The following is a 230,686-nucleotide window of genomic DNA, read 5'->3' as shown; positions in this document are numbered from 1 at the left end:
AGATGAACAATTCGTTAGCTGCAGGCTGAGCAGGACTCTCCTTGACTTCGACGGTGTCCGGACTGGACGTGCAGCCGATCAGTCCTGTGCCGACTATAGCCGCAAGCAGCGTTGTAAGAATGATGCGCTTTGTCATGATCTCCCTCCGCAATTTGTAATTTGATTCAATAATGTGAAGCAAGATTATCATAATCCAAACTCTGCAAGTTGATAATTCTAATATCCTAAGAAAGGTGGACGGTTTTAAAGTAAATTGCGGTTAACGATAAAGCTTCTGAAATTCACCAGGAGTTAATCCGGTCGCCTCTTTGAACACACGGGTAAAATATTTAGCATCCGAATAGCCCACCTGCTGCGCAACTTCGAACGATTTCAGAGGACGCAGCAGCAATTCTTTGGCCTTCTTCATTCGCATATCTTTGAGATAGGCGGTGAAGGAGATTCCCAGCTCTTTTTGAAACAAGGAACTTAAGTATTCCGGGGTAATGCACATGGCATTCGCCAGTTCTTCCAACGTAATTCCACTGCTGAACTTTTCCTGGATGATTTTCATGGATTTATGGATCACCAGACTGTGGCTTTTGGGCATTTTGGCCAAATGCTCAGCAATTTTGTCAGCGGTTTCAAGCAAAGCTTTGCGCAAATCATGAGGGTCTAGCCGTTCAAACTCCGTGCCCGGATGATTTTGGGACAATTCCGTAAGCAGATGAGACGTCATCTGTTTCTCAGCGGTTAGCAGGACCTGCTGCAAATCATCGGCTGTAATCGGCTTTAACAAGTATTCAATGACATTGCCGATTTGCAGCGCTTTACGGGCAAGTTCGAATTCGGAGTACCCGCTTAATATAATCGTTCGGGGAGCGATGCCTTCCATTTTCAATGATTCCAGCATATCGATCCCGCTCATGACGGGCATACGAATATCGGTCACGACTAAATCCGGTCTACATCCTTTAATCGTCGTCAAGCCTTCCGCACCGTTCTCACATTGTCCGACTACCTGATAAGCGTCACTCAATCTGTGAATCAAACGAATAATTCCATTGCGTACCTTCTCTTCATCCTCGACAACGACGATTCTCATCTGTCATTCACCATCCTTCGACTCGGCGGCATTCACAGGCACCATCAGACGGATTCTGGTCCCCTCGCCTACCTTGCTCTCGATCTCGCATCGCGCTGGATCCCCGTAGTACAGCTGCAGCCTGTCAATTACATTGCGTATGCCGATCCCGGATCCGGCCGCCGCATGCTCCCGGTCACCGCTGTCCATCAGCGTTCTTATCGTAGATTCATCCATGCCGCAGCCGTTATCTTCCATGACTATGGATAAAAAGTTCTCCTCCTCAAGGCGGATTCGGATATGAATTTCTGCGCCTGATTTCTTGCCGGCAAAGCCATGGATAATCGTGTTCTCAATGAAAGGCTGAAGTAAAAGCTTATATATCTTCACTTCTTTTACACTTGGATGCAGATGTACAGCATACTGAAACGAATCGTTAAAGCGATTTCGTTGTAACGTTAAATAATGCTCGAGCCATTCGAGCTCGTGTGCGAGAGGAACCATCTGGTTGCTATGGCTTATGCTGTAGCGCAGAATGTGCGCAAGCCCTTTGATCATCCGGCTGATCTCATGCTCCTCCTTCTCAATGGCCATCCAGTTAATTGAATCTAACGTGTTGTACAGGAAATGAGGGTTGATTTGTGCCTCTAAGGAACGGATCTCCGATTCCTTCTGCTTCTGTACGGCTAATTTCGTCTTACGCATCAACTCGTTAATCGTAGTCATCATTTTGTTGTAACTGGAAGCAATAATCGAAATTTCATCTCCCGTATCGTCTTTGATTTTCACGTCGAGATTGCCGAGCTCCGTCAGCTTCATCGCATTCACGATTACATGTATCGACTTCGTCAATAAGCCCGAGAAATAGACGATGAGCAGCGTAGTGACCAGGAACATAACGAAACCTGTCCATATATTAATGTTTTGCATGGCGTACATTTCGCCGAACATGTTCTGTTCATTGGTGATGCTGACAATCGTCCAGCCCGTCTTCTCATTCGGGTAATAATTCATGATCGAGGGCTGCCCGAGAATCGTCCCCTTCTCCGGAAGATGCTCTTTGTCTAAATCCTTCACGCCGAGCATATGGGCATAATTGGATCCGATCCGGTCTTCGTTCGGGAATGACACGATGTTCTGCACATGATCGATGAGAATATTGGCGTTGCTCATACTTTGAACTTGCGTATCTGTGAGCGAGTTGCTGCATGCTTTTGCAAGAACCGATTCCTCTAACGTCATGACGATATAACCCATCTTCTCCAGACCATCGGATGAAATGCCGTAAATCCTCCGAGCGATATGGAATACGAATTCGTCACCGGCAGCCGACGCCAATTTCTCCGTCGAAGTAATAAGGGGACCCTGCTGAATGTTATTCAACTTCATGATCAATAAATAGGGAATATTATTCTGCTCTTGTGCCCATAAGGAAGAGCCTGTCACTTTATCGTAGGAAGCTAAAATATTTCCGTTATTATCAAAATAGGTGAATCCACGGATGCCTGATTTGGAGTTGGAATAGCCGGAAAAGATCCGGATAAGTATGTCGGAATAGTTCAACTGATCGAAATCGGAGCCATGAAGTATTTTTCTGGTAGATGTAATAACATCTTCGCTAATAATCAGTTGATACAGGACATCCTCGTATTGGGATAACATCGAATCCAAATTTTTGTTCGTTTGAATCAAGTTAAACGTAACCAGTTCGTTAATTTTGGACTTCATGGCATGCGTCGAATTCGTATAGGTCATGTAATGCATGAATATGGATGGCAAGAAGGCGACCAGAACAAAAGTAATAATCAATTTGTTTTTGTAGTTGAACTCAAGCTTGTTGAATATACGCATATGCCTCCTGTTGTTCGCTTCCCGGAAATTTCAAAAAAACAAGGGCGGAATCAGCGGTTCCACCCTTGTCTCTCTTTAGTTAATTCTTCGCACCGGCTGCAGCTGTATCGGCTTTGGCCGCTTGATTGGTTGCGATCGCTTTGGTCGATTGCTCTTCGATCATGCGGAGCGCCGTTACGGTATCTTTAGATTCTTTGAAGATCAGTGGTGCAAAAACGTTCTGCATCGGGACATCGTACCAGATTAAACCTGCAGAACGTGCTGCCGGCGGCATCGCGGTTTTGCCGTAGAAGATCGCGCTTGTGTTCTTGCCTCTCATCTGCGTCAAGTTTTGCCCGAATGCCTCTTGCACCGCTTTGGTTTCTGTCGGCACGATAACCCCTTCTTTCGCGAGGTCGATTTGATGCTCCTCGGAGAGCAGCGCCGCCATCACTTGGAAGGCAAGATCCTTCTTCTTGGATTGTTTCGTAATATACATGGAGTATACATTCGGTTGATACCTTGTATCCATAGCTTCCTTGAAGGAAGGCACCGATACGATATCGAAGTTCAAATTCTTATTTTGCTCGTGATACGTGACCAAATGATCGACGGTCGCTACAGCCATCGCAATGTTGCCTTTGGTAGCAAAGGTTTCGACCGTATCGAATTGATTCGCAGGAATATCATAGAACCGGCGCAAATTGTCTACAACATTTTTCCACTCCGGCGAGCTCAAGCTTGCTTTGTCCTCCGTGGCGCTTAGCGGAGACAGCGATAGCTGGTTATAGTTCATATAATGACCCGGATTCTGGGAAAATCCTTTATACGTAATCTCACCGTCTACACGGGTTAGCTTCTTGGCCATTTCATAGATTTCGTCATAGGTCATCCCGTTCTTCGGATAGTCAACACCGAACTTGTCGAAAATATCTTTGTTATAGAAGAGAACGAAATCATTATTGTTGTATGGCAAGCCATAAATGCTGCCATCCTTAGTCAGGTTACTCATTTGGGCCATCAAGGCCGGATTGAGCTTGGTCGTGTCAAAATTATATTTCTTAATCAGATCCCGGATATCATATTGCAGGTCATTGTCAATGATCCAACGTTGCACGTTCATGCGGGTGTTATCGAGGATGAGATCAGGTACGGTCCCGGCGGCTATCAGATCTTTATATTGTCTGCCGGGATTATCCCAGTGGACGTGCTTGACCTTAATATCCGGAAACTTCTTCTTGATGAAATCGCCGATTTGTTTATCGAAATTTTCTTCTTTGGCGAAATAAGGAGGATTGACCGTATAGATGAATAACTCATTATCAGGCGTGGCGACGGCAGGTTTGCTATTGCCTCCAGTTTCGCCAGCAACTGGATTGGAACTGGTGCTGCCTCCCTGCTCGCACCCTGCCAAAATCGTCAGTGCAGCAGCAACTGCTAGAAACTTTTTCATTGTTTTGTATCCCTCCGATTTGTTTGTTAATGCCAAAAAACCGTTGAAAGCGCTTAAATTTCCGATGATAGAAACGGTTTTCGACACCATTTCAATTCAAAATTCTTGATTTAACTTTATTATGAATCCACTTTGTATAAATTAGGGCTGTATTTCATTTTTATAGGTTATTTGTTCCATCTTTCCATACAACCCTCTCCGGCCTCATTGGTGACTCGCATGGGCATCTGTGGCAATTGGGTAGAAACATTCGTTTTGGGGAAAAATATCCTAGAGTACGTCTACTAGACTTAGTTGGAGTGTCCGCTTATGAGAGTCATTGTTGCATATGCCACGATTTTTATTACCAGCCTATCGTACTTGGTCATAACGGATGTTGTGACAGGAATGAAGCTCGGTGAAGCTATCGATGTCCTGCGGGAATCTTTCTACGTAGGAACTACCCTCGAATATTGGGCGTTCGTTATCTTAATACTCGTGCCGGTTTTGGCTGCGATCTTTAAACCGCTCCAATCGTTGCTGAGAAGCAAATTCCCTCCAAGCCATAAATCCAAATAGCTCAACGTTTAAAGAAGTAAGGCTTATTTCTCATTCCCGACCTTCTGATATACGCATTGACATGAACGTCGATCTGGCTGTTTGCAAAGATTTCCGGCCATTTCCCTTCCATTTGCGCCCATTGCTCAGGGAAGTTCCGGTATACTTGATCGCCAAAACCGAATACATCCGCCTGCAGCTCTTGAGCGATCTTAACGGTCTCCTTAACAACCTTCTCTGTCTCAGCAGCCCATTGCTGTTGAATTTGCAGAACTTCCTTTCGTTTGCTTAAATCAATCGGACAGTGAACCTCGCCGATGGTGCCTTCCTCGTCAATGTCGATCTGGAAGGATACCGTGCCCTTCTCAACACGCGCTTGAACTTTGGTCTTGGATCGAACCAATTCGACGGAAGTGCCGTCCTGCATTCCCTTGCAAGAAAGATTGATCACCGTGCCATTCATATGATTCTGAATCCACAAGATCCCGCGGGCCTCATCGCCTTCTACCCATTTCTTCAGCTTTTTATCTTTGAATATAGCGATGCCTTTCATTTCGATGTAAGCAGGAAGCTTGGTTTTCTCCATATTCCCTTTGGTTTCGCCAGTTCGTTTATCACCGATGAAATGTACCCCGCTTATAGCGACTTCTCCCTTGCCAATCAACGCGTGTAGAACATCCGTTACTTTCGAATTAATATTTTCCGCCCATATGTTCGAGGTCAATTCAAGCCGTTTGGCGTTGCCCTCGGCAGGATTTTTTTCCATGGGAGTCATAATTCTCATTACGGCTTCGGCATCGCTGCCTCGGGCAATCAGCACGTGAGAGGTTAGACGCAGCTCATGGGATCTTTCGAGGAAATCGAATAAATCCTCAATCCCTTCCCTGGCCAGCGTTTCCCCGATTACAATTTGTTGGATATGGGCAAAAAATAGTTTGCGCGGCACTTTCTGTGAAGTTTTCCGCAGGGCTCCGAACAGCGTAGCATCGGAAGCCGAATGGATCACGATGGGCAGATTCATCCCTCCCCCCTTAACTCCGGCTGCTACCGCATTGGGAATAATCGTCTGAAAGGACAGATGGTACTCCTTCGTCGCCGGATCTCGATCGATGCCCATGCCAACCACAACCGCCATATCATTCAGTTCCCTGCTGTTCCAGCAACCTGCCAATACTAGCATGATCGAAACGCCTAGCAGAATTGCACATGGCTTTGCCAGCTTCACCTTAGTCACTCCCCGAGTGTTCCTCATGTTCCGATGATGTTGCAGGAGAAATCTCCATGCGGATGTTATTATCCTGGCTTAATAAATGCGGCCTGGTGAAAAACGTTTTCAGCGGAAATTTAAAGATTGAATCCTTCTGATCTTCCAGCGTGAATGGGCCTAAGGGGGACATATATGGAAAACCGAAAGATCGCAGTCCGCTCATATGCGCCAGAATCACAATGCTGAGTATGGCCATCCCATAAAATCCGAGCATGCCTGCTGCAAATATCATACTAAACCGCAGCAGCCGTATGGCCAGCGCCATGCTGTATGCGGGAGTCGCAAAGCTTGAAATACCTGTCAATGCGACGACAATCACCATAGCCGGTGATATCAGACCTGCTTCGACGGCAGCTTGTCCCAGTACGAGTGCTCCTACGATTGATACTGCTTGCCCGATAGCGCGCGGCATTCGAATGCCTGCTTCACGCAAGATTTCAAAAGTCACTTCCATAATGAGAGCTTCAACGAATGCCGGGAAGGGTACGCTCTCTCGCTGCGCCATCAAGCTGATTAGTAACGGAGTCGGGATCATCTCCTGGTGGTATGTAATGGAAGCCACATAAATCGATGGAACGAACAAGGAGATGAGGAGTGCCCCGAACCTTAAGAGCCTTATTGCACAAGCGACTTCGAAGCGTTGGTAATAATCCTCGGCCGATTGAAAATATACGAAAAAGGTCACAGGAGCAATTAAAACGAAGGGCGTGCCATCCACGAAAATCGCAACTCTCCCTTCCAGCAAATTTCCTGCGACCGTATCCGGCCGTTCGGTATTATGGATGGTCGGGAAAATCGTCATTGTTTTGTCTTCAATTAACTGCTCGATATAGCCCGAATCCAGAATGCCGTCAATATGAATTCTATTCAATCTTTCCTTAACTTCCTTGACGAGCTTGTCATTCGCCAGACCTTTCACATACATAATGGCAACATCCGTCTGGGTGACGCTCCCGACTCTTATTGTATCCAGCCACAAGTTGGAGCTCTTGATTCTTCGGCGCACAAGCGCGACGTTAGTTCCGATCGATTCCGTGAACCCCTCCTTCGGCCCGCGAATGACGACTTGCGTCGAGGGTTCCGTGATCGTTCTGGACTCGCCGCCTCTCGTTCCGCACACGATCACCTCTTTATAACCGTCAATAAAGATCGCCGTGTCGCCGGATAATATAGCCAGAATGACGCTGTCCCAATCCATCATCGGCTTGACTTCGCCGATCGTCAGAGCGTTATCGCGAATGAAGTCATACAGATTTTTATCCTTCTTCATGCTATCGAAAGCTTCTTTCTCTATCCCGGTCATCAGCGCATGCAGTACAAATCCGTTCACCATTTTCCGGTCTGTTACGCCATTCGTGTAGACGGCGGCCACCTGCGCACCCACGCTCCCCAGTTCGAACTGACGAATCGTGATGTCAGGACTATGGCCAAGAAGAACCCGGATGTAATGGAGGTTCTCGGACAGCTCCGGAAATAAAAGCGACTTCGTCTTGCTTCCTTCGCTCCCGGATGTTCCCGGCGTCTTGTATTCCATTGTTCTGCTGCGTAATCGGTTCCACGGAAACACGATGCCACCCCTGATTTCATAATCACTTGCTGCGGTATAGCCCAAACTGTTTCCGCAATATGTGCACCGCGAACAACAGAATAGGAATCATAGTATTAAACAATGGCTGAACGAAGTTTTCCGATAGAGCCCCTTCTTCTCCATGCTCCTGGAAACTCCATGCGGACATCATCGATACGAATAGGATGACCATGACAACGGGATACACCATTTTGCGCGGTTCCTCTATTTTGAATATGTCTGATGCGACACTAATGGCAGCGTAGGCGTACACCGTCATTTTGAAGAATACCCCGATAATTAATGACAACATCACGACGGCATCCAACCGTTGGATGAAATCTGCAATATTAATGATGCCAATCATCGTCAGCAGCGGGAATACGGCACGTCCATAAATATCGGGACCTAGCACGGCAATTTCCACAGCATGGGTGAAGCTTAGCAGCAGTCCGCTGGTAGTCAGTGCGAGAAGACCGGCTTTGCGGGCGGTTCTCTCTTGATTCAGATGAGGCAGGACGGTTGTGAAGCTAATGACTTCTGCGAATGGAAATGAAAATGTATATGGGTATGCGGAGTGAAAAAGAGCTCCCCATCCTTCGCTGCCAGCTAATGGGAGTAAATTCTTCAAATCGATAACGCCGGAAATGAGAATCAGCACATGGCTTATGAGACCAAGACAAAGTGTAATAATCAAATAGATTTCGCCAAGCCGGAATAACACCTCGACCCCTTTTCTTAGAACATAGATAACACCGAGAACCATCACAAGATGGATGACGAAGAGAGGCGTTTTGTCGTAGGACGCTGTAATCAGCAGATCGCCCGCTTCACGCAAATTACGCCCCGAGCAATATATAAAAAATGAGATGTACAATAAACAGAGAGGCCAGCCGATATAAGATCCGACTATTCGACGAATGTATTGGCTTAGGATTAACTGAGGAAATTGACGGTATAAGTAAACAAAAACGAGGTATAAGAGCAACCCCCCTGGCAGGGCCATCAGCACGGAGATCCATGCCCCTTGTTCCGCCTTCATGCCGATAGGAAGAACCAGGGCCGTGCCTAACTCAAACAATATGATCATGGCGAACAGCTGGCTTGCGTTGATGACCGTTTCGTTCTTCACGTAAATGAGCACATCCCCTGGTTACGTTGAGTATTGAAATACGTTTATGTAGTATGCCTTTATCCACTGGAAAATATTATAAAAATACCGGAGTTGTATTGCCTAGTTATCTGACAAGGTTGCGCTCACATAGTGTAATACAGGAACGTAATGCCAGCGGATAAGGGAGTTGTGGGACATGACAGATAAGAGCTTTGAGGACGGTGCGCTCTTTGAGCTCCGGTTTTGGCTGCAGATTCTGGGCGATCACGGGAGGTTTATTCGGGATAGTTTGGCTCCGGGCGAAGTCGAGGAAATCTCGCAAGCACAGCAGTACATTCAAGCTTATGATCTCATGCTGGGAACAGCACGGCAGCCATTGAATCGCGATCGTATCGCGGCGTTACTTCAAGATGTTAACCCTTGGACGTCACATTTGCGTGCTTATAAACTGCATTTGTTGCAGCGCTCGCTGACCGGACAGATCGGCATCCACCTGCCACCGACCTTTTTGAATCATATGGTTAACGAGCTGGAAGAAGCGATGCGCGTCTTTGCAGCCTTGACAAGCGGGAAGCTGCCTCCGGTCGGGCCGGCGGTTCACGAGCATCTGGTATGGCTGCAAGATGCGGTCGGCCACGCGGGCAGCCTGGCAGGCCAATTCGATCTGGTAGAGAAAGGATGGAAGAATAAGAGCGAGGAATTTGAGCGCTATTTCCAAGACTTCTATCTCAAGGCAGTTGAGCTTGCGGGGTATATGCGTACTTCGTTGACGGATTTCCCTGCATTGCGGCGGTTTAATCAAGAAACGAATACGGTTATGCTTCTCTTCATGAAATTTCTGGCCGAAGTGGAGGAGCTCACGGCCGGTAAGGAAGTTATGAGCACCTTAACCCAACTGATGCCGGATCATATGTACCGTGAAGAGTGCTATTATTTGACTAAACTTTCTCATGCCTCCGGCCATGTGCCCACCCCCGATTGCGATCCCGCAAAGCCTAGAGCCGGAAGCTAAATCACATATACGGGAGCTCGGCCTGCAGGGGTCGCATCGGCCACGATGTTTGTTTTCGTTCTAAAATGGTTAAAATTTAATAAAAACTCATTGAAGAATTCCTAATGGAGACTATGCCGAACTCCCTGCCCTACCTCATCTTAGTCGCGGTATGCACGATCGCTCTATCGGTCATGCTGCTTCACAAACGCGCATTGTCGCCGTTGATCTTGCTTCTTTCCTATTCCGGCATGATCTACGTCTTTGAATTTTTCATATTCGTCTTGTTCCATAGCTACAGTTATTCTCCGAAGATTGTTGGCACGTCGTACTACGACAATGTATTGGGCGCCGTCTTCTCCAATCTGATCTCGGTACCTGCAGCCGCCGCATATGTGGCCGTCTACCAATTGAGCTGGCGGTGGATCGCCTTCTTTGCATTCGCCTTCGGCGCCATCGAGCTGTCATTCCTAAGACTTGGCATCTATGAACATCATTGGTGGCGCACGGCTTATACGATCGTCTCGCTGATCATTTTCTTCCGATTGGCTCGACAATGGCCGATATGGCTGTCAGGACGCCACCAAGCGATCAAGTTCGTTACGCTTGTTATGTATGCTTGGAGCGTAGTAGCGACAATGATTTTCGTGTTTGCCCTGACGAACATTCGAATCTACCATGTCGGTATTTTCGAAGATCCATACCATGACGATATTTTCTTCTCGGCCATGTATGGTTTCGTCAAAGCCCTCCTGCTCGCCGTCGCCGTGACAGTATCGCACCGCCTTTGGCGTCGAGCACTATGGCTCCTTCTTCTAATAGCGGCGCAATTTATCTTGATGCACCTTGGTTTATTAAAGGTCATGCTGCCGTTATGGCAATATTGGCTCATCTACATCCCCTGCTGTATAACCGTGATGTCGATTGTTGCCCTATGCAAACACAAGCTGGATCGATTCCAAGCGGAAGCTTGAGCCTAACATCTTTGAAGGCCGCAAAAAGTTGAGCTCCTTATCTCGCGAGCTCAACTTTTTTGCGTCATACGAACGCGAACGGCACCTATGATCCACAGCAATACCGGAATGCATACGATATTGATTGGGAATATCACATCAATCCAAAACTTCGCATAGCTCATCGAATCATTCGTATTCCGCGGGAGAAGTGAAATGACGAAGATGATCGGGGCTAACAACCAGGCGGTGTGCTTCCACTTTTTGAGGTGAAAGACTTGAGCGGTACCGTAGCTGGTAATGAAGAAGTACAGCGACAGTTTAATGAAAATGCCAATAATCCATAGCAAGACAGCCAACACATCGACATTCTGGATAAACTCCATAACGGAGAAATAGGTGATAGCCGAATACAGGGGATATATAAATTTGGCCGGCAAATTCGGACCAAACACCATAATCACGATCAGTGTCATGAGCAGTACGGCGAATGCAGCCGCAGCTACGCCGAATAAAGAAGAGAACATGGCTTGTTGAGGTTTAACCATAAAAGCGATTAGCATCACGACCATGAAGGATTCCCCTAAGAAGGATGCTGGGGCGGATTTGTCCGAAAATTCGCAGATGCCGCATGGCGATATCATAACAATTCACGAAACTATTTTGGAGCATGAGTTCGTTTTCTTCCAAGGATTGGCTAATTAGGCCTTGGTGTTCTCCACCAGGCCCAGGCTTAGGATGATTAGAACTTGGATTATGTGTATCAGCCATGGCCTGCCTCCCCCTTAAGAAATTTCACGAACCCGACGAACTGGCGATTATTAACAATATGATTTTATAGTTCCTCATTCAATTTGAATTATCCTCAAAATAAAAAGATCCGGCTCTTCTTATGAAAAGAGCGGATCTGATTCTTTCATCGATTAATGCGTAAAGACATGATGGCCTATAGTCACTTTAGCTGGTCTTTTTAAGCTCCAGGACGCTTTGGCGATAGCCGGATTGTAATAATATAGAGCTCCGGCTGTCGGATCCGAACCATTTAATGCGGCTTTGGCCGCGTTGTAGGCTGATGAATTCGGCTTGAGGTTAAACTGTCCGTCATCGATGGCGGAGAATTGACCTGGCTGGTGAATAACCTCAAGAATGGAGTCGGGGAATTGTTCGGATTGCACACGGTTCAGAACGACCGCTCCAACGGCAACTTGTCCCAGAAAGGACTCGCCTCTGGCTTCGGCATGTATGATGCGCGCCATTTCGTCCAGCACCGATTGTTTAGGTGCAACCGATTTCTTAAGTGCTGCCAGTGTTGCGGAATCCGCTTCACCATCAACGGTCAAGCCATAACCGGCTTGAAATTTACGGACGGCAAGCTTGGTCTGATTGCCATAAAATCCGGTAATTCCTGTTCGGAAGTATCCAAGTGCACTTAATCGTTCTTGCAAATCCAGAACTTGGTCACTCTGTGTGCCCTGCTCTAAGGATTGAGCACTGACCGGAACGGCCATTCCCATGACACCGAGGGAACAGACACAGATAAGAGCTTGTAGTTTTTTCTTCATGCTTCAAGATAACCTCCTCTTCCTTCTACGCGCCGCATTGCGCATGCGGCATGACAAATTTAGGGGTGTTGATCCGACTCAAGAGGTCGACTTCCACGCTCCACAACGCAAGTAACAGCCCCAAGCTGTCCATATAAACTTCGGGGGAAATCCCTTTTAAGGGTCGCAAACGGTGAAAAAACTAAGCGGATGGCTGAAATATAGCTGTATATAGTGATCCCTTTATTGAGGCATTCCCCTCTCAAAAGATGAATTTAACGGGATAATTTCCAGTTAAGTTCGTCGGGAATCGGCGGGTGTATAAACATAAAAAAAGCCGCTATATACGCGGCAATCCCATCAATTTGAAGTTGTCATACTGTTAACGTTCTGCTGCGCTCTAACCTATTCTAGCCACATCATACAATAGGCGGAGCGGTTGTTTTACTCTCGTGTTTCTATTGAAAATATTTATCGAACATTTTGTCAGCCGTTCTAGTCGCAAGAGCTTGTGTCGTAAGCGTGGGATTCGCGCCTCCCAACGAATTGAAGTGTACGCTATTATCAGCAATGTATAACCGTTTGATTTGATAGGACTCGCAGCTGGTATCCACGACGAAGCCCATTCGCATCGTACTTTCCATATGGATCATCAGAGAGGCCGGCCAATCCGTCCGGAGCAGCTTCTTAGCTCCTGCTCGCCTCAAGATATCTACCGCGATTTTGACAAGTTCATCCCGATTCTTCGCTCCCCGACGACCTGGAATGTAGTTCACTTGCGGGATGGGTCCATGTTCGTCTTGAAGTACAGGATCCACGGAAACCCCATTGCGCATATTGACCTCGTCATCGGCGAAGATGACGATGCTTAACGTTCTCCTGTAATTCTCCATCCACTGCTGCAGCTCGGGACCTGCAACACGGCCTTGAGCATACCCCGGATAACCGGCATGAGGCTGCTGCATTGAACTGTATCCGGATTGGCTTATGCCAAAACTCATAGAGGCTGTTAACCCTGGGCTTAAGCCCGTGACCAGAATCGATCCGAGCCCGGGATAATCCAGTCTTCCGCCTGAAGTATGGCCGACAAAGGGATTGATCTCCGGACTTCCGAGGATCGACATCAAATCTTTCTCTTCGAACATGCCCGTAACCCAGTCGAAATAATGATTCACCAGCCCTTTACCTACCCATGGGTTATGGGGCAGTCCCGAATTCAGCCAGAGCCGGGGGCTTTCAATCGCTCCGGCAGCCATAACGACGACGCCGGCCCTGATCTCCTCGATCTCCCCCGTCCATGTATCCCGTAAGCGTACGCCGGTTGCGCGCAGCCCGTCTCCAGGATGAGACTCCGTCAAAATTTTGATAACGTATGAATTGGGTCGAACCGTCACGCCGCCTGTTCGCAGTGCAAGCGGAATATAGCTCACGTTGGTCGATCGTTTGGCAATTGCATCAACGGATGGCCCGTGCGGACATCCGTTGATGCAATGTCCGGCAAGCGTGCAGCCCTGCATCCAGGACAACTGCTCTTCCGAATAATCGGGATTCGTTAGGTTCTTATTGGGAGGGAGAATTGCGTTAGGCTGCGGACGGTAGCCAGGAACTGTCACATCGAGTGTCGGGATCAGCGGCCAGCCTGCTTTCTTGGCACCGTAGAAAAAAAGTTCCTCTTTGGAAGTAACAGGTGCAAAATCTACTGGCAGCGTCGCTTCCACTTGTTCGTAATAGGGAACCAGCTCTCGGTACGCAATCGGCCAGACCTGATCGACCACCAGCGGAAAGGCACGGGGACAATTGGCCAGATAAGATTGCGTCGTCCCGCCTACACCGGCGTTTTGCCAAACAAATCCGCGCTGAGTGACATTCCGAAACCACGGAGCACGCGTACGTTCCGCGGGTCCCCAGCGTAATTTACCGGAAATCAAATTGTTCATTTCGAGTTCATCTTTGGTGTATTGCTCTTTGAATAGATGGATATTTAAATCTTCCGCCTTGGAACTGCTTTGTCCGCCTCGCTTCTGGTTGGGGCTAGGCCACTGTGAATTGCCATACCAAGGACCTGCTTCCAGCACGAGAATCTTCAAGCCCTTCTCCCCAAGTTCCTTGGCCATAACGGCTCCGCCGCCGCCGGAACCGATTACAATCACATCCGGGTCAATCATGCGGAGTTTCTCCTTTACCATGAGGATACGCCATTATAAAGCCGCGAAAGTCGCGGTAACCGAAGGCGGGACCGGGATAACCGATCAGACGCCACACCGACGGACAACTGGCATCAAGCCCGCTGCTGGGTGAGGATAACCGTAATGTTTCGTGTCGGAGCCATTCTGTATAGTAACCGAACATTGTAAGCTGATTGAGTGTATCTACCATAGTTTGTATCATCGCGGGGTTATTTTGATAGGGGGGAGGTGCCCTATGCAGTGAAATTTCAACCCGATCCAGCAGTTCCAGTGCCTGCAGCCTGTTCTCACGCGACAACACAGCGAATAGGCAAGTCTCTGGAGATAACCTGAGAGGCAGCGGAAGCCGCGCGAGCCCTCTCCGAATGAGCGCCTCGGCCCCTATATTCAGCAATTGAGCGGTCGATCTGGACAGAGGGACCGGCGTTTCCTTCTCCCCTGCAGGAACGAATTGCGAATGATCGATCTCTCGCCTAACGAATTGATCCACATGAAGCTGAACGGCCCCGGCTGCATATTCAACTTCTCCTGCTGCATGCTGTCGGCATGTTGGCGGAATAATCGCATCGACCAAAGCACGAAATGCCGCGTAAGTATACGCATCCCACATGACTTGTTCATCCATGGAAATCGTCATCCGACTCCCTCCCTGCTCTGCCGTGCCATTTCACTTCTACCTTCTACATATATTTGATTCTCAGCTTAGTATGTCAGTTGATGAAAAATAACTAGCAACCGCTCCTTCAGCGACAAGTTCTCCATAATTCTACAAAAAATTGCGAGAGCTGCACGTTTTCTGTAAACTAAGAGATAGAACAAAGTTAACGTTTGAATGGAGACGCGAAATGATGGAGCAGATCAGGAAATTGTTTATGAATCTAACGGTACGAAGGTTTTCAATCCTAATTCTAGTTGTTCTATTATTAATTGGGATAAGAGACATGCTGAACCTGGTGCTCCTCACCTTTTTGATGGCATTCCTAATGAGCAGTATTCAAAATTTGGTGACTCGTAAGCTTAGCAGATACATTCCTGTTAATAGCAAAGTCATTCTGATTATGCTGTATCTCGTGATGATTGCAGGCATTGTCCTATCCATTATTAATTACTTGCCCAAAGTTTTCGTTCAAATCATGCAATTAAAAGAAATTCTAGTCGGTTTAACGAATTTACCGGTCCCCCAGGACGAGTTTTCTCGTTATATGTACAAAACGTTGAAGGATTTAAATTTACAAGCGTATGTGAAACAAGGATTTGAGTACATGCTGAGAATCAGCAATTGGGGTACGACGTTTATCATGGCCACCATCTTGAGCTTTTTCTTCGTCTTGGAGAAGAAAAGAATCGTTGCTTTTACTTCCAAGTTGGAAGGGAGCAAAATTTCCTGGTTGTATGAAGAGCTGAAATATTTCGGTAAAAAGTTCAACCTGTCCTTCGGAAAAGTGATCGAAGCGCAGCTGCTTATCGCCCTCTTTAATACTATATTTACCGTGATCGGCTTATGGATATTAGGCTTTCCCTATCTGTTCGCACTCGCCATTATGATTTTCCTGCTCAGTTTAATCCCCGTAGCCGGCTTTCTTATTTCTTTGCTGCCATTAGGCATCATCGGCTACAATATAGGCGGCCTTTGGATGGTCATCTATGTGATCTCCATGATCATGGTGCTTCATTTCCTGGAAGGCTATTTTCTAAATCCAAAGCTGATGTCCTCCAAAATGAATCTTCCGATGTTCTACACGTTCATTGTGCTGATTTTCTCCGAGCATTATCTCGGTACGTGGGGATTGATTGTGGGAATACCGGTCTTTATTTTCCTCTTGGATATCATCGATGTCGATACAGGCAAAAAAGAGGTTGAATCCTGAAACAAACCAAATCATTCACATAAATAAGGAGCAATTTGCCGTTGGCAAGTTGCTCCTTATTCTTATTCTCGCATTCTATCACACTATGATTCTTTCCGACATAGACTATATATTATTGCTAGAGGAGGTGAAACGCGATGTTTAAGTTGCTTAACTACCTCGGCGGCCTCATTGGCGGCTTCAGTCTCATTTATGTCCCGGTAACCCAGCTGCTGGCCAGTCTGGATCCTCTACTAGACGCGGCAGGCATCATTACGGTCATCGTCTTCGCAATCGCTTTAATCGTCCATGGCGTTCGTTCCCTGTTAAAAAAAGCGTAACCGATCTGCATACCTGCATGAATCCCGGCCGGAGAGCTCCCGCCGGGATTCAGCTTGTATACCTAGCTCCACCGGTTAACCGACCAAGTTCGTTTCGATTTCGATATTGCCCCGGGTTGCCTTGTAATACGGGCAAATATCATGGGCTTCTTCAATGATTTGTTTGGCGATTCCTGGCTCGATGCCGTTCATCGTAATATCCAGTTTGACCGCCAGTACATAGCCGTCGCTTGCATCTTTCCCGATCGTCACATGACCGGTCACTTGAATACGCTCGGCTCTTAGCTTTTTGCTTCGCAGAGCAACGCCGATCGCACCTTCGAAGCACGCGGCAAACCCCGCCGCGAATAACTGCTCGGGATTGGTTCCTTGTCCGCCCGGCCCCCCTAATTCCTTGGGAATTTTCAGGTCCAAGTCAAGAATACCATCGCTGGAAACCGCTTTGCCTTCTCTTCCTCCTTGCACATTAACGGTTGCGGTGTACAATTTTTTTTGCATTTGAATCATCGCTTGAACACTCCTTTATACCGGAATATTGCGGCTCCTACATAGGGATGATCTACATCTTCTTCAGCCGGTAATAGATTTCCCGCGCTTTGCCTTTCTATCCGCCTCCCCTTGATGAACTTTCTTGATTTGGTTTACAATGGGGAATCATAGGAATTCTAATTAATGAGGTGGTGGCAGCATGATTGAACGAAATTCTGAAGGCCAGGCTCTGGATTTAAACCTCATTCGCGTGATCCGTAACATGGTGGATGCCCTGTACGGGAGCTTGGAACGCGATATTGAGAGCTATGGACTCCATATGGAAACCTTTCAAATCCTCGAATTTCTGTACAATCGAGGTCCGCATCCCATCCAGATCATTAGCGATACCTTCTCGATTCCAACGGGGAGTATCACCTATGTGGTAGATAAACTGGAGAAGAAGAGTTTCGTAGAGAGGCAGCCGATCCCGGGTGACAGGCGCAAAACAAACGTAGCGTTAACGGAGGAAGGGCGAAGCTATTTCGATCACATTTTTCCTAAACATGTCCAGAAGATCTCCGAAAATTTGTCCTATGTAACGGATGACGAGAAGCTGGAGCTGATTGGTCTGCTCAAGAAAATCGGATATGGCATCTCCAATCGGCAAGCCGACGCAGCCGGCAAGGGTTCGAATCCTCTTTGAACCCCAAAAAGACCCCCCGATTCCATCCCATGAATCAGTTGGGTCTCACAGAGCTGGGTCTGTTTGTGTGACAACGCAGTCTCACTCGTAACGCTCCAGTAATTCGGCAAGCCGCTGCCGGATCGAATTCTTTAATTCCGCCGGCTCCTGCAGGACGGTCTCCTTCCCGAGCGCAATGAAGAACTCCGTAAAAAAAGGCAAATCGCTGCGTGCCACCTCCGTATCGATCCACCCGCTCCCGTCTTCGCGAACGACCAGCATAGGTGCTAACCAGAGCTCCGATTCGCAGCGCTGTATGCCGGCACGGGTAAACTCCGCGCGCAATCGGACGGGCTCCCGCGGCGTTGCAGCTCCCTGTCGGCTGGCGCGGATGTCGCTCAGCTCGATCGGCTCCACCTCCGTCGCCTCATAAGACGCCTCTCGAATGCGGTCGCACCGGAATACGCGGAAACCGCGGCGCAGGAAGCAATAGGCCGTGCAGTACCAGAGCCCGTTGTTTGCATAAATGCAGACCGGTTGAATCATGCGGTTGTGCGATCCTTCCTCCTTCGATTCATATTGAACGACAAGGACCTTCCCCTGAATCGCGGCATCGAGCAACACAGACAAACACGGGGCATCCCCGCGCCTCGCAGGTGTAATGAAATCGACGCGATCTTTCATGCTGTCGATTCGATCCCGAATATCTCCCGGCATATGCAGATAAAATTTGTTGAGCGCCGAGGCGGATTCCGTTTCGAACGGCAAGGACGAATAGTGGCGCAGGGCATGCACCGCGAAAAACATCGACACCGCCTCTCCCTCCGTGAACGCGATCGGAGGCAGCACTCTCTCCCTTAACACCTGATATCCGCCGTGCGGCCCCACTTCGGAATAGAGGGGAACCCCTAATTCGCTTAACTCTTGCAGATCCCTAAGAATCGTGCGCTTGGAGACACCGAACTCATCGGCAAGCTCCTGAACTTTGAACCGCCGCTTTCGGTTCACCGTCATCATCAGTTCCATGAGTCTTTTTGATTTCGGCAACTCCGCCAACTCCTTATCCTTGATGTTGAGTTTATGACAAGACTTGTCACCATTATGTCTTATGATAGTCTTCGTAAGCAACCATTCAACTAAGGAGTGATCCATGATGCGGAAATATGCCGCGCTCTTCTTCACCATTATGTTTATGATCGGAACGGATACGTTCCTCATCTCCCCTCTCCTCCCGACGCTGCAAGCTCAATTCGACGTGTCGACGGGGATTGCCGGGTGGATGATCGGCGCCTATACCCTCGGTTCTGCCATCTTTGCTTTAATTGCCGGCCCGCTGTCCGATGGGTGGAACCGCAGAACCGTTCTCCTCTGCGGTCTTCTCGGTTTTTCCGTCTCGACGATATTTTGCGGGTTCGCCGACAGCTTCTGGACGATGTGTTTGTTCCGCTTCCTTGCCGGCGTCAGCGCGGCTTTCACTGCTCCTCAGGTATGGGCATCTATTCCTGCCGTGATGCCGCCTTCGCGCATATCCAAGACGATGGGGATCGCCTTCTCGGGGTTGGCCGCTTCCCAGGCGCTGGGCGTTCCCATCGGCAGCTGGCTTGCCGTCAGCAATTGGTCCGTGCCTTTCTGGTCGATTGGCGGCATTTCGCTGCTGCTTGCTGCTGCCGCCTTCTACACGCTGCCGAACATGAAGCCCGATATGCGCCAGCACGGGCGAGCTTCTATACTATCGCGATATGTTCCACTCATGAAGAGCGGCAAGGCAAGAAGCGGCTTCCTGGCATATCTGCTCCTGCACCTCGGGAGCGGAACCGCATTTGCCTTCGTCGGCAAATGGATGGCGGACCGCTTCGCTCTGCCCATCGGGCAGATAGGTACGGTCATGATGTTCCTCGGCTTGGGAACACTGCTAGGCAGCCTGCTAAGCTCATTCGCCACACGTAGGCTTGGTCATGTGAACGCAGCGGCGGTTGGCATGCTGCTGTTGGCGGTCTTGTATACAGGAGCGCCTCATCTAGCCCCTCTCCCTCTGGTGACGGTCGTATATCTGATTATTTTCACCCTACTCGGCATGATATTCCCCATTGCTATGGAAGCTCTCACCTCATTGAACGCTTCAATACGGGGAACCATCTCCAGTCTGGCCAACTCGACGATGAACGGTGCGAATACGCTTGGCGCATGGATAGCCGGCATCCTTTATGTTCAGATGGGCGGGTATTCGTCGATCGGGATCTTCGCTTCGATCTGTCTGGCGCTATCGCTAGCGACGTTTCTATTGGGCGGTGTACTGGGAAGGAGAGCAGTGCAAACAACAACCGCTAATTAAGAGAGATGAACTCCCCCTCCAATTTAGATATAAACCAACGTTTACCTGAGTTGAGGGGGTTTACTCGGTTATATGCCAAAGCACGCCCGCTGGATCAATGAGGTGAATGGCCCGTTTGCCATACGGTTGGATTTGGGGAGCCTTGGCTCTTAGGTGATATTTCTCAACGATCCCAGCCTTTTGAATATGCTGCCACCAAGCATCCAAATCCTCCACGCATAGTTCCAACATATAGTTGTTTTGTAATTCTTCGTTATGAAAATTTTGCAAATGAAATTCGGTTTCATCGACTTTGAAAATGGTCAGTTCCTCGCTGGTGAAGAGCTTCTCGAAACCAAGATCCGTATAGAACTGAACGGCCCGCGGGTAATCCCCGCCTGATGGAACGAATGGACGTAATTTGAGTGCCTTCATGTAATCGTTCATCTCCCGTCAAATGTTTTTTCACAGATATTTGCTTAAGATTCTGTAAAGAACATGTTCGGCAATTTACAATCATTTCCTTCCGAGGAAAATATCCGATACAACAAAAAAAGCAGACGCCTCTGGCGATCTGCTTTCTGTACGTTTATTAATTCGTAACAGCTTTCCCTGCTTTAGCCGCTTTGATGGTACGTCTCCTTACCAGAACGAAGTAAGCCAACATCGCTGCGGCACTCGTCAACAAAATAATCACACCTAACGGAACGGCCGTGTCTTCCCCCGCGATACCGACTAGCGGTGAGACCACCGCGCCGAGCAGGAAGGGAACGACGCCGAGCAGCGCAGCCGCACTGCCTGCCATATGCCCCTGACTCTCCATAGCTAGCGGGAATGCAGCCGTTGACGTAATGCCGATTGCCGCTACGAAGAAGAATAACGGAATAACGATTGCCACTAGCGGTCCATGGACGAACGCCACGATCAAGACCGTGATGCTCGCCAAAGCGGCAAGACATAGGCCGAACAATAGGAAAGCTTGCTCGGATACGCGATGCGTCATCCGTCCGACGATTTGGGAGCCGATGATCAGACTGACGCCGTTCGAACCGAATAAGAGGGCAAATACGGTCGGCGAAACGCCATAAATATTTTGATAAATAAAGGGGGTTCCCGATACATAGGCAAACACCCCTGCAATCATGATGCCCTGTGCCAGCATATACCCCATGAACTGGCGGTCCCGGAAGAGCGATCCGTAATTCCGCAGCTGTTCGGTGAAATTGCTGGGTCTCCGGCGCTCAAGCGGCAGTGACTCCTGCAGCTGCCATTTGGTTACCGCCAGCAGGAAAATTCCCAGCAATGTCAGTGCAATAAAAACGCCGACCCAGGAAGTGAATTTGAGAACGCCGCTGCCGGTTACCGGTGCCACTAGCGGACCCAAATTACCGACCAGCAAAAGCAGCGAGAAAAATTTGGTGAGTTCGTGTCCGCTATATAAGTCTCGTGCGATTGCGCGGGAGATGACTATGCCTGCCGAAGCGGCAAAGCCTTGCACGAACCTGGATGCAATTAGCAGCCAAATATTCGGCGAGATTGCGCATGCTAGACCGGCCACGACATAGAAGGCCATGGAGATCAGCAGCGGATTGCGTCTGCCATACACGTCGCTGAGCGAGCCCATGACGAGCTGGCCGATGCCTAATCCAAGTAAACAAGAGGTCAAGCTAAGCTGCACGAGTGAAGCCGTCGTACCGAATTGGTTCACTATCTCCGGGAACGCCGGTAAATACATATCGATCGTAAATGGCCCCAGCATGGAAAAAATACCGAGCAGCAAAGCCAGCCTGAACGCGGGCGGATTGTTCTTGTTCGTCATAATCGTATGAATCTCCTCTTCTTCTTTCCGTATCAACGACTCGTCTTCTCTATATGCCGCTTACTCCATGATTTGGAGTACCTGATCAGCAGGCCCTTGAATTTTGAAGCGGTGAGTCTGCCTTCCATCCTACCATAACTGTAATCATTATGACAACACTTTAATGCGGCTCGCAAAAAAACAGCCCGAGGAGGGCTGCTTTAATAAATGCATTAGGGGTTCTTATATTTTCTTATTGAGGTCCTATTTCAGCAACATAACGGTCAACAGGAAAAGGATCAGCGTAACCGCCATCCCCCCGGCAAATTTATAATTCGGCTTCGCCATTTCAAACACAGGCTTATGAAACAGTCCTGCCAGCAAATTGTTCACGGCCGAAGCCGGCGAGATGGGATTGGACAAGCTCCAGCTTCCCAGCAGCAGTACGGCGAAATAGACAGGGCTGATGTGAACGCTAACCGGATCAATGCCGCTGACAAGGATAGTGACCGGCACAATCGGATGAAGTCCGATGAACGATGTACCTGCAATGAGAAGCACCGTAAATAGCGAAAATGATAAAAATACCGGCAGCGGTATTTGTGCTAGCAGTGCCGGGACCGCGGCGCCGAACTTCGTTATCCCGATCGCTCCGCTGAAGAAGCCTGCGGCCATGAACAAGGTGATTTCTTTCTGCAAGGCGGGAAATGTGACGTTAAGATGATTCTTCAATCCTTCCAAGTAGACATCCTTCGCCCTTGCAGCCAAGCACCAGATGAGCGGGAATAGAACTGCCGCTATACATATTAACATCACCATTGGTAGTTCAACCCACCGCTCCAACAAAAGAATGGCAAGTATCGCCGTCATTAAATATAGACCGAGCCCCACAGGAAAAGCTGCTTTCTTATGCGCCGTATCCGCCTCTGGCTGAACATCCTTCTCCACCTGACGCAGCTCGCGGAAATCCAACGCCCAGCTTACGACAAGACTCAAGATCGCTAATCCCAGCAAATAGGGCAGTACGGCTGACCAAGACAGCGCAAGCGCTGAGGTCACTAATGTCATCGCCGCGAAATACGGCGACCATAGAATAGCCCCCGCGAATCCACGGTTAAGCGCATTGGCGAGGAGCCGAGACATCTTGGGCTGCGGGTTGACGAAGACCATTTGGTACACGACAGGGATCGAGCCCACGTTGATGAACACGCCCATAATCTGCGTAAGCATTTGTGTGCCCATGAATAGCGCTGTTCGGCTTCGAAAGTTGGCTTCGTAGAATCGCTTCAGGGATTCGACGTAGGCAGGCAGCCGTACGGGAATCCCAAACAGCGGCGCAAACATAAATAGGGTAACGATCGTCACATTGATTCCCGCTGCTTCGAACCATACCTTAGGCTCGGCTTTCTGAATCAGCATGAGAACCGTTCCGACAACGAGAAAAGAGATCGTTAACCAACGGGTTAACCCCTTAAGCTTCGGCAGCATCACGGCGATGGCCACAAAGACCAGCCCCCCCAGCACCGAAGTTAGAACCTTCAGATGAGTCAACTGCTGCACGATATAAACAGCAGCCATGGAGAAGAGCGCGATCCTCTCCATGGCTGTTCTAACCGCGGATATCATCCGTCCGCCCTCTCTCATTCATATTTAATTAAATTTCCAGCAGCTTAAACTGAGGTTGCCGTATTGATAGCTTCGATGAATCAGTTCCGCATGCCGATTGGAGTCTCCGCTTCCCATAGCGAGCAGAAGCGGAATGAAATGTTCATTGGTCGGCACCGCTTCGAGGGCGTGCGGGGCCAGCTCACGATATTGAAACAGCGCCTCTGTATCCCAGGACTCCAGCTTGCTTTGGAGCCAGTTATCGAACGCTTCCGCCCACGTATCGACACCTTCGGCCTGCCATTTCAATTTCCTTAAATTATGAACCGTACCTCCGCTGCCGATGATTAGGACATCCTGCTCCCTTAGCTCCGCCAATGCCCTGCCTGTTTGATATTGCTGCTCATTCGAGAGATAGCGGTTAACGGACAGTGCGGTAACCGGAATATCTGCATCCGGATACAACAACTTCAGCACAGCCCAAGCCCCGTGATCGAGCCCCCGCTTCTCATCCGCGACGCTCGGAACGCCGTGTTGGAGTAACAGCGATTGCACCTGCTCGCTCAGCGAACGGTCGCTTCGTGCCGGGTATGTCATCTCGTAAAGCTCATCCTGAAAACCGCCGAAATCATAAATGGTTTCATACGTATCAGCGGCACTGACTCTTTGGACTTGCTCCTCCCAGTGTGCGGAGAACAGTACGATCCCTTTCGGTCTAGGCGTGTGTTGGTGAAAATTTTTGAGCAATTGCGTGTAGGCGTTGTTCTCAAGCACGATAGACGGTGCGCCGTGTGCGAAAAAATAGGAAGGCATCATAGGGTTCTCACTCCTCATTTGTCATTATATCGGCAGTATGCTTCAGCCATTCCAGCACATCCAGCTGGTTCTGCTCCGTTACGCCGTGGTCCGAAGGATAGATGTTGAATGTAAGAAGCGGTGTCTGTTCCTTGAAGAAGGCTGCTGTTTCGTGACCGATCCGTACGGGGAAGACGGAATCATATTCGCCATGGGAGACAAATACGGAGACATCCTTCACACTTCGCAGCGAATATTCCCTCTTCACAAATTCAGGTACATACCCATTCAACGCAACGATTCCTTTCAACTGATCCCCCATCGTAAGCGCAAGTGTCATGGATAGAATGGCGCCTTGGCTGAACCCTAATAAGAATCGTCTGTTCTCATCAATGGGATACTTCTGAGTCGCGTAGTGAATGAACGCCTCGAGCCGGTTAACCGCTTCGTCGAACAGTTCCCGAATCGGATTGCCCAGACTTTTCAACTCATAGTACTGGAAGCCCGCACCGAGCGGCAGGTTGCCGCGAATACCGATAAGGATGAAGTCATCTGCCAACGGAGCGACCAGACCGAACATATTGCTTTCATTGGAGCCTTTGCCGTGCAAGGTGAAAACAACCGGGTATTTCTTGTCCTTGTCATAGTTGGACGGCAGATGAATGTCATAATGATACATCGGATTCAAATGAATCACCTCTTTATTTATAATAAATATTAGTCATAGAGAAATTAGTTTCATAAAAGTAATGTAATACAAAGACGTTTGACGTGTCAATAGAAAAATTGTTAATATAGAACTATAATTAGTATTACAAATATTCAAGAGGTGCATATGATGGATATCGGGTCCACAATACGAGCGATTCGGAAGCGGAAAAATATCACAATCGCGCAAATTTGCGAAGAAACCGGCCTGTCCCAGGGATTCATGAGTCAGGTTGAAACGAATAAAACCTCGCCCTCCATCTCGACTCTGGAAAACATCGCGCAGGCTTTGAACGTTCCTTTGGCTTATTTGCTTCTGAAAAAAGAAGACCGCATGCGTATCGTTCGCAAGGATGAACGCAGCATGACGACAAGCGGTTCCGATCATCTGAAAGTGGAACACTTGAGTTCTACCAAAAATGTAAGAATGATGCTCGTGGAATTCCCTCCCGGAACTTCCACAGGAGACGCTCCTCATGCCCATGAAGGCGAAGAGGTTCATTTGGTCATTCAAGGCAGGATCTATGCGGAGCAAGGTGAGGACTCGGCTGAATTCACGGAAGGCGATTCGTTTAGTTGGAATGCCTGTACCCCGCATATCGTACGGAACATTGGAACGGATACGGCCATCGTACTCATTTCGATCTATACGGAAACTGACGGTGGACGGGACTACATCTAAGCTGCAAATCATAAATAAGAGCCAACCCTTATGGGGTTGGCTCTTGAACTACTTCAGATGCTCCTCAGCGAAATGGATAAAAGCACGCGCCGCGTGATTCAGATACTTATCCGATCGGTACACGATGCTCATCTCCCTCACAGGCGGATAATCCCGGATCGGGAGGAAACGGAGGTCCAGGCTATCAATGGACTCCAGCAGCGAGTTGGCCACGATGCCTACGCCGATATTCGCCTTGACGAAATGAAAGATGGACGGATTGGAGCTCGTCTCGACCACCACATTCAGTTGGATGCCGTACTGCCGGCACCAATTCTCCAAGAAGTCTCTCCCCCATAACCCTTTAGGATACAAGATAATCGGCAGTGACTGCAGATCAGCCAAAGCAACCGAATCGGCCTGAGCCATCTCATGATTTTTGGAAACGGCAATACCATACTCTTCCCGGGGTAATGGACGAATGACAAGCCGCGGATCATGCAGAGGCTTTACCGCAATTCCGATATCCGTATCCGTGTTTAGCACGAGTCCGGTCACATTGACTTCCGATACGATCTTCAACCGGATGTTCGGATAACGCTGGAAGAAGCGGATGAACATCGGAGTAAGGCGGTAATCTAATTCCGACGGCAGAGCCCCGATACTCAAGCTCCCTCCTTTCTGATGATACAGATCGTCCATCTCTTGGCGTGCATTGCTGAGGTTTTGCAGCATCATTTTGGCGTGCTTTTTCAGAACGGCGCCGGCGTCGGTCAGCTCGATCCGTTTGCCGATCCGGTCAAAAAGCGGCATGCCGATCTCTTCTTCCAGCGCTTTAATCGACAAGCTCAAATTCGGTTGAGAGATTCCGATTCTCTCCGCTGCTTTCGTGAAGTGCAGCTCCTCGCACACTGCCATGAAATATTCCAACTGCCTTAGCTCCATATGTCCTTACCTCTCTATAAACAGAAATCGTCCCGAATCATTTGTATTTTAAATGATAATTATAAATTCAATATAATTGATAAATATTTGTTCATCAAGTAAGATTTGTTCACCGGTAACCGATACGTGAATCAGGTTAAGGCAATGATACTAGAACGGGAGTAATGGCAATGAAAAAACAATATCTTATCGCAGTAGCTTTATTCGTCGCTTCGCTCAACTTGCGTCCGGCGATCAACTCCATTGCGCCCCTGCTGGACAACATCCGGGCGGACCTCGGCATGAGCGGTTCTGTCGCCAGCCTGCTCACCTCCATTCCCGTGCTGTGCATGGGACTCTTCTCTCCGTTAGCCGTGAAGGCTGGCGGCAGGTGGGGAATCGAGAAAGTGATGGGCATATCGCTGATTATTATTGCAATCGGCACGGCGCTTCGCATTTTCACGAATTCCGTCTTCTTCTTCATCGTTACGGCGCTGGTCGCCGGGATCGGAATCGCCATCATCGGGCCGCTGCTCGCCGGATTTATCAGAAAGTATTTTCCCAAGCAGATCCCTTCGATGATCGCCGTATATACGGTAGCCCTAACTTTAGGGGCTGCGTCCAGTTCGGCGTTATCCGGTCCGCTGCAGACCCATTTAAACTCCTGGCAGTACTCGCTGGCTTCGTGGGCTATCATCGCTATCGCGGCTGCCGTACTCTGGTGGTCCATCGTTCGCCCCAATGCCGCGAACGCGAGTGGTTCGAAGGGAACGTCCAGCTCTAAGCTGCCATGGGGGAACGGCAAAGCCTGGATGCTGACCTTATCCTTCGGGTTCATGGCGATGTTGTTCTACTCGTTTACGGCATGGCTGCCGCAAATCATTCAAGGCATGGGATATAGCAAGAGCTATTCGGCGACGGCACTAACTTTATTCGTCCTTATTCAAATCCCGGTCAGCCTGGTCATACCGCTGCTGCTCAAGAGGTTCCCGTCACGCCGCTTGTGGTTAGTCGTCTCTGCCTTGTTGGAGCTCGTCGGCCTCATCCTGCTGATGCTGAAGGTTGAGCCTACGGTTGCTGCACTATTCATCGGAGTCGGCGCAGGAGGATTATTCCCTTTGAACCTTCTTCTTCCGATCGACGCCACGACGAATGCGCAAGAAGCTGCTTCCTGGTCAGCTATGGCACAGTCGACCGGCTATGTCATCGGCGCCGCTGGCCCTCTCATGCTCGGCAGAATCCACGATGCCACCGACAGCTTCGCCTCCGCCGTCGTGGTCATGATGGTCATCGTGGTGGTGATGATTTTCGTTCAATTCGCAGCAACCGCAGCGAAACGCCAAGCTGTGAAGGCTTCATTCCAGCCGCAATAACCTGCCATGTGCCTGCATAGCCTCCCTAATGAATTGCACACACTATCAGAGATAGTGCAATTCATACTTACAAAGAGAGGGGACGATCATCATGTCAACGCACGATCAGCAACAAGAGAAACACGCCAAGCAGCAAGATGATAACAAACCGAATCATGGAAGCAGAAAGAAGAAGAAACAGAAATAGCCTCTAAAAGGATCACGGATGAACAAGCTGCCGCAGCGTGCAAATACGGCAGCTTGTTTTGTTGTACATAGCAGGACTCACTGGCTATTTCTATGATAAAATGATGGGATGAGGAGTTGATCAAGCAATGGAATTTGTGCGCTCAATCGCTGAGGAGAGAATTGCCGAGGCCATTCGCCGCGGCGAACTGGACAATTTGCCTGGGGCCGGCCAACCGCTCCCTCCTGACGAATTAAGGAATGTTCCCGAGGATCTTCGGGTGGGGTTCAAGCTGCTCAGGAATGCCGGAATGATTCCCGAGGAGATGCAGCTTCGCAAAGATATGATCACGCTGGGGGATCTGCTCACCGTATGCCGGGATGAGAAGGAGCGTACGAAGCTTCAGCGCGAGCTGTCAGCCAAGCGGTTTCACTATCAATCGCTGATGTCCGACCGCGGATGGCATGCATCGGAAGCCTTCACTGATTACGAGAGTCAGATCCGGCGCAAGCTGACCGAGCGGGACGATTCATAGACTTCGATAGTTAGTCTGCCGGTCAAGCGATATGCGTTCGCGTTCACACGAATAGACAACCGATCCTAAGTAGTTCTCCTTGCATGAGCCAGTCAAATAAGGGAATACTTGGGGGTAGTCTATTTTCGAAGGAGAAACGCGAATGCAGCCTGCTGATAAATTATCGGGAACGCAATTAAGCTTATTAATTTTTTCCTTTATAGCTCCTACCGTTATACTTGTCATTCCGAGTTTGATGGCCAGATTTTCGAAGCAAGATGCTTGGATCGCTATTTTCCCGGCAATTCTGATTGGAGCTATCAATATTTGGGTCATGATCGTTCTGGCGAACCGGTATCCTGGCCTGACGATCATTCAGTACAGCCAACGGATCATCGGCAAATGGGCCGGCATTCTTTTAGGGTTTTATTTTATTTATTACTGGATTAATTTTGATTTCGTCATTCTCAATCAACATATACAGTTCATCAATACGGTCCTGCTGCATCGAAGTCCTGCGATCGTGATCAGTCTGACATTGGCCCTCTTATGCGGAGCGGCTTCTTATATGGGAATTGAATCCATAGCAAGATGTAATGGGTTCCTGGCCTTATTCATCATCGCTTTATTGATCCCGCTCTTATTGCTGATGCTCACAGAATCGGATCCGCAGCGGCTTCGTCCCGTGATGAGCAATGGGGTCATCCCCCTCCTGCAGGGATCCGTGTTTCCCGCTGCGTATCTATGCCAATTTTGTATTCTAGGCTGGCTTTTCCCTTATTTAAATCAACCGGACAAAAAAGTCAAAGCCGCCTACTCCGCCTTGTTAACGATTTCCGCTCTTCTCGCTATTACGGTGATCCCCTTAATTATGGTTTTCGGCCCTTTGACGGAGAAACTGACGTTCCCGGTGCTAAGCGTCATCCAGTATATCGGTTTTACAGGAAGCTTTGAACGGCTGGAAGCCTTAGCTGTTATTATTTGGGTGATGGGCTGCTTCATCAAAATATCCGTCACCTTTTTTATTATTAGTCTAAGTTTAAGCCAAGTATTTCATCTCGTCAGCTACCGGGACATTGTTCTTCCTATTACGATCTTGTCCGTATTAGGGTCTGTTTTGGTTTTTAAAAATTACTCCACCGACTTGGCCAATTATCTTAGTTTATCTTATCCGGGTTACGCAATTTCGACCCAACTGCTCTTGCCTGTCTTCCTGCTCATGATTGATACAATCAAAAGAGGCTGGAAGGGGTCTCGATTGTGAGCATTACTGCTGCAAAATGAGTTTGCCGACAGGTTCGAAAACCATTCGGACAGGAATTGTCAAGTTTGGAAATTGAACATGGGCGATGACGAGTATGCCTAGGATCATGCACACTCCCATCAAACAAGAATAAACGACAGCCGTTTTAGGCTGTTTTTTATTTAACCAAGTGCCCGCTCTATAGATCGACCAACCAAGTATGAAGATGACAAAAACGGCAATTTGTCCAATCATTATTCATCCTCCTTCTTATGCAGTTCAAAGGTCGAATGCACCATGCCTGATCCTTGTATCGTCAAATTTACATTCACCGATATCTCCGTCCCGGGAAATAAGGTATCCCACTGATCTTTCATCGCCGTCCACCGATCAGGATCGTTCTTGTAAATTTCTTGACCAAAGCCAACACAGTCGACTTTATATTTTTTTTGGATTTTGTATAGGAAATCTTGAACGATTTTCTTAGCCTCCGCTTCCAACGCTTGCTGAATGACTTCAAAATCCTTGGGATCGTTAATGCTCAGAGAGGAATTGTTCTCGGCCAAGCTTCCCATTCCATCCAGCTGGATTTGGAATTGCACAGCGTCATTGACGGTCTGCATACTGATCTTGCTGCGAGCATGATTCAATATCATCCCGACTTCCCCGGAGCCTTTCGGCAAATTGGCAGTAATTCGGCTGAATCTCAGCTTGTCCGTCACCCACATGAGTCCTATCGTTTCTTTATCATCGAATATCCCGGAGAGTTTCAGATGCTTGAATGCGGCGGCGCCGGCGAACCGAAAGATTTGTTTATCGGGGTCTTGAGCGTCATTCTCCAACTCTATCGCGCCTACTACAGGGTGAATTCCCTCGCTTAGAAAGGAGATATAAAAATCTCGCAATGTTGCGGTAATATCATCCCCTGAAATTTCAATCTCCTTCACAGCTTCAATCGGCACTTGCTTTAACGGATAATTCATTTGCAGAATGTTCCGGGCCTCTCCGCCTTTGACCACCACGAGATACGTTTTCAAGCGATTCCGGGGATCGTGAGTGAAAATATCCAACGCGTCCTGAATCCCGTAACCGGCCAAACGTTCGCTAATAAAAACGAAGCTGCGATGTGAGAGGAACAATCTGCGTGTGCTTTTCTTTTGCAGCATCCGATGAATTTCATTACCGCTTTTTCCTGCAGCGTCAATAATGAAATAATTTTTTTTCTTTCCTTCTCCTCCCCCGCTTTTTCCGGCTTCCGAAGTCGAAGGGATGGCGATCTGGAGTGAACATAGAATCTTGCCATCGTCCGTCAAGTCCAGGGCTGTGCCCATCACGAAAGCCAGATCATTAATTTCCGTGCGGTCCCAGCAGCCGGAAACCAAGAACAGACTAATCAAGAGTACATATTTTAGCGGCTTCATCTTCTCCCCCCTGATCTTAAAGCGGCTTTAGCCCAAATCGGAACTCGCAGGAAAACATCCTTAAAGGCGGCCAGCTTAAGCGGGGTGACAGGCGAGAAATAGAGAACTCCGAAGGAACGAAGGGAAGTAACATGCAGCATGATGCCAAGAAAGCCTAATACGATTCCATAGAGCCCAAGGGTGCCCGCCAAGAATAACATGGGAAAGCGAAGCAAGCGGATCCCATTGGCGAAGCTGTATCGGGGAATCGTAAAAGCGGAAATTCCCGTGATGGATACGATAATGACTACCGGAGCGGATATTAGTCCCGCCTGAACGGCTGCCTGCCCGATGACTAAACCTCCGACGATACTGATCGCTTGCCCGATCTGTTTGGGCAGCCGAATCCCGGCTTCGCGCAGCGCTTCGAAGATAATTTCAATGAGTAACGCTTCGATCATCGCTGGGAATGGGACGTCTTCTCTCGAGCCGGCAATACTCAGAACAAGATTGGTGGGAATCATCTCCTGGTGGTAGGTCGTAATAGCTACATATAAGGGAGGTGCAAGGATTGCAAAGTTAATGAAGAGGAATCGTATCCATCGGACGAACGTTGCAACCGGCCAACGAATATAGTAATCTTCACTTGCCTGAAGTCCTGCCCAGAAAGTCACCGGAACGATTAGAGCAAATGGACTCGTATCAACGAGCAGGCTCACTTTGCCTTCGAGCAATTCTCCCGTTACGACGTCTGGCCGCTCGGTGCTTTGGACTTGAGGGAATGGTGAAAAAGGCTGATCTTCAATGAACTCTTCGATATTTCCGGAGTCGAGTACACCGTCTAACTGGATTGGCTTCAGCCTTGATTTCACTTCATCGACTAAAGATGGCTTCGCAACACCTTCTATGTATGTAATCGCAATTTTGGTTTGGGAGAGCTTACCTATCGTGAAGTACTCGACCTTTAATTTTGAAGTTTTGAGTCGGGCACGGATCAGGCTTATGTTGGTTGAAATATTTTCGATGAAGCCGTCCCGCGGTCCGCGAATGACCGGCTCGGACGACGGCTCTTCGAGACTTCTTTTCGCTAGGCCGGAAATTGAAACCGTTACGACCTGATTGCTCCCGGCCCCTGCAATTGCCGCATGACCTTCCAGCAAACTGCGAACGGTATCCGATAGTTTGGCGGAACAGCTTGCGATACCTGTGGAAATGAATGTATCTACGCTTCCGCTTGCCAGCAGCGGCTGGATGACCTGATCTTCCAGCATTTTTTTATCAATTAAGCTGTCTATATAAACAATGAGGCATTCATGGCTTGGGGTGACTTCCATTCTGCGGCATACCAAATCGGAACAATGCTGAAATGTCGCCTGAATCATCTTCTCGTTGCGCTCAAGATCCGATGTAAATTCCAGCTCATTGTCTTCTTCCAGGATCGGGTTATTCTTATCTGTGCTGGTGGATGAGTTGAAGCTGCTCCTTCTGAACCATTTCATGAAAGATCCTCCTGATTGACACAATCACTGCTATTATGCCAATTGGTGTAAAACCTATGCGAATGCATAAAAGCAGTCCGAGTGATTCATCGGACTGCTTTTATGTACGATTCATAAGTTTAACGAAGGATCCCTTGCGCCTGTTGAATGATCTCACGGACAATGGATTCCGCGGTTTGACCGGAGGTAAGCATCCGCAAGCCTTGTCCTGCCCATAAGGACATGTATTCAGGGTTATTTTGCTTGGCCGCGGCATTCCTAATATCGCGCGTCGCCGTATTTTGCGTTGGGAACGGTAGAGGTTCGGTTGCGCTCTCGTCCCAGCGTCGAATGAATGCATTGGCAACCCCTCTGGCCGGGCGGCCTGAGAATACATTCGTGATAACCGTACTTTCCTCCGTGCTGGAGAGTAATGTATGCTGGTACGCGGGATGCGCTCCGGATTCAACCGCGGTCAGGAAACGCGTCCCGAGCTGAACCCCCTGTGCCCCTAACGCAAGTGCGGCGACGAGCCCGCGGCCGTCCATAATGCCTCCGGCGGCAATAACGGGAATTCGGACCTGATCCGCAATTTGTGGAACTAACGCCATCGTGCCGATCGTAGCGCCCATCGGGCGGTCCGAAATATCGAAAGTCCCGCGGTGTCCGCCGGCTTCGCTGCCCTGAGCTACAATGGCGTCGCTGCCTGCCTGCTCGGCAAGAAGCGCTTCATTCACCGTCGTCACCATAGTGACGATCCGCATGCCGGCAGCTTTGGCTTGCTCCGTCATCTCCTTCGGGAGGACGCCGAACGCGGTGGAGATCACCGGTACCTTCTCTTCCCGCACAACGGCGAATTGCTGTTCAAAGTGGTCCGGCGTTCGAATCGCTTCTCCTTCACGGGGATGGGGCAAACCCAGAACATCTCTCATCCCGTTGAGTACATGCTGACCTTCTGCAAGTCTCGAATTGTCGTCGGGAGTCCGGGCAGCAAATAAATTGACGCCGAAAGGCGCGTTCGTCCGTTCACGAATTTCCCGAATCGCGTGGCGAAGCGTATCCGGATCCATGTATGCGGCACCTAACGTCCCGAGCCCGCCGGCATTGGATACGGCGGCCGCTAATCGTGCTGTCCCAGGTCCTCCAGCCATCCCCGCCAGAAAGACAGGATAACGAATCTGAAACAGTTTGCAGAGATCCGTTGCCAATGTTATCGTCATCTGACACCTCACCTCCATTCAATTCGCTTAATCGGATTACATAAAGGGAGCGTTGTTCATATAGATAACTTCGATTTTCTCATAGAAAGGACCGTTACGCTCCGTTCTTTCTTCGAGGTCAAGCCACTCCCGATCCTCCAGGAAAGCCTGGAAATTACGCTCGCGAGAAGCTCGATTCTCATGTTCAAATACATAATACAGTTTGTTTCTCGATTCGTCTGCATCCACCCAGAAATTCGTAACCTTCATATGGTGCTTCTTGAAAAGGTCCAACGTATGATGGCTAAACCTGTCCAACAAATCTTGCATGCGTCCCGGTACTACATCATAGATTCGCAGTTCGTATAACATAACGACTTCCTCCTATTCGGAACGATGTTTCTGCCGGCGTCCGGTGATACGCATAGGATTCACCGATATGAATCGATTTACGCATCTCCCGGATGCCGTGCAGTTTACCACTGGCCGGCGTTTTGGCCGCCATCGACATGAACGATTTCTCCGGTCACGAAATTGGCTGTTTCCAGATAAAGAATGGCGTCGACAACATCCTGCTCTTCGCCCATCCGGCCGACAGGGTGCAATTTCGCCAGATAGTCATGGGTGACAGGCGGATGCATCGGCGTTTTGATAATTCCCGGAGCGACAGCATTCACACGAATCCCCTTGTCCGCATATTCGATTGCGAGAGACTTCGTAGCCGTTGCCAGTCCTCCTTTGGTCAGTGCGGCTAGCAGTGCAGGCACCGCTTTGATCGGCTGCGCGGCAACTCCGCTGGCTGTAATGTTGACGATATGCCCGGAGCCTGTCTTCAACATTTCTTTCACAGCCCGCTGCGTAATATGGAAGAATCCAACGACATTGATGGACAATACCGATTCGAAGTCTTCTTCCGTATATTCCGTGAATGGTTTCGAAATAAAAATACCGGCATTGTTGATCAGTGTATCTATTCGGCCAAAGCGAGACAGCGCTTCGTCAATTAAGCGGTCCGCCACGCGCGGGTCTGAGATGTCACCGGCTACATAGGCAACCTGCTTGCCTGTCGCATCAATTTCCTTTGCGGCTTCGATCAGTGCTTGTTCGCGGCGGCCGTTAATGACGACGTTCGCTCCCTGTTTCACCAATTCTATCGCTGCTGCTTTGCCAATACCGCTGCTTCCGCCTGTAATAACGGCTACTTTACCTTGTATACGCATGGTGTTAATCTCCTTTGACTACCTATTAATAGGTAGATATAATTTGTGGTTCGCTTTGCATTCGATCAACGAATAATGCTTTCTGAAGCGTGTGGACATACTAGAGCTAGTGCGCATCGGCCAACTCCAAGTCATCCAGCGATGCAAGCTCTTATGAATTAACTTTTACGGGCTTCACAGTTTTGATATGCCGGATATAATCGGCTGTGCTTTGTGCTAACCGCTCGTCAGTAAGGTTCGAGACATCGCTTAAAGCGTAATGCGGTAAGTAGCTGGCGTTGATGAATTGAGCAGTCGCTTCAATCGGCCGCAAAATTTCTTGAAGTGTAAACCGGTTGGACCCTGTTGGTTGATAGGACTCCACAGAGCCATAAGTCGAGATTGCAGCGCCGATTTCTTTGCCTGACGTTTTATTGCCATCCGGACCGAAAGCCCAGCCGTATTGCAAGACGGAGTCAAACCACTTTTTAAGTAAAAACGGCGTGCTGTACCAATAAAGCGGGAATTGGAAAATTACCCGGTCATGAGCTTCAACGAGCTGCTGTTCTTTGGCGATATCGATTTGTTCATCGGGGTAAGCCTTATATAATTCGTGAACCGTGATATCATCATGCTTTCGCAATTCTTCTATCCATGTGCGATTCACACGGGAATTTTCAATGCTTGGATGTGTTGCGATGACTAATGTTTTCATATTGATCTGCTCCATTCATAATTTAGATTAGTTTTCGATAAGTGCTGTTGTTTTCATATAAATACTCTCTTGCTTCTTAACCAGAGGCCCATCGAGTTCGGATAGCCTTCTTACTTCCAACCATTCCGGATCGTTGCGGAAACGGTCATAATGAAGATTGCGTGTTTCCATATCGGTATGTTCCACGAGATAATACAGTCGGTTGTTCGTTTCGTCCAAGTCTTCCCAGAATTGAACGATCTTCATGTTATGCTTGGTGAACAACCCAATCACATGATCTTTAAATCTGTCTAGAATAGCCTGCATCTTGCCTGGGTGAATATCATAGATTCGCAGTTCATAGATCATCGGTACTATCACCTCCTTTCATTTTCTATCTACTAAAAGGTAGATTATAATCCAAAAAATATCCGCCTTCCATTAGGTCAAAGCGGATAATAATCCTTTCGCGATCATGTCAAACCGGTTCGGGTCCCGAAAACTTCTTGCAAGCAATTGAGCGCCTTGAAGCGCCGCAAGAAATTGATGGGCTTGTACCTCCGCATGGCCTTCATAATGCAGATGCCCTTCCCGTCGCCCATTCTCGAAGACTTGTTCTAGCCAAGCTAAGCTCGTGGCGAAGAATTGGGCTAATGCCTCTCTGACTTTCTCCGATAAAGTAGCCAAATCGGTTGAAAGCATGACGCTGAGACAAGTGCAATTGACCTCCACAGGATCTTTGTAGAGTAGAGTGAACTTCTGTAATCTCTCCAGATGGTTCTGCGTCTCGGCATCGATTTGCGCACTTGCAGCGATGAAGCTCTTGAGATAACGAGCAATCAGAGCTTCCCCCAAATCATCCTTATTCGGGAAATAATAATGGATACTTGCTGTGCGTATCCCGACTTTGGCTGCAATATGAGCATAGCTGAAACCGTTAAATCCGAATTCCTGAACGAACGCTTGAGCCGTATCTAAAATAAGCTCGGAAGTATGTTTAGTTTTTGTCATGGCGTCATTCTACCTTTTAGTAGATAGCAAGTCAACCCTGCCTGATTCGCTTCCATCTGGCGCTTCGTGCCAGGCAAGCCCTCGCGGTTCGGCTTTGCAAAATCATCATACTACGAATACTGTAATCATGTATAATACAGATTAGAGATATGGCATATCTCAATCATCGATATCTAATCCTAACAAGAATATGATTTCTTAGTATCTATGGAGGTCAAGATGGATTTTCAGTTGCTCAAGGTATTCTACACAACCGCTCAGGAAGGGAGCATCTCCAAAGCTGCATCCAAACTAAATTTTGCCCAATCCAACATCACTCATAAAATACAGCAGCTGGAAGCGGATTTAGAGACGACACTCTTCTATCGGCATCGTCGAGGCATCACACTCACGCCAACAGGCCAAATACTCGTCGATTACGCCGAAAAAATATTGCATATCGTCCAGGAAGCCAGAATGGCTGTCGGCGATTCCGCTGCTCCAACCGGCCCGCTTCGTATTGGATCGATGGAGACGACAGCGGCCGTTCGTTTACCTATACTTTTGACCAAATATCATAGAGATTATCCGGATGTCGATTTCACATTAACGACCGGGCCGACAGAGAAACATATCCATGCCGTGCTGCACTATGAATTGAACGGTGCGTTCGTAGCCGGTCCCGTCGAGCATCCGGAACTAGTTCAAGAATCCGTGATCGACGAGGAACTCGTGCTCCTCACAGCAACCTCTCACCCGCCTGTCTCTTCCATTAAGGATGTAGAATTACGCACGCTGCTTGCTTTCCCGAACGGTTGTTCCTACCGTGCAAAACTGATTCGTTTGCTCGATGAAGAAGGGATCATCCCCGATAAGGTCATGGATTTCGGATCCATCGAAACGATCATCGGCTGTGTCGGAGCCGGGCTAGGCATCGCGCTGATGCCGCGTTCCTTTGTTGCAGAAGCGGCGCAGCAAGGCCGAATTCGTCTGCACGATGTTCAAGACAAGTACGCCATTGTCCCAACGGTATTCATCCGGCGCCAGGATGCTTTGATGACACCTGCGTTTTCAGCCTTTTTGGCGGAAATGCGCACTCATTTTCGATAAGGCGGTTACCGATCGTGCAATACCCATAATTCTCTTGCAGGTTTTATCAATCAGCCCTATGCAAGGAATATCTTTCTTTTGCTCCGTATTTCTTTATTTTTGTGGTTTGTCATTCCATCTAGCGTCTGATACGCTTTGGATGTCAGCTTGTGACCCAATCCATGGAAAAGGGGTAATCCCCATGCAAACCCGCCGATTCAAACTAACGGAAACACAGCTTTTTTTGCTTCGCAATGTATCCATCATCGGTCTCGGACTCTTTATCAACCAAATGCTGCAAACCATAGGCAGCATCGTGCTCGCCAGGCAGCTTGGCAATCCCGATAAGTTCGGCGAAGTCAATCTGCTGCTGCAAATATTCGGCATGATCTCGCTTTTTCTCAATTTCGGATTCAACTCTTCCTTAGTGTATACGTTCTCGCGCAAACCTTTGGAAGCGGTTCAAACGAATTTCCGCGTTGCCTTAATTGGCAGCACCGTGTTCAGCTTATTCATCGGCGTGTTGCTTTGCGCCCTTGCTCCGCTATTAGCGAATTACTATCAATTGCCGGAGCTGCGCGGGGCCTTGATGCTATGCTCGATCATGTTTATTTTTAACTCCATTCTTAACATTGGCGTCGCTTCCTTCTCCGGCAACCGCGATTTCGGCAAGCAGGCGTTCTTCATGGTCATTACGACCGCTCTGTCTACACTCGGGACAGTACTGGGTGTGCTTTTACCGCGTGGAAATATGAATTTACTCGAAAACATCTCGCTATGGATGGGCGTAGGAGCATTCCTGACAGCCTTTATTATTTGTATCAAAGTTGAACGTGTGCATAAACCGCAATGGTTCGGTCCGCTCCCCATCCAAGAGATCAAAAACATGCTTGCTTATGGGCTTCCATCCTGGGCCGGCAACATAGCGAAAGCGTTCCAGCAGCCTTTTCTCGTCATGATGGTAGGCTCCAGCTCCGTCCTGGCCGTTGGTTACTTGGCGAACGGGTTTCGCATCACCGGCTTCATCGGCATTATCACCTGGGCCTTCATGATCGTCACTTTGCCTTTTGTCGCAGAGAGCGCTCAGGATGTGGATGAAAGCAAGCAGCGCGGTACGAGCTGCATCCGCTATAACAACCTTTTGCTGTACCCGCTTACAGGAATCATTTGTTTATACCCTGATCAAATTAATGGATTTCTGTTCGGCAAGGAATATTCGACGGGCGATTCCGCTGCGTATATCCGCTTAATGGCCTTAGGGGTTCTCTTCTCTTCCGTCGGACGATTAGGCGGTAGTATCATGGCAGGTATCGGCAAGACGAAATCGACATTTTGGGTGATGATTGCCGCAGGAATTTTCGTCGTTATTTTTGTCCCTATGGTCGCAGCTAAGAGCCCTTTGCTTGCCGTTTGGATTTATACCGGAGGCTGGGCGGTATCGGCTCTGACGATGATCGGATTTTATTATCATGAGAAATTTGCGTTAAACTGGTGGAAGGCCTATGGTGAGCCGCTTCTGCCTACCATAGCGATGATGGCGATGATGGAAATCGGCCGTTTCGCAAAAGGATGGTTTCTTCTCTTCGTGATCGCAGGTCTGCTTGCTTTGATCCTCATTACAATAAAGATAGAGAGAAACCCGATCGCCAAGACTAAGGCCAATCGATACGGAGGTGTTCCTTATGAACAACGAGAAGTCCATTAAACAGCATGTTCAGGAGCAATTCGGCAAACATGCAGACAAGTATGTGACGAGTGATATCCACGCCAAAGGTGACGATCTCGAGCTGCTCGTGAATTGGCTTGCCCCTGAGAACACGTGGCATGTCCTGGACATCGCTACAGGCGGCGGTCACGTGGCCAAACAGCTGTCTGGCCATGTCCATCACGTCATTGCCACGGATCTGACGCGTCCCATGCTGGTTGCAGCCGCCAACCATCTGAAGCAGTCGCAGTGCGACAATGTAACCTACGTTGTGGCTGATGCGGAACAGCTTCCTTTTCTCGATCATTCGTTCGATGCCGTCACTTGCCGTATCGCCGCTCATCACTTCCCCCATCCGCACTTATTTCTCCAAGAAGCGGCTCGTGCACTTAAACCGGGCGGCAAATTCGTGCTAATCGATAACGTCGCTCCTGCCGATGCTGCGCTCGGTCATTTTATGAATACATTCGAAGCTATGCGTGACACGAGTCATGTTCGGTGCCTATCCGTTGCGGAGTGGCAGTCCCTCGCGGAGCAAGCCGGCCTGCTTGTGGAGAAGTACGTGATGAATCGCAAGGAGTACATATTCCCGACATGGGTCATGCGGACCGCCTCGAGCGAAGCGCAAGCGAGAAATGTCGAGCATTTCATACTGGATGCGGACCCGACCTGTCAGGAGTATTTCGACGTACAAGTTGAAGAGAATCGACTGAAGTCGCTTCGTATCGATGAATGGCGCGCTTTGCTCAGGAAGCCATGAACGGCACCCGATCGGCGCATCGTGATCGATCTTCCGCCGCGGACAGCTTATAACAGTGTTGCTGCACCTCCCACCGTTTTAGTCCCGCCGCGCTATATCCTGCTCGTCTCACCTAGCACTTTAAAACCGCGTTCGTCGAACTCCACTTCGCTCGCTCCCCCGCCTCTCTCACAGAAAGAAGTTCTTGCTTTACTTACAAGCATTCATGCTGCGCTCTAATACCGCAGGACCCAGCTTCCCAGACTTCGAATCCGAAAGTCGGACCTCCACTTGACTATTCGCAAGATCGGCTGTGATTTCCTCGAACCTGCCAGCCCAAGTTATTCCGCCCGATTCAGGCACCGGATACAAGGGAAATCGCCAGCTAATCTCATTGGGAATGAAAGCGAATCCTTCATACCGGTCATATTCTCCGAAGGAAGAGGGGACGGGGAGATCATTGGCGAGAATGCTGATACTGGTGCGGGGAAAACTCGGCGTCCGTTTAACTTTATTAACCAGAAAAACCCCTTTCTCGTTAACATTAGCACCATTGACAGGCTCCATAACGGAGCTGCACGGCAAGGGTACGTCTGCTTGTACACTATATGGGATCACAAGAGCACATAACGAGATGGCTGCAGCGGTAACGAGTACGAGTTTGTTCATACGGACTCCTCCACATTTTTTAAGTGGTTATTATACCCGGGTTGTTTGTTCAGTATGACTTGACTTCTCCAGCATGTGACAAAGGGAGCCTCCGCTTTACGCATCAGCCCCCTTGATTGATCTTTATTTGCGGGTAGTCAAAGTATGATTGACTATATGATCAATGATGCTCTCCCAATCATCTGCATGCATCTCATGACCCACGCCTTCTAATGTGTGTAGTACCGCTCCAGGAATCTCGTTAACCAGATTCAACCCATGCTCATATGGGATAATAGGATCTTCGGTCCCGTGAATAACCAGAGCAGGTGCTTCGATCTCTCCCGTCCTAGCCAAATAAGCTTCACCGCCTGCAAGCAGACCGTGATTATTGATGCTAGCCATACGGCTGCTTCTCCTAAAGTCTTCTTGGGCCAGTCTATAAACTTTCTTCTCATCAAAAGGGTGCTTGGAACCAACTAAAATACGGGATCTGGCAATCGCAAAATCAATGACCGATTCTTCGTCCGTCCAATCTATGGCTTGCACATTCGAGAAAAAATCAATAATCTTATCCTCCATCGGCGGAAGCCCTGCAGCAAAATTCGATGTTGCGATTAACGTAAGTGTACGAACTCTCGCCGGATGCCGAAGGGCTACCATTTGCGACAGCATTCCGCCCAATGACATACCAACGAGATGTGCTTGCTCGATTTCATAAGCATCCAGCACACGAATCGCATCATCCGCCATATCTTCGAAAGTATAGTCCGGCTGCCCGGGCTCGTAAGTCGTGGATCGCCCAACATCACGGTTATCGTAGCGAATGACGAAACGCCCCGCGTCCGCCAGACGCTGGCAGAATTCCTCTTCCCACCAAATCAGCGAAGACTGAGCTCCCATGATTAATAAAATGGCAGGATCCTTGCGATCTCCGAAATGCTCGCTACATATTTCAATGCCGTCTTTGTATATCAGCCTTTCGTTCATTCCCATTACCTCCATTAGAAAAATAAAAAACACAGGTCATTGGCCTGTGTTTACAGTATCGATATCAGCGATAAATTGAACCAGCGGATCGATCCCCTGATAGAGAGCGTTACCGGCTCTCTCCGTCTGGATCTTCCAGCTCGCTTCAATTCACTCTGCGTTCAGTCCATTCGAAAATGGGGATCAGCAACATGTCCTGTCCTCCAGTCGCCGTTCACTGAACATGGTCACCGTGCAGGCAAACCATTCTTCGATTCCTATACACACAAATAGCCTTAACCCGCTATTACCTATACTGTGCAAAGAAAATCAAAGAATTAATTTACCACACGTAACCCCTCCGTCCTCATCAATTACAACCATGCTAACACACACTAAATTCGCCTGTCAATGATTGGAAGGAATAAGGCGTATGTTCTTATCCAACGTGGATAGCATCAAGAAATTGCGGTTAAAAGTAAAAATGCGTTTGACTTGATAGTAGGACATGGTCACAGCTGTGAATGCTTCACTAAGCGAGAACCGGAGCTCGGGTCTATCGATCAGCAGCCGGCGCGATTCCCCCTCGAATTCCGGACCGCTGGAGATGAGTGTCAATCGGCCCTTACTCACGGCTTTGTCGATGGCATTCAAGAAATATTCCGCCTGCTGATAGCTGTATTCATTGCGAAGCCACTCATGCAGCTCGAAAATAATAGAATTAGTCGTAACATAATTACGTTCCAGATCATGCAAATCAAGGAATAGAGAACGAGCTTTCGCATAGCGGGGATCATCAGGATTCATTAATGCGGCTAGAGCCGTTTGGTCCAGAAAAATTGCATCCTGAATATTCATGTGGTTATCCAAAATCAGCACTCCTTATCCTATAGTTTGCAAAGGCCATCCAAATATAGAAGCGGGTTATCTTCCTTTTGATCTACCGAAATCGGAGTTGGTTCGTAAGGATCACTTGTCAGATATTGAGCTATGATTCCATTCACAATTGCGTCCACGCTTGTGTGCTGCCTATCGGCGATCGTCTTTAGTTCCATGTAATTTTCCAATTCGAGTTCTATGAAGGCTTCCTCTTGTTCCTCACTTCTGGAAGAAATGAATTCGGAAGCGGTCGACTTTGCTCTTTCGATTTGATTCTGTATGAAGCGCTTGTAATTTAATTCCATTGTGATTCACTCCTTTGCATAACTCCTATATCGTTTCGTCGAAACGTGTCGATTTCAGGGGGTCGTATGCCAAAATTTTCATTTTAGGAGGGCGGCCTTGGGGACTCTCCTATGCTGCCGGGCATAGCAGCCTCTATACAGCCGTGGTGTCCGTTAGAACGCCTCGTGATGGGCGGAACGGCTGTGCTCCGTTAGAACGCCTCGCGCGATGGGCGGAACTGCCGTGCCGCCTATGGGCACAGCTCACCGGGGTGCGCTCCAGCCGTTCAGCGATTCTAACGGACACAGGCGACGCTATTCAGCGGTCCCATGCCGCTCGCCGACTCTAACGGACACAGGCGCACCTATTTGCCCAAAATCGGGGCATTTCCGCCAAAAAACGGCAAATAGCAGCCGTGGTATCCGTTAGAATCCGGACAGGCTGCTTGTCGCCGCATTAACGGCTGTGATGTCCGTTAAACGTCTAACGCGCTGACTGTTATTCAAATAACCGGTCAGCGCCCTTCAATTAAAAAAGAGCTGCCCCTAGGCAGCCCCTCTCCTACTTCACTTCACAATCAACCATGACGTGAATCGTATCCCCTTTATGCTCGTTCCTGAGTTGGAACGCCCTCGCGATCTCGGCAAGCGGGACGACGTGCGTGATCATCTCCTCGGTGTTGACCAAGCCGTCCAGCACAAGCCGCAGGCCCTCATCGAAATATCGCCGGTTGTCGATATCCCGCTTAGGCTCCGTTGAGAAAATGTCCAAACGCTTCTTGTGGACTTTGAAGAAATCGACCGGCTCATGGCAGGTGCCGATGCAGCCATACATGACAATGCGCCCATTCTGCGCTGCAGCGTTAATCGCATCGACCATTCCGGCGCCTTCCAGTAAGCAAGGAATCACAACGTCGAATCCATCCGGGAAATCGGCACCGACGATATCCATCGTATTTGCGTGCTCATGCGGCATTTTGTACGTGTGCGTGGCCCCGTATTTCCGCGCGAGCGCCAGCTTCTCATCGAATAAATCGGTAACCACCAGATTTCTCGGAGAGAACATGCTCACCACTTGCGTCATCACCAGACCGCTTACACCTTGCCCGGTAATCAATACATTTTTATTCGGAGAAATGTCTCCCAATTCCGCAGCATGAATGATGCCGGGAAGCACTTCGATTAAGGAGCCCTCGATCAATGGCAGACTCTTCGGCAGCACCTTCAGGGAGAACGGCGTACAGCAAACATATTCGGCGAAAGCTCCCCAAACATAACGCAAGGCAACATGATCGCCTTCTTTGACGCCGATGACATTCGGACCGACTTTATCGATCACCCCCGCCACTTCATGTCCCAGCCTCGTCGGGTACGAAATAAACTCCGGCTCACGGGCACCACGGAACACTTCGACGTCGCTTCCGCAAATGCCGACCCATTTCACTTTGACCCGGATTTCGCCTTCCTTCGGTTCCGGGATTAAAGCACGTTTCACACTAATCTCACCGATAGCATCCATAACAGCACACAGCTGGGTGCCTGGCCCTTCGGCGTCCACCAATGCCATTGGCGGAACGGACATTTTTCTAACCATGTCGCAATCTCCTTCCGCAAATCTTCATTTTTACGCCATGACTTCCCACATGCGCTCGCTTACTTCGTAGCTGGTCGTTTCATTATTGAAAGCACGGATCACATCCTGCACGACCTCTTCCATCAAGCTTAGATGACCTTGCACGGATGCCCCGGCGATATGCGGGGTCAACAATACGTTGGGCAAGGAACGCAAAAGGCTGTCGGTCTGCAGCGGTTCCTTCTCGAACACGTCAAGGATGGCATAGAACCGGCCGCTAGCCAGCTCTTGCAGGAAAGGTTCCTCTTCGACGACGGCCGCACGCGACGAGTTCATGAAGATGGCACCGTCGGGTATGCGCGCCAACAGCTCGCGCGTCAGCATCCGGTCTGTGGCAGGAACCTTGGGCGCATGCACTGAAATGATGGAACAGCTCATAACCTCCTCCAGCGTCGCGCGTTTCACCTGAAGTCGGGCTGCCGCCTCTTCCGACAAATACGGGTCATAGACGAGCACATTCACATGGAACGGAGCTAACAATTTCATAAAAGCACGAGCCGTGGAGCTGGCTGAAATGATACCGATCGTGCTGCCGGTCAACTCCCTGCCTTTCAGCCCCAGCTCTCTCCACCCGCCGTTCCGGAGCGATGCGTCCAGCACCGGCAGATACCGCAGAGTAGCGAGCAGTGCGGCAAGACAATATTCGCCGACGCTCAAGGCAATGCGTGGCGCTGCAGAGAATACCCGCACTCCACGGCCGAAAATCCGCTTCGGCACGAGCGATTTCACGGTGCCGGCTGCATGTCCGACGGCGCACAGCTTGGCCGCACGGTCCAAAGCTTCTTCGCTCAAGCTTGGCGATCCCCAGCTTGTGAAGATGACCTCTGCGTCGCTAACGAGGGCAGCCAGTTCTTCCTTGCTGTAATCTTTGCCGGTCTCATTCCAGGTTACATCGAAATGCTCATTCAGCAGCGCCCGGCATTTGGCGGAACATACTTCTTTCAAGCGCGACTCCGGCGAGAGCACTAACGCTTTCTTTTTCATGTGAATCACCTCACCCTTCCCAAGCTCTTATTGAAGCGCAATGACCTGATGTGTACGCATCGATTCGAAGCAGGCGTCGATCACCTTCATCACGCGGATGATTTCTCTACCGGAAGCAAGCGGTTCCCGCCCTTCCCGAATCGCATCGGCGAACTCCTCCAGCTGCCAGTTGAAATTCGCATTCGAGCGCTCGCACTCCGCCTGCTTTTCCCCATTTACCGTTAGCTCGTACTCATCTTTAAGATGCATCATGCCGTTGGAACCGATCAAGTACCGGTCATAGATACTGTTCTGCGTCGACCAGATCCGTTTGCCTGTCAAGCCTTCCTCATCGGTGGCACGCGCGCCGGCATTGAAGGACATGAGCAGATTGGCCATTTGACCCTCTCCGAAATTCAGCGATATCGCCACCTCATCCTCACCGCTCCAATTCGGATTATTCGAAAGCCCTTGCGCATAAACCGCAACCGGCATTTTATCGTACGCCCATAGGATATAGTCCAGAATATGACTGCCCCAGAGCGGGATAATAAAACCGCCGATCTTGGATTCATCCTTCCACCAATCTGTAGCAGGCTTATCCATATGAGCCAGCAGCAGCGCATTGATATTAATGAGACTGCCGATCTCATTGGCTCTGACCCGCCGTATGGACTCAACTACTGGCTGATGAAATCGGCGGCTCTGCCCGATCATCAGCACAGCGCTGCTTGCTTCGGCGGCAGCAACCATCGCTTCAGCCTCTTGCACATTCATCGCCATCGGCTTCTCGACAAGCACATGCTTGCCGGCTCGAAGCGCTTGTATCGCATATTCGGCGTGAAGATCATGGGGCAGCAGCAGCAGGCAAGCATCGATATTCGGATCTTGCAGCGCATCCTCATACGACGTGTAGACCTTGACACCCTCCCATTGCGATGCTTCCTGCTCCGCTTTGGCAGCGTCGCGCGATACCAGCGCAGCCAGCTCAACTTTGCCGGACAGTTCTCGTACCGCCGGAAGGTGTGACTTGGAGACGCGTCCTAATCCGACAACAGCCAATCTTAATTTTGCTGGCATGGAACTCCCCCACTCCTTTTATGTTATCTGCTGTTTTTTCTAGTCTGGTACGCTTGATTGAACTCCTCAACCATTTTGGTATAGTTCGCGTCCGCTTTCATCGATTTGACCAGGGCATCCCATGACTCGATCGGCTCTTTCCCCATAATCACTTTAATTTTCATATCGTCCATTTTCTTTTTGAAATCAGGACCCATTTTCAGATCGGTATCGGACATCAAGCCGATGGAAACATCCGATATGCCATAATTGGCGCGATCGTCAACGATCTTCTTATTGCGTTCGAACATCGCTTTCGGCATGCCTACGCGGTAAGCCCACAGGTACGGATCGTATTTTTCGAAAATTTTACCGAACGAGCTCTGCGAAACGCTGTCCTTGACAGCTTGTTCCGTCGTCGTTTTGAACCCGTCAACAACGGTGAAATGAATATCCTTGAGTCCATAACACGCGAGCTCAAAGCCTTCCTCAGACGCGCCGTAATCCATGAGCGCCAGAATTTTCTTCATTTTGGCTTCCGGCACTTTTTTCGGGATCAAGTAGAGTCCGGCAAATCCGCTGGACGTGTGAACCATTTTACCGTTCGGCCCTTCCAAATAAGTCATCGCGACGAAATCGGCCTTCGGATCGAGCTTCTGCGCGCCCTCCGTAGCGCGGAAGACGCCTTCCGTCGTGTCCGGTTGAACGCCGACTTTGCCGGCTTTGGCCATGTTCTCATAATCCGTCGTTTTCATGACAGCGAAATCTTCCGGAATGATTTTCTCCTTGAACATTTTGTTCAAATAGAGAAGCCCGTCTCTTGTTCCTGGCTCCATATCGGTATCCACCAGCTTGCCGTTCACATCTTTCCATTTCCCGTTGCTTTTGTTGAAAATATCGAGAACCTTGCCCCAATCTTTACCGTTATACCCATAGGTGTCGTTTTTACCGTTTTTATCCGGATCTTTCTCCGTGAAAGCTTTCAGCGCGTTATAGAAATCATCCATCGTTTGCGGCATCGGCAAACCGACGTTATCCAACCAGTCTTTACGGATATTAAAGAAACTTCCGCCTTGCAGCGGGCGAACGGAAGGCAGAATATACTGTTTACCGTTCACTTTCACCAAATCCATAATTTCTTGCGGATATGCGGACAAGTTCTTGTAATCTTTCAAATAAGGCCCCAAATCCCAGAAGGCTCCCTGCTTGATCAAATTGATCGCTTGAACCTGCTTCATATCTTTGATCTTCATCAGATCCGGCATATCTCCGGAGGCAAGCAGCACGTTTTGCTTCTCCTCCCATGCATTCGGTGAAGTCCACATGATGTTCAGCTTCGTATTCGTGCGTTTCTCGAATTCCTTCGTCACCGGGTTGTCTGCTCCCGGAGGCTCCGGCGTACTGAACTCCGTGAAAATGCTGATTTCCGTCGGCTTCTCATCCTTCGCAGTACCGCTTGCACCTTGGGACCCGGACGTCCCGGAGCAGGCGGAAAGTATTGACGTCAGCATCATGACGGCAACGGACGATGGCACCAAACTGCGTAATGTCACCCTAGTCTTGCCCCTCATAGTAACCCTCCTCATTATTAGGCATTAATGATTATCCTTTCACCGAACCGAGCATCACACCTTTGGCAAAATGCTTCTGCAGGAACGGATAAACGCATAGGATCGGTATCGTAGCGATAACGACGGCAGCCATTTTCAAAGTTTCGGTAGGGATGTTTTGTTCCGCCATCATCTCGGCCGCCGCCGTTCCCCCCGCTTGGGTGGACGAGTCGATCAGCATGTTGCGAAGCACGAGCTGCAGCGGCCATTTGACATGATCGTTGATGTACAATACCGCATGAAAGAAGGTGTTCCAGTACGCGACAGCATAGAACAATCCGAAGGCGGCAAGCGCAGGCAGCGACAGCGGCAGGACGATGCGGAAAAACACCCCGATATCCGTCGTGCCGTCGATCACCGCAGATTCCTCCAGCTCTACGGGAATGCTGTCGAAGAAGCTTTTCATCAGAAGCACGTACCATCCGCTGGTCAGCACCGGGATAATCAGCGACCAAATGCTATTGATCAAGCCCAGATCGCGAACGAGTAGGTACGGAGGTATGAGGCCCGGGCTGAACAAGAGGGTAACGAGAATCATCAGCATGAGCACTCTGCGGCCCATCAATCTTTTTCGTGACAAGCCATAAGCAAGTGCAGAAGTAATGACCAGACTTAACGCGGTACCGACCGTAGCCAGGAACCCGCTGACCAACGTCGCGTTCTTGAAGGCTGACGTCGATAACAAATATTTGTAGGAATCGAAGCTCCAATGTGCCGGAAATAAAATGAAACCCTGCTTCTGGATATACTCAACCGGATCCGTAAAAGAGACGACAAATACATAGTACAGCGGGAATAGTGTAATGATCGCAATCATAGCCAGAAGAATCACATTCGCCGTATCGAACAGGCGAGTGCCTAGACTTCGCTTCATTCCTCTCACCCCTTCACCGGAGATTAGTAAACCCCTTCTTCGCCGAACCGTTTGGCCAGCTTGTTGGCGGCAATCACTAGAAGGAATCCGATAACGGATTTGAATAAACCGACAGCGGTACTAAAGCTGAATTGTCCCTGTTGGATACCGATGCGGTATACGTAAGTTTCGAAGACATCTGCCACATTGGATACGGCGCCGTTCATCATCAGGAACACTTGCTCGAATCCCACATCCATGATGTGGCCAAGCCTTAAGATGAATAGAACGACGATGACGCTGCGAATCGCAGGAAGCGTGACGTGCCAAGCCTGGCGCAAGCGGTTCGCCCCATCCATTTTGGCCGCCTCATAGAGCTGGGGATCTACGCCGGCAATTGCCGCCAGGAAAATGATCGTCCCCCACCCTGTTTCTTTCCAAATATTTTGGATCGTCAGAAGCGCCCAGAAATTATTCTCGTTCGTGAGAAAGTCGTATTTGGGGAATCCCAGCTCGACCAGCATTTTGTTCAAAATACCCGACGATTGCGATAGCAGCAAGAACGTAATGCCGGCGATTATTACCCAGGATAAGAAATGCGGCATATAGACGATGGATTGAATCCATTTCTTATAAACGGCATTGCGCAGCTCGTTCAGCAGCAGTGACAGCAGAATCGGCAGCGGGAAAAAGAAGACAAGATTCAGCACGCTGATCGCCAGCGTATTGCGGAACAGCAAGTAGAAATCCGGGTTGGAGAAGAAGCGGATGAAATGCTCGAGACCGACCCACTCGCTGCCCATGACGCCCATATAAGGCGAGTAGTCTTGGAAGGCGATGATGATGCCCCACATCGGTACATACTTGAAAATCAGGAAGAACAATACGCCCGGGGCAATTAAGGCATACAGAAACTTATCTCTTCTGAGACTGTACATAACACGCTTGAATCTGCTCTTCGGTGCGGACTGCGTTAACCCGGTTAATTGCCATTCATTTTGAGCTGCCATCGGATACACCTCCTTCATGAATCGGATCAACTTACTTAAACGGTTATTCGTTCCAGAGCGACTTGGCGTACGCGAGATCTTCGGCGATGTAACGGTCCTTGTGAGCCAAATCCGTGTATTCCGCCGTTAAACAGATCACCCCGCTATACATCCGTTCCTTCAAAACGCGGACGATGCGCGGCCATTGCGCCATACCATGTCTGCCTGTTGTGAAATGGCGCTTCCATTCCGCCGATTCGGCTTCGGGTCCATTGCTGCGGACGAAAAAGCCATTCTTCAGATTAACCATCGCGAGATGGGTCCATACGATATCGAGTCCATATTCCGGCTGCTGCCCGGCGAAGGCATCATGCGCCGCATCCCACACGACGCCTGCAGATTCCGGGCGGATGTTCTCGAGTAAACGCATAACACCGTTGGAATCGTTGATATAGTTGCCGTAGTGCGGCTGTACGCCGATCTTGACGCCATATTTCTCACAAAGCGGAGCGAGCTCTTCCAGCTTGCGCTTCGTCCTCTCCTCCGTCGCCTTATAGCCGTCCGATTCAATACTTACCATGATGCGGATAAGAGGAACGCCAGCTTCTTCACATGCGGCGAATACCGGTTCCTCCGGCGATGCCGCAACGCTGAAGATGCGGATGTCCTGCTGTGCGAGCTGTGCCGCAAGTGCGGGAAGCGTTCGGTGCGCGGTGCCAGGCTCGACATGAAACCCGGCGCGGATCGGCAGTTCTATGCCATCGAAGCCGACGGCTTTGACGAAGGCACCCAGCTCCGGCACTGATTTGTCATTCCAATGCTTCACGAACAGCGAGAAGGATATAGGGTTTGGGTTCTGCAGCACTTCACCGTAGCACTCCTTTATCTGCCGTAATTTGCAGCAAATGCTGCAAGTCGTTGTAGCATTGGCGGGCAAGCTCCGTGTGGGCAGGCAGATCCGAGCCCGGCTTACTGACGCTCTCGATCGTGAGATAACCGCTGTAGGCGATCCGCTCTAAGCCTCGGAATACTTCATACCAGTCAATGCCGCCCTGGTTGATCAGACGATGACAGAAGTAACGTTCTTCCTCGCTGCATGACTTGGGGATCACCCGATGGTACCTGCCGATATGCGGCACATAATCGCTGTATCCGAATGCCCAAGGGTATTCGGAGCCCTTCAGCTCAACGATGTCCTTGATATGGACGTTGAACAGATAAGGCTTTAACCGTTCAATGGTTGATATCCCGTATTCAGTCGGCACTTGATACAGATTCACCGGATCCAGGATCAGACCGACATTGCTCCGCCCTACGCTCTCGAGGAAAGCGATCGATGCATCCGCCGTATCGCACAATGTGCCGTGATGCATTTCGATAACGGCGCGAATATGCCGTTCACCGGCCATATCGGCACACTGTTGGAACCGGCGAACCGCTTTGGCATAATCAGCCTTAGACGCTTCAGCCGAATGAACGAATCCCGGATTCAGGCGCATCATCCCGCAGCCAATCGTTGCGGCGAAGTCTAGATAGCGGGCCCACTTGCGGACTTCCTCCTCGTTCTCCTCTTCCGTATTGCAGGCAAATCCGCCGGCAAACAAGGATAGGTTCGTCGGCGTGAGTTTGTAGCTGTCGAGCATCGCCTTGATTTGCTCCGCCCGCTCTTGAGGGATATGCCCATCCTTCAACTCGCCTACCCCGCGGATCTCAACACCCTCATAGCCGATCGCCGCAGCGTCCTGCAGAAAGTGCTCGATTGTGGAATCGTCATACATGTTGCCGCCAAGTACTATCGTCGCTTTCATAACATCCCCTCCATAACAGCGCTTTCATTTCATGGGGATATCATAATGGAATTTTCGCACTTTTGTCAATATATAAATTAAGTAGGTGATAACAAAGCGAATTATCACTCAATTTTAAATATCAATCCGATAATTCACTTGATCTTTGTTTAAATTTTTACTAAATTAGAGTTATAACGGATTCAATTCGACATACTGAACGATAGGGCGACGGTGAAGCTAACGATGATATCTAACAAAAGCGACCAAAAAGGCAGTAAAACGAGCATCATTCAAGCGCTTCGCAAGCACGGTTCCATGCCGCGAATTCAATTAACGAAGATAACGGAATTAAGCCGGGCGACCATTTCATCCACTATTTCCGAGCTGATCGAGTGCAATCTCGTCCAGGAAACCGAGAAAGCGCCGTCCACAGGCGGCCGCCCCGCCATTGCCCTAGAGCTCGTTCCGGGCTCACATGCCATCCTCGGAGCGGATCTGGACAATCAGATCTGGACGCTAGGCATGTTTGATTTGCTGGGGAACGTACTGGAGATGAGCAAAATTCCGGTAAGCTCCCCGCGGCCGGAAACCGCGGTTCAAGAACTGATCGAACATATTGGCGGTGCCGCCAAAACATCCGGCCATGAGCTGATTCAAATGATCGGCCTCAGCGTGCCCGGTCTGGTTGATACGAAGAAAGGGATTATTAAGAGTGCGGCGGATTTAGGCTGGGCGAATGTTGAGATTGAAGAGATGGTCACCAAAGCGTTCGGCTGGCCTGCGGTCGCCATGAACCGGCACCGCGCCCGCGGACTTGCGGAATGCCGGTTTGGCTCCGGACGGGACTATGCGCATATGATCTATGTCGGGGTCGGTTCGGGCATCGCGGCCGGGATCTTCAACGAGCGCCAGCTCGTATCCGGCTCCTTCGGAGGCGCCGGTGAGCTCGGGCATATTACCGTGGAACCGGATGGTCCGGTCTGCCCTTGCGGCAATAACGGCTGTCTCCACCTGTACGCGACAGCCCCCGCCATCGTCCAGGAAGCCCGCAGATTGCTGCGTGCCGGAGCGGAAGGCAGTTCGTTGAACCGGGTCATCCCCGGCAACGATCTGCAGCTCCTGCAAGCCGGCGATGTGTGCAGAGCGGCGGATGAGGGCGATGAGCTCGCCATCCGCATCGTCACCCATGCCGCCACCTACCTCGGCATCGCGCTGGCGAACCTCGTCAATTTATTGAATCCGGAAGCGATCATACTCGGCGGATCCATTCCAACCTCGTGCGACACTTATGTCAATATTGCTGCAAAAGTAATGCGGCAGCGTTCCATGTCCGCCCTCTCTTCCGGCATTTCGCTGCACACTGCGGTATTAGGGGAAATCGGTGGAGCGCTGGGAGCGATCAACTTTGCGCTGGACAAACATTTTTCGTATACGATGATTCAATGAACCCTATCATACTCATGCGCAGCTGAATATCACAAAGCACAAAAAAAGTAACGACTGCCTGTCGTTACTTTTTTTGAATGTTGCCTTATTATTCATTTCCCAGCTCATGCGATTTCAAAATTTTATCCCGCGCATAACTCAAATGCCGGTACATCTGCGTAAATGCCTCGTGCGGATCGCGGTTAACCAGCGCATGATAAATAGCCGTATGAAACCGGACCGTCACATCGCGTTCCCGGTATTTGATCTGCGTATTCATCCTGTCGTACATCATTAAGAGGGAATCAATCATGCCTTCAATAATCGGATTGTTAGCGCTCATAGCAATGATGAGATGAAATTCCTTGTCGATTTCGCCGTAGTCGTCATCCACGCTGTTCGCGATGGCGTCAATCGTAAGCTTCAAACGCTGCAGCTGTTCATCCGTTATTTTCTCGGCGGCCATGGTGACGAGCCCCAATTCCAGCGCCATGCGCGCCTCGATCACTGCAGGAAGATTGCCTGCCGCTAACGACAGCATGACGGAATAAGGCTTGCTCCCGATCTTATCGTTAAAATAAGTGCCGCCGCGAGTCTTCCGGGTAATGACTTCCATCGTTTCCAGCGAGCTCAGCGCTTCACGCAGGACCGGCCGGCTGACGCCCAGCATATGGATAAGCTCCATCTCGGTGGGCAGCTTATCTCCAGGCTTGAGCTGGCCGCTGTTAAGCAGTTGTACGATACGCTCCACCACTTGCTTGGATAATGTATTTCGCTTCACCGACTCTACTTCTACGTTTCCTTTATACGCTTCCACCTATGGTCTTCTCCCTTATGTGCCACAACAAGTTTTCCATATTGTAAGACAAATGATGGCAAATAACAACCTGCGCTTACCTCACCAGACAAGGACGCTTGTGATCGAATGTCCAATTCGGTATGTAAAATTGCATCGCAATCGCGTCATCGCGCGCACCCAGACCATACTCCTTGTAAAGCTGATGCGCGTTCTCAATAGCCGCCATATCCAGTTCAATGCCAAGCCCCGGCTTGCTCGGCACGTCCACCCTGCCTCCAGCAATTCGCAGAGGTTCTTTGGTCAAATGCTGCCCGTCCTGCCAGATCCAGTGCGTATCGATAGCTGTAATCCGGCCTGGGGCTGCAGCGGCAACGTGCGTGAACATCGCAAGTGAAATATCGAAATGATTGTTCGAATGAGAACCCCACGTCAATCCCCATTCGTGACACATCTGCGCAACCCGGATGGACCCTTGCATGGTCCAGAAATGCGGATCGGCCAGCGGGATATCGACAGCTTGCAGTTGAATGGTGTGGCCCATCTGGCGCCAATCGGTTGCGATCATGTTCGTTGCGGTAGGCAGACCTGTCTCGCGCCGGAACTCGGCCATGATTTCGCGGCCCGAATAACCGTTCTCTGCGCCGCATGGATCTTCGGCATAGGCTAATACATGGCGCTGATCACGGCATAAGCGAATCGCATCCGCCAATGGCCAAGCGCCGTTAGGGTCCAGTGTAATTCTGGCTTGCGGGAAACGTTCCGCCAATGCGGTAACGGCTTCGATCTCCTCCTCGCCACGGAGTACGCCGCCTTTGAGCTTAAAGTCTTGAAAGCCGTAGCGTTGATAAGCCGCTTCGGCCAGCTTCACAACCGCTTCGCTTGTAAGCGCTTCCTCATGACGCAGTCGCAGCCACTCATCCTCCGCATCCGGCGCGCTCAGGTAAGGCAAATTCGTGCGTTTCCGGTCACCGATATAGAACAGGTAACCCAGCATCTCTACTTGTTCACGCTGCTGGCCTTCCCCCAGCAATGCGGCAACCGGGACGCCAAGAAATTGGCCTAAGAGATCGAGCAGCGCAGCTTCCAGAGCCGTAACCGCATGGATCGTCGTCCGCAGATCGAATGTTTGCAGACCGCGGCCTCCTGTATCCCGATCGGCGAATTGTTCGCGAACCCTCTTCAGCATGTTATTGTACGATCCGATTGATTGACCGATAACCAGCCCTCTCGCATCTTCCAGCGTTTGACGGATGTTCTCTCCGCCAGGCACTTCGCCGGCACCGGTATGGCCGGCACTATCCTTCAAGATCACAAGGTTGCGGGTGAAGAATGGAGCATGGGCGCCGCTGAGATTGAACAGCATACTATCGTGGCCTGCAACAGGAATGACCTGCATATCTGTAATGATCGGTGTGGAATGCCGGTTCACGCTTGGCATATTGGGGGCTTGTTCCATAAGGACCTTCTCCTATCATTATGATTTTTGCTTATATGTAATATTGTATGACAAATTACATGCAGTTTCAATCATAGATAATCGAAGACATATAAGAAAAACAGCGTGCAGCCCGTGGCCAAAGGTAGCGCCCAAAGGTAATTCGTATAATGGATCCGCGTCACAATCAGCATGTTGAGATTAAATAGCGTCGACCAGCCGAGATTCCATCCATGGAAATAGACAATTCGGCCATTTTTCCATCCAATCCATTCGACGAGGATAAGGATAAATATCCATTTCACAACGTGGATCGCACGTTTGGTCCATGTGCTGGGATAGGTGGAAAGGTAAATAAAAATAGACATCGGAAGGATAAGGAAGACATGCAGCAAATAGGCACCAGTGTGATTAATGAAATATTCGCCTTGCATTTTCCATATGTGATGATTGTTGAAGGCGAATACTTTGTAAAGCAAGTGGCAAGCGATGACGAAAAGTAATGTAGGATAATATGTTGCGAAGTTTGTCCAATCCCCCCAACGCTTTGCAGCCAGCAGCGCCCAAATAGCGATAGCAATATGGATTTTAATGACCTCCTAATATTTTACATTCACCTCTATTTATTTACAAATTTTCCCACTATAGACCTACCTGATCCAAATTTATCATTTCAACTTGCCCTTTCGCGCTCCTCAATAAAAAAAATCCGCTGTTTAGCGGATTTACGGTTTCATTTCCATTTTCACTTTTCCGGTTGGCGTCATTATTCCCAACTCATTACGGCTTCCAGCTGCTTTTTCAGCGCTTCCGCCCGGTGCAGATCCTTCGCCGCTTGGACGGCTTCAAAGTCAAGGCGAATTTGCCGGATGAAATCCGTTCGCAAGCGGTTCAGCTGATCTTCGTTCAAGGCGTACAAATAATTACGGACATCTTCATAGACCGGGTACGTGTCCCTGCTTTCCAAAAATGTGAACGCAGACTGCTGATACCATGCTTTCGCGAACTCTCTTAACCGCAACGAAATCGTCTCATTATTTCCCGACATGGCATTCAGCCGATCCGAGGCAATCAATTTCTTATAGTTGACAGCATCGCCTGCCGGATACGTATGCGGAAGTTCATAAAAGCGAATAAGCTTATCAAGCAGTTCGACATACGTTTCCGCGCCTTCTGACTTCCGGTGAAACTGTATCTTGACCGCCGCATGCGCGATATCCTTCAACAAACGGAGGGCATCCGCACGTTCCTGCTTATCGGGTGATGCTGCGAAAAACATGCCCTGCTTACCTGCACGGATCTCCGCCCGGTCGATCGCATCATGCAGCGCTTCCTCGAATTGCTCTTTGCTATGCCGCGCCAATCGGTCAAAATGCTGCATGATATCTTTACTAATGCCAAACTCTCTTCGGATTATCGATATCAGATCGATTCCGCCGCTGCCTTGAACCAGATTGATCATATCGTGTAAAAACGTATCCAAGTTCTTCGCTTTTTTAATGGCGTTCATCGCATCATCCCGAATCGTATAAACAGCTGCCGCTTCTTTCTGCTGCAAGTCCGCAATGAACTGCTCCATCGCATGCAATAGTGATTGCTCCACCCGTGTCCCACCCTTTTCCATTGGAGTCCTATACTCCTAAGGTGTCCACTTCAAGCAAATTACAATCAGATTTCTTGCTTGTAGGCTACGTTGCCGAATTCACCGCACAGATCGAGAAATACGCCGTGCATATCGAAAATTTCTTTGTCTTCTTCCAAGTATTGAAGCACTTTTCTGCGGAGCGATGTGTCCGGCTTCGCATCCTTGACCTCGGTCAACTCATTGAAGACGAAATTCCATAAGAAACGCACCGAACCTGCGGTCGGATACAGGTAGAACTGCTCCTGGAACTTGACGATATTGCTCGAAGAGGGCAGCATCTCACGAAGCTGCGGCGTAAATAGCCAAGTATGGCATACCATCCCTTTGGATTGAACCTCCGGAAAGTAGGCTGCAAAAAAAGCCTTCGCTTCTTTATAAGTTTCTTTGATATGGTCCATATCAAATGCTGTGTCTCTTGGGATGTGGATTTCGAACATTGTATCGCCCTTATCCAACACTTTGGTCCATTCGTCCCTTTTCAGCTTTACTTGTTTGTTCATGCCTTTTCCTATGGGGGTAACCGGATTCCCTATGAAATAGTCCTCGGTTTCTTCATATTTCGTTACAAAACCATCGTCCGTCTTCTCTTTTTTGCACACGCCCTGCATATCGCCGTTAGCTCTTAACTCCATCCCCTCGCCGCACAAGAGCAGGAAGGCCTCTTCCTGCGCATTGTAGAAGCCTTTGACGACACCGGAGAACGGCATCGGCATGAACTGCATGCCTCCGATTCGGAACATTCTCGCTTCCAGATGTCTCCAGATCCAGCTGAAATTTCTGATGGCGTAGTAGCCTACCAAATTGTAAGCGTTCTGCACCCATACACCGATGTCTCTTAACGTTTCGACGAATAATTGTTCGCTGAGTCCTCTCTCGGCATACCTTTGTTCCGTGAGGGGCAGTCTTTGAAGAGCTGCATGCAAATAAAGGAGTGAAGCTTCATTACCGAAAACTTCTTCAACGTAAGGATGAATCGTTAATGGCTCCCAAACCGTCGTCCAATGCCCGCTTTCGATGTAGTTCATATAAAATTCTTTATAAATATCCATCAATTGCGGATCATGGTTCAATCGGTTGGCGATACCGACCAAGAGCTCGGTCGCCCCTTCCGGCATCTTGATTTTCCGGCAATAGTGCTGTGTCAATTCAGGCGATAGCAATACATATTCCATTGGCGCACCTCTCTCTATATATCTATCTATCATTATATCCGATTTCGGAAGATTGCACCAAGCTAACGAGCGATTAATGAAAATAAACTCCAACGCCACCTTGCGGGCGGTGTTGGAGTTTCCTTCCCTTATGCTATGTAAGGAACCATTCACTCAGCGAGTTCGTGTTTCCCTATCATCCTATGAAAGTGATTATAGCTTATGATCGCCTGTACTTTGGAAAAACTCGATAATCTCGCCATTCAGTCCTTTGACGAAGGAGATGCGCACAGGTGTCGGCGGCGTGTTGCCGAGCACGGCATTTTTCGGCGCTACCGTCACGACAGCCCCTGCCTCTACAGCCACTTGCGTTGCGGCATCCACATCATCGGTGCGGAACGCTACGTGAAAGTAATACCCTTCCGGCTTCGGTTCATCGGAACCGCCGGCGAAAACCTCCAAATAGTTGCCGTCCCCTGTATCCAGCAATACAATACGCTTATCGCCTTCGCCCCATGCTTGGCGAAGCTCGAAACCTAATCCTTCGGTATAAAACTTAACCGTCGCTTCAAAGTCATTCGCTCTCAGCGCGACATGATGAAAGCCGCCGCCGCCGATTTTGTTATTCGTGCCCACGATAGAATGCCTCCTTAGGATATGTAATCTTCCTGACTACCCCAGTATATCCCATTGTCCAACGATAGAAAATGAGTTACCTGGAGGTAAGTAGGCGTTTCAAATGCCAGATGCCTAAATCGACGGATGTCTCCAAATAACCGACAATCTGTTCGAAGGTGAAGACATTGAGTTTCTCATCCTCCACTTTCTCATCGTAATCCATATCACTTAAGACATGCGGAATGAGATTTTGTACATCTACGGATTTTACCTCATGAAGATCCATCATGCTCGGCAATTCCCGGAATAGGGAACGCAATTCGTCTTGATATCCGTAATAGGTTAATAACTTCCCATTCAGTAACCGGAAATCATTGTGGTAGACATGCAGCACGTCTTGGTTAGCTTCAATTCTGTTCCGCAGCCATGGCAAATAAAAGCCTTTCAACCATACGTGGTCAGCGAGTAAATGGGTGAAATATCCCCAGATGTAAGGACTTTCTGCATATGAATCGTATTTATATATAAATCCGTTGTAATCAACGCTTCTTGAGTAATCGCGTACATCCCCCGTGAAGAAGTGCGAGGCGTCCTTAGGTGAAACGGCATCCGGAGCAATGTTTCCAAGTACGAATAACGTTCTATCCTCTATCGCCAGACGCTCTGCAATACGAAGCGCAATCATCACGTGCATCATTCTCGAACCCACATCATCGCCTCCTTAAAGTGCCGATCTCCACTCTAAGGAACATCTTACCATTTATCGCTGAAGTACAGTACCATAATAAAAATGCACTCCCGCGCCGGAACCATGAAGCTGACAGCTTCATGGTCTTTCGCGGAAGTGCATGGATCTAACGGTTGTACGCGATACAACCCTGTTATTCGTTATTTTCCATCCATTGATAATGGAAGCTTCCCTTTTGGTCAACCCGTTCGAACGTATGCGCCCCGAAATAATCCCTTTGCGCTTGCAGCAAATTAGCCGGCAACCGCTCCGTCCGGTAGCTGTCGTAGTAAGCCAATGCCGAAGCAAAGGCAGGAACCGGGATCCCTCTGGTTACGGCGATGGCGACGACTTTACGCCAAGCGTCTTGATAGTTTTGAACAATTTCGCCGAAATATTCGTCCAGCAGCAGGTTTCTTAGCGCTGGGTCACGGTCATAAGCGTCTTTAATATTTTGTAAAAATCCTGCGCGAATAATACATCCCCCGCGGAAAATCATCGCAATGCTGCCGAAATTCAAATCCCATTGGTATTCGTCCGATGCAGCTCTCATTTGCGCGAAGCCCTGCGCATACGATGCGATTTTGCTGGCGTACAACGCCTTGCGTACCGCTTCGATGAACTCCTGGCGATCCCCGTCGAAGCTGGATAGCGCAGGCCCGTTCAGCCGCTTGCTCGCGGCTGCGCGCTCTTCCTTCATCGCCGAGATGAACCGCGCAAAGACGGATTCGGTAATGATGGATAGTGGAACTCCCAAATCCAAAGCGCTTTGGCTTGTCCATTTTCCCGTTCCTTTTTGTCCCGCTGAATCGAGAATGACATCGACCATTGGTTTGCCGGTCTCAGGATCGCGCTTCGCGAAAATATCCCCTGTGATTTCGATCAGATAGCTATCAAGCTCGCCTTTGTTCCATTCTGTGAAAATATCATGCAATTCGTCTGCATTCAGGTGCAGTACATCCTTCAGCAAGTGATATGCTTCGCCAATAAGCTGCATATCGCCGTATTCGATTCCATTGTGGACCATTTTGACATAATGGCCGGCTCCGCCTTCTCCGATGTAAGTCGAGCAAGGGTCACCGTTCACTTTGGCCGAAATGGCAGTCAAGATAGGCTCAACCAGCTCATACGCATCTTTCTGGCCGCCGGGCATAATCGCAGGGCCATGCAGAGCTCCCTCTTCGCCGCCTGACACGCCGGCTCCGATAAAACGCAGCCCTTTCGCCTGCAGTTCTTTATTTCTTCTTTGCGTATCCGGGAAATAGGCGTTCCCGCCGTCGATCAGAATATCGCCTTCACTTAGGTAAGGCACGAGCTGATCGATCGTATCGTCTGTCGCTTGTCCCGCTTTGACCATAATCAATATTTTACGGGGGGTTTCCAGCGATTGGACAAATTCTTCGATGCTGTAGGTACCTACCAAATTCTTACCCTGCGCTTCCGCTATGAGCTCATTCGTTTTCTCTGGCGAACGGTTGTACAAAGCTACCGAGAAGCCTTTGCTTTCGATATTCAAGGCTAAGTTTTTCCCCATGACGGCCAGACCGACAACGCCAATTTGCTGTTTGTTCATTGTAAGGACCTCCTTGTCAGTTAAGCGAAGCTTTTTACTATATGAGTTTCGTTGTTCGCCGTACCTGAAGCTTCGTCGTCGAACCACCAATGATCGCCGCGGCGCGCTAGCAGGTGATCGGACTCGACAGGTCCGTATGCTCCGGCAGGATAAATAGACAGCGGCAGCAGATTTTGCTCATAAGCGTCTAATAGAGGCTGCACCCATTCCCACGACAACTCGACTTCATCCCAATGTGCGAAATACGTTTTATCCCCTTTCAACGCATCGTGAATGAGAACTTCGTAAGCTTCCGGCGCACCGGCTGGCAAAGCACTTAGTTGACGCCGAGCAGGCTGCTCAAGATTCGTATTTTCATTGCGGGCGTTGCTGCTTTGAACGTAAATGCCTTCATTGGAACCAATCTCTATGATCAATAGATCTTTGATCGTGCCCTCGGTTTTGAATTCGATCACGATCCTCGTCGTCTTCTCCTTCAGCCGCTTACCCGTTCTGATGTAGACCGGTGTTTCCTTCCAGAACGGATCGTCGATATGGAGTCTGGCTGCCAAGTACGTATCATTCCGAGAATCTGTCGCAATGCCCGGTTCATCGGTATAGGCGGCAACCGCGTTGCCATGAATTTCCCCGGAGCCGTACTGCCCGCGGATCACATATTCACTCACTTCATTGATCGAAAGCGGCCGCAACTGTTTCACGACTTGCTTCTTCAGATTCCCAACGTCCTGAACCGCGCTTCGGTTCGGCAGCTCGATCGCAAGCATCATGAGCAATTGAAGCATGTGGTTCTGGAACATGTCGCGGATTGCGCCTGAACGATCGTAATAGGCCGCTCTTTCTTCCACGCCCAAGGTTTCGCTCGCTGTAATTTGCACATTGGCGATCTCGCGTGTCCCCCATTGCAGCTCATCGATGGCAGCGTGAAGCAGTTGGCCCATCTGCTGAACCATCGGTTTGCCCAAGTAATGATCGATCCGGTAAATTTCGGTCTCATCGAAAGCTTGGTTCAACTGTTCATTCAGCTGTCTGGCCGACGGCAAGTCGTGACCGAACGGCTTCTCGATGACCAACCGCTTCCAGCCGCTTGCAGAACCAAGACCGCTGGCATGAATATTTACCGCGATCGTCTCGAAAAACTCAGGTGCTACGGACAAATAAAACAACCGGTTCGGCACTATGTTCAGCTCTTGTTCCCGCTGCTCGACGAACCTCAGCAGCTTCGTATAGTCTTCTTTACGGCCAACATCCAGAACATGATAACGGAATGCACGTAGGAATCGGTTGATGGATTCAGGATCCTGTTTTTCACTTTGAATAAAAGTTTGAAGAGACTTCCGGACGCTGGCCTGAAACGTTTCATCCGTTAGCTCTCTTCTCCCCAGACCAATCAAGGTGAATGATTGCGGCAGCTTCCGTTCGACGAATAAATGATACAAGGCAGGGTAAATTTTCCTTTTGGCTAAATCCCCTGTCGCTCCGAATAAGACAAGTGTGGTTGGCTCCATCCTGCATTCTCCTTCCAGACGATAAGCTCTGGTGTCTTGATGTTCATTCAACTATAATACGAATATCATCTATCTGATGAATACATATTACAGGAGCTATAGATCAAATCTATGAATAACAATTACGAATTGTACAAAGTATTTTATTGGGCCGCGAAGACCGGCAGCTTAACTCAAGCAGCAAGCGCCCTATATCTGACCCAACCGAGCGTCAGCCATGCCATCAAACAGCTGGAAAACAGCTTCGGTCTCACCCTATTTTATCGGAATTCCAAAGGTGTAGCGCTCACCCAGGAAGGTGAGGTTCTGTATTCCTATATCGAAAAGTCTCAGATCTTGATCTCGCTGGCCGAGAAGCAGATGGCTGCGCTCAAAAATCTGGACAGCGGCGAACTGCGGATCGGCGGAAGCGATTCATTGTTCAAGCATTACATGCTTCCGTATTTGGAAACCTATCATCAACAATATCCGGCCGTCGGCCTTCACCTGAATCACGGGACCACTCCGGAAATCATCGCTCTCTTGAAGGAAGGGAACATCGACTTAGGCGTTGTTCGGATGCCGATCTCCGATCCCCAGCTCGAAGTTAGGGAAAGCATCCAACTGCAGGACTGCTTTGTTGCAGGATCTCGTTACTCTGAGCTTAAGGGTATGGTCCTTACGCTGGATATGCTGCTTCAATACCCGGTTATCTTATTCTCCCGCAACAGCCGGGCCCGAATGGCCATTACGGAATTATTTCAAAGCTACGGTCTTAACCTCAAACCGGAAATCGAGGTCGGCAGCGTGGATCTTCTCATTGAGCTGGCGCGCAAAGGACTTGGGATCTCGTATGTGACGAGAGAGTTCGTAGCCAAAGAATTGGAAGAAGGAACTCTCTTCGAGATTCAATTGGATGTGCCGATACCGCCTGCACACGTAGGCATCATGATTATGCGCAACATGCCGCTATCCGCTACGGCAAGCAAATTCCTTGAACTTATTCGATGAAACGATCCGCGGCGGATCAGGCGGAGATTCCGGATAACCAACCGACCGCATTGTGAATATCCTCGATTTCGTGATGGAACCAGGCAGGCAGCTCTTCTCCTTCGGCATTGCGCATATCGATGGCAGTTATCGTCTGGTCATGATGAACGGTAGCCGAATATTGAATGCCTGCCTCATGAAGTCTTGGAAGCCAATCTTCGGACAGCCACTTCGCGTCTTCCGCCGAAACCAGAATATGGCTGTTATCGGACAAAGCTTTTTTCGCTTTTTTGTTAACGGCCAATTCAATCATTTTGTTTAAGGGCACTCGGAAATCTTCCCCTTGCGCATAAGAATGCCAACGAATCACAACGGCTTCAATGACATCGTCCCAGAAAATATGAGCTTTATTGGAAGCATAAAAGTGTGTCATGTGTAATCACTCCCAGTCACTAAGATTTCTTCTTCGTAACTCCACTATAATACTTTTTGCTTCTATACAAGTAGTTAATATATTTAACAGGATATATAGACCTCATCTATGGCCAATGGCTAATAGCGCAAAAAAAGCCGCCGGAATACCGGCAGCTTCGATGAAATACTAGTCATTTGAATAAATGTATAAGGGCTCTCGGTTATATATTACATCTTGTCATCAGACAATCGGAATGGTGTACTTAGCCGATTCGATCCAAGTGCGGTCGGAAAACTCGCGTCCGCGGACGATGACTTCTTTCTCATAAATTTGAACATACATCCCTTGGGCGACATTCGGATTATCCGAGCTTCGCGTTTTGCCGACGGAGGCGTTGTTTAACCAGTGGAACGTGTTCTGAGTGTTGTAATGATTTTCTGTTGCAAAGTTGCGGTGCGTATGTCCGGACAATACAAAAACATTTCGATAGGGCTTCAAAATTTCCCTAAACGCTTTGGCCCGGATCATTTGGTGCGTTCTCCCGTCCATATCAGGTGCCGGTAATGGCTGATGGATGAATATGACAGCGGGCTTCCCGTCCTCGTGCACTTTCATGACATTCTCCAGCCATGCCAGCTGCTCATCCGAATACCAAGCGCCCTCTCCGACCTCCGGCTTTTCCTGTGCATAGGCCTCTTGAGACATCAGAATCAAATGAATATCATTCACCCAAATATCCTTATAAGGCTTATCCTTGTATCCGAAAAACTTCATGAAGCGTTCGCGGGCCATCGCGTCGGTCTTCCCGTTCGGCAGCGTATCGACCGACCACTCGCCTTTGCCGTTAATCCAAATATCATAATAATCGTGATTGCCCATATTCCCGTGGATAGGCGGCAGTTTGTATTTGTCCAGAATGTTGCGCAGCAGCTTGTAATCCTGCTCACGGCCCATGTCGGTCACGTCGCCTCCGAATACGATCGTATCGACCGGCGATTCGAAGTCGCTGATATCCTTCAAAGCCGAGTGAAACTTATCGGTCATGGCGGAGACGCCATTCGAGAGGTGTACATCGCTGAGGAGGAAAAAGGATAAGAGCAGTTGATTCGTTCCTGGAGCCGTCGGCGTAGGTTCCGGCGTGTGACTTGGCTGCGCAGGCGGTGCGGCAACCGATGCTTTCTCCCGGCTCTTCAGAGCTTGTGTGAGCAGGAAGCCTCCTCCTGTTAGTGCGGCTGCAGCTGAAAGCAATCTTTTGAGAAACTGTCTTCTGGATATCATGGGACTGACTTCCCCTACTTTCTTCTGTATGACCCTCTCGCTTTCGTACCGGGGTAATGAGGCTGAGGATAATTAAGCTTATTATAACATAACGATGAGACCATTTTTACCATCCACGTGTTTCATAAAAAGAAATAGATAATTATTTTATAGCATGTTAGCATTCGAATTGTACCAAATAAATCTATAAAAGGAGAATTTAAACATGGACTTTCAGGTGGAATTCATTCCGGATTCGGAACACATCCAACAAGCATGGTCTGAACTATTTCCAGCTTTACGCAGCAGTTCTTATCAATTGGATAACAAACCTATTCTTGAGCGGTATACGTACGGGATGCTTGACAACGATTACTGCGAAATTTGTGTGCCAGCGCGCCCTCTCTGATGAAAGGCAAGGTTCAAGCCCGTTAATTCTCCGGTTTTAGATGACATTTTGCCAAAATGGGAGTATCGTTCAAGGGAGAGGTTGAACACGGAATGAGGAGTGTGCACGATGGGTTTTATGAAAAAGTATGTCACGAAGCACTGGAAGCTTTTTCTGGTTGCCGTCTTTTTCGTCACGATGGAAGCGTTTGCCGATTTGCTTCAACCGATGATCATGTCCCGCATTCTGGACGTTGGCGTCGCGGAGAATCGAATGGATTACGTGCTTCGCATGGGGGGAGTGATGCTGCTGATTACAGCCTTCGGGGCGGTCGCCGCATCGCTTCGCAATATTGTCGCAAGCCGTGTATCACAGAAGTTCGGTACGGAGCTGAGAGGGGATTTGTTCGACAAGATCCAATCCCTCTCGTTCACGAATATCGAGCGATTCGAGCGCGCATCGCTAATCACGCGTCTGACGAACGATGTGACTCAGGTACAGAACTTTGTCAACGGTCTTATGCGCATCTTTGTCAAAGCTCCCCTCCTCTGTATCGGGAGCCTGATCATGGCGGTGCAGCTTAATCAGCATCTTGCCGTCGTGCTGCTCATCGTCGTCCCGATTGTCGGCGTGCTCGTCGCGCTGAACTTGAAAGTTGGGTTTGCCCGATTCGTCGGCGTACAGAAAGCGCTGGACGGCGTTAACCGCATTATGCGGGAATATTTGTCCGGCGTTCGGGTTGTCAAAGCGTTCAATCGGTTTGATCATGAAGCAGGCAAATTTGAACAAGCGAATACGGACTATCAGAACAAATCGATTCAAGTTACAAGGCTGATGGCCATCTTCAACCCCTCCATCCTGTTCACCGTCAATTTCGGCATTGCAGCCGTCCTCTGGCTTGGCGCATGGCGGGTTAACCACAATCAAATGCAGGTCGGACATATCGTCGCTTTCGTCAATTATATGACGCAAATTTTATTTTCCTTAATGACCATCTCGATGGTGTTCAATATGTTCGTCCGGGCCAAAGCATCCGCCAACCGGATCGGAGAGGTGTTCGATCAGGTGAATGCGATGAGCTGGAAGGCTGAGGCTTCTTTGCCGGAGCGCCCGGTGGGCCGAGTTGAATTTGAGAACGTTACGTTTGCTTATGAAGGCGCTGCAGGAGAGCCTGTACTTAAGCAAATCAATCTGACATGCCTTCCTGGCGTAACGATAGGCATCATCGGATCTACGGGGTCCGGCAAGAGTTCTCTTGTGAATCTCATCCCCCGCTTCTACGATCCGTCGGCGGGCCAGATCCGTGTGGACGTCATCGACATCCGCGAACTGGATCCGACGCAGCTGCGCTCCCGCATCGCTATCGTGCCGCAGAAAACGATTTTGTTCAGCGGGACGATTGAAGAGAATTTGCTCTGGGGCAATGAGCAAGCGACACATGAGGATATTGAGCAAGCCGCTCGTATGGCTGATGCGCATAGCTTCATCTCGACGTTCCCCGAGGGCTATGAAACGAAGCTTGGCCAGCGTGGAGTGAATCTATCCGGTGGTCAGAAGCAGCGTCTTTCGATCGCTCGCGCACTGGTTCGCAAACCGGATATTTTGATTCTCGACGATTGTACAAGCGCGCTGGACACCGCAACGGAAACGAGAATCAAACATGCCTTGAAGCAGTTCGCTGCCGGTGTCACTTGCTTCATGATCGCCCAGCGCATCACGTCGGTCATGGATGCGGACAAAATCGTCGTCATGGACGACGGCGAAATCGTCGGCATCGGCACCCATGAGACGTTAATGAGCAGCTGTCGCGTGTATGTCGAAATCTTCCAATCGCAATTCGGAAAGGAGCCTCATCATGTCAAAGCCGAGTGATCATTCGCGCCAACAAGCCCCTGACGTCCCGCTCATTACGGCTCCGATCGCACGCGGGGGCCGCACGCCGGCCGTAAAACCGAAAAATTTCAAAGGCACCTTGCAGCGCCTCTGGTCCTATATTGGAACGGAGCGCAAATGGTTGACCATCGTATTTCTATTCATTGTGGCGGACTCTGCGCTGACGCTGGCAGGTCCCTATCTGATTGGCGTAGCTGTCGATGCTATGGCCGGCGGCAAGGTCGATTACACGGTTCTTGATGTGACGATGATCGTCCTCGTCTCCACCTATATCGCTGACGGAGGACTTACCTTCCTGCAGAGCTGGGTCATGGCCGGGCTGGCCCAGCGCGTCGTGAAGCGGCTGCGGCAAACGATGTTCGCGAAGCTGCAGAAGCTGCCGCTTGCTTATTTCGACGGACGTTCCCATGGCGATATCATGAGCCGGCTCTCGAACGATATCGACAATGTCAGCAACTCGATCTCCCAGTCGACAACCCAGTTAATGACGGGATCCATCGCGATTGTCGGATCGTTAGTAATGATGCTGGTGTTAAGTCCGCTGCTTACGCTGGCTGCACTGATTACCGTTCCGCTCGTATACTTGCTGGCAAGAACCATCACGAAGCGGACTAGCCAGTTGTTCAAAGATCAGCAAGCTCAGCTGGGCAAACTGAATGGTCATATTGAGGAGACGATTACCGGCCTTCTCGTTGTGAAAGCATTCAACCGTGAGCGGAAAGCGATCGACGAGTTCAACGCGGTGAACGGCCGGTTGTACGAGGTTGGCTTGAAGGCGCAGATCTGGTCCGGCTTTCTGATGCCGCTCCTCAGCGTTATCAATAACATCGGCTTCTCCGCCGTTGCGATCGTAGGCGGCGTGCTGGCCGTGAAAGGCCACATTACGGTCGGTGTCATCGCGAGCTTCCTGAGCTATTCGCGCCAGTTCGTAAGGCCGCTTAACGATATTGCGAACACGTATAACGTACTGCAATCCGGCGTTGCGGGAGCCGAGCGCGCATTCGAAGTACTGGACGAGGCTGAGGAATCCGATGATGAACCCGGCGCAGTCGAGCTTCAGAAGCCGATCGGACATGTGACGTTCGAGAACGTTACTTTCGGGTACCGCACGGATACGCCGATTCTGAAGCAAGTGAGCTTCGATGTGCCTGCCGGCAGCAGCTTAGCGCTGGTTGGCCCTACAGGCGCCGGCAAAACGACGATCGTCAACCTGGTGACCCGGTTCTATGATGCGACGAGCGGTACGATCTTGATTGACGGCCGGGATATCAAATCGTACACCCGCGACAGCCTGCGGCGCACCTTCGGCATCGTGCTGCAGGATACGTATCTGTTCTCCGGGACGATTAAGGAGAACATCCTCTACGGCAAGCCGGATGCTACGGATGCGGAAGTCGTCGCAGCGGCGAAATTGGCCAACGCGGATGCGTTCATCAGCCGTCTGCCCCAACGTTACGATACGCCGCTCTCCGAGAATGGCGGCAATCTTAGCCAAGGTCAGCGGCAATTGCTTGCCATTGCCCGCGTTATCCTTGCCGATCCCTCCATTCTTATCCTGGATGAAGCGACGAGCAGTATCGATACGCGGACGGAGCTGCATATTCAGGAGGCTCTCCTGTCCATCATGAAGGGCCGTACCAGCTTCATCATCGCTCACCGGCTGAATACGATACGGGATGCGGATACGATCATGGTTATTGACCGCGGCGAAATAGCCGAACAAGGCAATCATCACGCATTGATGGGCCGGGATGGCACCTACTCCCGCATGTTTGCCAATCAATTCAAAAATTTCCACAACGCATTGGAATAATATGCGTATACCAAAGCCCCGGCATGCCGGGGCTTTTCTCTGCTTGATCAATGATACTTCCGACCGGCATCGATCATCCTCATGTTGTTCTTTTTCACCGACAACAAACCATCCGCCTCACGCGCGATTCTTTGGGGTACCGGAGTATCGATGTTCTGGGGCGTCTTAACGACGATTGTTCTTCTCTGTATGACCGGACCGAGTATGGCCGCACAGTTGGTCGTTCCCGTATATTCGCTCACGAAATACATATCCATTCTCAATTTCGTTCAAAATATCGATGCGTTTCACATTCCAATGTGGCTGATCGGAGCCTCAAACTATCGGTTTGCCTGTTCATCTTGAGCTATGGATTATCGGAGTGGATGGGATACACAAATTGGAAACTCATAGCGGTTGTAGTCACGGTCCTCTTGTTGCTTTAGCTGAGGCGAATTTAGCTAAAGTCATCATGATTCCTGCATTGGCGTGATGTGCTGTAATTTATCCGGGTTCACAATCACGTAAACTCGCTCAATCGTCTGCTTGGCGTTATCCCAATCCAAACAAATAACTCCTGTAGGCCATCCATTCTTCGTAAGTAAAATGCCCGGTGTCTCGTTTACCTGAACCAATTGCGCCTCAGATTCGGGAAATCGGCTTGTCGAAAGAGCTTTCAAAATGATAAGCACACGTTCTTTGGTGTAGATCGGACGTACAGCGGCAGAGACCTTACCGCCACCGTCGGCGATCAGAATGACATCCTCGGCCAATAGATTCACGAGAGATTGAACATTCCCATTCGCAAGCGCAGCGATGAAGCGATTCACCAATTCCTTCTCCATTCGCAGCTGCGAGGAAGGGATTTCCGCTTTCTCTGAGGAGAGATCTACTTTCTTCTTGACTCGACTATAGATTTTGCGGCAATTCACTTCCGATTTGTTAACCATCTCGGCAATTTCACCATGCTCATAACCAAACACTTCTCTTAAAATAAAAACACCCCGTTCCAAGGGCGTCAGTTTATCCATCAGAACAAGCAAAGCATAAGAGATCGTATCATGACGCTCGATGCTGTCTAGCGGGCTGGCCTCTTCCACGTGAACGGTCGGTTCCGGAAGCCAGTTCCCCACATAACTGACTCTCTTTTTGCGAGCGGATTTTAATTCGTTCAAGCAGCGGTTAATCATCATTTTGCTTAAATACGATTTAACGTTCTGAATATTGTCCATCAGAGATCCATGGATGCCGATGAACAAATCTTGCACCATATCCTCTGCGTCTGATCTCGAACCCAGCATATTATAGGCAATCGCAAATAAGTGGGATTTGTAAGTTGTATATAATTCTTCAATCGTCGTGGATGCTGTTTCCAATGTTTGGCTTTGCATAGTACCCGCCTTCCGCTCCCTAGAAATCTCTTCAATGTCATTTATTATGAAACAAAACGGATGAACCCATTCTGTTTATCATGAAGACAATCGGTGACTTCCTAGTGTGACAATCTTACGCGCTTTTCTTTTAAATTCATTTAAATGGCTACGAGCTGCCGCTCTCATCAACTCTCCATCGCATAGATCCCCTGCTAATGGGAAAATATAACACAAAGCATGCTGCATAAGGGAGCAATCAGGAATGGATCCACGGATACAAGAAATAAAAAATCAATTCTCGAATGACGCCGATTTCTTTCTTCAAACGGATTTTCTTATGGATACGCCTGTTATCCTCATGGGTTTTATGACTTTGGTTGATTTGACCGAATCCCGGGAAGCACTCCATGATTATCTGGAGAACAGCATCTTATCGCACCAAACAACCGATGAATTCATGCGCTTGTTCGGAGAAGTGGAGGAGTACGATAGTAAGAAAGCCGTGTCTTCGATTGTAGAAGGCAAATTAATTATTTATTTCGAGAGGACGAAGCAGCTCGTCGTCATGGAACCGGTTCCGAAATTACTGAACCGTTTCTTTGAGCCGCCGATGAATGAAAGTGTCATTCAAGGACCGTTAAGCTCCTTCGTTGAAGACTTGGATCAAAATGTCGGGATTATCCGAAAACAGTTGATATCGGAGTCTCTGCGAGTAAAATCGTTCTCTGTAGGCAAGGGCGACAAGAAAAGAATTTCAATGGTTTATTCCGATGAACATGTCAACAAGGAACTTGTGACGAACATATCTCGTCAATTCGAGCTGAATCAAGACAGACAAGTTCACAATCTGCAAAATTTGGCCCAAACGCTGGGTCTTTCGAACTGGGGACCCATTGCCAAATTCAAAACGACGGAACTCCCCCAAGAAGTCGCCCAATCGATCAGAACGGGCAAGGTCGTCCTGTTCGTCGATCGGCTGCCTCTTGCACTTGTTCTCCCTAACCTGATATGGGATATGTTCGTTCTGGAGAACGATCGCAATTATCCGATACCGATCATGCTGACTTTACGATTATTACGCATTATCGGGATTTTAATGACTTTGATTTTCCCAGCTTTATACGTTGCACTGGTCGCAGTCAATCCTGAAGTATTGCGAATAGAGCTCGCCCTGGCTGTTTCTCAAAGCCGTGAAGGCGTACCGTACCCTGCACTCGTAGAAATCCTAACCGTACTGCTAATCTTGGAATTAATCCAGGAGGCTAGCGTTCGATTGCCGAAGAGCATCGGTCCCACCCTAACGATGGTAGGCGGAATTATATTGGGACAAGCCATTGTAGCAGCGAAATTAGTGAGCAACCTCATCCTAATCATTCTTTCGGCCACGACGATTGCGAATTCAACGGTGATCGGCTTTCAGAACTCGATCTCGATTCGATTATTTAAGTATGTCATCGTTATGCTAGCTGCAATCTACGGTGTATTAGGTATTTTGGCGGGGCTCGTGTTCGTGTGTGCGTACATGGCCAGTCTGAACACCTTTGGCGTCTCCTACTTACATATCAATGTAGCAAAGGATCGAACCAAACATGGATAAAAGCATATCTGTCGTGCTCATGTATGTTCTCACGCATCTGGGGCTTATTTTCTTCTTGTATCCGGAAGATATTATTTCCAGCACAAACAAAGGACATTGGGTTGTTATTCTGATTGGGATTGCGATTCATTTTGCCGTCATTGCCACCTATATGAAAGGCCTGAGTTATTTTCCAAGATGGGATATTATACGGATTTATCGGAGTGCCGGGAAAGGAATTGCGCTCCTCTTCCTTGTGCCCATTCTGCTTTATTTATTCGTGGTAACCGTCCTTTCCGTGCGCGCTTATTCGGAAGTCATTACGATCATCTTCTTATCCAGTACGCCGCTCTGGGCGATCATGCTCTTATTGCTGGTGTTATCCACTTACATCGCCTCCAAAGGAGTTGAAACGTTATTTCGCACGGGGGTTCTTCTCAGCATCCTGTTTCTGCCCCTGACACTATTCATCGTCATCACTTCATTCCAGAACATGGATTGGAACTATGCCCTTCCTATATTTGATCTTGACTTATCGTTCGTCGCCAAACCTTCGTTCTATCAGAGCTTTTTTGCCTTCTCAGGCGGATTCCTGTTTCTTGGTTACTTACAGCCGTATTTCACGTATCAAAGGAACAAAGTGCTGTTAGCCGCGGCCGCCCTCATCCCCTTCTTCATCTTCTCCGTCTATATTCCACTTCTTACATTCGGAGAATCAACGGCCTTCACTCTGCATTTTCCTTTCGTTGTTGTTGTCGATACGTTAAGTATCAACTGGCTGATGTTTGACAGAGTCACTATGTTCTTCCTGCTCTCGCTGATTACTTTCATCATGCTGTTTATCTCGTTGACGCTGTGGCAAATCAACCGGATGCTAAGCCAGTCCCTCCCTTTTATTAAACCGGTCTATCTGCTGCTATCGCTCTCCGTTGTTGTCTTTAGCTTCTGTTTAATGATTCCCGATTGGAAAATGGTTGAGAAGCTGCTATGGTGGAACACACCATTAAGATTGTTTGTCTTCGTAACGGTTCCACTCTCCGTATTATTACTAGGTCTGCGTGCGAAGAGGAAGGTGAGTCATGAACATTCTTAAATCGGCAAGCCAAATATTCATGATTCTAGGTTTGCTCGTCATTCTAAGCGGTTGTTGGGATAACAAAGATATCAATCATCGATCTTTACCTTTGGTGATGGGAATTACGATGCAGGATGGTGAGTATAAAATCATTTTGCAAACGCCCGAGCTGGATCAGAGCAAAATCAAATTAAATGAAATTACCGAAACCGGAAAAACAATCAGCCAAGCGGTCGATAAGATCAGTGTCAATAAAGAGAAAGAAATCGACTTGCTCCATATCAAAGTGATCGTCATAGAAAAAAAGCTGGCCCAGCAAGGCATGAAAGACATCCTCTCCAGCTTCATGAGAAGCGGAGAAATTTCCCTCAAGGCTTACATTGCGATATGCGATGAAGACATTACCCACTTTCTATCGAAGGAAGCGGAAATTTCGGTGCCGAAGGGATCCTTCGTCTACGACTTTTTTGAAAAAAATGCCGGATGGAATCCGCAAATCGCCAGAGCGCAAATATGGCAGACGTATCGCAGTATTTATTCCTATACGAATGACATCGCGATTCCCGTTCTAAAAACCGGCAAAGATTTGACTTGCGAATATGAAGGTTCTGCGATTATAAAAAATGGAAAAATGGTCGGGCAAATCAGCTCCGACGAGACGCTGCTTTATAACGCCTTCAATAAAGAGAGCACGCAGGGGAAAATTGAAGTGATGGACCATGCCAGTGTCTTAATTGTCAGTAATTCGATGTATCACAAGAGCGAGCTCATGGATAACAAACCGCTCATGAATAGCACGATTAAAATGAAGGTCGTCGTTCTGGAAACGAGGGGAAATCCTTCACAAGCGCTCATTAAGCAGGAATTGGAAACTCTGCTCACGGAACGTTTCCAACAGCTTTTTGCCAAAGTTCAAGAGAGTGAAGCGGATATTCTAGCCGTCGGACAGCATTTTAGAACCAAGCTATCCCGGAAAGAACTGGAACGATGGAGAACCGCGTACTATCCTCAATTGAAAATGAATGTTCACATTCATACTGATATTCAGAACGAAGGATACATTAAGATACGTGCGAATTAACAAGCCCGGAATAAGCACAAACCCGCGGAGTCCGCGGGTTTGTGCGATACGTCAGTTCGAATCAAGCAAGCGTTCGAACCGGCGAACCGGTCAGATAAGCTTCAATATCTTGAACAACGTCTCTATAGAACGCTTCATAATTCGCTTGCGATACATAACCGATATGAGGCGTAGTAAGCAGATTCGGAAGCGATCGGTATATATCGTCCTTCGGCAGCGGTTCCACCTCGAACACATCGACTGCGGCGCCGGCAATCCAGCCATTCTGCAAAGCTTCAGCCAGCGCGGCTTGATTCACGATCGGCGCGCGTGACGTATTGATCAGATAGGCTGTCGGACGCATGCGCTTCAGATCTTCGGCTTGCAGCAGTCCTCGGGTACGATCGCTCAATACAAGATGGATGGATACGAAATCGCTGTTCTCCAGCAGTTCTTCCTTGGATGCAGCCAGCTGGACTCCCGCTTCTTCAGCCCGTTCTTGCGTCAAATTTTGGCTCCACGCCATGACCTTCATGCCGAAGGCTTGGCCGAATTGGGCGATCTTGCTGCCCAGCTTGCCCAGCCCAAGTACGCCCAGCGTCTTGCCGTACAGATCCGTTCCGATCGTGCTTTGCCACCCGCCGCCTCGAATTGCATTGTGTTCCTGAACAATGTTGCGGGCGAGCCCCAAAAGCAAAGCCCATGTCAGTTCGGCGGTGGCGTTGCCGGCACCGCCTGTGCCGCACACGGTCACGCCTTGCGAAGCGGCTGCTTCCAGGTCGATGGAGGCATTGCGCATGCCTGTCGTGATAAGCAGCTTCAATCGGGGGAGCCGGGCAAGCAGCGATGCGCGGAATGGCGTCCGTTCGCGCATAATCACAACGATTTCGCAATCGGCGATCTGTTCAATGAGTTCCTCCTGCTGATCGATATGGCGAGAGATACTCTTGACCTCCACCTTGTCCATCACTTGAGACCAATCAGCGGCGCTCAGAGCCACTTGCTGATAATCGTCTAATATCGCACAGCGAAGCTTCATTCTGGACTTGCCTCCTTCTCCTATTATGTAAGATGATAGCAATACGAAACGGATGCAGGCTATCAGCAAGCTGCAGCTGATTATGCCAATACATCCGCCATATTCGTGTATGATCAGTATATTCCTGACTGCATAAACTTGCAAACGATCATCCGTTGGAAGCCGATCCTCGCGGGACGGCGCATAGCACGGATACGAGGTTCGTTTCTCCGCAGCCTAGGCCAATTCGCCATTCCCCTAAGTCGCACGGGATGCCTTGCGGGATGTGCATATATAGAGCATATAAGTCCGGGTTCGGCGAGAAACCGGCACGTTCCAACCGGCCGATCCAATTCGTAGTAGACTCGTGGCGTTCACAGCGCGAATGTTCGGGGCTGCCGATAATATCCTCAATCTCGCGACCGAAGAAAATTTTCAGCGCTCTCTTCTGTTCGTAAGGAATCTCCAGCGAATCGATCACTCCGAACACCAGAGAGAAGTGTTCCCAGCAATGAACGAACCGGCTGCTCAGATCGGCCGTCTGATGATCTGAGTCCGGCTCGCACATCACAACGACTGCCGGGTTCAACGAGCGAAGCTTACTTAATACGCCATTCTTGCCGCCCGAACCCGCGTGCGAATCTCGAATATGATGCAGCGCGAAGGAGGCGTTGACCAGATGGCCTTGGCGCTCAGCCAGAAGGCTCCAAATAGCGTCAGGCACATTCTCGACTTCGTAGGCGATCGGATGGAACGTGACGCTGATCCCGCAGCTTTCGGCGGCTCGCTTCACGTTATCGTGCGCTAACTGCAAACAAAGCTCATTCGGTTCTATCGCATACAGGTCAATCCGTGAGGGACGTCTGTCTTGCAATGCCAGTTCCTCCAGCAGCGAGACGATTTGGCGCCCGGTGCCAATCCCGATCTCCAGGAACGTGACGGGTTCCCCGGGATGTATATAGCCGGTCAGCAGACTGTTCGCAATGCGTGAGGCGCCGGTGACCATCGGGTATTGCTCCGCCAGCAAATTAAACAACGTGATCTGCGGGACGTCGTACTGCTTCAAGTAGAGGTTCATTTGTTCGTTCTGAACGGGATCCAATCGTTTCATCAACGCCATGGCGAACAGAAAAGGCAGCATGTCACCCGGTTTTTTGGCGATCTCCAAAGTCGCGGCGAAATGGGCCAGCTTCGTCTGGACTGCCGTTCCTCCGCCATCAGCCATCGTTTCGAGCAGCAATGACCGCACCTTATCGTAGGGGGTCACTTCCATTATCGTCATCATCATCATCCTTTTCAGCTATTCGATGTCGTTAAGCTTACCATCCTGAACATCCCGCCGTCTTGAGCAGGACATTCCTCATTTTCGGGAAAATAGCGGGAATCACTTCCCGCGAGTTATCTGGCACATTCTTGAATTCTAGCGGCAAGTTCACTCTCTTCATTCTCACAGAACCTAGCGACTCTCGAAATGATCCAAATGTATAATTCAACGTATACTTCCGGTCGGATTTTCGTGTGTGCGTTTTTACGCTTGTACGGAATAAGAATTGGCATCATAGCCAATATTAGTATCGTTAAAATGAGATGGAGGTATGGACAATGAATCCACAACGTGCGATGGAAATTGCCGATTCACCGGTTATGGCGAATGTAACGTGCAATGGCGTTCCCATTTACATCCAACATGTAGACGAAGGTAATGAAACCGCCAGAATTTATCCGCTGGATCAACCGGAGAACGAACAACAAGTCCCGCTGAGCAGTCTAATAGAGCAATAAAAAAAGGGTGCCTAATCGGCACCCTTCTCATTTGTGAAGCCAGAATGTGTTTAAAAATAATTTGTTCAACGTAATCAATAGGTTTCTTGTGATTGAGATTCACAGAGTCGAACTCTCCTTTACCTATAAGACTTGATTACACCGGCCAACGTGCGGCATGTTTCGCGAAGACGTCCTTTGGCATTAGCCGAAACGGATGGCTCCACCCAGGCGAAGCCATCCGAGTCATACCGCGGAAAGATATGCATGTGATAATGCGATAAATCATTAAATGTGCCGTTATTTTGAATAATGGTGACGCCATCCGGTTGGAAATGAGCCTTTAGAAGCCGTGCGAGCAGTCTGGAGACCTTCATAATTTCATTAGCCGTTACCTCATCCAATTCATCCATATCGTGATAATGAACCTTCGGTAGAATGAGCATATGGCCTTCATTGATTGGTGCAATATCCAAAATGCATGTGACCAACTCATTCTCGTAGACGACATTCACTTCAATCTCTTTATTCGCCAAGCAACAGCCCAAACATGGATTTCCCGGCATACATGTCCCCCCCCCGTCCCATGATCCTCATAGAACTAGTTTACCACGATCCCCCAGGTTCACGACAGGTTATTCCAACGGTTTGTCCCAGGTCATGAGGTAACGGTAGTAAAAACGACGGCGAATTTTCGCTCCCGGCACAATGTCCTGCGCGATTTGACGTATTTCGCTCAACGATTGTTGGGGCTCCGCCAGCCGGACATCAATTTCCTGCACCCCGCCGCGGACACGGTCCATAAGACGGATCGGCAGCATGCATAAACCGGAGAAGGCATAATCCGCAAGCGTTTTGTTTGCAGCAAGCCCAACGATAAGCATTCGTCCGCCTGGCGATAGAAACCGGCGAATATGGGACAGCGCCACTCGCAAATCCATATGGTGCAGCGCTGCAACGCAGGAGATCGTAGCATAGCATTCATCTTTAGCTGGTACAGGCCACGTGAGAAAGTCATCGTTGATTAATGATACATTCGATGCGGCGGCGAGCCGAGCTTGAGCACGCACGATGGCTTGAGGGTCGGGATCGATGCCGACAACTTGGCGCGCGACGGGCGCAAGCCGCTGGAGGAGCAGACCGTCACCGCAGCCGATGTCCAGCACTCGGCCTCCGCGAGTTTTCGCATCATTCACCAGTTCATTATGAAAAGCGGTATTATGGTTCCAGTATGGCTCCATTCCTTTCTTCTCCCTTCGTGATCATGAGCATATCTCAACCCATCAAATTGTTTGCATACAAGTAAAGACGAAAGGTTCCACACATTCGGTTCAAATACATGTAAAACAAACTTGACATTGTGTATAGTTTTTATTACATTATGAATAGAATACCATACATGATGATCATCACATTTGACAGGAGGTGCAGCCAATGACTTATCAAGAAAAGAAAAGCATCGTCTCATTAATTAGCGCCATCGTTATTTTCGTGTCCTACGCTTTGTACATGTATCCGAAATATCCTGGTGGCGAACCTGGCTCCTTAGAAACGTTTCGTTATTGGGGCTCTTTCGTCCTCATACTGACGTTGGTTTCCATCATCGCGCACATTGTCATCTCCATCATCTTTAACATTGTCTTTCGCATCACCACCCATGAGAAGGAACCTAACTTTGCCGATGAACTCGATAAGCTGATTGATCTAAAAGCGACCCGAAATTCTTTCTTTGTATTTGTCGCCGGCTTTCTAATTGCCATGGGAGCGCTGACTATCGATCAACCGTCACAGGTCATGTTCATGATTCTGATCGCTGCCGGATTCTTTTCTGATGTAACAGGCTCCGTTACCAAACTTTATCACTACCGGAGAGGCGTTTAAAATGAGTAGAATTGTTGTCGGCAATCACATTCGAAGACTGCGCTTCGAGCATCAAGAAATGACTCAGCAGCAATTGGCTGACATGGTAGGCGTTACAAGACAAACGATCGTATCACTCGAAAAAGGGAACTACTCCCCTTCACTAGAATTAGCCTTTCGCATTGCTCATGCTTTCAACCTGCCTTTGGAGGAAGTGTTCTTTTATGATCAGCCCGGCAAGCCTTGAGCGCTTAAAGCGTTGCCCGCTTAACGGCAAATGAATTTATTTATCGAATGGAGTGAAACTATGCATTCAAACCAAAAAGCTGCAAAACTTGTTGGGATCTTTTTCATCCTTGCCGCCGTAGCGGCGATAGCCGGTCTGCTTATGTACGATCCGATATTGAATGGATCCGATTATATGGTGCAAGGTTCCGAACACGCTAATCAGGTCATATTCGGTGCCCTCATGGAGTTAATACTTGTTGCCTCTGCGATCGGAACTTCTACAGGTATGTTTCCGATCTTGCGAAAATATAATGAAACCATTGCCCTCTGGCATCTCTGCTTCAGATTCCTTGAAGCGGTTATCATTGCGATCGGCATTATCAGCGTCCTGTCTCTATTAACGTTAAGCCGTGAATTCGCAGCGGCGGGTTCCCCTGTTTCCTCCCCTTTCCAAGCTTCAGCGATATTGGCCAAAGCGATACATGACTGGACGTTTATACTTGGTCCCAACTTCATGCTGGGTCTTAATACAATGATGTACAGCTATATATTTTATCAAACGAAACTCGTTCCCCGGTTCATTCCCATCTTGGGCATGACAGGGTCTGTCCTCGTCCTTCTGGCAGCTCTATTAGAAATGTTCGGTATCATCCCGCAAATCTCAGCCACCGGAGCGTTGCTATGCCTGCCCGTTGCAGCAAATGAAATGATTTTGGCCGTATGGCTCATCGTGAAAGGTTTCAATGAAAATGCCCTGCATAACTTATCTTTATCCGCTAATAGAAAATAAAAACAAGGAGCAGCACTGCCGAGGCAGTGCTGCTCCTTGTTTGATTCGTCTCTAGATATCTTCGGACGGATTGATAATGGCTAGAACCTGGTGGTCCTCCCAGACGCCATTGATTTTGACATTGCTGCGGGATATGCCTTCTCTATGGAAACCCGCATTCTCGAGCACACGGATAGAACCAGGGTTACGCGGCGAAGCCTCCCCGAAGATCCGGTGAAATTTCAGCTCTTCGAAGGCATAGCGCACCACCTGCTTCACAGCCTCCGTCATATAACCTCTGCCGTTATAGGCCTGGTCGAGTCCATAACCGATCATACAGCTCTGCAGCGGTCCTCGCAAAACAAAGTTCAGCCCGATGTTGCCAATGATCCGGTCATCCTCCCGGTGGCAAATGACGAAGTTATATTTCTTGTCTTCCGCTCTGTCGGCTTTGCTCTTGATGATCGATTGGAGCTGGTACTCTACGGAATAGTTCTCATCCGGGCTGCTTGGCGAAAATTGTTCAAAGAATGCCCGGTTGCGAATATACATCTCGGCCAATTCTTGAGCATCCGATTCTTCGGGAAACCGAACGTACACGCGATATTCCGGCATCTGTTCCATACGGCTAAGATACCGTGCGGCGAACTTTCTGTACCGGCATCCCTTCGCTTAGCTCAAGCGCTTGTGCAGTTGAAGCATGCACTTCCTGAATAAGCTCAGGATTGTTCAGCAGCGACACGCCGTATGTCGGAATCATTTCCTTAATTTTCGGTTCCCATGCTTTCAGGTGCTGCGGGAAGCACTTCTTGATAACTTCAAGCATGACGTGAACAGCTGTAGATGCGCCTGGCGAAGCGCCTAACAAAGCTGCAATCGAGCCATCAGCCGCGCTGATCACTTCCGTTCCGAATTGCAGCGTACCTTTGCCGCCTGCTTCCGTATCCTTAATGACTTGTACACGCTGCCCGGCTACGACCAAATCCCAATCCTCAGTTTTGGCTGTTGGAATAAACTCACGCAGCTCGTCCATACGCTTCTCTTTTGATAACATCACTTGCTCGATCAAATATTTGGTCAAGGCCATGTTCTTGGCTCCTGCCGACAGCATCGTGACAAGGTTGTCCGGTTTAACGGAAGTGACCAAATCGAACATGGAGCCGGTCTTCAGAAACTTCGGCGAGAATCCGGCGAACGGTCCGAACAGCAGCGATTTTTGGTTATTGATATATCGGGTGTCCAGATGAGGAACAGACATTGGCGGAGCTCCGACCTTCGCTTTGCCGTACACTTTGGCGTGGTGCTGCTCAATGACATCCGGATTGTTACATACCATGAAAATGCCGCTTACCGGGAATCCGCCGATGTGTCTGCCTTCAGGAATACCGGACTTCTGCAGCAGGTGCAGACTTCCTCCGCCGCCTCCGATGAAGACGAATTTAGCCGTATGGCGCTCAACGCTGCCACTGTCGTTACGTACTTTCAGTTCCCATGAACCGTCGCTCGCCCGTTTGATATTGTCGACGCTATGATTGTACTTGATTTGGACCTTCTTGTTCGCTAGATGATCGAATAAAATGCGCGTCAAAGCACCGAAGTTGACATCTGTACCGGAATCAATCTTCGTTGCTGCAATCGGTTCATTCGCAGGCCGATCTTGAATGATAAGCGGAATCCACTCCTTCAGCTTCTCAGGGTCATCGGAAAATTCCATACCTTGAAACAAAGGATTGTTAACTAACGCTTCGAAACGTTTCTTAAGGAACTTCACGTTCTGCTCGCCGAGAACCATACTCATATGAGGGAGCGGCATGATGAAGTCCTGCGGATTGCGGATCAGCTTGCTTTCTACAAGATAAGACCAGAATTGCATAGAAAGCTGGAACTGTTCATTAATTTTGATAGCTTTGCTAATATCTATGGAACCGTCAGCTTTTTCTTCCGTATAATTAAGCTCGCACAGAGCGGCATGTCCCGTGCCGGCATTATTCCATTCGTTAGAGCTTTCTTCTCCCGCTTTATCCAGCTTCTCAAATACAGTAATTTCCCACTCCGGTACTAATTCTTTCAGTAGAGTCCCTAAAGTCGCACTCATAATTCCCGCACCAATTAAGATAACATCTGTTTTCGTTTCTCTGTTGCCCATTTTAACCGTCCTTATCCCCTAAGATTTGCAGAAAGGATGCGGGCGCTTCTGATTAGCCGCTAGAAACCAGTCAGAGCGCGGTCCAGTCACACACCTTTTCTGGATCAATAATAATCCTGTTAATCCTATAGATTAAAATATTTATATACTATTATATGATGTTATAAGTGGTTCGACAAGAACTGCCACAAAGTAGCCACGAAAAAAAAGAGCGTGCCGTAAGGCTGCTCCGTCCCTGCCTATTATTAACAAATGGAATTCTACTGGTAAATATCTCGCATGCTAGCAAAAATGGATAGCCATGGATTGATCCCTGGCTTCTCCTTACATATTCTTATAGATTCAAAGCCATTCTATACATAGCGGTCTGCCGAAGGTTCCTTAACGGCCGCTATACGCAATCGGCTGGTGTCTATGAACCATTGGTCTTCCTTGGCCAAATACGGCTTCAACTCCGCCTCGATCTCGCCGTATATCAACTCTCGTTCGGCGCCCGGAACATCAGGAAAGAACCAACCGGCAAAGCTGTTCATCCAATCGCGTATGCTTATTCCTTCTTTCAGCGGTGTCCGTCTCTCGAAATGTTGAGCGAACGTAACGCGAAAGCCGGTCTGCTCCAGCAGGCTGGTATACTCGCCTATGGTTGGCAAATACCACGGGCACCGCCCTTCCCAGGTGTATCCGCGCGATTCTAACGCCGACTGCATCGCGGCGGTCAGCAAGGCAACATTGCCGCTGCCGGCGAATTCGGCGACGAAGCGGCCGCCATCCCGCAGCGATAGCCAGACGGATTGCGCAACAGAGTGGGCGTCTTGGATCCAATGCAAAGTCGCATTGGAGAATACCGCGTCATAGCTTGATTCCGTCCTGTAAGTGCTGGCGTCGGCGGTCTGGAAGGTCAGTTCGGGGTATTTCGATCGGGCCCGATTCACCATCTCCGCCGAGAAATCGATGCCGGTTGGTATCGCACCTGCAGCAGCAATCTCGGCCGTTAAATCTCCTCTCCCGCTGCCAAGGTCGAGAATTCGTTCGCCAGGCTGGGGATTCAGCAGACTTACAATCCTGATACCTAATTTGTCGCTATACGCTTCGGAGGTCCATGGGTACATCATCGGTTCGTCATTCATCCGAATAACCTCTCCCTTTGTTACGAAGTATGTGAAAACAGACGTCATTATAGACTTTATGCATCCATAATAGCGATAATAACAGGTTGCTGTCAAGAAACAATCCAAGCAATCGGCATAGGACCTTCGAAAATGAAGGAAGCTTGCGGCTCCGGGTCATCCGTTGGTCCATAGTATCGCATAGGCAGCACGAAGAAATCCTGACGAATGATCGCCAGGATTCTTTCGTGCGTAATCTATGACCAAACTTTTAGAAACCAATCATAGGCCACCCTGCCCGATATTTCGTGCGGACCATCGAACAAGTCCAGCTCCACCTTCTCTTTGACTCCAAGGAGTTCATAGACGGACTGTACCTTCTCATAGGCTTCCAGCGCCGCATGAACCGGAAAAATCGGATCCTTGTCCCCAGCTTCAAGCAAGAGCGGCTTCGGAGCGATCAATCCAAGCAGATCCGGCATTTCCGCAAGTGCTGAAAGGCCTGGAATATAATTGTCAACACAATGATGGATGGATAAAATACTCGCTTGAAACGTATTGGCATATCCGCTAACGACGGCAGCCGAAATTCGATCGTCGATGGCGCTGGCGAATGCTGAGACGAGTCCGCCGCCGGAAATGCCCATACACCCGACCCGGTTGGAATCAACATCGTTGCGGGTTAGTAAATAGTCGACGCACCGAAGTGTCTCATACACGCGATAACCGGCCATCGTCTGACCAACGGCTAGCAATAAGGTCGACAGACGATGACAGGAGTTCGACTGCTGAGCTTCCTCCTGCAATTTGCGATCGCCAAACCCAAGCAATTCCGGTGCTGCAACAATGAATCCCCTGTTCACCAATTCAAGGGCAAAATTCCTCTGGTAACCGGGCTCCCCTTCTTTCTCCTTTCCCTCCGCGGTAAGCCCTACAATATCCTTGCTCCCATAGCCGTGACCATGGCAAGCAACGATGGCTCCTGCTCGTTCCTTACAATTCTTAGGGATTAAGACATAGACAGGCATGATAAGGCCAGGATACGTTTGAATTTGAATTCTTTGCCGAATATATGTGCCGCAGTCCGCCGTTTCCAGCTGCACCGGTTGCAGCTCCGCCGTTTCCTCAGGAAATCCGCCGAGCAATTCGACGAACCGGGATCTAAGTCTTTCACGCCACTGCTTCCATTCTTCCTGTGATTGAGCTTGAAAGGCTTCTGATGGCAAGGTGCTCTGCAACAAACGCTGAAAATATGTATCTGGATTCCACATACCGGGTCTCACCTCAATTCGGATAATGATATGCCAAAATGAGTCCTCAATGCTTCTTTGTACGCTTCCTCCGTTTGCGGCGTGAAAGCGTTCACACCACTGGAAGTGAAAATGCGGAACTCCTGGTTCGAAACGGTATTCCGGCCTTCTGAAGTGCGAATCGCGATAATCGGATATTTGTTGAAAATGGAATCGGGCGCATGTTCGCACCAGTAACTCGCGAACAGGTAATCATGGGGCAGCTGAGGTTCCTCCGTGAACGTATAGAGACGGTTCCATTCCCCGTTCTTCAGCTCGCCAAGCTCCCAACCATAAGCGGCATCCCTGGTGAGACGATAACATTCCTCGCCTTGCTGCTGCGCAACATCTTCAATGAGCGCCAGAGGTCTGCGCGGGACGATTCCGCCTACGCCGACATCACACAAGTAGTTAATGCCTTCGGCTTCGACCTTCAGGACGTGATGACGCCTTTTGGGCGGCAACAGCGACTCGTCTCGCCAGAATCGGGCTACCCAATCCGTTACAGGGTACCCTGCCTCTCGAAGCAGCCAGCCGAATAAGGCATTGAGCTCGAAGCAGTAGCCGCCGCGCCGGCGGGTTACGATCTTGTGATACAGATCCTGCGGATCCAAGGATAGAGCTTTGCGTTCCACAATGTCCAAATTCTCATAAGGAACCGAATGCAAATGTCGTTCTTGCAGCTCGGCCAGCGTCTTGGCGCTGCCATCGAGGGAGCCTGTAAACCCGATGCGATCCAGATAGTTTTGAATTTGGCTGTTGGTAGTTGTCAAATATAGACACCGCCCTTCACACAGTTACTATGTACCTTCTCATTATAGCAGATGCCCCTCCTTGCCGGTTATCACTGAACATCTAACAATAAAAAAAGCCAAGCCGGCAGCTTGACTTCAATCATTGTTGCAGCATCCATCACTCTCACGGAAATGGCCTGAGCGTTCAACTTTCGTCTTCAGGTACTTCTCGTTAAACTCCGAGACATCCCCCCATAACTGTACCCTCTTCTCAACGTCCAAGCCGGCCTTCTTCAAAGCGTCTAATTTTCTCGGGTTATTGGTAATGAGTGTCACCGGTTTGGTCCGCAATGTACGGAGAACTTGGATCGCATCGCCATAATTGCGGGAATCGTCGACAAATCCCAGTTTCAGATTGGCATCCACGGTGTCATAGCCGTTTTCTTGCAATATGTAAGCAAGTGCTTTGCTGAACAACCCGATTCCTCTACCTTCATGGTTGGCCAAATAAAACAAGGCGCCGGTTCCATGCTCCGCGATGTGTTTCAACGATTGCTTAAGTTGATAGCCACAGTCGCATCGCTTGCTGCCGAAGATATCCCCTGTATGACATATCGAATGAAACCGAATGAGTGCGTGCTCGGCAGATTCGAAATCTCCATGAACCAAAACGCTGGATTGCTGCATTTCTGCAAGATTAACAGAAGACAGCTTCGCGAGGATGCTTCCGAAATCCTCCGTCACTTCACGGCAATTCAGCCAGCAATACCACTTAAACTCGTAGGTTTCGTCATACAGGTTGATCGGAAGCTTGATGGGACCTACAAGATAGATGGCTCCTCGGTCCGTTGGGACGAGTTGAATTTTAGGTTCCAGCAGCGAGAGGACTTTGGCATCAAAATCTTTCGTAACCGACATGGGAGGCACTCCTTTCAATCCATTTAAAACTTAGGTTGTGCAATACGAGCACGCCTATGCAGCCTAAAACACTTTTCAGCAAACATTCATTCAACGCTCAAGAGGGTTTCAGCTTTCGCTTCATAACTATGGGCTGCTGTACCTACTTCATACAACTGCTCAGATTCCTTTGATTCCAGCCAGGTTGGCGACCGAATGTCTATAGTTCGTAGTTAGTTACCTGTGCCAACGAAAGTTTGTTTATTAACGGTCAAAAGCCTGGCTCTCCTTAAGATTCCTTAAGAAAGCCAGGCTTTTGTATCATTTTGAGTTGAGCTGTATATGTTCAGCCAATTCCCCTCTACGGAATCTTAACGACAAGCTCGCTAAGATAATCGGTGGTGGACACGCCTTTCGGAGGGCCAAATTCGAATTCAACCGAATCCCCATAATCATCACCGTTATTGTCGTTGATCTGCAGCGGGATCGGTGCGTGGCCTTCAGGCAGCCATCTCGCTGCAGCTTTATAGCGCCCAATCGGAATTTGATCTACACCCGCTCCACCCGCGACAGGACCTCCGCGTTTCGTAATCGTTTTGCCCGCACTGCCGTCAAGCAGCGGACCAATCGGAATCAGCGTAATCTCCAGATCGTTCATATCGAACTCAGGCAAAGCGTCATCAGTCGACGTAAAGAACGGATAAATGTAGATCTGACCGTCAAATTTGCTCCAAGTGAAGTTACGGACGGCTCCGGATTTGCCGATTAACGGAAGATCGACGTCAGCGGATAAATCGAACGTATAGCTTTTTCCGTTGAATGATTTGGTGACGTCAGCGCCCATATGCCAAGAGGTCGCTATCTCGGGCAACTCGATCCGGTAGTGTCCTGTTACATCCGTAACCCCGAGCACGTTGCTGTCATAGAGCAGTGTGTTGTCGGCGAAGACGGTTATCCCCGGTATCGGCTGACCATTGGCATCCCGTACATATCCTTTCACGACATAAGCTTCAACCTCCTCTTGGACAGGTTCGGGTGCAGGAGCTGGCGTACGTTCAGGCTCTTCTTGCGGAGCCGCTTCTTCGATTCGTACCGTCGCGTTCTCCCCGTCTCTGGCGTAGGATACCTGATATCCGCTGTTTTCTGCGACAAAACGAAGAGGAACTAACGTACTGCCATTAACGACTTGAGCAGGAACGTCCAAGCTCACGTTCTTATCGTTCACTACGGCGGTCTTACTGTTAATCGTTAGTTCGATCGTAAGACCGTCCTTCGTTCCGATCGCCTGTTGGGAATCGCCATGATCTACCCATTTCACTTCGAAACCTAGCGTTTCGAATAATTTGCGGAACGGAACCAAGGTTGAGCCATCCTTTAAGATAGGTCTGGCATCGCCAAATTGAAGCTCTTGCCCCTTATATACAACATGGATCACAGGACTTTCTGCAGGCATTGGGGGCGGCACAGGGCTCGGCGTCTGTGATGGTGTTGGCGCATGAACCGGTCCTGGGGTTGTTGCAGGTGTCGGTACAGGTGTTGTTGCAGGTGTTGGCGATGTTGCAGGTGCGGGCTCTTGTGTGGAAGGAGTCCCGCCTGTCGTCATCCCTTGTTTATATTTAATCGGTTTGGATACTACCGTACCTCCTGGCGTGCCGATTTCCAAAACATAATATTGCGTTTCCTTGATCGTTCCGTTATCGCTGGCGTACAAATCGAAGGTCAGATTGCCCTCGAACTCGCCCACAGGCTCTTTGACATCCTTGCGAAAACCGGGGTTGACGATGCTCTTCTCATGCGTTGTCCCGCTTGCCGGCGTAACCGCTTTGTCCTGTACTATGCCGAGCAGCCACCCGGTTGTCACGCGGTTCGTTCGCCACACGCCTTGGTAGTTATCCTTCCCATAGGCATCCGTTGAACGCAGTACGACGGAATCGATCACTGTTTTCTGCGCAAGGTTCATTACCAATCTGAAATGGCCGTCCTTATTGCCTTCAGGTGTAAAATCCGCCGCACCAACGACATCGGAAGCCGTATCGAGCAGGCTGAATTCTTTAATCTGTATGCCCGCGGGTTGAGTTTCACCAAATGCACTTACGACTCCGCTGAAAGTCAAACAGCCTGCCAGCATAAGAGCTGCTATTGTGCTTTGTTTTCGCCTATACCTTTCTGCCATCACGCGTACACTCCTCTGAAACTCATCTCGATTACCCTGCTTCCGGTTTAGCCTCGGGCTTCGCTGCCAACAGCACACCGGCTTTCACACCGGAAGCCATTTCCGGTTTTGCTTCCGGCTTCGCACATACCGTCGTTGGAACGGCAATGGCTGCAATCAGTGCAGCCCCCATCAACCATTTCATTGCTTTGTTCATTGTTCTCATCGTGATAACCTCCATAACATGAATTTGATTTCTATATTCATCTTACAGCGGGCACAATCCTGAACGCATGAGACATGGACGGGAATTATTCAGGGAAGATTTCAGGATACAGACGGGAACTGAACCGGGAACATGATACGGGGACACAGATGGATACGGGAAGCATTTCGGGAATCGGCGAGATCAGTGGTTGTGGTTCACCTCCCAATCGCTTCAAACGATTGAGAGGTAAGCGATGTTGAGGAGTTCATCGAGGGAACTAAGGAGAACTTCAATCAGGCAAAAGCTTCGGGCTTTGCCTCCGCCTTCGCATAGCGCGCTTCAGGCTTCGCCTCTGCCTTGGCCAGAGCAACTCCCGGCTCCGCCTGCCCCAGAGTGACGAATAAGCTTGCGGCCATAGCCGTTCCTAACATCCATTTTAATCTCAATCGATTGATTGTCTTCATGGCTTTTTCCTCCAATTATCATTGATTATGGTATGATTCCTTGCTCTATAAGAATTATAAATTATCTTGCCTGTTCCTCACATGACCCTAATGGATATTTCAAGGGTATCCTTTTGTTTCTTTTTACGGCCATGACCGGCATAAAAAAGAAGCTGCCCTTCGGCAGCCCTCAGATTTAACGTTCTAGATCTAGAACAATTCGCATAATCTCATCCAAATCATCGATAACGGCATCGGCATCAACCTCCTGCTCAGCCACACCATTCCTTTTCCAAACGGCTCTCATCCCTGCGTTTCGACTGGCCTTTATATCGTTGATAGGGTGATCTCCCACGAATAAGGCATTTTCTGCTTGTACGCCGAGTTTGCCAAGCGCTCTGATGAAGATGGCCGGATCGGGTTTTCGAAGTCCCTCCCACTCCGATATCAAGACCTCATCAAACAAATGTCCTATCCCTAACGCCTTGAAATTATCATATTGAAACTGGCCATAACCGTTGGAAACGAGCGCTAACTTGATTCCCCTGTTTGTTAAATCCATAAGCATTTTCAGCAAATGAGGATAAGGTCTGCAGTGCCTTTGAAAAGCGTTCAAATAATCTTCCAGTAGATCGGTCCAATCCAGCCCCTGAACCCTAAACTCATCGAGCAGCTGCCGGTAAACCTTATCTTTCCATACGTATCCATGTTGATCTAGCTCGGTAAACTTCTGGACATAGATGTCTTTGTCAACCAACTGAAGCTGCGGAAACCGGTCATGCTGATCGCAGGCAAAGTGGACAAGCGAAGCATCGCGGTCCAATAACGTGCCATCCAAATCAAAGAGCACCGCTTTTATCGACATCGACTCATCCCTCCGTTTCATGATGGAATAAGATACTTCTTAAGCAGCTGTTCAAGAACAATGCGATTATCGCTCAGCCACGCATCCCTTACTTGAAATTGATCAAAAATGTAACGGAAGCTCACCTCGACCGGAACACCTGAATAATGCTGTCCGATGTACACATGAAGTATGGCAATATGATAGATTTGAGTCAATCGCTGCAGTTTGTCAATTTCTTGGTATGTACATGTTTGGGCTTGAGAATAGCCATAGACAAAGGCTTCCACGAAGTCCAAGTCCCCGTTTGTTAATTGAATCATGTGATTAAGTGAGATGGCGAACTCCATAAAGCTAATATCCCATGATGAAAAATCGAAATCCAATGCGCCGTGAATTTGATTGTCCATAGCGAGCAGGTTAAAGACCAACAGATCATGATGGACCAGCCCTCTGGGCAATTCTAGCAGCTCGCACTTGCTTTTCTCCGCTAATGCAACCATTTCTCGGTAGAAATGAAGCGTAGTTGCAGATATTTCAAAGGGAGGGTCTTCAAAAAAGGAAGTAATGGCTTCATGATCGGCAAGCGGGTGCAAACGATAAATGTCTGTAAATGGCGTGCCTTTATACAAGAGATCTGATTGAAAATAACGCAGGACGGAAGAAACCTCCCCAACAACCCGACCGAAATTCGCTGCTTGCTCTGTGGTTGACATGGCCGGGACGACGCCTTCAATGTATGTTACTAAAGCGCCTAAAGTGCCATCCGATAATAGAACATAGGGTTCGTTGGCCTTCGTTTCTAAGAACAACGGAACGACGATGGTAACGTTTTGTTTGCTCAGAAACGAAGTTACTTCTCTCTCAAACTCGATGCTCTCGATTGTCTTCAGATGACGATTGTAGATGCGAAGGACATACTTGCTGTCTTTCACAGTGACTATTTTCGTAAAGTTCATCAAACCGAACGGTACAGGCTCGATCTCGTATGCCCGTTCTTCGAAGTAATGATGAAGCAGCTCATCAATTAGATCCATATCCAGCCTCCCGAACGCAGTCCTCTTCTCCACATTATCATAATGAAGCGAATCCCGGAATATGGGAGCCCGGAACAATGAATAACCCATGCATGATCTGCATGGGTTTTAAGTCTATTCCCAAGGATATCTGGTAATCAAGTAATCGGCGAATTTCTTGCTTTCATCCCTTCGGATCTTGCGCATTTCCGCGCGATGGCCGGCCGTCTCATTGAGCTTTCGTTCTTCTTCCGTTTCCGGAACAATGCGGGGTACGGGCACCGGGACGTTATTTTCATCCATCCCTACGAAGGTTAAGAAGGAGGTTGCCGCTATGTCTCTTTTTCCGCTTCGCAAATCTTCCGTAATGACTTTGACGAACACTTCCATCGATGTTCGCCCAGTCCAAGTCACGAACGATTCCAGGGACACGTAATCCGTAGGCCGGATTGGCTTCAAGAAATCCACGGAATCTGTAGAAGCTGTTACCGCGGTCACCCGGCACAGCTTGGAAGCTGTAATGGAGGCGATATCGTCAATCAGGGACATCAGCTTACCGCCGAACATCGTATTGTGATTATTGACATCTAAAGGAAATACTCTTGAGGTTTTGAAGCATCTCGTTTCCTTTACATATTTTTGTTCCACATCAAATCCCCCTAAGACTCACATCTAAACATAGAATACCCAATCGCTCGAAAAATCCGCCGCACTTTCATATCGTAATTCGTATAAGAACATTTGCAATGTACAAAACTATAGCGAACCTTAATCGTGTTTCTTAACACATTGTCTGGAGGGAATACGGCATGGATCAAAATGAATTGCACCAAAAGCTGGGCCGGCCTATGAGTTGGGCGCTGTCTAACCGTGCTGAAGATCCGGCGGACACTGCACAGGCAGACCGGACCGATGAAGAAGTCCCCTCGAACTACCAAGCCATGGGGGAAAGCTACAGCGATGCAACGAATTTTGAAGTGAACAAAGAGCCAGGACGATTAAATTAAACCATTTGTGCAATTTATCAAAGTAACAAGCAAAGGAGCTTATACGAACAATGACATCAAGCAGAGGGCATCAAGGAGCTCATGGCACCGGGCAAATCGAAGAGCAGCTGAACAATCAAGCGGAAGCTGCGGAGAAAATACAAGGATTAAACAAGGCCGATGTGGAAATCAATGCGGCAGCTAACAGCAAAAGCTCCGAGTTAGATGAAATCATCGATGATTGAACTGGATTTCTAGATGGCATTACAAAATAAACGCTAGGCACGTTTGGATGTGCTTAGCGTTTTTCAAAGGTGGCGTACGATAATGACAAATGCAGAGCTAACTACCAACGAAGCGAACGATTATTCTTACATCATCCAGCATGCCCTGACCATGGAGCTGCGGGTAGAAAATACGGATGTCGACAAGGCATTAAAACTCATGGAAGACTTGGGCTTCAAGGGAAAAAATTCATGGGCTTCGATGCAAATGTCTGGCCACACGGTCATTGAGTTTTGGAAGAAAGAGCTTACTAAATCGTAAGCTGACCACGATTGAACAGTTAATGCTCCTTTCTCACCTCAAGATTTAACAGCTCTTTCAGATAATCGGCCAAAGACTCAAGATGGTTCCCGACAGCGAGGTTCGTTCGATTTTGTGCGATCTGAGAAGCCGGAACCATAGAGAGTTGCGCCGCGGCGAGATATTTCCCTGGATTCTCCGCCGTAATCTGAATCAACCCCTCCGCTACTAGACGGATATACTCGCTTTTCCTTCCCTGCATAATAAGTTCAAAAGTATTCTCCAATAGCACAGGCTTCGCGTCTACCTCTTTCCCCCTCTTGCTCGCATAGGCAAATAATTGATTCATTGTTCCGGTAACCGTATTAGGATTTGTAAAAGCAACAACGACGGGCTGATTCGCTTGACAAATGGCTTCGAACAAGGGCTCGTCAATTTTAATAACGGGAATCGGAAACCGGTGATGCTCGGCATCGAAAACGGCTGTAAAAAATGTACACGTAATGAGTATAGCGTCCACATGACAGCTGGCTATCCACGCCAAGGTCTCCATCACTTTCTTCTCTACGGTTTCCTGTGTAAAATCGGCATCCATTTTTATCCGGTCAAGGCCTGGATCTACGAAATGGACGAGCTCCGCATCAAATGCCTGCAGCGCTTTGTCGATGTGTTCGATGTTCGAATAATGAGCATGAAAGCATCCGATTCTTTTCATCCTGTATAACCTCTCTCTCTATCTTTTAGTTCGTATCATACTTCTTCTCACGTCTCCTGTATAACACTTTTTGGACATTCACATGCATGTCATTAAACTTCATTCTGGATGACGGCTTGATTAACCTCGCAGAGTAAGCTTACATGACATGTAAATTTTCATTGAACAATTGTTAAGGATAAGGTAAAACTATTATATTAAACTTTTTTATATAATTGATTTCAAAGGTGGATGAGAATGTGATTGTGCAAGTAGATAATGAGACAGTGGCAAGGGAATATGTACAGGCCGTGTATGAAACTGTAGTCAAACGTAATCCTTATGAACAAGAATTCCATCAAGCCGTAAAAGAGATTTTGGAATCGCTAATCCCGGTTCTTGCGAAGCATCCGAAATATATGAAGCACGGGATTCTCGAGCGTATCGTCGAGCCGGAGCGATTGATCACATTCCGCGTGCCGTGGGTAGACGACCGAGGCGTTACGCATGTAAACCGCGGTTTCCGCGTACAATTCAACAGCGCGATCGGACCTTATAAGGGCGGTTTGCGTTTTCATCCGTCCGTTAATGCGAGTATTATTAAATTTCTCGGATTTGAGCAAACGTTCAAGAACTCCTTGACCGGACAGCCGATCGGCGGCGGTAAAGGCGGTTCCGACTTCGATCCGAAAGGGAAGTCCGATCAGGAGATCATGCGGTTTACACAAAGTTTCATGACTGAGCTTTATAAATACATAGGCCAGGATACTGACGTTCCCGCTGGAGATATTGGCGTAGGGGCGCGCGAAATCGGGTACATGTTCGGCCAGTACAAAAGAATTCGCGGCGCACATGAAGCCGGCGTACTGACGGGGAAAGGCATCATTTATGGCGGCAGCTTAGGCCGTACGGAAGCGACTGGTTATGGCTGCGTATACTTTGTGAATGAAATGCTGCAATCCCAAGGACTCAGCTTCGAAGGCAGCACTGTCGTCGTATCCGGTTCCGGCAATGTAGCCATTTATTCCATGCAGAAAGCGATGCAGCTGGGCGCCACGGTCGTTGCTTGCAGCGATTCTAACGGATATATTCACGATCCCAAAGGGATCTGTCTGGATACGGTTCGCCGTTTGAAAGAAGTCGAGAGAAAGAGAATCAGCGAGTACGTAACCGAGCATCCGCACGCTACCTATCACGAGAACTGCCAAGGGATCTGGTCCGTACCTTGCGACATCGCGCTGCCTAGTGCAACGCAGAACGAAATTGATGCCGAATCCGCCAAGCTGCTTGTAAGCAACGGTGTCAAAGCCGTCGGCGAAGGCGCGAATATGCCTTCGACTTTGGAAGCGATCGATGTGTTCCTGCAGGCTGGTGTGCTTTTCGGGCCGGCCAAAGCTGCCAATGCGGGCGGAGTTGCCGTATCCGCGCTGGAAATGTCCCAGAACAGCATGAGATACTCCTGGCACTTCCATGAAGTAGACGACAAGCTCCATGCAATTATGAAAAACATCTACAAGAATGCCGTGCAAGCCGCCGAGGAATACGGACATCCGGGCAACCTCGTCGTCGGCGCCAATATCGCAGGGTTTACCAAAGTGGCGGAAGCCATGATCGCTCAAGGCGTCGTTTAATCAAAAAAGCGTCTTTGTCCCCTTCGGGACAAAGACGCTTTTTATTATTTGCACGTATCTTTCGAAAATACGGAGAACCCCGATCTCTTCTGCCAGCCCGATCTGCTCCAAAACCGGCCTCCGATTTCGTTGTCATCCAGGACGAAAATATGGCATTTATCAATGCCTTCTTCTTGCAGTCTCTCCATGCTCCTGTCAACCAGCTGTTGACCGATCCGGCGGTTCCGGTACCCGGGACTCACCGCAACATGATAGATAAAACCTCTTCTCCCATCGTGTCCGCAGAGAACGGTTCCGACGATGTCCCCCTCCACTTCGTACACATAGCTTAGCCCTTGATTTCTATGTAAATACTTCTCCATATTTGCCTTAGAATCGGCTTCGCTGAGGACCAGCCCGTCAATTTGGTTCCACAGCGATATCATTTGCTCATAATCCTGAATGGTCATTTCCCTCATCATACTGGACCGAACGCCTTTCGTCATGAAATATCATCGCTTCATCCGGCAAAGTGTAAGTTCAACTTGCCGAATTCGCCATATTTGTAGTTTTCACGAATTTAACGAATACATACCGCACAACAGGTCCCACGATCAAGAGCTGAAGCGGAAGAGCGAAAATAAAGTTCCGGCAAACAGTCGACACATACTTCTCTATGAATGTTTCTCCCATCAGTCCGTTGGAGATCATCGCCATCACCACACCAAATAGGGACATGCAGAGTACCATGCCGGTTACCATGAACAAGGCAATCGATACAATGACCAATGCTTTCTTGGATTTGTCATAAGGTAACGATAAAGCCATTTTCTTGGCAACCGGACCCACAATGAACGATTCCAACAGAAATGCGACAATAAAACCCAAGAGCAATTGCAGCAGCACGCTCCCCATCGAGATGCGGCCGATTAGGCCATTCGTGAACAGGTTATAGGTTGTCATGAAGATAACCATCCCGCTGCACATCATTAATCCGAAATACACATTTTCTTTCTTCGTTGCCGGCATTCCCCATCATCCTTTCTTTTGTCTTTGCTATTATAGCGATTGGAGAATGCTCCGCATAAGTGACGATTCTGTGAATTATTCAATGGTGATTAGCGTATTCCTGCAGTTCGTTAACCGTTACGAATCTGTAACCTTGTCGGCTCAGCATCTCCAGAATGCCTTCCAGTGCTAATAATTCCTGTCCCGACGTATCGTACATAGGATGAAGCAAAATAATGGCTCCTGGCCTTATGCCCTCTTCCACCGCCTTGATCTTGTCTGCGGCACCGGTATAAGACGTGTCAGGTTCAAGACTCCACATAATCGTTTGGATGTCATGTTCATGCAAATATAGAGGCAAACTGAACAGCTTCTTCCCGTATGGCGGACGGAAATCGATTTCATCTGCGTAACCCGCTTCCCGGATCAGCTTATTCGTTTCCTCAATTTCACGCTGCACATAGGAACGGCTTTGGAAGATGAATCGTTCGTGCGAATACGAGTGATTGCCCATTTGATGGCCGGCATTCACGATCTTACGCGCTTCTTCCATGTTATCTTTCAACTCATGGCCGATGATGAAGAATGTCGCTCTCGCATCAAACTTGCTTAAGATGTCCAGAATGGGGTCTACCTGCTTCGTCGGTCCATCATCGAAGGTGATGGCGACAACCTTCTCGCTCGTCTCCACATGATCGGTAATCCCTCCGAACAATTGGAAGCTTCTTAAATTGATAAAACGCATAAACCCGTATAATAGCAGAATGACGAGAAGAAGGACTGCTCCTGCAATAATTAGTTTCCTACGAATATGACATTCACCGCTTTTCTTCTTTAAGCTTATGAGATTAATTTCAATCCGACCGCGGCGCTTAATACCATCGCGATGAACACGATCCGCTTCCAATCGCTGGATTCACCATAGAAGAGCATCCCGACGACTGCGCCGCCGACCGTGCCGATTCCTGTCCATACGGCGTAAGAAGTGCCCATCGGCAAGCTTTTCATCGCAAAGCTCAGCAGCGTGAAGCTCATGACGATCCCGACGATGAAAATACTGAATGAGCGGATGGTTCTAGCTTTATTGATCTGATTCATGCCGACGACGCCGACGACTTCGAACAGCCCGGCAAACAAGAGATATATCCAACCCATTAGACGGCAGCTCCTTTCTTGCTCTTCTCTGTTGTGACGAACTTGAGCCCAAACACGCCGGATAATAGCAGCAAGATGAGGAATACTTTAAGAATCCGGAACGGCTCTCCGAACACGAGCATCTCTACTACCACTGTGCCCGCCGTGCCGAGCCCGGTGAATACGGCGTAGACGGTGCCGACCGGCAGTTTCGTAGATGCGCTGATCACCAGATGGAACGAGATGTACATGGCGATAATCGTACCTATCCACATCATCGTCGTCTCGGAATGCTTCAATCCTGATACCCACATCACTTCAAAAATGGCGCCGATAAAAATATAACTCCAATAACGGTTCATCTGTTAAATCCCTCCTGCTGAATTACGATTTAATACCGCGCCAATAGACGAGCCATGATGATTTGATTCTTCGAATCGCGCGGTCCTCTCCCCCGAATAGTAACTCGACGAACAAGCCGTCAAGCACAGCCAGAAAGGCGACTGCCGCCATCTCGCTGCTGACCTCGGCATGTATGCTGCCTGCCGCATGAGCTTTGGCGAATAGGGGGATAAGCATGGCTTCTATCTGATCTAAATACTTGTAGCCTTGTTCGACAATTTCACTATAGAGATGCGACGGCGGGAAAAAGGCAACCCGCAAGAAAAATTTGGTGTTATCGTCCTGCTCGTAGCCATCCTTATATTGGATAAGCAGCCCGAACAGCAGCTTGTCGATGGGCAAATGCTGATATCGTTCAAGATACTCGACGACGAATTTCAGTTCTTTCGTCAGCACATCATTGAACAGATCGAGGTAAAGCTCATCTTTCCCTTTGAAATGGGTGTAGATGGATTGTTTCTTGATTCCCACATCCGCGGCAATGTCCGCTAGGGAAGCACCTTCATATCCGTTCTTGGCAAAATGTTTGAGCGATACTTCTTTGATGCGAGCGGCTGTCATAAGTCGATCCCTTCCCTTCCGAACGTTCGTCAGGATGATTGTATCATGTTCCCTTGTTAGTGGCAACCTAAGCTGAACAAAAAAAGATTGCCAGCCTAACAAGCCTGAGGCAAGTTAGCGGGCAATCTTCTAGCAATCAGATTTTAACCTTGGTAGCTGGGCTCAGCGTTTCTATTACCAACCGTAACGGTGACATCTTTGGTCTGCCCGTCACGGGAGATCGTTACTTTCAGCTTATCGCCAACAGCTGCGCCTTGTACGGCTTTGGTGAGCTCTTCCGTATTGGCAATGGCCTTGCCGTTCACGCTCGTAATAACGTCAAACTGGCGGATGCCTGCTCGGAAAGCCGGCGTACCCTGCTGCACATCGGCAACAACGGCGCCTTGGGTGCTGTTGATTTTCAAATCTTCCAGCATGTCATTCGTAATATTTTGCAGGGCTACGCCAATATAGGGTTCAGCTTCTTTCGGAATCGACTCATTATTTTTTAATTTGTCCACGACAGAGCTAATCGTACTTGCCGGTATGGCAAAGCCCATCCCTTGAGCTTCCGAGTTGACAGCCGTATTGATTCCGATGACTTCGCCATTCAAATTCAATAGAGGACCGCCGGAGTTCCCCGGATTAATTGCAGTGTCGGTCTGCAGCAAATGCTTGTAATTGCGGGTTCCCTGCTCGTCGTCGATGCTGATCTCACGTTCTTTGGCGCTTAAGACGCCGGTCGTTACGGAATAATCGAAATCGTATGGATTCCCGATCGCAACGAGCCAGTCTCCCACCTCTGTCTGATCCGAGCTGCCCAGCTTCAACGAAGGGAATGATGCCGTTCCCTGAATTTTCAGCACAGCCAAGTCCAGATCGTAGCTGCTTCCGAGAAGCTGTGCCGTGAACGGGGTGTCATAACCTTGTACGTAAACGTCGATTTCATCTGCACCTTCAATCACATGCTGATTCGTCAAAATGTAGCCGCTGGCATCATAAATAAATCCGGAGCCGATGCCGTTCTCAATCGTATCTCCGCTCTCGGCGCCTTGCGGGTACGCGTTTCTTCTATTCGGCCCCATGCTCGTTTGTTTTACTTTCGTCTCGATTTTGACAATCGCCGGGCTTGCCGCTTTGACAATGGACGAAATGCTGTTATTCCCCGTCGTACTTAACGATGCGGTCTGTACGGCAGCCGCCGAATTGGCCGAAGCGGTCACCGCCGCTGCAGCGCTTGACTGAGCAGGCGCGGCGCCATAGCCGAACAAATTCATCTTGTCGGACGTGAACATCAGCCCGCCTACGACGACCGCGCCGGCCATGAATGCTGCGAACATAGGCTTTATTTTACTTCCCGATTTTACGTTCTTCACTTGTATATCCGTTACGTTCATGTGGTTATCATGATTCTCATTCATAGGATTACCGCCTTTCAGGAGCCATTGGGTTAGTGTTGATAGTTAGTAGTATAAGAGGCTAACCTGAAGCCATTCTTAAGTTAGGCTGATAGTCGTATGAAAGTTAACTGAAAATATGCTGAAAATAAGATACCCCTTACGCCTCGGTTATTTTGATTTCAATAGGCATTCACCCTTATCAGTACGGATGAGTATGTTATTGAAAGCCTATTTTGAATGGAGGAATAATCGTGGGGTACTTTATCTGTGTGGAGCCTGGCGTAAACCTATATGTGGAAGATATCAACCCTGGCGGACACAAGACCATCGTTTTTTTGCACGGTTGGCCGTTAAGCCATAAGCAGTTCGAATATCAATTCAATGTTCTACCCGCAATGGGTTACCGCTGCATCGGCATCGACTGGAGGGGCTTCGGCAACTCCGATAAACCTTATGCCGGATATACATTCGAACGGCTAGCTGACGATATCCGTATCGTTGTCGAGACGCTTCAGCTCAAGCAATTCACGCTCGCAGGGCACTCCACCGGAGGCGCGATCGCCATTAAGTATATGTCGCGTTACCATGGCCACGAGGTCGCGAATCTCGTGCTGATTGACGCGGCGGCGCCAAGAGGCTTTACGCAAGAGACCGCCGCCCAGATGCAGAAACTAGCGTTAAACGACCGTCCCAAGATGATGCAGGACGTGACGGACATGTTTTTCTTCCAATATATCACGAAGCCCTTCTCGGATTGGTTTATGGAGATGGGACTGCAAGCGGCAGGCTGGTCGAATTCGGCGGTCATTTCGATGCTGAGGGATGCGAACCTGGACGCAGATCTGTATCGGATCGCTGTTCCTACCTTGATCGTACACGGCATTCATGACAAAGTCATTCCGTTCGCTCAAGCGCAGGAAATGCATCAGAAAATAAGCAACTCACAGCTTGTCCCGTTCTCATACAGCGGACATGGCGCATTCTATGAAGAACGAGACAAATTCAATCAAGTCGTTAGCCAGTTCCTTTCTTCGAATGAATCATAGTGAAACAAACCATAAAAAAACCTCCATGAACTAACATTCATGAAGGTAAATGAGTGCTATTGCAGCTTGCCGAACTTGGTCAAAAACTTGATGTCCCAATTCATTCTTTCCATGTCATACGTCGGTTCGTAGCGCTTCAATACTTGTCCGTTGCGGTCAATGAGAAATTTCGTGAAATTCCATTTGACCGAATCTCCGAACAGCCATTCCGGATGCTTCTCTGTGATCACTAATTTCAACAGCTTGGCTTGTATATTCTCGGGATCGAATCCCTGGAAAGGAGCCGTCTGTTTCAAATATTGAAAGAGCGGGGCCGCATCCTCCCCATTCACATTTACTTTGGCGAACATTTGAAACTTCACGCCATAATTGATGCGGCAAAACGATTCCGCTTCCTCACTCGTACCCGGCTCTTGTTCAGCGAACTGGTTGCAGGGAAAGCCAATAATTTCGAAGCCGTCTGTCTGATACCGGTCATACATCTTTTGCAATTCATCGAACTGGGACGTGAATTGGCATTTGCTCGCCGTGTTGACAATTAATAAATATTTGCCGGCATAATTCTCTAATGAAAGCTGCTCTCCATTCGGTTTCTGTGCGGTAAATTGATAAATACTCATGCTGGTTGTCCCTTCATCAAACACATTCTTTAGCTATCATCCCTTGAGTGTAGCTGAAGATCTTTCATTTATCAATTCCTATCTTTAAATCATATTCATCCATATTTTCTATCGATATCGATAATAAGCCTAAATCAAAAAAAGTTACCTGAACCCTGAAGGTCCAAGTAACTCGTCTCTATTAATAATTACCTGCGAACCGTTCCGGCAGCTGTACAGGGTCCGCATCTTCTTGCGCCTTCATAAATTCCGCACGCTTCGCCATCGTTTCTTCCGCTGCTTCCAATGCTTTCACGTTGTCTCCATGAAACAGCTCTTCAATGATCCATCTCTGCCCGAATCCCGCATGAACAACCTCATCGGCCCAATCGAAATCCTGGAAGGTCGTCATTAGCGGATCTTGAGCAATATCCCGGCAAAATTCCCATTCCTCCCTCTTCCCCGGCGGATATTTCATGGCAGCCTTCTCAATAGCAATCGTCAGATGCGTATAGGCTTCGTCCCGGTTAAACAATTGGCTTGCCATATCATACCACCCCGTCCAGTTCGGAATGGCATGAACATCGTAGCCTTTGCTCAGCAGCGCCGCTTCGCCGAACCAGCAGTGCCGGACTTCATCCCATAGATGCCGGGCAGTGTCGTAATAGAACGACCAAGGCTTCCCTTCTGTTGAGAAATGCACGAGCGCAACGCCTTCGGCAGCTGACATTTCGAAATACCGCGACAGCATCATTTGGAGGAAACGTCCATTGTCATTATCCTCGAAGGTCACGCCTTTCATCTTGATGACCGACGTTTGGAAACGAGCGTCCCGGGTGCTTGTGTAAGGGAGTTGGAACGGTTCCGTAGCCACAATCGCACGTTCCTCCACCGGCACCCTGTCGGGTACCCCGTCAATGCCGCCGGCAGCTTGGAGCAGCGCTTCGATATAGTGCTTCCAGCGGGCTGCGCTCGCTTGGTCCCCGGCCGCCGCCGATTCCATGAAATGCGCGATCGCTTGCCGGCCCCAAGTCATCTGGCCCCGGCGGTCGATAAGCTGATGCTGCAGCAGATGAATCGTCGGTTCATCGACGAGCGGCTGCGCTTCGGCCAGATAAGCCTCTATCGCTTCGATCTGCGCAGGCTTCACCACTTCGAATAGGGCGACCAGCAGATTCAATGTGTTGTGCGACTCCAGCACTTTGGCCATCAACTGCTCCAAGGCATCATCCGGGCATTTCTCGAATGCCCTCACCCCCATGCGGAGCTGTTTGCACCGGTTGCGCAGCTGGTTATAGCATTCGGCGTCCTGCCAGGTGAAACGGGCCAGCGCCCCTTTCACTTCATACTCCGGCCGGGCAGCCAGATGTCCCGCTTCAAGCCTCATGCAGCTGCGGTCTACATAGGCCAAGCGTTGAAGCCGTCTAGCCGATTCCTCCACGGACAAGCCAACCCGATCCCAATTTTCAATTCCCATGAATGGATGCAGCATATCGAAACCTCTCCTTCGAAAGTTTGTATTATTAACATTTGATATGGCTTCATAATACTAACGAATCATAGTAAAATGAATACACTACACTACGAAATCTTTGTACTTTTCTACATATAAAGGAGAAGCATATACATGGAGCTGTCCACTCATCTCGGTTTGAACGGCAATTTCGGCAAAGTCACGTGCGAACGGACATGGAAATGGGATACGAGGCACCAACCCTTGGACGATTACGATCTCTGGTATGCATGGAGCGGCACGGGTACGATGCTTCGCAATGACAAGCCGTACGCAATTGAAGGCGGCACCTGCTTCGTATTCCGGCCTGGAGACCGGACGGCGGCAGCGCATGAGCCGCAACAGCCGCTGACGGTTACGTATATCCACTTCACTTTGCCTGCCTTCGAACCCCTCATGCCGCATATTCCGTCCGGCTTCCATCAGGTGAAGGACCGGTTCCTGTTCGAAACGTATCTCAATCGGTATGTGGAAACGATGTTGGAGCCTACGCAGGTCTCTGAGGCGGAGGGCAAACTGCTGTTAGCTTTGATGCTGATGCAGCTTAAGCGCGAAGAAGAACAACCCTCCGCACGTCCTGCCGATCATCTTTCTTCCATGATCCGCATGCTGGCTTACCGCATCCGGCAGACGCCGGGAATTGCCCATACGCCGGAATCGCTCGCCGAGAACGCCAATTTGTCTCCACGCTATTTCTCACTCAAATTCAAGGAAGTCATGGGAATTTCGCTGGAGCAGTACATCATTCAAACCCGCATTGAACGGGCCGAGCATCTGCTGCGCCATAACGGGATGAACGCCTCCGAGGTGGCGGAAGCTCTCGGTTACAAAGACCTGTCTTTCTTCTCCAGGCAGTTCAAGAAAATCAGAGGAAAGAACCCTTCCGAGATCAGAAAGGAAGGGTTCCAGGCGTAAGCCTTATTGCTTATACCTGTCGAATAAGGCGATCTTGGCATACATGTCCTCCAGAGTAAACCGCGCATCCACTTCGTTGTACCACCGAATGAGGCGCTCCTTCTGGTGATGGACATAGCGCATGTCCCGGGTTATGCGTGGCGCCGGCCTCATCTCGTAAGCGTACTCATGGCTGTCCAGAAGCAGACTCACAGCCGGCGAGTCGCCCAACGACCACATCTCGCCCTTCGGAAAGCGAGGATTCCCGGCAGCCGCATGGTTGAAGTCAACCATTTGCTGAAACAAATAGTCGCCTATGGCTCCATAAGGCCGGACCTTGAGCGCTAACTCCGCCAGACTGACGCGAATCGTGGCATACACATTCCGAGGCACGACCCAGAGCGGAATGGTCGAGGCCATGACGACATTCGCGGCGTCGATGTCGTTGCTGAGATTGAACTCACGCTCGCCGTCCGGCCACTGGCCGCCTCCGATCCAAATTGCCGTCAATCGCCCGGCTATGCGCGGTTCCAACAAATAGGCGCTAGCCAAGTCCGTAATCGCACCTAGTGAAATGACATACAGCGGCAGCGGATCGTCCTTCATCGCTTCCCGGATGATGAACTCGGCCCCTTCGGAGACAGCCGGCGTCCGGTCATCGGTCATCGCGCGCTGCGACCCCCGGTACAGCGGAATATCCGCCTTCATGTCCAGCAAGCCCAACAGCTTCTCGCACTCCTCGTAGCTCTCCTCCATCGAAGTGAGCGTCCGTTCCGTTCCGAAGTGAGCGGCGATGATGCCCTTGTTGACGAACCTGGGCGTCAACAGCGCATGCACGATAGCGAATTGGTCGTCCGCTTCGTTCTTGGCATCCGTATCGATAATCAAGCGTATTCGTTTACTCTCCGGTACTTGAAACGGCAGAAATTCGGCCATGATCATCTCTCCTTCGCGGCTTCTAGGGCCGGCTTACGATTTCGAAATCCAAAGTGAATCCCCCGGCATCTTGCTTATACATTCTGACTTCGTTCGAACCGAACCTCTGCACCCAGACGTCCTGACTCCCCAAGAAGGGAGATACGGCTTCCCGCGCGTCATCGTCCAGAAATCCCCGTACGGGAAGCCAAAGTCCTTCCCCGAATACACGAGCCTCCTGCCACGCCTCGGGAAGCAGCCATGTGCCGATTACGACGGTTGCGCCACCCTCGGCTCTTCGCCGAATGAGCTGAAGCGTTTCCGGGGAAATGCGCGAGCCCCCTGCGAGAATCAGCTTCGGATCTCCAAGCTCCTCAGCTTGGACCGTTTCATCATATACAAGCGCGTTATGAACTGGGTAAAACAACGGATGCACAGGCTGCGGCGCCGGGAAATCGGCGCCATGCTTCAGCGGAAATTGCTCGAAAGGGACTCTGCTCTTCAGCTCATGGCGGGGAAACGCAAAGCCTGGAATATGCATGCAGCTGCCATGTGACGGAATTGTGCCATGACTGAGCAGATGCCAAATGGCGAAAATGCTGCTATCCGCTTCCGTACTCGCAGAGTTCCGGTTGCCGAATAACCGGGCGTTCTGTCCGTAGTTGCTGTCCTCTGCATGAATGACGGCGATATCCGCTGCGGCATCCGAATGCCGCCATGTGAGCGGATGGTTCGGTACGAATTCTTTCACGAATTGCTCCCAGACGTCGCCGAACTCGGTTTGGCTGAACCGGCTGCCGTCGTAGGACAGCAAGACGTCGACATTTTCCGTGAACAGGTGGCTTGGCGACATGTAGTATCCCATCCGCAGCGCTGATGCGTATTCTGCAGGAGAATGTCCGGGAAATCCGGACGTGCGCGTGAACCAGGGGCCGATATCCGGCCCCCACAAGTCGGCGCAAATCCACATGGAGCGCCCGTACTGCTTGGCGGCGCCAAGTGCGGTTGACAGCTGCAAGGATTGGAACGATTCTTTCATGATTTTCGGACAAAGCGTCATCCCGGCTCTGGCCTTCGTGTGAAACAGGACAGGGAAGACATGCTCCGAAACCAAGGGAACGGCATGCGGGTCGTAACCGTTCTTCAGCAATACATCGCGCACATGGTTCACACGGCGGGTTACGGCAGCGGCCACCCGCGCCTCCGATTGAGCGGCGCCCAGCCCATCCGTGTCCCCCCAATGCGGGAACCATCCGTCCTTCCGGTACTGTCCCGCATTCATTTGCAGATGCTCGGGCTCGTCGTATAACAGTCCCATCAATTGGCCGGAGCGGTACGCTTCCAATATCGTCTCATCCGGGATATCGTAGCGGTTCGTTCCTTGAACGAACGGACCGTTAATGTTCCCGTATTCGTTGCCGAGGCATACCTCAATGCCTGTTTGCAACAAATCCTGAAGCATATCGGCTTGCCCCGACCCGTCAGGAAACGTATGATGCACATAGAACTGGGTGCCAAGCTCCTTCAGCGCAGCCAAATACGACGGCGGATCGGGCAGCGGGTCTTGGGATGGCGTAACCATCCCCGTTCCCGTCCGCATTAACCGGTCGGATGCCTCCTTCGCCCACGGATCCTGCCAGGCGAGGACAGGGCCTTGCAAACCTAACTTAGGATGAATTCCCGCATTCGCCCTCACTTCTGCACACCTCCCGCAGGCTGTGCACGCCGCTTAGATTCGTGATCGTCCCCGCTGTACAGCCAATCCATCGTATCCGCATTCTCACCGTCATGCGTCACATCCCGAGGGACAGGTTTCTGTTCTGCGGAGATGACGCCGACGAGCAAATAAGCCCCCTTTCCGAAAACCAGCGTATGCCTGCCCGCTTCATACGTATAGGCATGAATGTTCAAGCTCGGATAGAAGTAAACCTTCATGCCGTTGCTGAGTATCGGCACCAGTCCGCCTTGATCGTCGGCGTGCGTATTCTCTTCCAGATTCGGCGCCTTCAGCCATTGAGAATCAGGGGAGTTGAAGTACCCGACCAGAATCTGCGATTTCTCCGGCAGTTCAATCTCCAGCTGAACGCCCTGCTTGGAAGCCTCGCGCTGGCTAAAGCGTACGCCGGTCAAGCCTTGGAGCTCCTCCGCATAACTCTGAATGAACACATCGCCGTCATTAAAAATATATTGCTGCTTGTCGATCTTATATGTTTCGGCATTCGCGGAATGCAGCACGAACGGAGCTGGCTTGTAAGGCTCGATGGTCCTGGCGGCTTTGTTGAGCGCAGCCGGCAAACGGCCTTCCTTCAGTTGCTGCACCTGACGGCTTAAGTTGTCATACTCCTGCTCGTACAGCGGCAAGCAGTCCCGCCAATGTCCGTACGTCTCTCCGTTCGGGAACGGCACCTTGCGCTGCGGCGTCTGCATGCTGTTCGCATACAGATACGTCGAATCCGTCAAAGCGGTAAGCTCCCGGTAGTTGTTAAGACTAACCTCTGCATGCACACGAGCGCTCTCCAAAAGATCCGTTCGATCCAAATAACGGCTTCCGACCGTATGCTTATAAGTCAAAATATCAATCGCGGCTCTAACTTTATACGTATACGAATATGTCATCAGCCGAATGGCTGCCACATCCGTCTCAAGCCGCTGAAACTCCTTCTTGTTGCGGCTGACATGGCTGCCGGCATGCCGAACCGCCCGGAGCGCCTGCTCCGCATTCCGTTCGACATCCGCTATGATATCCAGCGGCGTCTCCCCGATGTGCGGTTCGCCTCGGAGCTCTCTGACTACGAACGTCTCCAACCGCTCGCCTTGCGGCGCTTGACATTCCCACAGTTCCTTCCAAGGCATATAGCGCTCTGGATTCGTGAGCTGGCTGAGCGTCATGCCGAGGACCATCGTCTGCCGGTTCCCTTCGGTGATGCCGAAGCGGCGCAGCAGTTTCGGCGCGCATTCGCCGGATTCCTCATAGGCGGCAAGGATGGCTTCTCCCGCTTCCCTGCTGCCGTACCGCCGAGCAAGAAGATCGATCCAGTAGCGGCGCTCCTGCTTCGGATCTCTGTCGGGATTCCAGGCATAGCGGAACCAGGAAGCGAACCAGATCCAATCCCGTTCAAATTGCCGCAAACGGGGCGAAGCTTGATCGGGCGAATACGGCCAATCCCAGTAAAACAGCGGGTACAGATGCAAGCCGTTGGCGCCGAGACGGTATTTGGCCGCCTGCATGCTTTTCTGGATGAAGGACGGGCTGCCCCACCGGAACGGCTCCAGATTGGCCAGAATATGAACATTGATCATATGAATCGTGTCCAGCGAGCTTAAGTGGTTATGGATGTTCTGCCAGCGTCCCCGGGGGGTGAAGGTGGTAAGCGATTCTCCATTGAACTTGGCTTCCGTATACAAGTTCGGATAGAGCGGAAGTGCGGCGGCCATCACGCTCTCCGCGTTAATGGCGTGGGCGCGGACGATGATCGGCGGCTTTTCTTTGAGCTGCATATCTTTCAGACCTTCATTCACGGCTTCGAGAATCGTTTCGGTCAGCCACTCGGCCCCATAGAGCTGCCCCTGAAGCGCCTCGCCGAGGCAAACCATCAATCCGACGTTCGGGAACTTTCGAACAAATGCCGAAATTGATTTTTTGTAGTAATCGCTTGTCAGCGGAAGCGGCTTCGGCTGATGCAGCTCCAAGCCGTGCTTCTCGGCGAACGGCAGCGGAATATGGATGTTATAAAACTTCAGCACGATCCAGATGCCGCGTTTATTCCCTTCCTCCGCCAGCCAATGGAACGTTTCGACATTCAGCTTGAACTCATCCTCCGTCACCTCCAGCGCCTCCGGGTAATCGTCCAGCTTGACGAAGGAGGAGAAGGGATGCCCCGTCCATATGTACACGACATTGCAGCGCTGCTCCAGCAGCATGTCTAGGAAATCGAGCCATAACGCTTTATCATAGAACCACGGAAACCGCGCAGGAGTAACGGGATATTCGTAGGTCCGGCGCGGCGGCTCGACCTTCGTCTTCTGCAAGCCCAGCGCAGGTCCGCGCAGCACGAAGGAAGGCGCATCGCCGAAAGCCAGCCGGTCCGGCAACGCCCGTTCTTCGCGGATGATGGCCGCCAGCTCCTGGCAGCCGTACAGCGTGCCGGTATCGCTGCCGCCGGCAACGACGGTCAGGCCGCCGGGCAGCGTGGCCAAGTAAAAGCCTTCCTCGCGAGGCGCTTCCGTATGGTAGCAGAGTACCTCCTGTTCCTCCAGTCCGCGAAGTATTTCCGCTTCATACCGGTTACCGACGAAAATTTTGCTCCCAGCTAGTTCCCGGTAGTTCGTCAATTCCCAAGGCCCCGCTTCTTCAACCCGATACCCCGCTTCTTCAAGCGCTTGCTTGAGCAGCGACGCACCGAACAATATACGGGCTGCCGCATGATCTTGTACGGCCAAATAGATCGTCGTCATGCTAAGTCCTCCTCCTTCAGGCCATTGATGCCTGTTCATTCATAGATGCTGCCGCCGTGAAAACAACCGTTTCCCCTGCGCTCAGCTTAAGCGCAATGCAGGCTTCATCCGTCTCGAACTTGACGCCCCCGCGAGTCATAACCGCTTTGCCGGAAAAAGGATTAACGAGCCGCAGTGTTTCGCTGCGTTCCGCATAAACCGTAATCTCTTGAATCCGCCCGCCTGTCTTGCTGCCTGACAAGAGGAACGCGCCTTCCGCTCGTATGCCGGCGAAGGCAGCTTCCTTGAACCGTGCGGAGAGCCCGCTAAATACGCGGAGGGTCCCTCTTACGCACTGCACATACATTTCGAGCACCGCCGCAGCGGCGGCGATCGCCGCTTCGACCTGCATCACATCGGCGCCGACGAATTGCGTGAAGCCCGCATATTTCCCGTTATGTGCGGTGGCGTATCCCGGCATCATATAGATTTCTTTGAGAATATGAAGGGAGAATAACGCCATATCCGCTTTACCCAGCCGGTTATGCAGGATGGAAGCCCAGGGCAAGGACCAGCCCGCCCAGCGTCCCATTCCTTTATCCACCCATGAACGATAAGCGTTATCAACCGTTGCCCGGGTGTAAGGATCCGACATATCGAACGTGTCGAACGGGTAAATCCCGGCCAAATGCGAATGATGGCGATGACATTCCGATAACGGCTGCCCCTCCCATAAATAAATTTCATCGCCGGGTTGAAGGCCGAATTCCTGATACTGCCGCGGACCTGCCGTGAAAGCCGGCAATTTGCTGCGAATATCCCGGATCATGTCCAACTCCTCATCCTTGATCCCGTGGGTTTCCGCCGTTTCGATGAGCTTATCGCACAGAAAACGGACATTAACCAGGAAAAAGGTTGAGTTTCTGCCCAGCGCACCCGCCGAGGACCCGCCATACTCGGGAGAGACGGATACCGGCAATGCATAGGTATCGTGATCCCGCTCCATCATTGCCGCAAAGACGCGAAGCGCCCCTTTCATGAACGGATAGACCTCCTCCACCAAGTACGTAGGATCGCCCGCATACCTTGCATACTGCCACATCATCTGGGCGACCCATGATGTGTTCGCCTGATCGATCGTCCCCGTCCACATGCCGCCCACCGGATAACCCCGGTCATCTACGGAGTGGCCCAGCATATAGCCGTTGTCAATCCCGACGAACCTCGCGGCGTTGCGGGCCAGAATCGGCTTCCAAGAATCGATCATCGCGAACAGCGGCTGCAGACACGGCAGCAGATTCGCGCCATAGGCCGGCCACAGGCATTCCTGCACATTGATGTTGAAATGGTAATCGCAGCTCCATGGCGGCATGCGGTATTCCTCAGCCCACGGCCCTTGAAGCGTCGGCGCCAAGCGCCCCGGCATCGCATTGCCGAGCATTCGGTAAATGCCCAGGTAATAGATCCGCTCTATCTCCTCATCGGGCAGCTGAATATCTGCCGCCTGTGCCCAAAGTTCCTTCCAGCTCCGCCGTGTTTCTTCGCCGATGTGGTCGTACGTGCAGCCGCTGCCTGCAGTCAAATGCCGGGCAGCCGCCTCCTCCGCCTGGGCAGCCGAAGCTCCGTACTCGGCGGTGATTTGCAGAAGCGATTCGGCCCATACGGCCTGAACCGCGCAGGCCGGATCTGCCGGTAATTCCTGCACCCAGCCGACCGCATTCGGCGCTTGCAGCGGCTTATGCGGCATAATGCCGAAGTCGTCGTAATAAGCCTTCACTTTCGCAAAATCGTACGCAGGCTTAGCCGTCAAGCTTTCTATAACATCTTTGACTCCGGCTGCCAAAAGGACCGGCCGGTCCATCAGAATCGTCATCGTGATCACCTGCAGCTGGCCGTTCACCCGGCAGACGATCAGCGCTTCCGCTCGCTGAAGATCCAAGGCCGCCGATTCGATGACGGCTTCCTCCCGAAGCTTCAGCTCGAATCGGCCCATCGGCAGGCGCGTCGGCCGTTTCTCTTTGCCGTTCACCTGCTCGACCGGGTACAACTGCCGCGCTGCGGCAACATCACCTCGCTGCAGCAGCTCCTTGAGATTCGCATACGTGCATGCCTCCGTCCAGACGATGCCGCCGCGATGATCCCAATAATCCGCCCGGTTGACGGTAATCATGATGGTATCCTGCTGAAACCAGACTAATGCGCCATACACGCCGTTGGATAACGGAATGCCGTGATGGCAAAATGCCGTCTCTAACGCCCACGGTACGACGTATTGGGGCTTGATCGGTATAGCTTTCATAGACTCTCTCCTTATCTGCCGAAGTTATTGCAGGATCGCATGCAACCAGTGATCGATGGTTGGGTTGAAACCGATGCGTCCTTGAAGCAGCAGCCGGACAATCACAACTTCACCGCTGCCCGCTCGTTTCTTGCCGGCAACAGCCCGCTTCTTCTTACCGTCATGCTTCGGCTCCGCTCGGGACGGCTTCTCGTAGGTATAGATCAGCGGTTCAAGTCCTTCCAGCTGCACATAGCTCCATGCAATCGGATCGATACGATTCGTATCGCGATTATAGCAGTAGGCGAAATCAAGCGGTTGCGTCTCCATGCCCGGTGTAACGTTCCCCTGGTGGGCAAGTACGAACAGCTCGGTCATCTCCGTTTCCGACACTTCGCAGTCGCAGACGGTCCATTCCGTTCGAAACCCCTCGTCCTGCAGAAAAACAGCTCGCGCCCCGCTCCGTATGCATCGCTCGATATCCCCCCGGCTGCTCTCATAAGCGGCTATGGAGGAGATGACGATCGTCCGGAAGGGAAGCCCCGGCTTGTAGTGACTGCTCTCAACGCCCAGCGCCGAAAGCACGGATTCCGCACCATCTCCGAGAACGACGAGACCGGGAGGTGAACTCTGCCGCTCCAGCCCGGGAAAAACCTCGATTTCGAATCTCTCCGCATTGCGTACAACGCCGCATTCATCCGCAAGTTCGGCATCTATATAGATCATGCACCGCTTCTTGACAGCCGGCATCATCAAGCGAATCGTACCCGCATAGGCGGAACTAATAGCCTCCGCCTGCGCTGCAATTTCGTAGGAGGCGGCATCCTCCCGATCATCCCGCAGCGTAACCCGGATTTGGCAATTGCGGTAGGTCTGCGCCGAATCGTTCAATACCCAAGCCTCTACCTCGATCGGTTCACCGGCATAAGCTCTCCACCGGTCGCATCGGAGATTGACGCGCAGAGGCTGCAGACTGCTGCGATAAGCGAAATAGGCCGGCTTCGGTATCCGATCGACGCCGACCAATGCTTTCATCCAGCCGGAAGGCCACGCATCGATAAGCAGATGGATGGCGGAAGAGACGATCAGGTCGGCTCGTCTGCGAATGGCGTCCGTCATGAGCCGTGTAACCTGCGCTTGGTGATGCTGGCTTGCACGAATCCAATCTTTCAGCGTGGATGGCTCAGGGAACCAATCGCCGTGAAAGCTGTAGGTTTGCGCATCGATAATCCGGCTTGGCATCCAGTCATCATCCGGCTGGTCCGGCAGCCAGGCCTGCGGGTAACGCTCCAGCATGACTGCGAGATGATCCAGCCCTTCCGAGCCATATTCCCCGCAGCCGGTTAGCCAGCCGGTTTTCAGCGGAGGCAGATGCCCTTGGTACAGCTCGCCGAAGGGCAGCGCATGATTGGTGTACCACATGGTGTAACAATGGAAGTCCGATAACCCGGTCTCGGTTGGCGGATCGTAATCGCCGTCCGCGTTTTTGATCACCCGGTCCGGATTTTCGATATAAATCGCTTGGCGGGCTGCGGTAAAGAACGCTTCCAACTCATCCCGGAACAGATGACGGTGCCCTTTGCCCCGTTTGGCCGGACGTGAAGGCTCATTGATGAGGGACACGAGCACAACACATGGATGGCTGCGGACGAGCCTTTCCATCTCCGCCGACTGACGGACCGCCTCGCTGAATTGATTGCGCCGGATGAAGCCGAACGCCGGAAGATCGCACTGATTCAGCATGCCCAGCATATCCATATAGTCGTATATCTCTTCTTGGACCGGACGCTGCGTGATCCGGTAGAAATTAAGATTCGCCAGCTTCGCGATGAGGATGTCGTCAATCAACTGCTCCCGGTTGCCGGTCATGACGCACTGCTGCAAATGTCCCATTTCATTGGCTCCGCGCAGGATGATCGGCTTGCCGTTGAAATAAAGCTTCCCTTTGGGATTCGACTGCTCATCCATCCGAAAGCTTCTCATGCCGAAATTTCGGTCTTTCTGGTCAATACGCTCGCCTTTATATAGGATTGTGGCTCTCAACGTATAAAGATAAGGCGTTTCCAGTTCCCAAGTTCGGAAATCGGACCAGGCGAGCTTATACCGGTAATTGTTCACCCCCGGTCCTGCGTAAGGGATGTCGAACGAAATGTCACGAAGTCCTTCCCCTTCGAAGTTTCGCGCATACACCTCAAGCCTTAACTCGGCATGCTCCATCAGACCGTCTGTCGTGTTGCCGATGTCGATCCAAGCTTCAAAGATTTGCTCTTCGGGAACCGGACGAATGAATAGGTCCTGCAGATACAGCTCGGAGCGTTCCTCGACGAACACGCGCTGATAGATGCCCCCTCCGGACGGACAATGATGCCAGCCATCCTGCGGATCATCCCAGCCCGGTCCGGTCGCCGCATACATTTTATCGCCGTCAAGCCGGGTACCGTCGACGCCCATCATCGGGTACTCGTTCATCACCTCGACAACCAGCTCGTTATGCTCCCGCCATTCCTCCGTCCAATCAAATTCAAACGATGCGAACAATCCTTCATGCATGCCCAAGCATTTGTGATTCATATAGACCGCAGCCTTATAATCAACGCCCTGCAGGACGAGGAACAGCCTCTTGCCTTTGGCAGGCTTAGGAAACTGAAACTCCGTCCGATAATAGCCGGTCCAACGGCCCTGCTCCTTCGTCGGTCCCCGGAAATCGGGAATGCGTACCTGCTCCCAGGAGCCCTCTCCCGCGAGCACCCTGGCGAATGAGCGGTCCTGCTCCTCCCGGTAACGGAATTGGAACGACGCCAGTTCAAGCTGGGGTCTCACTAGCTCCTGTGGCGGCACCTTATTTTGCAAATAGGGCCGGTACCGCTCTCTGAGCGCAGCCAATTGCCCGCGAAATGCCGACAGCTCCGCTTCAAAGCTTGGTGTGTTCTGCCTCGGAACGGCTACCTGCGAAGCGGCGAACCATCGCTTCTCATAAGCAGCCGGCTGCGATACGGACATCCCTTCTTTGGCAAAGGGATGTTCCCGCAGAGCTATTTCAGCGAATGGATCGAGCGTTTCATGACGTTCCGTCATCGTTTCGGCTCCCCCTTACATCAGGCTGGAGCATGCATCGCTCCAGGATGCATGCTCCGACCGGAATCTCCTTATTTGATCGCTTTTTGATAAATGGCCAGCGCCTTGTCTAATCCGACTTTGTTCAAATTAGACAAGTGATCGTTCCACACTTTGTCATCTTCGATATTGACCAGACCCATAACCGCTTTGGTCGCGAATTGGTAGACCTCGTTCCATACACCCGTCATGACCGAATTCACCGTGTTGGTTTCATCCTCGGTAAGCGTTGCATAAGGTGCCAGAACGGTTGTCATCTGTTTGAAGACCGGCGCCGCTTCCGCAGTAATCGCATAGGTCGGATCGGCTTTTTGCGCAGCGTCGCTTTTCGTAATGAAGTAGTCGAAGCCGTACTGTTCAAGCACCTTTTTGCGGTCCAAATCATCTTTGTAGACTGGCACGCCATCCTTCATGACATAGGTCAAATTCTCCACGCCCAATTGGTTAAATAGCTGCCCTTCCGGCGTTGACGACCAATCCAGATACTTCAGCAGACGGTTTAATTTGTCCGGCTCCTCCGCCAATTTATTGCTCAGAATAGAACCGAAGAGCGCGAAGTCCGGACCCTTGAACATGAGAGGACCTTTACCGCCGGCGGTATCCTCCAGGTAAGTGCGCGCATACTCCCAGTCCGCATTCTTATTCTGTTTCTCCAGGGAGACGATTTGGCTGACCCATTGGAAGTCGATGACGTCTTTGCCGTTCAAGCGGTTTTGATTGAATTGGTCTTCCGTGCCCGTCGCGAAATCTTTCTGAATCAGGCCCGCCTTATACAACTTCGCCAAATATTTGAGCATGTCGCGCTGCTTCGTCGTTGCCGGAGAGAATACGACCTGATTATTCATATCCGGGTCTTTCCAGAAGCTGGTCCAACCTGTCGATCCGGCGAAGTCCGCCGGTACCCGGAAGGTGTTGGCGAAGCTGTTGAGCAGCGCTTTCACACCGGTATTGCCGGAACCGCCGCGAACGCCAACGCCGATGAAGTTAGGGTTCGTCTCTTTGATCTTCTGGAGAGCAGCCATGAACTCATCCGTCGTCTTGGGGAACGAAGTGATGCCGGCTTTATCGAAGACATCTTTCCTGTAAATCCAAGCCATCGGATCGTACGTTGTCGTTATCGAAGGAAGCATATAGATTTTGCCGTTGACGGACGTGAAATCCTGCAGCATTTTCCATTGCTCATCCGTGTAAAGCTTGCGGTAGTTCGGCAGCTTATCGAAATAATCGCCGATCGGCAGCAAATAACCGGCGGATGCCCATTTCTTCACGGCGTTCCAGTTGTTCATGTTCGGAATGAAATCCGGATAATCGCCGGAAGCAAACATGACATTATATTTATCCATGCCTGCCGACAGCGGGATCGCCTGATAATCCCATTTCATATTGAATTTCTGTTCGGTCTGTTTCGTATATTCGTTAGGAACCGAGTTGGGTGCATATTTGGTCTGACTGACCACTTTCAAATTGACGGTTTTGTCCATACTGTTCGGATCTGAGGCGGCTTTGGCGGCATCGGTCGAGGCAGCTGTGCTGACCTCCGTTTTATCGGCATTCGTTGAACAACCTGACAAGACAGCAGTGGAAGACATTCCAACGACTACGGCGGAAACGATCCATTTCTTCTTCAACATGCGCGTATCCCCTTTTCATCCATAAAGTTGTTAACCTTGGCAATCCTCTTTGGGCAACCAGAAGCCTTACACCATCCTATTCCCCCTCTCGATGCGTTCCGTTCGCTGCTATCCCTTCAGGGACCCGATCATGATGCCCTTCACAAAATAGTTCTGGATGAACGGATAAACGATCAACATCGGAATGATGGAAATCACGAGTGTCGCGTACTGTACGCTTTGCGGCGTAAGACTGGACTGCACATCGTTCGCCAGCGCGACGTTCCCTGAGGCGGCGAGCTGCTCGGCGAGCGAATTTTGCAGCACGATATCCCGTAAGATGAGCTGCAGCGGATACATATTGTAGTCGTTCAAGTACATCATGGCAGAGAAGAATGAGTTCCAATGCGCAACGGCATAGAACAAGGAAATCGTCGCTACGGCTGCCGTCGATAAGGGCAGTACGATGCGGATCAGCGCGCCTAAGTCGCTGCAGCCGTCGATCTTCGCCGCTTCTTCGATCTCTACGGGAAATGTCCGGAAGAAGGAGATCATAATGATAAGCCACCAAGGACTCATCAATGACGGAATAATGAGCGACGAATAGGAATTGACCATACCGAGCGATTTCACAACGAGAAACAGCGGAATGATGCCGCCTCCGAAGAACATGGGTATCACCACGAAAGTAATGAAATAGCCCCGCAGCACCAAATATTTCTTCGAAAGCGAATACGCAGTGATCGTCGTGATGATGACATTCGCAATCGTACCTGCCAGCGTGATAAAAACGGAATTAAGAAATGACTTGGGAATGTGCACATCTTCGAACAAAATCGTTCGGTAAGCGCTCAAATTAAAGCCCTTCGGGAAGAGAACGACAGATCCGTTCGAGATATGCTCCGGAGAGCTGAATGAGACTGCGATAATATTGAGTACCGGAAATAACGTTACGATCACGACGATGACCATCACCAGGTGAACGACGCCGTCCAGCATTTTGGAACTTAGGGTCCTGTCTTTGACCACGTTGTGCCCTCCTTTCCTTCTACCCGGCTACCATAAGCTCTCGCCTGATACTTTCTTCGCCAAATAATTGGCGCTGACCAAGAAAATGACGTTGATGATCGAATTGAACAGATCGACCGCAGCGCCGAAGCTGAAGTTCATGTCGATCAGCCCCTGCCTGTATACGTAAGTGGAGAACACGTCTGCGGTGTCGTAGGTCAGCGGAGAATACATCAGGATGACTTTCTCTGCGCCAACGCTCAGAACGCCCGACAAGCTTAAGATGAGCGTAATGACAATAACGGGTTTGATAGCCGGAAGCGTAATATGCCAAATTTGCCGTATCCGTGTTGCCCCGTCCAGTACAGCCGATTCATACTGCTCCGCGTCCACTTTGGACAAGGCGGCTAAGTAAATGACCGCGCCCATGCCAAGATCCTTCCAAATATTCGAGGAAATGAATAACGTTCGGAACCAACTCGGCATCCCGAAGAAATAGATGGGCTCCATCCCCATTTTGACAAGCAGCAGGTTGACGACTCCTGTCTCCGGAGCGAGCATTAGCTTCATCATTCCTACAATAGCGACGATGGATAGGAAATAAGGCAGATAGCTGACCGTCTGCACGAAGCTCTTGTAATACCGGTTCCGCAGCTCATTGAGGAGAAGTGCAAATAGAATCGGCATCGGAAAACCGAAAACGATGGCATAAAGCCCCAACAAAAAGGTGTTGCGGAGCAGCATGCCGAAATACGGGCCGTTAATGAACGTTTTGAAGTGGTTTAATCCGAGCGAGCCCGCCCATGGCGCATGCAGGACACTGCTGAAGAAAGATTCCCCGGCCTGCATTTTGAAATTCTTGAATGCAATCAGGACGCCGTACATGGGGACGTAAGAAAAGATGAAAAAGTATAACAGTCCCGGTATTAACAGGAGCAGCAATATTTTCTGCTGCTTGACTCGGTGCCAGAAGCCTCGGTTAGCAGGCGCCAGCTTGGTTCGTACGTTCATTGAAACGGTGGCATTGTCACTAGCATTCATAAGTTTCGCCTCACCAACTTTCGTGAATATCGGATGGTTGTAGTTATGGCAGCGCTTTATAGGCTCAACAATAGCTGCGGCAAGAGCGATCGTAAAGGAACAGTTCATGAGGAACCATACATTTGACGATGCGCCATCGCGCCAATCCTTGAACGGCAAGGATTTCTGGCAGCTCAAGATGTTAAGCGCTTACATACTTCGTGCTCCGGCTTCATGGGCATGGAACAAAAATTTTGGACCATACGTTTGATGCGAAAGTGCTCGCAATCCCAATTAGAGGTGGCTGGCCCGGTTATAGGGATGATTATCCAAATAAAAAAAGCGCATTTCTGCGCTCTACCTGTCGTTCTGTTATGTCGGTGAATCACGATACGATGTCGGTTGTATGCCGAGCGTTCGTTTGAAAGCACGCCTGAAGCTTTTGTCGCTATTGTACCCTACCTCCAGCGCAATATCGTTGATGCTCTTCTCCGTATCGCGCAAGAGATGGCAAGCTTTGTCCAGACGCAGCTTCTCTACATAATCGGAGAAACTTGCTCCCGCGTACTCCTTAAACTGCACGGAGATGAAGCTTTCCGAGCATTTGAAATGGTCAGCAAGGCCGGCCAAGCCGAAGTTGGCGTCCAGATATTGCGCATGAACGAGCTGCATCATGTCATCTGCCATCTTGTTATGCTTTTGTTTTTTGTTATCGTTGATGTGGTGGCACACGATATACAGCGCATTCTTGATCGCCCCCCACGGCATGTCGGCCTTGGTATGGTTCATGAATTCCAGCTTCTCATTCAGCTCATCATACGTGGCATAACCGAATTGCAGCTGTTCCAGAAGCTTGTATAACGTGCCTTGCAGCTCACTGACCAGCTGCTTCCGGGTTGAAGCGCTGAGCTGCCGTTCCGTGTGATTGTGTTCCTCCAGCTGATGCATGATGTGATCGAATGCTTCAACATCGCCGTTCTTGACCGTGTGCACCAGCTTGAGCTCCAAGTCCATCGGATAATAGTAGAAGTTCGACCCTTGTACGATATCTTCGTACCAAATGATCGCATCATAGCCGCCAAATACGTCATAGTCCGCCGCTTGCCTTGCCTCATCATGGGATCTCCATACATCGTGCAAGTGACTATAGATGCGGCCAATGCCAATGGAGAGACGAATTTCATTATTGGCGAGCGTGCCGTTCTTCCCGGCCTGCCATTCGCGCTTTAACCGGTCTGTGAAGGCCCCCGCTTCCTCGTGAGAGGCAGACAGGGAAACGATCATATCGGCCCTATCCCCGTTCAAACTGATCAAATAATCGCAATCCTCGATCACATCTCGCAGCTGCATGACGATATAGTCTTGAATCCATTTGGCCCCGTTCGGTGCGATCGCATAGCCTTCTCCGAGCGAGATCGCAATGGAGACCGCAAAGAACCTGTCGCCTTGCAGCGAAACCTTAGCCTGTGCTAGCGCCTCTTGGATGTCAGCGTCGTTCTTATAATAGCCCTTCATTAACCTCTCGATCATCGAAAATTGAATCAACGGCAGCTGCTGCTCCATGCGGCTGCTCAGCATGCGGTTGCTGTTCATAATTTCCGAGACGGTGCTCTGCATCATCTCATAGAAGCCGGATCGCTTGCCGGGCTCTCTGGCGGCAAATTCCTTCATGGAGTCCATCAGTTCGGAGAGCGGCTTACTATTGCGGTACGCCATCAATATCGCAGCGACAATGCCCAAAATTAACGTGATCCCCGTGATGACGGCAATCATTCGCTTGATGTAATCGGCTTTGGCCAAAACGACGCTTGTCGGCAGTGCGGCAATGTAGGTCCATCCGTTCTGATCGGAGCGTGAGTGCGACACGAGCAGCTTGCTTCCGTTAATGGTTTCGAAGGAGGAACCGGAGCTGGATGCGGTCGTTTCCTCTCTGGGCTTGCCGATTTGGACACCGTCCACCGAGGTCGGTGCGATCATTTGCCCTTTGGTATCCAGAATGTACGCAAATCCTTTGTTCTTGATCACCAAACGTTCAAACAAACCGTTAATGTCGTTCTGATTGATGAAGACGACAATCGAGCCCTGAACCTTGCCTTGAAATCCGTTCGGCAGCGGACTGACATAGGCGATGAGTTTATGCTCGGCCCCGCCGATTCGGACGGAATCCAAATTGTAGTATTGCTTCTGGTCGCCTCGTGTGGAAACGGCTTCCATCCATGCCTCAAGCGGTTGCCCGCCGATTCGAATGTCGTTGTCCCGGAGATCGAACGATGTTTTGGACGTGATGACGGAATGACTGTTCTTGAACGTTAAATAAATATCGAAGAAAAATTTATTCGTAATCGTGATTTGATTCAAGCTGTTGCGAAGCAAGGAGAAATTGTAGAGCTGCTCAGGTGTCGGGGAAGTGCTTACATTTTGCATCAAGCTCAGCACATCGTTATTGACCGATAGCGTGGAGACGACATCGTCCACCTCCAGGAATAGCCGGTCCACGATCCCTTGACTCATCCTCAAAATCTGAAGATTCATTTCTGCCGCATCCTCAACGAGCACCTGCTGGGTCTTATAGTACTGCTGAACGCCGATCACGATCGGAATGATCAGGATCAACAGATAAGAGAGCACAAATTTCACGAAAACGGACTGCCTGTGCAGTACTGCGGTCTTCCACTTCCACATGCGAAGCATTCCCCTTTCAGAGACGATCCGAGAGCCGGCTTACTTCCAATATTTCTGAAATATGGTTAGTATCTGCTGCAAGCCTGCTTTATCTAATTCATTCAAATATTCTTGCCAAACGCTGTCCTTCGTTACATCTTCGAGCCCCATGACGGCTTTGGTCGCGAACCGGTTGACGACCTCCTGTACGGTGCTCATGTAGATGGCCATCGTTTCCCAATCTTGATCCGACAGCGGCGCATTCCTCGGTTCGACATACGGAAGCTTCTGATACACCTGCCAGGCTTCGTTCGCTTTCCTCGCCGGTTCGTCCGTCGCAAGCGCCGCCGGGCTTTTGCTTAGAAACCAGTCAAAGCCGTACTCCGAAGCGACTTTCCTCCGATCCTCGCCAGCCTTGTACCGGACTTCGCCGTCCGTGATCCGGTAAGTCACATTCTCCTTGCCCATCATATGAAAGAGCCTGCCCTCGTCCGTTGCCGCCCAGTCGATATAAGCGAGGATCCGGTTCAGTTTCGCCTCGTCCTTCGCGAGCTTGCTGCTGAACAACGGTCCGTACAGACTTACGGATACGGAGCGAAACTCAAGTCCCGGCTTCTCGTAGGCTTGCAGGTGATAATGCGAATAGTCCCAGTTCGCTCCAGGGTCCGCTTTCTGCAGGTCGACCACTTGGCTCGCCCATTGGAAATCGATCAAATTGCGGCCGTTCCTTCGCTTCTGCGCCCACTGCTCCTCCGATAAGGTGGCAAATTCCTTCTCGATCAAGCCCTCTCTGTACATCTTGGCCAGATATACCAGCATATCCCGCTGCTTGGTCGTAGCCGGTGCGAAGACGAGCCGGTTCTGTTCGTCCGGATCGTTCCAGAAGCCGGTCCACCCGTCCACACCGCCGAAATCGGGAGGCAGCCGGAAAGCATGCTGGAATCCGGCGAGCAGCGATTTGATGCCCGTTGCATTCGGGCCGCCCCGAACACCGATGCCTTCGAACGAAGGATTCGCCGCTTTGATCTTTAACAGGCTTGCGTAGAAAGCTTCCGTCGTTCTCGGGAATTCCGTAATTCCCGCGCGTTCGAAGGCGTCCTTCCGGTAAATCCAGGCCATCGGATCTTTGACGTCTATTTTCGAAGGGAGCATATACAGCTTGCCACGTATGGCGGCGAAGTCTTGAATATCCTTCCACTCTTCTTCATTGAATAATTGGCGGTAATGGGGCAGACGGTCGATATAGTCACCGATCGGGAGCAAGTAGCCGGCATCGGCCCAGTTTTTGACCGCGGAGAAATTGTTCATCGTGAGCACGAGATCCGGTATTTGGCCGGAAGCGAACATGACATTGAATTTATCCATGCCGGATGTAATCGGAATCGAACGGTAATCCCACTTCATTTGAAAGCGCTTTTCTATTTCTGCAACGAACAAGTTCTCATTCTGTATCGGCGCATATTTGCTTTGATTCACGACGGTAATGCGCATGGCGGACGGATCCGTCACAGGCTTCTCGGTCTCTTGCTGCGTCCAAACGCCTCGGCTGCATCCGGCAAGCATCGTGATCGCGAACAGGATGAGCGTTAACGGGATGGCTTTCCTGCGGTCAAGGCTTATTGACATAGCTCCCCCTTACTTTCACATCCATCCGGTGAACGAACCGTCACCAAATGCTTTTCATGCCATTATTTTCTTTATTATACTGCATTTCGCACATACTGAGGAGTTAAAAGTTCCTACCTGTTTTCCGGCGCTGTAGATCGGATCGAACAAGAAAACCGATCAACATAAGTTGATCGGCTGCGTTCGCTTCATTTTAATTAGGTAAAATCTTCTCGACAGGCGCGTTTAACGTAAGCTTAACAATCGTATCGATCCGTTCGCAAACATCCCCGGGTACCCGGATTACAATTCCGTCATCGTCTTGTTCAAACGGGATTGCGCTGCCCGAAAGCGTTTGGCAGGCAATCACCTGCCGGTCAAGAGCCGGGAGCTTCACTCGTTCGAACGCTTCGGGATCGAGAATGTGCACATAAACGATATTGTCTTTGTATGTAGCGCCATAGACGTCGTCAAGCGGTTGGAACGGGCCTCCCCGTGTACCATAAATGCTTTCCCCATGCGCGCTCATCCACTCGCCGATGCGCTTGAACAGCTGCACTTGATCCTCCGGGACGATGCCGTCTTGATCCGGCGTTACATTCAGCAGCGCATTGCCCCCGCGGACGAATACGTTCAGGATTAAGTCCATCACCTTCTCGAACGGCATCGCTTTATTGCCCGGCTGCCATGCCCACGATCCGCCGACACTGAAATTTTTCTCCCACGGGAACGGGATGATGCCGCCACGAATGTCGTGCGGACCTTCATCACAGCTGAAATCACCTTCCCAACCGGAACGTTCGTTAATGACGACTTTCGGGTTATGCGATCTGACCATGCGATTCAACTTCACCGGCTCCCATAGCCAAGCGCCGCCGGCATCCGACCCTTTGTGCGACAACCAAGATCCGTCATACCATAAAATATCGATCTGACCGTAGTTTGTCATGAGCTCCGCGACTTGATCATACAGCTGCTGTTTCATTCGCAGCGCGCTATCATACTGCTCCACCGGATCGAAATAGCCCGGAAACCTCCAATCCATCGGAGAGTAATAGACGCCGGCCCGAATCCCGTGCCGGTGTGCAGCTTCCGTGTATTCCCTGATAAAATCCCGCCCTGCCGACGCCTGCATCGTAGTGAAGCTTCGATAGCTGCCGGGACTATCCCAGAGGGCGAAGCCGTCATGATGGCGGGAAACCATCACCATATAATGCATTCCGGCACTCTTCGCCAAAGCGACCCAGTTGTTCGCATCGAACGACTGCGGATGCAGCGACATCGCGATTTCCCGGTACGTCTCCTCCGGAATTTGTTCGTGGTGCATGACCCATTCGCCGCGTCCGAGAATCGAATACGCCCCCCAATGAACGAACATCCCCAGCTTGGCATCATGCCACCAAGCCCGGTCTTCCTCCCGCAGCTTCAAAGCTTCGTCTTTGATCCCGTCCGTGCTCTTGAAGCGGACATTGCTCTTCAACATGGACGCGAGCTCCGCTCCGCTCATCGCCGCAGGCTCGCCATTGGAGTAAGTTAAGCCCAATTTGGCGATTTTCCTCCGGTTGGCCTCATTCTGCATAAGCTTTTTGACCTCCTGCAGAGAGAACCAATACGTATCTTCCGGATTCGGCAGCTGCTGCTGGTACCGGTTAATGTGCGAAGCGGATGTCTCCAATTGTTCGACCGTAAGCGTATCCATCATACGTCGTGCCGTTTCCAGCTTTTGATCCGCCGTCTGCCCTTTGGCGGTCAGCTGTCCGATAAGCTCCATTTCTAAGTTAGATAGCACTGTCGGATCCTCCTGGTAACGAATACGCCTCCAAAATTTGCTGCACCTTCACCGGAAGGCCAGTCTCCATACTTCTCTCCATCGCCGTCAGCAGGGCAATCGTATGGATCCCTTCCATCAAATCCGGCTTCGGCGTATCTCCGCGATCCAGGCACTCCGCGAAATATTCGATATAATTCTGATACTCGCCGGCATGATGGCTTGCCCCTTCGAAACGGAAATAATACGGGAATTTCTCCTCGTACGAATGCGTAACCGGCTGCTCCGGCGGGAAGTGCGTATGGTACAGCAGCTTGGAGTATACGGCCCGGCTCGTTCCCTTCGTTCCCCTAAGCGTACAGCTGATCCCGGGATCCACATGCTTGATGGAAGGCTTCGTGTAAGAGCCCGACACTTGGGCGATCCGGCCTTCGGCGTCTTTCATGACGAATCTCATCGTATCCGGAACAGTCAGACCGTAAGCCTTGTTGCTGCTGCTGGAATGTCCGTACCCGAACACTTCCTCGATGTCCGGCAAATACCATTTGGCGAGATCGACGGCATGAATCATGAAATTGTACAGCCAGCTGAACCCTTTTTGACGGCTCCAATCCTTTTGCAGAAACCAGCGGGAATCCGATATGTAGTAGGTTTCCACCGTATCGACTTCGCCGTGGCGGCCCGCCAGAAAGTCGCTGCGCTGATGGATCATCGGCTCGAAAAAGCGCGAGCTCTGCCCGACAAACACCTGTTTGCCGGATGCTTTCCACACGTTGAGCAGCTCCTGGGCTTCATCAAGCGAGTGAAGCAGCGGCTTCGTTACAATCACGTGCTTGCCTGCTTCCAGCGCCATGCGAATATGCCGGCCGTGAAGCTGATCCGGGGTATAGATCGCGATAACTTCGATAGATGGATCATTCAGCATGTCCTCATAATGGAGCGTATACCTCGTAAATCCGAATTCTTCGCTGCGTGTCTTGCACATCTCTTCGTTAATGTCGCATACCTGGACTAATTCCCAACGATCACTTTGCAATGCGGCGGAAAGAATGCTGCGGCCCTCGCCGAGACCGATTACGCCAAGTCTGTATTTGCGGTTTGTTATCGCTTTCACATTGTGCTCTGCCAATCGCTCTGCTTCCTTCATGAAAGTAACACCGTTCCTTTCCTTCAGCTTCATCCAACTGGTGCGGCTCTGTACAGGATCAACTTTAGTGCAGAGAGGCCGTCTGCGTAAAGGAACAGTTCTTTGAGCGCACACCTTTCGGGGCTGCATCTGCTTGGCCGTCGTGGAATTCGTAGAGGAACAATAATTTTCGGGCACACGTTTTTTGGGAGACACGTATAAAAAAGGAGCTAAGCATACGAACGGCTTAACTCCTTTTTGCGAGCGAGAATAGGTTTTCAGCCAGCTATTTGCTGACGAGAAGGACTGATCTCAATTTCTCGGGTCTTTCGGGTCCTTTGGATCTTTCGGGTTCTTGGGGTCCTTTGGATCCTTAGGTTCTTTCACTTTCACATGTTGCGATTTTTTCGAATAAATCACTTGAGGCGCGCGCAGCTCTCCAGCCAGAACGGTTTCTCTAATGTCCTCGCCCAGATAGAAGCCCAGGTGCGGCGGCTGATTGTAAGCCGTATTTTGCCAAGCGATCCCGTTCCGGTAGACAGGGTCGTGCATCAATGTATAAAGTCTGTACTCCGTCGGAATCGTCGTACTGTAAATCCGCAGCTCCGAGCTGTCGGTCGTCGGCAGCAGTACCTCTTCCCGCCAGTCGCCAATGATATCCCCCTGCAGCGTCGGTGTGGCCTTCGTTCCGTTATTGCTGACTACACCGTCAAAGCTGCGTAACGTCTCCGCCTTTTTCGTACTCTGGTTATATTTCGTGATGGAAGTATTATCGAGCAGCTCCGTCAGTAAATCTCCATCCCACAATAGTGCGAAATTCACGGAAAGGCCTGCCGTTCGGAAGCTGTCGGCAACAACCTGACCTTGCACGTTGTATATGCCTCCGCCTGCGGCTGCATTGGAGCCTGCCGTTCCCCAAAATTCGTAACCGGCTCCGGATGTAATATTGGCCGCCAAACCGCGCCCCGTATCCACATAGCCGTTATAGGCCATCAAGGTTTCCCCGGTTGCCGCATCGTGGAGCTCCACGGATGCTACGGCCGGAACTTCATGAACGGCCATCACTTGAAGCCCTTCGCGCGCCGGATCGAATGCGCCGACATGAAGCGCGTCGCCATGCGATCCCTGCTCGCGCTGCATCTCGCCATCCATCGCGTACAGAATGGTGCCGTCTTGATCCAGCGTTAACGAACCTGCAATAATTTCATCATAACCGTCATTATCGACATCCGCCGTGGCCAAGTTATGGAACCCTAAGCCTCCGCCTCTTCCCGCCTGGGCGGAATCGAAGGTCCACTGCTCATGGAGCTTGCCGTGATCGAGATGATAAGCCACATAGGTCGTACGCTCATAATACCCCCGGCCGTATACGGCACTCGGGGTCACGCCATCCAAGTAAGCGAGCCCTGCAAGGAAGCGGTCGGAACGGTTATGCCACGTATCTCCCCAAGAGGCAACATCCCCTAACGGAAACGCATAATCGATCGTATCGATGACGTGGCCGTTTTTCCCATTGAAGATGGATATATACTCGGGACCGCCGAATATATGGCCGCTTTCATTCACCCATTTGCCATTGTCAGCAGCATTGCCGATAATACTTATCACTTTGCTGCTATCGAACTTGCCGTCAGTCGTCCCATAAACGGTCGTAGCGTCCGCCGTTTTGATCAAGAATTCGCTTCTGCCGTCCCCATCGAAATCAGCGATTAGAAATTGATGATAATGCGCGCCTGACGTCAGATTGAGTCCCATGTTCATGCGCCATAACAGGGTGCCATCCAATTTATACGCGTCGAAAATCGTTGGCCCCGTCATGCCGGTTTGCGAGCTGTCGATCGCATTGGAAGGATACCATTTGACGACAACCTCGAGTTCTCCGTCACCGTCCAAATCCCCAACGCCGGAGTCATTTACGCTATATGTGTAGCTGCCTGTAGCTGTAGTTCCTCCCTCCGGCTTTTGCATCGGAATGGACAAATAATCATGAGCCGAAGCTGTCGTGCTTTCTTTCGAATCCGATTTCCCTTGAACGAGCGTTTCCACTTTGTAGCTATCGCCCGGAACACCGGCTGTGTCCGTGAAGTTCGTGATCGACAGCGGTGCCGCATTCAATTTCTGTCCGTTGCGGTACAGATTGAAAGTTACGTCCTCCTGATATTCATCCGCCAGCAAACGCCAGCTTACGAAGATGCCATCCTCCGCTTTTAACGCAATAACCCCTCTATCCAACCAATCCGTTTGTCTAGCCGTGGTCGGCGGCGTGAGACGGTTATATACATAGTTCGTTGCAAACCGGTCAAAACCGTTCTCCAGACTCGCCGGCACTGCCAGCACGCCTTTGAACTCATAAACACCGGTTTGTTGGGCATTCCAAGGTTTCCCGACATTGATCCAATCGCTTACGGGTACATCTACTTTGCTATTGTTGGCAAGCGTTACTTTAACGGTAGACGGTAAACCGATGGAAGCGATGTCCGCCGATGTTTGACCGACATAAACCGTATGATACGGTAATTTATCCACCTTGGTAATTCGATTCTCCGGAATTGGCTGATGAGAGACGCCGAAATTGTCCAGATACGTAGTCCAAGTAATATTGTTGCCGGATGTCCGCATGCCCACTAATTTGACCGAGGCGACAGAACCGTCAAACGCAACTCCATTCAACGACGAAGTATACGTTTGCGAGGTTCCGGTTGCTTGGTCAGTTAGCTTCAAAATGACAGCATTATTCTCAACGTCAAACAGAATGCCTGCCGAATACCACGTTTGGGGATTGGCAAAACTAGTGCTCGCCGCAGGCTGCTTGCCTGCAAAATATTGCAAAGGCGCATTATTCGTATTGTTCAAAGTAAACACCGTATTACCGGTGCTGTCGAGAACCCGGAGCTCACCGCCGTTTTCACTCGGGTTGCTGGCGTTTTTATCGTTCACCTTGCCCGGATACCAATCGAATTGGACAAGAATCTGGCTTCCTTTCACGGAAGTGTCGAAGTTTTTGGTCGCCACCCGACCTCCGCTTTGATTCGTTTGGGTAAACTGCAACTTCGGCGTTGTGTTTCCAGCCAAATCATAGGTATTAATGGAAACGGTCGCATTAGCCGTTGCAAATCCCCAATTGACAGGTTCAAGCACTGCCGTATCGCCAAAATCGGTAGCATACACATTGTCGAGCATAATCCCATTGTTCCCGGCGACCGGATCAACAGCGGCCTCAGCTGCTGAAGCATACGCCCCATTCGGGAGGCATAAGAGACAGGCAAGCAGTACGGCAACGAATTTTCGCAAAGGTCTGCGCAATGGTCTGGTTGGTAACACGTTTTCATTTCACTCCTTCAGTTTGCGTAAAGTATGTACTTGGTACAGGCAGCCCTTACACTTTTCCTTATTGTCAACAATCTTGTAACCGTTTGCAATTCGAGAGAAGATCAAGCTGACTTACAGCAATTCCAGCAGATTACCATCCCCTTTGCTCATCATGTGAACTTCAACCTTGTTCTCCTGCGATCGTTACTTGGAAAACCGGCCGCTGCGTTAACTCTAGTACGGAAGGAGTGACTACGTCTATAGAACATTTTTTTGTGCTTGAGACTATATTGAATCGAGGTTTCTCGATCCATTTGCACAATTTTGAGCGCCTTTCTCTTTTTTTGATCTTCATTCGCCTCCACCTGTTTCGGGCACGGGAAAATAAAATTTTCACTTAGCGAACAAGCTAAGACCGTCTCTACATAAACAAGAAGGAGTGAAACACCGTGGACAAATCAAGAGCATTACAAATCGCCGCATCACCAGATATGGTGTATGTCACCTACAATGAAGTTCCCGTTTACATCCAAGCCATCGATGAGAAAAATGATACCGCGATGGTCTACTCCCTAGATGAGCAGGAACTGGAACAAGAAGTGCCCCTCATTAATCTAATAGAGCACTAGAAACGGCTTGAATTGACCCTGTCACAGAGGAACGAATACAATAGTTGTGATGTATTCAATTTTCTGTGAGAGGAACGAGCCTAATGCGCAACAAGGTTAGATGGACATTCGGAGCCCTGCTCGGCTTGGCTGGCTGCATGGCCGTCACCGTCTTCATCCAGAGTTCGGGAATGGATAAGAACAGCCGGCCGGTGACAGCGTCAGAGCAGGCTCTCTCCACATCCTTAGCCGCTTCTGCGCGGCCGCAAGTGCCGGACATCCTGGCGTATTGGAACAGCCAGGAGAAGAAAGCTCTGCAAGCCGGACACACGGAAGCGGCCTCTGCGTTCCGGAATCGGATTGCGGCCTATACCGCGGGGGTGCCTGCGGCCCCTCCATCTTCCGCGGCTTGGCCGGAGAGCCCGTCGCCTTCCAAGCAGATGGCGTTGTATCTCCGCACTCCCTCGCCCGCCAATTCCCCGGATGCCGCTTTGGCGAAATTCGAGCCGGAATCCGGCGTATATATCGGCATGCTGGGAGCAGATCGCAGAGTCGGCTATGACGTGACGAAGATTGAAGACGTCTACGGGCGCAGACATGCGCTGTACTTGGCCTACGTCGGCTGGCGCAAATTACAGACTGATACGAACACTTATTTCCCCGCCAGGACCGCCGATCGCGTCAAAGCATTAGGCGGTGCGCTTCAGATCGGCTGGGAACCGCGTTACGGCTTGGACGATGTGAAGGATGACGAGTATGTCCGCCGCTTCGCCCGCGAGGCCAAAGCTTCCGGCATTCCAATCTTTCTGCGTTATGCATCGGAAATGAACGGCGCTTGGGTGCCCTGGCATGGCGATCCTGAGACATATATAGAGAAATTCCGGCTTATTCACGATATTATGGCGGAGGAAGCGCCCAACGTGGCGATGGTCTGGTCTCCCAACTTCTCGCCGGCGAACACGATTGACGACTATTATCCGGGAGACGCCTATGTCGACTGGGTGGGTTTCTCCTTATACAATACACCGTTCTCATCCGGCCAAGAGAAGTTGGACAGCACCGTCATCGATACATTCGCACCGCTTTATGACCGTTACAGTCATAAACCGATTATGATTTCGGAAGGCGCTATCGCTCACACCTATTTGCCGACGAACCAAACGTACTGGAGCTGGGCCGAGGGCCAGTTGGGCTATATGTATGGTCTGCTGCCGAGATTGTTTCCCCAGGTTAAAGCGATCACCTATTTCAACTTCAGCCGCGCGCAGGCGGTGCGAACGAACGGCGACTATGTATACGACATCGGCGAGAATCCCTATATCGACGGGCTCTATCAAAGACTGATTGCATCGGACTGGTTTCTGAGCCAGGTCGATCCGGGCTCGGACCCGATCCAATACCGTTATACGCCCTATTCGGAACGTTCTTTGCCGGCCGGCAAACAAACCGTGCTGATGTATCCCAAGCTTGCGAATGAGCAAGGCGAACCTCCATTTGCCATCGCCCTATATCAAGGCAATCAACGGCTTGGCGTCAGTTATGAGGCCCCTTGGGAACTGGAGATCGACGTACCGCCTGATCTGGCGGCCGACCCATGGTATGCGGTTGCTTACAATGCCAAAATGGAAGTGACGTCAGTGTACTCAGTTCCTTAACAATCGTTGCCAGCATCATAGTTAGAATGAGACATGCAAATGGCAGCGGTTTTATACGTTTATGATGCTCGGGTGCCATGATTTCATGCGGGACGCCAATCGATTCATGGAATAAAAAAATATTTTCAAATGAATGTATAAACGTTCCTTTCCCTCCACATGATATGATTACACCAAGAAAAGGAGTGATTTTTTCCATGGCAAACAATAACACATTGGTTGTTCCACAAGCAAAAGCAGCTTTGAATCAATTGAAATTTGAAGTAGCACAACAACTGGGAGTTCCGCTTCAACCAAACGGGTACAATGGAAATCTCGCAACACGCGATGCTGGCTCTATTGGTGGTAACATTACGAAAAGATTGGTGCAAATCGCCGAGCAACAAATGCAAGGATTTCAACGTTAATTGATGAAATAAAGTCAAACAAAAAGACTCCAGTCACCTTCCCTCTCTGCGGTGATTGAAGTCTTTTTTATTGATAAAGACCGTTACTGCCAATAAATTGGCTATAACGGTCTTTATATGTTTAGAAGCTCTTTGCAGCTTCTTTCGCTTTTACGATTGCGTTTGCTTTAATTTCGCCGGCTTTGTCCGGAGCAGCTGCCATACCTTCAACGAAGAGGCCTTCGAAGCTAGGTACGCCGTGGAATTGCATGATTTTGGCCAAGTAGCTGTGACCGCTCTCGAAGCCTGCAGCAGGACCTTCGGAGTAAACGCCGCCGGATGCTTGGATGTGGAAAGCTTTCTTGTCTGTCAGCAAACCAACAGGACCTTCAGCTGTATATTTGAATGTTTTGCCGGCTGCGCAGATCGCATCTACGTATGCTTTCAATACTGGAGGGAACGAGAAGTTCCACATTGGAGAAACGTAAACGTACTTGTCAGCAGCTACATATTGATCTACGATTTGACCAAGACGGGCAACTTTCGCTTGCTCATCTGCTGTAAGCGTATCGAATGCAGCGCCGGATTGCAGTTTTCCCCAACCGCTGAATACGTCGGCATCGATTTGTGGGATGTTGGATTTGAAGAGGTCAACATGAATCACTTCGTCGCCTGGGTTGGCTTCCCGGTATGCTTCGATAAATTCCTTACCCACTGCCAAGCTAAAAGAAGTTTGTGGATCATTCGGATGTGCTGTAATGTAAAGTACTGTTGCCATGGTTTCACTCTCACATTCTGTAATTTTTTTTATTACAATTGCTATTACATCTTTTATTATAACTAATTTTTAATAAGTTGCAAGCTAAAAGTAATTAAAATACTTTTCAGACGATAATAAACTTCGGAACGAGCGATAAAAAAAGAGAACCTTCCCGCGGGTTTCCCGTGGATCGGTTCTCTTCCTTCTATGTATGCAGCCTATTTCAGACCTAGCTTGGCTAGGTTGGCAAAGCTGAGCTCCAAGCTCTCGAACGGATTGCGCTCATAACAGTCGTCTTGTTCGACGGCAGCCCATTCGACGCCGATCTCCTGGCATGCTTGAATGATGCCTTGGAAATTCATATTGCCTTCCCCGATCTCGGCGAAGCGTTGAACCCGGTCCGGGGTTACAATCATGTCTTTGAAATGAACGACTTTCATGCGCCCGTCCATCTTGCGAATCCATTCGATCGGATCGGCGCCGCCGGCTTGTACCCAGTAGACATCCAACTCGAAATCGACCGATTCGGGGTCCGACATTTCGAATAAAATGTCCATGCCCGTTTTTCCGTCATATTTGGCGAACTCGAAATCATGGTTATGATAAATGAATTGCAAGCCGGCGCTTTTGAGCTGCCTTCCGAATTCGGAAGCTTGCTTGGCGAATGCCGCATACCCTTGGGAGCTCACGCGAAACTCCTGCGGCAGCCCGCCTAACCCGACATATTTGCAATTCCAGGCTCTATGCTTTTCGATCACTTGATCCATTTCGTTCAACAACTCATTGTAACCGACGTGCGTCGCGCAGATCGTCAAGCCTTCCTGATCAGTAAGCGCTTTAAATTCGTGAATGTCGATGGGTCCCACACCGGAAGCTTGTACCGCGCTGTAGCCCATCTGCTTTACTTTTTTTAAGCTTTCACCGATGTCCTGCGGCGTTTTCAAATAACTGCGAAGCGTATACAATTGCGTGGCGATTCTCAATCCAATCACTCCATTCGTCAAATTATGAGTCACTACCTATATATAACACGGAATGGGAATATGAGCCATATCGCCAAACAAAATAGCGAAGATATGCAAGCTTCTGTTGAAAATTGAAAAAGCCGCTCCCCCATCTTCATGATGAGGAAAGCAGCCCGCCGTTACACTTTATTCTTGGAAATTCCGTTTAAACTTGGCACATAGTCAGCAGCCGTGTTATTCGTTAACTCTTGCTTCTCTTCGAGGATGCTAGCGTCGTTCTGCTGATGGTTTTTAGAATCTGCACGGTTGTCTTCACGATCATACTCCAGATTTAATTGATCTTCATTTTTCGGCATAACTCTCACCTCCATCGTCCTCATATAGTATGAGATGGCGGCAAGCCTTTTATCCCGAATGAGAGCAATCTAGTCCCCAATATACGTATCCAGAAATGCATTGCGGAACTTCCCGTGCGGATCGCACTGCCGCAGCAGCTGCTGAAAGTCCGGCAGCTTCTCATAGCCAGCCTTCAATCGGGACGGCTCCATCGTAAACAGTTTGCCCCAATGCGGACGCGCTCCATAAGGCTCAAGCTGCTTCTCGATGAGTGGAAGCACGCTGCGCACGGCTTCCCACTGCGGCCGCCACGTGAAGTGAACCGCCACGGAATCCTGCAGATAGTTCGGACTCATCCACAGCTCGTCTTTGGCAATGGTACGTATTTCGGAGACGTAGAGAAGCGGTGCAATATGTTCGCGAATGGCATGAAGGGCTTGCAGCGCTTGATAAGCGGCTTGCCGCGGAACGAAGTATTCGCTTTGCAGCTCTTCACCGGCACTCGGTGTGAAAGCCATGCGAAAATGCGGCAAACGTTCGTGCCAAGGCCCTGGAACCCCCATCTGCTCGCTGCAATTTTCCCCTGAATAGCCAGGTACCGGATGCCGCGGGGAGGCTGCCAAGCGTGCGCCGTAAAATTCGGGTGCCGGAGCGGTTCCAGCGGAAACTCCATCCGGCAGCTTGCTTTTCACCCATACCTGATTCACATTCTCACTCTTCCAATCGGTAAACAAGCTGACGCTATAAGCGCTTGAGAAAATGTCGTCCAAATGCCGTTCAAGCTGAGCGAACGGCAAGTCGTCGTACACATATTGACTCACTTCGAACGACGGTATGATGTTCAACGTCATCTGGGTGACGACGCCTAACCCGCCAAGTCCGACGACCGCACCTGCGAGATTTTGTTTATCGGCTGAGAATACAGCCTTTTCCCCGTTCCACAGAACGATCTCCATACCATCGACGATCGTGGCCAAATTCCCGTTGCGATCGCCTGAGCCGTGCGTAGCCGTAGCGCAGGCGCCACTCACGGAAATATGCGGCAGCGACGCCAGGTTGTGCAGCGCATATCCATGCTGGTACAGGTACTCGCACAATTCACCATAGCGGATTCCGGCTTGAACCGTTACCTGATGACGAACCGGATCCAGAGCAATCACTTGATTCAAATGTTGAAGCGAAATATGGTCTTCCGTCGTGTCGGCAATATGATTGAAAGAATGCCGCGTACCGAGCACTTTCACCTTTTTGCTGCTTGCCACGATTTCTTGGACTTGCTCCACGTTGACGGGCGTATGAAGCGCTGAAGCGCTATACTTGTAATTACCGGCCCAGTTCAAGCTCTGTTTCATAGATACACTCTCCTATTCGTGTGCATTTATTGGCTGCTTGTTTCTATTAAGCGATGCTTGTACCACTTCTCGCCGCGGTAACGCCACAGGAAGACCGCTCCGCGCACGCCCCACTCCAACTGCATGGCGGCCCATACGCCGATCACGCCGAAGCCCAGCATAATGCCGAAAACATAACCGAGCACGACCCGGAACAACCACATCGTCAGCATCGAGGCGATCGAAGTGAAGCGCGAATCTCCTGCAGCCCGCAGTGCGCCGGGAAGCAGGAAGCTGATGGACCATAGCGGAATCTGCGCCAGCATATTGACTATCATGATGAGATACAGGTCGTCCATAATTTCGGCCGGCGGCTGGAACAGGGAGACCAGCGGGTTGAAGAACGGAAGCAAAATAAGTCCCGTCACGAGAAGGGAGCCGGATGACAACCATAGGAAAGTTCTCGTGAACTTGCGGGCATCTTCGATATTCCGCCTTCCAATGCATTGTCCGACAACCGTAACTAAGGCTGTGGAAAAAGCGATGGCGGGAATTTGCAGGAACATGGCGAGAACGGAACTGATCGCATTGGTCGCAATGGCGTACGTTCCCAGGCTGACGATGTAGATTTGGGTCAACATCTTCCCGCCGTTAAAGAAGAGTTGTTCCGCGGCAAAAGGCAGCCCGATGAACATGATCTTCTTGATCATCGCGAAGTTCCACTCCAGCAAATCCTGCAGTCGAAGCCGCAGACTGGCATCCATGCGAAGCAGGTAGAACAACGCGCACACCGCCGCTGTATAGCGGGAAATGTTCACGGCCACGCTTAAGCCCATAACGCCCATCTCCATGAAATGCACGAATACGACATTCAGCAATACATAGGACATGTTCATGATCAAAGACAACCCGAGAGTGACCCTCGTTCGTCCGATCCCTCTCAGCGCGCCGCTAACCGCTTCCTTGAAGGCGATGCCAAGATAAGACACGGCGCTTCCCACCAAGTAAGTGCCGGCATAGTCGAACACTTCGGGTTCCGCCGTACCGAAGAGAAACTTCAGGATCGGATGGTAGAACACCAGCACGAGCAGACTGATCGCAAGAGCAACGATCGTCGCCGTACTGAGCGATGCTGCAGCTGCCTTGGAAACCATTTTATCGTTCCCGCTGCCTTTGTACTGCGCGACCACGACCGTACCTCCGGTCGCTAAGGCGACGAAGACGTTCACCAGGAACATATTCAGGGAATCGACCATACTGACCGCTGAGATCGCCGCAACCCCCGATGAGCTGATCATCGCGGTATTCACCAGGCTTAAGCCTACCAAGAATGCTTGGTCGATGAGAATCGGGAGCAGCAGCGAGACGACCTGCCGGTAATCGATTGATTCTCCTGACAGATACTTGTCCATCATGGCATGGCATCGAGCTCTAAATCGTTTCGGAATCATGTTGTGTCATATCCTCTCCGCGAAAAACGTTCGAAGTCGCCGCCGCTGCGGGAACACGTTCATCCTGTTATCGATCTCGTCCGTATGTAGGATTCATCCCCTACTTTACCATAGATTAGAGACATGTAGTTTACTAAAATTTCATACGACCAAAAAACCCGGGAATCTTGGTCCCGGGTTCCATGATCGCGGATTCTTGATCCGTTGATGCCGTGCAAGCAGCCGCGGCCCCCTCTCTCCACCGTCAGCCGTTCTCGAATTTAGCGGGATAGCTCGCACCGAAAGGCGCATCCGGCCGCGTGAATGGGCCCATCAGGTATTGCCGTGTCGGCGTCGTGGCGTCCAGGAACGCTTGATCGTTCTCGAAGCGGTCGGAGCAGCGAACCCATGGCGGACTATAAATATAGTGCATCGTATAACGGTCGTAATCGCCGTCATGCGCGAATGTCCGGTGCCATACCGCATTATGGAAGAATAGAACGGATCCCGCCGGCGCACAGATCACATGCCCGATCGGAACATCTTCCCTGGCGGAGCGAATGGCGGCAGGCAGCTGCACTTGGCTTCGGTGGCTCCCGGGGATCATTTCCATATTGCCTGTTCGGGGGAGCGTCTGGTCCGTAAGCAAATAGGACGCGCGTAGTTGAATAAGCGGAATCGGATAGCCCAGCTTATTGAAGTCGTACGCACCGGAACCGTCCTGATGCCAGCCGCCTACGCCGCCGTAAGCAGGCTGTTTCGTACACCAGGCGGATTGCAGGATGAACCGGTCGCCGTACAGCGCCCTGACTTTGGGGAGTATCGCCGGATGGTCGATCAATTGCTCCAGTGCCGGCTCCGTTTCGTAGCCTCTGCCAATTTGGGCCCAGCCAGTCGTACCGGCCTTTTCATGCAAGCGGATGGAAGCTTCCAGACATTCGTGCACCTCATCTTTCGAGAGTACGTCCGGAATCATCAAGTAACCCCAAGATTCAAACATAAAGCGGTCGAGTTCCGACCATTCGCCTGGATTGGATATCGGATTCAATCTAGTTCCCCTCCCTGTTCTCGCATCGCACGCTTAGCCAAGAACTGCGCAGGCGCCGGTAGATTTCCCCGCGACCAGCGTGGACTTGACAATCCGCCGGACTGGATCCGGCAGCTTCTCTTTGCTGGTGAGCAGCTGCAGCAGGAGCTCAGCCGCTTGGGCGCCGATGTGCTCCTCATGCTGATCGATATGGGTGAATGCCGGCGTGTCGTCCAGTGCCGACGACGGATTGTCGTACGTTATAATCGAAATGTCGCGCGGGACGTCCACGCCTGATTTGCGGCATAGATCGGCTGCATACAAGCCCAACCGCAAATTCAAAGTAATGAATGCCGTCGCTTGGCTTGTTCGGATGAATTCGTACAGCGGATGCTTGTGGTAAGGTATATGAGGATCCGCCGCTTGAACATCGGCCATGATCAATGCCGGATTAATCATCGAGCCTTTCTGTTTCAGCGCCTCCATATACCCGCGAATCCGCTCGTCGACCGTAATCGTGCTTGCCGGAATATCCGAGCAGATGGCAATATCCCGGTGCCCAAGCTCCCATAGATGGTTGACGGCCATTTGTGCGCTCATCCGATTATCGGAGCAGACACAATGGGTTTCAAATCCCGGCAAATAGCGGTCGATGAGCACGAAGGGGAAATCGCGCAATTTCAGCAGCAAAATTTCCTCATTGTACGTTTCCGCATCAATCGGGAAGATGAATAGGCCGACAGCCCCTTGTTGAGTCAACTCTTGAATGGCTTCCTTCTCGCGTTCCTTGCAATTGTGGGTCAGCACGATCGATACATAGTAATCTGTTCCTTCCAAGGCTGTATAGATGCCTTTCAACAACCGAATTGCGAAGAAATCCTCGAGCAACGGAAGCACGAGACCGATCATCTTGCGGGAAGAGGAGCGGTCGCTGCGCTCTTTCCCTCGCGGCTGCTCAGCCGGCACGCCTACCGGATCTTCCGCAAGCTTCTCCACAATGTCAGGACTAACGAAGCTGCCACGCCCTGGAATGCGGTAGATCCAGCCGTCTTGGGCCAGCTTCGTGAGCGCGTTGGATACCGTCATCCGGCTGACGCCGAACTGCTCCATCAACTGCTTCTCCGTCGGAAATTTATCGTTCTTCGCAATGGCGCCGGAATAAATCAGCTGCTTGAAATGTTCCTGTATTTGCAAATATAACGGCTGCCGTTCATCCGTTCTGGGTGAAACCCGCAGTCTGCTCATTGAACTCCCCCTCAGAAGGGCTCGATGCCACACTTTCCCATGCCGCATCCATATCCCTGATTAAGTCATCCGGATCCTCCGCGCCGATATACAGCCGAACCAGCGTACAAGGGGATGAATCAAGGTGATGGTGGGCGTTGACGGTTACCAAACTTTCGAAGCCGCCCCAGCTGGGACCGATTCGAAAATAGCGCAGCCGGTCGGCCCAAGCCCGCAGCCTATGCAGCGGCTCCTGGGATTCGAAGGAGAACAACCCGCCGACCCCGGACATCTGCGCGCGGGCCAGCTCATACTGAGGATAGCTGGCTAATCCCGGATAGTTCAGCTTGCTGACATACGGCTGCCTGCTCAGATGCTCGGCGACCTTGAGACCGCTTGCTTCATGCCGCTGCATGCGAAGCGGCAGCGTCCGCAGTCCGCGAGTCACCAATGCCGCTGTCTGGGGCGTCATAATGCCGCCGAACAGCATATATTCTTGCGTCATGAGCGGCTCCATCAATCGTCTCGATCCGATGACAACGCCGCCGACGCAATCGCTGTGCCCGGAAATATATTTCGTAATGGAATGTACGACAAGTCCGACCCCCATCGTTAGCGGATTCTGGAAGCACGGCGTCGCCCATGAGTTGTCGAGAATCGTTTCTGCGCCAATGCTTTGCGCCAGCTCCGTGCAGCTTGCAATATCCTGCAGCTCGAACATCATGCTGGTCGGACTTTCCAAATAGAGCAGCTTGGTGTTCGGACGTACGGCTTGCTCCCAATGACTGCGCAATCGCCCGTCCACGAACGTGGTTTCGATGCCAAACTTCCGCAAATAGCCCCCTAGCAATTCTCTTGTCGGCCCATAGGCTTGATGCGTGCAAATGACATGATCCCCCTGCCGGACAATGGACATAATTGCCGCCGATATCGCCGCCATCCCGGAGGCAAAGCATTTGGCCCTCTCCCCCTGCTCCATCTCCGCAAGCTTATCCTCCAGGTAGCGGACGGTTGGATTGTTGCCTCTGGAATACACATAGTTCTCCTGTTCGTCCTGTCTGGCTTGATTGAACTGGTCGTATGTATCGAACGAAAACAGACTCGTCTGGTACACCGGCATACTGATCGCCCCGTGATGGCGGTCATCGTGCGCATCATGCGCCACCAGCGTATGCAGCTTATTGGGAGTACTCATCAGCCTTTCACCGCCCCTTGAGTTAATCCTTCTACAATGAATCGCTGTGCAAGTGCAAACAGCAGAATCGTCGGAAGAACCGACAGCACCGTTCCGGCTGACATCGAGCCCCAATCGACGTTAAACTTAAGAATGAATGAGTTCATGGCGACCGGCAGCGTCTTTAACGATTCGTTATCGATAAACATGACGGCCAAGAACAGCTCGTTCCAATTCTGGACGAAGGCGAAAATGAACATGGAGGAGATGCCCGGCAGCATAATCGGTATAATGACCCGCATGAGCGCAGACAGCTGCGAACAACCGTCAATTAACGCGGCTTCTTCCAAATTGGAAGGAATTCGCTGGAAAAATCCTCTCAGCATGATCGTAGAGAACGGGATCAAGCTCACTGTATACATAAGGATCAGAGAAATCCGGTGATTAAGCAGATGCATATTCGACATCAACATATACAGCGGCGCCAGGGCGATGAAGCCGGGAAGCATTTGGGTCACGAAGAAGCCCAGCATGATTTGCTTATGCCCCCGGAATCGAAACCGCGCGAGCACATAGGCGCTGCATATGGCAATAACGATGACAATGAGCGCGGATGTAATGGAAACGAGCAGACTGTTGGCGATATACACATTGAATTTGGATACTTTAAAAATATTGATATAATTTTGCAAAGTGAATTGCTCAGGCCAGTAATGCAGGGGGAAGCTGAAAATTTCCTTTTGCGGCTTGAACGAGGTGATGACGATCCAATAGAGCGGGAAGACCATGATGAGGAAGTAGAAAGCGAGAAAAACGGCCTTCACGATCCGGTATCCGTAATTTCGTTTCATCAAAAGTCACCTACCTTCTCCGCTTTGGTCACCATCAAATAGAACAAGGTATACAAGAACAACAGGATGATCATGATGACACCGACCGCCGATGCCGACCCGTAATCTCCATCGTAAATCACTTTGTTCAGCATCAATGAGGATAAAATATGCGTTGCTCCGCCAGGCCCCCCGTTCGTCATCCCGTAAATGAGCGTCGGATCGTTGAAGATCCAAATGACTCGCAGCAGCGTTGTTGCAATGATCGTAGGCATAATATACGGTATCGTCACATAGAGGAGCTTGCGGAAGCCGTTCGCTCCGTCGATACTGGCCGCTTCGTAGAGCTCGGAAGGAATGGATTGCAAGGAAGCCAGCAGCATGATCGTGAAGAAAGCAATGCCATACCAGACATTGGCGACTATGACCGAACCCATCGCCCACTGCGGGTCCGACAGAAACCCGATCCGTTCTTCGATCACGCCAAGGCGCAGCAATAGATCATTAATGACGCCGATTTGCGAGTTAAACATCCATTTCCAGATCAGACCGATGAGAAATCCCGACAATGCCCATGGGTAGAAAATAAACCCCTGATAGACGCCGCGACCCCAGAACCGCTTGTTCAAGAACAGAGCCAGAATGAACCCTAGCAGAAACTGAAAAATGAGCGAAAAAAATACCCAATAAGCGGTATTCTTCAAAGCTCCGATGAATTGATGGTCGCGGAACGCATCAACGAAATTTTGCAGCCCAACGAAATGAATTTGCTTCAGATTGAACAGCTTGTAATTCTGGAAAGCCATAACCACACCCTTAATGAAGGGATAGTAGGTGAAGACGAGAACAAGCAGCAGTGCGGGCAGCAAGCTGGAGAGAATGAATTTTTGCCGGGCATTCACACGAAGGCACCTCCCGATTATGAAAATAGCAGCAGGCGATGAACGCCCGCCGCTCCGCACAACATTATTTCATTCCAGCTTTTTGATCCAGCCAGAATTTATCCCATTCCTTCAGGAGATCATCCGCATTCTTCTTATCCAATAAGTAGGATTGCTGCCCTTTCATGCTCAATTCTCCCCAGCTTCCATTGCCGGGATATTTGAATGGCGGCGTGAAATTAACGAACGTATCCGCCTTCGCGGTCATGTCCAGCAGCGTCTTGTACGGGCCCGTTTGGAAGAACGTATCGGCCGTTGCGGACGTATGAATCGGGATCGTGCCGATTTGTTTGGAGAACTCGGTATTTTCCTTCGGACTGGAGAGGAACGAGATCAGCTTCCAAGCTTCATTTTTGTTCTTGGAATTCGCCGTGATTCCCCAACCGGCAGCGCCGGTGCTGACCAGCGACTTGCCGTTAGGCCCGAGCGGCATCGGTGCCGTCTCTAATGTTTTCGGATCCATTTTGTCCTGCAGCACCTTGATGACGTCGGGATCCTGCAGCAAAATGCCGGTTACACCGGACGTGAAAGCTTGAACTTGATCCTGGAAGCCCCAGTTGATGGAGTCCGGAGGCGAAGCTTCCTTATACAGCTTCTTATACAGCTCTAATGCTTGTTTGGCTTCCGCCGTGCTGTATACTGACTTCCCGTCCTTCGTAAACGGCGCGTCATCGAGATTCATCACTTTATCGTTATAATCGTAGATCATGTGATCGAAATTGCCGTTCGCTCCGGAGCCGCCCCGGAACGAGAAGCCGTACCGGTTCATCTTCGGATCGGTCAGTTTCACCGCAGAATCCACGAGTTCTTGCCACGTCTTCGGAGCGGTCAGACCTTTGGCGTCAAACCAGTCCTTCCGGTAGAACATCTGGCGTTGATACAGCGCATTGGCGATAAAATATAGCTTCCCATTGTTGGAGCCGACGATTTTGGATGTACCGGAGAGCGTTTTGCTGTCCGCCCAACTGGTAGCGAATGTATCCAGCGGCTCCAAGTATCCATTATTGACATACTCCGCGATGTTCAGGTCCCTTACTTCCAGAATATCAAGCTCCTGCTTGGCGGCGAGCATCGTTCTGATCTTATTGTCCGCCTGATCGAAGGGAGGCGAGATGAGCTCCACCTTAATATTCGGATTTTCCTTCTGGAACCTGCCGATGGCATCTTGAAGCAGCTTCGTGCGCTCCGGACTTGTCAAGCTTTCTATCATCTGCAGCGTCACCTGCTTGGCCGGCTCCGCGCTCTTGCTCGGTTCACCGGATGCCGCCGGACTTCCCCCGGCAGGCGTTGAACTCGCGGAGCTGGTGTTGTCGCTTCCGCTGCACCCCGCTAACGTCCCCAATAACATGACTCCGGCTAGCACCGTTGTCCACCCTTTGACCTCGATTGCCCCCATATGTACGCCCTCCTCCATATTGTCATATTCAACTATATTGTCTTAATTCATCAGATATGTCTTATAACTTAAAGCCAATCTGCGGCCCTGCAGCTGCTTAACCGCACCAAAAAACCGTCAGGCTAATCTGACGGCTGAAGTTCTGAGTATCCAGTTTTAGCGGCTTACGGCTTTTCGTTCTCGTTGTATTCGAAATTTCATATAAATCTAGCGATTAATGATGAAAATGGATGATTGTATTTGAAATTTCGAATATACATCAGCTTTTATCCTGCATTACCAGTTATTCTATTCGAAAAATCATACACATGTAGTCTCAACACCCGCACGCAAAAACCCCTCCCAAAGATTGAAGGGGTCATCTATATCTAGAAGGATTGCACCACTTTACTCCGGATATGTCTCTCTTAGAAACCGAATGGATTGTCGGATTAACTCACGCAATACTTGCACATCAATATCAGCTATCAACACGGATCACAATTTTACCCAGCGGCAAGCCTTCGCCAAAAAATTGGAGTGCCTCCCTCACTTCGCCGAGCGGGTAATGCCGATCGATCACCGGTACGACTTGACCGGATTCAAATAGCTTTTTCATATATTCCTGGTCTCTACGATCGGGTTTGTGGGCTAGTATTCCCATTTTCTTGCTTCCGCACATGGAGATCAAGGGTCCAAGGAGCATCACTTGGACTATGCGGCTCATCGAACCACCGATCATGACATACGTTCCCGATGGGCTTAACGCCCGCTTGTAGTCCCAAATTGACCGGTAACCCGCAACATCCAAAATAAGATCGTAACACAGGCCATTGCGTGTAAAATCCTCCGTCATATAGTCGATGACATGATCGGCGCCGAGCGAGCGCAGAATATCCAGCTTCCTCGCCTTATCCACACCGGTCACTTCAGCCCCGAATGACTTGGCAATCTGCACCGCGAACGTGCCTACACCGCCGCCTGCGCCGTTAATCAATACTTTCATCCCGGATTGAAGCAACCCTTTCTTGCGCAACCCCTGCAGCGCCAGTACCGCCGCTTGCGGTACGGCCGCAATCTCCTCGTACGACATATGGGCCGGCTTCAACGTCAAACTGTTTTCACGTGCGCAGACGTACTCCGCGAATCCGCCCCAACCGCAGCCGGAAATATCGCCGAATACGTCGTCACCCGGCTTTAACTGCGTGACGTCCTTACCCACCGCTACCACGCGGCCCGCAACGTCGGCGCCTAGAATTGGGTATCTCGGCTTCCGAAGCCCTCCTAGCCGTACGAGGAACGGTTTCCCTCTCAAGAGATCCCAATCCCACGAATTGATAGAGGAGGCATGCACTCTTATCAGTACTTCATCGTTCTTGGGTGTTGGCCGCTCAACGTCTTGAAGCTTCAGCTCCGCAGTCGTTCCGTATCTGCTGTAGACGATCGCTTTCAATCCACGTTACCTCCTTCGCCAGTTCGGATTGAACCGGAACAGTTTGGCTGGCCGATGTCCTGCATCCTTCGTCAATTGATTCGTCTCCACGACCATGTCGGCGATCTTTCGCCGGAAAGCCGCCGACAGCAGTTCTTTGCCAAGCATAACCTCATACACCTGCTGCAGCTCGGATAGCGTGAATAATTCCGGCATCAAGTGAAACGCGATATCCGTATACTCGATCTTGTTCCTGAGCCGCTCAATGGCATATTGGATCATCTCGGCATGATCGAAGGCGATTCCGTCCGAAGCGGTCACGATCCTCTCTTCCTTCACCGATCTGCCGGTATATTGCTCGATGAGCCGGATTGAGGCTCCGAGCGATGCTTCCTCGTTCGCCAGCGTAAGCTGAACCACTTTCTCGAAAACCACGCTGTTCTCCGCCATCGTCTTCTTCTCTTCGAGTACGCGGTACGTTACGTTGAACCATTTGGCATCCGCCGCGTCGTCTCCAGCTCTCACCTCGAGAGAAGTTGAATCGGCCAAAGCCATATAAGAACAGCTGATCACCCGCGTGCGGGGATCCCGGTTCACATCTCCCCAAGTGTAGAGCTGTTCCAGATACACCTCGTCGATATTCGTTTCGGATTTCAGCTCCCGCATGGCGGCCTCTTCAAGACTCTCCTGACCGGTTACGAAGCCTCCCGGCAGTGCCCATTGACCCATATACGGATGGACCCCTCTTTTGACTAATAGCAGTTTCAACGATTTTTCAGGCAGCCTGCGATAATTTTCCTTCTCTTCATCGACAACGGTGAAAATTAACATATCCACGGTTACCGACGGCCGTTCGTATATGCTCGCATCGTACTTTTGCAGAAACTCCGCTTCCGTAAAACCTTCTTTGTCTCGAATCTGCTCTTCATTCATTGAAAATCACCTGTTTTGATTATATTTGATTGTTACGAACAATATGTTATTAAGATCTTGTTATTATCATTAAACCGTTCAAACACGGGTTTGTCAAGATGCGCATGATGAGCTTACTTACCGGCTCGACTCCGCTCACCGTCTTCGGATGAGCCTCTTCCCCGTCTAAAGTCCGGCTTCCATAACCGTCACAGGTCCGTTCTCGCGAACGTCCGGTAGAGCTACAATAAAGACATGAAATCCGATATTCATTCCAATCCAATACTTCGTCAACATAGAGAGGAGCAACATCACATGAACAAATTATTTCGTTCAAGAACAGACAGCAAATTAACAGGACTTTGCGGAGGCGTCGCGGAGTGGCTCGGATTAAACGCAACCCTGATCCGCTTGCTGGTAATTATCGCCGCGTTTTGCAGCTTCGGTACGGTAGTACTCGTTTATATCATCGGCTGTCTGCTGGTCCCTAAAGCGCCGCATGACCATTTTGATGTCATACCGCCGTATCACAACTAATTGGGTTTCAACAGTAAGCCGCCAGTGAGATACTGGCGGCTTTTGTTATGTACGAAAGTAACCTGAAAAGACCGCTAAGGTCATATCATGTAAAGATTCATTTATTTTGCACGGAAGCGGCAGGAGGTGTACGTATGCCTGTTTGGCATGAACTCGACCAAGAAATCCGGCGCTTAACCGGTATGCTGGAGAGGTTACAGGAGCAAGACGGTACATGGCGGTTTTGCTTCGAAAACAGCTTGTTAACCGATGCCTATCTGATCATCGTCCTTCGGACGCTGGAGCTGCCGCAAGAGGCGCTGATTCAGCAGCTGCATGACCGGATTGCTGCCGAGCAGAGGGAGAACGGCGCTTGGAGCGTCTACCGGGATGAAGCCGAAGGCAATCTCGATGCTACCGTCAATGCTTACTTCGCCATGCTGTATTCGGGCTACAGTCATAGATCCGACGAAGCCATGATCAAGGCGGAGCGTTTTATTAAGAGCAACGGCGGGCTCAACAATGTGCGAACGGTATTGACGAAGGTGTTCCTGGCTGCCGCGGGGCAGTATGCATGGCCCTCTACGCTCATGATACCGCTGGAATTTTTACTGCTCCCTCCTTCCTCGCCGATCAGCTTCTACGATTTCTCCGGTTTTGCCCGCGTTCACTTTGCGCCCATTCTGATCATGGCCGACCGTCAATTCGTCCGAACTACTGCCGCGACGCCGGACTTGGCGCATTTGTACACGAACCCGAAGTCCTCGAAGCCGCAAGAGCTGCGCCCCGCCACCCGCGATCGGCAATTAACCCGCGGATTCCAAGAGCTGCTCGCCGGCTTGCAGACCGGCATCAAGCAGCTGGCGGGCTTACCGGAGCAGCTGCATAAACGGGCCGTTCAAGCAGCCGAATCCTATATGCTCGAGCGGATTGAAGCGGACGGGACGCTGTACAGCTACGCAACGAGCACGCTACTTATGATATTGGCGTTATCATCGCTAGGCTATGATAGACATCATCCCGTCATCGATGCTGCCGTGCGGGGATTATTCACCATGCTGTGGGAGTTCGACGGGAAAATGCACTTGCAGAACTCCCCATCCACGATCTGGGATACCGCCTTGCTGGCCGCCGCACTGCAGCAAGCGGATCCGGATCATCCTGCCGTGAGCAAAGCCATCCATTACTTGCTGGGGATGCAGCATGATAAATTCGGCGATTGGAGCCTTCATGTCATGAATCCGGTGCCGGGAGGTTGGGGCTTCTCCGAGTCCAATACGATCAACCCTGATGTCGACGACACGACAGCTGCACTGCGTTCGATTCGTGCAGCGGCGCTGAAAGACCCGGTCTATCTGGATGCATGGAACCGCGGACTGAATTGGGTGCTGGCGATGCAGAACAAGGACGGCGGCTGGCCGGCTTTCGAGCGCGGGGTCACCAATCGGCTGCTGACCTTATTCCCGATTGACGGAGCTTCGGCAGCAGCCATTGATCCTTCCACGGCGGATCTAACGGGAAGAACGTTGGAGTTCCTGGGAGCTACGGCAGGACTGGATATGCGGACAGCCAGCGTCCGCAGAGGCGCGGAGTGGCTGTTCGCGAATCAGGAAGAGAACGGATCCTGGTACGGCCGCTGGGGAATATGCTACATCTACGGCACGTGGGCGGCATTGACCGGCCTTATGGCCGTTCGGGCGGATCCGCACCATCCTGCCTTAAGGAAAGCAGCCGATTGGCTGCTGCATATTCAGAATGAAGACGGCGGCTGGGGCGAATCCTGCATGAGCGACAGCGTCAAGATGTATCTTCCGCTTGGTTCGAGTACGCCGTCACAGACCGCTTGGGCGCTCGATGCGCTCATTGCCGTCAGCCCCGAACCGCTGCCGGCTATTGATAAAGGCATCCGAAGTCTCCTCAGGCAGATGCATGCCAATGACTGGACGACCCGCTATCCGACAGGTGCGGGGCTGCCCGGGAGCTTCTATTCCAACTATCATAGCTACCGGTATATTTGGCCGTTCTTCGCCTTGAACCACTATGTAAGGAAATATGGGACTGTAAAATGAACAATACATACCAGACAGTCGTCAAACAAAAGGCACCATGCTAAACGAAGGAGCATAGACATGAAGACATTTCTGAAAAAGCTGCTGCATTGGACGTCATTTCTCGAACAATTGGAGACCTGTTTGGAGGCCAAGGCGTTGAAATGGAAGAAGCGAATCAATCCTGTGACGAATCGCATCGGGTTCGGCATCTATTTCTACAAACATATCACCGTCAATCTTAATCGCTTGAATAAGGAGATCATCGAAATTGCCCGCGACCGCGTCCATCTCGCGAATCATAGCGCCCCGATGTTTCCAAGCTTCGTGTCCGTCGTTGACGGCATCCATACAACAATGTTTGCCAAACTGCCCAATCATGTCGTTACGCACATTATTTCGCTGGTGAAACGGCTCCCCGGCTTCAAAGAGCTGCAAGATTTGGCACGCACTTACGGTTACAGCTGTGAGCTGCGCTACAATCAGGGCAAGGTGTTCTTCGGCTCGCTGCAAATCCATTTTATCCAAATCGACAAGTTCGCTTCGAGATGTCCGGCATAACGAAAGAAGAGGCTGCCCAACTAGGGTGGCCTCTTCTCTCGTTTATTCCTGCGCCGGCTTCGTATCTTGCTTCCGCCGCTTCATTACATTATTCACTAAATTTTGCGTAGCGTCTGGGGTGGATTGATATACATTTTCAATAGCATTTTGCACATAATTAGTTGCAGATTGCACTCCGTTTTGAAACATGCTCGTTTTATTCGCGACAACGTTGTTCTTGTTATTTGACTCAGCGGACATTGCTCCCTACACCTCGCATTCTCCAATATGCGGATTAATCTCCCTATATCGGACGGATTTTATTCAAATCCTTTAGCGGTTCTGAAAGGTCCGCTTCATAAATGCGAGGCTGAGCGGCAGCTCGGTATCGGGGTCACGGACCGTGCATTCCGCCGAGATCATCCCGGTATATCCCAAGTCCGCAAGCGCTTTGGCGAACTGATCGTACGGATAAGCACCTGATCCCGGCGTGAAACGTCCGGTATCCGCGATGTGAATATGCTGCAGCCAGGCCTGATTCTCCACCAGTGTCAGAAGCGGTTCGGCCTCTTCATCCATATGATAGAAATCAGCCAGTACCCGAATGGCAGGATGATTGCATTGCCGGGCGAATGACACTGCCTCCGTTACGCTATTAATGAAATTGGACTCCTTCATGTTGAGAGGCTCGATTGCCAGCGTAACCCCGTTGCCGGTGAACTCTTGGCCGATGAGCTCGAGCAGTTGAAGGAATTGCTCTTCGGCACGGCTGCGTTCCCACTGTTCGGGGATGGACCGTGATTTGCCGCTTCCGAGTACAAGGGTCTTGGCTCCAATCCGGTGCAGTGCGCTAGCAGCTTTGTTAACGTAGCGCCGGATCCGCTCTTGATCTGCTTCTGGTCCTACGACTTTCAAATCGCCTGGGAAGAAAATATTAAAAGCGCTTACAGGAAGCGGACTGTCCAAATACATCGGCAGCTTGGCGGCAAATTCCTGCTCGTTCTCAAGACTCAAAGGAGCCAGCGCACATTCAATATAATCAAAGCCCAATTCATGAAGTTTTCCTGCGTCCCCAATGCTGCTGCACCATCCAAATGAGTACATGCCTGCTCAACCCTCTCTCCCCTGGTTTCAACTGCTCCAAACGCTTACACTACTAAGACGCTCGGAGGTGGGAAAAGTTGCTAGGTCTGTACAAGCTACTTTTGTACAAGTTCAAAATCGTCAAACACCGCCCAGTTATTGGCGTTCGCATCGCTCCATATGCCAACCTCGATCTGGCCGTTCGTCACTTGAATATTGTCGATCGAATATTTCGTATAGTTCGTGACGGGACTGCTCCCGATCACGGCGTCAAGTTCAGCGGCCCCGTAGTTTTTGGCGAACAGCTGGAGCGCATTGTGCCCGCCGCCGGAGCGTACCCATACGCTGACGGTGTACAGTCCGTTTGGCACTGTTTTTACTTGTGAAGTGATTTGCTTATAGCCGCTCGAAGCCCAATGTGTCAATTTATAGCCGCCCGTCAACGGACTGTCCGTATCCACCTTCTGGGCAAGCGCGGTGTTATGCCATTCCGTCCATCCGGTGACGTCTCCCGTCTCAAAGCCGGGATTCGTCAGTAAATTCGCCGAGCCGCCCCCTTCCCGCGCATCTCTCTTCGCTTTCTGGTCGGCGTATAAGGATTGCGGCGCCAAATCCGCCCCTGTGCCGATCCCTTCTACGAAATCTTGCGGCACCGACGGGTCCGTCCCGGCAACGGTATAGGTGACGCCGCTGGCCGCGCCGCGCGTTCCGATCACATACCCCTGACCGTACTGCTTGGACTTGACGATAGACGTTTGCCCCGAAGCGTAAGCGGCGCCGTTGGTGTTCCAGATGACGGACTGCGTGGTCGTCCATCCGTGCTCGACCGTACCATACGGTCTATAGACGGCTTCGATAAAATCACCGTTCATCGTCATGTTGTCGAATAAGTTAGCCATGCTCAAATGCATGTGGAAATCCGATGCTAAGCGCGGCGTATTCGAAGTGCTGTTGCGGATCACATTGCCGCTCGTCCACATACTTTTGAAATCGAAATTGTGCCTTCCATTTGTCGCTACTGCATTTTGAACCATATTATCCGAACCTTGGATGGCGTACATATAGCCATTGCCGCCTTCACCTTTATACTGCGGCTTCTGGAAATGCGTATTTTGAATCGTCACCGTGCGCGATTGGTTTATTGTAATTCCATAAGATAGCAGATGATAATCGCCGCTATTCCCGCTAGGTTTGTAGCTGTTAACTTGATCCACCCAGCTGTTCTTGGCGTTGACGATGTTGATCGCTTTGGAGTCATGAACCTCGTAAGCCCCTGTGCCCGACACATTATAGTCGAGATCGCCCCAACCCGTTCCCGTATGCTGCTTCATGCCGATGGCCAAATCTTCAATCCCGGCTTCCGCGATGGCTTCCCCGACTTTGTAGACTCTGGCGTTGTCCCGCGTTTTCAAGTCGTATCGGATCGGTATATCAACCGTCAGTGTGTTCGTTGCCGCATTGATGCCGGTGATTTTCCGGTAGAACGTCGGCCCCTTCAAGGAGGCATCCCATTTGCCGGTCATTCCGTGCTCGTCGATGAAAGCTGCCGTTGCATCGGAGCGAACGATGACGAATTCATTCAGCGCGTACCCGCTCACGCTGTTCACAGGAATCGCCGTTGACATCGCATGCACATCGCTCCGCAGCGCGGTTGGCGTATTCACCGGCGTAAACCAGTCCCCGGATGCGAGCGGGGCCATCCGGATAACGGATTTATTCCGCATACTCGTTGAATCGTTATATATAAACGTAGAAGCTTTGCCAGCACCCCTCAGCACAACGTTGTTTCTATTGATCCAGAGGGCGCTATTATCCGTTCCCTGGGGCTTGACCTTGTAGGTACCGGCCGGCAAATACACGATGCCGCCCCCGGCTATGCCGGCCGCATTGATCGCATTCTGAATGGCCGTCGTCGAATCGGCGGCACCGCTCGGGTCCGCACCATATTGCGTGACGGCATTGTACGTATTCCCCGGAGGGTCCGCCGGAATGCTCTTCTCGCCCCGCCAATAGCCTGCGTAGGAGAAATCCTGCAGGAACCTGCCTTGAGCGTCCTTGTACCCCGGTGTCCAATCGGCCGGATAAAGCGAGCTTCTCCATGGCGTACCTGCCTGTGCCGGATCTGCGGGCATAACCAGCGATGCGAAGATAGCCAGCATTCCGCATAAGGCCATCAAGCTCCAACTTCTAGTCTTCATTTTCATCAACAATTAACCTCCAACCGCAAATTTTAGTTCAACCTTCTGCGCTCTCTCCGATGCCCGAGCAGATTGAACCACCACCCTCCACTATGTATGTTAGCGCTTACACATTTCACTATAACCATTAATTCCATTTATTTTTATGGATAATTTATCGAATTGGATTGTTAATTTATGAAATATGCACTGGATTCCATGTATGAAACAGGGCGATAAGTGGAAAATAGGGGTAGAGTTTTGACGATAGGAGCGGCATCTGCCATGAGTAAAACGACTTGGTTGCAAGAACCTGCAAAACGCAAATTGCTAGTAAGCGCCGGCATTAGCTGGTTATTCGATGCGATGGACGTAGGCATCATTTCCTTCATTGTCGCTGCATTGGCGGTGGAGTGGAAGCTGGGCGCCCAGCAGATCGGATTTCTCGCCGCCATTAACTCGGTAGGCATGGCGGTTGGCGCAGCGGTTGCGGGGGCTAGCGCTGACCGCTACGGACGCCGAACCGTCTTGGTGGTAACCCTGCTGATTTTCTCAATTTCCAGCGGACTATCCGCACTTGCCGCTAGCTTTGCCATGCTGTGCATCCTGCGGTTCATTACAGGATTCGGTCTTGGCGGCGAGCTTCCTGTCGCATCCACACTCGTCTCAGAGTCGTTCTCGGATAAGGACAGAGGCCGCGCCGTCGTGCTCCTCGAAAGCTTCTGGGCGTGCGGATGGATCATCGCGGCGGTCGTCAGTTATTTCGTCATCCCTGTGTACGGCTGGAGGGCCGCTTTCCTGATCGGCGCACTGCCCGCCTTGTATGCGCTATACCTGCGACGGGCGATTCAAGACTCTCCCCGCTTCCAACAAATGCAAAGCCGCAAATTAACGTTCCGCGAGCGAATCGCGTCGGTCTGGTCGGCGAATTATCGTCAATCAACCGCAACGCTTTGGATTCTATGGTTCGTCGTCGTCTTCTCCTATTACGGCATGTTTCTCTGGCTGCCGACCGTGATGACGATGAAAGGCTTCAGTCTGGTCAAAAGTTTCGAATATGTCTTGATCATGACCTTAGCGCAGCTGCCCGGCTATTTCACCGCCGCTTATTTCATCGAGAAATTCGGCCGTAAGTTCGTTCTCGTCTCCTATTTGCTGCTGACGGCTGTCAGCGCCTACTGGTTCAGCGCGGCCGCTACGGAAGGCATGCTGATTGCCGCCGGCATCAGCTTATCCTTCTTCAATCTTGGCGCATGGGGCGCCATGTATGCGTACACGCCCGAGCTGTACCCGACCGGCGTACGGTCAACCGGCGCCGGATTTGCCGCATCCTTCGGACGCATCGGCGGCATCATCGGCCCGTACCTGGTCGGCTTGCTGGTGGCCCGGAAATATGACATCTCGTCGATCTTTCTCATTTTTTTCGTAGCCATCGTCATCGGTGCGCTTGTGCTGTTGTTCTTCGGCCAAGAAACGAAAGGCCTCGATCCCGATCGGCGAACATGACAAAAAACAGCAAGCCTCCTGGCATAACCAGGTTGCTTGCTGTGTCGTTAAGTTAACTTATTTGGCCTGAATGTAGCCTTCCGCTTTCAGCAGCTCGGCGATCAGAACCGCACCGCCCGCCGCTCCGCGCAGCGTATTATGCGATAAGCCTACAAATTTGTAATCATAAAGAGAATCTTCGCGCAACCGGCCTGCGGACACGCCCATACCGCCTTCGATGTCGCGGTCCAGCTTCGTTTGCGGTCTGTTCTCTTCTTCGAAATAAGTGATGAATTGTTTCGGTGCGCTAGGCAGTTCAAGCTCTTGCGGACGCCCTTTGTACTGCTGCCAGCGAGCCAAAATTTCTTCTTTCGACGGCTTCGTCTCGAACGATACGAATACGGTTGCCAAATGGCCGTCCGTTACCGGAACGCGGATACATTGCGTTGTAATATGCGGCTCGCTTGCCTTCACGATTTGACCGTTATCGACGCTGCCCCAGATACGCAGCGGCTCCTGCTCGCTTTTCTCTTCCTCGCCGCCGATATAAGGAATCACGTTGTCCAGCATGTCCGGCCAATCGGTGAAGTTTTTGCCTGCTCCGGAAATGGCTTGGTACGTGGACGCGACAACTGTCTTCGGTTTGAATTCCTGCAGCGCGTGCAGCATCGGCACATAGCTTTGAATGGAGCAGTTCGGTTTCACGGCAATGAAGCCGGTCTCCGTTCCCAGACGCTTGCGCTGTGCAGCGATGACTTCCAGATGGCCCGGATTCACTTCCGGAATGACCATCGGAACGTCTGCCGTCCAGCGGTGTGCGGAGTTGTTGGACACGACAGGCGTGCCTGTTTTGGCATAAGCCTCTTCCAACGCTTTAATTTCTTCTTTCTTCATATCGACCGCACAGAAAATAAAATCGACTTCGGAAGCCACTTCCTCAACCTTAGAAGCGTCCTGTACGACAATGCCTTTCACAGCATCCGGGATCGGCGTGGACAATTTCCATCTGTTGCGGACGGATTCTTCATATGTTTTGCCAGCCGAACTGGCGCTAGCAGCAATTGCCGTTACTTCAAACCAAGGGTGCCCATTGAGCAGCTCAACGAAACGCTGCCCTACCATGCCCGTACCGCCTACAATACCAACTCTTAATTTTTGTGCCATGTGAGATTCAATTCCTTTCAAAATGGTATGAGTACAATATGCAAAAGCGTCATTTGGTGTTCGGTAAATCGCCCGCTAACGGGTCATCTTTAGAATGAACAAAAAAATCCCACCCCCAAGACTATGATCAGTCTTAGGGACGAGATTATGATCCTCGTGGTACCACCCCAGATTCGCAAATATGTCGCCATATCCGCCTCTTCAAGTACGGCATTGCCTGCAATGCGTATACTTTAGCTCTATAACAGGAGCTCCTGGCCTACCATCCCCGCCGAAGGCGGTTCCGATATGCTGCTCTGAGTCTTTCTTCAATACCGAACGCTTTGCTCCTTTTCAGCTATCCAGAGCTCTCTGTGAAAGTTTCCATGTATTTACTCGTCTCTTCGTCGCATTTAATATTGCGATTATAATATCAGAAATATGCGGACTCGTAAATACCAATTTTCATCAAACGCCCGAATAGGCCAGGAACCCGCCGTCGACGGGAACGGTAATACCAGTCACGAAGCCTGAGCTGCGCTCGTCGACGAGCCAGCGGACCGTGCCGAGGAGATCTTCCGGGCTGCCGAACCGTCCCATCGGCGTATGCCCGATAATTTTCTCGGATCTCGGGGTCAGCGAGCCGTCCGGGTGCAGGAGCAGGTTACGGTTCTGCTCGGTAACGAAGAAGCCGGGGGCTATCGCATTCACCCGGATCCCGGCATCGGCCAAATGGACCGCAAGCCATTTGGTGAGATTCTCGACGGCCGCTTTGGCTGCGCTGTAGGCCGGCACTTTCGTCGCCGGACGCGGTGCGGCCATCGACGAAATGTTGATGATGATCGCGCCCTCCCGGTGCATCATCAGCGGCGTAAAGTGCTGGGTGGGCACCCAAGTCCCCATCACGTTCAAATCGAGAACGAAACCGAAGCCGGATGGCTTCATATTGAACATCGTCGTAATGTCCGTGCGTTCATGATCTCCCGCTTCAAGACGTTCCTTCGTCGTGTTGCCGCTTGGATGTCCCCCGCCGGCTCCGTTAATGAGAATGTCGCAGCCGCCGAATTCGCTGTGCACCTCCCGCGCTGCAGCGATGACCTGCTCCTCCTGCAGAACGTCACAGGAAATGGCGTAAGCTTCTCCGCCGTTCTGGCGAATGGCGTCCGCCACAGCCGCTCCATTCGCCGGATTTCGATTCAGGAGAACGATCCGAACGCCGTACGAGGCCAGTTCCATCGCCATTCCGCTGCACAGCACCCCGCTTCCGCCGGTGATCACGGCGGTGCGGCCTTTCAAATGGGCAAGGTTCATTGTTTGCTGCCTCCTACGAACGTCCGGCGGACAGCTTCCGGATCCAGCTTATACGCATCAAGCGCAGATTGGTCAAAGACAATGCCGTGCCCCGGCCGGTCGGATGGTACGCCAAGCCCGTTCTTGACGGTTATCGGCGTTTCCAGAACGCCCAGCTCGGTGAACGACCCGCCTACGACATTCTCCAGCATGTATCCGTTCGTCACGCCGCAGAGCAAGTGAACGGACAGCTCCATCATATAATGCGGGGCAATCACTTTCCCATATGCTTGCGAGAGATGGGCGATTTTCACCCATTCCGTAATCCCTCCGACGAAGGCTACATCCGCTTGTACAATATCGATCGCATCTTGCTTCAAATATTCGAGAAATTGGTATTTGCTGAATAGGCTCTCCCCCAGCGCAATCGGCGTGCGCAAATGGCGGCGCAGATGACGGTGACCTTCGATATCGTGATACAGAATCGGCTCCTCGATCCACCCTAGATTCAGATGATCCAGTTTAGCGCACGCCTGAAGCGCCTCCGCTGCACTCCACTTCTGATTGGCGTCGACCAAGACCGTCGCACCCGCTCCGAGCAGCTCTTGAACCTTCACGATCCGCTCGATATCCTCTTCGATCGTTTCCTTGCCGATCTTGATTTTGACCGTCCGGTACTGCTGTTCCCGGTAGCCCCTTACCCGGTCTAACAGCTGCTCCAGCGTGTCGCCCAAATCGATGCCGCTAATATAGCATGGGATGCTTTCTCTCGCTCCCCCCAGCAGGCGGTACAGCGGCTGCTTATGATGCTTGCCGATCAGGTCCCACACCGCCACATCGATCGCGGCAATCGCCAGTGCGTTGACGCCCAGCCCAAGACGGCGGGATTGGCGCTGCAGCAGCTGCCAGATGTACTCATAATTCAAAGGATCCAACCCTATGATCAAATTGGCCAAATAATGCTCAATCAACGATTGGATGGCCGTTCCGCCTACATCGACCGTATAGCTGAAGCCTGTACCTGTTAGGCCGGTATCGGTCTTCAATTCGACGACAATAAACTCAATCCCGCCGACCTTGTTCGTAGCGTCTTCCCAAGGCGGATTCGGCGGAATCCGGTAGGCGTTTACGGACACATGTTCAATTCTCATTGCTGTCATCTCCAGTCATGCGATTTTCATTCGTATGACCATCTTATCAATGAGAATGGCAATAATCGAAAACAAAATTGGTTTCTTTTCACAGAAAAATAACGTATATTGTCCTCAAGGAGGGACGCACATGATCACCGGCTCAAAATTCGTTAAAAGCAATGATTTCCATCTGGATTACAAGGAAATTATCATCGATCATCAGGAACCTCTTGTTCATTATCACGACAAAATCGAGCTCGCCTTGTTCCTGCAGGCGGACATCCGAATCTATGTGAAAGACCGGCTGTATGAAATAAGGGACGGCGACATGATGCTGCTCGCACCTTACGATGTCCACCGGATTGAATATAAACACGACACACCTTATACGAGGTATGTCATTAACGTCTCACCGGGATTTCTGGCGGACGTCCTGAACGCAACCGGCCACGGCGACATCTTGGGTCCGTTTCTATCCGGCCAGAGGGCTGCCATCCGATTTGCCGGCGCGGATGAGTTGAAAGCGCTGAACGCGATTTTCTCCGTCATGTGGCAGATGCTGCACTCGGTCCACGACTCGCCGGAGCGAACCTCGCTGTTTAAGCTGCATACCGCTTCCCTGCTGCTCTTGTTCATGCAGCTGCCGGAGAAGGTGAGCCGGAGGCCGGCATCGGCCAAAGAGGAGAAAATGAATCTAGTCCTCCACTATTTGAACGAGCATTATTTGGAGTCATTCACCTTAGATGCGCTGGCCGACCGGTTCTATCTTAATAAATTTTATTTGGCCCATGCGTTTAAAGCGATTGTGGGCATGACGGTGACGGACTACGTTCAATTCAAAAGGGTCGAGGAAGCCAAACGGCTGCTCAAGACGACCGACAAGTCCGTGCTCGAAGTCAGCCTCGACTGCGGCTATGAGAATGTTCAGCATTTTCACCGCGTTTTCAAAAAACTGGCGCATCTGACACCTTATCAGTTTAAACGGTTGACGTAAAAGGCGCTCCCCATACGATCCGGGGAGCGCCTAACCATTTAACCAAACTCATTCTTCTTGGAGCTTGAACACGGCCTTACTGTAACCGACTGTGACATTCGCATCGTTCCGAATCGTGCGCTGCGATATCCGGTACAGCGCCTCGATCGTATCACGATTCGGGTATTGCAGCTGCTCCAGAATCGAGGCGACGATGAGCGGCCATTCCTCCTCGGAGCCGTCCAGCACCTTCAAAGCGAAAGCGACCCGCTCCTCCTTCAGCGCGAAGCCGTACACCCCTTTGGCGCCTCCTTTGGCAACGATATTCGGGTCCCGCAGCAGGACGGAGCATATGAAATCCGTCCCCGCGATCATCTCCGGATGCGCATGCATCAGGGCGGTCAGCTTACGGACCGCGTCCCTCACCGCAGGATCCGGGATCAGATCAGGGCACGCCAGCTTCAAGTAGGCCCTGGCCAGCGCATCCAGCGGCAGCGCGTGCACCGGGAAGCCGCAGCCGTCCGTGCCGATCGGGATTTGCTCCTCCGGCATCTCCGAGAGCGATGCCAGCGTGCGCAGGATGAGCTTCTGCGCGGGATGTTCGGGGTCACAGTACGACCCAAGGTCGTACCCAAGCGCTTGGCATAGCGCCAGAATGCCCGTGTGCTTCCCCGAGCAGTTGTGATAAACGCGCCGCTTCGGCAGCTGCTGCCGGACGGCGTTATCCCTTGCGCCGATGTTAAGCGGGTAGGTGGTGGCGCATACGAGCCGTTCTTCGCCCAGCCCAATCTTGCCCAGCATGGACTCGACCGCTTCGATGTGGAACGGCTCCCCCCGGTGTGAGCCTGCCAGAATCGCCGTCTCCCTTCCGGTGAAGCCGAACCGGTTCTCGATCGCGTGCTGCAGAACCGGTATGGCCTGGAACGGTTTGGCCGCCGACCGCAGATAGGTCACATGATGCGGATTCCCTGCCGCATACCGGATGCGCCCTGCGGCATCGACGCCGCATACATGGCCCGCATGCGTACATTCCAGCACACCCCCGCGGTATTCCTCGACCAACATCCGTTCCATGCCGCACTTCCCTTCCCGGCTATCCTTGCCGCTCTTTGTTGTCCGTTATTTTTTATACACTTTGTTATATGCTTCTTGATAAATACTAATGAATTGATCCATGCCGGAATCCTTTAACCCTTTCAAGTAAGCGTCCCAGTCCTTGTCGATGCTTTTGGCGCCCATGATGAACTGCAGCATGGACTGCTTCACATAATCCGTAATGATCGGCTTCAGCTGCTTCACTTGGTTCGCTTGTTCGTTCGTCAAGAAGATGTCCGTCGGAAACTCTTCCTTCGGCTGATGGCCTTCGTATAACTCCTTCGTCGCCTTATACAGCCGGGTCTCCAAGCCGTCCATCGTATAAATGTCCTGGCTGGCGGCATAGGCGGTTTCACGGTAATCGGCTGAGCGCAGGTTCGGACCCATTTGATTCCAATGATCGTTCTGCACTTGACCGACGCCGTAAGAAGTTTCTTTCACTTTGAACTTTGCCGCCGTACCGCGCGTATTTTTGTCGTTCGGCTCCGCTTTCACCCAATTGCGTCCCTCTTCCCCGAAGTTCGACAGCGTCGTTCCTTCTTCGGAGTACAAGTAGTCGGCCAAACGGATAGCCGCTTCCGGATTTTTATTTTTGTTCGTGATGGCGAAGACGGAATTCCCGACTCCGATGTAGTGGCCGGTGAACGAAGCTCCGTCCGGACCCGTGAGCGGCGCGATCGGATCATAATCCTTGTGCCGTGTCGCGCTCGGCGATGCATCGGTGAATTCACCGAACCAGCCCGCCGGAATCGCACCGGCGATTGCCGTGTCCGGGCTGTTGCCTTTCTGCGACAGCGCATCCGATTTCTGCGTGAAAGCTTCCTTATCAATCAAGCCTTCCGCATACAGCTTATTCAGGAATTGCAGCCCTTTCTTGAAGCCGGGTTGGTCGACGGCCGTTCCCAGCTTGCCGCCATTCAATACGAAATAGTTATTATCCGCATTGAAATAGACGAATGCATTCATGACGAACGTTTCAATATCCGTATGCCACCCTGTCGGTGAGCCGGTGAACGGAATTTCATCCGCCTTGCCGTTGCCGTTCGGATCTTTCTCCTTGAACGCCTTCAGCATGTTGTAGAAATCGTCCGTCGTTTTCGGAGCGCTGAGGCCGAGCTTCTGCAGCCACTTCGAGTTTACCCACATTTTGGCGGAGAATTGGCAGTGATAGCATTCATTCACGGAAGGAATCGCATAAATGTTGCCGTCAGGCGCCGTAATCGCCTTCTCCAGATAAGGGATGTCCTTGAACGCCTGTTTAATATTCGGAGCATACTGATCGATCAGCTTGTTCAACGGTATGAGAACGCCTTGCTGGCCGTACAGCAGCTGCTCTTCCTTCGTCAGATCGCCCTGCATGAAGATATCGGGATAGTCGCCGCTGGCCAGCAGGAGCTGCTTCTTCTCCTTCAACGCCGCCGTTTCGCCGGGGACGAGCTGCCAATTGAGATGGATATTCGTTTTCCCTTCCAAATATTTGGTAAACCAATTCGTGTTCAAATCGGCAATGTTGGCGGATTGCGGCGCGAATGCGCTCATCTCCACTTTCGTTTTGACAATTGGAAATCCGGTTGCATTCACATTGCCAGCACCCTCTGCGCCTCCCCCGCCGCTCGGAGTGCCGCCCGGCTCATCTCCACCCGAGGTGCAACCGACGACAAGCACAGTCACGAAGAATAGCAGGACCAACGTTCTCCAGGTTTTTCTGGTTCCCTTACTTCTCATACGCATAACCCTCCTTGTTTATGTTCGCCAATCGTTGAACGGGGGCCAACCGATAGGATTCGCTGCCTCGCATCCCGCCTTTCATCCTCATTCCGGAATTAGCCTTTCAAAGATCCGATTAACAGCCCCTTCACAAAATGCTTTTGTACAAAAGGATAGAGAATAAGCACGGGAGCGCTGGCTACGACAATCAACGAATATTTGAGCAGCTCCTTCAATCCCTGTCTCTCCGCCAGCTCGCGGACATCCTTGATCATCGTGGGATCGATGGAATTAAGAATCAATATGTTCCGGAGAATGAGCTGCAGCGGGTACAAATCCGCCGATTTCAAGAAAATGAGCGCTTCGAAATAAGAGTTCCAGTAGCCGATGGCATACATCAGCACGAGGACCGCAATGATCGGTTTGGAGAGCGGAAGCACAATTTGGAATAAAAATTTGAAATCGCTGCAGCCGTCCAGATGTGCCGCTTCCGTAAGCTCCGACGGGATCGACGTTTGGAAGAACGTCCGCGCCAGAATGACCTGCCAGACGGAGATAGCCCCTGGAATGATCATGGCCCATCTCGTGTCCAGCATACCCAGCCCTTTCACAGTCAGATAATAAGGGATTAACCCTCCGCTGAACAGCATCGTAAATACGAAGAGTGCGGTAATGACATGACGTCCGTAAAAATTTTTGCGCGACAAAGGGTACGCCGCCGTTATCGTCAACGTCACACTGAGCAGTGTCCCGAAGATCAAGTAAAACAAGGAATTGCCGTAGCCCGTCAAAATTTGCGGATTCTGGAACACCGCTTGATAGCCACGCAGCGTAGGCTCGACAGGAAGCAGCCAGACTTTGCCTGAGATCACAGCTGACGATGAACTGAACGATGAGCTGACGATGTAAATGAGCGGATACGCCACAATGACCAAGCAGATGATCAGAAATGAATAGACGAAGAATAAATAGATGCGGTCTACACGGCTCTCCATGATGCGGGTACTCGTCTTGGGAGCCTCTAGGGCTAATGTTTGTTCGGGATTCGTCATCTTAGCTACCTCCTACCACAAGCTTGTCTCGGAATTTCTTCTGGCTACCGCGTTAACCAGAATGAGCAGCAGCAAGTTGACGACGGCATTGAAGAGTCCGACTGCTGCGGAGAAGGAGAAGTTCGCTCCGACCAACCCCATTTTGTACACGTACGTGGAGATCACTTCGGATGCCCCGACGTTGATCGCATTCTGCATGAGATAGACCTTCTCGAAGCCGACGTTCATGATTTGCCCTGCATTCAGAATAAGCAGAATGACAGCCGTCGGCATCAGGCTCGGCAGGTCGATATGCAGCATGCGCTGGAACCGCGAAGCGCCGTCCACTTTGGCCGCCTCATACAGATGAGGATCCACACCCGCCAATGCAGCAATATAGATGACCGACGCATATCCGGTAAATTGCCATACATCCGAGAGGACGTACACCGTCTTGAAGTATTCCGGCTTCGACATGATATTTTCCGCCGGAAATCCGAACTTATCGGCGAGCAGATGAACGAAGCCAAGCTGCGGAGACAGGAACAGCATAATGATCGAAACCATGATCACCGTTGAGATGAAATACGGCGCGAAGGTGACTAACTGCACCGTCCGTTTGAAAATGCCGTTTTTCAATTCGTTCAGCGCCAAGGCTAAAATAATCGGCGCAGGAAAACCAACGAGCAGCGAGTAAGCGCTGAGCAGCGCTGTATTTTTAATGACCCGCCAGAATATAGGCAGCCGGAAGAAATCGATAAAATGCTTGAATCCGATCCAATCGCTTCCCCAGATGCCTTTCGTCACCATATAATTTTTGAACGCAATCTGCACCCCCGCCATGGGCACATACTTGAAAATAATCAAATAAATGAGCGACGGCAAAATAATCAAATAAAGCTGCCAGTTTTTCTTTACCATTCGAAATGCTATACTCATGGTATTCCCCTCCACGCTGCATTTACATTTTGCTGCCAATATTAAGCGCTTACAAGGATTATAATAAGGGAATGATAACCAAATTTATAGGGATCATTCTTAAGATGGAACTGTCCGTTTATAAGGTGGTGCTGCTCTTGAACAGGAAGCCGGCCAGGAGTTATCAGAGCTTGTCCATTGTCAAAAAAATGGCGATCGGTTATATCGTCATCATCTTCATGCCCATCATCTCATTCGGTCTGTTCCTGTATAACCAGAACTATAATTCCTTCCTCGAAGAATACGCCCAGGGCAAGCAGAAGATCGTTAATCAGGTGCTGAACAATCTGAACGTGAGCACCGTCCAAATCGAATCGGTGTATCAGCTGTTCCAAAATAATTCGAACACCATCGCCTATTTGAGCGGGAATTACCGGACCGACTTCGAGCAGGTTTCCAACTTTCTCACCTATATCCGGCCCATCTTCACCTCCATCCTTGCTTCCAACCGAATGATTGAAGGCATGACCATTTATATGGAGCAGCAGAACGGCATGATTTTCCGGCCCGAAATGGCGAAGATGGACGAATTCAAGCTGGATGAAAGCATCAAGAAGCTTCCGCTTGGCGTCGGCAAATGGGTGACTCCGAGTGGCGCTTCCTCCTTTCCCGGCGTCAACCTCCACTATGTCCACAAAATCGGGAACCGCAACTTTGAGCAGGATATCGGCTTACTGGATATTAAAGTAACCTCAAATTTCATTAAACCATTGTTTGATTCGTTAAATTTGGACAACAGAAGCAATCTGTATATGCTGGATCAAGATCATAAAATCATATCGGCCATTGAGAAAATAACGCTAACCCCGGATGCCCGTCAAGATTTGCTTGGCATTGCCTTCCAAACGAACGCCAAGTATGTGTACCGGCAGATCAATGGGAATAACATGCTGATTGAAGCTTTTTACTCCGATAATCTCAAGATGCATTTCGTCATGATGGAGCAAGTTGACGCCGTGTTCGGCGGGATTCGCAAAAATAAGTATGTGCTGGCGATAACCGTCGCCGTGCTGCTCCTGCTGCTGTCCGGCATGTATTACTTGATTGCCAGCTCGATGACGAAGCGCATTTTGAAGCTGTCCAAGCATATGAGACAGGTCGATGAGAACCATTTCCCCTTGTACAAGGGTGAGATTAACAATGATGAAATCGGCTATCTGACATCCTCCTACAATGCGATGATCCGGCGAATGGACGAGCTGGTCAATACCGTGCACCGGTCGGAAATGCTGAGAAAGGAATCGGCCTATCGGATGATGCAGGCGCAAATCAAGCCTCATTTCCTGTATAACACCCTCGAATCCATCCGGATGATTGCCGAGGCGAACGATGATCACGATGCAGCCGAAATGTCTTATACGCTCGGCAAGCTGTTTCGCTACAGCCTGTCGGGCAATCGAACCGAGACGACGCTGAAGGAAGAAGTCGAGAATGTCAAAGACTACATCAGCATCCAACAAATCCGGCTTGGCGACCGGCTGCAAGTCTTCTTCCATATCGATGGAGTTATCGATAACTTCATCTGTCCTCATTATATCCTGCAGCCGATCATTGAGAATAGTATCGTGCACGGGATTGCCGCAGTGAGGAAGCAAGTCACCCTGTCCATTCGCATCTGGGAGGACGCTGCTTACATGTTTATCGAGGTCAGGGATACCGGCGCAGGTATTGCGCCCGAGCGGCTCGCTGTTATTCAAGGCGTGCTGAACGGTACGGCGGATGCGGGGGTCTTGCAGCATGGCGGCGGCGGTCTTGGCATCTGTAACGTGAATGAACGCGTCATCATGTTCTATGGCGAGTATTCCGGCATTCACATGGAGAGCCTGCTTCACGAGGGCACGACATGTCTGCTGAAACTAGGCAAGGGGGCTATCTCATGAAACTGCTAGTCATTGACGATGAACCTGTAATTCTGCAAGGAATCATTCGGATGATCCAGAAAGCGAACACGCCTTATACGGAGATCGTCGGCGCATCCGACGGAATTGATGCGCTGCAGAAGCTGGAGAGCTTTGAACCGGACCTCATCCTCACGGACATTCATATGCCGGAGATGGACGGCCTTTCCCTCATTAAAACGGTACAGGTGCAAAATTTGTGCAGCCGTTTCGTCATAATTACCGGCTACGATGACTTCGCATATGCCAGACAAGCGCTGCGCTACCAAGTCGTCGATTACTTATTGAAGCCTATTAATAAGCAAGAGCTGTTAGCCGTTCTCCAAACCGTCGAACAGGACATTCGGTTAGAGCAGGAGCAGAATAAGGCCTTCGATCTCATGCTGCTCAAGGAACATTTGTTCTATAATACGCCGTTAACTGAGATGGCGATGAACCCGGAGCATCTCCGCTCCCTTTGCCCCGGTCCGTGGACGACCATCATCGTCATGCAAGCCGGTGAACGCACTCCGCTCTTGACGGATGAACAGCTTGCTCCGATTTGTGCCGGTCTCGCAGCCAACGATATGAATGCTTACGCCATCCATTCCCGCTACTTGCGGCAAGCCGTCCTCCTGGTGAACGGCCGGCATGCGCTATCGGCGAACGAGCTTCAGCAAGTTTGCGGTGTTCTCCTCCGGACAGAGGAAGGCGGAGCAGGATACCTCGCCGGCATCAGCGGGACGATGTCAGATGTGGAACGCCTGCGTGAAACCTATCTGGCGGCTGTGGCCGGCATGTATACGAGCGGCTCATCCTTCGATGAGGCCGGCGACTCAGAACCGGCGGAACCGCTCCAGCCCCATACGCAAGCGATTGACAAAATCATCTCGTTCGTGGAACAAAATTATAAGCAGGATATTTCGCTTGATACCGTTGCCGAACACGTGCGAATGCATCCGAACTATATCTCCATGCTGTTTCGCAAAGAAATGGACCATACCTTCCTGCATTACCTGCATACGTTCCGTCTGACCAAAGCCAAGCAATTCATGCAGGAGCATCCCGATTGGCCGATTCATACGATCGCCGAGCTTGTCGGCTATGAGAACCCCCGGCACTTCTTCAAAGTGTTCAAGAAGTTCGAGAACACGACACCCGGGCAATACCGGCTTGAGCATGCCGCGCAAGGCTAGCCGCTTCTCTTTTTGGGCATAATATCCAAATCCTGTGCTCACTGGAGTTCGATACCATGAACAACTTTTTATCTCATTTATTCAGGGGCGCTGCAGCGGCAGAGGCGGATCACCCGGAAGACTTATGCTCAACGCCCCCTGTCCCTTCATTAGAGGAAAATGTTCATACGCGAGCTTATATCCCGGCACTCGACCTGGAAGCGGTCCTTTTATTCCTGGAAGGCGCTGCGGATACCATCATGATAGAGAAGCAAATCATCGAACCGCTGCTCGGGTTCGAATATGTATTGTCCGAACGGGAGCCCCTTTCGCTCGAGATATTGAAAGGAGCGATAACCGCAGCAAGCGGAGAATGTGTTGATCGGTCCCAAAGAATCGTTCGTCGAGTCCGCTTATAGCAATCGCTCTCTGATCCGCAAGCATATTCATAACGAACAGCTTATGTTTGAGACGATCGTGATCGATGAGCGCAACAAAAGTCAGATCTCCGTTGTTTCCTTGAAGGATGTCGCCAATCCCGAGCTAGTGGTTAACGTGAAAAAAACGGATCGCGCAAGTGCTGTTCATTCCAAGTCTTATCAACTATACGACCGATATGGATTAACAAAGATTGCTGCAGCAAACCATCAAAGATGAATTTGAACGCGCTTACGAACGGATTGTCCTCAGATCGCAGCAGGCGTTTAAAGCCGAGCCTTTCTGTGGTACTTGGAAGCAAGAAAGCAGTTTTGGACACTGAAAGAGGATGACAATTACGACTGGGAGCGCATGTTCACGAAAGCGAGGGTGAGTATCGACTACGAGGTCAACATTGAAAGCTATGGCGCAAAGGGAATAAAACGGCGGGTGCGCTGATTGTACTGCTCGCCGCATGCTTCCCTTCGCCTAGCGTGTTATGGATCTTACGGAAGGCATCGTAACGCCATCTTCATGCACATACGCAGCTCCGTCCACATGCTGCATATGAGGAAGCTCCATAAAGTGAGCAAACCTGTTCTTCAATAACCGGTTGACATCCGAAAGCGATAGCGAAACACTCCAATCCAGCGGACCGGAGAATGTTCTTAACTTCAGCCTTCTTAGCTGAAGCGCCGGATTGCATGCGCTTCCCAAACTGACAATGCGGTCGTATTGCCCTTTGACTTCCGGTAATTTCACCGCTGCTCCCCCCTTTACTATTTATTAAATGATCTTATTGTCCGGGTGGATTGGACAATTTGGCATGAAGAAAAACCTAGCCTGCGGCTAGGTTCGTTGATTCTTCTATGCTTCGCTCAATCCGAGCCGGACGTACTGCTCTTGCGGCGCTCCCGCTTGCTTCATAGCGGTCACCAGCAAGTCCTTCATTCTCCGCTCTGCATCCTTATCCTGCAGAGGCTCCTGTTGGGCGGCATCGCTGTGAAGATCGAATAACTGCGTTGCCATGACGAACTGGTTGCGGGCAGAGGGGATACCCTCCCTACTCTCCGGTATTTTAAAAACGGGATAAGCGGTATAAGGCAAATACCTTCCGGCTTCCACCTGGTCGGGCTCGGCGCGTCCGAGATAGGTCCGGAATGTCGTCGGCATCGCCGTGTAGGTATAGCATGGATGATTGTCGGCGGCCGCAGGAGCGCGCATATAGGTATACCTGCCGTCCGTGACATTGACCGCCATACCGTGATAGCCGTACAGGACCGCCTCTCTGAGCTTCTGCTCCCTGCCTTCGATCAAGCCGAGCAGTGAAGTGCCAAGTACCGTCTCCGGTATGGCCACTCCCATGTATGCCAGTACGGTTGGCATCAAATCGATATTTTGGGTGAGGGCATGCACCCGCTTACCTGCATATTGGCAATGCGGAAGACGAATCATGAGCGGTATATGTGCAAGTTCATTATACACATGCATCACATTTTTACCGGTTTGTTCATGTTCCCCTAACAGAAAACCATGGTCGGTCGTGAAGATGACCATCGTATTCTCCTCGATCTCCAGCCGCTCCATCGTATCCAACAGCTTACCGAGCCAGGCATCGATCATCGTAAGCGTCGCCGCATACCGTCGGCGCACGTGTGCCAGCGCTTCAGACGGTACGTCGACAGTGCCGTACTTCGGCCAAGTATACGAAGGTCCTTGGTACGTGTCGTCATACATGGCCAAATAGTGAGCCGGGCAATCAAAAGGCTCATGAGGGTCGAACGCTTCTACCGTGAGGAAGAAGGATTCCTCCTTGCCGTTGCGCTCCAGCCAGTCGCAGGCGGCTTGCATCGTACGAGGTCCAGGGTAATCCTGCTCCTGCTTGAGCTTCGTGCGATTCTTATTGCATTGATCGCGCATCTGTCCATAGAATGAGGCAGGATGCGGCTCTACGCCAATCGAGGATACCCAGGGATCGTCCTCCTGTCCCCGGTGAAAGTCCCATGTCGTATAGGACTGGCAGTAATTCTCTCCTCCGGTAGCGAAATAGTGATAATGATCGGTAACGATATGACTGAAGATGCCGGCATCTCGGAGTACGGACGGCAATGTGCGGTCAAAAGGTTCAATGCCGCCCCAGCCTTTCTCCAGGAAAGCCGTTCGCCCTGTCAATAGATCGCGGCGTGCCGGCATGCAGGGCAGCGAACCGGACCAGTGCTGGTCGAATACAACCGACTGCGAGGCCAGACGGTCGATATTCGGGGTCTTGACGCCTGCACCGCCGTAAGCGGATAGCACGTGACGATTCAACGTATCGAATAAAATAAGAATAGTTCTCATCGTTCAGCTCCTATTTGAGACCTGTCGTTACAATGCCTTGAACGAAATATTTTTGCGCCAGCAGGAATAAGAGAACGAGCGGCAGTACGACCAGCGTGGTCGCGGCCATCAGCAAATTCCACTCCACATTCGTTTCGCTTCGGAATATGGTCAGTCCTAATTGAACCGTACGCATCTGCTCCGTATTCGTCATGATCAGAGGCCACATGTAATCGTTCCATGTCGCCGTCGTCTTGAAAATAGCGAGTGTCGCCAAAATCGGCTTGCTCAGCGGCAAGTAAATTTGGTAGAAAACCCGGTAGATCGACGCACCGTCAATCTGCGCTGCTTCATCCAAGGCTCGCGGGAAGTTCATGAAGTACTGCCGGCATAAGAAGATACCGAAAGGTCCTGCGACGAAGGGCAGAATCAACCCCGCATACGTATTAATGAAACCGGTGCCGCCGTGTCCCAGCCAATCGTTGCCGCCGAAGAACGGAAACAGCTTCAGCATCAGAAAAGTTGGAATCATCGTCGTTTGCGCAGGTACCATGATCCCGATGAGAATCGAGAAGAACAGCACATCTCTTCCCGGAAATCGCAATCTCGCAAAGGCGAAGCCGGCCATCGAATTGAACAGCAGGCTGATGATCACTGTGCATAGCGTCACAAAGAAGGAGTTATAGAAATATTGCAGCCAGTCTCCCCGGCTCATCGCGATGGCGAAGTTCTCGAACAACCATTCTTTCGGTATGAACGAGAACGTCGGTGACTGAATTTCCCCCATCGTCTTCAAGGAGGTTACAGCCATGAGCACGAAGGGAAACAGCATAATTAACGAAACAATGAGCATCCCGATGCTCGTGATGATGGACAATTGGGTGTTCTTCTTCAACCCGCTTCACCTCCTAATGTTCTAATCAACATCCAAGTCGTTACCCTGATTGCCGAAACGGAAATTAACGACCGTAATCAGCATGGTGATCACGAACAGCACCATCGCCATGGCCGAAGCATATCCCATCTGGAAATCCTGGAACCCCCGCAAATAGATCTGATGCACGATGGTCGTGGTCGAGTTGAGCGGGCCGCCATTGGTCAATATATTGACCTGCTCGAATACCATGAAAGAATTGATGCAGGACATAACCAGAATGAAAAACGTCGTCGGCTTCAGCATCGGAAGCGTAATGGTGAAAAACTGCCTGATGCTCGACGCACCGTCGACATGCGCCGCTTCGTATAGATTGGATGGGATGGATTGCAGCCCGGATAAATACACGATCATGGTGTATCCGATCGATTTCCATATCCCAATGACGATAATAGCCCCCATGGCGGTCTTCGGATCGTATAACCACTGCACAGGATCAAGCCCGACCGTTCGCAGCAGCCGATTCATAATGCCCAGCGAAGGGTCGTAGATCCACAGCCAGATCATCGACACGGCGACCATGGATGTAACGTTCGGCACATAAATGCTCACACGAGCGAAGATGCGGCCCTTTAATCGACCGTTCAACAGCACAGCCAGCAGAAGCCCGAGCATCATTTGCGGAAGTATCGAGCATAGCGAGTAGATGAACGTGTTATAGACAGCGGTCAGAAACAATTTGTCCTGGAACAGTCTGATATAGTTCTGAAGCCCGACGAAGCCCGGCTTCGAATAGAAATTATAGTTCGTAAAGCTGTAATAGAGACCGATAAGCAGCGGAATAAAAATAAATGCGAAATACACGATATAGCCCGGACCCATCAATACGTAACCTGCGTAATCGATCGGTGTCCGCCGTTTGCGCTTACGCAGCGCTTGCGTATCCGTTACTGCCGCCGTATGCATGACAGCCCCCCTCTTCCGTTCATGGATAAGCGCCTGCCCTTCCTGAAAGCAGCAGGCGCAAAATACGTTATTTGGCAATCAAGTTCGGTAGCTCTTTCTTCAAAGCGTCTGCCGCTTCTTTCATCGCCTGCTCGCCTGTTTTCTTGCCATAGAAGGCAGCCTCCAGGTTCTGGGAGATGATCTCGTACATTTTACTGGAATACGTAACCTTGGCTGCGCCTTGACCGTAAGATACCGCATCGAACACCGCTTGATTGATCTCCGGCTTGTCTTTGATGTAGTCCGTCTTGAGCGAATTCAGTACGACCGGTGTGCCGAGTTCTTTATACCGTTTCCATGTCTCTTCTTTGGACATCACCGTTTGCATGAAATCAAACGCCAGATCTTTCTGCTTGCTTTGGGATCCCATGAACAGCAGCCGCATGCCGGCAAACGTCGCTTTCTGTTTGCGCTCGATAGGTCCGGCGACACCGATCTTCCCAGTCAATTCCGGGTGATCTTTCTGCGTGTTGACGAATGCGGCCGGACTGTCGTAGGCAATAGCCGCTTTCCCGTTCGGGAACAAGTTCTCGTTGGCTTTCGTGGAATCGTTCGGGATGGTTACGCCTTTCTTTACAAGATCCACGATATATTGCGTTGCTTCAATCGCCTCCGGCGAGTCGAACAACGGTTCGTTCTTCTCGACGTCTATAATTTTCGCGCCGTTCTGCAGCACGAACGATTGCCAGAAGGTCCAGCTGTTGGCCGTCGGGATGGCCAGTCCGGCCATGACGGTCGTATCGCCCTCCTTCTTGGTCAGCTGCTGTGCATATTGGGACAGCTCCTCCCAGTTGGCCGGCGGCTTCTCCGGATTGAGCCCCGCCGCTTCGAACAAATCTTTGCGCCACAGCAATACGCGCGGATCCGGAATGAAGCCAATGCCATAGAGCTTGCCTTTGTACGTTCCTGTCTGGTAGACACTATCCATCAGGTCGCTTTTGCCCGCCCATTTATCCAAGTAAGCATCCAGCGGCTCATATTGACCGAGATTGGCTCTTTGGGCGACAGAAGCGAGCGAATAAGATAACACATCGGGTGCTGTCCCGCTTGCATATGCCGCATTAAGCTTCGTTTCCATATCGTTGCCAAACGGCACTTCGCTGTAATTCACCTTGACGCCTTGGTGAGAGGCTTCAAACTCCTGAATGACTCGCGTCCAATACGCTTTCTCCGCCGCATCCGTGCCGGCGCGCCAGAAGGTCAGTGTTTTTCCGCCGCCGGCGGCGTTTTCTTTCTTCGCATTCAACTGCTCGGTTCCATTCCCGCACGCGGTTAGAGCAATGCTGGCAAGGAGCGATACGCATGCGGTTGCCATCAAGCTTCTTTTTGTGATCATGTCGATCAGTACCCCCTTTTTGATTTCATCCACTTAGAAGTATACGGAAATCCGGTGCAGCGCTGTGATGGCCTATTACGCTCTTGTACCACAAAACCATGCTCATTCTTATTCAGCTTTCCCTGTTGTCATCGGGGATAACGCAAAGTTCGGATTTCATACGCCGTAATTCGGATTCCAATAAAAAAACACCGCTGAACGGTGTTTCACATCATGGACGAGCCTCGCAGCGATTTCATATATTCATACGGCGAGAGTCCTGTGTAATTTTTAAAAAGCTTAATAAAATGACTTGCGTTGGCATAGCCGACATGAGCAGCAATGTCCATAACTTTCCAATCCTTCTGTTTCAAGGCTTGCTTCGCCTTCTCCATCCGGATCTGTATGAGATACTCGTTGTAGTTCATCCCCGTCTCTCTCTTGAACAGCTCACTGATATACGTTCGGCTCAGATGCACGTGGTCGGCGATGTCTTGGAGCACGATGTCCTCTGCATAATGCTGCCCAATGTATTCACATGCCAGCTGCACCGCTTCGCCGTACACGGGGCGCCGTTCATGCATCCGCTCCAGAATGTAATCCAGGGTACGTCCGGCCCAATGAAATAGTTCATTGAACGTGATGAGCTTCATCACTTCGACATGTGCTTCCAGATACAGGTGCTCCAGTTGATCTGCAGCTACGCCATCAGCTCTGGCTCTATTCAGAGTCGCATATACAAGCTCAAGCACGATCGCTTTCACCTGTTTGGCTGACAGCATTTTATGAACGGCCAGCTTATTCATCATCTCTTCGAAAGAGGCTCGCGCTTTCTCCGATAGCCCTTTGTCCAAGTGGTCGTAGAAATCCGCCGTCCAATCCGTGTTATTTCGACGATTCTCCGTCAAGCCCGCTTCTTCGCACCATAGAATGCCAGGCTGCTCATAGAAGAGATGCCGGTCTGCCGCAGCCATTACCTCGGCCAACTGTTCGGGAAGGTACGCAAGCTTGCTATACGAGTGGCTGATTCCGATCACCGTGGAGGCACCGATGAATTTCTTCAGATTATCCATCGCTCTGTTGGCGAATAAGAGCAAAGATTCGCGCTGCGATTTCATGCTTGTATGGATGGAGTTGCAAAGCACCACATAGACATTCGGTTTATATAGAAAAGAGCAGCCGTTCCCGATCTCATTCAGCAAGGTTTCATCCACAATATTCGTTACCGCGTTCTGCAGCAGCCCTTCTTCCTGGATGCGCAAAGCGGAATTAACTTCCGCACTGCGATGAATGCCGATTAAAACCAGAGTCAGCTGTTTCTCCGACAAACGCACATGAAACATGTCCAGTTTGCTGTTGAAGAGCGCCGTTGCCTCCGGTTTCCCATCGACGAGTTCGCGGAAATAGCTGCTGCGCAAAGTCAGCTGGCTCTCATTCACCCGGTACCTCAATTCATTCAACTCGCGAACTGCGCGATGGTCGAGTTCGATATCCTTCTTAATTTTATGTAAAATATCGACAAGGCCTTGGAGCGTAATTTCCGCTTTGAGAATATATTCGCTTGCTCCGAACTTCAGTGCTTCCGCAGCGAATTGAAATTCATTATAGGAACTAAATACGACCGACCTTACCCGGGGCATCTCTTCTTTAAGCGCTTGAATAAGCTCAATGCCGTTCATGCCAGGCATCTTGACATCCGTCACAACAAGATCGACGTCGTGGGTCCGGCAAAACTCAATAGCTTGGATTCCGTTCGCTGCCTCGCCGGCAATGCGGTAATCCCCGCCGGATTTCTCCACTGTGAGCTGAAACCATTCCCGAATCATAGGTTCGTCGTCAACGATTAAGATATTCAATGCTTCTGACCTCCTCCCATTTATGTATAGCCGGAATCCTTACGGTTACCGTCGTGCCGATCCCAACCCGGGATTCAATGCTTAACCCGTACTGAGGGCCGAAGTACAGCTGAATGCGTTCGTTCACATTATGAAACCCGCCGCGATGGACCAATTTCCCTTCCTGATCCCCCCCTGAGGAGAAAAAGAATTCGGCATTCTCCATACCGTTTCCATTATCGGTTACTTGAAAAAGAATATCTTGCCCCTCCATCAATCCTATAATCTCCAGCCGCTTGGAACCGGACAGTTTGTTCTCAAGCCCGTGAAAGATGGCATTCTCAATAATTGGCTGCAAAATGAGCTTGATGGTGACGAACGCATAGATCTCCTCGTCCAATTGATAGCGGATCTCCAGCCGGTCGCCTTGCCTGACTTGCTGAATATACACATAATTCCGAACCATGGATAACTCTTCTTGAATCGGTATGAGTTCATCTTGCTTGGATATTGATTGTTTCAATAGCTTAACAAGTGCAACGATGACGGAGTCAATCATCTCCGGCGTATGCTTGACCAGCATGAATCGGATGGAAGCTAGTGTATTATACAAAAAATGCGGATTAATTTGCGATTGAAGCGCTTGAAGCTCGGCATGCCGTTTGCGCTCTTGTTCAACTTGAATATTCATCAGCAATTCTTGGAGCCGGTCGATCATCCGGTTGAACTTCCGGGTCAGATGCCCGATCTCATCGTCAGAGACAACCTGCGAACGAACGGACAGATCTCCTAACTCAACGCGGCCGAAGTCATTATACAAGCGTTTGATCGGTACGGCAAGCCGGCGCGCCATCATATACGAAGCGGCGTAGGCCAGCAGTACGACGATTCCGAATACAAGAATGACGATCGTTTGTAGTCTGTTCAGACTGGATAATACGGTGGATACTGGTGTATAAGATACTAGCTTCCAATCCGTCTTGCCAATTGTTTGGAATGAGACAAGCTGCCTCGCTCCCCCTTCCTCGGCGATGAAATACCCCGAATCAAACTGATGAATTTTATTGTAATACGTCCGGTCCGTCAGCGGCCGGTGTACTTCGTTCTTATGGCTCGAAGACAAGACGGCTCCTTCGGCATCAACGATGACAATTTCTTGCGACTTATCCATCGCGCTGCTGTACAAATCGTTCAAAGTGCTCTCATCTACGCTGATCGCAACAATACCTATCGGTGCTCCGCTCTCGAACCGCTTGCTGATGCGCACGCCATAGAAAGCAGTTCCGCTTCCCGCTCCGCTGTCGCCTGTTATCTCGGGCATCGGGGTCGTCACCCAGATAATCTGACCCTGCCCTTCCACGGCGGCACGGTACCATGCTTTCTCGGTCAATCGCTGAACGGGCATCGCCGTCATCGTAGGGTTGGCCGGCAGACGGAGTCCGTTGAAGCCGACTAACCGGACTTGAAAGCGTATGCGGTTAAACGAATAGATCGAATTCGACAGCAGTTTCTCGAATGCAGCCCGCTGTATGGCATCCTCGTAACTATTCGGCTGATAGGCGGATGTAAACGCATGATTTACTTCAGCACTCAAAAAAAATTGATTGGAGATCGCGATAATATCATCGAGCAGCCTGTCCGTTTTATCGGCAATCTGTCCTAACGTTTTGAGATTCGACCGGCTGACCTGTTCGGCGATAGAATCTTTAGACACCTCGAGGGAGATTGCTCCAAATAACCCGAGCGGGACGATAATCAACAAGAATGCCGATAGTAGAAATTTATTCTGAACACTGCTTTTGGGTACAAACCATTTCCATATCATGTGTGCTCCTCCTCCGAACAAGGCCGGGACTAGCGAACAACTGCAAGAAGGGCTGCCGGCTGCAGCCCTTCTTGCATGATTCGTGCTATGTGCCGCAATAAGTCCGGTAAGGGCGGGAAGATCGGGAAGCCGCGCAATAGATCTCTTGGTCCGATGAATTATCATAATCGAACGGCCGGGACAGCACCGCAAGAAGCCGCTCCATCACACTGTAATCCTGCTGATTGACCGCAGCCTCGAGCGCCTCTTCCACCCGGTGGTTGCGGGGGATGACGGCGGGATTACTGGCGCGCATCAACTGCCGTGAAGCGGCCGGAGACTCCTGCTGCCGGCTTAATCTCGCTTCCCAGCGCTCCCTCCATTCGGCAAACTCCTCGCTCGCCAGCAAGTCCGAGCCGCTTGTTTCCTCTAATGTTAAGGCACGGAACGTATTGGTGTAATCGGCACGATACTTTTCCATTAATTTGAGGAGTCCGTCAATCAGTTCCTCGTCCTGCTGCTCTTCGTCCATGACGCCAAGCTTTGCCCGCATGCCTGCGAGCCAGTTCGTCCGGTAGATCTTGCCAAATGATGAGATCGCTTCCTGTGCAAGCTCCACAGCCTGTTTCTCGTCGTCATGCAGCAGCGGCAGCAGCATTTCGGCAAATCTGGCCAGATTCCAACCGCCAATATACGGCTGGTTTGCATACGCATAGCGGCCATGCGTATCGATGGAACTGAACACGGTTGCCGGATCATAGACATCCATGAAGGCGCATGGACCATAATCGATCGTTTCCCCGCTAATAGCCATGTTATCGGTGTTCATCACACCGTGAATGAAGCCGGCCAGCTGCCATTTGGCAATTAAAGCCGCTTGACTTTGAATGACCTCTTGCAGCAGCGACAGATACCGCTTAGCACCGGTAGCATCCACATGCGAATAATGCCTTTGCAGAGTGTAGTCGGCCAGAGCTTGAAGATCCTGAAGCGTGCCGTAATTGGCGGCGAATTGAAACGTGCCGACCCGAATATGACTGGCGGCCACGCGAGTCAGCACGGCACCAGGCAGGTAGGTCTCGCGGATAACGGTTTCGCCTGTCGACACGACGGCCAGACTTCGCGTGGTCGGAATGCCTAAAGCATGCATGGCTTCGCTGATGATATATTCCCTGAGCATCGGCCCCACCGCAGCGCGGCCATCCCCGCCGCGGGAATAAGGGGTTCTGCCCGAGCCTTTATACTGAATGTCGAATCGCTCACCGGCTGGCGTGATCTGCTCTCCAAGCAGCAGGGCGCGGCCGTCGCCCAGCATGTTGAAATGCCCGAATTGATGCCCGGCGTATGCCTGTGCCAGCGGCGCAGCACCCACCGGTATGGCATTGCCGGCCAGCACGGCCACGCCTTCATCGCTTTGCAGCGCCTCGACATTCAATCCGAGCGATGCCGCAAGCGGCTCATTCAAGATGATCTGCTTGGGCGAATTCGCGGATGCCGGGTTCTGTCTCGTATACAGGATAGCCGGCAGCCGGGTATAGCTATTATCGAAGTTCCAACCTGCTTGTCGGATCGTCTTAGTGTCAGTCATCTTAACTCCTTCATGGCAAATTGCCCCAATTACTAATTGTTTATTGTCCATTATATAGTGTTTTCCTTTTACTTGCTAAAAAATTAAAAAAACAACCTCGCTCCGTTGCTGCAGAGTAGGTTGCCTGTGTCCCATAACACTTAATTGGCTAGAGTGTCGACGAGCTTGAATGATCATGGTACGCCTGCATCAAGTCCATCAGCTTCGCCGCGGCATGCTCGGAGAAGCATAGCTCAAGATTCGCGCCGGACTCTTTCGCCGAAACGGACGCGTATTCGTACATCTTCGTTTCATATGTTTGAATCGCTTGGTTGACATCGCCGCTTCGAAGGATGGCTAGCGCTAGCTCCGCTGCATCTCGCATGGCCAGGTTCACCCCTTCACCGGCGAAAGGAGACATCAAATGCGCCGCGTCACCGATCAAGGTAACACCCGGTTTGTGTGGCCACTTGAGACCTTCAGGCAGCATATAGATTCTTCTTGGCATCATGTCGCCTTGTGCCGCTTGAATATAAGTTCTCAAAGCTTCATCCCAATCATGATAATAGGTCAGAAGCATCGGCTTGGCTTCCTCCGGCTTGTCAAACGGAATGCCGCAGGTGTCTAGCCAATCCCTCTCAGCCAGGAAAGCCAGGTAGACGCAAATCCGGCCATCTCCATTCAATTGCGCCAGAATCCCCTTATGATCGTCAAGAGCAAACAGCTTGCCGCGTCTGTTGAAGGCGGCAATGTCGGGATGCATGACGGCGGCATTCTCGATGGAAAGCTCCACCATACTGAGTCCGGAATAGATCGGTGCGGCATCCGTCAACAGCGGCCGTATACGTGAGAACGCACCGTCAGCGGCTACGACGAGATCAACGATATGACGATGCCCGTTCTCAAAATATAGCTCATGACGCCCGACTGCCATAGGAACTGCTTTGTCCAGCTGATGCCCCCATTTTATCGTATCGGGATCAACAGCATCTACGAGTAATTGGCGCAAGACGCTTCGGTCAATCTCGGGCCGGTCTCTCTCATTCGATTCCGCTCGTTCGTCCAAATAAACGCGGCCGGTTTTGTCCAGCAAACGGAAATCTTGTCCTTCATAGCGGGCATATGTTTGAAACTGCTCGTACAACCCCGCCTCTTTCAGCGCCCATTGACCGGTATCCTCGTGGATGTCCAATGAACCGCCCTGCTGCCGGCTGACAGGCGATGAGTCGCGTTCGTAGACGATGCAAGGCACCCCATGCCGCTGCAAGATTCGCGCAAGCGTCAATCCGCCCGGACCTGCCCCGATGATGGCGATTCGCGGTTGTTCGTTCAATTGTTTGATACTCATGATTATCTGCCCCTTTATTGGATGTGTTTGATTACTGCAGACATCATACGACGCTTATATAAACTGAACGTAAATCAGACAAAACGCAGCGGCCGGTTGCAAAAAAAGATGCCCCATCCCGCTAACGCGGCTCTGAGGCATCATATCTGCTTAATCTGCTTGCGCAACCCGCGCAAATCTTATTGCTCACGCTTTGGCGCCAGTTCAATCGCTTGCTTAAGCGCTTCTTTCAAGCTCTGTTCGTCAGCGATGCCTTTGCCGGCAATGTCGAACGCCGTACCGTGGTCAACGCTGGTACGAATGATCGGCAGGCCGACCGTAATGTTGACCCCTGCTTCAAGACCAAGCACTTTGATCGGTCCATGGCCTTGATCATGGTACATCGCGACGACGATGTCGAAGTCGCCTCGCGTTGCCCGGAAGAACAGCGTATCGGCAGGCAGCGGTCCTACGACTTGAATGCCCTCCTCCTGCGCTTTCTTCACGGCGGGTACGATCTTCTCGTCTTCTTCGCCATAGCCGAACAATCCGTTCTCGCCGGCATGCGGATTAATGCCGCAGACGGCAATTTTTGGCGCCGTATATCCGGCTTTCTGCAGCGTTTCATGCGCCATACGGATGACTTTATAGACGCGCTCCGGATTGATCATACGAACGGCATCCAGAATGCCGACATGCGTCGTCACATGGATGACCTTCAATTTCGGCGCGGAAAGCATCATGGAGAAGTCCTGCGTGCCTGTCAGATCCGCCAAAATTTCCGTATGCCCCGGATAGATGTGACCACCTTTGTGAAGCGCCTCTTTGTTCAACGGCGCTGTGCAGATCGCATCGATTTCACCGGCATTAGCCAGCTCGATCGCTTGTTTTAAATACATGAATGCGGCATGTCCCGCTTCTTTGGATACTTGTCCGATCGGCAGATCCGCCGGCAGCAAGTTCAAATCGAAGCAGTCAACGGAACCAGGCTCGAACTTCGCTTCGGCTACGGAACCGATCGTACGCACCTGTAGACCGGTTTGCACGAACTGATCCGCCCGCTCCAATATTTTGGCATCTCCAATAACGAAAGGACGGCAAGTTTCGTAAATTTGAGCATCTTTCAACGATTTCATGATGATCTCTGGTCCTACGCCAGCGCCATCACCCATCGTAATGCCGATAATAGGTCTATTCATTCGACGTCACTCCCTTTAACACGTTTTTAGCTTTCGATAAGCTGCCTTCATTCCCGAATGCGCCTGCTTTCGTAACCGCCCAGATTGGTTGTTCGCGAACAAGAAGGCCAAGCGGAATACCCGGCTCGATCTCTTTCACCAATTGAATGCCGGATACGCCGAGGTGTCTGCAGACGGCTTTCGCCGTATCTCCACCGGTGAGAATAACGCCTTGCAGTTCGGAGCTGCGGATGATGACGGAAGCGATAGCTCCCAGAATGTTCGAAATCTGATTCGACACTTCCGTGGAGTCGAAGCCTCTTCGGGCCCCAATCTCCTTCGTTAACCGAACTTGCTCCGGCGATGAACTCGCGCATAGCGAAACATCAACACCCTTCGGAAGGGCATCTCTAAGCAAATCTTGACAGCGCTGCATCTCGCTGCGCAGCCCGTCTTCGGAAGCCATCGCAAGAACGGTGTTCAATTCGACGGCTGCGACTCGCGGTTCCTGGTTATACGCAGCGACCTGTTGGCGGGTCACATTGGAAATGCTTCCCGCAACGAGCAGCACCGGCTTCTCGCTTACGGGAAGCTGCGCAGGCTCGCTCTTGTGAACGGGCAGTGCCAGCGTCTGCGGTAAATAGTCGGCCAAACCGGCAGATCCGGCCCATAACACACGGTAGGACGTTTCAGAGATGTACTCGGCGATACATTGTACATCCTCATGAGTCTCCGCATCGAAAACGATGAGTTCAGTCTTCGCTTCCAGCAGCGATTGTATGTTCAGGTCAACCTGTTCCTTCCCCGAGCGAATAACATGCAGAGGGATAAGTCCGACTTTCCGATTGGATTGGGAAGAAAACAGCTTGACGAGATCGGATTCATTCACAGGGCATTTGGGATCGTTGGCAATCTCGGTTTGCGAGACGGGAATGCCGTTCAAATAATGGACACCCTGAACGGTCGTACGGCCAATCTTGGGAAAAGCCGGGGCGACGACCGCAAAATCGAATGGCATCACATCCATCACGGCGTCGATCTCAACGCCCAGATTGCCGCGGAGCGTAGAATCCATTTTTTTGTACACGTGCGTAAAGCCTGCTTGCTGAACTTGCTCAGCCGCCGCTTTCACATTCGCATAAGCAATTTCTCTTGCAACGGAACGGCTGTCGGTATCGATTACGACAGCCTCAACCGCTTGTTGATTGGCGACTTGCTTGATATCAAAAACGACTTGCGTTTGCAGCCCTTTTCTTGCAAATTGAACGCCTGAGTCGGATGCTCCGGTCAAATCATCTGCAATAATGGCAATATGGTTCATGGTGCGGTTCCTCCCATGCCTAACTTTGTCTATCTAATTGATTTGGCTTTTTACTCCGATTTTTTTGGCATACCAAGCGGTTACGATCGGAACGAGAATAGCGGTTACGATGACGCAGGATGCAACGAGTGCCGTAGCCGAAGGTACGAGCGGCGCATAGGCGGCATTTGCAGCGGCGACAGCGGCCGGTACGCCCGCGGCGTTACCTGCTGTAGAAGCTGCCGAAATGCCGGCAATCCCGTTTCCGCCGATCAAGCGGTCCGTCAGAATCAAGGTAATACCGGTCACAGCAACGACAGCTATACCCAGCAAGACGCCGAGGAATCCGGCTTTCCATACTGTCTGAAGATTAAGACCCGCTCCTAAAGCGAAGGCGAAGAACGGCACCAGAACAGGAACGGCTTTGGACAGAAACTCACGCATGTCTTTATCCAAGTTACCGAGGATCATCCCAACGACCAGCGGCAGAATCGCCCCGACGAACGTTTGCCACGGGAATGCGGCGAGCCCTGCAATACCAAGTGAAATCATCGTAAAGAACGGTCCGGATTCCAAGCTCATAACCGAGTAGGCGCCGACGTCCTCTTTCTTGCCGAACTGACCCATAAGCGCCATGTACAAACCGCCGTTCGTATCATTCATAGCTGAAACGATCGCAAGTACGGAAAGGCCTGCGAAGAAACCTTCGCTAATCATACCGTTGCCCAAAAATTTGGCTGCGACGAAACCGACGATAATTGCGGTCAATATTTTGGTGCCGAGCAGCGTGCCGCCTTTCTTCAAAATATACGGTGTCGCTTTGAAATTAATCGTTGAACCCATACAGACATAAAACACGGCCAGAATCGGCAAAGAGCCGGTCATTAACGCGCCTGTGAAGGAGCCGAATGTTTTCCCCATCGTCGGGAATAACGTCGTTATGATCGCCCCAAGGATCAGCGGCACAATCATCATGCCTCCGGGAATACGATCTATCGCTGCTTTAATTCTCATGGTGTGCTTCCTCCTAAGAAGATGATATTGAGCCATCATTTAGTTGCAATTTGCAACAATCCACTTCATCATTGCTCATGTATTGATTATATGACAGCGTTCACCAGAGGACAACGGGGCATATCGTTTAAATTTGCAACACATCTTTCAACTTTCGCCAAAGTGTCGATCGGTTGATCCCCAACCGCTTCGCCGCTTTCGATTGATTCATTCCTTCTTTCTCCAAAATTTGCAGAAGGATCCGCTGTTCAATCTCATCCCAGGTTCCCGACAAATTGACCTTTGCGTGGTGCCCGGACGTTTCTGATTGCAGCGACTCCTTCACCTTCTGCCAACCCTCTTGAGCTTCTTTCGTCCCCACATAATGTCCGTTCGTACTTGCCAGCATGCTTTCGATAACGAGCTTCAATTGATGGATATTACCGGGCCAAAGCTTATGCATCAGATCGTCCTCCAGAACCTCCGGACGGATGCCCACAATCTGTTTGCCATGCCGGGAGTTATAACCTGCGATAAGGACGCGCGCAATTTCAGCTATATCTTCCAACCGTTCGCGAAGCGGCGGCAGACTTACGTAATGGTCCATGAAAGCAAGCACAAAATCTTGATCCATCTCTTCCTTCTTCAACATCAGCTTGATCGGATGAGGCGATGTTACGATAAGCCGCGCGTGCATGCCCTGCTTCATGGCTTCGAGCAGCTTGCGCTGCAAGGACGGGTTGACATGCTGAACATGATCCAGGCAAATCGTTCCAACCGATTCTTTGAACAGCAGCCCCGGATAGATGTCTGTCCCCAGCAGCACCGCAGTCTGCTCTTCTTGAGACAATTGGTCGCACGGCAGGATGTACAGTTCGTCTCCCGAGAAGGGGCTTGCGGAATGAATCGCTTGGCTAAACAATTGTTTGCCGCTGCCCTCTTCACCCGAGATCCAAATCGCTTCCTTGGTTTGCGACAATGCTTTGGCCCGCTTGATGGATTGAAGAATGACGGAGCTGGAACCCATAATTTGCGCAAAAGTCGCGATACGATCGGTAACCTGGAAATTGTATGTAGCGGGATTGTTCGTGTTAGCTTCGGCCGCGTACAAATATACGAAATAGCGGTAGCTGGCTGCCGGCATCTCAGGCGGTACGATGATTTCAATGCTCACCTGCTTTTTCTGAAACCATCTCGTTTGCTGCTTGGCGGATTGAGTATTCGTTCTCGCCGCTTCCTCGAGGTAGCGGGACCAGATCGGGTCAATCCGGGTGAGATTCATGCCGCGAATGACGGCACTATGGTACCCGAGCAGCGCGGCCGCGGCTTCGTTGGCATATCGAATGACCCCCTCTTCGCTTACGGCCATGACGCCTGTCCGGTGATGCTGCAGGATGTGTTCGAATAGATGCTCACTCTCCTGGGCTTTCCATACGACCTCGAAAATCCGCTTGACTTCTTCCAGCGCCTCAAGCACCGACTCCTGTCCGCTCGTGATGAGAATCCCGTTATAGCCCATCTCCTCAGCCGTATGGACGGTGACGACATCGCCAAGCACAATCTGCACGCCATTCTCAAAAGCTTGCTTAAGCGCTTGCGGAACATCCGCCGCTCGTTCTATCGAATAAATAGGTATTTCGTAATCGAGCAGGCTGGATACTTCTTGGGCGCCGCGGCAGATGTTCGGAAACCCGATGATCGCAACCTTGCTGTTCGAATTTCTCACTAAAGTCAGAACGCGTAAAATATCGTAGCCGGAAACGGGAATATCGACGACTGGCGTTGTGAATTGATTGCGAATGAGCGTGGACGTTCCGCCCCGGCTTAGAATGATGTCATACTTGCCGCTCTCGGCCTGAACAATCGGAATCGCATTATGAAGATCCGCAACTTCAACATGAAGCTGAATCCGCTCATCTTCTTTCACGAGCTCCTCGAGCATCCCCCTCAAACCCGGGTATGGCGCAATGGCTAATACTTTAATTTGCATCGATATCACCTTCCGTCATGGTTCGGTCACCTAAATGTGTTGCACATTACAACAATATATAATAATTCTCCTTATTATAGCCAATGCCTGTGCGATATACGATATTATGCAACAAAAAAAGAGAGTGCCTCGTTAAGCACTCTCCGTCGCTGTTATACTTTGAATTTGTCAATCAGCGCTTGCAAGTCTTCGGCCATCCGCGTCAACGCATTCGCAGAATCAGTGATTTCTTCCATCGACGCAAGCTGCTCTTCCGTAATTCCGGCAACATCTCTTATGGTAAGTGCCGTCTCTTCCGAGATCTGCGATACGTCGCTCATCGCGTTAACAACGATTGCCGTGCTCTCCGCCATTTGCTGGGATATTGCAGAGGTTGCATGGATTTGACGGACGACCTCATCGATGGAAACGGCAATTTCGTTGAAGGACCCGCCGGCCATATTGACAACGCTGACGCCTTCTTGAACCTGCTCGGTCACCGCCTGCATATTGGCGATTGTCGTATCTGTCTCCTGCCGCATCGCGGAGATCAGGTCGGAAATCTGTTTCGCCGATTCCGAAGATTGTTCGGCCAAACGGCGAATCTCATGAGAAACGACGGCGAAGCCCCGGCCGTGCTCGCCCGCTCTTGCAGCCTCAATGGCAGCGTTAAGCGCCAGCAAATTCGTTTGGTTGGCAATGCCTGTGATGACATCGATAATGTTGACAATTTCCGTAGAACGCTCACCCAATCCCTCGATGACATGACCAAGCTCATCAACACCTGCGCCGATGGCTTGCATTTGGTCGACGGCCCGCTGAATCGATTCATTCCCCGCCTCGGCGCGGGCTTTCGCATGAAGCGCTGAGGACGAGGCCTGCTCGGCATTGTGCGAGATTGTGGTGACGTTGCTCTCCATTTCACCGATCGCTTGCCGCGTGCTTTCCGTGCTGCTCGCCTGTTGGCCCGTTCCGTTAGCAGCCTCCTGCATTTTCACGGCAATCTGTTCGCTCGAGGCCGCACTCTGCTCCGAGCTGGATGCCAGCTGCTGCGCGGATGCCGACAATTGAACGGCGTTCTCGCTTACTTGATAGAGGACTGACCGGAGCGATTGCGACATCTCATTGAAACTGTTTCCTAGAACGCCAAGCTCGTCCCGTCTGCGGATGGCGATCTGCTCAGTCAGGTCGCCGTCACTGATACTTCGGGAAAGCCGGATCATCTGCTGCAGCGGACTTATGATCGATCGCAGAATCCACAATAGGAGTACCGCGCCCACTATCAAAGCGCAGACGAAAACCAGCAATGTTCGGTGCAGAATAGGAGCCGCTTCTTCGGCTACCTCTCTGTCGTACATCGTTCCGGCAATTTTCCACCCGGTCAGCTCATTCGTCACATAGGTCATCTTCTTCATGTTATTGTCCTTCACATAGGAGAAATAACCCGATGCCGAGCTGTAAATTCGCCTCGTCTCTTCATTGTCAGGCGCGTTCGTTCCGGCCGCTTCCGTCGGATGAACGATGTACTTGTGATCCTTGTCCATCAGATAGACATAGCCTTCCTTCCCGATTTTGACGCTGCGCGTAATCTCCGCAAGCTGCTCAATACTGACATTGACCGCCGTAACGCCTTGGCCGTCTTTCGTTGCTTGCGCGACGGTCACGACGAGCTGATTGGACGATTTGGATACATAAGGCGCGGTCACAATCGTTTCATTTTTGTGCGCCATCGCTTCCTGGTACCAAGGTCGCTTCCTTGCATCATAGTCCGGCGGATTCTTGAACGTATCGGGTGCGTTCATGAACAATCCCGACTCCGTACCGACATAGACTTGTTCGATTTCCGGATGAACCTTCTTGTAATTCTCAAGCTGGGTCCGAACCGGAGGACTACTTCCAATATTGCCTCCATCTAAGGAAATCATCCCGCGAAGCTCCAAATTTTGTGCTAAGCCCGCGACGTCAAGCTGCTTGGCCGTAATGAATTGGTTGAATACGTTGTTCAACAATGCGACATTGGACCCCGCCGCCCTGACCATTTGATCGTCGACTTTGCTTTTGGCTGTATTATACGAGCTCCAGGCGATCATCAACGTCGGGACGGTCAGTACAAGAAGAAAAGCGAGGATAAGCCTGTTTTTAACGGATAATAAAGTCCCTTTGGCTTTAGGTTGGTCGTGGTCCGATACATGTTTCGTTTTTCGTCTCATGGTAGTCTCCTCTCGCTGTGCGATTCATACAACTAGATAATATAGTACAGCTTACAGAATGTGTAAATGATAATCGTTGCATTTTTAATGTCGTTTTGGGGAGGAATTCCAATAATGTATGCAGACGCTTACGTATGTTGCAATTAGCAGCACAATTATTCGGATGTGCCATGAGAATAACCAATACGTTCCGCCTTAGGTCAACTTAAGCGAATAGCTTTATAACATATGCCTGTGTGTGTTCGAAAAATCAGATACATTCTCGTTGAAGACGGCCAAAATCCATAGATCTATATGAATAATTGCATATAATTCTACTTTTGGCCGTAATTCTGGTTTTTTTATTCGAAAAATCATATACATGTGGGCATAGCAAGCGAGGAAGAGACGTGGCTGCATAGGGGTACAAATAGAAACAGATGGCCCCATGGGGCCATCTGTTTTTTTCGACGAAAGTATGGATTATTTACTCCAAAACGGAGATTGTATTTACACTAGAATCGATTTCCAGGAAGCTTCCAGCGTTTGCTGTATTTGCATGTCGTTGAGCGGATATTTGTTCACGTAGTAGCCTTTGACGATGGCTGTAATGACCCCGTGTATGATGGAATTGCAGATGTTGATATCCATTTCCCGGATGATCCCGTTACGCTGGCCTTCCTTAAGCAGCGACAATATCGCTTCTCGGGAAGCACTGTCGTCTTCCAATTTGCGCAGTTCCGGCGTGATGCATGGAGAATAGGAATAGGAGTCGATAAAGCGGAAGTGCTTGGGATAGGCAAGGGCGAATCGAATTCTGTTCGTCTGTAAGCATTTAAAACGCTCGTACAAGCTTAATTCGGCATTATAATTCATCATCAAGTTATCACCGAGCAGCTTGCGGCATTGCCGGTAAAGCTCATGAACCAATTCTTCCTTGTTGCTGAAATAATTGAAGACAGTACCCGAGCCCACATTCGCCCTTTTCATGATTTTGGCAAACGTCACGGACTGCAGTCCTTCTTCATCGATTAAGTCCAACGTCGCATTCAAAATATCTTCACGTTTACTCATTGTTCACACCTCGTTACATTCAACTTTAGTATGTGCAAAGGGGAACGTCAAGCATTCGGAATATTTAATCTAAATTTTACTATATTTTCGGTTGAATTCGTGCGAATCGCGCTGGTTTCTGTATAAATCAGCACTATCTTTGGATTATTCACTCCAAAAAGTTGTTGACTTCAACTGCAACTGGCCTTATGATGGGTTGGAATAAACATTCCAAACACAGAAAGGACGTCCTGCATATGTCTTCAACCGTTACCGAAACAATCGCACGAACCGTATCCTCCAAGCTCGTGCTCGCCATCATACTTGCCTGTCAGTTGATAATTATTTTGGACGGCTCGATCGTCATCACCTCGCTGCCAGAAATCGGCCGTACCCTGCATCTGTCAGCCACCGACTTATCATGGGTGCAAAATGCTTACTCGCTGACGTTCGGCGGATTCCTGCTGCTCGGAGCGCGCGCCGGCGATTTGCTGGGACGCAGACGCGTCTTCATAGCCGGCGTCGGCTTCTTCACGCTGGCCTCTTTGCTGGCCGGATTCGCGCATACCTCAGAGCTGCTGCTGATCGCGCGTGCCATTCAAGGGCTCGCCGCGGCATTCGCCGCACCTTCGACGCTTTCCCTTCTCATGGTCTCCTTCCCGGAAGGCCGGGAGCGGACGCGCGCCATCTCGCTCTATAGCGCCATATCCGGTGCCGGCGGAAGCGTCGGACTCGTCCTCGGGGGCATCTTAACCGATACGATTTCTTGGCGCTGGGGGATGTTCATTAATGTTCCCATCGGTTTGGCGCTCATTCTGCTCGCTCCCCGCTATCTGCAGGAAACGCCGCGCCGCAACGGTCGTTTTGACCTCCTCGGCGCCGGCACGTCGACGCTTGGGATGACCGGGCTCGTCTATGGCTTCGCACGTGCAGCCGCCGCCGGTTGGAGCGATGCCGGCACAATCGCTTCTTTCGCAGCCGGCATTCTGCTGCTCAGCTGGTTCGTCCGGATTGAGAAGCGCGCGGAACAACCCATTACGCCGCTTCGCTTGTTCGCCAGCCGCGAACGCTCCGGCGCTTATCTGGCCCGGTTGCTGTTCGTCGGCGGCATGTCCGCGATGTTCTTCTTTCTGACGCAATATGTGCAAGGCGTTTTGAACTTTAGCGCGATTGGCGCCGGGATCGCCTTCCTGCCGATGACTGGCGTCATGTTCGGCATGGTTTATGCCGTACCGGGTCTGCTGAAACGCTTCGGCAGCAGCAGGGTGCTGATCGGTGGCGTACTCGTCGCAATAGTCGGTATGATCTGGATAAGCCGCATTACCGTGGACACCGCTTATTTCCCGAACATCGCGATTCCTTTGATCATTCTGGGTATTGGCGCAGGGGTTGTCTTCATTCCCCTTACTTCATCCGGCATTGCCGGTGTTGCGCCGAACGAAGCCGGCGCTGCATCGGGTCTCGTCAATGTCGCCCATCAGATGGGAGCATCGCTGGGGCTGGGTATCTTGATTACGGTATTCGAATCTGCATCGCATATGGCTGCCGGCGGTGCCGCAAAGAACGATCAAGCCTTTGTGCTAGCTCATGGAGCTGCCGCGGCCATCACGGGTTCGGCTATTTTCCTTACGTTAGCGCTGGCTGCCATCCTTGTGCTCATTAACAGAAAGAACGTACCAAGAGCTAATCTTCGCACGAAGGAATCTATCGCTGGAACTATACAAAAACCCGCTCAATAAGCGGGTTTTTCTTGCGCAAGTGAAACAACTCGCGATCAATTTTAACCTAAACGAACCAAGCTAATGTCTCTTAAATACGTAAGATCCATGTTTTATGTAGTTATTTTTTGATAAATATTGAGTATTGGTGACGTATAATCATCCCATTTATTTGTATCGTTGACGGAAACCCAAGCAATTTCAATAATATCTTTATTCGCTTCATTTTCTGAATCAAGAAACATTTCCCCGCCATTAATCCTCGCTAGATAAGTATATTTATCATCCGTACAGTTCAATAGTTTTAAGATAATAACATCATAGCCTGTTTCTTCTTTCACTTCTCTTATGCATGCTTCTTCAGGAGTTTCCCCATCCTCAATGCTCCCGCCAGGAAAATTCCATACGATATCACCACGTTCGACATACTGTTGAACCATAAGAACTTTATCATCCTTAATAATTAACGCTTCTGAAATCATGTCTGCCTTTTCCCTTCGCATAAAATAAACATGTATTACATCTTTTGAATGGAGATGAGTGTATGGCGATATTGTTTAGCATTGTTCTTTGGTTATTTGGTCTTTTCATCTTATATTTAGTTATCCAATCAGCGATTGACAATTCACGGATGAAATCCGAACTCACTGAAATAAAGACCATTCTGCAAGAGATACAAAAACAGGGCTTCAAACAAGCCCATCCATTCAATCATCAAGAGGTTCGTGCAGTATCGGAGAAAAACGATAGGGAAGCTGCAGAATCTTATATGGAAACCTGCCCGGCCTGTCGTTGTGAAATTACTGAAAATGATAAGTTTTGCCCAGCTTGTGAGTTAAAGTTGCGGGACTAGATGAAGATGAAATCCTTATGAATACAAAAATCCTGCCGCCGCGAAGGACAGCAGGATTGTATTCTACTCAACGCTATCACCGTATTATCCAGAAAAAATCAATATGTATATCATCGCTGGCTAAAAAAACGGTATCGATTGATAAATCAAACTCTTGTCAAACTTAGTCTTCCAATTCCACGTTATGATAAACTTGCTGCACATCTTCCAAATCTTCCAAAGCATCGATCAGCTTATCGAACAGCTTCTGCCCGTCTTCCGGCAGCGTTACGTTGTTCTGCGCCAGCATCGTCACTTCGGCAACGGCGAACTCGCTGATGCCGGCTTGCTTGAACGCCTCTTGCACGGCGTGGAACTCCTCCGGATCGGCATACACCATCACCATCTCATCCTCTTCGACGATGTCGCGAACGTTCACATCCGCTTCCAGCAAAATTTCCATGACTTCATCCATGCTCTTGCCTTCCAGACCGATCACCGCTGTCGGATCGAACATGTAAGCCACCGAGCCGCTGACGCCCATATTGCCGCCGTTTTTGCTGAATGCCGCGCGTACCGCTGGCGCCGTACGGTTCACGTTATTCGTCAAGGCATCGACGATAACCATCGACCCGTTCGGTCCGAAGCCCTCGTAACGAAGCTCCTCGTAGATTTCATCGGAGCTGCCTTTGGCTTTATCGATGGCGCGATCGATAATCGCTTTCGGCACGTTATACGTTTTGGCCCGTTCAAGGACAACTTTCAGCGCACGATTCGCTTCCGGATCCGGTTCGCCCTTCCGTGCCGCTACATAAATTTCAAGTCCGAACTTGGCGTAAATCCGGCTTGTATTTGCATCTTTGGAAGCTTTCTTTTCTTTAATGTTATTCCACTTACGGCCCACGATTGATCCCACTTTCTATAGTTAGTTCATTTTATATAATAACCGATTTTCATCCGAAATGGAAAATATTCATCTAGTCATAAAACAAAAGCCTTCATCCCGTCTCGATAGACAGAACTCAGGCTGATGTTAATTCAAGAATTTCGTCGTCTCCAGCCGAATACTCGGACATGTACAATACCTTTAGTTAACCAATGGGTTATAACATAAATAAGGATGAAGAGCAGGATAAGCGGTTTGAACAAAAACCAGGCGATGATCCATGCGATCCAGATCTGCCATTTGTTCATTTTATTGATCATCTTGCCCGGCCATAAACAAATGCGGTAAAGCACATACCGGCGCTGCAGCGACTCCAAATATTCATCCTGAAATTGCTTGGACTCCGGGTTCAATCGAATGGCGTTGCGCATATAGGTCTCCTGCAGGTCATAGTCCCCGCGCCGGGACGCCGCCCAAGCCAGATACAACAGAACCGTCGAGGACTCCGCGTCTTCCCGGATCGCCGCGCGGTCCAATCGCCGGGATTCGGCATCGTTCCCCAGCAGCGCTTCCACATAACTGAGGGTGGCCAAGTAAAGGGGCGTCTCCGGCTGGAGCTCAAGCGCTTGCAGCAACTGTTCCTTGGCCTCTTTGAATTTGCCCTTCTTATTGAACTTGTTGGCATTCAAGAAATAATAGTGCGCTTCATACGGATCGATGCGCAGCGCTTGCTGCAGAGCTTCGTCGAATTCGGCGTCACGCTGAGTCTCATAAAAGACGGCAACCCGCACATACCAAGCGATTTCATGCTCAGGCTCGCGAGTGAGCGCCTCTTGGGCCCAATGCAGCGCATGCTTATATTCACTCATATGCAAATAAATGCGCGCACACAGCGCATAGGCGTCGTGATCCTCCGGATCCATGCGCAGCACTTTCTCAACTTCGGTCAATGCTTCTTTGTATCGCTTCCATTGTATCAATTGATGGGCCGCAGCGTAGGCGGTCCCGGAAGATGATCGTTCCAAGCCTGATCCTCCCATCCCGCTACTTGATGCCGTGTTTCTTAGCGTAATCCAGCACGATTTGATAATCCCGGTTCACGTCGCTGAAGGTGGCATAATTTTTGGCGGTTGCGAACCATTCCAACGTCGTAGCTTTTCGGCTTTTCGCAGCGGCTCTTAAATCCTCTTGCCGGATCGGCTGAATGTCGCCGGTTTCGAACGTTCGCTCCATCGCACAATCGATGGCATCCTTCACAACCTGTTCCAAGTCAGCGCCGGAAAATAAGCGGGTATCCCCTGCAAGCTTGGCCAGATTGAGCGCTTCAGCCGGTTTCCCTGCCAGCTTCAGCTGCAGGATGGTCTGACGCTCGGTCTCCTCCGGCGGCGGCACGAAGACGAGATGATTAAAACGGCCCGGACGTCTTAAAGCGGAGTCCAGGTACCACGGCGTGTTCGTAGCCCCGATGACGAAGACATTGTCGTTGTTGGACTGCAGACCGTCGAGCTCCAGCAGCAGCTGATTGACAAGCATCCGGTCGTGATGCTGCCTCATCAGATGGCGGCTTCCGCCCATCGCATCCAATTCATCGATGAAAATGACACAGGGCTTGTTCTCACGAGCCTTCTGGAAAATATCGTGCAAATTATGTTCGCTTTGGCCAACATACATGGACAGAATCGCCTGGAGCTCAATATGCATGAAATTGGCGTCGATTTCGCCGGCTACCGCTCGCGCCAGGAACGTTTTTCCGCAGCCTGGCGGTCCGAACAGGAGCAAGCTCCCGCCGGCTTCCTTGCCATAGGCCTTGAACACTTCGGGCTGCTGCAGCGGAAGGATGAAATTCAGACGAATCTTCTTCTTGACTTCCTCCAAGCCGCCGACATCGGCGAACGTAACCTCCGGCTTCTCCGATTCAACCAAGGTGTGGTCATCTTTATTAAATTGAATCAATTTTAATTTCTTGCGCCGTCTTTCATTCAGTTCATCGTGATCTGACATCGGTCTCCTCCTTCTCCCAATGGGTTTATTTTAGCACAAATCCAGAAAAACCCACAGATGTAAGGTTCATAAGCGAACTTCCATCTGCGGGCTTCCCGCCTTTTATCCTATTTCTTCCAGTTCATATAAGGAAGCTTCCCGGTTACGGATGATTCTCCGTAGCAGAGTCGCCATCTCCCGGGTGATATTTCCCTGTTCGAAGAATGACTGCACGGCATCGCGCTCTGCCTGAATCGCAATCCAGTGCAGCTCTCTCCGGCAATCGTTGAATGAGCGGTCCTTGCGCCGCGAGCCCAGCGTAAATCTGTTCAACCTGTCGAGCATCTGCTTGTAATAATCAAGCACGCCTTCCGTCGCTTCGTCGGTCTGGATCGCGCAGCGCTTCGAGAATTCATCGACGACAGCTTGGCCGCATTGCATCTTCAGCGAGCGGAGCGCGTTCATGTCCGCATCGCTGATGCCCAGTACGGTAGCCGGCTGGCTGACCGAGGTAAACACCATTCTCAACCGGCGCCAGACGTTCTTCACGATGACTTTGCCCAGATCCAGCTTATTGGATAAGATAAGCTCGATTTGTTCCAGCATGTTCAAATAGTAATTCGCTTGCTCACGGCTTACTTTGCCGCTGTCGACGGAATCATTCACATATTTGCGCTCGATGCTCAGCGCCATCAGCCGCATCCCGGCTTCCCGCTGCTGTGACAGCGAAAGCCGTTTCATCCGGCCGTCCTTCTGGCCTAGCTGCTGTATCATAAGCTTGTAATCGCCAATGACCGAGTTCAAGGCAAGCTCATTTTTGTCCGAGCCGGATTCCTTAAGTGTACGAATGGCAGCCTTCATGACCTGAATTTGCCACTCGCGTTCTTGACGCTCCCGCTCCGCATCGTCCGCCGTATTCTTCTTCTTGGCAAGGAGCGGCAATACCAAGCTGGCTGTAAGCAGCGAGAACAAGATGACCGAGGCCGCAAGGAAAATAATGAGATCTCTCTGCGGGAATGGTTCGCCGTTCTGCAGCAGCAGCGGGATGGAGAAGGCACCCGCAAGGGTCACCGCCCCGCGCACGCCGGAAATGGTCGTGAGCGTCATCGTCCGCAGACTCGGCACTTCGTTGCTCTGATTGCCGAACCAGCGGCCTCCTCTGGAGAATACATAAGTCCACAGGAACCGAAGCACGAGAAGCATCACATAGATCAGAACGGCATAGCCAATCACCTCGAAATTGTCGAAGGCCGGATCCTTGAGAATCTTCCGGGAAACTTCCGGAATCTGCAGCCCCAGCAGGATAAAGACAAGCCCGTTCAACACGAATAAAATGACGGACCAGGTTGGGTTGGACACGTTCTTAAGATTAGGCATTGTAAACGCCAGCCGTTCGTTCTCGATCGCATGCAGCAGCCCCCCGGCAACCGCAGCCAAGATGCCGGAAACACCCAATTCCTCCGCAACGAGATAGAGCAGGAACGGCGTCAAGATTTGCAGCAGCATATGCATCGTCTCATCTTCCAGACCCGCCCGGCGCAGCAGCTGCCGCAGACCGGTGATAAGGAAGGCGACGACGGCACCGACGATCAAACCGCCGATCGAGATCACCAGGAAGCTGAAGCTTGCCTTCGGCAATGAGAATACGCCGGTCACAGCCGCGGCGATGGCGAATTTGAAGGCAACCAGACCCGAGGCATCGTTCATCAAGGCCTCTCCCTCCAGCAGCCGCTTCAAGCTGCGCGGCAGGTGAATGCGGCCGGCCAAGGAGCTGACGGCAACGGCGTCCGTCGGAGACAGGATGGCGGCCAGACCGAATGCGGCGGCCAGCGGAATCGTCGGGATCATCCAATGAATGCTGTAGCCGACGACGCATACGGTTATGAACACAAGCCCTACCGCCAACAGCAGAATCGGCGCCCTTAAGCGCCATAATTCATCGCGCGGCGTGTGCTTCCCATCGTTATATAGCAGGGGGGCGATGAACAGAATGAAGAATAATTCCGGCTCCAGATGCAGATGAATGCCAAGCGGAACCAAGACCAGTCCGGCGCCTAGCGCGATCTGAATGAGTGGAACAGGGATGAAAGGAACGAAGCGGTGTACGACGTTCGAAACACCGAGCAAGATAAGCAGCATGAGTATAATAATGAATACTTCCAATCGGTTTCCCTCCATGTCAGACTGATTATCAACTTTATCTCATAATTTCCAAAAAACCGCAACCTTATCGATGCTTCCGCCATAAAAAACAAACGCATAAACGCCAATACAAGCGATTCCTCGCTGATACTGGCGTTATCGTCCGTTTTATTCGGTTGTCAGCTGGTCCAGATTAGACCGCAAGCAGGCTGCCAAGCTCTTTGCCCATTCGAACCCAACCGTGTGCCGCTCCGCCGAAAGCCTGTTCGCTCTGGAAGCCCGACTGCTCCAAATGCAGCACAACGGTACCGTTGCCGCTGTCATTCAGCGTCCACGTCACCGTCGTATTCTCTCCACCGCTGACCCAGGTATAGCTTAGGCGATGCGGTTCGTTCACCTCCAGCACTTCACAATCGATAATACCGTTCCACCAGCCCGTAGGTTCCGTACGAAATTGAAATTTATGTCCCACGACCGGTTTAAAGTCATTGTCCATGATCCACTTCGCCAGCATTGCAGGGTTCGTCAATGCATTCCACACCTTCTCCATCGAAGCTGTGTATTCAAATTGTTGCGTCACTACTTTCATCGTTCATTCCTCCTTTAATAATTGGTCCAAGCGCAGCATATTGGTTTTCCAGAATTTCTCGTAAAATGAAACCCAATCTTGAATTTCCTGAAGCGGCCCTGCATTCAATCGATACCTGGTTTCCCGGCCTACTTTCCGGTCGATGACTAGATGAGCTTCTTTGAGAATGGCCAAATGTTTGGAAACGGCTGTACGGCCCATCTCAAAATGAACCAGCAATTCGTGCAGCGGCAGTTCCTCGGCATTCGCCAGCAGTTGAAGAAGCTTGCGGCGGGTTGGATCGGCAACCGCATCATACACATCGTGCATCCCCTTATATTCGTTCACAACACCCTCTCCTCGTTAAACTCGGTCAAAATGACACCGTTTGGTGTCTGATACGATCATACGACACCATTCAGTGTCCTGTCAACTGCTGCCTTTACATCCACTGAAGTTATATTTTCCCTCTCTGCTGCTATCAATGTTCACGAATTTGAAATATTTTCAATTATAATTTTGCTGACATTGGGTGTAAAATAACTAAATACGGTTTATATCCAATTGTGTCGTCGTTGATGACATTTTCTTATGTGAAAAATGTTACAACCATTCGGGGAAACATGCCTTTTTCGTCCCACACACATTGAGACAGTACCCGATTTTTTTTCAACGCAAAGGAGGATTTTCTTTATGTCACAGACATCTGCTGTTCAAGAAGTAGCAGCAACGGCTGCTGCGGAACCAAAATCGCTAGACGTACTCGACCAATTGCTAAAACCTGAGGTGCAGCAGTCTCTCACCGTCCTCGTCGACAACCTGCCTAAGCTGGCAGAAATGGTGACTGTGCTGACTAAGGCTTACGATTTCGCACAAAGCGTTGCAACGGACAAAGTGCTGATCAACGATTTTGCACAAGGGATCGGCGAATTCGTAAAACCTGTTCAAGAGAAGGCGAAAGATATCGCATCCGCAGCTATCGAAGCCGGCGAACGCTCCCAGGCTGAAGCAGGCACAACGATCGGCCTCTTCGGTATTCTGAAAATGTTGAAAGATCCTGAAGTACAGAAAACACTTCGTTTTGCTCAAGCATTCTTGAACGTACTCTCCGAACGCAAAAATTAATACGAACAAGGGATGATATCGATGGCTAAACAAATACTAATTCTTGGCGGCGGCTATGGCGGTCTATTGACTGCATTGACAGCACGCCAGCACTTATCGGCAGCAGAAGCTAATATTACAATCATCAACCGTTTCCCGACACATCAAATTATTACGGAACTGCACCGTCTTGCCGGCGGTACGATCAAAGAACAAGCCGTTGCGCTTCCGCTGCAAAAGCTGCTTGGCGACAAGCAAGTGAATATTGTAGTCGATACGGTGAAAGAAATCAAACCTAACGATAAGCAAGTCGTTACAGCAAACGGCGCTTTTACATACGATGCGCTGGTTGTTGCGCTAGGCAGTGAAACGAACTATTTCGGCATTCCAGGACTTGAAGAGAACAGCTTCGTGCTGAAATCGGCGGCAGATGCCAACCGCATTCGCGAGCACGTTGAAGCTCGTCTTGACGCTTACAAAGCATCCGGCAACAAAGCGGACGCAACGATCGTCGTTGGCGGCGGCGGCTTGACAGGCGTTGAGCTTGTTGGCGAATTCGCCGACAAACTGCCTGAAGTTTGCCGCAGCAAAGGCATCGACTTCGCGGATATTTCCATCTACTGCGTAGAAGCCGGTCCTTCCATTCTGCCCGTCTTCCCTCCTGTTCTAATCGAACGCGCGGTAGAAAGCCTTGAGAAACGCGGTGTCACCTTCCTGACCGGCGTAGCGATTACAGAAGCAACTACAAACACGGTTTCCTTGAAAAACGGACAAACCATCGAGTCCAACACAATCATTTGGACTGGCGGCGTGAAAGGCAATCCGGTTGTCGGAAGCTGCGGAATCGCCGAAGATCGCGGCCGCGCTACCGTCACATCGACACTGCAATCCACTTCGCATCCGGATGTGTTCCTTGCAGGCGATTGCGCGGTTGTATTCCCGGAAGGCAGCGAAAGACCTTACCCTCCAACAGCTCAGCTGGCTTGGCAAATGGGCGAAACGGTTGGCTTCAACCTTTCCGTTCAAATCAAAGGCGGCGTAATGGATAAATTCACGCCTGTATTCTCCGGAACGCTTGGCAGTCTTGGACGCAAAGACGGTATCGGAACCATCGGCGGCAATAACACCAAATTGAAAGGCTTGCCGGCATCCCTTATGAAAGAAGCGAGCAACGTTCGCTATCTCTCTCACATTCACGGGCTGTTCGCGCTCGCTTACTAATCATACAAGAAGCCCCCGGCTATCACATAGCCGGGGGCTTCTTTGTCTATATACGACAGCCGCTCACAAGATCGACTGGAAGGCATGCCGGATGACATCTCCTCTAGAAATGATACCGACAAGAACACCATTGCGGATGACAGGCAGCTTTTTAATTCGCTTCTTGCCCAGAATAGCGGCTATTTGCTCGATTTCCTCTTCAGCGTTCACGGCAATGACTTTCTTCCGGGCGATTTGCAGCACATTCAAGGACAGCAAACTACGAACTCGTTCATCAAATTCCTCGTTATCTCCACGTATGACTGCCGTGTAAAAATAAGAGCCGAATACGTGATCCTCGTGCTTGCCGATGTAGCGCATAATATCGCCGTCACTCAAATAAGCGACGACTTCATTTCGTTCGTTCACCACCGGCAATCCGCTGATCCGGTAATTGATGAATTTCTCTATTACGCTGCGAACAGGATCGTCTTCTTTCACTTTATAAACCTGACGAACCATAATGTCATGGGCTTTAATGATGTTCCCCTCCAGTTGAATAGGCTTGATGATGTATCTAGATGTATAATACAACTATATATAATTGTATTATACAACTATATAAGAGCATGTCAATTCCATTTCAACAGATTGGCGCACATATTCAAAACGAATCGTTTATGATACGATTATACAATGAAATTTTATTATTTCGAATGAAGACGAGGTACGCTATGACCAACCATCCTGCCGAAACCATCGAGTTAGAATTATCGATATTAATGCGCCGCTTTCTAGCTGTCACCGCCAATGGGCGAATCGGGAGTCTGGACCGTTCCGCCTATCTGCTGCTCCACCAAATCTCCTCGCACGGCTCGGCCGGTGTCAAAGCCTTGGCGGAGGAATTCCATCTGGATATCTCCACCATATCCCGGCAAACGGCCGCCCTGGAACAGAAAGGCTTGGTTTACCGGATTCCCGATCCGCAGGATGGCCGGGCTTACTCCCTGCAGATTACGGAAACCGGAACCAAAGAATTAGCCTTGAACAAGCAGGCGAGATTCGAACGGGTTGCCGACTTTCTGAAGAATTGGTCCTTAGAGGACCAACAGCAGTTCGGCGCGCTGCTGCATAAGTTTAATCGAACGTTTGTCGAGTAAGCAAAGGCTGTCCATTCTACGATGGACAGCCTTTCATTTTCCTCTCTTTTACTCCAGCACAGCCAGCTTCGTCTCCCGAATTATCCCTTTGTACCCCGAAGGAATGCGCGGTCGCACCGTCACGTTATTCGGATAAGTCAATGTCAATTCCATCGTCTGCTCGGATTCATTCACTTGCCACGTCACATCGATTCTTCCGCCCGCCGGATGAGGCACGCTGCCCTTCGCCCAAGTCAGGCCGCAAGGGACGGGTGCAATCTCTACTTCCGTCCACCCAGGCGTGAGCCCCCGTACCCCCAGCACTTCCTTGCCCAAGAAGTAAGCGGGAGCAGCCGACCAGGCATGACAGTGGCTGCGTGTCAGCATATCAGGGTTGGCGCGGTTCTCCAGGAAGTTGGGATACTGCTCCCAACAAGTCGTCGCCCCATGCCGAATCATCGTGCCGTAATTATGGCGGATATCCGCAAGCATAAGGCCGACTTCGCCGATTTGCGCAAGCGCTTCGTAATAGAAGAATGACATGAATGGCGAGCCGATTTGCACAAAATGCTGCGGCGGATCGACCAAATAGCCGTTAATGACCGCTTGCCGTTCCTGCTGGGCAACACCGGTCAATGCAGCCACGACCTGCGTCTGCATGCTTAGTACCCCGGATCGTCTTCCATCCGCATGAATGCAATCGATATAAGCTCGCTTATCATCGTCCCAGAGATGTTCGTTGATGGCCCGATGAAGCCGTTCCGCCGCGGAAGCCAAGGTAGCTGCCCCCTCGCGATCGCCAGCAAGCTCACCCATACCTGCCGCGACTTTGAGAGTGTGCACGAGAAACATGTTCTGGTGAGTCACAACGCCGTCGTTGGGCTGATCGATCGGCGACCAGTCCAGCAAATTCCAGCCTTTGATATGAAACAGCCCGCGATCATCCATCTTCGCGATATAATGCTCCAGCGTGAACTTAATATGGGCATACATCTCGGCGGCAAAAGCCTGATCTCCAGTCCGCTCGTAATATTCAGCGCAAGCGATCGCCCAGAAGAACGTCCAATTCGGAATCACACTGCTCCATCCGCTCGGCACCTGATCCGCGAAGAGCGGCGTTTGGTGCTTGGAGCCGGGAACAAGTCGCAAGCAGCGTTTCACAATATCCTGAACCCCGTACACATAATTGCTCACCAGCGCCTCGTTGCGGCTGTCACCTACCCAGAAAACTTGCTCATAGGCGGGACAATCGACGAACGTATCTTCCATACACAGCTTCGTCGTATGCCGGGATATGTCCCATATATCGTTCAGGAGTGCATCCGAGCATGAGAACTGACCGACCTCCGCGACCGGATAATTGCTCTGAATCAGATTGACGTTATGAAGCTTAACCGGGTTAGCGGCGCCGCGCACCGTTAATGCGACATAGCGGAATCCTTTGCGGATGGGCGATTCATACCGCTGGCGGCCATCCCGGCAGACGTACCGAAGCGTATGGTCAAGACCGAACATGTCCTGGCGGTAGTCCCCAGCCATATATTCGAAGCCGTACCAATCGAGCACGGTCCCTTCATCCGCATCAACTTCAAATGTCAAATACCCGGAGTACTCTTTGCCCAAATCGAACAGCACTTCCGTGTCGTAGCCCTCAAACACCGGAATCCGAGTTGCTTCTGCGTGAGGGATGGCCGCATGCTGGAGCTGTTCGGGCACCGCGTAACGAATCTCTTCCTTCCTCCATACGCTTAGCGCGAAGACGTCAACTTCAGATACGTACTGAACCTCGACGGGCTTCATCCAGTGATGAAACAATGCCAGGTCATCCGTTGACTTCAGACGCTCTTGACAGGCCAAATAGTCGGCATGCCGGTTGTCCAGCGGGCGCACGGCTTGATGGTCGAGCTGCACAACCGCATCGAACGGACCGATTCGCAGCCATCCGGATTCCGCCTGAACGCTGCAGCCTGCAGGCGACTGGAAAGAAAGGATCTGATCCGCCTCGCCATCTACACCGATCTGCAGCTTCCCGGTATGGATGTTCGAGGAGACATCGATTACGAGCAGATTATGTCCCTCTTGCAGCTGAACATCGGCATACCGTTCAGGTGCGCTGCCGTACATCTGGCTGCTATCCAGCTTGGTCCCATTTAACATGAGCCCATTCAAGCATTCATGGACTTGTAGAAAGCCGATCGTAGCCCGTCCCGCCCGGCTCGCATGCAGCGAAGTCACGGCAAATCCAAGAAAGCGGATCTGGTTGGCGTGTTCTTCGCTTCCATCCATCCATCCGTTGCGGACATCGATCGCTGTCGTGACCTGGAACGACTTCACCTTGGCGAGCGATTCCACACGCACGGGTGTGATGATCTCTTCCGTCAGTAACGGAATATCACGAGGCTTCAGCGTCGTCCATGGCTCCATGCCTGCGGGGCCAAGCTCCCGGGACGCCGTCCAATCATGCGGGTTCCCACCGCCCGTTATCCATGCGGAATCCCAAGCCGCGGCATCGACATATTCGGCGAACCCGTGTTGGCATGAAGCCCTTGGCGCCCGGGGGTGATGTCCCTTATGCAGCGCAGTGAGCCACGAAGCATCTGTCGCAGCAAGGACAGCTCCTTGGGAATCGTTCAATTCGAGGAGCAATCCGCCGCGGCCGCGTAAATAATAAAAGGTGGATACTCCATAATGCATCACCAATACGGCAACCGTATTGGCTTTGCCGGGCCGCAGCAAATGACCGATTTCATATGTATCGTAAGCTTGTTCGTTAGGCCATGATCTGACCGGTCCTCTTCCAACTCGTGTTCCATTGACATACAGCACATAGCGCGAGTCAGCCGTGATGCTTAGCGTAGTCCATTCATTATTAGCTTGTGCCGGCGAGAGATCAAACGTTTTGCGGAAGCATCTCCACTCGTTGCGCGGACTTGGCTCCCCTTCTCCCCATATCCATTTGGCCTGCCACTCTGTTCTTGTCATCGATTCGATTCCTCCTGATCTTGCTGATCTCCTCTCATCTTATCGAAAAGCGACCATCCAGATTATGGGTTGATTACGACATTATATCGGTATATGATGACATTATTCAGCAAGGAAACACAATCGGATATCATACTCAAAGGAGTTCTTATGCCAAGACCCCAACTGCTTGTCGAGAAAGGCGAACAATTTTTCAGAGACGGCTTCTCCATCTTCGTCAATAAAGTTCATGAACGGTTTGAACTGCCTGAGCATGTGCATGATTTTTATGAAATTTGCTATGTTTGGGAAGGCAGCGGGTTTCATTACATCGGCGACCGGACGCTTCGCGTGGCCAAAGGCGATCTGTTTTTCCTGCCGATCGGCATCTCGCACATATTCCGGCCGGCCTCCGCCGATCCCCATAAGCCGCTCGTCATCTGCAATTGTATTTTTGACGAAGAGCTTTACCATTTTCTAACTGCCGTTCTGCCCGAACGGTTTCACATGTACCGCTTCCGGGAGTTAACGGCGAATTCGGGACATTGGGTGCACATACGGGAGCGCTCAAGCGAATTCGCGCAGCTGTTCGAATCACTCTACCGGGAGTTTCAGCAGCAAAGGACCGGCTTCGAAACGATGATGTGCGGGCTGCTGCTGCAGTTGTTCATCTGCATAGAGCGATCTCTGGAAGCAGCAGCGGACATCGAATCCTGCAAGGGCTACAATCGGATGGACACCGTTCTGAAGAGTATACGCGGCCGGCTGCATGACAAAATAACGCTAACGAGCTTAGCCGCCGAAGCCGGCATCGGAGCCAGGCAGCTGCAGCGATTGATACATGCAAGCACAGGCGGCACGTTCTCGGACTTGCTGGTCCACGAGCGGATGAACCGCAGCTGCCAACTGCTGGCCGATCCGGCTCACCGCGGCTTGTCGATCGCCGAGATTGCCGCAGCTGTCGGGATGTCCGATCTCAAAAGATTTTATCGGATGTTCAAGGATAAGACAGGCATGACCCCTGCCGGCTATCGCCTTTCAAATCAATAAGGAGCATCCTAACGATGCTCCTCCGTTATTCCAGATCAGCTGCAGAAGCCTCTATGCAATTAGATGAAAATTGTAACGGACTGTCAGGATCTTATTCCTCCCTTCTTTGCGATTGATTCATCGTTGAATTCCAGTTAATAACGGATAACGGGAATCCAGTCCGTTAGAGCAGCAAGGGGCGCATTCGGGGCTGCATAACGGCTCCCTTGAGGCTGTCAATTAACTGTCGACAGTTTTAATGGGAACGGACACATGCAGAGAATGTATGTGATTTTTCGAATACATGTACAGAATTAGGGCTCAAATCACGTTTTGTATATGAAATTTCGAATACAATCGACTGATTCTTGGTGTGTGCCGCTGATTATGTAGAATTTTCGCATACATTTGGTGGTCTCCCGCAGATTTACAGCCTCCCCTTGTCCGTTAGAGCACGCGCGCTCCCTGAAAATCAAAAAAACAGCCTTGACCCCTTCGGCCAAGACTGTCCTGTCCTACCCTCTACTTACCTCGATCCCAAGCTTCAATGAGCAGCTCGTTATTGATGCCGACGCCGGCCAGAGCCCCCATCGATGCGGCGGCAATAGCTTGATACATTTCGGTAGCGATATCCCCGGCGCTGAATATGCCCGGTACGCTCGTTTTACCGAATGCATCCGCGACGACCATGCCGGTCTCCGTCACTTGACAGCCCATGCTCTTAGGCAAATCGGAACCAGGAACAAGCTTCGGAGCAAAGAATATTCCCGTACAAGGAAGACTCATTCCATCTTCTAGTAGGATATGATCCACCATTCCCTCCCTCGAAGCTATCTTTCGAATCGGAGATTCGAACACGGATACATGATGGGCTCTTAGCTCTTCACGCTGTTCATCCGTCAATTCGGCCGGGCCGTCTGTACATATCACGTACTCCGAGGTCCACCCCGCCAGCATTTTGGCGGCATGGAGCACACGCGGTCCTTTGGCAATCAGTACGAGCGGCTGATCTCTCAGCTCCCAGCCATCGCAATAAGGGCATACAAAAGCGCTTCGGCCATATACCTCCTGCAAACCGTTGATTTCCAGCGGAAGATCCTTCATGCCGACTGCAAACAGCAGCTTTTTGCAATGAAAGACGCTGCCAGCGGAAGTTGTAATTTGAAAATGTCCATCCTCGCCGGCAACCGCAACCGCCTTCTCCTCCGCGAATTGTACGGAAGGGTAAGCCTGAATCTGCTCTCTGGCGATTCGCCGAAACTCCGCCGGAGCTATGCCATCCCGTGTCAGAAAGCCGTGCGTCTCACGTGTCACCCGGTTGCGAGGCACCCCTTCGTCAATCACGATGACACTCTTTCTTGCTCTGCCCAGTACAAGCGCCGCATTGAGCCCTGCAGGTCCGCCGCCAATAATGCCTACATCCATCTGTTGTCCCACTATAATCACCCTCCCGGATCTTCGATATCCATAATATAAGTACAAGAAGTGCAGCACCTCTTGTTAACAGCCTTCTGCCCTTTATCCAAAAGATGACGCATCCAGCACGCCTTGAATCGTATGCTCCCGCAAATATTGGTACATTTGCTGCTCCGCGCCGATCATGATTTTCTTCACCAAGCACTCTTTGCTGAACGGATCATTCGTGTTTGCCCCATGGTGCTCATTCTCGACCGCCGCCTCCGATTCATAGAACAACTGATGCTGCTGCTCATTCATCTGAAAGCATTCGAACATGTGCTGCCGGCCTTCAACGACTTGAATCACATCAAGAAAGGTAATCTGCTCCGCCGGCCTCGCCAGCTCATAGCCGCCGCTCGCTCCGGTCATCGCTCGTACGATACCGTCCTGACGCAGTTTAGACATGATCTTGGATAAATACGTATCGGAAACGCCGAGCAGCGACGAAAGCTCCTTAATCCCTACATGATGACCGCGCTCTGAGCGGGCTAAGTGGATTAGGGCATGCAAGGCGTATCCTGTGCTCTTGGAAAATTGCATGTCTTCACCTCGATGTAAACTTCCTTATGGACATTATATATCCATAATATCTCCTAAGCTCATGAAATGCAAGCACCAATAGACCGGAAGCCAAGCAAGCTTCGCCTCCGGCCGGACCTGCATGCGGCGAGCTTAACCCCCGGCCGTGTTCGCAGCATCTACCGTGTGCTTCAGCAGCATCGCGATGGTCACTGGCCCTACCCCGGCAGGGACCGGCGTAATCGCCGAAGCGACCGGCAGGCATTGCTCATAGTCCACGTCGCCCACATTCCCCTCATTATAGCCGGCATCCAGCACAATGGCGCCTTGTTTGAGCCAATCGCCTTGCACAAAGTTCGGCTTGCCTACCGCCGCGACGACAATATCGCCCAAGCGGACGATGCTCGCCAAATCGGATGTTCGCGAATGGCAGGTCGTTACGGTCGCATTGCGATTCAATAGCATAGCCGAGACAGGCTTCCCGAGAATGGGACTGCGCCCAATCACCACGGCATGTCTCCCTTCGATGTCGATACGGTAATAGTCCAGGATCTCAACAATAGCCGCCGGCGTACATGACGGGAACCTGGCGACGCCGAACGCATTTTGCGCATATCCTAATGTTGTTACGCCGTCTACGTCTTTGTCGATTCGAATCGCGTCGAATGCCGCACGCTCATCGATATGTGCTGGAACAGGATGCTGAAGCAATATGCCGTGTACACTCGGATCCTCATTGAGCTTGTTGATATGGGCGATTAATTCGTCCGTCGAGGTGCTCTCCGGCAAGTCCACCCGGATGGAGCGCATGCCCAGCTTCCTGCAAGCATGACCTTTCATCTTCACATACGTAGCCGAAGACGGGTCGTTCCCTACGAGTACCGTGGCCAAACAAGGCACGATCCCACGCTGCGACAGACTATTAATACGTACTGCCAGCTCCTCTTTAATGCTCTCTGCAACTTTGCTTCCGTCTAGTATCACCGTATTCATCTCATCAGCCCTTTCTAAACATAAAGAGGCAGGGATTTAGAATCCCTACCTCTGCCCAGGCGTACGGCCGTATAGATATGCGCTCCCTCGTGGTACTCCACGTTTACGCCAGTTGCGCATACGAAGTCATTTCCATCATTATAGGCGGAACTGCACGATCTAACAAGTCCTGACTCGATCAAGGAGTTACTTCTTCTCTGTTCCTTGCAGGCCAACGTGCATAACGGTACGATTGCCTCCCCAATTGGAAATGAAATCGACCTGGTAGCGGCATGAGCGGCTCTCATAGTTGCTGTGCGTCAATTTATCCTGCGCCGTTCCATTGCCGGGACTGTGGATGTTATCCAGAAAGTCGACCTTGCCCGCATACTGATCGTACGCATAACCGAAATCCCGCCATTCGTCGTGTGCAGTTTGTAAATCCCCTGCCGTATAGGAACCGCTGAGTTCCAAATATCCGGTTAATCCAGCATTCGCCTTCGTGCTGTTCCAAATCGCTCTTGTCAAGGCGCTGCTGCTCGTAATCGCATAGGCATTCTCCGCAGCGAGAATCGCGCCGTCGACCTTCGCTTTCTTCTTCGCCGCTTCCTTCTCCTCGGTAAGCTTCGTCATGTGGGCGCTGGCCAGCAGTGCAAGGGTGGTTTGCATTTTCTCCTTGGCCGCTTTTATTTTCTGATTCAGTTCCATCGACTTCTCTTTGGCAAGATCCGCGTTGTTCTCTTTCTCCCACTTCGCCGCATGCCGCTCCTTGTCGGCTTCTACCAAATCGAAAGCAAGCGATTTATCCAACGCGATAATGCGATCCAGGTTGAACGTGCCTTCAGTCTGAATTGCGGCTATGTCGGAGGCTAGCTGATCGTTCGTTTGCATATAGGTGCCTTCATCATATCGCTTGTAAGGAGCCGCTTTCTTCGCCGTTGCAAATTGGAAAATACTGCGTATATTCCCCTTGCTTGTATCGCTGGCAAAGCCGTGTTCATCGAACTTGGCTCCTGTGCAGCTTGCCTTCAACGTCTTCCATTCCGAATGGCTTAATGCCGTCGGAATATGTTCGAACTGGTCCGTAGTCGTACACCACGCATAAAATTCCTTCACATCCGAAGTGTCCAACTCACCCCAATGATCAGCAAGTGTCTGACTGATTTTGGATTGCTGAGGCTTCTTGGATGGCCAAGCCAGCATTTGAATCACAGAGGAGCCCGCAACCAACTGCTGAACGGCCCGATTGCCAATCGTACGCTGCAGTTGCATGACGGAGCTGTACACAGGGTTCGGCGCTTTCATTTGAACATGGGCACTGCCCGCATGGACTTGACGTTTAGAAGCATGGCTTGTATAACGTGAATGCACTTGAATTCCCTCCAAATTCAGTTCCTGATAATTCGTAGCTGCTTCGCTTTCGCAGCCGCTGCGGCTGCCCAAAATTCGATAGGCGCAATTCTTTTTATCGTATCATATCTTCCACATTATGGGTATATGAACCTGCTTTTATTTCTTTTTGAACGTCATATAATTCACTGCGCTGTCCTGCGAGCCTGCCAAGAAAAATAATTCATACTCACCTGCCGTGTAATGGACGTAATAACCCGTTCCCGCTACTTCGTCTATTCCTTCCGCATCCGGTGTGCCCAGCGCCTTCTTCACTTCGGCGGCCGAATAAGGGATCGAATGTCCAGCGACGCGGATCGCACCGACGCGTTCATTCGGATTGCTGAAGAAGTAATAATAGTCAAACCATTGTGAGTAGGCCGTCTGCCAGCTTCCCGTCTTATGCGGCTCGCCCCACTTCGACAGCACCTCCTGCCGGCTTGCTCCGATGCCGAATTCAATCCCGCTAAGCTTCCCTTGGGATGCCGCCGTGAGGAATTTGCTGTCCAGAATCAGCTTTTGGCTTAAATTTGTATCATCAATCGAAATGGTTCGCGTCTCCTCATTGTATCTGGCGAGCTTCCCCATACTTTCGGCTGCATAACGCAGAGGTACATAAGCATGGCCGTTGTGGTTCAGAACCACATATTCCTTCTCGTCAAGCGGCTTGCTCTCTCCATTGAATTCGAACTTCACCGGAAATAAATACGTTTGAATCGTATCCGCCGCATAAACGGCCGTCGTTGCCGTCAGCGCCATACCGCAAACCATACCAAGTATAAATTTCTTCATTCCAGTTATTCAGCTCCCTTATCATTGCTTTTACCAATAAGACGTAAAATCTGCCGGCAGGTTGCTGTCTCCGCCAAAAATAAAAGCCTGTTCCGGCAAGCACGAAGGCTTCGGACAGGCTTCTGGATGGGTCCAATTATTTAAAATAGGCGCTCAAATGTGCCGCCGCCTTCACAATCCCTTCACGTTCTTTCTCCAGCGAACCCCAGTACCGGTGATCCTCCAACTCAATGGAGATCGCGCCTTGATAACCGAGCCGGTCCAGTCTGACGGCCACCTTGCTCCATTCAACCGCGCCATGTCCGGGAATCGTATACCGCCAGGAGCCTTCGGAGAATCCGTATCGCGCTCCGAAGGTTGCCGGGAGAACGCCGCATTCGTACTGCTCATCCGGCAGCAATTCCGTATCTTTGCCGTGGCAATGGTTCACTCTTTCGCCGAATTCATGCAAGGCCCGGATGTAATCGATCCCGAGCCGCACGAGATGGGACGGATCATAGTTCAATCCGAAATGCTTGGAGGGGATCGCTTCGAACATCTTGCGCCACATCTCCGGCGTGCAGCCGATGGTCGGATAATAAGGCGCAGGCCCCGGCCACCCCTCGATGGCGATATAGACGCCCTGCTGCTCCGCATGGCTGACAATCGCAGGGAAGGTGTCCTTCCAGATCGCGAAGCTCTCACTCCGCGGAACCGTGTGATCCTCCGGGACCAAGCACATGAACATGACCTTCGCGCCAAGCGCCGCCATCTCCGTCATCTGCTCCCGGACTGCTTCGGCGGCTGCTTCCCGGCGGCCGTCGTCTCTGCTGAGCAGGGCGCCCATTTGCACGGCATCTACGGAACCGATGCCAATGCCCGCGCGCTCGCAAACGCTTATGACCTCCGGATTCACATACGGAACGTCAAGCACGTCAAGCCCTGCCGCTGCTGCCCATACAGCGGTTTGCTCCATTCCTTCGGCACCGATTCTGGGCGGTATGCGCATGCCTATTTTCAGCTTCATAGCTTCATCTCCTCTTTGATCGGCCTAATACGGTTTATATCCGGCAGCCTGATACACCATCTCTGTAAACTTGACGACCTTCAAGGCGAAATCCCCCGGAACCATCACTTCATGGCGTCCCAGAATCGCATCGATAAAGCTTTTATCCTGGTTCGTTTGCTGCGCCGGGAGCTCAGGAACGACGGGCTCTTGACGGAGCCGACGCACGGTAATTTTGCCGTTGTCATAGAATATCCCGCCATCTTCTCCGCAGAACACATAGGTTTCATGCCAGCATGGCGCGAAGCCGACAATGTTCAGGCCGGCAACGGCGCCTTCCTCGAAACGGATCGAGGTGAAGGAATCGATTTCCACCGGTGCCCCCTGCAGATGCAGGTTCGGCTTCACCTCCGCCGGGGTAAGACCTGTCGTCCAGAGCAGGACGTCGATAATGTGGCTGCCGGAATCCATCAGCATCCCGCCCCCTGATAACGCCGGTACTTGCCGCCACAGGCCGGTTGTGAATTGCTTCCACTCTTGATAGAGCGAAGCCGTAATGGACGTCAGCTTGCCGATCTGGCCGCTTGCGATGGCATCGCGGATATACAGAAATTCCGGTTGGAAATGGCGCTGATACGAGACCTGCATCACTTTCCCCGCCTGCTTCGCTGTCCTGATGAGCTGCTCGGCTTCCGCCGAAGAACAGGTCATCGGCTTCTCGATCAAGACGTGCAGCCCTTTGTTCAGCGCATCGGTCGCCTGCTGGAAATGCAGGGTATGCGGGGAACAGATGACAACGGCATCCAGCTCCGATTCCGCCAGCATCGCCTGATAGTCGGTATAGTGCTCCACATCGTCCAGCCCGAACTTACCGGCGAACTTCTCCCGGTTCGGATCGCTCGTATCGCAGATAGCGACGATGTCCGCTTCTTCCAGCTCCAGCAATTGGCGACAGTGGACGTGCGCAATGCCGCCTGTTCCAATCATGCCTATTCGAATTTCACCCATGGAAGTCGACCTCCTATTTGATTCCCGAGAACGTAATGCCTCGAATAAATGCGCGCTGCACGAAGAAATAGAGCAAAATAATCGGCAGCGTAATCATCACCAGCGTCGCCATCATCATCTGCCACTCGGCGCTGTGCTGCGATTTGAACGCCTGCATGCCGAGCATCAAGGTGTACTGGCTCTCGTCGGATAAATAAATGAGCGGTCCCTGATAATCCGTCCAACTGTTCATGAACTGGAAGAGCGCGATCGTCAGCAAGGCGGGACGGCATAGCGGGAGCATAATTTGCCAATAAATGCGAAGCTCGGATGCGCCGTCAATGCGCGCCGCATCTTCCAGCTCCTTGGGCAAGCCCATGAAGAACTGCCGGAGGAGGAAGATGAAGAACGGTGCGCCGAAGAAGGCGGGCAGCCAGAGCGGAATATTCGTACCGACCCAGCCGAAATTTTTGAACGCGATGAAGATCGGAATCATCGTCACCTGATAAGGCAGCATCATGACGATGAGCGTTACGGCAAAAAGCGGCTTCGCCCCCTTCCATGGAATTCTAGCCAAGCTATACGCGACCAGCGGACTGGAGAACAGCACCGCCACGGTCGATAGGCCAGCAATAACCAAGGTGTTCGATAAATATTTATAGAACGGAATATAGTCTAACGCCGCCGGGTAGTTGCTCCACTCCAGCACGCTCGGAATCCAGACCGGCGGCCAGAGGAACAGCTCGCTGTTCGCTTTGAGCGAAGTCGAAACCATCCACAGGAACGGTGACAGGAAAAAGGCGCCGACGACAAGTAATAACAGATGCGCGAAAATTTTTTGTACATGCCCAAGCTTTGTGCTCCCCATGACAATCCCTCCCTATTCTTTTCCTTGATAATGGACCCAGCGCTTCTGGGAAACAAAGATAAGCGCCGTTAATACGACCACAATCAGAAACAGAATCCAGGCCATGGCGGAAGCATACCCCATCTTCAAGTAGCCGAAGCCGTTCGTGTACAAGTACATCACATAGAACATCATCGAATTCGCAGGCGTACCTTGCCCGTTCGTCAGCGTAAACGGCAGAACGAAGTTTTGCAGAGCACCGATCGTCCCCATAATCAAGTTGAAGAAGATGACGGGTGTCAGGAGCGGCAGTGTAATCGTCTTCGTCCGCTGCCAGGCATTGGCCCCGTCGACACTTGCCGCATCGTAGTAATCTTGCGGAATGTCCTGCAGCCCGGCCAAATAAATGACGACCGCCTGGCCCGTCCCCCATAGACTCATCAGAATTAATGACGGCTTCGACCATAGTTCGCTGCCGATCCAAGGCGGCCCGGAAATGCCGATTTTGTCAAGCCAGAAGTTGACCAGCCCGAACTGCGGGTTCAGCAGCCACAGCCAGATGATCGTCGTAGCGACCGGCGGCACGAGGCTCGGAATGAAGAACAGCGTACGGTAGATGCCCTGACCGCGAATTTTCAAGTTCAACAGAAGGGCTAACAGCACGCCGAAAGCGATGCTCAGCGGTACGAAAATAACCGTATAGTACAAGGTATTATAAATACTGATCCAGAATACCCTGTCCTTGAAAAGATTTGTGTAATTATCGAATCCGACGAATTCCCCCGGTTCCAGAATGCTGTAGGTTGTCAGGCTGTAATAAGCGGACATGATGAGCGGATAAGCGTGAAAGAGCAGCAAGCCTATGATCCAGGGAAGTGCAAAAACAAATCCGAACAAGGCGATCTTTCGCTCAAAGCGAGTTTTCTTGGCTTTTACTTGCGCTGAAGCCGACAGGTTGTTCACGGAAGCTTCGGTCTCGGCAGTTTTCAATCGATTCCCTCCTTTTCCAATCCAAAGAGGCAGGGTCGTGCTGAACGCCCTGCTCCTTCTTCACATCTGATTAATTGCCCATTTTCGCTAATTCCGCATCCACATTCTTCTTCACTTCATCGAGCAGCGTCTTGGCGTCCCCTTTGCCATGAATGGCCAAGTCCTGAACGCGCAGCGCTTCGTTCCACAAGAAAGCTCCGGCAGGCGATACAGGGCGCGTATATGCGGTCGGCATCAGATCAAGGAAAACCTTCAAGTTCGGGTTATCCGACAGCTTCAGCTCCTCGTTGACGCTCGGCATGGCCGTAATGTCGTTCCCCGCTTTAGGGCGCTTCGCATACAGCAGCGTGCCCTCTTTGTGCGCAACGAATTTGACGAATTCCCACGCTTCCTTCTCGTGCTTGGAACCTTTCGGGATGACATACGACCATCCGCCGGCCCATGTCGCCGGTTTATTACCATCGGCAGCCGGCATGGGCGCAACGCCCCAATCGAAGTTCAGCTTATATTTGGCCAAATCATTCAATATCCAGTTCCCGTCGAATTCGAAACCGACTTTCCCTGTCCAGAACGGATTCATCCCGGTTTGACCCATGGCATCCGAGAAGCTTGTGAGGTTGCCGATGTCATATTTCTTCGCATAGTCAGCCATCCAGGCAAGCGCCTTCACATTTTGCGGGTCGTTCGGCGTCAGATTGTGAGCCGCATCCTCCCACTTCCCGCCGAAGTTCCAGGCATGGGTGAATAGAAAGCCTTGATTCATCCAGGGAATGAAACCGATTTGCGAGTACTTGCCGTTGCCGCTTTTCTTGAAAATTTTCTCCGCCATTTGATCCAGCTCGGCGATCGTTTGCGGCGGTTTATTCGGATCTAGCCCGGCTTCCTTCATCAGCGTTTTATTGTAAAACATTCCGCGAGTATCCGTCCCCCACGGCAAGGCATATACTTTATCCTTATAAACGCTCTCGGCCCAAAGCCCTTTATAATAATCATCCGGAGAAATACCGCTGCTCTTCACGTACGAGGATAAATCGGTCAAAGATCCCTTGGCCGCCCAGGAGCCGATAAGGAACCGGTCGAACAGGGCGACGTCAGGCGGATTGCCGCCTGCGATAGCGGTCAACAGTTTATCCGACGCTTGGGTTTGCCCGGTCGTCTCTACGAATGTCATTTTCACTTTGATATTCGGATACTTTTTCTCAAATACGTCAACCACGTTCGCCTTGAAATCCTTCTGATAATCTCCGCCCCACGGAAACCAGAAATCGATCGTGACGGGCGCGCCTGCGGCTGTCGTAGCCGCTGCATTCGGTGAGGTGCTCACCGTGCTATTCGCTTCTGTGCCTTTGGTGTCCGGACTGCTCGAAGTGGTGCCTGTCGAACTGCAGCCTGCTGCCGTCAACGCCAGCGCTGCTGTAAGCGGAAGAACAATCAACTTGCTACCTTGCCGATCGATTCGGCGCTTTGTATGGTTCATAAATGATCCTCCCTTAATTGGACTAACTCGCTTAGGAGCTTAGTAATATTGTAGGCGCTTTCACGATCTATTCGAAACGAGGCGATTTTTGTTTTTGGTGTATTATTTTTGTTGGTTGACCGGTCGCGTTAGGATCGTAAAGGAAGGATCAAGGTAACTTTGGTACCTGCCCCCCATGTGCTTTCGATGAGCAGGCCGTACTCCTTGCCGTACGTTAACTGAATTTGTGAATGAATATTCCGCAGGGCGAAATTATGCTTGCCTTCCCATTCATCGCTGGTCATCATCTCGGTAAGCTCCTCCATTTTATCCGCTCTGATGCCGATTCCATCATCCTCCACTTCGAAATGCAGGAGCGCCCCTTCCATTTTCCAGCGAATATCCAAGCGCCCGCTCCCCCGTTTATTCTCAAGCCCATGGTAAATGGCATTCTCTACGAGCGGTTGAAACACGAATTTCAACACTTTGGAATTCATCAGTTGGCTATCCATGCTCATATTCACGGAGAATTTGTCCTGATATCTGACCTTCTGAATCGATAGATAGCTCTCCAATAGCTCAGCGCTCTCTCTGACGGTAACGAAATCGGCGCCCTCGCTTAAAGAAATGCGCAAATATTTGGATAAGCCGAAAATCATCGTGCTGATCTCGTCCACTTTGTGAATCCGGGAAATCCAGTGAATCGAATCGAGCGTATTGTATAGAAAATGCGCATTGATTTGCGAAGCCATCATTTTCAGCTGCGTTTCCTTCTTCAACAGCTTCTGGATATATACTTCATCGATGAGATCCTTGATTCTCGTCACCATCGTGTTGAAGCTGTGATAGAGCATGCCGAATTCGTCGCTGCGTTCGTTCTCAATTTGGATATCGAAATCGCCTTCCCGCGCTCTCCGCATAGACCACAGCAAGGTCCTGACCGGCTTATGCATCTGCTTCGCCACCATGAATGCGAGCCCTACTGCCACTACGCTGAAGGCTATAACCAGATAAACGGTATAATAGGCGATGTTTCTTGAGTCGCTGATCAAGTTTTGGATCGGAGCCATGCCGACGAGCTTCCAATGATTGATCTGGAGCTCATCGAAGACGAGCATCACTTCCCGTTCATCGACGGTATCTCGGAGATAACCGCTTGACTCCGGCGGGAGCTTCAGCCCTGCAGGACGCATAATGCGGGCGCCGTTGGAATCCGCCATGACCGTGTCGTTGGGATCGACAATATAAGTCGTGCCTTGCGCCTGAAAATCGACCTCGGACAAAAAATGCTGAATCAGCTCCGGATTAATCTCCATAATGAGCACACCGAGCGTTTGGTTTAAATTGTCAAAGTTTTTCAGCGATCTGCCCATGATGAAGACCGGTTTATTGTCTTCCGAACTGGCCGATTTCACTAACGGTGCACGAATGCCGAACCAGACGACTTGTCCGTTCGCTTCCTTGATCTTCTTGTACCAGTCCTGCTCGGCTTCCCTCGGCGTTATCATCGGCAGCTCGGCGAAACCGTTGTTCGTGAACCTGTAGGAGGCACTGCGCTCCCCAAAAATATAGATGTTCAGCGTATCGTTCTTGACATTGACCAAATTGGACAGGAACTTGCCGATCTGCTGATTGTTGTAGCTCTGGTCGTAGCTGTCCCTGTAATCTCCGATGATGCCGCGCTGGATCTCCTTGTTCCCGAAGATAAGCAGCGTCCGGTTATCATACTCATTCAAGATGAGCTCCAGCCGCCGGTTCGCTTGCTGGATCGTTTGCCACGCCACTTGCGACACTTTGGAGCTGATGATCTCATTCGCCTTATGATAGGATAGATATCCCATCATCATGATCGACAGCGACATGCTGCCCAAGAACAAAATAAACAGCTTATAGCCGATGGACCGCCATTTCAAGTAAGCATGCAGCTTCAAGATAACCCTCCTCCGATTCCTCTGGTTAGATGCCCCTATCCCTATACTGTGCCGGAGTCATTCCTTCGTGCTCTTTGAACAGCTTGACGAAATGCCGGAAATCTTGATAGCCGACTTGATCGGCAACCTGATAAATGCGGAGCGTGGAATCTTTGAGCAGCTCCTTGGCTTTATTCATTCTTAGACGAATGATATACTTGCTGAACGTCTCGCCTGTTCTCTCATGAAAAATTTTGCTGAAATACGACGGATTTAAGTACAAGTGCTCCGCTACCCGATTGAGAGTAATCGCTTCCGTATAGTGCTGCTCGATATAGATCATGGCGAGTTCGATGAATCGTTTCCTGTTGCCGGCGGCGCCCTCCTCATACCGGTACGGCAAGAGCACAGCGAGCAGTTCGCCCTTCAGTTCATGCAGCGCACAGTACGGAATTTGGATCTGCACTTCAAGCTTTCTCTCCAATTCCTGCAGCAAAGCAATGAAACCGCTTCGCAGCACACGCGGAGTACACTTGGCACGGCTGTTATCCAAATGGGTGAGCAGCTCGTCGAGCAATTCGCCGAGCGAAGCCTCGTCGCCGAGCTTCACCGCATGTACGATTCGATTGCTCCAACCGCTTGGCTCCACGAATTTGTGAAGAGACTGCTCTTGTGAGCTTCGCGCCGCATCGTACACCTTGCCGTATCCCTCATAAAATGCATGAGCCGCTGCATGGACAGCTTCCTGAAACGAAGCGTGCAGCGAGGCAATGTCGGTCATGGAACTGATGCCGATGTTGATGCGGACTCCCAAATACTTCCGGCAATCATCAATCAGGGCTTCCCATGCCGCAGATCCGCTTCCTTCCTTCCCGCCGGCGGGGGTATGTAGAATAACAAGATCCGTCTCCTCCTCATCATCGAACAAGCATACCGCCATGGCGCCCTCGGACTTGCCGATTTCCTGAGCCAGATTGCCGATCGCATGACGAAGGAGGTAATGCTCGCTTGGCTGATGTTCGTGCAGCCCCCAGTCGTATACTTGAATATGAATCACTTGCATACGATTCGGATCAAGCGGAATGCGGAGGCGATCCCATAACGATTGCGAGAATCTGGATGAAGCGCTTACATTCGTGAGGAGCGCTTCCAGGTACTGCTGGCGGGCTAGCGGCATACTTTCACGAATTCGTTCCGACATTTGCTTCAGCGCTGCTTGTTCTTCCCGTTCTTGCTGGAGCTGTGCGATGCATTTGCGCACAACCTCGAGCATCTGCGTTTCCTCGATCGGCTTCAGCACATAATCGACAGCTCCAAGCCGCATCGCTTGCTGCGCATAGCTGAAATCGCTATAGCCGCTCATAATGATAATTTTCGCGGCGCCTTGATGGCTTTTGACGGCTTCGATAAGCGCAAGGCCGTCCATTCGCGGCATTTTGATATCGGTAATGATGATATCCGGCATCCGGTCTCGCATCATCTGAAGCGCGTCCTCACCGTCCTCGGCATCCCCCAATACCTCAATACCTTCTGCCTGCCAATCGATTGTCGTACGTAATCCTTGACGGACCCACCTTTCATCATCCACGATTAATAACGTATACATGCGCATTCTCCTCTCCTTTCCCCTCACAGCTTGGACACCTTTCAAAAACGATTATTCCTTAGCTGTGTTTTCCATATTTTACAGGAATAAGGTTTCGCTGAGAAGTCGTCTTTGCCAACAAAATAGGACCTCCACCCGTAGAAGAATCTACAAGGCTGGAGGCCCTAGTATTTTACGCTTTGACAAATACGGTTTTGATATCCGTGTAAAACTCGATCGCCGCTTGCCCTTGCTCGCGCGAACCCGAGCTCGACTGCTTGACGCCGCCGAACGGCGCTTGCAGCTCAACGCCTGCGCTCTCCGCGTTAATGCGGACAAGTCCGGCATCGATGTCGTTCAAGAACGCCAACATCGTCGAGATGTCACGCGTGAATATCGAAGCGCTGAGTCCGAATTTCACGTCATTGGCAATAGCAATCGCCTCTTCAAGTGTCTCGACCTTGATCAGTGCCAAAACAGGTCCGAAAATCTCCTCCTGTGCGATCGTCATGGAGCTGCTGATCTGTTCAAAGACGGTCGGCTTGATGAAATAACCTTCATCCAACCCTTCCCCGCCGGCAATGTCGCCTCCGCATAACAGCTTCCCGCCTTCCTGCACCCCCTTGGCGATGTAGGAAAGGACGGTTTGAAACTGTTTCTCACTCGCGCAGGGCCCCATCCATGTGGAGGCATCCAAGCCTGAGCCCACCCGGATCTCCGCAATTTTACCGAGCAGCTTGTCCTTGAACGCTTCATACACCCGGCTCTGTACGATCACTCGGCTGGTCGCGGTGCATTTCTGTCCGGTCGAACGCAAGCCGCCGCTAATCGTCGCTTCTACCGCCAAGTCCAGGTCCGCGTCCTCAGCTACGATAACGGGATTCTTCCCTCCCATTTCGAGCTGATACTTCGCCCCTCGGGCCAATGCGCTCTGCCCGACGATTCGTCCGACCCGGTCGGATCCGGTGAACGTGATTCCCGCGATGCCGGGATGGTCGGCGATCGCCTGACCGATGATGCCGCCATCCCCCGTGACCATGTTGACGACGCCGGCGGGAATGCCTGCTTCATGGAAACACTCGATCACGAGCGCAGCGGTGGCTGCCGTTTCCTGTGCGGGCTTGAAGACGACGGTGTTCCCGTACACAAGCGCCGGCGCTATTTTCCAGATCGGAATGGCGACGGGGAAATTCCATGGCGTAATGACGCCGACCACGCCAAGCGGAGCGCGCGTTGTGAACATCAATGCCGCGCTGTCCGTCGAAGGAATGACGTCGCCCGTTTTCCGCATGCCTTCGCCGGCGTAATACCGCAGAATGGCTACGCCCCGGGCGGTTTCTCCCTTCGCTTCCGGAAGCGTCTTGCCCATCTCGCGGGTCATCATCTCCGCGACTTCACCCAGCCGCCGCTCCAGCACATTCGCGGCCTTGAACAGCAAATCGCCGCGTGCCGGAGCGGACAGCTTGCGCCACGCCTGCCGGGCGTTTTGGGCGCTAGCAACCGCTTCATTCAAATCGCGTACGGACGACTTCTGTACATACCCTACGACTTCATGACGGCGCGCCGGGTTCAGTCTCGCCTCCGTCTCCATGCCGGAGGCCGCTTTCCACTCGCCGCCTACGTAATTCAGGAACGTTCTAGCTTCGCTCACGTTCAATCCCTCCCGCCGTGAAATTCGACCAAGGCGGCCAGAAGCGCCTTCACATAACCGACCGAATATGCCCAGCCTACCCAGCCCATGCCGGATGGGGACGGGTTATGCGGCGCTCGGTCCATCTCCAGCGATGTAATATGATCCGGATTAATGCAGCCGTTATAGCCCACTTTATGCAGCGCCAGCAATATTTTGGCCATATTCATATGCCCGTCATCCAGCAGCGCCTCTTCGAAAGCTCCTGCTGTGGCCAGACTGCCGCGAATATTGCGGAAGTGTACAAGGAATATACGGTTCTTCCGGCCGTACTGATAAATTTCGTCCAGCACGAGCGGTGTGCCGCCAGCTTCGCCGCGTGTACCTACGCAGTACACCAATCCGACGTTCTTGCTTGGGAAGGCATCGATCACCCGGTTTAAGCCCAGCCCTCCGAAAGTCGTGTTATGATGCGGCGTATCCGACGGATGCACGGCCAGATTCACGTTGTAATCTTCGGCCAGCGGAACCAATGTCCCGAATACAAGATCGAAGCGCTTCCACCACTCGTTCAATTGTTCCACGGTCGGCGGCTGTTGTTCCAAGCTGCGCTTGGTCGATTCACCGCGGACCAGAGCCCCGCCCCGGTGTACAGCGGTATAGTCCTCCGACATATAAGGGAACACGTCACCTGCGAATCTCTGACGGACTAGCGTGATGCCCGCCTCCCCGAAAGCTCGGATCGCATTGCTGACGTTCTCCAGTTGAATCTCCGTGCCTGGCTCGGCGCGCATGAAGCTGCTCGTCATATCGGGCAGCGTCACCCGGTTGATGTCCATGCCGAACGAACGAATTCTGCGCTTTAGCTTCAGCAGTTGGTCCAAATCCGGATAGCCCAGCTCGCTGACGCCGGGGAACGACGATCCTCTCGTAAAATCAATGCAGTCAACGCCTAGCTGGCACATTTGCCGCAAATCGCTATCGGACAGATCGCACGTAGGCACTTGAATGGATACTTTCATCATCGGTCATTTCCCCCTATACGTGATTCGCAGCCGCCGTAAGGTTCAGGCTTCGCTTAATGATCGCTTCCAATTGCGCATAATGCTCCTTCTCCACTTGGATCAAAGGGGTGCGGACCTGCAGCCCTACGGGCAAGCCGACGATGTTCATCCCCGCTTTGATCAGCGAAACGGCATAGCCTTTGCGCAGCCGGCGAATGCGGTGAATCGGCAAAATCACTTCCCGGTAAATCGTTTGAACCGTTTCTTGATCGCCGCTAAGCAAGCTCTTGTAGTACGCTCTTGAAACCTGCGGAATATAGTTGGAAATCGCGGATGAATAGGAATGGTAGCCGAGCGCTTTGTAAGCCGGCATCGTCAGTTCCGCCAGCGGCATGCCGTTCATCCATTGCAGCCTGTCCCCTATCACCTGTGAGAACTCTACGTTTAGCTCAAAATTGCCCAAACCGTCCTTGAAACCGATGACCGTCGGCAGATTTGCCAACTTCTCCACAGTGCTTAATGTGAACACAGCATTGTCCCGCTGGTAAATGATGACAGGCAGCTTCGTGCTCTCCGCAATCGTCCGGTAGAAGTGATACAGTCCCTCTTGCTCCGGAATAATCAAATATGGCGGCAGCAGCAGCAAGCCGTCCGCACCTAGCCGTTCTGCCAGTTGGGCGCGCTCCACGGCTTCTCTGATGTTGCCGCCGACGCCTGCGAAGACGGGAACTTTGCCGCCAACGACGGAAACCGCTACCGTCACGAGCCTCTCATACTCGTTGATATCCAGCGATTGAAATTCCCCTGAACCTGCGCATACGAAGATGGAATCCAGGCCGTTATCCAGCAGAAACTGCACATTCGCTTCGAACGCTTGCTCATTCACATTCTCGTTATCGTCAAATGGCGTTACGGGAAAACCCATAATCCCTGCAAGCGAAATCGGTTGTTCGTTACTCATTTCAGCATCCCCTTTGCGATATCTTCCTCCCCATTATAGGGAATGCCGTACAGACCGGTCTTTGTAAAAACTCGCCGCTTTTTATAAAAATTCCGTGCTATAATGAAGGGCAGACAGCCCGAGAGGAGACCATCCTGCATGCTGAGCCCATCCGTTTATTCTCGAAGCAACCTGTATCTCAACCAAAACGTGGTTCAGCTGCGAGGCGACTCCGCATCCATCTTCGTCCACTATTGGGGAGCCAAACCGCAGCATCGGGGGAACCGCCCCCATACGCATTCTTTTTTCGAAATTTGCTATGTCGTTCAAGGGGAAGGCGTTTATTATAGCGATGGGGTCACCTACCCGCTCCGTGCGGGAACGCTCTATTGCTCGAAGCCGGAGAGCCGGCATTTCATCCGGAGCGATGAGGGCATGCTGCTTTTATTCGTCGCCCTGGAACCCGTCGCATCCGAGAGCAGCGATGCGTTCCTGCATGATTTCCAACAGGTCATCTCCTATCCGCACCTCTTTATTCCTAATGCCGAGCACACGGCCCCAGCGCATATTTGGCAGGCTTTGCTCCTCCAAGCCGCCGACCCGGAGTCGCGGTATCCGGAAACGACCCGGCAGCTGGCTTATTCGTTCGTGATGAGCTGCTTATCGCTTTTGCTGCAAATCAGCCTTACGGGCGATACGGTTGCTTCCGCTGCCGCCACGGAGCTCCAGGGAACGCTCAAGCGGGCCAAAGCCTATATCCAGTCCCATCTGACTGCCAAAATATCGCTTGCCGACGTGGCGCAAAGCCTGCACGTCTCCGAACGCCAGCTATCCCGCTTAATGGCGGAAGAATTGGGCCAATCGTTCCCCTCGGTTGTGAAAACCGAGCGAGTGAAAAGGGCCGCCTATCTGCTCGGATTCACAGATATTCCTCTGAAGCAAATCGCGGAGGATACGGGCTTCGAGAGCATCCATTATTTTACGCAAGTATTCACGAAGGAAATCGGCACTCCGCCGAGCACTTTTCGCAAAAAATGCTTGAATCCGGAGTCGGTCGACGCCTTGATTCATAAATATTTGGAGCAAGTGGCGACTCGCTACCAGAAGAAGCAGCTTGAAACGGCGGACGAAGCTCCGTTGTAAACGTCGCTGCTGTGAGGCGCCGCGCAAGCGCCAATCATAGAGAGCATGTTGAACATACGCGGCCTTTGAACGTCAGCTCCGCGGCTATGGTATTCGACTGGCTGGCTAACGGACAGTGCAGGCCTTATTCGGCCAATATCGGCCCATTTCTTGTTCTAACGGACACCGGCGCCGTTATTTGCCCAAATTATCACGAATCCGCTCCGAAACCGGCAAATAAGGTTTCCGATGTCCGTTAGCTTCGTCACGGAGACATTTTCGTGGCATTAACGGCTGCGGTGTCCGTTAGCACCGAATAACAGAAGAACTATTCGCAAAGGATGTTCCATAGGACATCTTTTTTTGGCGTTCGGCTGCATCCAAAATGGATTTAAAACGTATACAACTTGCAAAGGAGCTGTGACTGTTATGGAAACCAAAGAACAATTGCTGCAGGAGCTTCGCCTCATCCGAGCTTGGGAGGACGAGCAGAAGGATCTGTGGTTTTGGGAGAAAATCGGCAGGCTTCCCTTCCAGCTGTTGGACCGGCTAACACCGAAAGCGCTAAACGCCAAAATTAGCGAAGCGCTGAATGAACTGGGCCATTATTTGCAAGCCGGGGGCCGTTACTTAATCTCCGAAGCAGGTACGCTGCGGCATATCGAGGGTGTGCTTTCCCGAAACGAAAGAGGGAGCCGATTGCCGGGGGAACCGCTTCAAATCGGCGATGTCGGAGCGCTGCCGCTCCATGTTCTGGATCAAGCGGCTGATGAAATCGTCCAGAATCGAACGAATTTAGCCACGCTTCAGGGGGCGACGACGGGGATCGGCGGCATTTTGACGCTCGCTATCGATATCCCGGCCGTGCTCGGATTATCACTCAAAACCATCCAGGAAATCGCCCTCTGCTATGGATACGAACCGGCCATGAAGCAGGAGCGCATCTTCACGATCAAATGCTTGCAGTTCTCATCCGCCGACATTGTCGGCAAGAAGGCGATTCTCGATGAGCTTGCCGCATATGCCGATGAGGACAAAGCGGATACGCAAATGATCTCTCAGCTGCAGGGCTGGAGAGAGGTGTTCGCAACGTACCGTGACAACTGGGGCTGGAAAAAGCTCTTTCAATTAATTCCCGTGGCCGGCATTCTTTTTGGCGCGTGGATCAACCGGGGAACGCTGAAGGATGTCGGCGAAGCCGCCAAAATGCTGTACCGGAAGCGTAGAATCCTCGAACGGCTGCACCAAATCGAGCAGGCAGAACGGATGGATTGAACATCGCTCATGCCCCTTGAAACTATGCAAGCATCCTTCCGTATGGAATAGTAAAACCTCTGGAGGAATGCCAATTGATCAAATATTTGCTTAAGAAATTAATAAGTTCCATTTTCCACTCAAAACACCGTCATAATCGCTATACGAGCTCGCATCACGCTATCCGCTACAACCGCCGTTACTCATCGTCGCATCGCGGACACGGGCCAAGACAGGGTCATCAAGGGCACGGTTATTATAGAAACAGCTATCATAGTTCCAGCTAGTTTAGCCGCATATGCGGCTTTTTTTGGTCAGGTGGTCCGAAGTATGGCATCCAAGTCCTCGATAAAAGCCTCCGTGCTTCCATACGCAGCATCCGTCTGAAGCAGCTTACGAAGCATTCCCTTCGTCGCCGGTGTGAGCTGAAGCTCCTCTTCCCAGCTTAAACTGCCTGTTTCCGTTTGAGCTTGACCTGCTTCATATGTCGAATACAGCATGAACAGCATAAAGTGGCCTATGGCATAAAGGTCGGAAGCGATTTCCGCCGTTCTCTTGCGCTTAAGCTCCTCATCGGATCCGAATGGCTGGCTTGGCGGTTCGCCGATTCGCGACGCCAGACCGAAATCAATGAGATGCAGGCAGTCCCGGTGCAGGATTACATTCGGAATCCGAATATCCAAATGGACGAACCGCTGCTCATGCAAATAGCGGACAACCTCCATCAGCTTGCGGATCAACAGAAGCGCCTCGTGCTCCGAATATCGGTATCCCCTTGCAAAAATCAAATCTTCAACGGTTTGACCTTTCACATACTCCGTTATCATATACATCTGCTTACGCTCATGCACAGCCGCGACACAGTGCGGAATGGACGGGTGCTGCAGGCGCTGCATGATCTCATATTCGCGCAGCAGCAAGTCGCGGCCAAGCTGTTTCTTGCTGGGCTTCGCCTGCTTCAGGACGACTTCCTCGCCGGTGCCCATATCCCGGCATAAGTAGGTCAGTCCGTAGCTGCCCATGCCAAGAAACCGCTCGATCCGGAACTGTCCAAGCAGATCCGTCCCTTCCTTATGCGGGAAGTCGATCCATTCCGTGTACACTCTTTTCAGATAGGCTTTGATTGACATGACTTCTTGTATTCTCCTTCGTCCTATCTTAGCTTCTTCGTCAATGACAGAACGAGATCGTCATCCACCCGGACCTGCTCGCCATATTGCGGATAGGCGTCGTGTTGGAAAATGCCTTTGCCGTCAGGTACATAGCCCCTAAGGACATACATCACTTGAGCTGCGCCGTAATCGCTATAAAGCCCGACCCGGATGCCCGCAACCTGCGATCTTTCCCCGATTATCGCTTCCGCTTCATTCATCAAGGCAGTGCCGATCCCGCGTCTCCGGTATTTGATCAATACATTGAAATCGTTGATTTCAGGGATGCTATTGGCTCTGAAATCGGGGTAAGGAGAGTCCCAGAGCACATTCACATAACCGGCGAAATCGCCGTCGGTTTCCGCAACCAGCGTCACTTGCCCGCCGTTCATCTGTTTGCGGTAATAGGCATCGTATTGCGCAGCCGGCTTATCCCAGCCCTGCTGCCGGAATGCTTCGGATATCACTTTAGCATCATATTCACGCAGTAAACGAATGGACGTATTGGCCATATTTTTCTGTCCGCCTCCCTCTATTTGCCTTTATTGCTCATCCAACTTCTTGATTTTCTGCTGGAAACGTACGCAGCCATAGGCCAATAATAGAATGCACAGCACTTCCAACACGATCGTGAAGGTGAGTGTACTAGATATCGTATGAGAGCGGGGGCCGGAAAATAAGTTCTTGAGATTCATAATGAGTAGCGGAACATTCGCAATAGCCAGAATGCCCAGCGTCGTCTGAACTCTTTGTAAAAGCTGCCTCACCGACAAGCGGTCGGTATAAATGTCGTACGTCCCGCCTTCGCGGTACGGTTTGCGGAAATAATGCCAGCCCATGATCGTCCCCACATGCTCCCAGCCCGAATCCTCGAAGAGAGCCACGTATTCGTTCACTTGCTCCTGTCCAACAATTTTTTGATAATCCATCCGGTATACGTAGCGAAGCTCGGGATTGCTCTCAAACCGGTTACGGATGACGCCGGGTTTATCCAGGTGCAGTCCTTGGGCGGACAAGCCGGTCAACCAACTCTCGTCTTTCTCATAGTTCCAAACGAATGAAAATCTGTTCCGGTATTGATGCTTTCTCACGCTCATCTCTCCTTATCCACTTGTTGTATGACATTCCTTCCGTTCATCAGCAGCTCTTCCATGCGCACCATCTCCGCTTTCAGCACCGCCTTCCCCATCTCCGTGATGGCATACAGCTTGCGCCGGGAATCCGCCGAATGCTCCGCGTCAGGGGCGTGCTCGATCAACCCTTTCTTCAGCAGCGTATTTAATGCCGTATATAACGTCCCTGCTCCGATGCGCACCCGGCCTCCGCTCATTCGTTCTACATCCTGCATCATCGCGTAGCCGTGTGCGGCCCTGGGGTACAGCGTCACCAGGATATAATAGAAAGCTTCAGTCAGCGGCAATGCGTCTCTGGCGATCTCCATCCTGCGTCACCTCCGTTCGTTTGCAACTATATCGTACGTAGTTATATCACCACTCGTTATATCGTATATCGATATAATAACCTTTGCTATATCGACTGTCAATATAGTGGTTTTAAAAAAACCGCCCGATACATGACTGCCCCCAAAGTTAGTTAGATCTTGCTGACTTTGAGACGCCGTTCATGGCACCTGACGGTTTTCTTATGCGTGATGCGGCCTCCAGATCCGTCCGTACTAACGAAAGAACCTGTTCCCTCACCGACTGATTGTATGCGAAAAATCATATAGATCGACAGCATGACAAAAGAATGGCGGGTTGCGGAGGAGCTCCTCAACCTTACAGCAGCGACTCCGCCCCGTCGATGAACAGCTCCGTGCCCGTGATGTGGCTTGACGCGTCTGAAGCCAGGAAAGCGACGAGACTCGCCACCTGCTCCGGCTCACCGGGCGCATGCTCAAGAGGCTGGCTCCCTTCCGGGTATTTCACCGGAATTTTAATTTTGTCGAGCTCCGGCGTCGGCTTCGTATTCTCACCGATGTTCGTCTTAATCGATCCCGGGCAGATAGCGTTCACCCGAATCTTGTAGCGGGCCAGCTCCAGCGAAGCCATTTTGGCGAGGGCTACCTGCCCTGCCTTGGACGTACTGTAGGCCGTCATGCCGAATCCGGAAAACGCCCTGCTGCCGTTAATGGAGCTTGTCACAATGATGCTGCCGCCCTTGTCTTTCATATGAGGAACGGCATACTTGATACAGAGGAACGTTCCTCTCAAATTGACGGAGAGCGTGCGATCCCAGTCCTCCAGCTTCATGTCCTCTATAGGCGCCAACACTCCGTTAATGCCCGCATTGGCGAACACGACATCAAGCCGTCCCCACTTCTTCACGGCTTGCTCGAACGCTTCCGCGACGCGCTCCGGATCGGCGGTGTCGACATCTACCGCAATCGCCTCGCCGCCCGCTTCCGCAATTTGCTTCTTGGTCTGCTCGGTACGCTCGTCCTTCAAATCGACCAGGCATACCTTCATCCCCTGCTGCGCGAACATGATCGCTGCCGCTTTGCCAATGCCTGATCCGGCTCCGGTTACCAACGCCACCTTGTCTTTCAGATCCGGAAGTATCATACCCGGTTTTTGCAATGTTTGTACGCTCATATGCATTCATCCCTGCCTAATTCTAATTTTGCGGATTCTTGAAATCCCTTGTTAGGGTTGCCCGCGAGGGATGATTTCTATGTAGCGCATACATCTAACGCTTTGAAGTCTATTCGGACAATGGGGATGTCTCGGACGATCCTGTCTTCGATTTCGGCCAGCCAAGTACGTATCCGCTCGCTCCTTTGGTCCGGCTCCGTCTTCTTCTGCAGCACCAGGTACAGCACCATATCCCGCAGCTTCAAAAATAACGGCACATGCCTTAACCAGGCAGGATCAAGGACGTATTCCGCCCGATAGCCTTGCCAGAACGCCTGCAGGAATGCATTGCCGAATGAGTCCCTGCCCGCATGAACGGGCACGCTCCAACTTACCGCATAATAGAGCGGTATCGCGATATCCTGAACGAACCAATGATACGTACAATCGTCGAAATCGAACACGGTTATTCTCCCGTTCTCGACGAAAAAATTACGGGAATGAATATCGGTATGAATGAGTCCGTAAGCATCGTTCCGCTGCGGTAATCCTGCCAATTGCCTCTGGAGTGCTTCCAGCCGCTGCAGCACAATCCGGTTCCCAATCGAAACGTAATCACTGGCGTGAACAAGTAAATCATCCTCGTGCCAGTGAGGCCTCATGGGGCTACCCGAAGGGACGGCATACGAGCTGGTGACCCTGTGCATTCGTCCCGTCACACGGCCCCATTCCTGAAACAGCGCTGCGTTCCATTCTGCCTCATTCGCATAATCGGGGAGATGTCCGGCCGCTTGCTCCATCACGATGACCGTAAAATAGGAATCCTTGACGGCAATCTTCTCCGTCGGCGCGCCGTTAATCGACCTGTAGCATGCCGGAACGGATATCCCCTGCCGCACCAGCTCATGTATCCAATCCAATTCCGCACGAACTTGAGCCTCGGACCTGTGCGAGCTGTGCGTTAAGCGCACGATGACAGGTACGCCGTCTTTCGCAGCGGCATACACATAGTTTTCGAAATCTCCCAGGAGCTGCATGGGCGCATGTGGATCAAGTCCGAAAGCGGCCGCAGCCTGCTCCAGGACCGCCTTCTGAAACAGCTTCTCAACTTCGTGTTCCATATCGTGTCCTCCCGGTCATTTAACCATGCCGCATATGCCATTCTTCCAGCAGCTGAGCTTCCTTCTCAGGATCAAGTCCGGCTTTGCGCGGACCGTCTGCCACTCTCTCGCGATCCCAAACCCAGGTATCGCGAATCGTCTCCTCAATCGGCCGGTGCTGCAGGCCGGCATGAACAGCCTTCTGTACCTGGAGCTTCATCAGCCCGCCGACGTTCTCGCTGGCCGGCAGCCATAACGGCATTTCCACCCAATGCCCGATCTTATGCTCCGTCAAGAATTCATCCGGCACCCAAGTCAGCCGCGCCTCGCTGTGCGTTGCACCGATGCAGCGCTCGAGCAGTTCGCCTACCGTGAGCGGCGCCGCCGGTCCCGTTGCGTTGAACGTCCCGCCTGCTTGACGCTCCACCATCCTTATCGTCCAGTCTGCCAAATCCCGGACATCGATGAATTGAATCGGCGCCTGCGGATCGCCTGGCGCCAGCACTTCGCCGCCGCGGGCAATCCGGGTCGGCCAATAGGTGAACCGGTCCGACATGTCGCCGGGGCCCGCTACCAGGCCGCATCTTACAATCAAGCTGCGGTCTTGAAAGGCAGCCGACACAAGCTGCTCGCAGGAAGCTTTCATCGCACCATAGAACCGGGCGATATCCTCGACGTAATCTTCCGGCAGCGTTTTAACGGATAACGTTTCGTCCACCGCTTCCGAGCCCATCTTCTCTTCTTCATACACATCTAACGTTGAGATGAACGTATAAAAGTTTACCCGATCGGCAAGCGTTCGTACCGAAGCCTCTACGACACGCGGATAATAGCCGCACGTATCAATGACCGCATCCCACTGCCTGCCGCTCAGCGCATCCAGACCGCCGTCGCGGTCGCCAATCAACCGTTCGACCTCCGGGAACAATTCTTGATTGCTGCCGCGGTTAAATAATGTCACCTCATGCCCTCTGGCAAGCGCCGTTTCTACCATGGTTTTGCCCACGAATCGGGTGCCTCCAAGCACTAAAAGCTTCATATGCCCAACTCCTTATCAGCTCGATTTCACATTCCGCATTTGCCGCATCGTTAATTAAAATGACTATCCAGTCGTTTTTATTATGATTCCAAATTGTGCCAACTGTCAATATATTTTAACCGATGGAACATAAAAAACAGCCTGATGGTTTGTATCAGACTGTCACCTTCAACTTACCGCTATTTTCTTCGCAATTTTCCAAATACGAATGCAGAAGCTGCAAAATTCCCCTATGGCCGGCTGAAATCGACATAAACCTTGATGTGCTGAATCGCATGATACCCGTACCCTTTCACATTCCAGTCCGCTTGAACAGGCTGAGAATTGCCGGCATCGTCCCATACCCTGGCTTTCACGTCATAGCTGCCCGATTCCGTCACGTTCCACCGATATGCCCACCTGCGCCAAGCGTACCGCTCCGGGGGATCCAGCCATGAAGCCGGTATCCATGTCAGGCCGTTATCTACGCTTACTTCCACTCTCACGACGGGACCGTCGCCCGAGATTGCCATGCCGGCAATCCAATGCTCCCCTTGGGGAAGAACCTCCTGATCGGCAGGACGAGCGATGACGGCATGGGGCCTAATCTTCGTAACCGGTTCCCGCGGACGATCATCTCCGCGGTCATATACATAATCCGACACTTGAAACGGGCCATCAAACCGGTGATCGATAACTTCGATTCTGTTGAGCCATTTGACGGATGCCATGCCATACCAGCCCGGGACAATCATTCTGGCCGGATACCCGTGCTTGAATGGCAGCGGCTGTCCGTTCATATAGAGGGCAATCAGAATGTCAGGGTTCATGGCGGTTTCTAGCGGCAAGCTTCGCACATAAGCGAACTCACCGGGACGATCCGTCCGGAATCCGCGATCCATCCCCGCAAAGGTCACCTCCACTCCCTGGCTTCGTATACGGGCCGCTCGCAGTACTTCGCTGAGGCGGACACCGGACCAGTAGGCATGGCTTATCCCCCCAAGCGTCCATTGTTCGCCACGGGTCTTCGGTTGAAAGAACGAGCGTTGATCTCCCGCGCATTCCAGCGTCACAGGCATCGTGACTTGCGGCATCCTTAACAGATTTTCATATCTCAAACTGTACGGTCTGTCTACGCACCCGCCGATATGCAGCTGCCAGGCTCGGATATTCACTTGAGAAGGATACTTGAAATGATTGTGAATGAAAAAAAGCTGCTGCGGGGTCACCTGATCCGATAAGGCCAGCATCGGAAATTCTTGAACCTCCGGTATCAGCTTGCGTGTAATGGGGTAAGGCGTATACAGCACTACCATCATCCTTTCTAGAAGAGCCCTGAGATCTCGGACTATGCGAACAAAGCACAATTTTTTTCAAGGCATCGGCATCAGACCGCTTTCATCTGAATTGCCCTTTGCAAAACAATCGTATCGTACACAAAGGAAGGCAGGCGAACCTCCATGTGCTCCCATTCCGGCAGTTCTGTTACCAGTGGGTAATTGAACAGCGACTTCAAACCGTTTCCGTATCTCAACATGATTAGCGCTTGGCTGTTAGCGGCTTGCTTTAGTTCCTCCAACACTTCCAGCTTATTGGCGACCAAGGAAGCGACGATGATATGCGTGGCCTCCTTCGTGAAGGCTAATTCCGCAGGCGGTTGGTGCGAGAACCGGACTCTGCACCCGAAACCGCATATGGCTGCGGCATGATTGGCAAGCTCTACAGCCTCCTTATCGATATCCAGCCCCCAAACCTCGGCCCCCGTCTCCTGTGCTATGGTAAAGCAGGAAAGCGGAAACGCGCCGGAACCGATGAATAGCACCTTGGAGAACCTATCAATCTGAAGGGCGTTCAATTCCGTTCTGACGGATTCGGATAATTGATCCATATAGCAGCTGATGTGCAGTTCTTGATTATGTATTCGCCGCGACTGCAGCTTCTCCAACTCACAGAGCGCCTCGGTGGCGGTATCCCGCAGCGCGCGTGCTTGAGCAGTCACCTCGTGATCATGCCCCCATAACTGCCACTTTCTTGCGTGCTCCGGGTTCTGAATGAAATCGCAAAGATCGTCCAGTTTATTTCTCAAAAGCTCAAAGCCATCCGGTGATGCCTTCGCAAATGCGGCAACTTGTTTGATTCCAACCTCCAGCAGCTTCATCGTCAGGATAAACTCGAACTTCTCTTTCATCGAACTCCCTCCTTATCCCATTGCTACTATGCATATCAGTCTTCTCCGTTGAAAAGTACCGAAAATAGTTAAGAGGGTGAACTATTTTTGGAGGTACTATAAAAGGGTGCTGCATGCTCAGTTCTCTTTTCCCTTTTTCCTGCAAGGAAATCTCGGTACAATATTTCATATACATGGTTCCATGAAAGGAAGACCGGCATGACATCATATTCGGCAAGTCTATTTCCCAATCAACTTGAATTCTATACATCGGCTTATCGCGAGGCGCTGTTTTCTTTTCACCTGCCGGAGGAGCAGCAGCAGTTTACAGGCATGCCCAGAGACATGCTGCCCATTGCGCTGGAAGACGAGCATCGTTATCCGGTTTGCATCGTCGCGGACGGCAGGCCGGTTGGATTTTTCATCCTGTATGACGGGGAAGAACGATTCGAGTACTCGGATCACGCCAACTCGCTGGTTCTGCGAGCCTTTTCGATCAACCATGCCGAACAAGGGCATGGTCATGCGAAAGCTGCGCTGCTGCAGCTGAAGGCTTTCGTGTCGAAGCATTTTCCGGCTGTCGCAGAAATTGCATTGGCCGTGAATTTCAAAAATGACCCCGCCCGTCACGTTTATTTATGCTGCGGGTTCTATGATTCGGGCCGCACCAAAATGGGACGCAACGGCGGCCAGCATATTCTGGTCATGCCCGTTGTCTAAGGCTGCGTGTGGCGCTGGCGGCTTAATTAGGCCGAAGACACCTGGGAGGCTATTTGCCGATTTCAGCGTGATTTCTGTTGAATCTACGGCAAATAAGGCCTCTGGTGTCCGTTTGTGCCGCGGCGCGGCGAAGAGCACGGCTTTAACGGCCGTGGTATCCGTTAGAATCTGACACGCGAGCAGCAGCTTGCTCGCGTTGGTAGGTTTGGCTAGTCGCCGGTGGCGAGGCCGCGAGCTCATGGAGGTGTCCTGTGGCGCTAACGGACACAGCGAACGCTATTCGGCTGGAATAGGCCGAATTGGATTTCTAACGGACACC

At 50.9% G+C, this 230,686-nt stretch carries 215 protein-coding genes, 1 riboswitch and 1 other annotated feature (1 of these 217 running past the window's edge); of the genes, 53 read left to right on the top strand and 162 right to left on the bottom strand.

The window, feature by feature from the left end; translation table 11 throughout:
• From PUT07_RS14965 to PUT07_RS14950, 4 genes are all read right to left on the bottom strand, one after another.
• Nucleotides 1-136, bottom strand: partial view of an ABC transporter substrate-binding protein gene (locus PUT07_RS14965; protein ID WP_274468953.1) — the 5' portion only. It extends 1,190 nt beyond the left edge of the window; 136 of the gene's 1,326 nt are visible here — the first part of the coding sequence; the start codon lies at nucleotides 134-136; its stop codon lies off the left edge, out of view.
• Between the two features lie 123 nt (nucleotides 137-259).
• Nucleotides 260-1,084, bottom strand: a complete 825-nt coding sequence (locus PUT07_RS14960) for a response regulator transcription factor (RefSeq protein ID WP_274468952.1) — start codon at nucleotides 1,082-1,084, stop codon at nucleotides 260-262.
• Between the two features lie 3 nt (nucleotides 1,085-1,087).
• Nucleotides 1,088-2,914 (bottom strand): cache domain-containing sensor histidine kinase, encoded by a 1,827-nt coding sequence (locus PUT07_RS14955; RefSeq protein ID WP_274468951.1) that lies wholly within the window; start codon nucleotides 2,912-2,914, stop codon nucleotides 1,088-1,090.
• Nucleotides 2,915-2,993: 79 nt separating this feature from the next.
• On the bottom strand, nucleotides 2,994-4,346 hold the full coding sequence (locus tag PUT07_RS14950) for an ABC transporter substrate-binding protein (RefSeq protein WP_274468950.1): 1,353 nt from the start codon (nucleotides 4,344-4,346) through the stop codon (nucleotides 2,994-2,996).
• Nucleotides 4,347-4,655: 309 nt separating this feature from the next.
• Here PUT07_RS14950 and PUT07_RS14945 point away from each other — a divergent pair, with 309 nt between their 5' ends.
• A complete protein-coding gene (locus tag PUT07_RS14945) occupies nucleotides 4,656-4,904 on the top strand; it encodes a hypothetical protein (protein ID WP_274468949.1) in 249 nt (82 codons plus the stop codon).
• A 1-nt stretch (nucleotide 4,905) separates the two neighbouring features.
• Here PUT07_RS14945 and PUT07_RS14940 read toward each other — a convergent pair whose 3' ends face one another.
• Genes PUT07_RS14940 through PUT07_RS14930 form a run of 3 tightly spaced genes read right to left on the bottom strand, consistent with a single transcriptional unit; the run spans nucleotide 4,906 to nucleotide 8,849 of the window.
• Nucleotides 4,906-6,108 (bottom strand): Ger(x)C family spore germination protein, encoded by a 1,203-nt coding sequence (locus PUT07_RS14940; RefSeq protein ID WP_274468948.1) that lies wholly within the window; start codon nucleotides 6,106-6,108, stop codon nucleotides 4,906-4,908.
• Nucleotide 6,109: 1 nt separating this feature from the next.
• Nucleotides 6,110-7,684: a spore germination protein gene (locus PUT07_RS14935; RefSeq protein WP_379239800.1), complete on the bottom strand. Its 1,575-nt coding sequence runs from the start codon at nucleotides 7,682-7,684 to the stop codon at nucleotides 6,110-6,112.
• 55 nt (nucleotides 7,685-7,739) lie between these two features.
• Nucleotides 7,740-8,849, bottom strand: a complete 1,110-nt coding sequence (locus PUT07_RS14930) for a GerAB/ArcD/ProY family transporter (RefSeq protein WP_274468946.1) — start codon at nucleotides 8,847-8,849, stop codon at nucleotides 7,740-7,742.
• 178 nt (nucleotides 8,850-9,027) lie between these two features.
• Between PUT07_RS14930 and PUT07_RS14925 the strand changes: the two genes are divergently transcribed.
• Nucleotides 9,028-9,843: a DUF2935 domain-containing protein gene (locus tag PUT07_RS14925; protein ID WP_274468945.1), complete on the top strand. Its 816-nt coding sequence runs from the start codon at nucleotides 9,028-9,030 to the stop codon at nucleotides 9,841-9,843.
• 104 nt (nucleotides 9,844-9,947) lie between these two features.
• Nucleotides 9,948-10,796: a hypothetical protein gene (locus PUT07_RS14920; RefSeq protein WP_274468944.1), complete on the top strand. Its 849-nt coding sequence runs from the start codon at nucleotides 9,948-9,950 to the stop codon at nucleotides 10,794-10,796.
• A 50-nt stretch (nucleotides 10,797-10,846) separates the two neighbouring features.
• Here PUT07_RS14920 and PUT07_RS14915 read toward each other — a convergent pair whose 3' ends face one another.
• The 5 genes from PUT07_RS14915 to PUT07_RS14895 all read right to left on the bottom strand — a co-directional run bounded on the left by PUT07_RS14915 (nucleotide 10,847) and on the right by PUT07_RS14895 (nucleotide 15,139).
• Nucleotides 10,847-11,347 carry a GerAB/ArcD/ProY family transporter gene (locus PUT07_RS14915; RefSeq protein WP_274468943.1) on the bottom strand — a complete coding sequence of 167 codons (501 nt, stop codon included), beginning with the start codon at nucleotides 11,345-11,347 and terminating at the stop codon, nucleotides 10,847-10,849.
• Nucleotides 11,316-11,546, bottom strand: a complete 231-nt coding sequence (locus PUT07_RS14910) for a hypothetical protein (protein ID WP_274468942.1) — start codon at nucleotides 11,544-11,546, stop codon at nucleotides 11,316-11,318. Before PUT07_RS14910 ends, PUT07_RS14915 begins: the two co-directional genes overlap by 32 nt.
• 152 nt (nucleotides 11,547-11,698) lie before the next feature.
• Nucleotides 11,699-12,337, bottom strand: coding sequence for a cell wall hydrolase (locus PUT07_RS14905; RefSeq protein ID WP_274468941.1), 639 nt, complete (start codon nucleotides 12,335-12,337; stop codon nucleotides 11,699-11,701).
• 437 nt (nucleotides 12,338-12,774) lie between these two features.
• Complete coding sequence (locus PUT07_RS14900; protein WP_274468940.1) at nucleotides 12,775-14,481, bottom strand: GMC family oxidoreductase N-terminal domain-containing protein; 1,707 nt, start codon at nucleotides 14,479-14,481, stop codon at nucleotides 12,775-12,777.
• Nucleotides 14,474-15,139: a hypothetical protein gene (locus PUT07_RS14895; protein WP_274468939.1), complete on the bottom strand. Its 666-nt coding sequence runs from the start codon at nucleotides 15,137-15,139 to the stop codon at nucleotides 14,474-14,476. Before PUT07_RS14895 ends, PUT07_RS14900 begins: the two co-directional genes overlap by 8 nt.
• Before the next feature lie 211 nt (nucleotides 15,140-15,350).
• Here PUT07_RS14895 and PUT07_RS14890 point away from each other — a divergent pair, with 211 nt between their 5' ends.
• Both PUT07_RS14890 and PUT07_RS14885 read left to right on the top strand, forming a co-directional pair.
• Complete coding sequence (locus PUT07_RS14890; RefSeq protein WP_274469331.1) at nucleotides 15,351-16,370, top strand: AI-2E family transporter; 1,020 nt, start codon at nucleotides 15,351-15,353, stop codon at nucleotides 16,368-16,370.
• Nucleotides 16,371-16,507: 137 nt separating this feature from the next.
• Nucleotides 16,508-16,690 (top strand): hypothetical protein, encoded by a 183-nt coding sequence (locus tag PUT07_RS14885; RefSeq protein WP_274468938.1) that lies wholly within the window; start codon nucleotides 16,508-16,510, stop codon nucleotides 16,688-16,690.
• 75 nt (nucleotides 16,691-16,765) lie between these two features.
• Here PUT07_RS14885 and PUT07_RS14880 read toward each other — a convergent pair whose 3' ends face one another.
• Entirely contained in the window at nucleotides 16,766-17,197 is a 432-nt protein-coding gene (locus PUT07_RS14880; RefSeq protein ID WP_274468937.1) for an organic hydroperoxide resistance protein, read from the bottom strand.
• A 181-nt stretch (nucleotides 17,198-17,378) separates the two neighbouring features.
• Between PUT07_RS14880 and PUT07_RS14875 the strand changes: the two genes are divergently transcribed.
• Nucleotides 17,379-17,864 (top strand): MarR family winged helix-turn-helix transcriptional regulator, encoded by a 486-nt coding sequence (locus PUT07_RS14875; protein ID WP_274468936.1) that lies wholly within the window; start codon nucleotides 17,379-17,381, stop codon nucleotides 17,862-17,864.
• A gap of 81 nt (nucleotides 17,865-17,945) precedes the next feature.
• On the opposite strand, the gene PUT07_RS14870 is transcribed toward PUT07_RS14875, so the two are convergent.
• On the bottom strand, nucleotides 17,946-18,890 hold the full coding sequence (locus tag PUT07_RS14870) for a helix-turn-helix transcriptional regulator (RefSeq protein WP_274468935.1): 945 nt from the start codon (nucleotides 18,888-18,890) through the stop codon (nucleotides 17,946-17,948).
• Between the two features lie 103 nt (nucleotides 18,891-18,993).
• Between PUT07_RS14870 and PUT07_RS14865 the strand changes: the two genes are divergently transcribed.
• Nucleotides 18,994-20,175, top strand: coding sequence for an MFS transporter (locus PUT07_RS14865; protein ID WP_338000754.1), 1,182 nt, complete (start codon nucleotides 18,994-18,996; stop codon nucleotides 20,173-20,175).
• Nucleotides 20,176-20,235: 60 nt separating this feature from the next.
• Here the strand turns inward: PUT07_RS14865 and PUT07_RS14860 are convergent, their stop codons facing one another.
• From PUT07_RS14860 to PUT07_RS14840, 5 genes are all read right to left on the bottom strand, one after another.
• On the bottom strand, nucleotides 20,236-20,589 hold the full coding sequence (locus PUT07_RS14860) for a VOC family protein (RefSeq protein WP_274468934.1): 354 nt from the start codon (nucleotides 20,587-20,589) through the stop codon (nucleotides 20,236-20,238).
• Nucleotides 20,590-20,746: 157 nt separating this feature from the next.
• The gene (locus PUT07_RS14855) at nucleotides 20,747-21,973 is read right to left on the bottom strand and encodes a multidrug effflux MFS transporter (protein WP_274469329.1); all 1,227 of its coding nucleotides are present in this window, start codon (nucleotides 21,971-21,973) and stop codon (nucleotides 20,747-20,749) included.
• Nucleotides 21,974-22,216: 243 nt separating this feature from the next.
• Nucleotides 22,217-23,578 carry a hypothetical protein gene (locus PUT07_RS14850; protein WP_274468933.1) on the bottom strand — a complete coding sequence of 454 codons (1,362 nt, stop codon included), beginning with the start codon at nucleotides 23,576-23,578 and terminating at the stop codon, nucleotides 22,217-22,219.
• A 24-nt stretch (nucleotides 23,579-23,602) separates the two neighbouring features.
• Complete coding sequence (locus PUT07_RS14845; RefSeq protein WP_274468932.1) at nucleotides 23,603-24,373, bottom strand: DODA-type extradiol aromatic ring-opening family dioxygenase; 771 nt, start codon at nucleotides 24,371-24,373, stop codon at nucleotides 23,603-23,605.
• Between the two features lie 7 nt (nucleotides 24,374-24,380).
• Nucleotides 24,381-25,031, bottom strand: coding sequence for an alpha/beta hydrolase (locus PUT07_RS14840; protein WP_310187410.1), 651 nt, complete (start codon nucleotides 25,029-25,031; stop codon nucleotides 24,381-24,383).
• Between the two features lie 159 nt (nucleotides 25,032-25,190).
• On the opposite strand from PUT07_RS14840, the gene PUT07_RS14835 reads away from it, so the two are divergent.
• Complete coding sequence (locus PUT07_RS14835) at nucleotides 25,191-25,742, top strand: helix-turn-helix domain-containing protein (RefSeq protein WP_274469328.1); 552 nt, start codon at nucleotides 25,191-25,193, stop codon at nucleotides 25,740-25,742.
• A gap of 48 nt (nucleotides 25,743-25,790) precedes the next feature.
• Here PUT07_RS14835 and PUT07_RS14830 read toward each other — a convergent pair whose 3' ends face one another.
• Nucleotides 25,791-26,666 carry a LysR family transcriptional regulator gene (locus tag PUT07_RS14830; RefSeq protein ID WP_274468930.1) on the bottom strand — a complete coding sequence of 292 codons (876 nt, stop codon included), beginning with the start codon at nucleotides 26,664-26,666 and terminating at the stop codon, nucleotides 25,791-25,793.
• 170 nt (nucleotides 26,667-26,836) lie between these two features.
• Here PUT07_RS14830 and PUT07_RS14825 point away from each other — a divergent pair, with 170 nt between their 5' ends.
• From PUT07_RS14825 to PUT07_RS14815, 3 genes are all read left to right on the top strand, one after another.
• Nucleotides 26,837-28,018, top strand: coding sequence for an MFS transporter (locus tag PUT07_RS14825; RefSeq protein ID WP_274468929.1), 1,182 nt, complete (start codon nucleotides 26,837-26,839; stop codon nucleotides 28,016-28,018).
• 314 nt (nucleotides 28,019-28,332) lie between these two features.
• Nucleotides 28,333-28,719 (top strand): DnaJ family domain-containing protein, encoded by a 387-nt coding sequence (locus PUT07_RS14820; RefSeq protein ID WP_274468928.1) that lies wholly within the window; start codon nucleotides 28,333-28,335, stop codon nucleotides 28,717-28,719.
• A 142-nt stretch (nucleotides 28,720-28,861) separates the two neighbouring features.
• Nucleotides 28,862-29,962, top strand: a complete 1,101-nt coding sequence (locus PUT07_RS14815; protein ID WP_274468927.1) for a GerAB/ArcD/ProY family transporter — start codon at nucleotides 28,862-28,864, stop codon at nucleotides 29,960-29,962.
• 3 nt (nucleotides 29,963-29,965) lie between these two features.
• Here the strand turns inward: PUT07_RS14815 and PUT07_RS14810 are convergent, their stop codons facing one another.
• From PUT07_RS14810 to PUT07_RS14770, 9 genes are all read right to left on the bottom strand, one after another.
• Nucleotides 29,966-30,196 (bottom strand): hypothetical protein, encoded by a 231-nt coding sequence (locus PUT07_RS14810; protein WP_274468926.1) that lies wholly within the window; start codon nucleotides 30,194-30,196, stop codon nucleotides 29,966-29,968.
• Nucleotides 30,196-31,362, bottom strand: a complete 1,167-nt coding sequence (locus tag PUT07_RS14805) for a Ger(x)C family spore germination protein (protein WP_274468924.1) — start codon at nucleotides 31,360-31,362, stop codon at nucleotides 30,196-30,198. The genes PUT07_RS14810 and PUT07_RS14805 overlap by 1 nt, the downstream gene beginning before the upstream one ends.
• Nucleotides 31,359-32,840, bottom strand: a complete 1,482-nt coding sequence (locus tag PUT07_RS14800) for a spore germination protein (RefSeq protein ID WP_274468923.1) — start codon at nucleotides 32,838-32,840, stop codon at nucleotides 31,359-31,361. Before PUT07_RS14800 ends, PUT07_RS14805 begins: the two co-directional genes overlap by 4 nt.
• Nucleotides 32,841-32,959: 119 nt before the next feature.
• A complete protein-coding gene (locus tag PUT07_RS14795) occupies nucleotides 32,960-34,039 on the bottom strand; it encodes an NAD(P)H-dependent flavin oxidoreductase (protein ID WP_274468921.1) in 1,080 nt (359 codons plus the stop codon).
• A gap of 36 nt (nucleotides 34,040-34,075) precedes the next feature.
• Nucleotides 34,076-34,390 (bottom strand): NIPSNAP family protein, encoded by a 315-nt coding sequence (locus PUT07_RS14790; protein WP_274468920.1) that lies wholly within the window; start codon nucleotides 34,388-34,390, stop codon nucleotides 34,076-34,078.
• Nucleotides 34,391-34,494: 104 nt separating this feature from the next.
• A complete protein-coding gene (locus PUT07_RS14785) occupies nucleotides 34,495-35,238 on the bottom strand; it encodes an SDR family NAD(P)-dependent oxidoreductase (RefSeq protein ID WP_274468918.1) in 744 nt (247 codons plus the stop codon).
• Nucleotides 35,239-35,389: 151 nt separating this feature from the next.
• On the bottom strand, nucleotides 35,390-35,932 hold the full coding sequence (locus PUT07_RS14780; RefSeq protein WP_274468916.1) for an NAD(P)H-dependent oxidoreductase: 543 nt from the start codon (nucleotides 35,930-35,932) through the stop codon (nucleotides 35,390-35,392).
• A 27-nt stretch (nucleotides 35,933-35,959) separates the two neighbouring features.
• The gene (locus PUT07_RS14775; RefSeq protein ID WP_274468914.1) at nucleotides 35,960-36,280 is read right to left on the bottom strand and encodes an NIPSNAP family protein; all 321 of its coding nucleotides are present in this window, start codon (nucleotides 36,278-36,280) and stop codon (nucleotides 35,960-35,962) included.
• Nucleotides 36,281-36,352: 72 nt separating this feature from the next.
• A complete protein-coding gene (locus PUT07_RS14770) occupies nucleotides 36,353-36,922 on the bottom strand; it encodes a TetR/AcrR family transcriptional regulator (RefSeq protein ID WP_274468913.1) in 570 nt (189 codons plus the stop codon).
• 219 nt (nucleotides 36,923-37,141) lie between these two features.
• On the opposite strand from PUT07_RS14770, the gene PUT07_RS14765 reads away from it, so the two are divergent.
• The 3 genes from PUT07_RS14765 (at nucleotide 37,142) to PUT07_RS14755 (ending at nucleotide 40,455) form a co-directional block, all read left to right on the top strand.
• On the top strand, nucleotides 37,142-38,011 hold the full coding sequence (locus PUT07_RS14765) for a LysR family transcriptional regulator (protein WP_274468911.1): 870 nt from the start codon (nucleotides 37,142-37,144) through the stop codon (nucleotides 38,009-38,011).
• 181 nt (nucleotides 38,012-38,192) lie between these two features.
• Nucleotides 38,193-39,695 (top strand): lipopolysaccharide biosynthesis protein, encoded by a 1,503-nt coding sequence (locus PUT07_RS14760; RefSeq protein WP_274468909.1) that lies wholly within the window; start codon nucleotides 38,193-38,195, stop codon nucleotides 39,693-39,695.
• On the top strand, nucleotides 39,673-40,455 hold the full coding sequence (locus tag PUT07_RS14755) for a class I SAM-dependent methyltransferase (RefSeq protein WP_274468907.1): 783 nt from the start codon (nucleotides 39,673-39,675) through the stop codon (nucleotides 40,453-40,455). Before PUT07_RS14760 ends, PUT07_RS14755 begins: the two co-directional genes overlap by 23 nt.
• Before the next feature lie 189 nt (nucleotides 40,456-40,644).
• Here the strand turns inward: PUT07_RS14755 and PUT07_RS14750 are convergent, their stop codons facing one another.
• The 12 genes from PUT07_RS14750 to PUT07_RS14695 all read right to left on the bottom strand — a co-directional run bounded on the left by PUT07_RS14750 (nucleotide 40,645) and on the right by PUT07_RS14695 (nucleotide 52,129).
• A complete protein-coding gene (locus PUT07_RS14750) occupies nucleotides 40,645-41,103 on the bottom strand; it encodes a hypothetical protein (RefSeq protein ID WP_274468905.1) in 459 nt (152 codons plus the stop codon).
• 123 nt (nucleotides 41,104-41,226) lie between these two features.
• A complete protein-coding gene (locus PUT07_RS14745; protein ID WP_274468904.1) occupies nucleotides 41,227-42,072 on the bottom strand; it encodes an alpha/beta fold hydrolase in 846 nt (281 codons plus the stop codon).
• A 387-nt stretch (nucleotides 42,073-42,459) separates the two neighbouring features.
• On the bottom strand, nucleotides 42,460-42,930 hold the full coding sequence (locus PUT07_RS14740) for a type II toxin-antitoxin system VapC family toxin (protein ID WP_274468903.1): 471 nt from the start codon (nucleotides 42,928-42,930) through the stop codon (nucleotides 42,460-42,462).
• Nucleotides 42,931-42,938: 8 nt separating this feature from the next.
• On the bottom strand, nucleotides 42,939-43,235 hold the full coding sequence (locus PUT07_RS14735) for a hypothetical protein (protein ID WP_274468902.1): 297 nt from the start codon (nucleotides 43,233-43,235) through the stop codon (nucleotides 42,939-42,941).
• A 541-nt stretch (nucleotides 43,236-43,776) separates the two neighbouring features.
• A complete protein-coding gene (locus tag PUT07_RS14730) occupies nucleotides 43,777-44,808 on the bottom strand; it encodes a zinc-dependent alcohol dehydrogenase (RefSeq protein WP_274468901.1) in 1,032 nt (343 codons plus the stop codon).
• A gap of 30 nt (nucleotides 44,809-44,838) precedes the next feature.
• Entirely contained in the window at nucleotides 44,839-45,831 is a 993-nt protein-coding gene (locus tag PUT07_RS14725; RefSeq protein ID WP_274468900.1) for a hydroxyacid dehydrogenase, read from the bottom strand.
• A 27-nt stretch (nucleotides 45,832-45,858) separates the two neighbouring features.
• Nucleotides 45,859-46,890, bottom strand: coding sequence for a Gfo/Idh/MocA family protein (locus PUT07_RS14720; RefSeq protein ID WP_274468899.1), 1,032 nt, complete (start codon nucleotides 46,888-46,890; stop codon nucleotides 45,859-45,861).
• Between the two features lie 23 nt (nucleotides 46,891-46,913).
• Entirely contained in the window at nucleotides 46,914-48,422 is a 1,509-nt protein-coding gene (locus tag PUT07_RS14715; protein ID WP_274468897.1) for an extracellular solute-binding protein, read from the bottom strand.
• Nucleotides 48,423-48,471: 49 nt separating this feature from the next.
• Entirely contained in the window at nucleotides 48,472-49,353 is an 882-nt protein-coding gene (locus PUT07_RS14710; protein ID WP_274468895.1) for a carbohydrate ABC transporter permease, read from the bottom strand.
• A 23-nt stretch (nucleotides 49,354-49,376) separates the two neighbouring features.
• Entirely contained in the window at nucleotides 49,377-50,342 is a 966-nt protein-coding gene (locus tag PUT07_RS14705) for an ABC transporter permease (RefSeq protein ID WP_274468894.1), read from the bottom strand.
• A 43-nt stretch (nucleotides 50,343-50,385) separates the two neighbouring features.
• Nucleotides 50,386-51,186: a sugar phosphate isomerase/epimerase family protein gene (locus tag PUT07_RS14700; RefSeq protein ID WP_274468893.1), complete on the bottom strand. Its 801-nt coding sequence runs from the start codon at nucleotides 51,184-51,186 to the stop codon at nucleotides 50,386-50,388.
• A 1-nt stretch (nucleotide 51,187) separates the two neighbouring features.
• Nucleotides 51,188-52,129: a sugar phosphate isomerase/epimerase family protein gene (locus PUT07_RS14695; RefSeq protein WP_274468892.1), complete on the bottom strand. Its 942-nt coding sequence runs from the start codon at nucleotides 52,127-52,129 to the stop codon at nucleotides 51,188-51,190.
• 225 nt (nucleotides 52,130-52,354) lie between these two features.
• On the opposite strand from PUT07_RS14695, the gene PUT07_RS14690 reads away from it, so the two are divergent.
• Entirely contained in the window at nucleotides 52,355-53,557 is a 1,203-nt protein-coding gene (locus tag PUT07_RS14690) for an ROK family transcriptional regulator (protein WP_274468891.1), read from the top strand.
• 88 nt (nucleotides 53,558-53,645) lie between these two features.
• Here PUT07_RS14690 and PUT07_RS14685 read toward each other — a convergent pair whose 3' ends face one another.
• From PUT07_RS14685 to zwf, 9 genes are all read right to left on the bottom strand, one after another.
• Entirely contained in the window at nucleotides 53,646-54,353 is a 708-nt protein-coding gene (locus PUT07_RS14685) for a FadR/GntR family transcriptional regulator (RefSeq protein WP_274468890.1), read from the bottom strand.
• 76 nt (nucleotides 54,354-54,429) lie between these two features.
• Nucleotides 54,430-55,791: a glucarate dehydratase gene (gudD, locus tag PUT07_RS14680; protein ID WP_274468888.1), complete on the bottom strand. Its 1,362-nt coding sequence runs from the start codon at nucleotides 55,789-55,791 to the stop codon at nucleotides 54,430-54,432.
• 71 nt (nucleotides 55,792-55,862) lie between these two features.
• Nucleotides 55,863-56,249, bottom strand: coding sequence for a hypothetical protein (locus PUT07_RS35615; RefSeq protein WP_379239663.1), 387 nt, complete (start codon nucleotides 56,247-56,249; stop codon nucleotides 55,863-55,865).
• A 287-nt stretch (nucleotides 56,250-56,536) separates the two neighbouring features.
• Complete coding sequence (locus PUT07_RS14670) at nucleotides 56,537-57,373, bottom strand: hypothetical protein (protein WP_274468885.1); 837 nt, start codon at nucleotides 57,371-57,373, stop codon at nucleotides 56,537-56,539.
• Between the two features lie 65 nt (nucleotides 57,374-57,438).
• Nucleotides 57,439-58,587 carry an acyltransferase domain-containing protein gene (locus tag PUT07_RS14665; protein WP_274468883.1) on the bottom strand — a complete coding sequence of 383 codons (1,149 nt, stop codon included), beginning with the start codon at nucleotides 58,585-58,587 and terminating at the stop codon, nucleotides 57,439-57,441.
• Between the two features lie 192 nt (nucleotides 58,588-58,779).
• Nucleotides 58,780-59,202 carry a VOC family protein gene (locus PUT07_RS14660; protein ID WP_274468882.1) on the bottom strand — a complete coding sequence of 141 codons (423 nt, stop codon included), beginning with the start codon at nucleotides 59,200-59,202 and terminating at the stop codon, nucleotides 58,780-58,782.
• Nucleotides 59,203-59,278: 76 nt separating this feature from the next.
• Nucleotides 59,279-59,893 (bottom strand): zinc dependent phospholipase C family protein, encoded by a 615-nt coding sequence (locus tag PUT07_RS14655; protein ID WP_274468880.1) that lies wholly within the window; start codon nucleotides 59,891-59,893, stop codon nucleotides 59,279-59,281.
• Between the two features lie 172 nt (nucleotides 59,894-60,065).
• Nucleotides 60,066-61,484, bottom strand: a complete 1,419-nt coding sequence (gene gndA, locus PUT07_RS14650) for an NADP-dependent phosphogluconate dehydrogenase (protein ID WP_274468879.1) — start codon at nucleotides 61,482-61,484, stop codon at nucleotides 60,066-60,068.
• Between the two features lie 20 nt (nucleotides 61,485-61,504).
• Nucleotides 61,505-62,989, bottom strand: a complete 1,485-nt coding sequence (gene zwf, locus PUT07_RS14645) for a glucose-6-phosphate dehydrogenase (RefSeq protein ID WP_274468878.1) — start codon at nucleotides 62,987-62,989, stop codon at nucleotides 61,505-61,507.
• A 111-nt stretch (nucleotides 62,990-63,100) separates the two neighbouring features.
• Here zwf and PUT07_RS14640 point away from each other — a divergent pair, with 111 nt between their 5' ends.
• The gene (locus PUT07_RS14640; RefSeq protein WP_274468877.1) at nucleotides 63,101-63,979 is read left to right on the top strand and encodes a LysR family transcriptional regulator; all 879 of its coding nucleotides are present in this window, start codon (nucleotides 63,101-63,103) and stop codon (nucleotides 63,977-63,979) included.
• Nucleotides 63,980-63,995: 16 nt separating this feature from the next.
• Here PUT07_RS14640 and PUT07_RS14635 read toward each other — a convergent pair whose 3' ends face one another.
• Both PUT07_RS14635 and PUT07_RS14630 read right to left on the bottom strand, forming a co-directional pair.
• Nucleotides 63,996-64,391, bottom strand: coding sequence for a hypothetical protein (locus PUT07_RS14635; RefSeq protein WP_274468875.1), 396 nt, complete (start codon nucleotides 64,389-64,391; stop codon nucleotides 63,996-63,998).
• Between the two features lie 222 nt (nucleotides 64,392-64,613).
• Complete coding sequence (locus PUT07_RS14630) at nucleotides 64,614-65,651, bottom strand: metallophosphoesterase (protein ID WP_274468874.1); 1,038 nt, start codon at nucleotides 65,649-65,651, stop codon at nucleotides 64,614-64,616.
• A 496-nt stretch (nucleotides 65,652-66,147) separates the two neighbouring features.
• Between PUT07_RS14630 and PUT07_RS14625 the strand changes: the two genes are divergently transcribed.
• The 3 genes from PUT07_RS14625 to PUT07_RS35610 all read left to right on the top strand — a co-directional run bounded on the left by PUT07_RS14625 (nucleotide 66,148) and on the right by PUT07_RS35610 (nucleotide 70,069).
• Nucleotides 66,148-67,890 carry an ABC transporter ATP-binding protein gene (locus tag PUT07_RS14625; RefSeq protein ID WP_274468872.1) on the top strand — a complete coding sequence of 581 codons (1,743 nt, stop codon included), beginning with the start codon at nucleotides 66,148-66,150 and terminating at the stop codon, nucleotides 67,888-67,890.
• The gene (locus tag PUT07_RS14620) at nucleotides 67,874-69,724 is read left to right on the top strand and encodes an ABC transporter ATP-binding protein (RefSeq protein WP_274468870.1); all 1,851 of its coding nucleotides are present in this window, start codon (nucleotides 67,874-67,876) and stop codon (nucleotides 69,722-69,724) included. The genes PUT07_RS14625 and PUT07_RS14620 overlap by 17 nt, the downstream gene beginning before the upstream one ends.
• Nucleotides 69,725-69,805: 81 nt before the next feature.
• Complete coding sequence (locus tag PUT07_RS35610; protein ID WP_379239662.1) at nucleotides 69,806-70,069, top strand: GerAB/ArcD/ProY family transporter; 264 nt, start codon at nucleotides 69,806-69,808, stop codon at nucleotides 70,067-70,069.
• Nucleotides 70,070-70,173: 104 nt separating this feature from the next.
• Here the strand turns inward: PUT07_RS35610 and PUT07_RS14610 are convergent, their stop codons facing one another.
• Nucleotides 70,174-71,094 carry an RNA polymerase sigma-70 factor gene (locus PUT07_RS14610; protein WP_274468868.1) on the bottom strand — a complete coding sequence of 307 codons (921 nt, stop codon included), beginning with the start codon at nucleotides 71,092-71,094 and terminating at the stop codon, nucleotides 70,174-70,176.
• A gap of 244 nt (nucleotides 71,095-71,338) precedes the next feature.
• Here PUT07_RS14610 and PUT07_RS14605 point away from each other — a divergent pair, with 244 nt between their 5' ends.
• From PUT07_RS14605 to PUT07_RS14595, 3 genes are read left to right on the top strand one after another with little or no spacing between them, the layout of a single operon-like run.
• Nucleotides 71,339-72,673 carry a spore germination protein gene (locus tag PUT07_RS14605; RefSeq protein ID WP_274468867.1) on the top strand — a complete coding sequence of 445 codons (1,335 nt, stop codon included), beginning with the start codon at nucleotides 71,339-71,341 and terminating at the stop codon, nucleotides 72,671-72,673.
• The gene (locus tag PUT07_RS14600; RefSeq protein WP_274468866.1) at nucleotides 72,666-73,745 is read left to right on the top strand and encodes a GerAB/ArcD/ProY family transporter; all 1,080 of its coding nucleotides are present in this window, start codon (nucleotides 72,666-72,668) and stop codon (nucleotides 73,743-73,745) included. The genes PUT07_RS14605 and PUT07_RS14600 overlap by 8 nt, the downstream gene beginning before the upstream one ends.
• Complete coding sequence (locus PUT07_RS14595; protein ID WP_274468864.1) at nucleotides 73,732-74,808, top strand: Ger(x)C family spore germination protein; 1,077 nt, start codon at nucleotides 73,732-73,734, stop codon at nucleotides 74,806-74,808. The genes PUT07_RS14600 and PUT07_RS14595 overlap by 14 nt, the downstream gene beginning before the upstream one ends.
• A 61-nt stretch (nucleotides 74,809-74,869) precedes the next feature.
• On the opposite strand, the gene PUT07_RS14590 is transcribed toward PUT07_RS14595, so the two are convergent.
• Both PUT07_RS14590 and PUT07_RS14585 read right to left on the bottom strand, forming a co-directional pair.
• Nucleotides 74,870-75,826, bottom strand: coding sequence for a D-2-hydroxyacid dehydrogenase family protein (locus PUT07_RS14590; protein WP_274468863.1), 957 nt, complete (start codon nucleotides 75,824-75,826; stop codon nucleotides 74,870-74,872).
• A 148-nt stretch (nucleotides 75,827-75,974) separates the two neighbouring features.
• Nucleotides 75,975-77,087, bottom strand: coding sequence for a GRAS family protein (locus tag PUT07_RS14585; protein ID WP_274468861.1), 1,113 nt, complete (start codon nucleotides 77,085-77,087; stop codon nucleotides 75,975-75,977).
• 320 nt (nucleotides 77,088-77,407) lie between these two features.
• Here PUT07_RS14585 and PUT07_RS14580 point away from each other — a divergent pair, with 320 nt between their 5' ends.
• The gene (locus PUT07_RS14580) at nucleotides 77,408-77,587 is read left to right on the top strand and encodes a small acid-soluble spore protein H (protein WP_274468860.1); all 180 of its coding nucleotides are present in this window, start codon (nucleotides 77,408-77,410) and stop codon (nucleotides 77,585-77,587) included.
• A gap of 119 nt (nucleotides 77,588-77,706) precedes the next feature.
• Here the strand turns inward: PUT07_RS14580 and PUT07_RS14575 are convergent, their stop codons facing one another.
• Entirely contained in the window at nucleotides 77,707-78,132 is a 426-nt protein-coding gene (locus tag PUT07_RS14575) for an HIT family protein (protein WP_274468859.1), read from the bottom strand.
• 69 nt (nucleotides 78,133-78,201) lie between these two features.
• A complete protein-coding gene (locus PUT07_RS14570) occupies nucleotides 78,202-78,807 on the bottom strand; it encodes a class I SAM-dependent methyltransferase (protein ID WP_274468857.1) in 606 nt (201 codons plus the stop codon).
• A gap of 193 nt (nucleotides 78,808-79,000) precedes the next feature.
• On the opposite strand from PUT07_RS14570, the gene PUT07_RS14565 reads away from it, so the two are divergent.
• From PUT07_RS14565 to PUT07_RS14555, 3 genes are read left to right on the top strand one after another with little or no spacing between them, the layout of a single operon-like run.
• Nucleotides 79,001-79,447 (top strand): hypothetical protein, encoded by a 447-nt coding sequence (locus PUT07_RS14565; RefSeq protein WP_274468856.1) that lies wholly within the window; start codon nucleotides 79,001-79,003, stop codon nucleotides 79,445-79,447.
• Nucleotide 79,448: 1 nt separating this feature from the next.
• Nucleotides 79,449-79,673 carry a helix-turn-helix transcriptional regulator gene (locus PUT07_RS14560; RefSeq protein ID WP_274468855.1) on the top strand — a complete coding sequence of 75 codons (225 nt, stop codon included), beginning with the start codon at nucleotides 79,449-79,451 and terminating at the stop codon, nucleotides 79,671-79,673.
• 30 nt (nucleotides 79,674-79,703) lie between these two features.
• On the top strand, nucleotides 79,704-80,444 hold the full coding sequence (locus tag PUT07_RS14555) for a DUF4386 domain-containing protein (protein WP_274468854.1): 741 nt from the start codon (nucleotides 79,704-79,706) through the stop codon (nucleotides 80,442-80,444).
• A gap of 51 nt (nucleotides 80,445-80,495) precedes the next feature.
• Here PUT07_RS14555 and PUT07_RS14550 read toward each other — a convergent pair whose 3' ends face one another.
• The 12 genes from PUT07_RS14550 to PUT07_RS14495 all read right to left on the bottom strand — a co-directional run bounded on the left by PUT07_RS14550 (nucleotide 80,496) and on the right by PUT07_RS14495 (nucleotide 91,906).
• Nucleotides 80,496-81,038, bottom strand: coding sequence for a GNAT family N-acetyltransferase (locus tag PUT07_RS14550; protein WP_274469327.1), 543 nt, complete (start codon nucleotides 81,036-81,038; stop codon nucleotides 80,496-80,498).
• 13 nt (nucleotides 81,039-81,051) lie between these two features.
• Entirely contained in the window at nucleotides 81,052-82,569 is a 1,518-nt protein-coding gene (locus PUT07_RS14545) for a malate:quinone oxidoreductase (protein WP_274468853.1), read from the bottom strand.
• A gap of 353 nt (nucleotides 82,570-82,922) precedes the next feature.
• Nucleotides 82,923-83,696, bottom strand: a complete 774-nt coding sequence (locus tag PUT07_RS14540; protein ID WP_379239661.1) for a class I SAM-dependent methyltransferase — start codon at nucleotides 83,694-83,696, stop codon at nucleotides 82,923-82,925.
• Nucleotides 83,697-83,932: 236 nt separating this feature from the next.
• Nucleotides 83,933-84,946 (bottom strand): alpha/beta hydrolase family protein, encoded by a 1,014-nt coding sequence (locus PUT07_RS14535; RefSeq protein WP_274468852.1) that lies wholly within the window; start codon nucleotides 84,944-84,946, stop codon nucleotides 83,933-83,935.
• 8 nt (nucleotides 84,947-84,954) lie between these two features.
• Nucleotides 84,955-85,737: an arylamine N-acetyltransferase family protein gene (locus tag PUT07_RS14530; RefSeq protein WP_274468851.1), complete on the bottom strand. Its 783-nt coding sequence runs from the start codon at nucleotides 85,735-85,737 to the stop codon at nucleotides 84,955-84,957.
• A 117-nt stretch (nucleotides 85,738-85,854) separates the two neighbouring features.
• Entirely contained in the window at nucleotides 85,855-86,616 is a 762-nt protein-coding gene (locus tag PUT07_RS14525; protein WP_274468850.1) for a GTP cyclohydrolase II, read from the bottom strand.
• Nucleotides 86,617-86,956: 340 nt separating this feature from the next.
• Nucleotides 86,957-88,768 carry a stalk domain-containing protein gene (locus PUT07_RS14520; protein WP_274468849.1) on the bottom strand — a complete coding sequence of 604 codons (1,812 nt, stop codon included), beginning with the start codon at nucleotides 88,766-88,768 and terminating at the stop codon, nucleotides 86,957-86,959.
• 31 nt (nucleotides 88,769-88,799) lie between these two features.
• Entirely contained in the window at nucleotides 88,800-88,973 is a 174-nt protein-coding gene (locus PUT07_RS14515; protein WP_274468848.1) for a hypothetical protein, read from the bottom strand.
• 275 nt (nucleotides 88,974-89,248) lie between these two features.
• Nucleotides 89,249-89,419, bottom strand: coding sequence for a hypothetical protein (locus PUT07_RS14510; RefSeq protein ID WP_274468847.1), 171 nt, complete (start codon nucleotides 89,417-89,419; stop codon nucleotides 89,249-89,251).
• A gap of 175 nt (nucleotides 89,420-89,594) precedes the next feature.
• A complete protein-coding gene (locus tag PUT07_RS14505; protein ID WP_274468846.1) occupies nucleotides 89,595-90,263 on the bottom strand; it encodes an HAD family hydrolase in 669 nt (222 codons plus the stop codon).
• Nucleotides 90,264-90,280: 17 nt separating this feature from the next.
• The gene (locus PUT07_RS14500) at nucleotides 90,281-91,279 is read right to left on the bottom strand and encodes a phosphotransferase (protein WP_274468845.1); all 999 of its coding nucleotides are present in this window, start codon (nucleotides 91,277-91,279) and stop codon (nucleotides 90,281-90,283) included.
• 114 nt (nucleotides 91,280-91,393) lie between these two features.
• Nucleotides 91,394-91,906: an acyl-CoA thioesterase gene (locus PUT07_RS14495; RefSeq protein ID WP_274468844.1), complete on the bottom strand. Its 513-nt coding sequence runs from the start codon at nucleotides 91,904-91,906 to the stop codon at nucleotides 91,394-91,396.
• 161 nt (nucleotides 91,907-92,067) lie between these two features.
• On the opposite strand from PUT07_RS14495, the gene PUT07_RS14490 reads away from it, so the two are divergent.
• From PUT07_RS14490 to PUT07_RS14480, 3 genes are all read left to right on the top strand, one after another.
• Nucleotides 92,068-92,265 carry a hypothetical protein gene (locus PUT07_RS14490; RefSeq protein WP_274468843.1) on the top strand — a complete coding sequence of 66 codons (198 nt, stop codon included), beginning with the start codon at nucleotides 92,068-92,070 and terminating at the stop codon, nucleotides 92,263-92,265.
• A gap of 50 nt (nucleotides 92,266-92,315) precedes the next feature.
• Nucleotides 92,316-92,489, top strand: a complete 174-nt coding sequence (locus PUT07_RS14485) for a hypothetical protein (protein WP_274468842.1) — start codon at nucleotides 92,316-92,318, stop codon at nucleotides 92,487-92,489.
• 82 nt (nucleotides 92,490-92,571) lie between these two features.
• Nucleotides 92,572-92,790 (top strand): hypothetical protein, encoded by a 219-nt coding sequence (locus tag PUT07_RS14480; protein ID WP_274468841.1) that lies wholly within the window; start codon nucleotides 92,572-92,574, stop codon nucleotides 92,788-92,790.
• 19 nt (nucleotides 92,791-92,809) lie between these two features.
• Here PUT07_RS14480 and PUT07_RS14475 read toward each other — a convergent pair whose 3' ends face one another.
• A complete protein-coding gene (locus tag PUT07_RS14475; RefSeq protein ID WP_274468840.1) occupies nucleotides 92,810-93,484 on the bottom strand; it encodes a hypothetical protein in 675 nt (224 codons plus the stop codon).
• Between the two features lie 239 nt (nucleotides 93,485-93,723).
• On the opposite strand from PUT07_RS14475, the gene gdhA reads away from it, so the two are divergent.
• Complete coding sequence (gene gdhA, locus PUT07_RS14470; RefSeq protein WP_274468839.1) at nucleotides 93,724-95,094, top strand: NADP-specific glutamate dehydrogenase; 1,371 nt, start codon at nucleotides 93,724-93,726, stop codon at nucleotides 95,092-95,094.
• 44 nt (nucleotides 95,095-95,138) lie between these two features.
• Here gdhA and PUT07_RS14465 read toward each other — a convergent pair whose 3' ends face one another.
• The 7 genes from PUT07_RS14465 to PUT07_RS14435 all read right to left on the bottom strand — a co-directional run bounded on the left by PUT07_RS14465 (nucleotide 95,139) and on the right by PUT07_RS14435 (nucleotide 99,578).
• Complete coding sequence (locus PUT07_RS14465; RefSeq protein WP_274468838.1) at nucleotides 95,139-95,579, bottom strand: GNAT family N-acetyltransferase; 441 nt, start codon at nucleotides 95,577-95,579, stop codon at nucleotides 95,139-95,141.
• A 34-nt stretch (nucleotides 95,580-95,613) separates the two neighbouring features.
• Nucleotides 95,614-96,102 carry a hypothetical protein gene (locus tag PUT07_RS14460; RefSeq protein WP_274468837.1) on the bottom strand — a complete coding sequence of 163 codons (489 nt, stop codon included), beginning with the start codon at nucleotides 96,100-96,102 and terminating at the stop codon, nucleotides 95,614-95,616.
• A 79-nt stretch (nucleotides 96,103-96,181) separates the two neighbouring features.
• Nucleotides 96,182-96,892 carry a polysaccharide deacetylase family protein gene (locus PUT07_RS14455; RefSeq protein ID WP_274469325.1) on the bottom strand — a complete coding sequence of 237 codons (711 nt, stop codon included), beginning with the start codon at nucleotides 96,890-96,892 and terminating at the stop codon, nucleotides 96,182-96,184.
• 29 nt (nucleotides 96,893-96,921) lie between these two features.
• Complete coding sequence (locus tag PUT07_RS14450; RefSeq protein WP_274468836.1) at nucleotides 96,922-97,236, bottom strand: DMT family transporter; 315 nt, start codon at nucleotides 97,234-97,236, stop codon at nucleotides 96,922-96,924.
• A complete protein-coding gene (locus PUT07_RS14445) occupies nucleotides 97,236-97,577 on the bottom strand; it encodes a DMT family transporter (protein ID WP_274468835.1) in 342 nt (113 codons plus the stop codon). The genes PUT07_RS14450 and PUT07_RS14445 overlap by 1 nt, the downstream gene beginning before the upstream one ends.
• A 22-nt stretch (nucleotides 97,578-97,599) precedes the next feature.
• Nucleotides 97,600-98,178 carry a TetR/AcrR family transcriptional regulator gene (locus PUT07_RS14440; RefSeq protein WP_274468833.1) on the bottom strand — a complete coding sequence of 193 codons (579 nt, stop codon included), beginning with the start codon at nucleotides 98,176-98,178 and terminating at the stop codon, nucleotides 97,600-97,602.
• A 143-nt stretch (nucleotides 98,179-98,321) separates the two neighbouring features.
• Nucleotides 98,322-99,578: a S1C family serine protease gene (locus PUT07_RS14435; RefSeq protein ID WP_274468832.1), complete on the bottom strand. Its 1,257-nt coding sequence runs from the start codon at nucleotides 99,576-99,578 to the stop codon at nucleotides 98,322-98,324.
• A gap of 230 nt (nucleotides 99,579-99,808) precedes the next feature.
• Here PUT07_RS14435 and PUT07_RS14430 point away from each other — a divergent pair, with 230 nt between their 5' ends.
• A complete protein-coding gene (locus PUT07_RS14430; RefSeq protein ID WP_274468830.1) occupies nucleotides 99,809-100,603 on the top strand; it encodes an alpha/beta fold hydrolase in 795 nt (264 codons plus the stop codon).
• Nucleotides 100,604-100,659: 56 nt separating this feature from the next.
• Here the strand turns inward: PUT07_RS14430 and PUT07_RS14425 are convergent, their stop codons facing one another.
• Nucleotides 100,660-101,223 carry a glutathione peroxidase gene (locus PUT07_RS14425; RefSeq protein WP_274468829.1) on the bottom strand — a complete coding sequence of 188 codons (564 nt, stop codon included), beginning with the start codon at nucleotides 101,221-101,223 and terminating at the stop codon, nucleotides 100,660-100,662.
• Nucleotides 101,224-101,404: 181 nt separating this feature from the next.
• Entirely contained in the window at nucleotides 101,405-102,694 is a 1,290-nt protein-coding gene (locus tag PUT07_RS14420; protein WP_274468828.1) for a hypothetical protein, read from the bottom strand.
• 135 nt (nucleotides 102,695-102,829) lie between these two features.
• Between PUT07_RS14420 and PUT07_RS14415 the strand changes: the two genes are divergently transcribed.
• The gene (locus tag PUT07_RS14415; protein ID WP_274468826.1) at nucleotides 102,830-103,630 is read left to right on the top strand and encodes an AraC family transcriptional regulator; all 801 of its coding nucleotides are present in this window, start codon (nucleotides 102,830-102,832) and stop codon (nucleotides 103,628-103,630) included.
• A 3-nt stretch (nucleotides 103,631-103,633) separates the two neighbouring features.
• On the opposite strand, the gene PUT07_RS14410 is transcribed toward PUT07_RS14415, so the two are convergent.
• The 13 genes from PUT07_RS14410 to PUT07_RS14350 all read right to left on the bottom strand — a co-directional run bounded on the left by PUT07_RS14410 (nucleotide 103,634) and on the right by PUT07_RS14350 (nucleotide 128,469).
• A complete protein-coding gene (locus tag PUT07_RS14410) occupies nucleotides 103,634-104,545 on the bottom strand; it encodes a nucleoside hydrolase (RefSeq protein ID WP_274468823.1) in 912 nt (303 codons plus the stop codon).
• Nucleotides 104,546-104,567: 22 nt separating this feature from the next.
• Nucleotides 104,568-106,220 carry a hypothetical protein gene (locus tag PUT07_RS14405; RefSeq protein ID WP_274468822.1) on the bottom strand — a complete coding sequence of 551 codons (1,653 nt, stop codon included), beginning with the start codon at nucleotides 106,218-106,220 and terminating at the stop codon, nucleotides 104,568-104,570.
• Nucleotides 106,217-108,979: a hypothetical protein gene (locus tag PUT07_RS14400; RefSeq protein ID WP_274468821.1), complete on the bottom strand. Its 2,763-nt coding sequence runs from the start codon at nucleotides 108,977-108,979 to the stop codon at nucleotides 106,217-106,219. The genes PUT07_RS14405 and PUT07_RS14400 overlap by 4 nt, the downstream gene beginning before the upstream one ends.
• Nucleotides 108,980-108,995: 16 nt before the next feature.
• Complete coding sequence (locus tag PUT07_RS14395; protein WP_274468819.1) at nucleotides 108,996-111,257, bottom strand: glycosyl hydrolase family 95 catalytic domain-containing protein; 2,262 nt, start codon at nucleotides 111,255-111,257, stop codon at nucleotides 108,996-108,998.
• A 24-nt stretch (nucleotides 111,258-111,281) separates the two neighbouring features.
• On the bottom strand, nucleotides 111,282-114,311 hold the full coding sequence (locus PUT07_RS14390; protein WP_274468818.1) for a glycosyl hydrolase 2 galactose-binding domain-containing protein: 3,030 nt from the start codon (nucleotides 114,309-114,311) through the stop codon (nucleotides 111,282-111,284).
• Nucleotides 114,312-114,382: 71 nt separating this feature from the next.
• A complete protein-coding gene (locus tag PUT07_RS14385; protein WP_274468816.1) occupies nucleotides 114,383-115,981 on the bottom strand; it encodes an extracellular solute-binding protein in 1,599 nt (532 codons plus the stop codon).
• 108 nt (nucleotides 115,982-116,089) lie between these two features.
• Complete coding sequence (locus PUT07_RS14380) at nucleotides 116,090-116,989, bottom strand: carbohydrate ABC transporter permease (RefSeq protein ID WP_274468815.1); 900 nt, start codon at nucleotides 116,987-116,989, stop codon at nucleotides 116,090-116,092.
• A gap of 27 nt (nucleotides 116,990-117,016) precedes the next feature.
• Nucleotides 117,017-118,009 (bottom strand): ABC transporter permease, encoded by a 993-nt coding sequence (locus tag PUT07_RS14375; RefSeq protein WP_274468813.1) that lies wholly within the window; start codon nucleotides 118,007-118,009, stop codon nucleotides 117,017-117,019.
• Nucleotides 118,010-118,360: 351 nt separating this feature from the next.
• Nucleotides 118,361-120,670 carry a helix-turn-helix domain-containing protein gene (locus tag PUT07_RS14370; protein ID WP_274468812.1) on the bottom strand — a complete coding sequence of 770 codons (2,310 nt, stop codon included), beginning with the start codon at nucleotides 120,668-120,670 and terminating at the stop codon, nucleotides 118,361-118,363.
• Between the two features lie 39 nt (nucleotides 120,671-120,709).
• Nucleotides 120,710-122,275, bottom strand: coding sequence for an extracellular solute-binding protein (locus PUT07_RS14365; protein ID WP_274468811.1), 1,566 nt, complete (start codon nucleotides 122,273-122,275; stop codon nucleotides 120,710-120,712).
• Between the two features lie 193 nt (nucleotides 122,276-122,468).
• Nucleotides 122,469-124,043, bottom strand: coding sequence for an alpha-L-fucosidase (locus PUT07_RS14360; RefSeq protein WP_274468810.1), 1,575 nt, complete (start codon nucleotides 124,041-124,043; stop codon nucleotides 122,469-122,471).
• The gene (locus PUT07_RS14355) at nucleotides 124,033-125,151 is read right to left on the bottom strand and encodes a Gfo/Idh/MocA family protein (protein ID WP_274468809.1); all 1,119 of its coding nucleotides are present in this window, start codon (nucleotides 125,149-125,151) and stop codon (nucleotides 124,033-124,035) included. Before PUT07_RS14355 ends, PUT07_RS14360 begins: the two co-directional genes overlap by 11 nt.
• A 309-nt stretch (nucleotides 125,152-125,460) precedes the next feature.
• A complete protein-coding gene (locus tag PUT07_RS14350; protein WP_274468808.1) occupies nucleotides 125,461-128,469 on the bottom strand; it encodes a rhamnogalacturonan lyase family protein in 3,009 nt (1,002 codons plus the stop codon).
• Between the two features lie 437 nt (nucleotides 128,470-128,906).
• Here PUT07_RS14350 and PUT07_RS14345 point away from each other — a divergent pair, with 437 nt between their 5' ends.
• The 3 genes from PUT07_RS14345 to PUT07_RS14335 all read left to right on the top strand — a co-directional run bounded on the left by PUT07_RS14345 (nucleotide 128,907) and on the right by PUT07_RS14335 (nucleotide 131,127).
• Nucleotides 128,907-129,086, top strand: coding sequence for an H-type small acid-soluble spore protein (locus PUT07_RS14345; protein ID WP_274468806.1), 180 nt, complete (start codon nucleotides 128,907-128,909; stop codon nucleotides 129,084-129,086).
• 83 nt (nucleotides 129,087-129,169) lie between these two features.
• Nucleotides 129,170-130,720, top strand: a complete 1,551-nt coding sequence (locus PUT07_RS14340; RefSeq protein WP_274468805.1) for a glycoside hydrolase family 26 protein — start codon at nucleotides 129,170-129,172, stop codon at nucleotides 130,718-130,720.
• 197 nt (nucleotides 130,721-130,917) lie between these two features.
• Nucleotides 130,918-131,127: an alpha/beta-type small acid-soluble spore protein gene (locus PUT07_RS14335; RefSeq protein ID WP_274468804.1), complete on the top strand. Its 210-nt coding sequence runs from the start codon at nucleotides 130,918-130,920 to the stop codon at nucleotides 131,125-131,127.
• A gap of 121 nt (nucleotides 131,128-131,248) precedes the next feature.
• Here the strand turns inward: PUT07_RS14335 and PUT07_RS14330 are convergent, their stop codons facing one another.
• The 13 genes from PUT07_RS14330 to PUT07_RS14270 form a co-directional block, all read right to left on the bottom strand.
• Nucleotides 131,249-131,884 carry an FMN-dependent NADH-azoreductase gene (locus PUT07_RS14330; RefSeq protein ID WP_274468802.1) on the bottom strand — a complete coding sequence of 212 codons (636 nt, stop codon included), beginning with the start codon at nucleotides 131,882-131,884 and terminating at the stop codon, nucleotides 131,249-131,251.
• Nucleotides 131,885-132,084: 200 nt separating this feature from the next.
• On the bottom strand, nucleotides 132,085-132,849 hold the full coding sequence (locus tag PUT07_RS14325; RefSeq protein ID WP_379239660.1) for a sugar phosphate isomerase/epimerase family protein: 765 nt from the start codon (nucleotides 132,847-132,849) through the stop codon (nucleotides 132,085-132,087).
• Between the two features lie 161 nt (nucleotides 132,850-133,010).
• A complete protein-coding gene (locus PUT07_RS14320; RefSeq protein WP_274468801.1) occupies nucleotides 133,011-133,187 on the bottom strand; it encodes a hypothetical protein in 177 nt (58 codons plus the stop codon).
• 69 nt (nucleotides 133,188-133,256) lie between these two features.
• Entirely contained in the window at nucleotides 133,257-134,519 is a 1,263-nt protein-coding gene (locus PUT07_RS14315; RefSeq protein ID WP_274468799.1) for an FAD-binding protein, read from the bottom strand.
• A 26-nt stretch (nucleotides 134,520-134,545) separates the two neighbouring features.
• Nucleotides 134,546-135,949 (bottom strand): MATE family efflux transporter, encoded by a 1,404-nt coding sequence (locus tag PUT07_RS14310; protein ID WP_274468797.1) that lies wholly within the window; start codon nucleotides 135,947-135,949, stop codon nucleotides 134,546-134,548.
• Between the two features lie 244 nt (nucleotides 135,950-136,193).
• Nucleotides 136,194-136,976: a phytanoyl-CoA dioxygenase family protein gene (locus tag PUT07_RS14305; protein ID WP_274468796.1), complete on the bottom strand. Its 783-nt coding sequence runs from the start codon at nucleotides 136,974-136,976 to the stop codon at nucleotides 136,194-136,196.
• A 33-nt stretch (nucleotides 136,977-137,009) separates the two neighbouring features.
• Nucleotides 137,010-138,200, bottom strand: coding sequence for a GntR family transcriptional regulator (locus PUT07_RS14300; RefSeq protein WP_274468795.1), 1,191 nt, complete (start codon nucleotides 138,198-138,200; stop codon nucleotides 137,010-137,012).
• On the bottom strand, nucleotides 138,166-139,374 hold the full coding sequence (locus PUT07_RS14295) for a trans-sulfuration enzyme family protein (protein ID WP_274468793.1): 1,209 nt from the start codon (nucleotides 139,372-139,374) through the stop codon (nucleotides 138,166-138,168). The genes PUT07_RS14300 and PUT07_RS14295 overlap by 35 nt, the downstream gene beginning before the upstream one ends.
• Complete coding sequence (locus PUT07_RS14290) at nucleotides 139,374-140,204, bottom strand: carbohydrate ABC transporter permease (protein ID WP_274468792.1); 831 nt, start codon at nucleotides 140,202-140,204, stop codon at nucleotides 139,374-139,376. The genes PUT07_RS14295 and PUT07_RS14290 overlap by 1 nt, the downstream gene beginning before the upstream one ends.
• A complete protein-coding gene (locus PUT07_RS14285) occupies nucleotides 140,204-141,085 on the bottom strand; it encodes a carbohydrate ABC transporter permease (RefSeq protein WP_274468791.1) in 882 nt (293 codons plus the stop codon). The genes PUT07_RS14290 and PUT07_RS14285 overlap by 1 nt, the downstream gene beginning before the upstream one ends.
• 64 nt (nucleotides 141,086-141,149) lie before the next feature.
• Entirely contained in the window at nucleotides 141,150-142,520 is a 1,371-nt protein-coding gene (locus tag PUT07_RS14280; protein ID WP_274468790.1) for an ABC transporter substrate-binding protein, read from the bottom strand.
• 460 nt (nucleotides 142,521-142,980) lie between these two features.
• Nucleotides 142,981-143,952, bottom strand: coding sequence for an NAD(P)-dependent alcohol dehydrogenase (locus tag PUT07_RS14275; RefSeq protein ID WP_274468789.1), 972 nt, complete (start codon nucleotides 143,950-143,952; stop codon nucleotides 142,981-142,983).
• Between the two features lie 6 nt (nucleotides 143,953-143,958).
• Nucleotides 143,959-144,864, bottom strand: coding sequence for an NUDIX hydrolase (locus PUT07_RS14270; protein ID WP_274468788.1), 906 nt, complete (start codon nucleotides 144,862-144,864; stop codon nucleotides 143,959-143,961).
• A 294-nt stretch (nucleotides 144,865-145,158) separates the two neighbouring features.
• Between PUT07_RS14270 and PUT07_RS14265 the strand changes: the two genes are divergently transcribed.
• The 3 genes from PUT07_RS14265 to PUT07_RS14255 are packed head-to-tail and all read left to right on the top strand — an operon-like array spanning nucleotide 145,159 to nucleotide 147,968.
• Nucleotides 145,159-145,380 carry a PspC domain-containing protein gene (locus PUT07_RS14265; protein ID WP_274468786.1) on the top strand — a complete coding sequence of 74 codons (222 nt, stop codon included), beginning with the start codon at nucleotides 145,159-145,161 and terminating at the stop codon, nucleotides 145,378-145,380.
• A gap of 47 nt (nucleotides 145,381-145,427) precedes the next feature.
• Nucleotides 145,428-147,428, top strand: a complete 2,001-nt coding sequence (shc, locus tag PUT07_RS14260) for a squalene--hopene cyclase (protein ID WP_274468785.1) — start codon at nucleotides 145,428-145,430, stop codon at nucleotides 147,426-147,428.
• A gap of 60 nt (nucleotides 147,429-147,488) precedes the next feature.
• Nucleotides 147,489-147,968 carry a hypothetical protein gene (locus PUT07_RS14255; protein WP_274468784.1) on the top strand — a complete coding sequence of 160 codons (480 nt, stop codon included), beginning with the start codon at nucleotides 147,489-147,491 and terminating at the stop codon, nucleotides 147,966-147,968.
• Between the two features lie 312 nt (nucleotides 147,969-148,280).
• On the opposite strand, the gene PUT07_RS14250 is transcribed toward PUT07_RS14255, so the two are convergent.
• Entirely contained in the window at nucleotides 148,281-149,051 is a 771-nt protein-coding gene (locus PUT07_RS14250; RefSeq protein ID WP_274468782.1) for a sugar phosphate isomerase/epimerase family protein, read from the bottom strand.
• 95 nt (nucleotides 149,052-149,146) lie between these two features.
• Complete coding sequence (locus PUT07_RS14245; protein WP_274468781.1) at nucleotides 149,147-151,234, bottom strand: glycosyl hydrolase family 28-related protein; 2,088 nt, start codon at nucleotides 151,232-151,234, stop codon at nucleotides 149,147-149,149.
• Nucleotides 151,235-151,492: 258 nt separating this feature from the next.
• On the opposite strand from PUT07_RS14245, the gene PUT07_RS14240 reads away from it, so the two are divergent.
• Complete coding sequence (locus PUT07_RS14240) at nucleotides 151,493-152,713, top strand: MFS transporter (protein WP_274468780.1); 1,221 nt, start codon at nucleotides 151,493-151,495, stop codon at nucleotides 152,711-152,713.
• 57 nt (nucleotides 152,714-152,770) lie between these two features.
• On the opposite strand, the gene asd is transcribed toward PUT07_RS14240, so the two are convergent.
• The 3 genes from asd to PUT07_RS14225 form a co-directional block, all read right to left on the bottom strand.
• Nucleotides 152,771-153,856: an aspartate-semialdehyde dehydrogenase gene (gene asd, locus PUT07_RS14235; RefSeq protein WP_274468779.1), complete on the bottom strand. Its 1,086-nt coding sequence runs from the start codon at nucleotides 153,854-153,856 to the stop codon at nucleotides 152,771-152,773.
• A 132-nt stretch (nucleotides 153,857-153,988) separates the two neighbouring features.
• Nucleotides 153,989-154,252, bottom strand: a binding site (T-box leader).
• Nucleotides 154,253-154,303: 51 nt separating this feature from the next.
• Nucleotides 154,304-155,146: an SDR family oxidoreductase gene (locus tag PUT07_RS14230; protein ID WP_274468778.1), complete on the bottom strand. Its 843-nt coding sequence runs from the start codon at nucleotides 155,144-155,146 to the stop codon at nucleotides 154,304-154,306.
• Complete coding sequence (locus tag PUT07_RS14225) at nucleotides 155,143-156,276, bottom strand: mandelate racemase/muconate lactonizing enzyme family protein (RefSeq protein ID WP_274468777.1); 1,134 nt, start codon at nucleotides 156,274-156,276, stop codon at nucleotides 155,143-155,145. The genes PUT07_RS14230 and PUT07_RS14225 overlap by 4 nt, the downstream gene beginning before the upstream one ends.
• A gap of 130 nt (nucleotides 156,277-156,406) precedes the next feature.
• Here PUT07_RS14225 and PUT07_RS14220 point away from each other — a divergent pair, with 130 nt between their 5' ends.
• Nucleotides 156,407-157,252, top strand: a complete 846-nt coding sequence (locus PUT07_RS14220) for an AraC family transcriptional regulator (RefSeq protein ID WP_274468776.1) — start codon at nucleotides 156,407-156,409, stop codon at nucleotides 157,250-157,252.
• Between the two features lie 48 nt (nucleotides 157,253-157,300).
• Here the strand turns inward: PUT07_RS14220 and PUT07_RS14215 are convergent, their stop codons facing one another.
• The 4 genes from PUT07_RS14215 to PUT07_RS14200 form a co-directional block, all read right to left on the bottom strand.
• On the bottom strand, nucleotides 157,301-158,305 hold the full coding sequence (locus PUT07_RS14215; protein ID WP_274468775.1) for an asparaginase: 1,005 nt from the start codon (nucleotides 158,303-158,305) through the stop codon (nucleotides 157,301-157,303).
• A 45-nt stretch (nucleotides 158,306-158,350) separates the two neighbouring features.
• Entirely contained in the window at nucleotides 158,351-160,051 is a 1,701-nt protein-coding gene (locus PUT07_RS14210) for an ABC transporter substrate-binding protein (protein ID WP_274468774.1), read from the bottom strand.
• 98 nt (nucleotides 160,052-160,149) lie between these two features.
• Nucleotides 160,150-161,085 (bottom strand): carbohydrate ABC transporter permease, encoded by a 936-nt coding sequence (locus tag PUT07_RS14205; RefSeq protein ID WP_274468773.1) that lies wholly within the window; start codon nucleotides 161,083-161,085, stop codon nucleotides 160,150-160,152.
• 12 nt (nucleotides 161,086-161,097) lie between these two features.
• Nucleotides 161,098-162,003: an ABC transporter permease gene (locus PUT07_RS14200; protein WP_274468772.1), complete on the bottom strand. Its 906-nt coding sequence runs from the start codon at nucleotides 162,001-162,003 to the stop codon at nucleotides 161,098-161,100.
• Between the two features lie 71 nt (nucleotides 162,004-162,074).
• Here PUT07_RS14200 and PUT07_RS14195 point away from each other — a divergent pair, with 71 nt between their 5' ends.
• The 4 genes from PUT07_RS14195 to PUT07_RS14180 are packed head-to-tail and all read left to right on the top strand — an operon-like array spanning nucleotide 162,075 to nucleotide 165,751.
• On the top strand, nucleotides 162,075-163,922 hold the full coding sequence (locus PUT07_RS14195) for a sensor histidine kinase (protein ID WP_274468771.1): 1,848 nt from the start codon (nucleotides 162,075-162,077) through the stop codon (nucleotides 163,920-163,922).
• Nucleotides 163,919-165,115 (top strand): response regulator transcription factor, encoded by a 1,197-nt coding sequence (locus tag PUT07_RS14190; protein WP_274468770.1) that lies wholly within the window; start codon nucleotides 163,919-163,921, stop codon nucleotides 165,113-165,115. The genes PUT07_RS14195 and PUT07_RS14190 overlap by 4 nt, the downstream gene beginning before the upstream one ends.
• 56 nt (nucleotides 165,116-165,171) lie before the next feature.
• Nucleotides 165,172-165,513 (top strand): hypothetical protein, encoded by a 342-nt coding sequence (locus tag PUT07_RS14185; protein WP_274468769.1) that lies wholly within the window; start codon nucleotides 165,172-165,174, stop codon nucleotides 165,511-165,513.
• The gene (locus PUT07_RS14180; protein WP_274468768.1) at nucleotides 165,473-165,751 is read left to right on the top strand and encodes a spore germination protein; all 279 of its coding nucleotides are present in this window, start codon (nucleotides 165,473-165,475) and stop codon (nucleotides 165,749-165,751) included. Before PUT07_RS14185 ends, PUT07_RS14180 begins: the two co-directional genes overlap by 41 nt.
• Before the next feature lie 249 nt (nucleotides 165,752-166,000).
• Here PUT07_RS14180 and PUT07_RS14175 read toward each other — a convergent pair whose 3' ends face one another.
• The 15 genes from PUT07_RS14175 to PUT07_RS14105 form a co-directional block, all read right to left on the bottom strand.
• Entirely contained in the window at nucleotides 166,001-166,273 is a 273-nt protein-coding gene (locus PUT07_RS14175; RefSeq protein WP_274468767.1) for a DUF1796 family putative cysteine peptidase, read from the bottom strand.
• A gap of 105 nt (nucleotides 166,274-166,378) precedes the next feature.
• Nucleotides 166,379-167,851 carry a sulfatase gene (locus PUT07_RS14170; protein ID WP_274468766.1) on the bottom strand — a complete coding sequence of 491 codons (1,473 nt, stop codon included), beginning with the start codon at nucleotides 167,849-167,851 and terminating at the stop codon, nucleotides 166,379-166,381.
• Between the two features lie 10 nt (nucleotides 167,852-167,861).
• Nucleotides 167,862-168,725, bottom strand: a complete 864-nt coding sequence (locus PUT07_RS14165; protein ID WP_274468765.1) for a carbohydrate ABC transporter permease — start codon at nucleotides 168,723-168,725, stop codon at nucleotides 167,862-167,864.
• 21 nt (nucleotides 168,726-168,746) lie between these two features.
• A complete protein-coding gene (locus PUT07_RS14160; RefSeq protein WP_274468764.1) occupies nucleotides 168,747-169,670 on the bottom strand; it encodes a carbohydrate ABC transporter permease in 924 nt (307 codons plus the stop codon).
• Nucleotides 169,671-169,737: 67 nt separating this feature from the next.
• Nucleotides 169,738-171,045, bottom strand: coding sequence for an ABC transporter substrate-binding protein (locus PUT07_RS14155; protein WP_274468763.1), 1,308 nt, complete (start codon nucleotides 171,043-171,045; stop codon nucleotides 169,738-169,740).
• A gap of 206 nt (nucleotides 171,046-171,251) precedes the next feature.
• Nucleotides 171,252-172,880, bottom strand: a complete 1,629-nt coding sequence (locus PUT07_RS14150) for a response regulator transcription factor (protein WP_274468762.1) — start codon at nucleotides 172,878-172,880, stop codon at nucleotides 171,252-171,254.
• Nucleotides 172,861-174,684, bottom strand: coding sequence for a cache domain-containing sensor histidine kinase (locus PUT07_RS14145; RefSeq protein ID WP_274468761.1), 1,824 nt, complete (start codon nucleotides 174,682-174,684; stop codon nucleotides 172,861-172,863). Before PUT07_RS14145 ends, PUT07_RS14150 begins: the two co-directional genes overlap by 20 nt.
• Before the next feature lie 85 nt (nucleotides 174,685-174,769).
• Entirely contained in the window at nucleotides 174,770-176,251 is a 1,482-nt protein-coding gene (locus PUT07_RS14140; RefSeq protein ID WP_274468760.1) for a protein adenylyltransferase SelO, read from the bottom strand.
• Between the two features lie 148 nt (nucleotides 176,252-176,399).
• Entirely contained in the window at nucleotides 176,400-177,578 is a 1,179-nt protein-coding gene (locus tag PUT07_RS14135; protein WP_274468758.1) for an FAD-dependent oxidoreductase, read from the bottom strand.
• A 179-nt stretch (nucleotides 177,579-177,757) separates the two neighbouring features.
• Nucleotides 177,758-178,756: a 4-hydroxythreonine-4-phosphate dehydrogenase PdxA gene (gene pdxA / locus PUT07_RS14130; protein ID WP_274468756.1), complete on the bottom strand. Its 999-nt coding sequence runs from the start codon at nucleotides 178,754-178,756 to the stop codon at nucleotides 177,758-177,760.
• Nucleotides 178,749-180,056 carry a four-carbon acid sugar kinase family protein gene (locus tag PUT07_RS14125; RefSeq protein ID WP_274468754.1) on the bottom strand — a complete coding sequence of 436 codons (1,308 nt, stop codon included), beginning with the start codon at nucleotides 180,054-180,056 and terminating at the stop codon, nucleotides 178,749-178,751. Before PUT07_RS14125 ends, pdxA begins: the two co-directional genes overlap by 8 nt.
• Nucleotides 180,057-180,089: 33 nt before the next feature.
• Complete coding sequence (locus PUT07_RS14120; protein WP_274468753.1) at nucleotides 180,090-181,049, bottom strand: 2-keto-3-deoxygluconate permease; 960 nt, start codon at nucleotides 181,047-181,049, stop codon at nucleotides 180,090-180,092.
• Between the two features lie 127 nt (nucleotides 181,050-181,176).
• Complete coding sequence (locus tag PUT07_RS14115) at nucleotides 181,177-183,018, bottom strand: sigma-54-dependent Fis family transcriptional regulator (RefSeq protein WP_274468751.1); 1,842 nt, start codon at nucleotides 183,016-183,018, stop codon at nucleotides 181,177-181,179.
• A gap of 152 nt (nucleotides 183,019-183,170) precedes the next feature.
• Nucleotides 183,171-185,207, bottom strand: coding sequence for a methyl-accepting chemotaxis protein (locus PUT07_RS14110; protein WP_274468750.1), 2,037 nt, complete (start codon nucleotides 185,205-185,207; stop codon nucleotides 183,171-183,173).
• Nucleotides 185,208-185,696: 489 nt separating this feature from the next.
• The gene (locus PUT07_RS14105; protein WP_274468749.1) at nucleotides 185,697-186,260 is read right to left on the bottom strand and encodes a TetR/AcrR family transcriptional regulator; all 564 of its coding nucleotides are present in this window, start codon (nucleotides 186,258-186,260) and stop codon (nucleotides 185,697-185,699) included.
• Between the two features lie 236 nt (nucleotides 186,261-186,496).
• Here PUT07_RS14105 and PUT07_RS14100 point away from each other — a divergent pair, with 236 nt between their 5' ends.
• Nucleotides 186,497-187,978, top strand: coding sequence for an MFS transporter (locus PUT07_RS14100; RefSeq protein WP_274468747.1), 1,482 nt, complete (start codon nucleotides 186,497-186,499; stop codon nucleotides 187,976-187,978).
• A gap of 92 nt (nucleotides 187,979-188,070) precedes the next feature.
• On the opposite strand, the gene PUT07_RS14095 is transcribed toward PUT07_RS14100, so the two are convergent.
• Nucleotides 188,071-188,439, bottom strand: coding sequence for an NUDIX hydrolase (locus PUT07_RS14095; RefSeq protein ID WP_274468746.1), 369 nt, complete (start codon nucleotides 188,437-188,439; stop codon nucleotides 188,071-188,073).
• Nucleotides 188,440-188,501: 62 nt separating this feature from the next.
• Here PUT07_RS14095 and PUT07_RS14090 point away from each other — a divergent pair, with 62 nt between their 5' ends.
• The gene (locus PUT07_RS14090; protein ID WP_274468745.1) at nucleotides 188,502-188,810 is read left to right on the top strand and encodes a hypothetical protein; all 309 of its coding nucleotides are present in this window, start codon (nucleotides 188,502-188,504) and stop codon (nucleotides 188,808-188,810) included.
• Between the two features lie 163 nt (nucleotides 188,811-188,973).
• On the opposite strand, the gene PUT07_RS14085 is transcribed toward PUT07_RS14090, so the two are convergent.
• From PUT07_RS14085 to PUT07_RS14060, 6 genes are all read right to left on the bottom strand, one after another.
• Nucleotides 188,974-189,693, bottom strand: a complete 720-nt coding sequence (locus PUT07_RS14085) for a YebC/PmpR family DNA-binding transcriptional regulator (protein ID WP_274468744.1) — start codon at nucleotides 189,691-189,693, stop codon at nucleotides 188,974-188,976.
• Between the two features lie 134 nt (nucleotides 189,694-189,827).
• Nucleotides 189,828-190,700 carry a tetratricopeptide repeat protein gene (locus PUT07_RS14080; RefSeq protein WP_274468743.1) on the bottom strand — a complete coding sequence of 291 codons (873 nt, stop codon included), beginning with the start codon at nucleotides 190,698-190,700 and terminating at the stop codon, nucleotides 189,828-189,830.
• Nucleotides 190,701-190,719: 19 nt separating this feature from the next.
• Nucleotides 190,720-191,676, bottom strand: a complete 957-nt coding sequence (locus PUT07_RS14075; RefSeq protein WP_274468742.1) for an ATP-binding protein — start codon at nucleotides 191,674-191,676, stop codon at nucleotides 190,720-190,722.
• Between the two features lie 102 nt (nucleotides 191,677-191,778).
• A complete protein-coding gene (locus PUT07_RS14070; protein ID WP_274468741.1) occupies nucleotides 191,779-193,818 on the bottom strand; it encodes a Na+/H+ antiporter in 2,040 nt (679 codons plus the stop codon).
• A gap of 172 nt (nucleotides 193,819-193,990) precedes the next feature.
• The gene (locus PUT07_RS14065; RefSeq protein WP_274468739.1) at nucleotides 193,991-194,386 is read right to left on the bottom strand and encodes an SRPBCC family protein; all 396 of its coding nucleotides are present in this window, start codon (nucleotides 194,384-194,386) and stop codon (nucleotides 193,991-193,993) included.
• A gap of 3 nt (nucleotides 194,387-194,389) precedes the next feature.
• The gene (locus PUT07_RS14060; RefSeq protein ID WP_274469323.1) at nucleotides 194,390-194,695 is read right to left on the bottom strand and encodes an ArsR/SmtB family transcription factor; all 306 of its coding nucleotides are present in this window, start codon (nucleotides 194,693-194,695) and stop codon (nucleotides 194,390-194,392) included.
• Nucleotides 194,696-195,058: 363 nt separating this feature from the next.
• On the opposite strand from PUT07_RS14060, the gene PUT07_RS14055 reads away from it, so the two are divergent.
• The gene (locus tag PUT07_RS14055) at nucleotides 195,059-195,490 is read left to right on the top strand and encodes a DUF1641 domain-containing protein (RefSeq protein ID WP_274468738.1); all 432 of its coding nucleotides are present in this window, start codon (nucleotides 195,059-195,061) and stop codon (nucleotides 195,488-195,490) included.
• A 21-nt stretch (nucleotides 195,491-195,511) separates the two neighbouring features.
• Nucleotides 195,512-196,690, top strand: coding sequence for an NAD(P)/FAD-dependent oxidoreductase (locus PUT07_RS14050; protein ID WP_274468736.1), 1,179 nt, complete (start codon nucleotides 195,512-195,514; stop codon nucleotides 196,688-196,690).
• Between the two features lie 63 nt (nucleotides 196,691-196,753).
• Here PUT07_RS14050 and PUT07_RS14045 read toward each other — a convergent pair whose 3' ends face one another.
• Nucleotides 196,754-197,209, bottom strand: a complete 456-nt coding sequence (locus PUT07_RS14045; protein ID WP_379239794.1) for a CBS domain-containing protein — start codon at nucleotides 197,207-197,209, stop codon at nucleotides 196,754-196,756.
• Nucleotides 197,210-197,403: 194 nt separating this feature from the next.
• Between PUT07_RS14045 and PUT07_RS14040 the strand changes: the two genes are divergently transcribed.
• On the top strand, nucleotides 197,404-197,829 hold the full coding sequence (locus PUT07_RS14040) for a MarR family winged helix-turn-helix transcriptional regulator (protein WP_274468733.1): 426 nt from the start codon (nucleotides 197,404-197,406) through the stop codon (nucleotides 197,827-197,829).
• A gap of 48 nt (nucleotides 197,830-197,877) precedes the next feature.
• Here the strand turns inward: PUT07_RS14040 and PUT07_RS14035 are convergent, their stop codons facing one another.
• Nucleotides 197,878-200,790, bottom strand: a complete 2,913-nt coding sequence (locus tag PUT07_RS14035) for a family 78 glycoside hydrolase catalytic domain (RefSeq protein WP_274468731.1) — start codon at nucleotides 200,788-200,790, stop codon at nucleotides 197,878-197,880.
• A gap of 150 nt (nucleotides 200,791-200,940) precedes the next feature.
• Here PUT07_RS14035 and PUT07_RS14030 point away from each other — a divergent pair, with 150 nt between their 5' ends.
• Entirely contained in the window at nucleotides 200,941-201,819 is an 879-nt protein-coding gene (locus PUT07_RS14030) for a helix-turn-helix domain-containing protein (RefSeq protein ID WP_274468729.1), read from the top strand.
• A 501-nt stretch (nucleotides 201,820-202,320) separates the two neighbouring features.
• Here the strand turns inward: PUT07_RS14030 and PUT07_RS14025 are convergent.
• From PUT07_RS14025 to kdgD, 15 genes are all read right to left on the bottom strand, one after another.
• Nucleotides 202,321-203,223, bottom strand: a complete 903-nt coding sequence (locus PUT07_RS14025; protein WP_379239792.1) for an NAD(P)/FAD-dependent oxidoreductase — start codon at nucleotides 203,221-203,223, stop codon at nucleotides 202,321-202,323.
• 93 nt (nucleotides 203,224-203,316) lie between these two features.
• Nucleotides 203,317-203,796, bottom strand: coding sequence for an RrF2 family transcriptional regulator (locus PUT07_RS14020; protein ID WP_274468727.1), 480 nt, complete (start codon nucleotides 203,794-203,796; stop codon nucleotides 203,317-203,319).
• Nucleotides 203,797-203,928: 132 nt separating this feature from the next.
• A complete protein-coding gene (locus PUT07_RS14015) occupies nucleotides 203,929-204,768 on the bottom strand; it encodes a bifunctional 5,10-methylenetetrahydrofolate dehydrogenase/5,10-methenyltetrahydrofolate cyclohydrolase (protein ID WP_274468726.1) in 840 nt (279 codons plus the stop codon).
• A gap of 46 nt (nucleotides 204,769-204,814) precedes the next feature.
• Nucleotides 204,815-204,894: riboswitch (ZMP/ZTP riboswitch) on the bottom strand.
• A gap of 60 nt (nucleotides 204,895-204,954) precedes the next feature.
• Nucleotides 204,955-206,118: a hypothetical protein gene (locus PUT07_RS14010; RefSeq protein ID WP_274468725.1), complete on the bottom strand. Its 1,164-nt coding sequence runs from the start codon at nucleotides 206,116-206,118 to the stop codon at nucleotides 204,955-204,957.
• Between the two features lie 138 nt (nucleotides 206,119-206,256).
• The gene (locus PUT07_RS14005; protein WP_274468724.1) at nucleotides 206,257-206,928 is read right to left on the bottom strand and encodes a DUF4309 domain-containing protein; all 672 of its coding nucleotides are present in this window, start codon (nucleotides 206,926-206,928) and stop codon (nucleotides 206,257-206,259) included.
• Nucleotides 206,929-207,064: 136 nt separating this feature from the next.
• On the bottom strand, nucleotides 207,065-207,934 hold the full coding sequence (locus PUT07_RS14000; RefSeq protein WP_274468723.1) for a sugar phosphate isomerase/epimerase family protein: 870 nt from the start codon (nucleotides 207,932-207,934) through the stop codon (nucleotides 207,065-207,067).
• Nucleotides 207,935-207,958: 24 nt separating this feature from the next.
• On the bottom strand, nucleotides 207,959-208,921 hold the full coding sequence (locus PUT07_RS13995; RefSeq protein WP_274468720.1) for a Gfo/Idh/MocA family protein: 963 nt from the start codon (nucleotides 208,919-208,921) through the stop codon (nucleotides 207,959-207,961).
• 13 nt (nucleotides 208,922-208,934) lie between these two features.
• Nucleotides 208,935-209,768: a carbohydrate ABC transporter permease gene (locus PUT07_RS13990; protein ID WP_274468719.1), complete on the bottom strand. Its 834-nt coding sequence runs from the start codon at nucleotides 209,766-209,768 to the stop codon at nucleotides 208,935-208,937.
• A gap of 12 nt (nucleotides 209,769-209,780) precedes the next feature.
• Nucleotides 209,781-210,737: a carbohydrate ABC transporter permease gene (locus tag PUT07_RS13985; protein ID WP_310187080.1), complete on the bottom strand. Its 957-nt coding sequence runs from the start codon at nucleotides 210,735-210,737 to the stop codon at nucleotides 209,781-209,783.
• A gap of 70 nt (nucleotides 210,738-210,807) precedes the next feature.
• Nucleotides 210,808-212,214 carry an ABC transporter substrate-binding protein gene (locus tag PUT07_RS13980; RefSeq protein ID WP_274468718.1) on the bottom strand — a complete coding sequence of 469 codons (1,407 nt, stop codon included), beginning with the start codon at nucleotides 212,212-212,214 and terminating at the stop codon, nucleotides 210,808-210,810.
• A gap of 128 nt (nucleotides 212,215-212,342) precedes the next feature.
• Nucleotides 212,343-214,124: a cache domain-containing sensor histidine kinase gene (locus PUT07_RS13975; RefSeq protein WP_274468717.1), complete on the bottom strand. Its 1,782-nt coding sequence runs from the start codon at nucleotides 214,122-214,124 to the stop codon at nucleotides 212,343-212,345.
• 25 nt (nucleotides 214,125-214,149) lie between these two features.
• On the bottom strand, nucleotides 214,150-215,709 hold the full coding sequence (locus PUT07_RS13970; protein ID WP_274468715.1) for a response regulator: 1,560 nt from the start codon (nucleotides 215,707-215,709) through the stop codon (nucleotides 214,150-214,152).
• Nucleotides 215,710-215,881: 172 nt separating this feature from the next.
• Nucleotides 215,882-217,339 (bottom strand): alpha-ketoglutaric semialdehyde dehydrogenase GucD, encoded by a 1,458-nt coding sequence (gucD, locus tag PUT07_RS13965; RefSeq protein WP_379239659.1) that lies wholly within the window; start codon nucleotides 217,337-217,339, stop codon nucleotides 215,882-215,884.
• A 2-nt stretch (nucleotides 217,340-217,341) separates the two neighbouring features.
• On the bottom strand, nucleotides 217,342-218,343 hold the full coding sequence (locus PUT07_RS13960; RefSeq protein ID WP_274468713.1) for a sugar phosphate isomerase/epimerase family protein: 1,002 nt from the start codon (nucleotides 218,341-218,343) through the stop codon (nucleotides 217,342-217,344).
• A 13-nt stretch (nucleotides 218,344-218,356) separates the two neighbouring features.
• Nucleotides 218,357-219,283 (bottom strand): 5-dehydro-4-deoxyglucarate dehydratase, encoded by a 927-nt coding sequence (gene kdgD, locus PUT07_RS13955; RefSeq protein WP_274468712.1) that lies wholly within the window; start codon nucleotides 219,281-219,283, stop codon nucleotides 218,357-218,359.
• Between the two features lie 138 nt (nucleotides 219,284-219,421).
• Here kdgD and PUT07_RS13950 point away from each other — a divergent pair, with 138 nt between their 5' ends.
• Both PUT07_RS13950 and PUT07_RS13945 read left to right on the top strand, forming a co-directional pair.
• Complete coding sequence (locus tag PUT07_RS13950; RefSeq protein ID WP_274468711.1) at nucleotides 219,422-220,405, top strand: AraC family transcriptional regulator; 984 nt, start codon at nucleotides 219,422-219,424, stop codon at nucleotides 220,403-220,405.
• A 408-nt stretch (nucleotides 220,406-220,813) separates the two neighbouring features.
• The gene (locus PUT07_RS13945; protein ID WP_274468710.1) at nucleotides 220,814-221,659 is read left to right on the top strand and encodes an EcsC family protein; all 846 of its coding nucleotides are present in this window, start codon (nucleotides 220,814-220,816) and stop codon (nucleotides 221,657-221,659) included.
• Between the two features lie 293 nt (nucleotides 221,660-221,952).
• Here the strand turns inward: PUT07_RS13945 and PUT07_RS13940 are convergent, their stop codons facing one another.
• The 9 genes from PUT07_RS13940 to PUT07_RS13900 all read right to left on the bottom strand — a co-directional run bounded on the left by PUT07_RS13940 (nucleotide 221,953) and on the right by PUT07_RS13900 (nucleotide 229,668).
• Nucleotides 221,953-222,768, bottom strand: a complete 816-nt coding sequence (locus PUT07_RS13940) for a serine/threonine protein kinase (protein ID WP_274468709.1) — start codon at nucleotides 222,766-222,768, stop codon at nucleotides 221,953-221,955.
• Between the two features lie 23 nt (nucleotides 222,769-222,791).
• Nucleotides 222,792-223,301 carry a GNAT family N-acetyltransferase gene (locus PUT07_RS13935; RefSeq protein ID WP_274468708.1) on the bottom strand — a complete coding sequence of 170 codons (510 nt, stop codon included), beginning with the start codon at nucleotides 223,299-223,301 and terminating at the stop codon, nucleotides 222,792-222,794.
• Between the two features lie 30 nt (nucleotides 223,302-223,331).
• Nucleotides 223,332-223,880: a DUF2812 domain-containing protein gene (locus PUT07_RS13930; RefSeq protein ID WP_274468707.1), complete on the bottom strand. Its 549-nt coding sequence runs from the start codon at nucleotides 223,878-223,880 to the stop codon at nucleotides 223,332-223,334.
• 2 nt (nucleotides 223,881-223,882) lie between these two features.
• Entirely contained in the window at nucleotides 223,883-224,230 is a 348-nt protein-coding gene (locus PUT07_RS13925) for a PadR family transcriptional regulator (RefSeq protein WP_379239658.1), read from the bottom strand.
• A 337-nt stretch (nucleotides 224,231-224,567) separates the two neighbouring features.
• Nucleotides 224,568-225,383 (bottom strand): SDR family oxidoreductase, encoded by an 816-nt coding sequence (locus PUT07_RS13920; protein ID WP_274468706.1) that lies wholly within the window; start codon nucleotides 225,381-225,383, stop codon nucleotides 224,568-224,570.
• A gap of 77 nt (nucleotides 225,384-225,460) precedes the next feature.
• Complete coding sequence (locus PUT07_RS13915; RefSeq protein WP_274468705.1) at nucleotides 225,461-226,483, bottom strand: phosphotransferase enzyme family protein; 1,023 nt, start codon at nucleotides 226,481-226,483, stop codon at nucleotides 225,461-225,463.
• Nucleotides 226,484-226,502: 19 nt separating this feature from the next.
• On the bottom strand, nucleotides 226,503-227,501 hold the full coding sequence (locus PUT07_RS13910) for an NAD-dependent epimerase/dehydratase family protein (protein ID WP_274468704.1): 999 nt from the start codon (nucleotides 227,499-227,501) through the stop codon (nucleotides 226,503-226,505).
• Between the two features lie 230 nt (nucleotides 227,502-227,731).
• Nucleotides 227,732-228,799 (bottom strand): sulfite oxidase, encoded by a 1,068-nt coding sequence (locus tag PUT07_RS13905; RefSeq protein ID WP_274468703.1) that lies wholly within the window; start codon nucleotides 228,797-228,799, stop codon nucleotides 227,732-227,734.
• Nucleotides 228,800-228,867: 68 nt separating this feature from the next.
• A complete protein-coding gene (locus PUT07_RS13900; protein ID WP_274468702.1) occupies nucleotides 228,868-229,668 on the bottom strand; it encodes a nicotianamine synthase family protein in 801 nt (266 codons plus the stop codon).
• Nucleotides 229,669-229,866: 198 nt separating this feature from the next.
• Here PUT07_RS13900 and PUT07_RS13895 point away from each other — a divergent pair, with 198 nt between their 5' ends.
• Nucleotides 229,867-230,367: a GNAT family N-acetyltransferase gene (locus PUT07_RS13895; RefSeq protein ID WP_274468700.1), complete on the top strand. Its 501-nt coding sequence runs from the start codon at nucleotides 229,867-229,869 to the stop codon at nucleotides 230,365-230,367.
• Nucleotides 230,368-230,686: the final 319 nt, after the last annotated feature.

The sequence above is a fragment of the Paenibacillus sp. MAHUQ-63 genome (assembly GCF_028765165.1).
Taxonomy (GTDB): Bacteria; Bacillota; Bacilli; order Paenibacillales; family NBRC-103111; genus Paenibacillus_E.
The sequence above is the reverse complement of the archived record's forward strand: the minus strand, read 5'-3'. Positions and strand labels throughout refer to the sequence as shown.

Bases quoted from the DNA above. Each gene is read 5' to 3' on its own strand.
- PUT07_RS14960 (WP_274468952.1), bottom strand. From the start codon at position 1,084: ATGAGAATCGTCGTTGTCGAGGATGAAGAGAAGGTACGCAATGGAATT.
- PUT07_RS14955 (WP_274468951.1), bottom strand. From the start codon at position 2,914: ATGCGTATATTCAACAAGCTTGAGTTCAACTACAAAAACAAATTGATT.
- PUT07_RS14950 (WP_274468950.1), bottom strand. From the start codon at position 4,346: ATGAAAAAGTTTCTAGCAGTTGCTGCTGCACTGACGATTTTGGCAGGG.
- PUT07_RS14945 (WP_274468949.1), top strand. From the start codon at position 4,656: ATGAGAGTCATTGTTGCATATGCCACGATTTTTATTACCAGCCTATCG.
- PUT07_RS14935 (WP_379239800.1), bottom strand. From the start codon at position 7,684: ATGGAATACAAGACGCCGGGAACATCCGGGAGCGAAGGAAGCAAGACG.
- PUT07_RS14925 (WP_274468945.1), top strand. From the start codon at position 9,028: ATGACAGATAAGAGCTTTGAGGACGGTGCGCTCTTTGAGCTCCGGTTT.
- PUT07_RS14920 (WP_274468944.1), top strand. From the start codon at position 9,948: ATGGAGACTATGCCGAACTCCCTGCCCTACCTCATCTTAGTCGCGGTA.
- PUT07_RS14915 (WP_274468943.1), bottom strand. From the start codon at position 11,347: ATGGTCGTGATGCTAATCGCTTTTATGGTTAAACCTCAACAAGCCATG.
- PUT07_RS14910 (WP_274468942.1), bottom strand. From the start codon at position 11,546: ATGGCTGATACACATAATCCAAGTTCTAATCATCCTAAGCCTGGGCCT.
- PUT07_RS14905 (WP_274468941.1), bottom strand. From the start codon at position 12,337: ATGAAGAAAAAACTACAAGCTCTTATCTGTGTCTGTTCCCTCGGTGTC.
- PUT07_RS14900 (WP_274468940.1), bottom strand. From the start codon at position 14,481: ATGATTGACCCGGATGTGATTGTAATCGGTTCCGGCGGCGGCGGAGCC.
- PUT07_RS14895 (WP_274468939.1), bottom strand. From the start codon at position 15,139: ATGACGATTTCCATGGATGAACAAGTCATGTGGGATGCGTATACTTAC.
- PUT07_RS14890 (WP_274469331.1), top strand. From the start codon at position 15,351: ATGGAGCAGATCAGGAAATTGTTTATGAATCTAACGGTACGAAGGTTT.
- PUT07_RS14885 (WP_274468938.1), top strand. From the start codon at position 16,508: ATGTTTAAGTTGCTTAACTACCTCGGCGGCCTCATTGGCGGCTTCAGT.
- PUT07_RS14880 (WP_274468937.1), bottom strand. From the start codon at position 17,197: ATGATTCAAATGCAAAAAAAATTGTACACCGCAACCGTTAATGTGCAA.
- PUT07_RS14875 (WP_274468936.1), top strand. From the start codon at position 17,379: ATGATTGAACGAAATTCTGAAGGCCAGGCTCTGGATTTAAACCTCATT.
- PUT07_RS14865 (WP_338000754.1), top strand. From the start codon at position 18,994: ATGATGCGGAAATATGCCGCGCTCTTCTTCACCATTATGTTTATGATC.
- PUT07_RS14860 (WP_274468934.1), bottom strand. From the start codon at position 20,589: ATGAAGGCACTCAAATTACGTCCATTCGTTCCATCAGGCGGGGATTAC.
- PUT07_RS14855 (WP_274469329.1), bottom strand. From the start codon at position 21,973: ATGACGAACAAGAACAATCCGCCCGCGTTCAGGCTGGCTTTGCTGCTC.
- PUT07_RS14850 (WP_274468933.1), bottom strand. From the start codon at position 23,578: ATGATATCCGCGGTTAGAACAGCCATGGAGAGGATCGCGCTCTTCTCC.
- PUT07_RS14845 (WP_274468932.1), bottom strand. From the start codon at position 24,373: ATGATGCCTTCCTATTTTTTCGCACACGGCGCACCGTCTATCGTGCTT.
- PUT07_RS14840 (WP_310187410.1), bottom strand. From the start codon at position 25,031: ATGTATCATTATGACATTCATCTGCCGTCCAACTATGACAAGGACAAG.
- PUT07_RS14835 (WP_274469328.1), top strand. From the start codon at position 25,191: ATGGATATCGGGTCCACAATACGAGCGATTCGGAAGCGGAAAAATATC.
- PUT07_RS14830 (WP_274468930.1), bottom strand. From the start codon at position 26,666: ATGGAGCTAAGGCAGTTGGAATATTTCATGGCAGTGTGCGAGGAGCTG.
- PUT07_RS14825 (WP_274468929.1), top strand. From the start codon at position 26,837: ATGAAAAAACAATATCTTATCGCAGTAGCTTTATTCGTCGCTTCGCTC.
- PUT07_RS14820 (WP_274468928.1), top strand. From the start codon at position 28,333: ATGGAATTTGTGCGCTCAATCGCTGAGGAGAGAATTGCCGAGGCCATT.
- PUT07_RS14815 (WP_274468927.1), top strand. From the start codon at position 28,862: ATGCAGCCTGCTGATAAATTATCGGGAACGCAATTAAGCTTATTAATT.
- PUT07_RS14810 (WP_274468926.1), bottom strand. From the start codon at position 30,196: ATGATTGGACAAATTGCCGTTTTTGTCATCTTCATACTTGGTTGGTCG.
- PUT07_RS14805 (WP_274468924.1), bottom strand. From the start codon at position 31,362: ATGAAGCCGCTAAAATATGTACTCTTGATTAGTCTGTTCTTGGTTTCC.
- PUT07_RS14800 (WP_274468923.1), bottom strand. From the start codon at position 32,840: ATGAAATGGTTCAGAAGGAGCAGCTTCAACTCATCCACCAGCACAGAT.
- PUT07_RS14795 (WP_274468921.1), bottom strand. From the start codon at position 34,039: ATGACGATAACATTGGCAACGGATCTCTGCAAACTGTTTCAGATTCGT.
- PUT07_RS14790 (WP_274468920.1), bottom strand. From the start codon at position 34,390: ATGTTATACGAACTGCGAATCTATGATGTAGTACCGGGACGCATGCAA.
- PUT07_RS14785 (WP_274468918.1), bottom strand. From the start codon at position 35,238: ATGCGTATACAAGGTAAAGTAGCCGTTATTACAGGCGGAAGCAGCGGT.
- PUT07_RS14780 (WP_274468916.1), bottom strand. From the start codon at position 35,932: ATGAAAACATTAGTCATCGCAACACATCCAAGCATTGAAAATTCCCGT.
- PUT07_RS14775 (WP_274468914.1), bottom strand. From the start codon at position 36,280: ATGATCTATGAACTGCGAATCTATGATATTCACCCAGGCAAGATGCAG.
- PUT07_RS14770 (WP_274468913.1), bottom strand. From the start codon at position 36,922: ATGACAAAAACTAAACATACTTCCGAGCTTATTTTAGATACGGCTCAA.
- PUT07_RS14765 (WP_274468911.1), top strand. From the start codon at position 37,142: ATGGATTTTCAGTTGCTCAAGGTATTCTACACAACCGCTCAGGAAGGG.
- PUT07_RS14760 (WP_274468909.1), top strand. From the start codon at position 38,193: ATGCAAACCCGCCGATTCAAACTAACGGAAACACAGCTTTTTTTGCTT.
- PUT07_RS14755 (WP_274468907.1), top strand. From the start codon at position 39,673: ATGAACAACGAGAAGTCCATTAAACAGCATGTTCAGGAGCAATTCGGC.
- PUT07_RS14750 (WP_274468905.1), bottom strand. From the start codon at position 41,103: ATGAACAAACTCGTACTCGTTACCGCTGCAGCCATCTCGTTATGTGCT.
- PUT07_RS14745 (WP_274468904.1), bottom strand. From the start codon at position 42,072: ATGAACGAAAGGCTGATATACAAAGACGGCATTGAAATATGTAGCGAG.
- PUT07_RS14735 (WP_274468902.1), bottom strand. From the start codon at position 43,235: ATGGAATTAAATTACAAGCGCTTCATACAGAATCAAATCGAAAGAGCA.
- PUT07_RS14730 (WP_274468901.1), bottom strand. From the start codon at position 44,808: ATGGTTAGAAAAATGTCCGTTCCGCCAATGGCATTGGTGGACGCCGAA.
- PUT07_RS14725 (WP_274468900.1), bottom strand. From the start codon at position 45,831: ATGAAAAAGAAAGCGTTAGTGCTCTCGCCGGAGTCGCGCTTGAAAGAA.
- PUT07_RS14720 (WP_274468899.1), bottom strand. From the start codon at position 46,890: ATGCCAGCAAAATTAAGATTGGCTGTTGTCGGATTAGGACGCGTCTCC.
- PUT07_RS14710 (WP_274468895.1), bottom strand. From the start codon at position 49,353: ATGAAGCGAAGTCTAGGCACTCGCCTGTTCGATACGGCGAATGTGATT.
- PUT07_RS14705 (WP_274468894.1), bottom strand. From the start codon at position 50,342: ATGGCAGCTCAAAATGAATGGCAATTAACCGGGTTAACGCAGTCCGCA.
- PUT07_RS14695 (WP_274468892.1), bottom strand. From the start codon at position 52,129: ATGAAAGCGACGATAGTACTTGGCGGCAACATGTATGACGATTCCACA.
- PUT07_RS14690 (WP_274468891.1), top strand. From the start codon at position 52,355: ATGATATCTAACAAAAGCGACCAAAAAGGCAGTAAAACGAGCATCATT.
- gudD (WP_274468888.1), bottom strand. From the start codon at position 55,791: ATGGAACAAGCCCCCAATATGCCAAGCGTGAACCGGCATTCCACACCG.
- PUT07_RS14665 (WP_274468883.1), bottom strand. From the start codon at position 58,587: ATGGAATATGTATTGCTATCGCCTGAATTGACACAGCACTATTGCCGG.
- gndA (WP_274468879.1), bottom strand. From the start codon at position 61,484: ATGAACAAACAGCAAATTGGCGTTGTCGGTCTGGCCGTCATGGGGAAA.
- zwf (WP_274468878.1), bottom strand. From the start codon at position 62,989: ATGGAGCCAACCACACTTGTCTTATTCGGAGCGACAGGGGATTTAGCC.
- PUT07_RS14640 (WP_274468877.1), top strand. From the start codon at position 63,101: ATGAATAACAATTACGAATTGTACAAAGTATTTTATTGGGCCGCGAAG.
- PUT07_RS14635 (WP_274468875.1), bottom strand. From the start codon at position 64,391: ATGACACACTTTTATGCTTCCAATAAAGCTCATATTTTCTGGGACGAT.
- PUT07_RS14630 (WP_274468874.1), bottom strand. From the start codon at position 65,651: ATGATATCCAGAAGACAGTTTCTCAAAAGATTGCTTTCAGCTGCAGCC.
- PUT07_RS14625 (WP_274468872.1), top strand. From the start codon at position 66,148: ATGGGTTTTATGAAAAAGTATGTCACGAAGCACTGGAAGCTTTTTCTG.
- PUT07_RS14620 (WP_274468870.1), top strand. From the start codon at position 67,874: ATGTCAAAGCCGAGTGATCATTCGCGCCAACAAGCCCCTGACGTCCCG.
- PUT07_RS35610 (WP_379239662.1), top strand. From the start codon at position 69,806: ATGTTGTTCTTTTTCACCGACAACAAACCATCCGCCTCACGCGCGATT.
- PUT07_RS14610 (WP_274468868.1), bottom strand. From the start codon at position 71,094: ATGCAAAGCCAAACATTGGAAACAGCATCCACGACGATTGAAGAATTA.
- PUT07_RS14605 (WP_274468867.1), top strand. From the start codon at position 71,339: ATGGATCCACGGATACAAGAAATAAAAAATCAATTCTCGAATGACGCC.
- PUT07_RS14600 (WP_274468866.1), top strand. From the start codon at position 72,666: ATGGATAAAAGCATATCTGTCGTGCTCATGTATGTTCTCACGCATCTG.
- PUT07_RS14595 (WP_274468864.1), top strand. From the start codon at position 73,732: ATGAACATTCTTAAATCGGCAAGCCAAATATTCATGATTCTAGGTTTG.
- PUT07_RS14590 (WP_274468863.1), bottom strand. From the start codon at position 75,826: ATGAAGCTTCGCTGTGCGATATTAGACGATTATCAGCAAGTGGCTCTG.
- PUT07_RS14585 (WP_274468861.1), bottom strand. From the start codon at position 77,087: ATGACGATAATGGAAGTGACCCCCTACGATAAGGTGCGGTCATTGCTG.
- PUT07_RS14580 (WP_274468860.1), top strand. From the start codon at position 77,408: ATGAATCCACAACGTGCGATGGAAATTGCCGATTCACCGGTTATGGCG.
- PUT07_RS14575 (WP_274468859.1), bottom strand. From the start codon at position 78,132: ATGCCGGGAAATCCATGTTTGGGCTGTTGCTTGGCGAATAAAGAGATT.
- PUT07_RS14570 (WP_274468857.1), bottom strand. From the start codon at position 78,807: ATGGAGCCATACTGGAACCATAATACCGCTTTTCATAATGAACTGGTG.
- PUT07_RS14565 (WP_274468856.1), top strand. From the start codon at position 79,001: ATGACTTATCAAGAAAAGAAAAGCATCGTCTCATTAATTAGCGCCATC.
- PUT07_RS14560 (WP_274468855.1), top strand. From the start codon at position 79,449: ATGAGTAGAATTGTTGTCGGCAATCACATTCGAAGACTGCGCTTCGAG.
- PUT07_RS14555 (WP_274468854.1), top strand. From the start codon at position 79,704: ATGAATTTATTTATCGAATGGAGTGAAACTATGCATTCAAACCAAAAA.
- PUT07_RS14550 (WP_274469327.1), bottom strand. From the start codon at position 81,038: ATGCCGGAATATCGCGTGTACGTTCGGTTTCCCGAAGAATCGGATGCT.
- PUT07_RS14545 (WP_274468853.1), bottom strand. From the start codon at position 82,569: ATGGGCAACAGAGAAACGAAAACAGATGTTATCTTAATTGGTGCGGGA.
- PUT07_RS14540 (WP_379239661.1), bottom strand. From the start codon at position 83,696: ATGAATGACGAACCGATGATGTACCCATGGACCTCCGAAGCGTATAGC.
- PUT07_RS14535 (WP_274468852.1), bottom strand. From the start codon at position 84,946: ATGTGGAATCCAGATACATATTTTCAGCGTTTGTTGCAGAGCACCTTG.
- PUT07_RS14525 (WP_274468850.1), bottom strand. From the start codon at position 86,616: ATGTCGGTTACGAAAGATTTTGATGCCAAAGTCCTCTCGCTGCTGGAA.
- PUT07_RS14520 (WP_274468849.1), bottom strand. From the start codon at position 88,768: ATGGCAGAAAGGTATAGGCGAAAACAAAGCACAATAGCAGCTCTTATG.
- PUT07_RS14515 (WP_274468848.1), bottom strand. From the start codon at position 88,973: ATGAGAACAATGAACAAAGCAATGAAATGGTTGATGGGGGCTGCACTG.
- PUT07_RS14510 (WP_274468847.1), bottom strand. From the start codon at position 89,419: ATGAAGACAATCAATCGATTGAGATTAAAATGGATGTTAGGAACGGCT.
- PUT07_RS14505 (WP_274468846.1), bottom strand. From the start codon at position 90,263: ATGTCGATAAAAGCGGTGCTCTTTGATTTGGATGGCACGTTATTGGAC.
- PUT07_RS14500 (WP_274468845.1), bottom strand. From the start codon at position 91,279: ATGGATCTAATTGATGAGCTGCTTCATCATTACTTCGAAGAACGGGCA.
- PUT07_RS14490 (WP_274468843.1), top strand. From the start codon at position 92,068: ATGGATCAAAATGAATTGCACCAAAAGCTGGGCCGGCCTATGAGTTGG.
- PUT07_RS14485 (WP_274468842.1), top strand. From the start codon at position 92,316: ATGACATCAAGCAGAGGGCATCAAGGAGCTCATGGCACCGGGCAAATC.
- PUT07_RS14480 (WP_274468841.1), top strand. From the start codon at position 92,572: ATGACAAATGCAGAGCTAACTACCAACGAAGCGAACGATTATTCTTAC.
- PUT07_RS14475 (WP_274468840.1), bottom strand. From the start codon at position 93,484: ATGAAAAGAATCGGATGCTTTCATGCTCATTATTCGAACATCGAACAC.
- PUT07_RS14465 (WP_274468838.1), bottom strand. From the start codon at position 95,579: ATGACGAAAGGCGTTCGGTCCAGTATGATGAGGGAAATGACCATTCAG.
- PUT07_RS14460 (WP_274468837.1), bottom strand. From the start codon at position 96,102: ATGCCGGCAACGAAGAAAGAAAATGTGTATTTCGGATTAATGATGTGC.
- PUT07_RS14450 (WP_274468836.1), bottom strand. From the start codon at position 97,236: ATGGGTTGGATATATCTCTTGTTTGCCGGGCTGTTCGAAGTCGTCGGC.
- PUT07_RS14445 (WP_274468835.1), bottom strand. From the start codon at position 97,577: ATGAACCGTTATTGGAGTTATATTTTTATCGGCGCCATTTTTGAAGTG.
- PUT07_RS14440 (WP_274468833.1), bottom strand. From the start codon at position 98,178: ATGACAGCCGCTCGCATCAAAGAAGTATCGCTCAAACATTTTGCCAAG.
- PUT07_RS14435 (WP_274468832.1), bottom strand. From the start codon at position 99,578: ATGAATGAGAATCATGATAACCACATGAACGTAACGGATATACAAGTG.
- PUT07_RS14425 (WP_274468829.1), bottom strand. From the start codon at position 101,223: ATGAGTATTTATCAATTTACCGCACAGAAACCGAATGGAGAGCAGCTT.
- PUT07_RS14420 (WP_274468828.1), bottom strand. From the start codon at position 102,694: ATGCTGCATCCATTCATGGGAATTGAAAATTGGGATCGGGTTGGCTTG.
- PUT07_RS14415 (WP_274468826.1), top strand. From the start codon at position 102,830: ATGGAGCTGTCCACTCATCTCGGTTTGAACGGCAATTTCGGCAAAGTC.
- PUT07_RS14410 (WP_274468823.1), bottom strand. From the start codon at position 104,545: ATGGCCGAATTTCTGCCGTTTCAAGTACCGGAGAGTAAACGAATACGC.
- PUT07_RS14400 (WP_274468821.1), bottom strand. From the start codon at position 108,979: ATGACGACGATCTATTTGGCCGTACAAGATCATGCGGCAGCCCGTATA.
- PUT07_RS14395 (WP_274468819.1), bottom strand. From the start codon at position 111,257: ATGAAAGCTATACCGATCAAGCCCCAATACGTCGTACCGTGGGCGTTA.
- PUT07_RS14390 (WP_274468818.1), bottom strand. From the start codon at position 114,311: ATGACGGAACGTCATGAAACGCTCGATCCATTCGCTGAAATAGCTCTG.
- PUT07_RS14385 (WP_274468816.1), bottom strand. From the start codon at position 115,981: ATGTTGAAGAAGAAATGGATCGTTTCCGCCGTAGTCGTTGGAATGTCT.
- PUT07_RS14375 (WP_274468813.1), bottom strand. From the start codon at position 118,009: ATGAATGCTAGTGACAATGCCACCGTTTCAATGAACGTACGAACCAAG.
- PUT07_RS14370 (WP_274468812.1), bottom strand. From the start codon at position 120,670: ATGTGGAAGTGGAAGACCGCAGTACTGCACAGGCAGTCCGTTTTCGTG.
- PUT07_RS14365 (WP_274468811.1), bottom strand. From the start codon at position 122,275: ATGTCAATAAGCCTTGACCGCAGGAAAGCCATCCCGTTAACGCTCATC.
- PUT07_RS14340 (WP_274468805.1), top strand. From the start codon at position 129,170: ATGCGCAACAAGGTTAGATGGACATTCGGAGCCCTGCTCGGCTTGGCT.
- PUT07_RS14335 (WP_274468804.1), top strand. From the start codon at position 130,918: ATGGCAAACAATAACACATTGGTTGTTCCACAAGCAAAAGCAGCTTTG.
- PUT07_RS14330 (WP_274468802.1), bottom strand. From the start codon at position 131,884: ATGGCAACAGTACTTTACATTACAGCACATCCGAATGATCCACAAACT.
- PUT07_RS14320 (WP_274468801.1), bottom strand. From the start codon at position 133,187: ATGCCGAAAAATGAAGATCAATTAAATCTGGAGTATGATCGTGAAGAC.
- PUT07_RS14315 (WP_274468799.1), bottom strand. From the start codon at position 134,519: ATGAAACAGAGCTTGAACTGGGCCGGTAATTACAAGTATAGCGCTTCA.
- PUT07_RS14310 (WP_274468797.1), bottom strand. From the start codon at position 135,949: ATGATTCCGAAACGATTTAGAGCTCGATGCCATGCCATGATGGACAAG.
- PUT07_RS14300 (WP_274468795.1), bottom strand. From the start codon at position 138,200: ATGAGCAGACTGCGGGTTTCACCCAGAACGGATGAACGGCAGCCGTTA.
- PUT07_RS14295 (WP_274468793.1), bottom strand. From the start codon at position 139,374: ATGAGTACTCCCAATAAGCTGCATACGCTGGTGGCGCATGATGCGCAC.
- PUT07_RS14290 (WP_274468792.1), bottom strand. From the start codon at position 140,204: ATGAAACGAAATTACGGATACCGGATCGTGAAGGCCGTTTTTCTCGCT.
- PUT07_RS14280 (WP_274468790.1), bottom strand. From the start codon at position 142,520: ATGGGGGCAATCGAGGTCAAAGGGTGGACAACGGTGCTAGCCGGAGTC.
- PUT07_RS14270 (WP_274468788.1), bottom strand. From the start codon at position 144,864: ATGAATGAAGAGCAGATTCGAGACAAAGAAGGTTTTACGGAAGCGGAG.
- PUT07_RS14265 (WP_274468786.1), top strand. From the start codon at position 145,159: ATGAACAAATTATTTCGTTCAAGAACAGACAGCAAATTAACAGGACTT.
- shc (WP_274468785.1), top strand. From the start codon at position 145,428: ATGTACGAAAGTAACCTGAAAAGACCGCTAAGGTCATATCATGTAAAG.
- PUT07_RS14255 (WP_274468784.1), top strand. From the start codon at position 147,489: ATGAAGACATTTCTGAAAAAGCTGCTGCATTGGACGTCATTTCTCGAA.
- PUT07_RS14250 (WP_274468782.1), bottom strand. From the start codon at position 149,051: ATGTACTCATTTGGATGGTGCAGCAGCATTGGGGACGCAGGAAAACTT.
- PUT07_RS14245 (WP_274468781.1), bottom strand. From the start codon at position 151,234: ATGAAAATGAAGACTAGAAGTTGGAGCTTGATGGCCTTATGCGGAATG.
- PUT07_RS14240 (WP_274468780.1), top strand. From the start codon at position 151,493: ATGAGTAAAACGACTTGGTTGCAAGAACCTGCAAAACGCAAATTGCTA.
- asd (WP_274468779.1), bottom strand. From the start codon at position 153,856: ATGGCACAAAAATTAAGAGTTGGTATTGTAGGCGGTACGGGCATGGTA.
- PUT07_RS14230 (WP_274468778.1), bottom strand. From the start codon at position 155,146: ATGAACCTTGCCCATTTGAAAGGCCGCACCGCCGTGATCACCGGCGGA.
- PUT07_RS14225 (WP_274468777.1), bottom strand. From the start codon at position 156,276: ATGAGAATTGAACATGTGTCCGTAAACGCCTACCGGATTCCGCCGAAT.
- PUT07_RS14220 (WP_274468776.1), top strand. From the start codon at position 156,407: ATGATCACCGGCTCAAAATTCGTTAAAAGCAATGATTTCCATCTGGAT.
- PUT07_RS14215 (WP_274468775.1), bottom strand. From the start codon at position 158,305: ATGGAACGGATGTTGGTCGAGGAATACCGCGGGGGTGTGCTGGAATGT.
- PUT07_RS14210 (WP_274468774.1), bottom strand. From the start codon at position 160,051: ATGAGAAGTAAGGGAACCAGAAAAACCTGGAGAACGTTGGTCCTGCTA.
- PUT07_RS14205 (WP_274468773.1), bottom strand. From the start codon at position 161,085: ATGACGAATCCCGAACAAACATTAGCCCTAGAGGCTCCCAAGACGAGT.
- PUT07_RS14200 (WP_274468772.1), bottom strand. From the start codon at position 162,003: ATGAGTATAGCATTTCGAATGGTAAAGAAAAACTGGCAGCTTTATTTG.
- PUT07_RS14195 (WP_274468771.1), top strand. From the start codon at position 162,075: ATGATAACCAAATTTATAGGGATCATTCTTAAGATGGAACTGTCCGTT.
- PUT07_RS14190 (WP_274468770.1), top strand. From the start codon at position 163,919: ATGAAACTGCTAGTCATTGACGATGAACCTGTAATTCTGCAAGGAATC.
- PUT07_RS14185 (WP_274468769.1), top strand. From the start codon at position 165,172: ATGAACAACTTTTTATCTCATTTATTCAGGGGCGCTGCAGCGGCAGAG.
- PUT07_RS14170 (WP_274468766.1), bottom strand. From the start codon at position 167,851: ATGAGAACTATTCTTATTTTATTCGATACGTTGAATCGTCACGTGCTA.
- PUT07_RS14160 (WP_274468764.1), bottom strand. From the start codon at position 169,670: ATGCATACGGCGGCAGTAACGGATACGCAAGCGCTGCGTAAGCGCAAA.
- PUT07_RS14155 (WP_274468763.1), bottom strand. From the start codon at position 171,045: ATGATCACAAAAAGAAGCTTGATGGCAACCGCATGCGTATCGCTCCTT.
- PUT07_RS14145 (WP_274468761.1), bottom strand. From the start codon at position 174,684: ATGATATGGAAATGGTTTGTACCCAAAAGCAGTGTTCAGAATAAATTT.
- PUT07_RS14140 (WP_274468760.1), bottom strand. From the start codon at position 176,251: ATGACTGACACTAAGACGATCCGACAAGCAGGTTGGAACTTCGATAAT.
- PUT07_RS14135 (WP_274468758.1), bottom strand. From the start codon at position 177,578: ATGAGTATCAAACAATTGAACGAACAACCGCGAATCGCCATCATCGGG.
- pdxA (WP_274468756.1), bottom strand. From the start codon at position 178,756: ATGAATAGACCTATTATCGGCATTACGATGGGTGATGGCGCTGGCGTA.
- PUT07_RS14125 (WP_274468754.1), bottom strand. From the start codon at position 180,056: ATGAACCATATTGCCATTATTGCAGATGATTTGACCGGAGCATCCGAC.
- PUT07_RS14120 (WP_274468753.1), bottom strand. From the start codon at position 181,049: ATGAGAATTAAAGCAGCGATAGATCGTATTCCCGGAGGCATGATGATT.
- PUT07_RS14115 (WP_274468751.1), bottom strand. From the start codon at position 183,018: ATGCAAATTAAAGTATTAGCCATTGCGCCATACCCGGGTTTGAGGGGG.
- PUT07_RS14110 (WP_274468750.1), bottom strand. From the start codon at position 185,207: ATGAGACGAAAAACGAAACATGTATCGGACCACGACCAACCTAAAGCC.
- PUT07_RS14105 (WP_274468749.1), bottom strand. From the start codon at position 186,260: ATGAGTAAACGTGAAGATATTTTGAATGCGACGTTGGACTTAATCGAT.
- PUT07_RS14100 (WP_274468747.1), top strand. From the start codon at position 186,497: ATGTCTTCAACCGTTACCGAAACAATCGCACGAACCGTATCCTCCAAG.
- PUT07_RS14095 (WP_274468746.1), bottom strand. From the start codon at position 188,439: ATGATTTCAGAAGCGTTAATTATTAAGGATGATAAAGTTCTTATGGTT.
- PUT07_RS14090 (WP_274468745.1), top strand. From the start codon at position 188,502: ATGGCGATATTGTTTAGCATTGTTCTTTGGTTATTTGGTCTTTTCATC.
- PUT07_RS14075 (WP_274468742.1), bottom strand. From the start codon at position 191,676: ATGTCAGATCACGATGAACTGAATGAAAGACGGCGCAAGAAATTAAAA.
- PUT07_RS14065 (WP_274468739.1), bottom strand. From the start codon at position 194,386: ATGAAAGTAGTGACGCAACAATTTGAATACACAGCTTCGATGGAGAAG.
- PUT07_RS14060 (WP_274469323.1), bottom strand. From the start codon at position 194,695: ATGCACGATGTGTATGATGCGGTTGCCGATCCAACCCGCCGCAAGCTT.
- PUT07_RS14055 (WP_274468738.1), top strand. From the start codon at position 195,059: ATGTCACAGACATCTGCTGTTCAAGAAGTAGCAGCAACGGCTGCTGCG.
- PUT07_RS14050 (WP_274468736.1), top strand. From the start codon at position 195,512: ATGGCTAAACAAATACTAATTCTTGGCGGCGGCTATGGCGGTCTATTG.
- PUT07_RS14040 (WP_274468733.1), top strand. From the start codon at position 197,404: ATGACCAACCATCCTGCCGAAACCATCGAGTTAGAATTATCGATATTA.
- PUT07_RS14035 (WP_274468731.1), bottom strand. From the start codon at position 200,790: ATGACAAGAACAGAGTGGCAGGCCAAATGGATATGGGGAGAAGGGGAG.
- PUT07_RS14030 (WP_274468729.1), top strand. From the start codon at position 200,941: ATGCCAAGACCCCAACTGCTTGTCGAGAAAGGCGAACAATTTTTCAGA.
- PUT07_RS14025 (WP_379239792.1), bottom strand. From the start codon at position 203,223: ATGGATGTAGGCATTATTGGCGGCGGACCTGCAGGGCTCAATGCGGCG.
- PUT07_RS14020 (WP_274468727.1), bottom strand. From the start codon at position 203,796: ATGCAATTTTCCAAGAGCACAGGATACGCCTTGCATGCCCTAATCCAC.
- PUT07_RS14015 (WP_274468726.1), bottom strand. From the start codon at position 204,768: ATGAATACGGTGATACTAGACGGAAGCAAAGTTGCAGAGAGCATTAAA.
- PUT07_RS14005 (WP_274468724.1), bottom strand. From the start codon at position 206,928: ATGAAGAAATTTATACTTGGTATGGTTTGCGGTATGGCGCTGACGGCA.
- PUT07_RS14000 (WP_274468723.1), bottom strand. From the start codon at position 207,934: ATGAAGCTGAAAATAGGCATGCGCATACCGCCCAGAATCGGTGCCGAA.
- PUT07_RS13995 (WP_274468720.1), bottom strand. From the start codon at position 208,921: ATGGGTGAAATTCGAATAGGCATGATTGGAACAGGCGGCATTGCGCAC.
- PUT07_RS13990 (WP_274468719.1), bottom strand. From the start codon at position 209,768: ATGGGGAGCACAAAGCTTGGGCATGTACAAAAAATTTTCGCGCATCTG.
- PUT07_RS13980 (WP_274468718.1), bottom strand. From the start codon at position 212,214: ATGAACCATACAAAGCGCCGAATCGATCGGCAAGGTAGCAAGTTGATT.
- PUT07_RS13970 (WP_274468715.1), bottom strand. From the start codon at position 215,709: ATGTATACGTTATTAATCGTGGATGATGAAAGGTGGGTCCGTCAAGGA.
- PUT07_RS13960 (WP_274468713.1), bottom strand. From the start codon at position 218,343: ATGATGAAAGTATCCATTCAAGTGCCTACGTGCGATCTGTCCGATAGC.
- kdgD (WP_274468712.1), bottom strand. From the start codon at position 219,283: ATGAGTAACGAACAACCGATTTCGCTTGCAGGGATTATGGGTTTTCCC.
- PUT07_RS13950 (WP_274468711.1), top strand. From the start codon at position 219,422: ATGCTGAGCCCATCCGTTTATTCTCGAAGCAACCTGTATCTCAACCAA.
- PUT07_RS13945 (WP_274468710.1), top strand. From the start codon at position 220,814: ATGGAAACCAAAGAACAATTGCTGCAGGAGCTTCGCCTCATCCGAGCT.
- PUT07_RS13940 (WP_274468709.1), bottom strand. From the start codon at position 222,768: ATGTCAATCAAAGCCTATCTGAAAAGAGTGTACACGGAATGGATCGAC.
- PUT07_RS13935 (WP_274468708.1), bottom strand. From the start codon at position 223,301: ATGGCCAATACGTCCATTCGTTTACTGCGTGAATATGATGCTAAAGTG.
- PUT07_RS13925 (WP_379239658.1), bottom strand. From the start codon at position 224,230: ATGGAGATCGCCAGAGACGCATTGCCGCTGACTGAAGCTTTCTATTAT.
- PUT07_RS13920 (WP_274468706.1), bottom strand. From the start codon at position 225,383: ATGAGCGTACAAACATTGCAAAAACCGGGTATGATACTTCCGGATCTG.
- PUT07_RS13915 (WP_274468705.1), bottom strand. From the start codon at position 226,483: ATGGAACACGAAGTTGAGAAGCTGTTTCAGAAGGCGGTCCTGGAGCAG.
- PUT07_RS13910 (WP_274468704.1), bottom strand. From the start codon at position 227,501: ATGAAGCTTTTAGTGCTTGGAGGCACCCGATTCGTGGGCAAAACCATG.
- PUT07_RS13905 (WP_274468703.1), bottom strand. From the start codon at position 228,799: ATGATGGTAGTGCTGTATACGCCTTACCCCATTACACGCAAGCTGATA.
- PUT07_RS13900 (WP_274468702.1), bottom strand. From the start codon at position 229,668: ATGAAAGAGAAGTTCGAGTTTATCCTGACGATGAAGCTGCTGGAGGTT.
- PUT07_RS13895 (WP_274468700.1), top strand. From the start codon at position 229,867: ATGACATCATATTCGGCAAGTCTATTTCCCAATCAACTTGAATTCTAT.